Here is a 164,471-nt window from a genome sequence, read left to right as displayed (position 1 = left end):
CAATACTGCTTCGCAGTGAGTAAATGTAAGAAGATTGTCAATAATAAGATATGTAGAACCACAAGGATAAGTGGACGCAATAATTTCAAGGATTACTCACCATTATTCATAAGTAACTGCGAAGCAGTATTTTGCCACAAAGTGGCGACACCTGTGAGCCATTCTAGCCCAATCTTAAATCTGCCACCTCTTCGTGGCAATACTGCTTCGCAGTGAGTATGTAAGAAGATTGTCAATAAAAAGTTATGTAGAACCACAAGGATAAGTGGACGCAATAATTTCAAGGATTACTCACCATTATTCATAAGTAACTGCGAAGCAGTATTTTGCCACGAAGTGGCTACATGATGTTAGCCATGTGTGAATGAGCGAAGCGAATAAACGCATGGTAAAATTCAGCAAAAAATTGAGCCACAAAAGTGGCGACACCTGTGAGCTATTCTAGCCCCATCTTAAATCTGCCGCCACTTCGTGGCAAAATATTGCTTCGCAGTCAGTCTTGCTGAGCAGTACTTTAAAGCAGAATAAATTATTTATAGAGTTACTATTGTAGGTAAGTGACGATAAAGTGTATTATTGCTTTATTAAATTATAATTAAAATTAATTAATAGCATGTTATAATTCTTGATCATTCCTTAATTAGAGTTAGCAAAGTGGTAAGCCCATTAAATTTTGATATTATCGGTAGTAAATATGAAGCAGCTGCTTGGGCGGAAACAACAGACACGTTTTCCTTGGATTACAAAGACATAGGCCAACGTTTAGAAAGCCTCTCTTTAACATTCCGCGTGGCTCGCTTTTTATCTCAATTCGCATTGTTTTCCTTTTTGGAGAATTACTATGTTGAGCAAGTGAAAAGCACTATCCAAGCCTTTAAAGTAGAATATCTTAATACTGCAAAATCAATCTTAGCCAAGCACGGTCTTGAATCCAAATATGCAAGTCTATTTGAAAATCCTGATTTTACTGCAGAAAGATTTGCAGAGATAAGAAGGCATTTGCTTTATCTCTTCGATGTCAATCAGCAATTAGAAGAAGTCTCAAGCTCTTGGAGTCCTGAAGAAAAGATTGCAGTTAAACAACAGTTCTATGCTGTGTCTCAGCATGTTTTACCGGAACAAATCAAAGCTACATTGCGAAGTATCTACGATCAAGTGATCGTTCCACAGATTTTGGAAAGAGATACTATTATTCTTGGACTTCCCAGCGATTTTGAAAATGAAAATGAACAGGTCTTGATCACGCTGGATAAGGATCAATTTGATTTTCCTAAATGGGAAGAGGCGCTGAATTCCCCTAAAGTCGCAGATTCCAAAAAAATAAGCTCGGAGCTGATCAAACATTTAAAGGGAGTTCCAAAGTTAGTTGTAGAAGCACTATTCAATGAATACGTTGAGAAAGACGAAATCAAGATCCTTCATTTGGACATTGTAGAGAGAGCGGATCATTTTGAAATAGTAAGCCGTAGACCTAACCTAAAGTTTGAACAGCTCCCGCTAGATATGTTGGAAAGAATTGTTCAGTTTTTACCTGATCGAGCGCTGTTAAATGCACAGGCAACAGATAGAACATTAAGGACTCTTGCTGAAACAGAAATTGTCAAACGTCTGAATGCTCGTAAACTCGATTTATCCTCATTATGTTTGACACACACACAGCTTGTGGCTTTCCTAGGACGAAACCATGATAAATTAAAGTGTTTTAAGCTCAACGACATCCATAATCTTCAGAGTAATCAGCAACTTGTGGAATTGCTTAGTGTCTTTAAACAAATAGATTATATTGAGCTAGAAAATTGCAGAATTCAGTTTGGCTTACTTAAATCGTTACCTGTTAGTTTTCCTGATCTTAAGGGCTTAAGTCTTCAAACGTGCTTAATAGAAGACAGGCTCATAGATGATGCATTAAAAGAGGTGCGTAATCATCCTTTAGTAACTTTTGTAAAACTGGATAGAGCGGGAAGGGTGGTTATAGATCGTTTTCATAGAGATCTAGCGCAAGAATGGTCGAAATTCCTCTGCTTAGAGGAGTTAGACCTGACACAAAGCAGGTATATTTCTAAGGGGTATTTTTCCATTTTCTGGATGTCCTTTGTGAGTTATTTAAATGCTCCATCGCTTAGAACGCTTAAATTAGGCTCAGGCTTTAATGCAGGGGTTGTTCAAGAACATATTTCGAAATTTAAAAATCTAGAACATCTCGTTCTCGATATGATTAACTTAGATAGATGCGCTTCTATAGTAGATAAAATTAAAGACCTACCCAACATGCATACTTTAGAAATTAAATATGAAACTGGATCAGGGGAGGCTGCAATCAGAAAATTAACGAATGTTCTAGGTGGATTAAAGGGACTGAAAAGCTTATCTATCCATTATCGCAAGACGGCAACCTCATTGGAAGAAGATCCAAGAGGTGATATTGAAATATTAAGTTCGCAGATAGAAGCTGACTTTATGGCTGCTATAGGGAAACTTAAAAATTTGCGACGGATATGTATTCAGTTGGACCCCATACACAGTCTAAAAGGTGGAATGGATTCTTTTTTAGAATTAGAGCATTTAGAAGTTATAGAGTTAACAAATCATTCTTTAGTAGGCGGAATGCATGAGCTGAATTTGATTCCAGAAACAATTGTAAAAGAGCTTTTAAAAATACGTGAAATAAAATTTACAGGGAATTTTGCTCATTCTACATATGAAAGACTTGTAAACGTCTTGCCCTATTTACCTCAATTAGAAGTGTTGGAGGTTTGTAAGCCGTTCCCCACCGCTGCGCCTGACACTCCTACATTCAACAATAGAATCGCAGATCATTTTTATGAAATTCCGTTATTAAAGCATTTACAAATGGCTTTTGTGTTTTTTGCTGGAGATACAAAATCATTTATTAAGAATCTGCATCTTCTAAAGAATTTGGCTTCTATGGATATATCCTACAGCAATTTAAGAGTAGAGCAGCTTTTGGAATTAATAAATTCACTTCAGATATTACCAAAGCTTCAAAAACTTATAATCAAAGGTCTTATCACTAACATCTTTCCCTATGATATTAATAATTGGAAGGATGTTTCAAAAGCGATTAGTAAACTGACTCATCTCACAGAGTTAGATCTAAGTGACAACCAAATGCCTACTCTTTTTTTAATGGAAATAATCCAGAATGTTCACAAAATGAAGAATTTGACGCACATTAATTTGGATGGAAATCATCGATGGTTGCTTCTTCTTCCCGATGGAACCACGCAGATTAAAAAGATCTTTAGTGCGAATCGAAATTTACTATCCATCAGATTTAATGGTGGGGAATTTCTTAGAGAAATAGGTGGTAAGATTACCCCTATTCGCAAGACCATTTCGAAAACAAACATCCCTCTTTCATAGTTGCGAAGCAGTATTTTGCCACGAAGTGGCGACACCTGTGAGCCATTCTAGCCCAATCTTAAATCTGCCGCCACTTCGTGGCTTGATTCTAGGGGATACCATTTCCATGCGTTCTTCGCTTCGCTCATTCACACATGGCTAACATCATGTAGCCACTTCGTGGCAAAATACTGCTTCGCAGTGAGTAAATGTAAGAAGATTGTCAATAAAAAGTTATGTAGAACCACAAGGATAAGTGGACGCAATAATTTCAAGGATTACTCACCATTATTCATAAGTAACTGCGAAGCAGTATTTTGCCACGAAGTGGCGACACCTGTGAGCCATTCTAGCCCAATCTTAAATCTGCCGCCACTTCGTGGCAATACTGCTTCGCAGTGAGTAAATGTAAGAAGATTGTCAATAATAAGATATGTAGAACCACAAGGATAAGTGGACGCAATAATTTCAAGGATTACTCACCATTATTCATAAGTAACTGCGAAGTAGTATTTTGCCACGGGGTGGCGACACCTGTGAGCCATTCTAGCCCAATCTTATCTGCCACCTCTTCGTGGCAATACTGCTTCGCAGTGAGTAAATGTAAGAAGATTGTCAATAAAAAGTTATGTAGAACCACAAGGATAAATGGACGCAATAATTTTAAGGATTCCTCACCATTATTCATAAGTAACTGCGAAGCAGTATTTTGCCACGAAGTGGCTACATGATGTTAGCCATGTGTGAATGAGCGAAGCGAAGAACGCATGGTAAAATTCAGCAAACAATTGAGCCACAAAAGTGGCGACACCTGTGAGCCATTCTAGCCCAATCTTATCTGCCACCTCTTCGTGGCAATACTGCTTCGCAGTGAGTAAACGTAAGAAGATTGTTAATAATAAGATATGTAGAACCACAAGGATAAGTTCCTTGCAATTAGACATACCTTTTTCATTATCTTGCTGAAGCAGTACTTTAAAGCGATAATAAATTTATCTATAAGTTTATTGTAACTAGTTAAGTAGTGGTAAATTAATTTAAATTGTATTATTAATATTTATTTAAATGGAAGGAATTCACGCAATATCGATATACCAATAGTAACCACTCTCTAGAATTCAAATTAAAAAATATATTACTGATTTTATCCTTGACCCCACAGTTTCTTTATGTTGACATGGGTCTTTCATTACAGAGAGAGGCTTTATGGCTACAACCGCCCAAACTGCAATCAAACATGCCTTTGTTTATCCCTTTGGAGCAGGCATCACTACACCGCCGTTAGATTCCGCGCTATTGGGGGGAAAGGGCAAAGGCCTTGCAGAAATGGCTTCTATTGGCCTGCCTGTCCCTCCTGGATTTATTTTATCTACAGAAGCTTGTTTTGCGTTTTTAAAAAATGGACGTAAACTTACTCCAGAGATGAAAGATGAGATCCATGCAGCCATGGAGATTCTCGAAAAAAAACAAAATTCGAAATTTGGCGACCAGCAGCATCCCTTTTTAGTCTCTGTTCGGTCGGGCGCCCGGGTTTCCATGCCTGGGATGATGGATACGATCTTGAATTTAGGGCTTAATGACAAATCGGTGGAAGGGTATGCAGCCCTGACCGGCAATCCTCGATTAGCGTATGATTGCTACCGCCGTTTGATCATGATGTATTCCGAAATTGTACATGGAGTCAGCCGAAGACATTTCGAAGATGCCTTCAGGGTGATCAAGCAACAGCAGGGAGTCCATTTAGATAATGAACTTAGCGTTGAAAATCTAAAGCGTATATGTGTTGTCTTTAAGCAGGTTCATGATGAATACAGTATTACTCCTTTCCCCCAAGATGCCTATGAACAGCTATATGGGGCCATTGCAGCAGTCTTCAATAGCTGGGATAGCGAGCGAGCCATTCTCTACCGCCATCTGAATAGAATTCCTGATGATTGGGGCACCGCAGTGAACGTCCAAACGATGGTATTCGGTAATAAGAATGACAATTCTGCGACTGGAGTAGCCTTTACACGCGATCCTGCGAGTGGAATGGCATTATTTTACGGCGAGTTTCTTTCGAATGCCCAAGGCGAAGAGGTTGTTGCGGGAACACGCACACCCCAGCCTATCAATACTTACCAGAAACAGACAAGCGGATCGGAGCTGATCAGCTTGGAAGAAGCCATGCCTAAGGTCTATAAGGAACTGCATGAGAATGTCCTTAAGCTAGAACGGCACTACCGCGATATGCAGGATATTGAGTTTACTATTGACGATGGCAAACTTTATATGCTGCAAACACGTACGGGCAAAAGGACGGGCTTTGCAGCAGTGCGGATGGCTGTAGAAATGATGAAAGAAGGATTGATCGATGATAAAACGGCACTGCTACGCGTGCAGCCTAATCAGATTACACAGCTTCTAGCACCGGTTTTTGATGCACGTGCCAAGAGCCAAGCAGCAAACTTTCTTGTGGCCAAAGGACTGAATGCCGGTCCAGGTGCGGCGTCGGGTAAGGCTGTCTTCACAAGCCAACGGGCTACAGAATATGCCAAAAAAGGTATCCATACGATCTTAGTCAGGGAAGAAGCTTCCCCGGATGATTTCCCCGGAATGGTCGCAGCGCAGGGGATTTTGACCTTGCGCGGAGGCGCTACCAGCCACGCTGCTGTGGTAGCACGGGGGATGGGAAAACCTTGTGTCGTAGGCTGTGCAGCTTTACATCTAAATGAGCGGGCTCAGACCCTTTCTTGCGGAGAGAAAACCATCAAAGAAGGCGACCCCATCTCCATCGATGGGATGACGGGTGAAGTCTACTTCTGTGAATTGACAACAAGCCCTTCCGAAATTGTGCAGGTACTGATAACACGCACCAAATCACCGGAAGAGAGCCTCCTTTTTCAAGAATATGAAATACTTATGAAAATTGCTGACAAATACAAGAAGTTGGAAGTTCGTGCCAATGCCGATACACCTTATGATAGTGCTGTTGCACGTTCTTTTGGCGCTCAAGGAATAGGGCTTTGCCGCACAGAACATATGTTTATGGATATGGAACGCCTGAATGATGTGCGCTGTATGTTCTTCAGCACGCGTTATGAAGAAAGAAAAGCGGCAATAAGCAAGCTTCTTCCCCACCAGAAAAATGATTTCATAGGTATTTTTAAGGCTATGGAAGGGCTTCCTGTGACGATCCGCTTGCTTGACCCGCCGCTTCACGAATTTATGCCTCACAATTTTGACGAGCTAAACGCTCTCGCCCAGCTGATGAATATTAACCCTGATGAGCTGTCGCATATTCGCGATACACTTCAAGAAGTTAACCCTATGTTAGGACACAGGGGCTGCAGGCTGGGAATTACCTATCCGGAATTGACCGAAATGCAAGCGAGGGCAGTTTTCGAGGCAGCGATCGAAGTGCATAAAAGTGGCAAAGAAGTCTTTCCTGAAATCATGGTCCCGTTAGTAGGAACAATCGCAGAGCTGGAACACCAACGAATGATTATAGAAAATACTGCTAAGGAAGTATTTAAACAGAAAGGCGTCTCTATCGGTTTTACTATCGGGACGATGATAGAGCTGCCGCGTGCTTGTATTATTGCGGATAAGATAGCATTAAAAGCTGCATTTTTCAGTTTTGGAACAAATGACCTTACTCAGACAACTTTCGGGATAAGTCGGGATGACAGTGCCAAATTTGTACCCTCCTATGTCAGTGGAGTGCCCAACCCTGACGGCAGTAAAGGAATCTTTAAGTTATTGCCTGCAGACCCTTTTCAAGAGCTGGATCAGGAAGGAGTAGGGGAGCTGATGAAAATTGCTATTCAGAAGGGTAAGAGCACCAACCCTAACCTTCATCTCGGTATATGCGGAGAGCATGGCGGAGACCCCCATTCCGTAGAATTCTTCCATAAGCTGGGATTAGATTATGTTTCATGTTCTCCTTATCGAGTACCTGTAGCACGGCTGGCTGCAGGAAGGGCTGCTTTGCAATAGCATTTGCGAAGCGAATCATGTCCTAGTATAGGACAAACTTTGCATATCAAGACCATCATCTTAAAGGATTAATTCGCTGCGTTAAGCAGTTTTTCAATAAATGCAGCTTGTACATGCTTTTGTTGGTGACAGGCAAAGTCAAAGCTTTCTGCCGGGGAATACTCTTGCAGCGTCTCATCAAGACACCGTATTAAGAGGCTTTCCGTTTCGTTTGTTTGGATTTCCTGTAGGTATTTTTGGAGGGTCTGCACGGTAACAAGAATAGCTTTTGCTATCTGCTTATCAAACTTTTCTTCATTACCGTCCTTCAGGAAGAGGATATAACTATCAAAAGTCCCTTTCCAGACACTGATACATTCTGCGAACTGGCTTATGTCATGGCTTTCAATAATTTTGTTGAGGATGGGGATAATGATTTTATCAATTAGTTGGTCTAAGCGTGCATTGAAATCTTTGCCCTCTTTGGAGAGGTATTTCTTTTGGGCAATTTCAGGGTGCTGTTTATGCTTATCCTTAGTCATATGAGTCTTAAGGCGGGTCTTAGCAGTATTAAAGACGTTGTTTTTAAGATATTTAATGCCCTTTTTAAGCATGTTCCTTGCAAGGAAATTACTTTTTCCAATAGCTAAAAAAGCTTTTAAGACAATATTTGAGAGGCCTAGTTTATCAAGCAGCTGCTCATATGCATTTTGAGTTTGGTTAATCTCATACTCAATCCAACCCGGTTCAGCACGGTTTTCATGAATGCGGAATTTTACCCAGAAAATCAACTCTTTAAGGAGAGGATTTAAATGTTTCTCCAAAGGAGAAGCTGTTTCAGGCAAAGCATTAAATAGGTTATGTACGAATTGTGGCGGGTTTAACTCTAGAAGGCTTTTGTGATAATCTGCATTTAAAAAAGGAATATCCTTGTACATGCGGTACAGCACTTCCATAGTGTAATAACTTTTTATACCCAAAATTTGTTCCGTTCTTTTCTTCCATAAGTCCTTAAGCCAATAAAATTCATTGGTAAATTGTGGAAGGCTTTTTAGATCGCCGTAAACTACTGTCTTATATTTTGACCATGAATTGCGCAATCCTTCAATGAGTTTAGAGAATTCAGTTTTCGAGGTGCCTAAAAATTTTTGCAGCAATACACATGCTTTGTCTATCGAAGATTGCAGTTCAGGATTCTCATCCAGGTGATTTAGAATAGTGGCCTTATTTTTAAGGTGTGCAGGAACTGATTGAAGGTCTAAGAAATCTTTATCATAAGGAATGCGTTCTGCAAATATCAAATCTGGCCAAGGACATTTTTCGATCGTTTGTGAAATCATCTCTAGGCTGGGCAGGGCAAGTTTTTCCCAGTACTGTTGCAGGTAGTTTGTATTGTCGCTATCAAATTTAAAGAGGGAAAGGGTTTCATGCAGACAATCCCATATCAGCCTTTCATAGGGGATGGCATCGCTTTCACGGGCAAAGTTTTGCAAGGCTTTTAGCCCGACTAAAATCAATTCTTTGATGTGATTGTGGAGTTCATTTTGTGCTGCAGGGTTGGCTGGATTTTCTAGTACCTTCCCTAAATCGACTAGTACGTCACCGCTTTTGATGGCCAACTCGCAGAGATATGCAGTTTCATGGAAATCAATAAAGCGGCTGATGAAATAAGCTATATACTGTTTATAATAATAATTAAGTGTATTATAGAAAGATCTTCCTATTTTTGAGTACAGCTGATCAAACTTTTCAGTGATGGCCTGGTATTTTTTAGTTTGTTTCTCAACACGTTTTCCTATGATGTGGTCGGGAGTATTTTTACTTAGCTTTTGCTTTTCTTTAAATAGATTTTGGACATGTTTTTCATAGGAATTTGAGCTGATAAAATAATTTTTTATTATACCTTTAAGTAAATAGGAATCTTTAAATACTGAAATTAAAGTTTGGACTACTTGGGTCTTCCAGGGCCCTCTGGATAAAGCTATCGTCCATTTTTTCCAATGTGCGTCCGTATTACATTTTTCAATAAGATCATCGACCAATGACAATAAGCCTTTCCCTACATTGATCAGAAAACGTTCAGCCTCAGATAGTTTCTCCTCAGAGATATTAGGGTTAAATATATGTGCCACAACTTTATCTACATCAGTTTCTAGCAGTTGTTTACGTCCTTCAGCACTAAACAATGAAAAGCGTGGGTAATTTACGATAAATGCGTTGAAGCTATTAATGGCCTGTAAAACGTAATAATGGGTTCCCACACCCTCAATATATTCTGTTATTGGCTTTGGGTTAGTTGCTTGACAAAATTCATCCAGCTTAAAGCTATTGGAAAAATTATTCCAAGCCTCGAATAATATATTAAAATTTTCATTTAGATCTTCCGGAATACATCTACCATTATATTTGTAGTTTGTCAGAAATAGTTGGATGCTTCTGCAGTAGTGATCTACATTAGGATGGTGGATAAAAGCATGGAGGATACGATAAGGATGGATTAAAACCCCCGGAATATGCTGTGCTGAAATTTCAGCTGCTTTAGGAAGAATTTTGGGTTCTTCAACCTGCTTGGGGGAGGAGTCGACGGCCGAAACATCTTCCTGAAGTTGAATACAAATTTGTTCTTCTACAGATAATTCGGTAAGCGGAACCACGCTTTCTTCGAGAGGTATTTCCGGTATGTGGGAAGGTTCTTCGCTTTCCGTTTCCTCTTCTTCTGTAGGTAAATTATCGGAAGGCTCTTTTTCTTTGGGTACGGGCTCGGGTTCCCACGTAAAAAGATCTAAGGATAGATTTTCAAAAAATGCATCTTTCTCAGCATTCAGGCTTTTGCACTGCTCAATGTAAAGTTGTTCAGCAGCGAGTTTTTTCTCTTTTATTTTAGTTTGAAGCTCAGTGGCTTCTGATATTAGCTGATTGATCCTACCTGCATAGAATATGCGGTCAAAAAATCCGACTTGTTGTTCTAAAACTTTGATTCTTAATGATAAGAGGATAGTTTGTTTAGTGCAACGGTCTGCAAATGTTGGATGGGGAAGGGAGTTTTGGATTTTAGATGCTTTTACAATACGTTCTTGCAAATTTGTTTGTCCCTTGATGGAGGGGCAAATGAAATTGCGTAACCTATCATAGTATTCTTTGAATTGTGCAGATATCATTAAAATACTTAATTAATAAAAGTCCATATGCCATATGAATTTAAATTATTTATTAAGATTGTAATGGATGTTGTTAAAATAATTGATTGTTATTGTTATTTTTAAGGGGATGGGCAATAATCATCTCTTTATGGTGTGAAAAATGAATATTTACTCGCGGCACAGCCCTTTTATTGCTTCTATCAAAGACAGATATCTCCTCAATGAAACCGATTCTTTTAAAGAAACCTGGCATGTTTCTATCGATATCAACCATTCCGATATTAAATATGATGTGGGTGACTGTTTAGGAATTCTCCCTTCCAATCCACCTCAAGTGATTGAAAAAATGTTGGAGGTCTTTAAATCAGAAGGCAATGAGCTTATCCTTACGCGGCACAATGAAAATGCCGAATCTTTAAGATACATTCTTCAAAAGCGGATTAACTTAAGTTCTATCTCTAAAAAATTGGTTGAAATCGCTTCTCAAGAATATCCTGATCTTTTACCGCTTCTCGACCCGGAGAATAGGAAAGGTTTTAAGGAATATATTGAGGATAGGGAAGTGTGGGATTTTTTATGGGAACATCCGCTGAAGAATTCCAATGCTATCGATTTACTAGATACTTTACAGCCGCTTCTTCCCCGTCTTTATTCCATTGCATCCTGCCAAGAAGTGGTAGGGGATGAGGTCCACCTTACTGTCAGCCATGTGAAATACACAAGCCGGGGTTATCAACGCTGGGGGACATGCACGCATTACCTTTGTGAAGCTGAACCATTGCAGGAATGGTCTGTACCGATCTATCTACACCAACATAAGGGCTTCACCTTGCCGGAAGACCCGGCGCAAGATATCATCATGATTGGTCCGGGTACCGGTGTCGCTCCTTACCGGGGATTCATGCAAAAACGTGCCTGGCGTGGCGACTCGGGAAGGAGCTGGCTTATTTTTGGCGAACGCAACCGCGCCCTTGATTTCTTTTATCAAAATGAGTGGGCAGCACTGGAAGACCAAGGTAAGCTGAAAGTGACGACGGCCTTTTCCCGCGATCAGCCTGAAAAAATCTATGTGCAAAACCGTTTATTGGAACATGCTATTGAGGTCAGGGAATGGGTTGAAAATGGTGCGATGATCTATGTTTGCGGCGACGCGATGCATATGGCTAAAGACGTGGAAAACGCCCTTATCGAAATTCTAGGCAGTGCTGAGAAAGTAAAAGAGTTGCGACATGCTAAGCGTTATCTGAAAGATGTATATTAGGGTGAGATCCACGGGTCAAGTAGTCTAGCGAGGCGACGGGTCGCCTCGCTATTATGCTAAACGGGCAACTCCATTGTTGTAAGGACAACAAAGCATTGTATTCCATCGCCGCAGCCAAAATCAGTTAACCCTTCGCCGGTAGTGGCTGTAATGCCTACTTGAGCAATATCTAATTCTAATACACGCGCGAGGTTTTCACGCATGGGGATCAGTTTCTCTTTGAAACGGGGCTTCTTAGCTTCTATCGTAGCGGCAACATGAGTGATCACCTGGTTGCCTAAAGTTTTTTTTGCTTCCAACAGATAGACTTCACTGTCGATAATACCGTCTCTAAGACACAGGTCATCAGCAATACCGCCCATAATTAGGATATGGGTGAGTGATGTGATGGCATTGCATACGGCATGATATACAACATCCCCGTCGGAGTTTGCATTAAAACCGGGATGATCATCAAAGGTGACGCCGCAAATGACCAGCGGTTTAGTGGAATCGGATAGCAAGAATCGGTGGCTGTCTTGGCCAATTCCTGTTCTAAAGATAGGGTAAGAAGGATGTTTGTTCATGAAAATCCGTAAATGCTTTTTTCGACAACCATCTTGCCATAACGTTCAATTATCACAAAATTCAGAACGATCAAGTAAAATAATGTTCGATTTTTTCTTTCTTTTCATTTTTCCTTAACTGGACGGTGTGGATCGATTCTAAGAAATCGTTAAGGGTAATAAATAGGGGAATGGCTTTATTGCCTCTAAATCGCTTATCAGCCAATTCAAAAGCGCCTTTTACCACAGATTTTATTTCTAAGTTGCTAAAGCCCGAAGTTAGATTGGCCAAATGTTTATTAGAGGCTTCCGATGGAATGAGATTTTTATCCCGTAGCAGTTGGGTATGGATGCAAAAGTTTTCTTCTCTTTCATAAAATTTAGGCTCAGGAATAGTAAATATATCCTCAAAATATCCTGTGCGTAGAAGGGATGGATTAATGCCTTCCGGATTATCACATGTTGCGATGATGAGAAGACGGGGCCAGTCTTTTCTATGTTCGTCGAGCATTGTAAGAAGTTGGCTAAGCTGAGAAACTTGATGTGTTTTTGGCGGTTTCTCCTCGCTTCCAAAAAGTGTATCTATGCCCTCGATATGGACAAGATGAAGAGGAGAGATGCCACCTGATTGACGGTTGTTCTCAAGCGCAAGATCAAAGAGTGAACGCAGTTCTTTTTCTGTTTGCCCATTCCATACTTGAATGAGCTCTGTGGGCCCGAAATTTTGGAAATTCTCCGGATAGACACCCAGCCATGCACTGATCCCTTGGATGGACAAGGTTTTGTTGTTGCCAAGAAAACCGCTTAAAATTAGGGCTTTAGGAGCAGGCTGGCCTAATGTATTATAGAGCTCAGGATCGTCGACAAGCTTAGCCTTTAGTAGCTCTAAGAAATCTATTAAACTCTTATCTACAATGTCTAGTCTTTTCTTCTGGAAAAATTCTATTGCGTTTGAAGGTATATTATCCGTGGTATTCTCTAGAAGGGGTGGGAGTTTTGATCGGAGCGGAGTGAAATGAAATTCAGTTTCAGGTGTAAGAACGCCCAGATTAAGTTTTTGAATCCCTTCTGTAGAGGAGAAGTTAATATCCTCAACATGGATTTCGAGCATATTCCGGGATTTATCAGCGAAGAAAATGCGATCTCCTTTGATGACGTTGGCAGTATTAGTTCGGAGTTTCTCTATGAGGTCGTCTTTATATAAGGTAGTATTTACCCCATTGCGAGAGACGATGTCGTATAAAAGGTATATTTTTGAGACAGGTGCCGGGATACTGGAATGGACTACCTTTATTTGAGAAAGGGGTGGATTCATTGTGACGGATAATACGGTTGAAGAGGTGATCTTCCAAAGTTTAGCATATTTTGTATCCGGATCTGCATCCTTTAAATTTCCGGTGGCATCGCATCCGCCCAAAATTTCTATTTCCAAGGTATTCATCACCCCTTTGCGGTTAGGGACGTGGATGATCCAAGGTTTTGCTTTCCATACAATACTTCTTGAAGCTTCTATTAATGCGTCCATGATATCATCTGCAAAGAAACAATCGGTAAAGCTTCTGGTTTCATTAGTATCGTGGGAGCGTACGGCAACGATCTGGATGATGAGTGTGCTGGCATCATAGATTTTACTCTTACCTAGCGCTAAATTAGATTCGAACGATAATTTAAGGTCCCTGCTCATTACAGTCACCGGTTCGGTTCCCATACCTTCCAAATATTCATAGCCTTTGTATACGTTGACGATCTTTTTTACTATTACGCTCATCTTTCGCTCTTCCTCTGTGTATTCCATGACTACACCGGGGTAAAGGGGAAGGCGGGAGTACTCCATTTGTAGGCGTTCTAACAATACTTGATGGTTAATGAAAATGGGTTGTTGAATATTTTGCGCCGCAGATTCCTGAGGGGAGAGATTGATATCGCATATAACTTTAAAAAGGGTTTGCTGGGTGATTTGATGAATGATCTTGGATGCATACTTACCTTTATTCAGACGCAAAGCAGTTTTAGCATGTAGTATCCAAAGAATTGTGCTATCTTCGTGAGGATTGACGATGGGTTCTCCCTTATCAAAGGTAAATTTTTTTACAGTCAATCCTAAGGTAGTGTTGCCGATAAGTATTTGCTTCACATCGCCAATTCTTAGTGGCGTATTGTTATAAAGGGATTGGAAGTTGGCCAATACTTTGCTCTCTTCAAAGCGGGTATGAGTTGTTTGGTTGCTGAATAACGGCGTAATAAATTTTATTTTGAGATGTACTGCCGGCAGGGGAAATTGCGTATCTTTATAATCCGAAGCTCTGGTTCGAACAGGGATAAAATCAAGAGAAGACATAAGACCTCCTGATCAATTCAATTTAACTTCTGATTACTCTTTGACACTTTAATGAACAAGGATTTAATCAAATCCCGGCAGAGGGAAATTTATGAATTAGTATCCTGCGCAGATCCTTTAAAAAAATCTTGTCCCGCAAATGTTTTTTTATTTTGCAAACTTCTGATTTTCTGTTATTTTGCGCTTAAAAGATGTGTATTAATACATAATACTTTAGCGCCACATAAACATAACTGATTTTCGACTGGAAGTGACACATGGACGTACTCAAAATTAAAGGCGGGACTCCTCTAAAGGGACATGTAAAGGCCGCCGGGGCAAAAAATGCCATCACTAAGCTACTTGTAGCTTCATTGATCTCTGATAAACCCACCCATTTTTCTAACGTACCCAACATTGGGGATGTGGAAGTCACCGTCTCCTTATGTCAAGAAATAGGGATGCAGGTCTCTTGGGACAGGGAGAAAGGAGAGATGCATGTCGTTACAAAAGAGCTGACAAGTTCTTACATTCCCCAAAAGTTCTCAGGTTCCAACCGCATACCCATCTTGATGATGGGGGCTTTATTGGGCCGTACTGACGAGGATATTATTGTTCCCGTCTCAGGTGGCTGCGACTTAGGTCAGCGCCCTGTAGACTTCCATATTACTGCTTTAGAAGCATTAGGGGCAACAATTGAATACCGTCCTATGAAACGCCAGGCAGCCTATTTTGCCAGGGCGCATAATGGCTTGCAAGGCAGTTTGATCACCCTTCCCTTCCCTTCTGTAGGTGCCACTGAAAACACCATCCTAGCTGCCGTCACAGCACGGGGAACCACCGTGATAAAAAATGCAGCGATTGAGCCTGAAGTTGTCGATCTCATTTTATTCCTGCAAAAATTGGGCGCTAATATCACTGTGGATGTGGATAGGACCATTAAGATCCAGGGAACGAGACGTTTCTATGAAGTTGAGCATACGGTACTTCCTGACCGTATCGAAGCAGCTTCTTGGGGGATGGCAGCTATCTGTACCAAGGGTAGAGTATTTGTCGAAGGAGCCCAGCACCATAACATGATTACCTTTCTGAATACAATTAGGGAAGTGGGCGGCGGTTTCGATGTGAAAGAAAATGGAATAGAATTCTTCTATGACGGACCACTGCAAGGCGGCCTTCATATTGAGACGGACGTCCATCCCGGATTCATGACAGATTGGCAGCAGCCCTTTGTAGTATTGCTTACACAGGCGTCCGGTTCTTCTGTTGTGCATGAGACAGTGTACGAAAAACGTTTTGGGTATACAGAGACATTACGCGAAATGGGAGCGGATATAACTCTATTTAAGCAATGCTTAGGGGGGAAATGCTGCCGTTATGCTTCTAAAAATTATGCCCACAGCTTAATTGTTAAAGGTTCTTCCCCGCTGATTGCAAAAGATATTGCTGTGCCGGACCTTAGAGCAGGCTTTGCGTATGTGATGGCCGCATGCGTGGCCGAAGGAAAATCCTCACTTTCCGGTTTAGACTTTTTGAAGAGAGGGTATGAAAATATTTTCGAAAAATTAGTCAATCTGGGAATCGATATTGAACTCACAACAGCCCGGGATCCTTTACCGCTCGTGCTGCCTGCTGCAATGTCTGAAGTTGAGGATGAACTCTTAGTTACGAATTGACGCATTACCTAAGGAAGATTAATATATAACCTTTTGATTATTGAGAGGTTATGTGTTAAGTCTTCCTTCAGCTCCTTGGCAGAAAATATTAAGGGGCAATTTTACCCGTCTGAATACCTTGCTTGAATTTCTTGAATTAGACTCCTCAACTATAGCAAGGTTGGCAGTAAGAAAAGAATTTCCTTTGAATCTTCCCCGTCGTTTGGCAGAAAAAATCCAAAAAAACACACTTGAAGATCCGATTTTTAAACAATTTGTTCCTTTAGCGGACGAGTTTGTTGCTGCAGAAAACTTTGTATTAGAGCCGCTTTCTGAAGGCGGATGTAAAGTGGGCAAGAAATTGCTCCATAAATATCAAGGAAGAGTGTTGCTAGTATGTACGAGCGCGTGTGCAATGCACTGCCGCTATTGTTTTAGGCAGAATTTTGACTATCAAGTACAAGACAAAGGCTTTGAGCAGGAGTTGGCCTATATTGCTGAAGATACAACGCTACGCGAAGTCATTCTAAGCGGGGGAGACCCTTTAGCGCTTACAAACGAAAGGTTGAGCGAGATATTAAAAGCAGTAGATGCCATTCCGCATATTACACGCATAAGATTTCACACCCGGTTTCCTATCGGAATTCCCGAACGTATTGACGAGGGACTGATAGCCTTACTAACGGGCCTAAGCAAGAAAGTTTGGTTGGTGGTGCATGTTAATCACCCGTTGGAGTTAGATCAAGATGTACTTGCACATTTGAAGAAGTTGTCTGATAAGGGGGTAATGCTCTTGAATCAGTCCGTACTGCTTAAAGGTGTGAATGCTGATGTTGAAGTCTTGGAAGCGTTGTGCAATAAACTTGTGGATAACAATATACTCCCTTATTACATCCACCAATTAGATAGAGTGAAAGGAGCTTCCCACTTTGAGGTAGATCTTGAAGAAGGGAAGGCACTAATGCGCTCGCTGCAAAAGCGGGTGTCCGGCTATGCTTTGCCTAGATATGCGCAAGAGATTCCGGGGTTCGCCTCTAAAGTGATTATACCTTTCTAGAAATCTCACTAGCCTACAAATTACGCCAGAACAAAGCCGAATTTGACAAAAGTGGGGTTTTATTGATCATCCTCTAAACACGTCTTATAGAGAGGGTTTTTTGCTAATCCAAGGGCATACGCTTGCCCTTTGAATCCAAGCTGAGATAGCTTTTGGACAAAAACTCTTAGTATCTTGGTACGTTTTGCTACGACACCCTCATCTATATTTTTAATGAATTGGCTTGCGGTGATGGCTTGTGCAAATTTATTAATGAAATCCATCGCCGTATTTTCAGGGATGCCATGCTGCAGCAAGTAGGCAAGGGGATTTATTGATTCTGTAATAAACTGGAAATAATGTTCTATGTTTAATTCCCAGAGAGACAGGAACTTAGAATCATATAAATAGCATGTAATCTGGAAAACCAATTGTTCCAGCAACACAGAATTTTCCAGAACATCCGGAGAGCTGCCGGCTTTCATAAGAATATAGCAAAACCGCTCTTGTATTTCGAAGGAGGATTGATGTGGGCCTATATGTTTAGTAGAAACTTCATATAGGTTATGGACAAATTCAAATTGCTCTTTCGTTGTTATGTCAAGCCGGCTAAGGGCAACAAGGAAAGAACTTAGAATACCACGATATTCATCCGATGCTATATTGGTTGTTGTCTTTTCCAAATAGGAAAAGACAACACTAAAGTGCTGAACACTCCACCAGGTAGGGGACTGAGCTATGGACTCTACAATATTATTTACCCATATTAATTTTTCATGCTTATTTACGATGAGGCTGGAGGGACAAGGAATATTGTTATAAATATTCCACATAAAAGAGGCTGTTTTCTGTGAATGCCAAAAGGATGCAAAATTTTTATTTTTAAGCATGGTTTGAAAGTTCACTACATGCAGAGCATATTCAGATTCATCTTGAGGATTGCTGCAACATAGGACTTCCATCAGCATAAAAGCATTGAAATTGCCATCGCAAGGAAAATCCCTGAGGAGTAGTGCGGTAGTTTCGTAAGTCCAATTTAAAATAGGCTCTCTTTTATCCTGAAATGATTTTATGGAAGAAAGAAGTGTTCTTATCATATGTGAACGTACTTTCATTCTAGAAGACGTGATCTTGAATATTTTGCTTCCTTCGCTCTCGCAGACTTCATGGGTCGCTTTCTTGGACTGTGCATTATCTAAAACAAAAGACTGCTCTATTATTTTTAGAAGTTTTTCAGGGATTTCTTTATCTAAGGACTGTGTGAAAAGCATAACAGTGCATTCAACCAGCATTTCCACACTTCTGAACAGGGCATCATTCTTTTCTTCGCTAAGAAGTTGCTTTGAGACATTTTGAAAATTCGTTTCAAAGCTGTTGTAGCTGACTTCATCAGAATCGAGAATTTCCAACAGTTGTTTGCGGGCTAACTCTATCTTAAGATAGATGTAACCATCTGTAATAATCTCCTTTACAGCAGGTTGAGATAGAAATTGTGATATTTCTTCAGATTTCAAATGGGAGAGCTTGATAACTTTTAAAAGGATGCCTTTAAAAAGGCGTACCCGTTCCGGATAATGTGATATTTGTGGTGTAACATTGGCTTTAAGTAATTGAAAAGCAGATGAGATAAGTTCAGGCCGTTTTATTTGTATTATATGTTGGGCTAATTCTAGAGTATTATGTGCTTGAGGATACCTTGCAATAAGATTATTGCATAGAGAACCTACTAAGTTTATCGTTTCTACTGTAACATGGCCTTTGAGAGAAACTTCTTTTTGAAACGACTTTATAAGTTTACATAAGCCAAGGCAATATTTTGGCTCTAGTTGAGGAGAAAATAAATGAGTTGTAAAAATAGCAATTAGCGGATTGAAAACTCCCATGAAATTTCCATTCAAGGCTATATCTAATAATTTCCAATCATAGGGGCGCACCTCAACAGAATAGCGTACAAATAAGCGCATTTTTAACAGCGCATCTAAAGTAGACACCATTTTTGCTTGACTAAGATGGTATTTGTAGAGCATCCACGCAAATTTACCCATCGTTATTTCATCTTGAAAAGAATGCAGAAGGGATTCGACCGACTCTTTTTTCTGAAATATAGTGCACGCAACTTGCATTGAATTGTTTACAATAGCACCAAAGATTGCAGCCCAGCTGGAAGAGCGTAAAGAAGGGTTCGTTCTAAATTCTTCTGAAGACGATTCGATATAAGCTAACGTTTCAAGGGCTCTACGAACAATTTTTTCATCTTTAGAACGTGAAATGGATGTATTAACAGCTTTCCATATCCCTTCGTCGATAATAGAAAACTTTTCTATCAGCTTAAAAAGCAGGTAGAGGTCATCTATATTGGAATAATTAAGTTTCTGACACAGCCCAGTCAATTGGTCTTTGGGAGGAATAAATGTGCTTGCAAAATTCAAGGCTGTCTGTAAGCAAAATTGAAGGGGAGCATGCTGGTATATTTTTTTCCATAAGGTACTTACCAGAGTAATAGAGGAAGTTTCTTGCTGTTCATTTTGTAATTGAACTTCCTGAAGGATTTTAACACCGTAAGTAAAAAGGTGATGAGTACATAGGAAATTGACCCACTCTTCTAGCAGTATTGTATGTTGGAATGACCAATATTTCCATTTTCTAAAAGATTGTGTATGGATGAAGAAGTGCATCCAATCAGCGGCGTCGGTATAATTATTTTGTTTTCTTAAGGTAATAATGATGTGCTGAATAGCTTCAAAAACGGGTGTTGCATTGCCTTGATCATAGCAAAGGGCCGGGTTGAAAATGTTCTCAAGATAGTCCAACAAATTTTGAACTGTAGGAAGGAAGAAATATTTGTCTATCGAGGAAAGAATAAATTGTTGTAGCTCGGAAGAACAATGAATGTAGATACTTGCAGAGCCATTTTCAAGAAACCAAAGAATGAAAAATATTGCAGAATTTGTATCTTTGCACAGTTTATAAATCTTATTCAGAAGTTTCGCTATGGAAGTGTAATAATTTTCTGCATCCTCGATCTCGCAGGCTGAATTCTCTTTAAGGATCTTTCTAAGTTTTGTTAATACTTCAACAATGAAATCATGAGAGGAGTTTTCAGAAGAGTACCTGGATACCACCAGGCTCTCTGAATGAATTCTGGAGACCTGAATCCAACCTAACAGGGGGATTCTTTCATTTTCAGGCAAATGGTGATATAGAACGTTGATGTCATCGAGGATAGGGCGAGAGAGTATAAGGCTTTTAAGCACGGGGTTAACAAACTTACTTCCATGAGAAAATTCAATGAGAAGTTCTTGGACAATGTTGCTGTGATTAGGGATAGAGGGATTTTCTATTAAACACTGAAGAAAGGCGGGCAGTAATACGGAAAATAGAGCGACATCCTTTTCTACAACAATATGCAGAAGTAAATTCATAAAAGCGATGTTTTTATGCTGGTGCGCTTTATGAAAACCTTCTCTAAAAAGCTGACTTTGGATGCCCGGGGTAAACTGCTCGATAAGATTGCATGCCCAAAGAATTTTATTGAAACGATTATTATCCCAGTTTGAAGATAAGTAGCTTCTAAAGAGTAACTCTAGAGTATCCCCGGTTTCAGGGGTATTTATGCTTAATTGACCTCGAGAATCAGCTTTTGGCTCTAGGGCATCATTGTCTTTAGATGTCTCTTCAAAGTGCGCCGAGGCTTGCAAATCCACAGCGCCGTATTTGCCAATATTCCTATTCTCGAATTCAATGGAGGATAATAGGAATTTAAATCCCTTGAATAAAACATGTTCTGCATTTGTAATAGTGAAAATATTATCCCTGCAGCATAACTTAAATAGTTTAAGGATGCTTTTAGATGGAGCGTCCTCATTTAAACCTTTATCACAGAGCTCTATACTAATAGTCGCCGCTTCGCCGTCATCCGCGTTTAAAATGCCTTCTGAAAAAACAAAAGTGCATAAAACAGCAGCATCATCATATCTTTTTGCATTAATGAAAATGATGAGGATTCTAAAAATAATCGCTCTTATATCTTTATCACAGGATCGGGAGAGATTGACCTTGAGTAGATGGAGGAAGAAAACCGATTCTGAATAAAGATCTTTTTCTAAATCCATAGATTCTGCATCCGCAGGAGGGAGAAGGGTTGCGATATGCAAAGTAAATAGCGTGACAGCCATGTTGTCTTCGTAGGCCTTAGAATAACAAGAAGTGATGAGGGGTAGATAGGAAGAATCAAAACATGGATACAGTTCCGACGGCTTTTTAAAAAGGTCTGACTTGGGGTTGAAGGCCCTTTGCACTGCTAAAGCAAACTCGTCTAGCATCTTCTGATTTAGAAAAATACTCATCAAACGAATGACTTCCTCTTGCCGTATATTTATAGGAAGATGGTTATATTCGCTTGAAAGTGCCTTTTCGATGGTAAGATGTAAGATTTCTATATGGACACGAGGCGTAGGACTATTTGTTAATTGATGGGATATTAGACTAATGTTCTTATAGAAAATGGAAATGCATTTCGTTAGATTTTTAAATAATAAAATGCTTTCTTCAGGATCAAGGGATTTACATAGGGTAGAATTAGCAAATTTAATAACAAGAAAGCTTAGTTTGCTATAGACCTCCTGAAAGTCCAGAGAGGTGTTGAATATGACGATGAAGGGAGTAAAATGTTGAATATATTGTGTGAAAATCTCCACTAGGAATTTGTTATATTGAAGGGGAAGATCACTTCCAAATAGGGTATTACCCTGGAATAGAACCTGACTATGAAATTGTATGAACAACGAAGCGTCTTGGGCAGTATCTAGACCTGAAACTAATGCCGCTGCTTTTTCCATAAATAATTGAAGGGCTAGATTAGAGCCCTCGGGACTTTCTTGGGTCCTGGCCCATTTATATTCCTTTCTGAAGGCTTCACAACATCTTTCAAAACATTCGGGATATTCGCTAGTTGTTTTTGCCCAAATATCTTCATGTGCTTCCAGCTTTTCCGGCAGAGAGATTGCAGGGAAGAGTGTATCGGCAAAACCTAGGAATAAAGCATAGGCATAGAATTTTACTTTAAAGCGCTCAAAAAAGGAGGTCCCTATCAAAGAGGAAATCAGGCTGCGACTTAAATTCGCATGCTCTTCTCGGATCAAAGGTGTTGCCTGCGTATTGTAATAGAAGAAGGCATCAAAGCATTCGATAAAAGAGGATAATGTCTCTGCCGCGTTCTGATGATCCATATTAAAATTTCTTAGCTTGATCAATTTCACGAGACCTTTGAGCATGCCATGGAGACAATAGAAGATGATCCTCTGCTTAAATTTATTGGGATACTTGATTTTTGATTGCTCAACTAAGCGGAAAGTCATTTCTAAACGGGAGTCATAATAGTAATCCAAAACGGGTTTGGATTCATCAAACTGAACGAAGTCGTCGTGTGACACTGTTTCCATCTTAGCTCTTTTTGCCAACGAACGAATAAGTCCTGTTTCTATCTTCCTATAGTCCATAGGCGAATATAGCATCTTAAGGATGCGTTCGCAGTTTGTCATAAAGTAGGCAATATTCTCATCATTTTGCAACTGGCAGAACATGAGTGAGATAGCTGCAGACACGGCTCTTTCCGCAATTAATGTATCATTGCAATACATGACATGTTTTTTTAGAAAAAGTTCAAAAGCATGTGTTCTTTTTTTTGTGTCGTTCGCAGCATGGATAATACTCTCAAGGTATGTTGCCATGCATGTTCCATACAAAGTTGAATAGTCAGGGTCTTTTAGCAAGTTATTTCCACAGCTTATTTCAAAGGAGTCTAATAGCTTTGTGAATAGCTCAGGTACATATGTCAACCGCATCAATAGGTTGTAAGTCAGGGCGTAGTCAGAAAAGTACTGTGATGCAAAAGCTGTTTTATTTGCTTTGAAAAAGATTGTAAATGCTCTCAGATCGTATTGTAGTCGTGTGGAAACGTCTATTTGTCGTCTGCATGTTGCTGTAAGCCATTTATAGGGCCCTAAACTTAATTCAATAGGGAAATCGTCAGAGTTATAAATGGTTTTTAATAAGCTAAAAAAATCATTGTCAAATACAGGGTTATCGTTGACAGCTGTCAAAGTGGCAAATTTTTCAAGAAAATAGCGTTGATAAATATTTCTGGTGGGTTCGATTACAGTTTTATAGTGGTCGCAAAAATATTTTATTATAATAGCGGCACAATCTTTACGGCTGCATTTTAGGGACTGGTTTAATAGGAGATAGAGCGAAGTAAGAAATGTGGGCGCATCCGTATGTAAGTTAAAGAGCCATTTGATCAATGGCTCGATAGTGCCTTTAGGTGCTTGGAAAAACTTTTCAGATTTCAGCTTTAGATATAATGATAATCCAAAAGATATCTTTTTACCGTTTGCATTAAGCAAGGATAGAATATGGGCAAATGTCTCAAGATCGGAATTAAAGTATTCACTTATGCAATTTTGCCTTACCATATTGCTTTGTAGAAGTGCCTGAAATAGTTGACAATAGGATAGTTGCTGGTAACGGTTTAAAGAATCCATCTTGGGTGGAATGGGATGGATTTCCTTCCATATAGCGAAGGCATCTTCAATCAGTTGGGCATCACCCTTTTTATTTAATACATCCCAAAGAGCTACCCAATCCGAATTTTCCAGCTGCGGTGCACAATTTCGAATAAGCGGAAGCGTTGTAGAAGGATCTAAGGAATGAATGGCTTTTCTTACGCCCTCCATATAAAGGTGAGGGTGTGTATTATAGGCGGAGTCATCGGCGCTTGTAAAAGCTAGGAAGGGCCCTAAATCGCTTTCAAGTAAAGCTAGGCTTACCGCGTACTGAAATATCCTTTCATAGGTACTCTTTTGCTTACCCTGAGCGTATTTCTTCAAGTATTCAAAAAGTGGATAGACAATATGTGTTTTTTTAGCATTAAGTAAGCACCCTGCTACATTCATAAGGACATAGATGTCCTTTTTTGAAGGTTTATAGTCTAACGTTTGACATCGCTGTATGACTGCATCGATCCATTGCGCGGCTTCTTCCTTCTTCTTTTTGTTCCATAGCGTTCCAAATACCGGTAGTAGAGCAGAGATGTCCTGAACACCTGTTTGTTCGATTAGCTTAGAAAAATCCTTGTTAACAAATTGGTAGTAGAGAGGTGAAAAATCGAGAGAAGGATAATCTTGGGCTCTTAGCATGAGGTTTTTGAGTAATGCAAAGTCGCTTGGAGAATATTTGGGCAAGGACTGAGTACTAATGAATTGAATCAAGGACGTTATGGCAGCTAGATGTTTTGGGTTATGTGGAGATAAGAAAAGTAGGAAATGAACCACATGCCCAAGACTGATATTTGTCTGCGGGATCCGTTCTTTGAACAAGGATAGACTCTGAACAATCTTAAGGATTACTTCAGGATTTCTCAATACATTTATCTTCTCAGGATGGGTAGACAATAACTGGAAAAGTAGGAGTGAAATTTTCTCCGCAGCAACCACATGAACAGAATCGTGTAGGTTAAACCATTTTAGAGCTAACAGGAGCCATATATCTGTACCTAAGACTTTCAAGCTATTGGGCGGGCTTATGAGTTCCCTAAGATTCTCTTCAGAGATGTTTTTAAGGATGCATTCCTTGGTAAGGAGAGGCCCGATTTCTACATTGATACTCAATGCATTTTTCATTAAAGCAAGTGTGGAACGGGGGCATTTCTTATGGATGGATAAAGGTAGTGCTTCAAGTAGTTTTCTCTTTTCCAAATTCCATGCAAGGAGGTTCTCATGGAAAATACCAATCTCTGAGACAGCTTCAAATAAGTCAATCGCCTTGCTGTAACTGGGAGGTAAAGTTTTATGCAGAAACTGAAATAGCTTTAGAAAACACCCCGAGCTTTGCAATTTTTCTTTAGCTGTTTTAGGGGGAGAGTGTTTGATGCAAAATAATAGTCCCTGAATAAGCACCGGGTACAAAGCTTGTAGATAACTGGATGACGGGATGGAAGGATTAATAGAGTCGATAGCTGTAAATATATAAGGAGAAAGAAGGGCTTCTAACTTGCTATGAGTAGTGTAAGGAGAGTCTGATAGGATTTCAATCAAGTGCGCAAATAGCACTGCCGGAGTAGCGTCTTCCTTCTGAATCCTAGCTAGGATGTTCTCGCATAAGAGATGGATCAAGCTTGCAAATAAAGTTCTTTTAGAAGGTTTAATGTTAGATTGAGTAAGGATTTCCACAATCTTTACGGAAACTGAGTACATATTCTTAGAGAGACTTAACCTTAAGCAATCCAGTAAATAACCTTGTCTGAGCTCGTCAAAGCGCGTTACTTTGATAATGTTATTCCATGTTTGCTCATCTTTACAGAGGGCTTGCCAGTCGTAATCGTAGAATTCAAGGGGGGTGGAGAGGATATGCTTTAAACGAATTTGTCTTATGTCGGTTTGTAGTTCCGGAAAGCGCGAGATTAAAACCTCAAAAGGATTAAAGCCCGTTATATTTAAGAGACCTGCGTTGAAGATATCATTTACTATGTGCGGAGAAGTCAGAAGAGTAATGCTATCATTGTATTGCGCGTGTGTAGGATTGAAGCACGGAAGAGAAGTCAAACGTTCCCATATGTCCGTGGCTTGTTTCTTATCTCCCAGCTCTAACGCTCGGGTTGAAAGGTGGATGACCGCTTGGATCAATTCTTCATCTATAACTGAGGTTGAATGAGCTTGGACATTTAACCAAGCTTCTACAAAGGAAATACTCTGTACATATTTATCGGGGTGTGGAATGGATTTTAATTGCGATTTCTCTTCATCAGTCAGCAGATTTTGCCAGAAGCCTTTGTAAAATTCTTCGGTCAGATATTTCTTCCAGTGGTCGATGATATCCAAAGATAGGTTTCGGAATAGTTGAGCAGAGACTAATAGGGCCGGTAGATCCTCTTTATGATGACCAAAGATGATATTGCGCAATGCAAGGACTAGTTTCTTAGCATCGATGGTGTGACTGTCAAAGTTAAAATACATTCTTAAGGTTGGTTCTAGTAGCTTAGAGAAAAGCTGGGGATCGTAGCTGACTTTGTCTTTAATTAAGCCGGAAAGATAGACCATTGAAACAAGGTAATTCATCATTTCTGGCTTATCACAGGCCATTATACCCAGAAGAAAGTGCAGAAATACTTCCCTAAAGTTCTCATCAGGACATACAAGCTTGATTTTTAGATTCTTGCAGTCGCCTTCATCCACAGTAAGGGGGTCGATTACAATATAGAAGAGCGAATAGAGAAAATGTCCGATATTGACAAATCCTCCGGTAGAATGATCGTGAGCAGAGAAGCGTAAGGTATTGGAATATTTTTCATCCCATTTTTCTGAATATCCAATCTCGATCTTCCTAAAGGCATCCGTTAATTCCTTACGGTCTACTGTAAGTGTCTCAGATGTTAATGCTCCAAAAAAAAGCGCTAATGACTGGCTTTCTAAGGCAAGTTCCTTCTCGTCGCAATGCATGAGTTCAGCTTGTGTATCTGTATCCATAGCAGCTATTAAATATCTTTCAATCACAGCGGGAGTGATGATTTGACTTATTGTTTCTCCCAGAACGGAAAGGATATTTTCAATGCCTAGGTCTTTCATCGCATTGGAGCCGATATAATTTAATCCAACAACCGCGTTTCCCCGTTTTTGTGCTGTATCTCTTTGATGTATGATTGTTTGAGCAAGAGTCACCTTTCCATGTAGCGGAGTTGTAAGACGGTTGCGTACATTATCAAGTATTACTTTGTAATCAATTCCGCTAAGATCACCTTTCTTAAAACTTTCATTAAGTCTTCCGTTAGAATCTAAGATGCCTCTTTTAATAGCTTGTTGGCGCGCTTCTTCTAAAGATTCTGGTAAAGAAATTTCTGTATTATTGGAAAGTACGGGCGAGGGCTTTATTTCTTCGTAAGAGAGATCTAATTGACTGGACGGGCTTAAGGAAACGCAAGAATTAGTTGTCATAAACCGCTAAAATTAATAAAGATATAGCTGAAGAATTATCGTTAAGAGTACTGTATTTGTCAATCTTTAGAATTCTAAAAATAATTACTTTTTTGAATGATAAGTAATGACTTAAAATTGACCGTATACTGACTTCGTGATTAAATATTTTTGTTTGTAATAAGGTTTTGTTTATGAGTTCTACCTCCTTGTTTTTCTATAATACATTTTCAGACTACTACCTTAATGGACCTTGCAAAAGCAATAATTCTAAAAAATCTTTATGTCGCGATTTAATAAAAGAAATTGCCCATCAAATCAAAGAGTCCGATGCATTAGAAAATGAAATAAATGAAAGCCTATTACAAAAGCTCATACCCTACGTAGAAAACCGTGTTTTTTATTATGCGTTTTTAATAGAAGTCGTTGCTTTACAGATTAAAGCTGAGAATTACACTCGGATAGTGGATTACATTTGTAAAATTGTGGGAATTAATAAAATTAACTTCCAATCGCGTGTATTTACATATGCTTTAAACTACATTGATACACTATCCTTTGAGGCTTTACACGATATTACGGATTTGTTTTTAGGTTATGGCATACTTCCCAGTGGATTTTCAGCAAAGTGTTTCTGGCAGCACTGTGTAAAAAACCTTTCTTCAGTACGGCTTAATACCTTTTCTCGTCCATGTGAAATTTCAACCGGTTTTCAAACACTCGCAAGAAAACTTTCCGAAAGTCCGTATTATGTAATGCAAGCAGTAGGAATGATCTTCATGATCGAATGTCAGCTGCGCATGCACCAAAAGAGTATAGGAGTTTATCTATTCGAAAATCTGGATTTACTACTTCAGAATAGGTTCATTCTTACCCTGTTTGAAAGTAATCCTCATTATAAAGAACTTCTAGAGGCCGCTATTTTCGGCAATTGTCATCACAGGCTATCAAGAATAGGCTCGATCGAGTTCAAGCTGGAAACACTGAATTATTTTTTGAATGATCCTGATCCTGGGATGGAGGACTGTGCGAAAAGAATTATTTCTAAGCTTGTCGGAGAAGAAAGTCCTCTCCTGATAGAGTTAACAAGATGTTTAACCCCAAAAGCTCGTCATCTTCTTCTATCCGAATTGTTACTGCAAAAAAAGCAAATGAACAATGTATTAGAACTTCTTTGGACGCAAAGTTCTATATACGACATAAAGCAGCTATTGAAATGGACTTTGATTCACAAGATCCCTCCTAAATACCCTCTGGTAATTTTAGAACACTTTAAAAATCCATCAGACGAATACGGTCAGCTCCTGACATATTTCTGGCAAAGGCGTTTCTACCTACCTGAAGAAAGAGAATTTCTATTTAAGGAAAACTTCCAACTACAGCTTGCAAAAGGGAATGGCGAAGAGGCGGCCCTGCTGTTAATCAAAGAACAGAAAAAGCATCCAAAATATTTACAAAAAGGCTCTTTCGAAGGTATGGCCTCCATCATTACTCCTCTGCTTGCACATAAATGTGTGATAAGGACAGGTGGAAGGGAATTCTGGAAATATCTGATGAAAAACTTTTATGGCTCTTTGGAAAATGGGAAGATATTAGATGCCATAAAGAACTTATCACAGGCCTTCCGCCTTATAGATTGTGCTGACAGGAGTATGGAGCTTCCAAAATTAATTTTATGTCTTCTGCATTGTATAAAGGGGCTGGAAGATGTGAACGAACGTGCTGAGGCTATGAGTGCATTTGAAGGGTTATTAGATCTTCCATACTTTATGTCAGCTTGGAGAAGTATCCCATCCCAATTTGTTTTAGGGGCACCTATCTATATCGAAATGTCCCAGGATAAAGCTAAAGCTATTGTTTGGACATTTCTCTTTGATTGCGAACAACAAAAAGATAAAGTCAAAGAACTACTTTATGCTCAAAATAGATGGGGTGCAGAATCTGTAAGCATCATTAAACAATGGATGAATATATCCCAGCTCCTCACTTTTAATGACCTCGATCTTTTCCACCATCTGGCTAAGTTAGCATTGCCGCATGCTGAGTTAAAGTTCATTGTAATGGCGTATTTCGATGCATTTGTGAAGGCCGCCAATGCGCAAGATAAACCTACCCCAAAGCAAGTTGAAGATGCTGATACGTTCCTTAGAAACAACATGGGAGGAAATCTTGTTAGGATCGTCGAATGGTCCGCACCTTTCTTCTCAGAAGTTATTCTTATGCTATGTCAGGATGAGAAGAAACTTCCGCAAGTGGAAGCCTGGTTGAAATCTCTTTGTGGAAACGGTTCTTCACTTGTAGAAAAAAAATTCGCTTGTGAAGCTAATCCTAAGGTCCAAGCAATATTCGATGCATTTGTCACTTCAAATATTTCTTTAGTCGAGAAAATTAATAAAAAGTTTTTTACTGCTCAAAGACAGACACAAAATAGCCTGACCATATGCCGACAGTTGATCCTCATTCATCAGATTGCACAAGCATACAATAAAGCTGCTACAGAGAACCTTTTAAAAGACTTGCATGATGCTTGGATAACTTATCTCGTCATCAATTATTCCGGCAAAATTCCTGAGAAACTGGAGGGCTACATCTATAACCGGCTTACAATATTTACTAATGAGCAAGCTCTTTTTGTTCTAATAGGGATTCAAGTACGTAATAGAAATGCTATTTATCCTGATTTTGAGGAAAAGTTTCTAAGTTATATTCCCAAAAATGATGGCAAGATACGTACATTTTCACCTGTGATCTATGGACAAATTCAAAAGGCTCTTTGGTCTATTTTTGAAAATAGAAATCCTAAAACAGCATTGCAAGCTAGAGGAATGCTATTAAGCCATTTTAGATCCTATACACTGATATCCAGATTATTCTTTTATTACTTCTCCAAGCTTTCCATAAATGACCTGCGGGGACTTACGACAGAAATTATAAAATTATATCCACAAGTTGCGGCAAAACTAAGTTATCTCAGTTACCGCCGGTTCACCTTTAGTTCAGAACCCAAAAGCATAATATTTGAACTTGAATATTTGTATGACTTGTTTGCTCAGACATCTAAAGAAGATATACGTGCATCAATTGCTACCAAAATGATAGATAAGTTTAAAAATTTGAAGTCGCAAGGTTTATCGCAAATAAGTGGACAAGTATCCCACCTACTTAAACAACTAGTAGCAACAAGCAGTCCAGCGATGGCAAAGATAATTTATGATGCTTTGCCTTCATTAATTGCATTAGGTTCTCCTTCCATCCATCAGAACCTTGTCCCTCTGGTGGAATATGTACTTAAGAGTGATCTTGAAATCGATAACCAAATGTTCATTGCTTATATTGTACCCTTAATTGAAAAGGTGAAGGTCGCCAAAAGCAATGTGATATTTGATCTATATATTTCAGCCGTAGTTTCAGAACAATTGGAAAAGGATGAGAAAAGAACGATCTTTTTACAACCCCTCTTGAAGGCTTATAAGGAAGCAGGTTTAAGCGCCAGGCAAATACCGACACATCCGGAAAATTTTATGAAGGGGTTAAACCTCTCACGTGTACAAGAATATAATCGTCTTATATTCCTAAGTGATTTTATTACGGATGACTTGGCGGAAACTTTTTATTTATATCCTATTCTACGCACTTCAATTGAAGATAAAATGGTGTATGAAGGCTGCCTGACGCAAGTTCTTAACGTTCGTAATAGAGAAATGACTGCAAAAACCCGTACACTTCATAGAGAAGTATGCCTATTGAATACACTGCTGTTGGTGGCTATGCACCCTTCTAAAACACATGACACGAATTTAAGGGATATATTATTAGCGATCTATCATTTTATCAATTTTAGGATCTGTAATATTACTCCAGAAGAAGCATCCATTGTTTTTCCTTTGATCAAACGCATGGCTATCTACAACTTTACGACAGTGCAAGATGCGCAGTTTGTCAGTAGGTTCTACTATCATTTGGGAGAGATTGTTCCTCATGAACTTAAAAATGTAGATACTAATGTCATAAAAGTGCTTGAAAGCATAAAGGAAACAGCAATTGTAAATGATCAAGACGCAGCTGGCGGTCTTGGGAATGTCTCAGGGGCTATCGATACTTTCTCCGCTATGATGAGCCACTATCATCTTGCTCACAGTAACGTATTGCCGCAGTTTTATGAGGTCTTCTTACAGGTATTAAATGAAATGTCTAGGCTGAAAGAAGCTTGTATTTTCGAACCCAGCACCCTCGTACCTGTCTTTCAGAAAGCATTGAAATTTGCTTCATTTTCTTTTGATATTATCAGAGGTGATAAGCCTACAGCCTGTAACCTATCCTTGCTTACTTCAATGTACGCCTCAAGTCTTCTCATGATGGAATATGTCTTATTCCTTGCTAAAGGCAATCCCTGGATACTCATTAACCTCCTTCGGTTTTTCCACTATTCTTTCTGTTTAAAAAGGCAGATTATTGAGCTAGCCCACTTGGCAGATTTTAAAATAGATATTTCTTTGGATTTATTGAACACCTTGAAGTGTTATTTTCTCGCACTGAATAACGTACAGGGTAACCAAAAAGAATTTGATTTAGGATTATCTTTTCTAGTTACTTTGTTAGAAGATATTGAGAATTCCTATACAGACCCTGTAATGCAGAAATATATGAAACTCGACATCGAGAATTTTTTACGGTTTGCAGATATTGATATGGTATTCTTCAAACCATACAGAGCTAGGCTTGTGGAGATGCTTAAAAAATCATAAATTTTCTATAGGGTCATTTTACCTATTCTACTATTGGTGCATACGATGGCGAGGGCTATATTATTTGAGAAACAAGGCTGATAGTGCTTATGACGAAGAAGTTGGGATGTTGCAGTCCTTCGAGGCTGCATTCAAGGTGCGTGTACATACCTAGGGCATCACTCTAGGTACACATGTGGATGCGTTAGTACGTTGTCCTAATGTCGAACTTTGATGAATATTCTTCGTTATCAACCAAACCTCAATTCGCTACTTAGCATCAAATATTAGATAGGTGTTTTTATCTCATTGAGCAGTAAAATAAAACTTTTCACTCTGTTTACGATGGTGGATACGGAATTTTTTTCGACAAAGTTTTTAAAGAGATAGAGTATCCTATCAATTTCCGCACGTGTTGTAAGTTCAGAATTTTGATCGATTTTTTTTATATAGTCTTCCATCTCGCTTAAATAGATATTGACTGAAGGAGTATGCTTTACAATGCCCATTCCCAGTACTAGAAGTAAGAAAGTGACATGGCAAGAAGTGCTTTTTTGAATATTTTCTTTAAATTCGGAGTGAGCCTTTAATGCTATGAATCTCTTTAAATGAAAGGTTAAATCGAAGTGTGATTTGGTCAGCAAGAATAATGTGTCTGTGTGGTTGTCAATTTTATTGTGGATAAATCCATTTGTTGTAATTTGACCTATTTTTAATACGATCGCGGCGGATTGTTTTACAAAGGATGAATCAGCGCAAGTGGTTTCATTACAAAAAACTAGTAATTTTGAAAAGAACTTCAACACAATTTCAAAAGAGAAGTTAGTGGGAAGCCCACCGGCAGTTTCAAAAGGTTTTTGTACGCAAACCAGTAACATTTTGGCACTGTAGGCTTTTTCAAAAGGAGTTAGCGTATCTGAGTCAAGCACGTCTTTGACATAATTATCTAAAAATAAAACGAATTCGTCCGAATTGTAGTTAATGAGATTAAATGTCATCTCCCGAAATTTTAGAAAATATGTTCTTTGTTTTTCTACACTTGGAATAGTAGGTTGATATTTTTTCCATTCCAGATTTACCTTCTCAGCATTATCTGAATGGATTTTCTCCGAGATACTAAGATATTGTTCTGTGATCATACGGGTGCTTAGTCCGCTTAAACTAATTTTATGTAGCCTTTTTCTTTGCATTTCCGTTAAAAGGCGCAGCCTTTCCATTCCGTGTTTGCTGGGAACGGTGAGTAATATATTGCAATAGAGGCTATAGATTGCGGTGACATGGTCTACGGATTCGTCATTTAGAATTAAGTATTTATTATCCAAGCTATCTTGCAAGCCAATGAATAGGTATTCTAGAAAAGGGATGACAAAGCTGAAGTTATCACTGGTCTCACAAAATTGGATGATTTTCTTCATTTCTAGATTGAAGTATGTGCGGAAATTCAACCTTTCAAAAAATAAAATGAGAACACTAAGATTATAAACTTGCTCGGGAGTGGGGTCCCTTAAAAAAGTTATTGCTAGATTTGATGTCAGCAGTGTTTCAAGCTCACAATACCTTTCCATATCGGATGGAGTAATTTTTGTTACCAAACTATCATTCTTTAAAATCTCCACATTGATATTACTTAAAGTTCTATGAAGCACAGGATCGAAAATATTCTGTAATTCCCGAGTATTGAATTTACTTTGAATTTCAGGGCTTTTGAGTATTGCTAAAAGGATGACGTATTCAAATTCTGTATTGTAGAGGCATTTCTCAATTGTATAGCGAATTAAGGAGCGTAGTAAAAAGGAGCAAAGATCCTTATGAAATACATTCAGAAACCTAACGATGGTATTAGGCAGATCAGCTCCGAAGGTATAATCTAAAGAACACAACTGTGCATAGCATTGCATGACAGTATCAAATTGGAGCCTCCTAAAGGTATAAGAGAGCTCTAGAAGATGGAATATTTTATTAAATTGAGGCAGGTCTTTGGCGGTTATCTCAGCTGTTGACAGTAGTTTGATGGTTTCTTTAATTTGATTGTTTAACGCTTGGTCATTTGGTGTTACGTACGGAGAGAGTAAAACCTCAATTAGACATATTGTGTGCTGAAGAACGAACTTCAGATCTTTTTTCAAGGGGACTCGAATCAATCCACTTGTCTGAACAAAAGGATATAAAGCCCCCACTAATAAACTTTGATTGGTGAACGCAATGATTTCTTTAAGGGAGAAATCGGTATATAAATTTTTCCAGATTTCTACTAACAGCTCTTCATTATTCTTTTTATTATTTTTTGTTGTGTGGACTAAATGAGGGACAAGAAACTTATACTGCATGAGAATTTTTTTGAATTTTCCCTTAAGTGCAGCTACGAAGAATTCTATTATCGCTGCTGTCGTAGTGCTTGAAAGAACGTATCCCTCTTTTTTTAACTTTTCTAATGCCTGTAGGAAGCCTGATAAGTTATCTGAAACGGCAGGGCTATCGGTTTTTTCTGATATACTCAAAAAGAAATGGACTTTTTGAATTGGACTTAAAGTGGCAAATTTGGAAAGGAGGAGGTCTTTAAAATCGGGCGTTAATTGCGCATAATCTTCGATTTTCACTTTTTCAATAATGACATCGGCCACTTTCCAAAGGATACCCGCTTTTTTTGCTGTGACCAGCGCCTGAGTATTATTCCCTTTATTAAACCAATATTGGATTTGTGCTAGTTGGAGTTTGAAAAAGACCTCTTCATTTTGAAAATTGTTTTTCAACTTATCTAGAAAAAGTTCAGCTTGTTCATAAGATTTTTCTATAAGTATTCCAAATAATGACATCCATTGTGCAAGAAACGGCTTTCCTAATTTCAATAAATCAAAGGTATCTAAAGCAAATAAAGCCTCTGTCCAGTACGTGAAGATATGATTCGGATCGTCAGGCTCAAAAAGCTTCGAGTGAGTTACAAGGATTGGCAAATACGTAACATAGAAATGAGATTTATCCTTTGTAAAACGGTGGAGAGCTTGCAGATATTTATGGAATGCGCATAGGGTTGCACGACCGCAAACGAAATTATTAAATTGGCCGATAGCAATTGCATGCGTACTTTCAGCATGACTATTACCGATATTAAACTCTGCCCACGCAATAGCTAGACTCACATCATGAGAAGTTTTTAGGTACTCATTGATTCTACTGTGGTATTCCAAGAGCCATGTAAGGACGCATGGATAACTGCATGAAGTGTCCAATTCTATGATCATTCTCAGATAGGCCGGAAGAAGCAGGTTTTTTGCTAGGACTGGTTTGCCTTCGAAAATATAAAAAGCGTTTTCCAATATTGTGGATTGCTGCTTGTCAGAAAGGGTGTATGGGGGTTTGAGGATATGGTGCAATATCTGTAAATATATGTGCGTTGAAGCTGACCAGGAACCATAAAGGGGAGGTAACTTTTCGGAAAATGTATCAGCGGCCGCCTTCTTTACTTTTTCATCTTCCAAAAGGCCGATATGGGCAATAACATCTAATACAATTTTAGGGATGTGCAGATATAAATCCGCTGTTTGGGGAAGGGTATGCAGGCATTCTAAGCATAGGATCGCTTTTTTGATGTTCTGCTTTTCAAGTAGTTGATATATCAAACCAATCATAGGCGTATGGAGTGTGATCTTACTTTTATGATCGTTGACGATGCAAGGGAGACGGGACAACAGGTATTCTATCAGCTTAGGGTCATGTGAGAGCACAGGCATCTTTAGAATAATCCAAAAGCCAATGCTAGAAAGTCGATAGTTTTTTGACTCACATAAGCTGATGACATTCTGTTGAAAGGAGGAATCGAATACTTCTTGGGCATTTAAATGGAGTTTATGGCCTAAGATCTGATCTTCTAATGCATCTAGACAAGGTACTAATGAGGCAGCGTCAAAATAAAGCAATTGCTCCAATAACTCGCTTAGAGAGATATCTTCATTTTTTAGATGTTGTATCCAGGAATTAAAATCGGTATTGGTAAATGGTTCAGAAATAACTAGGGATGAGAAATCGAGGGGGTCCAGCATAATTTCATCTAATACTATGATTTATTAATGTACTAACTGAATTCTCCATAAAGAAGCAAAACATTTCACTTTGTGTATAGCTCTTTCTTCCTAGAGGAGGGGTTTTATTCATCAAACGTTTATGAATATAGGAATGCGGTGACTTGTCCTTGCAGTTGGACACACCTACTTCTTTATTAAATCAACTGCGTTGGAAAATAAGCTTTCGAATTTAATCCTAAGGGGGTCTTTTGATGGTAATTTTGCTAACATATCCAACCAATGAATAAGTATGTTTTTAAAATGTACCCTTTCATTAATGTATGAATATGTTTCTGGTCCTCTCAGGACTGAGATCCTAGAAAGTAAAGTACACAGAGGATCAAATAAGATTTCTTTTTTCTCTAAAGGCAGGTTTTCAAACGCCACTCGATATAACATAAGATGATTAGAAATAGGTTTAAGAGAGGAAATCAGCGGTTGTACTTCTTTAGGTATCTTATCTATAATACATTTATAATAGGTTAGCATCAGGATTTCACAACGGAATAAAGACTGTAATAATTCGAACCAAAAAGTTTCTCTTCCGGCATTAAACCAATCTTGGGCAGGAGGCTCCGTTATATACATCATCATATCTAAAGCAAAATAGATATATAGAAAGCAATTGCTATCAAACGGCTTTGAGATTTCATTTTTGATGGTGGCTGTCATGCAATTATAAACCATTTCCATAATAAACAAACTCAGACTCATAAATGCATTACTGAAATATAAATCTTTATGTTTTTGATAGAAAAACATTTTCAGCAGTTCCATAATAAGTGGTCTTAATCTCCCCATCCGATAGTTCATCTCAACCATACTATTAAGATTGATGTTATAAAGGACCTGAAGAAGAAGATTCAGCTCGGATTCAATATTATCAAAAGTATTGTTTTTAACTTTTGCTAGAATACTTTTGATAAGATGATCAAAGCCCTTTTCAACTTTCTCAATACTCTCTTTAGATATATTAAGAAGAAGGTTAGATTCTGCATGATTGATGTGTGCAGTAGCTTCTTCTGAGGTAGCTAAAGACTTTTTAATATGTTCGTGAGCAAGATCACGTAATTTCATTACATTTGAATCGGGATTAAAGGTGTCCTTGAGCGTTGCATAAACAGAAATAATAAGATCTAAATCTTTGAGATCCTGAGAATGCTGGTAATATTGAACTATCAAATCGTTAAGTTGAAAGATTTTATCTTTAAATTCTTCAAGGTGACTTTCATTATTTAGGAAATTATAAGCATTAAGAGCGGATTCAATAGATCTGCAGCAAAATGTTACTTTACAATTCCAGTGTTCAATAATAACATTCTTATCTTTGAAGAGGCTGTTGATTTCATCAATTATCTCGAATCGATTTTCATTAGTAGTTGTTTGTAATATTCCGCAATGCGTCAGGATGGCCCCTGAAAACATTTCATCGGTATGAGGAGAACACATTAGAAGTTCGATAAACTCTGCGAGGACCACTGATAATTTCTTGTGGTAGGGAGCTTTTGAAGCATCAATATATCTTCTATTGAATGAAAATTTATCATCTTTCATCTCCTCTGGAGTTATTAAACCACCTTTTTTTATTGCGGCATTGAAACAAGATAGAAAAATGGCATTTAGATGCTTGAGGGGTAGTAAATTACTACTAACGAAAATTCTTAGGATACTTAGGATACCTGGATGCAGGGGATCTTGAGGATCAGTTGCTAATTGAATTTTGTTTCTACATTCAAGAAGCATTTTGATGCACACTTTCTTATTGAAGTGGGAAAAGGACGAAAGAATGGCAATACCCAATGCTCTAATAGATGGGTTGGAAGACAATAATAGTTTTGGAAGTAGGAAGCTCCAATCTACATCATTCTGCAGGGATTTGTGTTGTGTTGCTAAGAAGCACAAATCTGTCATGATCGATAAGAGCTGATTTTCTATGCTATCCACGTCATATGTGAATAGCTGATTTAAGGTCTTAACTAAGCGTGCTAACAGTCCGTTCAGAAAGTCAGAAGGCTTTTTTTCCAATTCCTTTAATTGGGCTATTAACCACCTGATTTGAAGCATTAGGTTAGGAATAGAAGGAAAGGTTGTTTGTGAAATCAGCGCTTTTATATGGGAATTAGGATAGTGATTTGAAATATTAACGTAAGTTTTGAAAAAAACACTAAATTCCAGAGCAGTTAATAATCTAAAAGCAATACCCCAAGCCGTGATGACAAGCTCTGACATCTTCGGATGCAATCGTGTAAGAGGGTTTTGTCCGGCTTCGATGATTTTGAAGCTTAATTTCGTTATGAAGGCGTTATCTTTAGAATGTTTAATAAATTGCTGCAAAACGGTAAGGTCGTCGTTTGTGAGGGTATGAGAGGCTAAATTTAATGAACTGAGAGCGTTTAAATACAGTGTTTCAAACTCTAATAACTCCTCACCTTTTTTCGATACTAGTATATAGAAGGCCATTTGGAACGGGAATTGAAAGTGGCTGAGGTTTTTCTTAATAAAACCGATCAATTCAGGTGAGGCGGTGTTAAGGGTCTCAAGTGTTATTCTAGCTAGAAGCGCTTCTGATATTTTCCGCGTTACAAGATGCTTTTCAGCATAAGATATTGCGTAGTTGAGTTCATTATTTCGAAGCCGGAGATCCAATAAGAGCAATTGCCGTTTTTCAGTGGTGGCGCAATGGGGGCCTGACAATTTTTTAGAAACGATTTTCTCAGCTAAGGAGACATCCAAAGAGTAAACAAGATCAAAAAATGCATCTAATTCTATACCAAAAGTGGGGGAAATCTTTTGCAGATCGGATGAATGCATGTCCAAACAAGCATCCATTAAACTTAATGCCAAAGATTGTGTTTTTTTATTCGTTAATAGAATCCGGAGGGTGTGAAGGAAAAAGGTCCGTTCTTTTTTGATGAACTCATATAAATTTCCCTTTGTAATAATGGAATGGGCATATTTTATAAGAGGGACATAGGTACCTTTCACATCAATGGAAATTAGATTTTCCAATAGATCAACGCTTTCATTAAACCAAGAGATAAAATCCGCAGGTTCTATTGCAATATCTTTATAGGGGATCTCAGGAAATAGCCGAAAAATAGCCTCAATACATCTATATTGGAAATCAAGGGGTTTCGAGCGAGCCAACTGAAGCAAGCTGCGCATGACGAGAGTGTTTTTTTCAAAACGGGCAAGTTTAAAATAATGGGGAAGGCATTGGATATATGTATCTGAATCAGCAGTCCAATTTTGAGTAACCCCTTGAGTGGATACAAGAGAATGGAATTCAGCCATAATTGTTACACAATCCACAGAGAGCCTGTTTATTTCGATAGCTTTTAATAGTCTTAAGACAAGATTTGAATAGGTTTTTTTAGAGGGAAAGCTTTCGCAAAGCCTATGGATGATTTTAAGTTTATCGATAGCTTGAACGAAACGCAGCTCTTTTAAATCTTTATTAAAGGTTTTACCCAACTGACGTAGCCAGGAGGCAATGCCGGATTTTATATGGAAATATTTCTTATTAAAGAGATTTACCACATCTAATAAGTATTTTTGATCCGTGTTTTCCAAGGCTAGGATTAGCTTTGGTAAATGTTGTGCATGTACGTCTTCGGAGAGTTTATCTAAAGCATCAAGAACAGTTAAAGCAGACTTTTCAAAAGCTCCCCTATCCAGCAATCCTTGAAAAAGGATTTCGAAAATGGTTTTATAGTGAGGAGTAGGCAGGGATTGGCAATTTGGCCATATGAATTCTATGGCTTCTATGGGATGTTTAATGGTCCAACCCACTAAAAGGTCTACTGTGATTGCATCATGAGAAGCGTGTTTTCCCCAAAAAATCTTTAAAAGTGGGGGGAAATAGTATTTTTGGGTGGTACACTCTCTAATGATCACTTGTGTGCCGGTAGGGTGAGCTTTTGCAGCAATGTCTTCTAAGCTTGAAGGGGAGTTTTTTATTATTTTCCTTAACATTGCTCTAGCACACGCTTGGGCAACGGGGTGTTCAGTAGATAAAAGGGAAAGTGTCCATTCAACCTCATCATCGACAGGACAGTTTTCCATTATAGGATGCAAGAGGGTGGGAAAAGAGGTTTTAAATTTATTGATAAAATCAGGAATAACTCTTAGAAAGTCATTTTTAAGGCAGCGCGGCAAAAGGAACAATAACTTTTCGGATATCTGTGAATGGTATTTTCTTTGTAAAGTTTCAAGGAGCACCAGCACACAGACTGCTTCCAAGTGGGGGCAGCCATCGAGTCCTTGTTTTATTGTTTCTAAAAGCTGTTCTTCGCCTTTAGTGCAATCGATTGAATGATGGATCTTCTCTTTTGCAAAACGATTATAACAACCCCAAAATGCATGCCATTGCTTGGGTGTAAAATGCGTAAGTGCATCTAGCTGCCTTTTTAAGCCGATATATGAAATTGCTGAACAATGGGAAAGTTGATAAGCGCAGATTTGAATATCTAAAGGCACCCAAGGGAAATTTACATTTTTTTGAAGGTTTTCTAGCAGCTGTGTCGCTCCATGACGTTCCAAAAACAGGGCCAATTCAAAGTGGTACAAGGGGGAGTTTTCTTTTGTGATATAAGGAGCTGTTATATTCCGCAGGTAGGTTGAATTATCTTTATTCTCCCAGGTGTTTACAATAAGCTGAGCATATAGTTGATCTTCAAAATCACGGTCTAATTTACAAAATATAGACCCTTTTTGTTGAACATAATAATGGATGAGTTCCCCTATATTCTTGTGATCAAGCCCCCATTGAATGGTTATTTCCTCAGGAATAGCATCTAGTTTCTTTAAAGCGTCTTCACTGTCTTTTGGAACAGAATTACTAAATAAATTAATTACATTTGAAACTAAATGTAGATTACAAGAGGACATGGGAACTCACTTATTTTTTTTAGGGTGCTTGCCAATAATAGGAAGGGGAGGGACCCCTTCATAATCATTATTGTTGTTAACTTTTTACTCAGCCGATAAATAGTTCCGCATAGTGTGTTTGAATTTCATTCAAATATTGGGAATAACGGGAAATTTTCATTAGAGATTGACTCTTATTAAAAAAGAGGGCCATTGATTCTTTGATTATAACTATTTCCTTCTGGAAGAGGTCTTTAAGCAATGTATATTTCTTCACGAGAATGAGTAGTTTTTCTAACAAAATAATGGCACAGTGTGCATCAACCGCTGGGGTTGAATTGCAGATTTTAAGTCTTTCAAAACAGTGAGAAATGACTTTTGAATAGACGTGGGCGTCTTCGAATTTCTTTTTAAGTACTTCATTAGTTGAATGCTCTCTTTCCATTCTCATTTCAAATAGTATGACAAGGTCGTCATACAATCGGGAATAATGTACTTGTAATTCTTTCGTAGTCATAGGTCTAAGGGGCATGTAGAAGAAGCTATTGAAGGTCTCTACTTTCAATAAGGCATGATGATCAGCAACCTCTGAGTCTAATGGCCCTCTCTCAATGAGTGGGTCGTCTGTAATGGAAAATATTTTCATATGCAAAGCAAAGGTATGTTCACGGAGGTATAAAGTTGAATCTTTGACTGCTTTACACTGCAATTTTCTCAAAAGCTGTTCCATTAACAGTACAAAATCGATGAAGATTTTCTTACGGAAGTCCGTTTTTTTGTTAATGCAGCACTTACGTAGGGTTGCAATTAGGATAGTTATTTTATCAATGGAATTTGAATCAATTTTATCTTCAATTTCACTGCATAAGCAGCGAATTGAGTCCACTATCCTGACTTCTACTTCGCGGTGTGCATCACTAAGGTCCATATTTTTGCAATATTTAAGAACAAATAGCGCTAGATGTTTCTTCACGGCAGTTGTTATTTCTTTATGCGAAGAAGTCATTTCCATATAGAGGAGAAGTTTATAATGGGCCTGGACTTGTTCGGCACTAAGTTTAGGAGTGCTTAGATGGATGCTATGTAGAATTCTCTCTAGGAACTCCATATTTTTTTTCGAAGGCGACGATAATGAAGCATCCAAATTGAAAAAAAATTGATGAGCAATATGACTTCTTATTTCAAATAATAGCTCGGGAGTATGATTATAGGTATGTATTTTACTTAGAAATTTCTCTAGGTTTTCCATTAGATGCGCAGAGAAAGCAGAGTCCCCTTTAATAATGGCATAACTGACGTAGGAGAAAATACTGGGTAATAACTGACAGAGTTTCTCTGTGTGTTGTACGAGGTGGAAATATGTTGTGAATATATTGAACAAAAGTTCAATCCGTGGAAATTCATCTTGGAAGGGTAAGAGCAAAGAGATTCCATTCGTGAGTTCAAGCTGATTGGCCTTTATTTTGTTATTTTTCGAGTGCAGCAGAACTAAGAAAAAATTAGATCTTTCAGCCTCAGTAAAGCTTTCATTGCTTAAGTGTTCACGAACATGATTATCTACCCAAGTATGGTGGGGAAGAACATTATCGGTGTAATCGATAAAGTTATTCAATAATGTGAGGATAAATTGATCTCTGCCTTGAATGAAGCCTATATTAAGCCATGAAGAAAATGAACTTCGGACTACATTACATTTACTTTTGAGTACCCCGTCTAATATATCAGTTAAATTAAGGAAGGGTAGGTATTCCTTATTAATCGTAGCAATTCCTTCAATTAGCTTTTTAAATCTATCACTGTCTTTATCGATGTTTTTAGAAGTCAATTTGAGGAGAAGTTTGGAAAGAGGCAGGAAAACAAGCAATCCGAGTACGTCATGAGTACGTATTGCAAAACTTACTAAATATTCACAACGGAAAAATATCGAAAGAATATCGTCCGGGAAGGGGAGCGAGCAAACTTTACTAACCTCCTGCTCTTCATCAAAGTCGGGCAAACCGCAGATCTGTTTACGAAAAGCTTTTAGTTTTGGTTGGGAGTTGAGTAGGAATGTCACTTGCTGTACTTCAAGGACAATTTGTCTATGTTCATCATTTTTAAGATCGTAACATGCGATTACAATCTTGAAGGCTTGGCCGGAAAGTTCAGAGCGCACTTTTTTATCTTTCACTGTTCTAATACAAATGAGCGATAGTGTGATGAGGTTATCTTTGACCTTAGTGTCTTGTAAGATTGTATGGAAGTCGCTTTCAGAAGCGGTAATTTTACTGAGAGCGCTTATAAATTGGTGGATGTATTCTTGTACTATATACGTTTTATGCAAGCGAAAGAGATAAAGGCAGTATTTTACCCATAGTTTGGGATCAATAGCAGCACGGTGGCGAACTAGAAATTTTTCAACTTCTGCTGAAGGGGCCTCAATTAGCTTTTCAGTTACATGCGGAACCAATACGCTATCATTCAACACTTGGTTATAGGTAGAGCAAAATCCTAATGCTGTCTCAAACTGTCCTAATGAGAGCATTTTCTCAAGGCAGTTTTTATATTTTATTGAGATATCAGGAGAATGGGATTTGGATAACTTTTCCAAGCACTTTATTGCAAGGTCCAAGTCCCATCCGATAAGGTGATCAATAATTCCGATATATCCTCTGATCATTTCAGGTTTTTGATGCAGGGCATTATCATTCACATTAAGAATAGAAGAGATGAAATGCTTTGCGTAAGGGTATGTGGCTTGAGATGAGGAAAGAACGGTAAGGGGATCAAATAAAAGGTCTGAAGAGTCATGCAAGACATTTTCAAGTTCTTTAGTATCAATAAGAAGTGTTAATAAGAATTCAATTTTTTGGGGATTATCTTTAATGAATTCCGGTTTAAACACTTCACTTAGACAGAGATCTAAAAGGTTAACGCTGCATTTGCTAGAAAGAAGCAAAGACGCCAAACTGTAATGGAGGTATTTATCAGTGTTAGCATTAGATAAATATTCTTTAATTGTGAGTAGATTGAATTGAAGCCACTTTGTCAATAGGGGGACTACTTTTTCAGGCCATTCTTTTTGACGGCATAGATAGTGCAAAAGGGGGATAATCAATTCCCGAATATGCGGATACCTAGTTGTGAATTGTATCTTGCAAACGACATCTATAAATACATTTTGAGTAGCAACGTTTGTCAATTCCAAAAATAAGAGGGCTCTCGGAATAAACAAGTCAGGTCTGGCCATCCATATTTCCATGTCTTTTGAGGTCAATAAAAGGCCTTCAAACTGTGCAATTGCTGCTTGTTTGGTTTCTATATTGCTTTCTCTAGATATCTGTTTCAGTAAGGTGTGGAATAGGACGGGGAGGTGCAGCCGTTTGTCACCGGAATGTAAAAGCCTTTTTAGGTTTCTCAGTGCAGTGATTGCATGTTCATAATTGTTGGTATCTAATGCATCATGGAATTTTTGCTTTAGCGGGGCCAACCAATGGATGCCTTTTTCTAGTGGAGCTTTTTTATTATCTTTTAAGCTTTTCTCAATAAGGCCTAAATATTCATTCAAACTTTCAGGTCCGAGGATTTTCTTCCCTTCTAAAAATATGTATCTTGCAGATGAAAATTCCCCTTTTGAAAGCAAGTGGGAGATATATTTCTTGCAAAGCATTTCTCTTCCCTCGGGTGGATATGACCTTCTCTGTTCCCATAAGTCAGTAAACAACTTCATGATGCCATTGTGGAAAGGCAAGGTTTTAACTGTAGGTAGATTTCCTAGGATGCATTGAGGAAGGGCCGGGTGTATTAGAGTCCATTCGATGAGAGCGAGTGAAAAGGCAGAATTAGTGAGTGTGTAGCTGTTCCAATAATGGGATAGCAATGCGGAATCACATATAATCAATCTATTAAGCAACCTTAACAGATATACGGTGGCTTCTTTACCCCATTGAGGAGCCTCGAGGAATAATTCCCTTTGATATTCGGTTTTAACGAACAAGTTCAAAAGGGTTTTAAATGCTTTTTGTGCAGAAAGCTGCTTTGATTTTTGCAGTAACGTTAGCCAATGGACACAGAACGTGGGAGTGCTATGGGGAGGAGCATGTTCAGTAGTATCAAGTTCAAGTAAACTATGGACGCGTGTAAACCATGTTTTTTGTTGGGAGAAATAAACATTATAAACTAACTTGGGTACTACTGTAAACAATAGTTCACATTCTGCATCGCTCTTTTCTATACAAAGGAATTCTAGTAATAATTTACCTGCAATTGCTTGCAAAAGGGGGATATTAGAATGGATGTGCTTAGAAAGTAGTTCTAATTCCTGAGTATCTAAAGGGAATGCGAATGATGTGTAATGTATATTCGTGAAGAAATTCTGCCAAAATACTTCCATATCCATTGGTGAAGCATTTTTAAGCCATTCATCCGAAGGCAGGAACGACAGGATAGTTTCTTGGCTTGCGGGAGGAAGAGATATATCTTTGTCTTCAAATAGAGGACTGCTTTCAGTAGCTGCATAGGGGAAATAAGCTTGGTCAATTTGTCTTGGACTAGTAGCGGGGCTTGCAGGTGGGGTTGTCATAAAACTCCTCTATTAGGAATTATTTTTTATTTAGTTTAAGATAATATACATGCGTGAATGATTATTCTAAATAATTAATGAGAGAGGATTAAAAAGAGAACGGGAAATAAAATGAAACTTTTGCAGAAAGGAATGGCTATTATTTAGTTGAACATAGTTGCTACAAAAGCTTTAATACTGCTTCTTCTAAGGCTTGTGGAGTCTTGCTAGGCTTTAACAGCTGCTTCCTGATGACTGTTTCCTGTCCTACTTTACGTTCTGTTGTGAGGGCCATGTTTTCCCACTTGAGCGAAGTATATCCTTTCTGTCCGGCTTCTACGCGAATACGGGATAGGTGGTATAGCCATTCCGCTTGTATAGGCGGAGGGCCAAAGCGATCCCGTAGCTCATTCCAGATCGCATCCACTTCATGCAAACTTACCGATTCACCTAAACGTTGATAGATCTCCATACGGAGGCTAACCTCGTTCACATATCTATCAGTGATACGTGCGTCGACAGGGAAGTCGATTTTGACATCAAAGGCTGTAAGAGGGTGTTTGCCTTGCAAAGCTTCAATCGTGCGCTTTAGCAGTTTGCAGTAAAAGTGAAAACCAATGGAGGCAACGTGTCCGGACTGTTCTGTTCCTAGGATATCACCTGCGCCTCGTATTTCCAAATCACGCATAGCGACCTTGATTCCGCCGCCATGGGCTCCAGCTTCTGCTAAGGCTTGCAGTCTCTTGCGGGAGATCTCAGTTAATGTCCGACGGTTTTTCACTAACAAATAGGCATAAGCGCGCCTGTTCCAACGCCCTACACGGCCGCGCATCTGGTATAAGCTGGCAAGCCCATATTTATCTGCTTGGTCGATAAGAATAGTATTGGCATTAGGGATATCGATGCCATTTTCAATGATCGTTGTGGCAAATAGTATATCTATCTCACCATGTTTAAAGTGGTGGAAGATACTGTCCAGCTCGTCGCTTGTCATCTGGCCATGAGCGATGCCGATGCGTGCGTGGGGGAGAAGGCGCCTGACTTTATCTGCAAAGCCGTAAATGGTTTCTACACGGTTGTGTATAACAAAAGCCTGTCCATCACGTGCAAGTTCTCTTAACAGAGCATTTTTAATGACTTCGTCGCTTGGTTCCACAATGAGAGTAGAAATAGGTAAACGGTCTTCAGGCGGGGTATTGATGACGGACATATCCCGTGCGCCTACCAAGGACATATACAGCGTGCGTGGGATAGGTGTGGCAGAGAGCGTCAGGCAGTCGACATTTGTTTTAAGTTTCTTTAAGTGTTCTTTGGCCCTAACACCAAAACGTTGTTCCTCGTCGATGATGACTAGACCGAGGTTTTTGAATTCCACATCGGCACTGACGATGCGGTGCGTGCCGATAACGATATCGACAGTTCCTTGTTTGACGCCTTGGATAGTGTCTTTTTGCTGCTTAGGGGTTCTAAAACGAGATAGGACACCGATGTTGATAGGGAAGTTGCCCATTCTTTCAACGAAATTTTCATAGTGTTGCATCGCTAATACCGTTGTAGGAACAAGGACGGCAACTTGTTTTCCGCCATCGACGACAGCTTTGAATGCTGCACGCATAGCTACTTCAGTTTTACCGTAGCCTACATCGCCGCAGATCAGCCTGTCCATGGGTTTAGTGGAACACATATCAGTTTTGACATTGTCGATGGCGATAAGTTGGTCGGTCGTTTCCTCAAAAGGGAAATCATGTTCGAAAGAGCGGGTATCTTCACTATCGGGTCCGCAAGCATATCCTTGCCGTATCTGCCTTTGTGCATAGAGATCGAGCAGATCTTTAGCGTAGCCTACAATAGCTTTCTGAGTATGTTCTTTAATTTTTTTCCACTTGGGACTTCCCAACTGATGCAGCTGGGGGATATCATCCGTCGCGCCAATATATTTAGTCACCAGGTGGGCTTGTTGGATGGGAACAAACAGTTTTGCTCCTTCGCCATATTCCAGCAGGAGGAATTCATTTTCGTGCCCTTGATGGTTGGGCCTTCTCTCGATCCCGAGGAATTTACCGATGCCGTTGTTTAAATGGACGACAAGTTCTCCGGGGACAAGATCAAAGAGTTGGGACGCTGCGGTATTGTAGGCAGTGCGTAATTTTTGGCGACGGATCTTATAACGGTGGGTAAGCTCTGTAAGTGGAAAAAGCAGTAGGGGAACGTCTTCAATACACAGGCCGTCAGAGAGGTAGCCGGTTAGATAATGTGTGTTGGGAGGCAATGATGCGCCCTGCATTTTTTCTAAGAAATGCAGCTTGTCTCTTTCAGTTTCGCCTACGATAGCCAAAGAGATCGCTGGAGGAAGCTTGGTCAATCCTTCCATCAATTCATGCGAAGTGATGGTATGCCCTTCTGCGGCATTTAGAGAAAGAAATTCCCCGCAGGTAGCAAATGGATGGCGCCATCTTAAAGCTTGAAAGGGTTTGTCAAACACCTCGAAACCTATGGGAGTTAGGTGTGTACTGCCCGAGTAATAACCCTTCTCGGGTCTCGATTTTACCTCAGATAACTCTTCAATAGGCAGATGGCTAAACAGAACTTTCTGTAGAGGCTCGATCTGCTGCAGTAATTCATCGAAGGAAGTAAAATATTTGGTTCCCATGGAACCTAATGAGACTAGACTGGCAGCTCTGTCCTCTACGCTTAAGAGATCATCTAAAATAACGACAGTATGGGGGCCAAGATATTCTAATATAGTCCCAAAAGTGTTCTGTCCTTGCAACAATTCAAGTTCTTGAGCTGGGGGAATGAGCACCTTGTCTGCTTTTCCTACAGAGGTCTGACTGATCGGGTCGTAGAGGCGTATGGATTCGATATCATCGCCAAAAAACTCTAATCGGTAGGGAGTAGGGGAGGAAACGGGGAAAATGTCAACTATCCCCCCACGGATGGCAAACTCGCCCTTATCTGCAGCTACAGGATGGCGCTTGTAACCCATTGTTTGGAATTTATCTATCAACACTTCAAAGGAAATGGTGGTATTGACCTTAAGTTCTAAATAGAGGTCGTCAAAGAGGGGAGGAATGATCAGTTTTTGCAAGCAGGCTTGCAAAACCCCTAAAATGATATGCGGTTGGGGATTGGTTCTGATATCGCGTAACACTTGGTAACGCTCGCCCACAATGTCCGGGCTGGGAGGAATATATTCATTGGGTAAGGTTTCCCATGCCGGAAAATGCACTACAGGGGCTTGGGTAAAGAAGGGGATGTCCAAAAGCTGTTTATTTTCTTCTGCTGCAGCGCCCGTGATAATCAGCACATGCTTTCCTGTCGCCTGCTGAAATAGTGCTGCAATTAATGCTTTAGAGGAATTCCACAGTTCTTCGACTAAAATAGACTGCCCGTTACGGGCAGCCTCGACTAATGCTTGAAGTGCAGGACTTTGCTGCCATAGTTCATCAAAGCCGGACACTTCCATCTTTAATGACGCGCTAAAAATTGTTTTGCCGCAGCAAAGGCTTCTCCAAGTTTGCTTGGATCTTTACCACCTGCTTGGGCATTATTAGGCTTGCCGCCGCCGCTTCCGCCAACGATAGGTGCAATCTCTTTAATGATGGCTTGGGCATTCACCCCTTTGCCAACTAGGTCGTCGCTGACACGTATTAGAAGCTGGCAACGTTCATTTTCCTTGTTTCCTAAAACCAGCACTCCACTGCCTAGACGTGCCATCGTCTCGTCAGCACATTGTCTCAGTTCGTCAGCAGAAATGGCAAGCTCTGCAGCAATTAAAGGGATATTATTGACATTCGAGACTTCGCTTAGCATCTCATTGATTTTTTGGGACAAGCTTCCTTGGCGGAGTTTTTTCAACTCCTGGGATAAGGCTTTGTTTTCATCCAACAATTTATTTAAACGGTCCTGGAGCTGTAGCGGTTTCACTTTTGCTAGGGCTGCAAGCTGTTCGATCTGCTGGCCGTGGCTGCGCAGGTATTCCATTGCAGCAGCGCCTGTAATGGCTTCGATACGTCTTACACCTGCAGCGATGCTGCTTTCTTTAGGGATGATAAAAAGGCCGATATTTCCGGTAAAACTCGTGTGTGTGCCACCGCACAGTTCTTTGGAATAGTCGATGTCGACGACACGTACTGTTGTGCCGTATTTATCCCCGAAAAATTGTTTGATGTCCTGTCTGTGCTGTGCTTGATCATAGGGAATTTCGTACCATTTGACAGGATTATTTTGACGGATTTTGTCATTGACTAGATTTTCAATAGCCTCTATTTCGTCCGCTGTCAAAGCTTTATGGTGGTTAAAGTCAAAGCGAAGATGTCCTTCATCCACGACAGAGCCGGCCTGCTTAACATGTTCTCCTAGAACTTTATGCAGCGCCCAATGGAGCAGGTGTGTTGCAGTATGGTTGTTGGCAATCTGCTGACGTCTTGATGTATCCAGGCTAACTTCCACAGTATCACCTAGCTGCAGTAGTCCATCTTGTACAATACCGATATGTCCTGTAATTCCTTTGGAAGGAGCTTGTGCATCTTTAACTTCAAATCTGCCTGAAGACGTAGTAATCATCCCGCTATCGCCCACTTGGCCGCCCATCTCTGCATAGAAAGGTGTTTTATCGAGGATGACCATCCCTTCTTCACCCTTTTCCAAACGCTTCACAAAGGCGCCTTCTTTGATTAGAGCCTTGACTACAGCAGTCGCCGTGCTGTTCTCATATCCTAGGAATTCGGTCTCTTTCTCTTTAGCAGCAAACTCTGCAAATACGCTTTGTTCCACACTTTGCTTAGCTGTCTTATGTTGGCTGCGTGAACGCTCACGCGCTTCGTTTTCCAACTCTTCATAGCGGCGTAATTCGACAGTAAAATTGTTGTCTTTAGCGAATAGCAAGATTTCTTCTATAGGTAATCCATAAGTGTCTTTTAGTTTGAAAGCATCTTCGCCGTTGATGAGACGGTTGTGTTCCTGTGCTCTTTGGATAACTTGGTTGAGCATGTTTCCCCCGCGCTGCAATGTGCGCAAGAATGCTTCTTCCTCACCCGTTAAAATGTCGGAAATGCGTTTTTCCGCTTTGCGTAACTCGGGATAGTCTTCTCCCATGAGTTCGATAAGGCGGGGTAGGACACGCCCTAGGAAAGGCTCATCGATACCCAATTGTCTTCCATAACGTACGGCGCGGCGTAAAATTTTGCGCAGAACGTACCCTCTCTCCACATTGCTAGGCTGCGCACCATCCGCGATAGCAAAAGATAAGCTGCGCAAATGATCTGCAATCACCCTAAATGCGGGCGCTGTCTTCTCATCTTCATGAACGTATTTCTTGCCGCTGATCTCTTCGATCTTTTGAATGATGCCTTGGAAAATATCTGTCAAAAAGATGCTGTTGACATTCATTTTCAATGAAACAACACGCTCTAAGCCTGCCCCTGTATCGATGGAAGGATTGGGTAAGGGGACAAGTTTTCCGTCAGGCTGACGGTTGTACTGCATGAATACTAGGTTCCAAAACTCGATATATCGCTCCCCATCCGGGTCATCCGCCGGGCTGGTTCCCTTGCCGAACGCAGGCCCTCTGTCATAGTATAGTTCAGAGCAGGGTCCGCACGGGCCGGTATCTCCCATTGCCCAGAAATTGTCTTTTTCATCCATACGTGTGATGCGCTCCACCGGAACGTACTGTTTCCAAAGCTCGAACGCTTCATCATCTTCCCTGAATACAGTAGGCCAGATCTTATCTTCGTCAAAACCAAAAACTTTTGTAGCGACTTCCCAGGCGAAGGCCATGGCTTCTTTTTTGAAATAATCCCCAAAGGAGAAGTTTCCCAACATCTCGAAAAAGGTCAAATGCCTGGAAGTATGTCCCACATTATCTAGGTCATTATGCTTGCCGCCTGCGCGGATACACTTTTGACACGTCGTTGCCCGCTTGTAATCTCTCACCGACATCCCTAAAAAAACTTCTTTAAATTGGTTCATCCCTGCATTGGAAAACAGCAAGGTCGGGTCCTCATGTGGAACAACAGAGGAGGAAATGACGTGGGCATGCCCCTTCGATTTAAAATATTCGATGAACTGGCGGCGTATACTTTGTGTTAACATTTTTTATTCCATAATAAGTAAGAATCTACCAAACACTATAATACTAAAGACATTAAAACCCAACTAGTGTCATGACAGGATAAACCTATCCTAGCATAGGAGTGCGGAGACTTGTTGAGGGCCCTTAACCTGGACGAATACTAGGGGACAGGTTTGCAGGGTTAAAATCCTTTGGCAGCTAAACGTTTTTCGATTTTAGTGATATGTGCAGCAAACTCATCCGACTGGCAAAAGGCAGGGTTATAGGTTAGCTTTCCTAAATCAATATGGTACAGGTCTTCACCAATAAACCCGATGTTATGCGATAGGCCATAATCGAGATCATAAATGCCGATCAGACGTTCTTTTTCAACAAAATCGAACAACTTTTTTCTAAACGCAGGGTCTTTTAAACGTTCAGACACCAGGGTCACTCTTTTTTGTAGGACATAACGGACATCTTTCAATTGAATAGAGTGTTCCCAGCCCAGACGGTCGGTCACTATGACTACTTCTTCCGGCCCTACGCCGGGTTTTAGCTGTTGGTAGATGATCCCGCTTTCTTTAGGGATCTTTTCATAGCCTGTAGCATAACCTTGCAAGCCTATCAGTAGCTTTGCTCTTTTGGAGGGCTTATTAAAGTGTTTATAGTGGAAGATTTTAAGCACATATTTTCCATCTTCGCTTGCGAAAGCATAGGATTGGGCCCCTTGGTCTAGATAAGTGAATTTCTGCTGCAGGATATCATGAAGATGGTAGGGGACTCTCTGTGTTTTCCAGTTGTCTTTTAGGTCATAGGCTAAAGTCAGATCGGTCAGTAAATATCTGAAATAGATATGGTGGTACAAGGCATAACCGCCCCACGAAAGTAAACAGCAACAAATAAGAAAGATCGCAACTTTACGCATTTTTTAACCGGATCTGCCAATAGATAATCAAAGGGACGAGTGCAACTGTGGGCCCAAACCATAGTATTAGGGATTCTGGATTCGCCCCGAAAATTCTGGGGACCGCAATCACACAAAAAGCTGTCAAAGAAGCGATAACGCAGGAGATCATGCTGCGCATATGCTCAATCATTAGATCGGTAAATTTCTCAGGCGGCCAGGTATTCCAGAACAGATATTGCTTAATGCCAAGTCCAATTCCGATGAAGGGGAAAAGGGTATAGAGCATGTTGCCTTCTTTTAAGCCGGTTAAGGCAGTCAGCAAGCCGAAGAAAATGATGAAGGCTGCATTGAATTTTTCCATGATGACTTGCTGGGGTGCAGGAGGTTTCAGTAGGTACACTCTCAATCCATGCCAAGCAGCGCCTAAAGTGAATAAACATAAATACAAGAAGAAGGCTGTCTTAGCAATGGAGGCGGGAGGGTTTAGGGGATCGAAATGATGCATTACCGTCATGATCACTCCACAGGCTACAGTGACTCCAACCGAAGCGATAAAGGTCATTCCGCTATGGATATGCAGCTTGCTTCCTTTAGCAGTAACTAAAGGAACCCAAAAGCTTAATAATGCCACCGTGCCTGCAATAAGGTGCACGCACAGCGCCATTGTAAACCAGAATTCCCAACTAAGAACTTTTTCTGCACCTGGAATGTTCATGTGCTATCCTTCTCTTTTCATCCAATGGATAATTATAGTGAAAAATGTGTTTTCTATGTAGTCTTTCCGGACAAAAACGGAGATTACAATGGCATCAGTAACGGATTACTTTTTCCCTTTGGTTTATGTTGAACCCCCAAAAAAAGAAGCATTTTTTGACCCTTCTTGGGGAATAGGGGCGGTCTTAAAACAACTGGATGATTTCGAGAATAAATCTCGTTTAGTGAGTCAAACGCGGATGGTTGCCCTAGACCTGCTTATCCTAGCAGACAGGCTTTTTGTAAGTTTTCCTAAGGCGTTAGGCAAAGTTTCTCTTGTAGGGCTTAATGCTCTGGGTATCGCCTACATTTCGAATAGTTTTCCCGAGATTTATAAAGCGTTTCTGGATGTTGTCCTTTCTGTAAAAAGAAGGGATTTATCCTATTTCATGTATTCAGCTTTGAAGGTTGTCAATGCTGTAGCTAATCCTATTTTGATGTTGGGAACGTGTACCGCTTCGACCCTTTCCCTCTTTTCTTTTGCTTCCGGGGCTTGGCAATTATACTCTGTTGTCAACCCTTACGCTGCGGCAAATATCCTCCTTTGGGGTATCGCCTATTTTGGAGATTTCTATATTAACCAAAATTTGAAAAATGATCTGACAGATTTCTCCCTCGATATTGCAATGCAAAATATCATTACCAGTCTTAAAGATAAAAACGAACTGAACGTAAATGAAGCCTGTCATAAGATTTTTGCTCAAATCGATACGATAAAAAATCCGAATAACTATTTTGATGAATTAGAGACTGCCGGCAATCAATTAAAGCAAATATGCGAAAGTCTGAAAAGTAATCCTGAACTTATTAAGGAACTCGCCTTTATTCAGCACAAACAAGAAGAGTGCGAGAGCCTGCTCGAAAAAATCCACCAGATTAAACAAAATCCCGGTTCCGCCGACTATGTCCATAATTGGAAGAAAGTAGCTGAAATATTTTGGAATGTTTTTGAAAATCCACTTTATACAATTGAAGATTCACCGGAAGGAGCTTTAGCAGCTCGTACAATATACCAGCTAAATAATTATGACCTAGGGGCAATGCGTATGAAGTATTTCGAGTTGAACCAGCAGCTGCTTAAGGCTTTTCCTTCTGATAGAGAATCCACCGCTTATGAAAAAGCAAAAGATGCATTTTTAAAAGAAATTTATGCTAGCACCGTAATCAAAATAAGCAGTAAACTGACCTACATGGTCCTCGACTTTACGATGAATTTAGCGGGAGCATTGGGTAGAATTGTGCGTAAATTTTTTCCGCTGACAGCCTTTGAAATTGCTATCGATACTTTTTTCGCAATGATCTGGTGGATGAGGAATTATATCGAATACAAAGATAAGAAATGTACAAAAGATAATGTAAGCTCTGTCATGAAGGAAGCCTAATGGAAGCTATCTGGGAAAATGCCCTCGCCACCGCCATCGAAGCCGCCAAAGAGGGGGCTGTGCACCTGAAGAAATATTGGGGCAGGCTGAAGTCAATACGTCAGAAAACTTCTCACTCGGACTTAGTGACAGAAGCCGATGAGGCTTCAGAAAATGCCATTAAAGAGGTTCTTCTCAGAAATTTTCCTTCGGATGGCATCTTGGCAGAAGAGTCGGGGGGGCCGCGTAAGGATATTCCGGAAAGATTATGGGTCATAGACCCTTTAGACGGCACTACCAACTATACACACCAATATCCTATGTTTGCCATTTCCATAGCCCTCCTATGGAAGGGATCCCCCGTGGTAGGGGTTGTCTACAATCCTATTATGGATGAGTTATTCTCTGCCCGGTTAAATGGCGGCGCTTTTCTCAATGGGCAGAAAATAAATGTTTCTACCGTACCCGATTTAGAGCATTCCTTATTGGCCACAGGCTTTTCTTATGACCGCCGTGTAAACCCAGAAAATAACTACGCCCCTTTCTGCCTTCTCACGCATCTATGCCACGGTGTCCGCCGTAGCGGCTCTGCATGTATTGATTTAGCCTATGTTGCAGCCGGTCGTTTGGAAGGATACTGGGAGCGAGGCTTACAGCCTTGGGATGTAGCTTCAGGTACCCTTTTAGTACAGGAAGCAGGCGGTCATCTGACCGGATATAAGGGCGTGCCCTTAGATATTTTCTCCGGCCGGGTTGTCGCTACCAATAAACAAATCCATGCAGAATTGTGTGCAGCCATTGAGTCATCCAATAATAAAGAGTAAATGATGTCTAGCCCGAAAAAGCCTTTTTCACCTCTTTGCTTGAATGAGTATAGTTTTTCAGTCACAAGATCAATTATTTAAATAGTATTAATTTATATAATATCTATATAATCTTAATGAAATTTAAACAAATAATATGTTATACTGTTAACATAATTTAATATTTTATTAATATATAGATAGGTTTTATGAGCAATTTAATTAGAGTCCCCGAAGAAGCAGGGTTATTAAAAAATCTTTACGAATCAACACGTTATTATTCCGAAAATAAAGATACTTTGAATGTTTTTAAAGGATATTTCCTACCACGCTTTATTTATACTCCCTTAACAGTTCCAGCAGCTCTTGCTAGAGCCGTTTCTTTTGAAGGGCAAGCGTTCCTTAAAGCGGGTGCCAAAGCATTAGAATTAGATGTATATGGCGTATTCTATGAGTTCCTTAGTAACACAGCCTCCGCTCTAAAATGTACGGCTCTTGCCGTGGCTGGTATTGCAGATACGTTTTTTGGCATTCTCATTGGAAATCATCTCTATAAATTAGCTCTTGATTCTCCATTTAATCCTCCTCAAGAGCCGCCTGCTATAGATCGTGAAGAACATTCACGCATAGTTGCAGATGCGGTAGCATTAAAGTCACAGCTGAGCGCTATCACTGAATTGCTCCATGCAAACAGCCAGACAGACTATCTTATCCTTGAAGAGCTTTGCGTTCAGATAGAAGCACTCAAATCAAACATAACCGCGTTGGAAAATGAAGCAAAAGCCTTTGAATCGGCCAAGACGGACTTACAAGAAATATTGAATATGCAAGCCCCAGAGTCAAAATTTGAAGGGGAAATTCAAGAACTTAAAAAAAGAATAGTTGCGTTACAAATTGAAAAAGAAAGCCTTGAAAAGACTGCTCAGAACTATTTAGATACCAATAACGAACTAAATAGAATCCTAGAAAAGTCCTCTATTGCATCGAATGCGAGTCCCTTAACTTCGCCAGCAACAATGGATCAGGGAATACAAGTAGGTCCTTTTCCGGATCAAAACGTTCTTGAGGATATTCAACTTCTTCAAAATAAAATTAAGGAATTAGAACTTCAAAAAGGCGTTTTAGAAAAGCAGGTTGAAATCTATGTAGAGGCAAATGCTGAACTTCAAGCAACTTTAAGTAGTTACTTAGTTGAAGAAAAAAGAAAGCTAGATTCGCCTCCTTCTTCTTTAAATAGCTCCGGAAGCGGCATACCCACCGGGGACGAATTTTCTAATACGACAACTATAACAACCAGCTCATCTAACTCTGACTTATCCTCTGGGGATGAATTACCCGTAACATCGACGAGTGTGATAACTAACTCTACTTCTGGAACGGAAATTCCAGGCACCCTTGTGGATAATAATACAGTCATGCAGTTAGCCTTAAGAGAGGATATCGGTATTGAAGCTGACTTTCATTTGGTGGGAAGCCAATCTACAACTCTCACGGCACCTGAAGCCACTGATTATACGAATTTACTACCTACACCAGTAAAAAACTTTTTTACTGAAATTAATCCTGAATGGAAAAAACAGCGCTACGATACTACCTTTGAACAACTCATAAGAAGATTTGGAGAAACACGGTTGAAGGAGCTGCAAGGAAAGTGCAAGGATAAAAACCCTATCCAAAAAAATCTGAAAGATGCGATTTCCCTTTTGTTAACTTATAGAAATGCGGACGATGCTCATCTTCATTATCAGACATTTCAGGTAGCACTCCGTACTGTATTACGCGATATCCATTCAACTGAAAATAAGCTTAAAAATACTTTCAAAACAGAGATTTTAAGCCTCTGTAAAATTTGGTTTACTGAGTTAGAAATGGATACATTTTATACAGGGCTTGTTCACCAGGTAGCCAATGAAGGCAATAAAGAGCTTGTGGGAGATTTAAAGGAATGTACTTCTTTGGCTACACGATTGAAATTATTAATGAAAGGTATCGTCAATGCGCGTCAAATCAGTGGATTTGATAATATGAAAGCTCAAGTAGGTACTGTTTGGGCAACTTTTGACCCTCTATGGCTTTCCAACGTTCCCAACCAATTAGCAACATATATCTATAAAAATCCTGAAACGCAGGAAGAAAAGAAGATTACGCAGGTTCGTACGGGTGTACCTATTGGTCCTAGACAAGCTCCAACACCTACTGACGCTCCCTGGGTATATGAGGGTATTGAATTGGTTCCCGAATACATGGCCTACTTAAACCAATTAAAAGCTGAAGGTAAAAAACTTCTAGTTATTTTGCATTTGAACCCTAAGTATGCCTTTGAGAATCCTGGAGTATTTGACTATTGCAATTTCACGAAATGGCAGCCCCAAAGAGAAGGGTTATGGGTCCGGCTATATATGCAGCTCGCAAAAAGCGAAGAGTATAAAGATGTGATTGATCTTTCCCTTTTACCTATGGATGGGGAATGGATGAAGGAAATTGAAAAGAATGAGGTCATGAAGAAAAGTGACTTCTTGAATTGGTTTAAACATGAAGTTATATCAAATCCTGCTTTCATGTTAGGTTATGAAGGAGACGAAAAAGCCCTATTTGTTCAAAGAACGTTTGAAGAAGTGAAAAAGGCATATTTCCCTACGGAGTTGGATGCACAGGGCAGAGAGATTGAGATGATGTTCGACAAAAAGAAAAGATTGGCCTTTGTCGGAATGTTTTATTCACGTATTTCAGAAGAACTAGCTTTATGCAGAAATTCTGATGTGGTTCAACGTAACTGTAAAGATGCCATCGACCGTACGATGTCCATTTTTGCAGCGGACATCTGCGATAAGCTTTCAAGAACAAAAGAGTTTGTAGCTGATAAATATGAAAAACTCTCCGGAATTATTCTAGGGCCCGCCTTGACGGTGTTAAAACGGGAGCTATTATTCCATAGGGCTCATCTGATGTTTGCTTCGGTTAAACATTTAGAGGCAAAGCGGGAGACTCCTGTGAATTATTCTGAACGTAAAGGGTTTGTCTTTGAGCGCGTAGAATTCGCGCAATAACAAATCCCCCTAAGATAGGGAAGCACGGATTATTGCGGCTTCCCTATCTTAGGATGAGTTCTTTTACTCTTTCGTGATGTGCTTGTTGACCAAACCGGGCAGTTTCATCATATCTACCGGTTCGCTAGAACCAAAGACTTTAGCTAGCTCAGTATCCGGATTGATGCGGCGTTTATTGGCCGGGTCTTGCAGTTCTTTACCTTTGATATATTCCCACAACTTTTTAGTGATTTCAGGGCGGCTTAGGCCTTCCGTTCCTACGATGGCAGCCAGCTCACTCGAAACTTTCACTTGCGGATGGACAGCTTTCTTCTTGGGTTTAGCTTTAGCTTCTTTCTTTTCTGCTGCGGCTGCGGCAGCTTTAGATTTAGCGGGAGCTTTGCCCTTAGTTTTTGCTATATAGGCGGTACGTGGATGATTCACGTATTTGGTTTCAATCTGTTCTAAGCTATTCACGATCACATCACATTCCGGGAAAGTGGAGCAAGAATAGAAGATTTTACCAAAGCGCGATCTACGGGCTACAAGTTGACCGGGACATCCGATAGCAGGACAAGCAGGCATCTCTTGTTGAGGTAAAGCTGTTTCACCTTTTTTAGGGATATTGACGATGCCGCGGCAGTTAGGGTAGTCGGTGCAGCCTAAAAAGGGTCCAAATTTGCCAAAGCGCAGTTTCATCTCTTTGCTGCATTTGGGGCAGTGTTGGGTCCAGTCAAAATCAGGGTCGTAATCTTCTTTATTGAACTCTAATTCCTCGACGGGGGCGCTATAGTTGCAGTCGGGATAACGGGAGCAGCCGAAGAAGTATTTGTTTTTGAACCAGATTTTTTGGAGGTTGGAGCCACAGGTTGGACAGATGAGGTCCGTCATGACTTTAGGAATATATGCTTCTTTTTCGGCGATTTCAATCGTGGGTGCAAACTGCGTCCAGAAGTCACGCATGAGGACTTTCCAGTCTTTTTCCTGTTCGGCTATTTTTTCCAGGTCGTCTTCCATCGACGAAGTAAACCCGATATCCATAATCTGCTTGAAGTTATCTTCCAAGAATTGGGCGATGACGCGGCCTAGTTCTGTAGGCTTCAGCCTGCTTTGCTCTTTGACAGTATACTCTCTGCTTTGGATCTTATTCATGATCGTAGCGTAAGTAGAAGGTCTTCCTATTCCGGACTTTTCTAATTCTTTAACGAGGGATGCTTCGGTGAAACGCGGCGGGGGTCTAGTGAAAGCTTGTTCAGCTAACGCTTCCCTTAAGTCCAGCAGCTGCCCTTCTTGCAGAGGGGGAAGGATGCGGTCTTCGTCTTCTTTCTCTTCTTCTTTTTCGTCTTTTTTCTCTTCGTAGATAGCTAAGAAACCGCGGAATTTGATGACAGAGCCGGTCGCACGGACGATAATTCCTTTTTCGCCTTCAATATTAGCGGCTACAGTATCATAGATGGCGGGAGCCATCTGGGAAGAGATAAAGCGTCTCCAGATCAATTGGTAAAGGTTGAACTGGTCCTTCGTCAAATAATTGCGTATGCTGTCGGGCGTATGGTATAGGTTGGTAGGACGGATAGCTTCGTGAGCATCTTGTGCGCTGCCCTTAGAGGCGTAGACTTTAGGGGAGGCAGGCAGATAGTCGTTTCCGAAAGTAGAAGTGACAAAGCGGCGTGCATCTTGTATTGCTTCGGGGGCAATTCTGACCGAGTCGGTACGCATATAGGTGATCAGACCTTCAGTGCCTTCGTTGCCTAGATCCACACCTTCATAGAGGGATTGTGCGATAGACATAGTACGGGAGGAGGAGAATCCGAAATGCCTGCTGGCTTCCTGTTGCAGCGTAGAAGTAATAAAGGGGGGCACAGGGTTGCGGCGTTTTTCTTTTTTCTCGACAGAAGTCACCTGGTAAGGGGAATGCTTCATGCGTTTTAAGATAGCATCGGCAGTGGCTTTATTACCGATAAGGAGAATATCTTTGCCTTCAGCAGCTTCTTTGTCGATCCTTTTGCCGTCCACACTATATAACGCTGCGCGGAAAGGGGAATCGTGTGTTTTCTGGACAGCAAGCAGGGCGGCCAAGTTCCAATATTCTACAGGCTTGAAGGCTTCAATTTCTTTTTCTCTATCCACAACAAGCTTCAAGGCAACAGATTGGACGCGTCCTGCAGATACGCCGCTCGCACGTCCACGCTGGATCCTTTTATTGAGAAGCGGAGAGATTTTATAACCTACAATACGGTCCAACAGGCGGCGCGCTTGCTGGGCATTGACCATTGCGACATCGATTTCGCGGGGAGAGTCTAAGGCCTTTAAAACCGAGTCTTTTGTGATAGAGTTAAAGGTAACGCGTCGTAGCTTGGTACCGGCGGGGAGAATCTGTGAAATATGCCAGGCTATGGCCTCTCCTTCGCGGTCAGGGTCGGGACAGAGGTAGACGATATCGCATTCTTTGGCAGCTTTGCGGAGTTTGGTGATGACTGCTTCTTTATCGGGCATGGTGACATATTTCGGCTCGAAATCTTTTTCCAGGTCGATGCCGAATTCTTTGGCGGGAAGATCGCGTATATGTCCGATAGAGGATTCGAACCGGTAATTACTTCCCAAAAATTTTTGCAAAGTTTTGATCTTTGCTGGAGACTCTACAATAATTAATGCTTTTGACATTTGCTCATCTTTTTTGGTACCTCTGACCAGGTACTTCTTTTATTATGTTTTTAAAAACCAAACCCATTAACAGAACGCTAATCTTAGCTACAGGCAGTTGAGTCAACCGGCACAATTCATCCATCATGACAGAGCCGGCAGGAAATTTACTTAAAAACTGTTGTTCCTGTTCTGTTAGACCTAGGTGTTTTACCTTTACAGGCAAATTTTGTGAAAACAGATCGTCATATCCATCTAACACATCGCCCGCTTTTGTGGCTAACTTTGCTTTTCCTTTTTTAATTAAAGAGTGATTGCCTTCAAAGGAAGGGAAATCTACTCTACCCGGCAAAGCCCAGCAAGTTTTCCCTTGCTGATGAGCCAGATCCATCGTAATCATGGCGCCGCTTTTTTCCGGAGCCTCAATTAATAGTACGCCGCGTGACATCCCGCTAACTATGCGGTTGCGTTGAGGAAAGGTCAATTTACTAGGCGGGGTCAGCATTGGATATTCGCTGATAATAGCGCCATTTTCTGCGATACTATTTGCTAAAGCGCGATTTTCGGGTGGGTAGAGTTCCCCTAAGCCTGAGCCGATAACAGCGATCGTTCTTCCATAACGTAATGCGCCCTTATGAGCGGCAGTATCGATTCCTCTAGCTAATCCGCTGGTGACACAGACTTGGGCGCGGGCTAAATTTTGTCCAAATGATTCGGCAGTCTCCATGCCATAAGGGGTGGCAAATCGAGTTCCAATAATTGCAATGCATTGATTATCAGTCGATAAAAGTGTACCCTTTACATATAGTAGCATAGGCGCATCATTAATTCCCCGCAAGCGAGCCGGATAATTTGGGGCAAAATAGGGGATAAGAGTTATATCTGCTTCTTCTACGAGACGCAGGTCATTTTCCCAGGAAGTGAATTTTTTTCTATCCATCCAGACAGGATTGGATTGAAATTCCTCGGGTTCGGCTAAAAATGCATCGTTTGGCGATCCAAAGCGTTCGATCAAACGTTTAATTTTTACGGGACCAAAACCCGGAAGGTGCATGAGCCTGCATAGAGTATGAACTTGATCCATGGCTACGTGGAATAAATATTTGCGTGAGATTGTAATTTCTTGTTATTTATTATGTTAGATAATAATATTTTCTTATGCATAAAATATTAATAATTATTACTTTGGGTTTATTAATGAGCGGTATTTTGGGGACGGCTATTAGCTATATGGGCAATTACTTTGCTTCTGGAATTTCAGAACCTATTGTTCTGCATAGAGGGGAAGGAATTCAAATTCAATTAGCGACCCAGCCCCCTAAAGCCGGCACTGTAGAGTTTGTAGATCTTCCTGGCGTTTCCATAGATTCAACATCCTATTATAATGAGAAGTTCAAGGGCATCCGTAAAATCGCAAAAGTTTGGGAAGAACAGCAATATGACAGCGAAGATGCCAATAAAGTTGTGGGCGTTTTCCTTTTTGAACGAGAGAGAGCAAAAACCGGCGAAAAAACCAGCCAAATGCTTCCCTATCTTCAGAATGAGTATTCAAGTATTAAGCAATTCATTGCTTATGTCAGCATCATTACCCAGAAATCATTAACTTGGGGAGAGCCTGCTTTAATCGGAAAAGCAGATCAATATGATACAGTTTTTAGAAATTCGGAGGATGTTCAGGTCCAATGGAATTTTCCTGACGCGGTATTAGATGGTAAAGAGGATCCTTTTAATAACGAAGAAAGAAAAGAACTCCAGACGATTTATTGTGGGAAGCGTATTTCAGTCCTTTTAGATTACGCACCTATAGCAGACCTGCACTTCCTATTTATCACTAATGCTCCCAAAAGGAATCTTTTTGAATTAGATGAAGAAGATCATTTAGAAGCGATGCGCTTGAAAGAGAAATTAATTAGACATTATGCAGGTAAATTCCAGGATCAGATCGTCAATGTGATGCTTTCCGTGCATTCTTCCGCAGGCCAATCCGTAGGCAGATGCCATTGGCATGTCGTCCTAACGGATGGTGTGGGTCAGGAGCGTCAAGGGCAAAAGAATTCGGGATGGAAAATGGTTAAGCTTCTAAAACCATTATCTGATGATGAAATAAGAAGACGTGTTACAGATCTTAAAGCCGAGTTATTAACTATTCTAGAAGAATAAACTGATTTAGATTACACTGATCTTATTTACTCATTAGTTAGTTAATGATAATATCTTATCCATGGATACAATAAAATCTATTACATCCACTTCAAGCATTTGTGAGGGCTATATTACCTTAGCTTTGGCTGTGCTTGTTTCCGTCTCTTTTCCTTCTCTTTCCTTAATTTTTCTCCGCTGAGGCGGAGAACACTATTTGACCATCTATATATTTTTATTTAGTTTCAAAAAAAATAGTTTAATTAAGGAAATCATCATGTCTGTAACTTCAGCTAACCCTAATGGGCCACCGTCAGAAAGCTGGTATGTAAAAACTTTGCCTTCCATTATTCCACCTGTTGCCGGAGGAATGGCCATTATTCCCGTTTATTGGGGTATCGAAAGAAAAAGTGCGCTGCAAAATATTAAACCTGTTCCAAGCTTCACAGTAACACAGGCTCTTGTGGCAGGATCAAAGGCCGCTCCTATTATCAGTGGAATTATCGGAGCGCAAATGGGAGCTCAGATAGTTACGGAAAATACGCTAACCAGATGCTTTAACAAAGGTGAAAAACCTGGCATTGGCGTGACAGTATTAAGTTCTGTAACGGTGGGAGCTATTTCTTCACCCTTCCTTACTATCTTTAATGGTAAAAGCATGGGGATGAATTGGATTGAATCGTTGCGAGCAATGTCTATCTACCAGGTGGCTATGATCGTATCGAGAGAAACAAGCTTCCTCATCTCTATAAGGATAAGCGATCCTTTAAATGATAAGTTAAAGGAATCCCTAGGTGAAAGTAGGAAAGTCAAATATACATCTGCTTTCATTAGTGGTGTTTTAGGTAGTCTTTTTGGTCATATGGCCGATACAGGCTTGACTTGCGCTCAAAATAAAGTCCCGGTGACAACGTTTCGACATTTATGGAGAGGTAGTGGAACTCGGTCTTTAACTTTAGGGACTTTCAATGTTCTTTACAGCGTCCTTAACGATGCGCTGGTAATCTTAGGACGTTCCTTAGGTTAAGTCCGCAAATCATCTTAGCTTGATAACAAAAAAACGTGTCCTAGTATAGGAGTGCTGCGACTTGTCGCAGCTTTTCCAGCTCTTGACTTGTCAAGGGCATAAAATCACATATTAGGAAATGGGGATGATAAAAAGTGGCGGAGGAGGTGGGATTCGAACCCACGATACGCGATTAACGTATACACACTTTCCAGGCGTGCTCCTTCGGCCGCTCGGACACTCCTCCGCAGAGAAGCAATATGTTACCCTTGAACTTGGATAAGACGCAAGAGTTTTATTACTTGCTGTTAAAGAACGTATGCGCCAACATTTTATACGTAAATAGGCAATCCGCTTTAAAGTTGAGTAGGTTATAAGAATATGCTCTTACGCGCGCTCTTTTTTTGTATTTTTGTTTTTACCGGACTAACCGGCGAACCTCATGTTTTGGTTACAATTCCGGTGTATAAAGGTTTTATTCAACGCATAGCCGGAGATAAGGTCATTGTAGATTTGATGGTTCCGGTAGGTGCCAGTGCGCATACGTATGAACCTACCCCGAAACAGGTGATCCAAGCTAGCAAAGCCGATCTGTGGTTTACTACAGGAGAGCTCTTTGAAACGCGTGCTCTGAACGCATTACAAGCCTACAACAAGAATTTAAAACAAGTGGATCTGCGACAAGGACTTTCTCTCATAACCGCGGGACATCATTGCCAGCATTGCAGCCATAACGAATACGACCTCCATTTTTGGCTAAGCCCCCGCTTGGCCAAGCAGCAAGTGGAAACTATTGTCAAAGCTTTGCAAGCGCGTTATCCCCAAGACAGTCAAACCTTTGCAGCCAATGGAAATTCCCTTTTGAAAGATCTGACAGCTTTAGATCAAGAGCTGACCGGCTTGTTAGGGGATGGATCAGTGAAACGCCTTATTGTGGTGGCTCACCCCGCCTACGGTTATATGGATAGGGATTATGGCGTAGAACAGCTTTCCATTGAAGTTGAAGGTAAAGATCCTACACCGAAACAGCTGACCTCGCTAGTCACCAGGGCCAAAAAAACAGGCATCCAAGTGATCTATACAGAGCCTCAATACCCAAATAAAGGCGCTAAACTAATTGCAGCGCAATTGAACGTCCCCACGTTGGAACTGGATCCTTATGCTGAGGACTACTTCACCATGATGCGTAATACCGGGCGTGAATTTGCAAAAGCCCCTATCGTCAAATAAGGACTGTGATGGCTGACGCTATAGAGATTGAAAATCTAACTTTCGGCTATCAAGGCGACATCCCTGTAGTCGAAAACATTTCTTGGACATTGAGCGAAGGTCAGTTTGTCGCTGTAGTAGGCCCTAACGGGGGAGGAAAGACAACGCTACTTAAACTGATCTTAGGTTTATATTCTCCCGAAAAAGGTTCCATCAAAGTTTTTGGAAAATCTCCTTGTAAAGCCCTGTCTAAGATAGCTTATGTTCCCCAAAACCTGATTTACGACAGGCAATTTCCGATCAATGTCCTGGATGTTGTATTGATGGGCCTGCTTTCTGAATTACCCTGGTACGGACGTTTCAAAAAAGAAGATGTGGAAAAAGCCTTGGCAGCCTTACGAAAAGTTAACCTCGAAGACCAAGCAGACGCAGCCTTCGGCGACCTATCCGGCGGGCAGCGCCAGCGTGCGTTGATCGCGCGTGCGCTTGTTTCAGAACCGAAGCTTCTGCTTTTGGACGAGCCGACAGCAAGTGTGGATGTGAAGGCTGAAACAGATATATACCGCCTTCTCGCAATGCTGCAAGGAGAGATGACTATTATTATGGTGACACATGACCTGCAGACAGCAATCAATAACATAGAAAACGTCGTCCTCGTGCAGCGTACCCTGCGCGCTTTATCCAAAGAGGAAGTTTGCCAACACTTTGCCATTGGCCTTTATCATCCACCCGTAGCCAAAGGTAAGCTTAATGTCATTTCTTGAGGCTTTACAAGAGAACCCTCTGCTCCTCTCAGCTCTTTTAGCCGGATTAATGGCCTCTATCGTCAGCGGAATCATCGGCTCCTATGTTGTTGTTAAAAGAATTGTATTCATTAGCGGAAGTATTTCCCACGCAGTTTTGGGCGGCATAGGCCTGTGTCTATGGTTAGCCAGGACTCAGGATATTGCTTGGCTGACCCCTTTTCACGGGGCTTTGGTCGCTGCAGTAATTTCAGCGCTGATTATGGGATGGATCCATTTGCACTATCGTCAAAGGGAAGATTCGGTCATTGCGGCTGTTTGGTCTATTGGAATGGCTGTCGGCGTGCTATTTATTTCACAGACCCCCGGCTATAATGTCGAGCTGACAAATTTCCTAGTAGGAAACCTATTATGGGTTGCCCCCACCGATTTGGTGCAGCTAGCTGTCTTGGATGCTTTTATTCTTCTGTCCATCTTATGCCTGCATAAAAGGCTTGTAGCGGTTTGTTTTGATGAAGAGCAAGCTCGGCTGCAAGGGTTGAATGTTTCGGCCCTATATCTTTTCCTACTAGTTTTAACAGCGATATCTATCGTACTATTGATCCAAGTCGTCGGGATTATTTTAGTGATGACAATGTTGACAATTCCTGCTGCGATAGCGAATCTTCTCACTAAGCGCCTTTCCATAATGATGGCATTGGCAGTGGTATTGAGTGCGTTGTTTTGTTTTACAGGAACATGGACAGCGTACGATTTAGATTGGCCGCCAGGGGCTACCATCGCTTTAATCGCCGGCATTGCGTATGTGGTGTTTTTGTTGATAAAAAGAAGACCTTGACGCGAACGTCAAGGTCTTTGCGGAAAGAGAGGGATTTGAACCCTCGATACCCTTTGGGGGTATGCGTCCTTAGCAGGGACGTGCTTTCGGCCACTCAGCCATCTTTCCTTGATAAAAGACTTCGTTAGTCTATACTACTTACTGCGATTTTTGCAAGGGTGAATAAGAAAAACTTACCCCTAGTTCTTAAAAGGAAGTTATTCTGTTCGGAGGGTGATTGTCGCCTGGCTTCTCATGACCTATTTGCGGCTCATCCAAAATCTGTTCATCGTGGTAATCATTGATGGGTCGTGCGATAAGGCGCTGCTGCCTTTTCCCGGTAAAATACCAGAACATCCATTGCATCATCACGAGGCTGCGGTTTTCGAAGCTGACAAGGTAGAAGATATGGATCAAGCCCCAAGCCAGCCAAGCAAAGAATCCGGAGAACCCAAAAGATCCCACTAGGGCAATAGCTTTCGCTTTGCCAATCGTTGCCATCATCCCTTTGTCAAAATATTTGAACGGCTGCCTTTGATCGGAAGGGGTATTGGAAGCAATGATTTTTGCGACATATTTCCCTTGTTGGATTGCTACAGGAGCAATTCCGGGTAGGGGATTGCCATCAGCAGATTTTGTTAACGCGGCATCGCCGATAACAAAAACTTCAGGATGTCCCGGCACAGACAAATCGTGTTCGACGATAGCCCTTCCCATTCTATCTAAAGGGGTGCCTAACGTTTTAAGCAAAGGGGAGGTCTCATTCCCTGCAGCCCAAATGACGTTATGGGTTTCAATAAGCTCATCGCCTAAAAAAACGCCCCTCTCATTAATGTTGGTCACTTTTTTACTCGTCAGGACTTGCACGCCCATTTTCTCTAGATCGCGTTTAGCTACATCGGACAGGCGTGGAGGATAGGTGTTTAATATCTGGTCTGTTCCTTCGATCAGATAGATCTCTGACTGCTCGGGTTTGATTTTACGGAAATTCTTGAACATCGATTTGTGGGCGATTTCGGCGATAGCACCGGCCATCTCCACACCGGTAGGGCCTCCCCCGACAATTACAAAGCGTAGATAATTCGCAGCTTCGGTGTAGCTGTCGCAGCGTTCTGCCATTTCGAAAGCTAGAAGGATCCTTTCACGAATCCTCACAGCATCGGGAATTGTTTTGAGGCCAGGTGCAAATGCTTCCCACTCATTGTGTCCAAAATAGGAATGGTTGGATCCGGGAGCGATAATGAGGTAATCATATTTGTAGGTGTCCCCATTGAGGGCGCGGATCTCTTTATTAGCTAAATCTATTTTATCAATTGTCGCCATCAGGACAGATGTGTTGCTTTGATGCCGCAGGATTTCACGGATAGGGGCTGCGATATTCCCCGATGACAAAGCTGCACTGGCCACTTGGTAAAGAAGGGGCTGAAAGACGTGGTGGTTGGTCTTATCCACCACTAGCAGATCGATATCCGCCTTTCGTAGAGCTTTTGCAGCATTTAAACCGCCGAAGCCGCCCCCGATAATAATTACTTTGGTATATGCCATAGAATAGGCCCTTCACTTTTGCAGCTTTTTCATCTCTATTGCTAATTTAAAGGATTTATTAGTTAAAAATAATCATTAAATTAATAATTCTGGATATCAGAAGTCTTGTTAATTTTAGCTTGATTAAAGTAATATCTCAGAAATTCTTCAAGCTTAGAGTAGAAAAATGAGCATACCCGAAAAAATATCTTCTTCAAATTCCTCTATTCACACTGACGCTTCCTACAACAATGCTACTCCTAATAGCTGCGGCAAATCTGCAGGACGCACATTTGCGCTGAATGCCCTAAAAACTTTGATATTGGCTGACCGCATTCACGCTGTGACTACTTCAGGGTGCCCTACAACAAATCTTTGTGCTTCGGAAAACCTAATAGTCGCTCCGGGCGGAAACGAGACTTTGGCGCAGCAAATTTGGGTCTGTATCAATTCAGAAAGTGGAGAGGGCGTGATCCAAAACGTTCAGAAATGCTGCTCCGACGCTTTACCGCTAGTCTACCAACGATTTTACGAAGCAGCCCAGCAGGTAAATAGCACTTTAAATGCCCCTTTGATGGAAACTACATTTGCCTTTGCGGGAAACGTCCAAGTAGGTACAAGGGATTTCTTTATCTCCCTTTCCAGTATGCAATACTTACCACAGCAAATGCTTAGCAATTGCACAAGATTATTCGAGTGTGCAGAAAACTGGCCTGCTGTCATGACAAATGTCACACAATGTTTTGTAAACCAGGATGAGGAAGAAGAAGGTGCCGCGGCATTATGGGGATCTGTTGCCATTGCTGCAGGCCTATCTGCCCTTGGATTGGGAATAGGATGGTACTCCTGGAGAAATAGAAATAAAAAGAAACCGGCTTCGGAAGAAAATCAGCAGCTTATCCAAGTTGATATAGAAACGGAATAATAAATTTAAGGGCATTAGATGTCAGATTTAGACACAAAAGTACGCGTTCCCCCCCACTCCAAACCATCCGAAATGATGGTTTTAGGCTGTATGCTGACCAGCGTCAATGCCCTGAATATTGGCGCTGATAGCCTCGACGATGGAGATTTCTATTTCACTGAACATAAAATCATCTTCCAAGTCCTTAAAGCCTCCTATAAAAATGACAAACCTGTCGACCTCCACCTTATCTGCGAAGAACTTAAACGCCTAGACAAGCTCAAATCTGTCGGCGGCGCCGCATACCTCACAACGTTAGCCCAATATGCCGGGACATCCGCTTATATTGAGGAATATTGCGCCATAGTCCGTGACAAAGCCATGCTGCGCAGTATGATTGGTGCAGCTCAGTTGATCGAGAAAAAAGCTCTCGATGAACCGGAGGATGTTGTCAATACATTGGACGAGGCCCAACAGCTATTCTATCAAATCAGCCAAGCTGCCCATCCAAGCAACGGGAAGCTCCTCACAGATATTTTGTCAGGAACAAAATCCGACAACCAACAGCCTTTTCTTAAATCCCTGGAAGAGCAGCAAGAAAAATACCGTACCCGCGGTCCCGAAGATCCCGGTATCACAGGTATTCCCACTTCGTTCCTTGACCTGGACAAAATGATCAACGGATTAGGCCGCTCTAACCTCATCATTGTCGCAGGCCGTCCGGCAATGGGTAAAACAGCTTTTTCTATCAACGTCGCTGAAAATGTCTGCTTCAAACGCAATATGCCCGTTGGCATATTCTCATTAGAGATGAGTGCTGACCAGCTTGTCCACCGTATCATCTGCTCACAGTCCGAAGTTGAATCCGATAAAATCCGTACCGGATCACTCAGCCCCCACGAATTCCAAAAAGTCGTCAGCGCCGTCGGCTTTATGCAGCAGCATACCATGATCATCGACGACCAGCCCGGCTTGAAAATCACCGATTTACGTGCACGCGCACGCCGCATGAAGGAAAGTTACGGTATCGAATTACTGATCATCGACTATTTGCAGTTGATTTCGGGTTCAGGCAATTCACGTACGCAAGAGAGCCGCCAGAGCGAGATCTCTGAGATCTCACGTATGCTGAAGAACCTGGCGCGTGAACTCAATATCCCTGTTATTTGCCCTTCACAGCTCTCCCGTAAGGTTGAAGAACGTCCCGGACATAGGCCCCAGATGAGCGATTTGCGTGAAAGCGGATCCATCGAGCAAGATGCGGATATTATTATGTTCCTACTCCGACGTGAATACTATGACCCTATGGATAAGCCCGGAATGGCGGAGATCATCGTCGGTAAAAACCGACATGGTAGCATAGGAACAGTCAATATGACTTACCGTAAAGAGCTGGCGCAATTTGCTAATTATATACCTTTGAAAGGCGCGCTCCATTCACCTGTAGATGAATCTTTCAATCAGTTTTCGCCTAATTAAGGAACATTATGTCTAATAGCTTGCACATGCCACTAGTAGGCTCGCTTCTGACAACATGGCAAATGCCGCTGAATGGAAAAGACGCATTTGTAAACTCCCCATTTTTTAAGCAAAAATCTGACCAGGCCTATCCTTCCACTCCTATTACCTTCTATTTCACATCAAAGGGTGAAATGATATGTCGATTAAGACCTGTAAAGGATAATCAGGAAGAGATCGACGTGCTCATTGAGCTTACTTCCAACGGAAATTATCAGCTGCATGAGAATCAATACTCTCAAATAGACCACCTAGAAAAACATCTAACTTCCCTCTCTCAGAAAGATATTATCGAGGAGCTCGCTACCGAGGCCGGAAATAATGTTTTCATGCTCCTGACCCTTACAGAAGCGAAAAAACAGATTATAGATGTCTTAGCTTCTCTAAAGGAAAAACAGCATTTTTGCACCGTCTTCGTGTTCATCCCTACCGGAAATAAAAACGAGATAGCGCTTATTTCTAGATATTTTATAGAAGAAGAATTTCAGATAAGGACCTTTAAGATCCATCCAGGCATGCTAAGTCGCAGAATTGAATCTCTACAATTTACTTTTCCTGACTTCGATCATATTGTAAAATATAACTTTACTTGTCCTGCAATTACATTATATAGAGCTAATATTATTCTAAATAAAGCTTAGTTTGACTATTATTATTTACTTATTATTAATAATGTTATTGCGGTGATTTTAATGAGTTCTATGCAGGCCTTGTCCGGTGAATTAACAAATATATCCTCTGAAGAAAACAGGATTCTAAGTGAATGCCAATATATTAGAAACCATGCAAACTTTAGAACTACTACAGGTAAAATATATGAAATAAAAGAAATAGCTGAGGGGATTCTCTGCTCAGAAAACCTATCTTTCGTCATTATACCCTTTAGATCTACTTTAAAGTCATTTTATTGTTCTATAAAAGGAAGACATCAGATCCAGAAAACGCTCCACATAACCATTAAAGTTCAAAATGATACCTCTATTCAGATGCCTTATGAAAAACTTTCATTCGAAACCAGTACGGCAGCTCTTAATTACATCACATTTGTTGCTAACTTAGACCTTATAAATGATCTAAAGCAAGGTAAGTTATTTGAAGAGGAACTAGATGAAATAAAGGCAACTCAACGCATTAGAAACTGCATGGAAATATTGAAGGCCAAACAGATGAGTGAACGGCCTATCTACGTGTTCCGCCCCAGCAGTAAAAAAGATATTCTCACCTTGACCTTCTCTAAACCGGGTAACACAACTATTTGTAGTATACGCTTCACATGTTACGCAAATTTCTTAACGACAGAGGATAAAAGCAAGGCGCTTGTAACTTTCAAGGGTGTCCATGAAATCCTTGAGAAATTACAGTTCATAGCACCTTCCGGAAATAACAATTCACTTTTAGCGTTGGAGGAGGAGTTGGAAATTACGCTTCTTCCTGCGAGAGATTGTTTGTAGCACAATTTAAGAGGCGTTTTTATGCACGCAAAGAAGCTATGTCAAGCAAGAAGTTGTTTGTAGTACCATTTGTGAACCGTTTTTATGAACGCAAAGACGCGAAGAACGCAGAGAAGCTCCGCCCCGCATTAGACTGTCACTAGTACGATTGTTTCGTACCGATCTCACATCGCTGCGGTCCCCCGCGGGACCGCAGCGCCGACGTTGACATGCTCGCTGACGCGATCACGTCAAGTATAATTAGACACTCATAGAAAAAAACAAGATCGCGGTTTTCACAACAGAAACCAGTCGGTGAACTTAATGCTAAATAGTGAGAAGGAGTTGAAAATTACGCTTCTCCCTGCGAGAGATTATTTGTAGCACAATTTAAGAGGCGTTTTTATGCACGCAAAGTATCTTTGGGTTTAATTCAAATCACATAAACTGCGCATCTACAATTTTAATTGTAATGTTAAATTAAATTTTAAAGTGATTATTGTTTTGATTTTATTTTTATAGTTAGTTAACATGCTTTATTATTTAGTTAATAATAACAGCTTATAGGGTCTTATGATAGTTAATGCATCACTTACTTTTACAAGTAACGACAGTTATGTAATCACCCCAATAGAGAGTATGGGGACTCTTTTTAAAAAACATCCGAACTTTAGAATAACAAATGTAAATGCTGAAACTTGCAATGCGGAAGCGGAACGTATTCTAATTTCTGAAAACATTTCTTATGTTATCCAGTCTTTAAGCAATGATAGTTTTTGCTGTTCCATCAAGCCTAAACACCCTATACAAAGAACTCTCCATTTCAATATTTATATTAACTATAATGATGTGAAAGTCGCTTTTCTTTTTGGAACCATGACTTTTAACACTGCAGAAGAGGCAATAGCTTATATCGAAGATTTGGAAAAGAAAGACTTGGTTGCCAATCTCATCCAGAGAAAAATGTTTGTTAACCGAGATGGGGATAGAACAAATACAAGAATGCACAGGTGTTATTTGAAGGCTGTAGAGCAGGGCATAACTCATACCATTCCCTATACTTTTAGACCTGGCAGTCAAGCGAGGACGATCACTTTTTCATACTACTCTCCACTCCACAGCACAACTAGAAACTTACAACTGATTTGTTATCATCATTTTTTCGTCACTTCACAAGCTTTCACTACCTATTTTAAAGACCCCTCAGAGATACTGAAATACTTTGAGCTGAATGAAATCCCAGGAAGCAGTGCTCCTCTCCTCATTCTCGAAAGAACTGTGTCTAATAAAGACAAGATAGAGAGATGAAAACCGCTGATTTAAATTCACTTGTGTAATTTATCCTTGGTGCGGTAGTATATTGACATTGTTTACTAAACTTTGACTTTTATCGGAGTCAGCATGTCATCAGTGAAAAAAAAGCGTCGCGCTAAAATCGCTAAGCACAAGCGTAAAAAGCGTAGCCGTCGCGACAGACACAAAAACAGATAAGCATCTTATCTAGACGTTGCGCTTCTAGTATGGAATGCGCAACTTCCTTTATGTAAAGACTATGTGGAACTATCCAGAACATTTTGACGTCATTGTCATAGGCGGCGGACACGCCGGTTGCGAAGCTGCTCACGCAGCAGCAAAAGCCGGATTACGTACTCTGCTCCTAAGCATGAACCTCGATACCATTGCTAAGATGAGCTGCAACCCTGCCGTTGGCGGTGTGGGTAAAGGCCACCTTGTTCGTGAGATCGATGCTCTGGGCGGCCTAATGGGAAAAGTCACCGATGAGACCGGTATCCAATTCCGTATGCTCAACAGGACTAAAGGCCCCGCTGTCTGGTCGCCCCGCGCTCAGGCTGACAAAGCCGCTTATGCCCTGAAAATGCGTCACTGTTTAGAACAAACGCCTAATCTGTTCCTTATGCAAGGAACCGTTGAAGACCTTCTGGTTGAAAACGACAAAGTTTCCGGCGTGACGACCAAAGAAGGCGTCCGCTATTCCGCTAAAGCCCTCATCATCACCTCCGGAACTTTCCTTAAAGGCCTGATCCATATCGGGGAATTTAATACTTCCGCCGGCAGGGCAGGTGATCAGCCATCTATTGGACTTTCTCATAGTTTAAGTAAGTTAGGTCTAAAGCTTGGTCGCCTCAAAACAGGAACTCCTCCCCGCGTCTACCGCCGTTCCATCGATTTCAGCAAAACAGAAGAACAAGCCGGAGAAGATGATGTTTTCTTTTCTTGTGATGCACCTAAAGAAAAACGTCTGACCCAAGTTTCCTGCTATATCACCTATACGACTGAACAAACTCGTGATATCGTTTTAGCCAACTTAAGCAAATCTCTAATGTATTCCGGCAAACTGGAACCTGGAGTTGTCGGCCCCCGTTACTGTCCTTCGATCGAAGATAAAATGGTCCGTTTTTCTGACAAAGAGAGGCACCAGGTCTTCTTAGAGCCTGAAGGACTTACTACAGAAGAATTTTATGTGAACGGCATTTCTACTTCGCTTCCGTTCGATGTACAATATGCGTATGTAAGAACGATCATAGGCTTGGAAAATGCAGAAATCGCCCGTCCAGGGTATGCCATAGAGTATGATTATGTTGAATGCGGCCATTTAGATTCCTCTTTGGCAGTAAAACATATTGAAGGACTCTATCTGGCAGGACAGATCAACGGGACGACAGGATACGAAGAAGCTGCTGCTCAAGGACTTATGGCTGGTATTAATGCAGCGAATAAGATTTTAGGACGTCCCCCGCTTATCCTTAAACGTTCTGAAGCCTACATCGGTGTGATGATCGACGACCTCATCACCAAAGGGATTGATGAGCCTTACCGCATATTTACAAGCAGAGCTGAATACCGTTTGCTGTTGCGCCAGGATAATGCAGAATTCAGATTACGTGAATATGGCTACCAAGTCGGGTTGGTCGATGAAGAACGCTACCGTAAGTTCCTTCAAAAACAGAATTTACTAGCTTCAGAAATTGAAAGGTTGTCCAAGGCTTTTTTACAGATCAACGGAAAAGGCTGTTCCTTATTGCAATTGCTTGCCCGTCCCGAATGTAGCTATTCCACATTGGTCGAACAGTATCCTAATCATTTTGTGGATCATGGAGAGATCAACTTACAGCTTGAACTTCATGCTAAATATGAAGGATATTTGAAGCGTCAGGAAGATGAAGTTGCCAGAGCAGCTAACACTGAAGATGTCGCTTTGCCTTCTTCTCTCGACTATTTCGATATTAAAGGCCTGCGCAAGGAAGCAATGCAAAAATTAAGTCATGCCCGCCCTGTAAATCTAGGCCAAGCATCACGCATTTCCCGGCGTTTCGCCCGCTGATATTACCGTTCTCCGCGTAGCATTAATGCGGGCAAGGCACAGATGCTAAAGGTACATTTGCTGCATCTGCAAAAAGTACCCATCTTCCAACAACTCCAAATAGAAGAAGCGCTCTTACGAGCAGATCATCGCAATTGGTGCATCATAAATGCACAAGCTTCGCCTGCTGTCGTCTTGGGAATTTCCGGTAAGAAAGAAGAACTGCTGAATGAAGAAAAAATCGCTTCTTTGCAAGTTCCTTTAGTACGACGGTTTAGCGGTGGCGGGACTGTTGTTATCGATGAATCTACCTGCTTCGCCACATTTATCTTCAATACAGGCGACTGCTCTTTTCCGGCGTTTCCGCAACAAATCATGGAATGGACTGACCAGTTTTATAGTCCTATCTTTCCTTTCAAGTTGCATGAAAATGACTATGTTATTGGAGATCGTAAATGCGGGGGAAATGCCCAATATATTACAAAAGATAGGTGGCTTCATCATTCAAGCTTTCTTTGGGATTATAGCCCCCATTTGATGGACTGCTTGCTACTTCCTAAACGCGTTCCGAAATATAGACTCCAACGTTCACATAGCGATTTCCTTTGCACGCTTAAAGAATATTGCAGTTCACCGGAAGATTTCCAACAAAAAATTTTCTCCCAACTAAGAAAACAATACACACTTCTTTCCGTCCAAATAGAAGAAGTTCTGGATATCCTTGGACAACCCCATCGTAAATCAACCCACCTTCTATAACTTAGGATTGCGTACGCAATCATAGGTGAAATCAAGATTAGAAAAATTATCAGCTAAAATATATACAAAAGGGCAGTTATCTTATCTTGGAAATATAATGTTTTTTTCCGGCAATCCTGAAAATAAGCGTTTGCAAGAACATCATTCTATGCAGACAAATTGGAAGAAATGGGGTCCTTACTTAAGCGAAAGAGGGTGGGGCACTGTCCGCGAGGATTATAGCGACACCGGGAATGCTTGGGGCTATTTCCCGCATGCGCATGCCATGAGCCGCGTATATCGCTGGAATGAAGACGGACTTTTAGGTTTTAGCGATAGGGATCAATACCTCTGTTTTAGTTTAGCCTTGTGGAATGGAGCAGATCCGATCTTAAAAGAACGTATCTTCGGATTAGCTGGTGGAGAAGGCAATCACGGAGAGGATGTCAAAGAATACTATTACTATCTAGATAGCACGCCTACGCATAGCTATGTCAAAATGCTCTATAAATATCCTCAGGTAGCTTTTCCCTACGAAAAATTAGTGCAAGAAAACCGTCAGCGCACACCTCATGAACCGGAATACGAACTTGTAGATACAGGGGTTTTCAATGACAACCGCTACTTCGACGTGTTCGTAGAATACGCAAAAGATAAACCCGATGATATCTTAATGCGCATGGAAGTTTTCAATAGAGGTGATAAAACAGCTTTGCTCCATATGCTCCCCACGGCCTGGTTTAGGAATACATGGATCTGGGGATATGAAGGCGGACCGATGGGGGATGTCTTAGGCAAGCCTAAAATGCATTTAGAAGCTTCAAACACTAACGTCATCCATGTCAACCATCCCTCCTTGGGAAAATATTGGATTTATTTCGAAGGGGATGCCGAGGTCTTATTCACGGAAAATGAGACCAACACACAGCAACTATACGGCGTTGCAAATAATGCATCTTTCGTGAAAGACGCCTTCCATAACTACATCATTAAAGGGGATTCCAAGGCAATCAACCCGCAAAACGAAGGGACTAAAGCAGCCATCCATTTTAAACAGCAGATAGAGGGTGGGGCAGCTGCCGTTTGGCGCGTAAGAATATCTGCTAAGGAACTCAAGGATCCCTTCCATCGTTTCGATGCATTAGTCAGTCAGAAGCAAAAAGAAGCGGATATTTTCTACGCAGACTTGCATAAAGACCTGCATAACCCTGATATGCGTTTGATACAACGTCAAGCTTTTGCAGGACTACTTTGTTCGAAACAGCTCTACTATTACGACATTGGACAGTGGCTGAAAGGAGATAAAGGCAGCACACCCTCGCCATTGCGCAAGCATATCCGCAACGGCGACTGGGAACACCTTGTCAACTTCGACATAATATCCATGCCTGATAAATGGGAATATCCCTGGTATGCCTCTTGGGATCTATCTTTCCATACCATCCCTTTAGCCCTTATCGATGCAGATTTTGCCAAAAGGCAGCTTACCCTTATGACTCGCGAATGGTATATGCATCCCAATGGCCAGCTGCCTGCCTATGAATGGAATTTCAGCGACGTCAACCCGCCGGTCCATGCCTGGGCAGCTTGGCGCGTATACAAAATTGATGCTAAGCTTGCCGGAAAAGGCGACAGAAATTTTATCCAAGGAATATTTAATAAGCTACTTTTGAATTTTACCTGGTGGGTGAATAGGAAGGATGCTGAAGGGAAAAATGTTTTCCAGGGCGGATTTCTCGGATTGGATAATATCAGTATTTTTGACCGCAGCCAGCCCTTTCCGTTGGGGGGACATATCGATCAGTCGGATGGCACTGCATGGATGGGTTTTTATTCCCTTGTGATGATGAAGATAGCTCTTGAACTTGCTATCGATAATCCCGTTTGGCAGGATACTGCAACCAAGTTTTTTGAGCATTTCCTCCGTATTGCAGGCGCTATGATCAATATGGGTGGAGAAGACGACGGTCTGTGGGATGAAGAGGATGGATTCTTTTACGATATCCTTCAAATTCCTGCAAAGCATGCCCGTATCCCTATCCGCGTGCGATCTCTGGTGGGGCTTATGCCACTGCTTGCTGTGGAGACTCTAGAAGATGAGCTTTTACATGATATGCCCGTCTTTGCACGTAGAATGGGATGGTTTATGCGGAAATGGCCAAACCTGGCCGAAAGCATGGCGTGTATCTACCATACAGGCCAGAGCAAAAGGCACCTGATGAGCATCGTCACACGCGATAAACTTATCCGCATCCTCCATTATATGTTGGATGAGGAAGAATTCCTTTCCCCTTACGGAATACGTTCCTTGTCTAAATATCACCAAAAAAATCCCTTCATGTTAGACATTGAAGAAACGCACTATTGCATAAACTACCAGCCGGGAGAGTCTGATACGTACTTATTTGGCGGAAATTCTAATTGGCGCGGTCCAGTATGGTTTCCGATCAATTTTCTGATTATTGAGGCTTTGCAGAAATATCACCATTATTATGGGGATGATTTAAAAGTGGAATTTCCTACACATTCCGGAAATTTTATCTCCTTAGGACAAGTTGCCGATGAGCTATCGGATAGGCTTATTAAGCTTTTCCAATTGAACGAAAACAATGAAAGGCCTTTCTTCGGAAACCAACCGTTATTCCAGCATGATCCGTATTGGAAAGACTATCTGTTTTTTAACGAATTCTTTCATGGCGATACTGGACAAGGGTTAGGGGCGTCGCATCAGACGGGATGGACGGGGCTAGTGGCCAAGCTTATCCAGCAGCGGGCATAACGTTATTGACAGTATGGAGTGTGAAGTGTTTTTGAACGCAGAGAAGCTCCGCCCGGCAAGAAGTTACCTTTAAAACAGTTTGTGAAGCATTTTATGAACGCAAAGACCCAAAGAACGCAGAGAAGCTCCGCCGCGCATTAGGCTATCACTAGTACGATTGTTTCGTACCGATCTCACATCGCCGCGGTCCCCCGCGGGACCGCAGCGCCGACGTTGACATGCTCGCTGACGCGATCACGTCAAGTATAATTAGACACTCCATAGAAAAATCAAAATCCCGGTTTACACAACGGAAACAAGTTTGTCAACTTAATGGATGATAGCATGACCAGAATGAACTATTTCCATTTGTGTTTATACTGCAAAAAGTTAGAGCGTTTTTGGTGTATTGTTAATCCTTGACGTGATCGCGTAAGCGAGCATGTCAACGTCGGCGCTGCGGTCCCGCGGGGGACCGCAGCGATGTGAGATTGGTACGAAAACGACCATGCCAGTGTCAGCCTAATGCGGGGCGGAGCTTCTCTTCGTTCTTTGGGTCTCTGCGTTCATAAAAACTCCTCACATACATCCCTAGAGGCGACTTATTGCAAGAAAATAAAAACGACACACCACGCTCAAAAGGGTCTATCTACTTTTCTATCTCTTTGCCTTTGCCCTTGTTTTTCTCCGGTTCCACTTGCTCACTCTCTAGCAGGGAGATAAACAGTTTATGCAAGGTACTACCTGGATAACTATCACGCAGGGTATCTTGTGCATACAGCACATGCTGGTAGAAGAAACGTTCCATACGTTCGACACCATTTTCGATAATCCATGCTTTTAATATTTCCAATTCATTCTTATTGTAGAGCATTTCTCCATACATAAATCTGGTGATGAGAAGCTCCTTATCAAAAGCCCTGACGTTAAATTCTTTATAGTGGTTAACTTGGATGATGTTCAAGCCAAAATCGTAGAGAGCGATTTCGTAAGGACTCTCCATCTTCTTGGAATGAAAATAAAATGCATCTCTATTTAGCGTTCCAAAGAAGAAGCCCCTATCAGCTTCATTAAGCAAAATAAGCCTTCGACTTTGTGTAGAGCGTTCGAGAATCAATAGGACGCATTTCGCTTTATATTGTCTTTTTTCAAATAACAAGCCAAATTCAGGAGTGAAGTTGATGGACATCTCTATATCCTTAAACGCTTCAGCATAAGGTATAAGGTGATCGTGCAATCCCATCAAGTGATTGACTTTCAAAATAGGTACACTGTCTTTTGGTGCAGTTGTTAGCGCTTCTTCCAAAGTCCTATTGATAAAATAGTTGCCGGAGCTGGGGGGATTTCTACTATTCCAGTTCCAGTGGCCATAATACCTGTTTTTATACTGGGATGAATATGAATTGGAGGAAACCTCTTGTCTGACTTGGGCTTGTGATTGCTGTTGCGTTTGTTGTTGTACTAGCTGCTGGGCTCGGGAGAAATGGCTTCGAGGAATAGGTTGCGGTACGGCGCATTTGCTTAGAGTATCATCAAGGGTTGCTTTCAAGGAAGGCGCTAAGTCTTTAAATAGAGGGCAGTTTTGCGAAAGAGGGTGAACATTTTTGCAAATTCTGCTGATGTATCTATTAAAATGCTTATTTTTATCGATTTCTTGGTTGACAGGACCCATCATTTTTGCAGGGACAAGCTTAACTTTTTTAGTAATAAGAGGGATAATTTGTGCTCTTCCTGTTCTTAAGAGGGGGAGAGGATCTTCTTTACTATCGCGGATAGTGGTCAATAATTTCTCTTCCACAATGTAGTCAAGCTTGCTTTGGGCAGATCCTACGAGCTGTTCATTGATCTCGGTTTCTGTGATATATTGGCTTACTTTAAGGATATGCTTGGGCTGAATTACTGTCCCCGGTTCAAGCTGTAATAAGTTACGGATATAAATTCCCTGGCTTTTTTTGATGATGATGATGACCCTTTGTCTAAGGTGTCGCTGTCTTTTCCGACCAAAACTTTGTCCTAGCTTACGTTTGGATGTTTTGTCGTAAGTCAGGTATCCACAAGATAAAGGATCTGCATCGATATTTGCTCCGGTAGTATGCCAATCGTCAAAAAAGATATGGCGTTGATTTAAAGGGAGGCGGCATTTTTCCAGGGGAACAAGGATGGGTTCAGGTTCACATCTTTCCAATACCATTTCGACGTTATTATGGTAGAAGACGACGCCCCTTTTTGTGGGAGGCAAATATTTTAATAAGAGTTTTGCGCCATCGATATTCTTTTCTATTTTGATGAAGGCACCGGAATCGATCAAGTCGTCGAAGGGGATATTTTTTGTTTTTTCAATTTCTGACAGAGCTTTAATGGTATTTTCAGGACCATTTTCATCGTCTGCAATATCGTCGATTTCGACAACTTGCGAGTTCTTTATCAAAAGACCTGTGGTGAGAGGTTCTACAGTAGGGTCAAAAATTGTTTTAATGCTTTCGTGATAGGTTGCGTTGTTCCAGGGTGTAGCTGTCAAGCCTATATCTCGTGGAAACATCCCTATCAGAGAGTAAGGAGTACTTACGATTGTTTGCGGATAGTAGGTGACTAAAGGGAAAATAAACCTTTTAGCAAAGGAGCAAAGATATTTTATGTCCTTAGGCAGCGTTGCAATGAGATTATTGATGTGACTAGAATTGATATTAAAGAAAGGGATATGAAATCCACTTCCACAAAGCTCTGTGAAATCCTGGAATCCTTTGGTCTGCTCCAACCGCAGGCTAGGATCTTGCGTTTGTTCCTCTCTAGCAGAAGTTTGCATACGGCGGATCAATTGCTGAAGTAATTTGGGAGTCACCCCTTCAGCTATTAGGGTATGTAGAGTGTAATTTAAAAGCGCAAAGATGAAACCAAAATCCGACGTAGGATTTGGGACTTTGCAGGCTAGCCCAGGAACAGGAAATATTTTATTCAAGTCCTGGCTGCTCATGTAGTCTACATTATATTGTTTAGACTCTGTCAAAGGGAAAAGTGTATTGAATTCGTCATGAACGATATGAAGAAGGTTGCGCACATCCAATGGAAAATTGGTTATGCTTTGTTCTACTTCCTTGTCGCCCATCAAGAATTTATGTAGCTGTGTATCGTCCATCATCCCATTTACAGCTTCTTTAACAAGGGAATGGGATTTGATGAATGTGTGAATAAGCTTTTCTTTGATAATGTCGTGAAATTCTGCTTCAGTGTAAGCTTTGGTTTTAAGCTGGCTGCATATTTCAGGATTGGAGAAAATACTTTCAAATATGTCTGCGACTAAATCACGGAAGGAAGAAGATAAAATAATCGGTTCTCCCGTGGTATAGATATTTTCAAAACGACAGTTGCCCAACAGATCGAATTCGTCCCAAAGCGCCGGGCACTTAGTGCTCATGAAGCGGTCAATCTGTAAAAAGACCCTTAGCTTTTCTTCTGTTTCTTTTTCAGGAGTTTTCTGCTGAAGGTATTGGACTAAAGTTTCTTTGTAGCACTGTCTTAAATCATAAAGGGTAGTGTCTGTGACAAAGAAAAAGCCCCCCAGCTCTTTTGCCTTTTCCAGAAGTTGGGCTATATTACGCAGCTTAGCTAAAGACTGTGACTGGCGTGAAAAAGTGAAAGTCACGGCGGCTTGGGAGTAAACTCCATTTTCCATTACTTTGGCGACAGAGTCGGATTGGGAAGAATGGACAATGACAAAGGGAACCATCCCATTGCTTGCAAGAAGTAATGCAAGAATTTGAAGATACACTCTTGTTTTTCCAGAACCCATGTTTTTTTGGAAAACTATGTTTTTGGAGTCGTCTGGATGGGGATGGATTATCCTATCGATATCTGTATGCTGCCAGTCATAGATTCCTGTGCTGTCCAGAACCTCCATACAAAGTAGATGGGGGTATTCATAGGGGTTGTAGGGAGGAATACGGGTGAGTTCATAATAGAAGCTTTCCGAGGTGTACCTATAGGATATATCTTCGGAGGTTATTCCCCTGGAAATGAAGTTTTGCAGGGTGGACAAATGCTTCTGAGCTCTTTCAAGCTGTTGAATGCGGACATGTTGGGATTGGACTTCGATGACTTTATTACGTATGTTTTCTTCCTGTAACAGGATGTTGGGGGGAAAGTGCTGGAAATTGGAGCTTCTTTTACGGGCGATGAAAATGGTCAGCTCTTCGAGTGTAGGGGTTCGGTATTTCAAGCCTTGGCGTTCAAGTCCTATCAAATAAGCGTCTTTGATTTGATCAGGTAATTTCTCGATTTCCAACAATAATTCCGCTAGAGCTACATTAAAGCGTTTGATTTTTTCGGCTTTTATAATAGCAACATTTCGGGAGGCATCTTCTAGATTTTTTTCCCCTTCAATCAAGTTCCACGGTTTTTTGCGGTCGGCAGAATTCCAATACTTTGAGATTTCCTCTTTGATTCTTTCCGATTCTTGAGGGATGATGTTGACATCTGCGGAATATAAAGCGTCTTCAAGTTGCTCCGGTGTGAGCGACTCTTCCGATTTGGGTTTTGAGACAAATAGCGTATTGAGTTCTTTCTGGCTAAAGAATGGTATCCACTTTATTTTGCGGAGCTCAACTTTGCGGATTTTCGGATCGGTGGAGGGGCTATCCAACACTTCTGCTTTCCTTTTAGGGACAATAATCTGCATGGAGTTGGATGCATTACAATCGGTAGGAAGGTTTTCCTCTGGAGAAGAAGCAGTAGATGCCTCTGGAATAACTGTGGAATTAGGAGTGGCCGGAGGGTTATGCAATCTTGTTCTATAAGGTTCAAGGACAAGGCGCTGGAACCCGTTCCAATCACTGTGATGAAGCAATTTTGCTAACATTTCTGTGGTGGGGAAGACCGCCGGATTTTCATGAGCAAATTTCAGAAGGAGGAGCAGGAATGGAGATGCGGAGCTTTCATTTTGAGCGAAAGCGATATCTGAGAGAACTTCATTATTACTATTTTGTGCTTTGTCGTAAAAGAAGAGAAAATTACTTTGCATATAGCATGCAGGCCGTATGATGAGCCTGTTTTCCGGTAGGGTGGGTGAAATCTTCTTGCACCATCCTTGAAAGTCATTTTGAGTTAAATCGAATTTCTCACGACTTCCCGGAACAGGGACTACATAATTCGGGGATATAAATGAACGATAGTCAAAAGAGGTGGGGAGAGTAGGTATGTAGTCTATGAAGGCTAAATTCAGAAGTTTAGAAGCGTATTCAATTTCATTCGGACTGATTTTAAATTGGGGAGCCTTATAGATATTTTCAATATAGGAAAGATAGAGTTTTTTTAAAGTGTACTTTTCTAGGGGATCTATCTTTGATGTTTCCACAGTACGGCAATAGAGGATGTAAGCAATCAATGAGATAGCTGTAGATTGAGGGGTAGGATCTTCGGACTCAGACTTAAGCATGCCTATTTTTTGTAAAATTGCCACTTCATTCTGTGTGTAAGGAATGAGTGTTGAAATAGACTTCCTAATAATCTCAAAAGCAAGGAAATATTTCTTTTGCGCTGTCAGGTGATATGCCCAATTGAGTTTTAGTTCCTTGTCTGTCGCGACTATTCCTTTGATAGGATCCACCGAATAAACATAATATTCTTGTTTTAGGCGAGGCTTGTTGCTGACATCATATTCCCTTGAGAAGGCACCTTTGATGAGGAAATATATTTTACCTTTAGCGAGAAGGGCTTTTCTATTTCCTTTAGCATCTTCCAATATAACATTAAGTGGAATGGCACCTACATTGCGAATGATGATATGGTCGGAAAGATGGTAGCCCTCCATTTGATCACAATGCGCAATATATCCCTTAGGTGTCTGTTCTACTGTGAAGGATAAGCTTAGGAATGGAATATCCAACTGTACAGGAATTCCTGCAGCATTTTTCCACAATACGCTTCTTATTGCTATTTCTAGGGGAAGGTGTTCCTTAAAAGGGTGTTCATCAGAGGAGAGGGGAACCATTTCTAACTGTTCCTTCCCTGAAATCTTATATATCTTTTCAATGACGCATTGATCATTCTCCTCTCTACCTAAAAAGAGATGCGAAACGATAAAATCTTGGTTCCTAATAGAGAATTCCCGTTTATTATCACTGAGTTTGCAGCCCCAAAATGTTTCTTCTTCCATATAAGGGTTGAAAGGCGTAAATACTTCAGCAGAAGGAAGCTGCATGCTAGTTATGACAGGTTTGTTGTCCTCTTTGAAATAAAGAAAGCAGCTTGAATCATAGATGAACATTTTCCTGGGGGAAACATCAATATAGTAACAATTGCTAGTATCCATCAATGCATTATAGGAACTCTTTTTGAATAGCTTCATGGTAGCGTTTGTGGAAAGGAAAGTAGAATCTACTACAACATTCCTCCGGTTGTTAATGAAGCACTCTCCGGTATAGAAATTGAGGCAGTATTTGTTGTCCTCAGAATACACAAAAGGGTATCCGCTTGTGTTCCATTCGAAGGTTGTTTTTACTCCATGGAGTTCTTCCAAGAGCGCATTACAAAAATTATTGGCTGACTGCTGATCGGATAGTACTTGTAGGATGAAACTTTCCAAAAGAGAATACACACTAGTTAACTCTAGGAGGGAGGATTCTGAGATTAGAAATGAAGATTTTTCTACCTCTAGTGAAATAGACTTATATAGAAAGTATGTTTTTATGATCTCAACTGCGACGCCCGGAATATTTCTCAAGCCTTGATTGTTTATAAATTCCATCAGAAGCATTTGGCGCAATTCACATTGGACCATAATGGAATCTTTTGAGATATCAATAGCTCTTTTAAGCCATCTATAGAAATCCGGAAATGGGATCGAAGCAAATTGTTTTTGGCTATTCACAATTCTTTCTAGGCAGCTTCCTAAATGGACATAAAAGCAAAATTTAATTAGATCCATTTGAGCATAAGAATGGGTAATTCCTTCAGCAATGAATTCGGAAAGCTTATATCCAATAGGGCGATAAGTCATAAGGGCTACTTCAAGAAAATCACTTTCGAGTAGCAAAATATGGAAAAGCGCACGTAGACCCTCTTCATTTAATAGCTCTCTATGAGTCATGAAAAAAGATAAGGCCCTAATAATTTGAGTTTCTGGATGGTGCTTATTGTTATCTCTATTCCCCATGGTTAACAGACCCATTAAATCGGCACATAACTCGACAGGGAGGTTGATTTTAAGTTTAAGAAATTCAGATACCTCATTTGAAAGCAACTTAGCATCATTTAGTTTATCTCCAAGTCCCGGCAACCTAGACATATCATAGAGCTTAGTGTATTCGATCCCTTCTCGAAGGTTGAAATTCTGGGCATCAAATCCTATGTTACAGTTCTTAGACTCTTTTTCATTTTCCTCTTCTATTTCGCCCACAGTGTAATTTAGTTTTATTGTAATACTTGTATCGCTCTCTTCTATTTCAAAGTACTTTTTAGGTCTATTGTCCAGTTCGTCTTCGTTCAAATCCTCTTCCATATCGCTTGAAAGATCATCTTTTATCTCTTCCATACTGACCATTGTTGTCAGTAAGCGCAGTTGTAATGCGATATCGCGATAAGCTAAAAAGTGGTCAGGCAGAATACCTGCTTCGGTTGCACACATCAAATAGACGAAGCGTTTTTGGTCATTAGCATTTTCTAATTCAGGATAGCTTTCAATAAGACGAAGACGTATCCCTTCATTTTTTAAATACTCATGGATGACTGCTGCTTCAGCGGGAGCCTCATCAGTCTGAAGCCATTGCTCAAATTCCATTTTATATAGGGGGATATCATGGCAATATGCCGGTGGGCTATTTCTAGTGAGCTCATCGGAAACAAAAAATTGTCTTTTTTTCGTAGGTTTAAAAGTGGAGTGAAAGTAATTTAAAAGAACAGAGCGGAGCTTTCTGTCTCGGGGGTGGTAATATGTGCAATGCCCTTCAGTGAAAGGGGTATGTATGTCGTGTAAGTAATTTTCCAGAAAATATGTTAATGGAAGTGAGCCTACAAGAGGTTTGAATTCAGGAATATTTTTACTCAATCTTTCGCATAGCATAAGACAGGTAAAAAAGTAGAGGGCAAGCTGCTTACGCATAGGAGCGGAATAAAGATCTGAACTAACAAAAGCGTCTCTTGCATTGTAGACTATAGCATGCAATTGGATAATCGCCAGTTTTGCTTCTTCTTCATTGAAATGATCCCAAAAACAGGTATTATCCGGCATCAATTCAGTGGGGAGGGGCAGGCTGCGTATGGTGTTTACTACAACCCACCAAACGGAGGTTGAAGTGGGTTGTGTTGAATCAATTTTATTGCATTTATTAATAAATTTTCTGATTTCTCCCAATTTATCAAGAAAAGCTTGGGGAGATTGGAAATCCTCTCTAGGTCTAATGGTGACGACTTTTGGAAGATTGAAATCATTTATGCAATCAGAACCGGCTTCTTCAATTGTCGCTATCTTCAAGTTTTTGATGATATAGTGGTCAGGGTTGTGAGAGTATTGAGGGTCAGTATGTTTATTAGAGAAGATCTCCACTTGAGCATCGATAAATTGAAAATATTCGCGCAAAGTATCATACGTCACTTCGAGCTCTTCATTACTGATAACGCCTGTCCTATAACATTCGGCAGTAATCTGGGCTAAGGAGATGCCTGCATGCTCCATGAGGATTTGATTATCTTCCTGGTCTTTCAAGTCTTCTTTGATGGTTTGGTGGAATGTGCATAAGCTTTGAAAAGCAATGTCATAGAGAGTCCTATTAAAAATAGAAGGTTCCGTAAAGTAATTCATGGCTGCTTTAATGGAAGCCCATGTGCAGATAGGGCTATTTTGTAAGGCCATTGTATTTTTTGGATCTGGCGAAGAAGATATCACCCCATCCAGCTTGTTTTTTTCAAGGCTATACAAGTCCAACTCTGTATAGTCTGTAGGGGATGTATTCAAAGGGTTTTTAAGAACCCAGTTCATTTCGTATTGAACCTGCAAGTAATAATCGGAGGTTAGGGTTTCTTTTGAAACACCTTCTTTTTTACTGTAGGATTGAACAAAGAGCCTGTCATCTACAAATATATGAAAATGCCATTTGTCCGCTCCGGCGCCTATGTTAAAAGTCATCTCATCAAATGTGTTCTTTCCGCGATAGACAATGAGTTGCTGTGTACTATGTCCGGAGGGATCGCCTATCCAGCCTGTCTCAATGAGAAGGAAGTCATTTTCTACCTTCAGTTTAGCAATATATTTAGTGACAGTTGCTTTATAATGACTTGAAGAGGGAGATGTCCCGAGCTCTTGCTGGAATTCATATTGTAAAGCGATAGCTTTTTTAAAATCTTCAAAGCCTTTAGTTACTACAAAGGGAGGAGTATATGTTTCAAGAAATTGGTGTAGATATTCTATTACATTGTGCGCATTATTACCCGCGAACCTACTTTTGTTAATGAGTGTTTCTACGAGAATATGTGCGAAAGAGTTTTCTGTAATTCCTTTCGAAAATTTGGGGTCGTTCAATAAAGATTTCGAGTCAGTATCCCTAGGAACAATATGTCTTCTTAATTCTTCCAAAGGTTGTGTCCAAGAAGGAAACAACTCAGCAGAACGTTTTTCATGAGTCGCTGCAACGTCTTTGGCAAAGGCTTGTATACTTGGTAGTTCGGGTGAGTCGGAGGGAAGATTAGAACTTAATGCAGTTAAATAAGTGAGAAGATCTTTTTCTTGGCGCCAGCGGACTGTTTTATCATTGGAAAGATTATTAGTGATTTGATGGATAGCATTACGTATAAAATCATTGTCAACGTCAGAGCCGCCTGTCGTATTTCTAGGATGGATACTGGAAGTGCTGGATGAGTTAACTTGAAGATTTTGGTTTATAACTGTCATTTAAATACTAGTGTTTAAATTTTTAAAGAACAGATAATAGCATTACTATATATAATTAGCATTAATTATTGTGTTTTAGTTTTAATTATTTACAATAACCACAGTATTACTTAGTCTTTTTTGCAAAAATTCCCAGCCAGCATAATCCGTGGGAATTTTTGCATTGTTTTCTCAACCAAAGCGAGTTTCGGAAGAAGTCTAATAATTACTTCCAGCAATTTATAATGGATTTAATATCACCTCTAAGTTCTTTCGGAATATTTTCAGAATTTCCAAAAGAGATGAAGGCCTCTCTCTCAGCGGGAGAGCGCAGCCCCTCGCAGCAGAGAATTAAGTATTCGGCGAATAACAGGTACTGGCGAAGATCGAGTCCACGTAAAATCTCCCAGCATGCCTGTGCAACTTCTTCATCTTCCTCAAAAGCTACAAGAGCGATCGCGGCTCTTTCGTTATCTTCATTGTAGGGTTTGCTGCGCAGTACTCTAAGTAAGAAATCTTTAGCAGGTTCGCCTATGTGCCATAGTGCACTGATGGCTACGTCTTCATTAAAGAAATCATGTTTGCCAATAGATTCGAAGAGGGCAATGATGGCCCTTTTGTCGCCGATCTTCTGGAGACAGGCCAAGGCATGCTCGGGCGCTAGTCCGTAGCCGGGGAATAGAGGGTCATAAAAATCTTCGCTATTGATCAACTCAATTAAAGAAGGAACGATAGCATGTTTTTCAGCAACAATAGCCTCTACTTCTACTTTTGCATGGGGATCTTCAGCTAGGATAAGATCTGCGATAAGTTGTGGGTACTTATTCTTTGGAGATTTAATTTCGTATACTTCCTTCAGATTCTTATAGGCTTCTCGTGCTGCCGCAACGCGTTCTGCATCAGGACCGGTGAGTAGGCTGATGGCTAGGTTTTGTAGCGTTTTTGCTTCTTGTGCCGCTAGCTCTTCAATGCGTTCAAGATCAAATTCCTCCATTACGCCCACGCCATTATTGCGATAATATTCAATCATGGTTGAAAATTGACCAGCAAAATGGCTATCGCGATGCATGACAATGGCGGCATCTATTTCATAATTTAATGGAAAATTCCCGGGCTCTTCTTCAGAGTAAAATTCTTGGGTCATATTTTTCTAAGTTGTTTATTATTAATATATTAAAGGAATAGCCCTGCGTTATAGCTAGAGCGCACAAAGGGACCGCAATACATGTTTTGGACTCCGATCGATTTGCCAAAGGATGCATAGCGCTCAAATTGTTCAGGCGTGACAAACGCTTTCACTAAAAGTTTGCGTCTATTCGGCTGCAAATATTGTCCGATGGTGATTGTATTGCAGCCAGCTTCTTTCAAGTCTCTGATTGTATCAAAGACTTCTTCTTCAGTTTCGCCCAACCCTACCATAATGCCTGATTTGACAAGCATTTTGGGGAGGATTCTGTGGCTGCCGGCAAATGCTAGAAGCTGCAAAGTCCGGTCGTAAGTCGCCCTATGCCTTACGCGTGGAGTGAGTGAGCGGACTGTTTCAATATTGTGGTTAAAGACTTCAGGCTTTGAATTAAGAACGGTAAGCCACGCCTCTTCTGAACCGCCCAAATCGGAGACTAAAAGCTCGACTGTCGACTGGGGGCAGTAAGCCCGCACTTGAGCAACAATATCTACTAAGTGCTGCGCTCCGCCATCGGGCAGGTCGTCGCGTGCTACCATTGTTATGACAGCATGTTTGAGGCCTAATTCCCGGACAGAATCGGCTACACGTTGCGGTTCCTCAGGGTCTAATGGCGGCGGTGTTTTTGAGGTGGCGATATCACAAAAGCCGCACGCACGAGTGCATTCGCGTCCCATTACCAAAAAAGTTGCGGTATTGTGCGACCAACATTCCCAACGGTTAGGGCATTTGGCCTCTTCGCAGACTGTATGCAGCCGATGTTTGTTGATGACCCCATCGGTTTTTGCCAAATCGGTACTGCTGGGGAGCTTGCGGTGCAGCCAGGGGGGGAAGCGGCCCGGATTGACAGCCCCATCAGGATTTTCTGCATAAGGATGGGAGGGCAGGACATTTAGCCGGCTTTTTCTTACCACAGGACTGACGTCACAAGACTCTGTACCAGACATACATTTACTTCTTTTTAGGAGGTAGGTGAAGGGGCGTATTGTTTGCGATGAGGGCAGCTTCCAGCCATGCTTCTGCAATGGTAGGATGGGCATGGATAGTTTCAGTAATGCTTTCCAAAGTGAGTTCGTTCGCTACGGCGACAGCCATTTCTGCAATCAGGGCAGAGGCTTCATGCCCTACCACCTGTGCGCCAAGGATTTGGTGGGTCTTTTTATCAAAAACGACTTGAGCAAAGCCTTCTGTTTGGATTGTCGCTTGCGACTTTCCTAAAGCAGTGAAAGGGAAAGAGCCGAGGGCTGCTTGATATCCTTGTTCAAGCGCTTTTTCTAAGGAGAGACCCACAGTGCCTATCTCGGGTGTGGTGAAAATTACGGATGGTACCGCGTTGTAATGCATCACTGCTTCAGCGTCGCCTGTAGCGTGGCGTGCTGCTACAATACCTTGGTGCGAGGCTACGTGGGCAAGCCATAGGGTTGAAGAAATATCGCCAACGGCGTAGATGTTCTCCACAGATGTCTGCATGTGTTCATTGACCTCTACTATGCCGTTGTCTTTGATTAGAACACCCACATTTTCCAGACCGATATTGCGCACATTCAAAGAGCGTCCCACGGCAACCAATGCTATATCGGCTGCGATAGGCTCCTTATCTTGAATGCGGACGCTAACGCCCTCGGCTATATCATCTATACCTAATACCTTTGCGCCGGTATGGATTTTTATCCCTTTACGTTCATAGGCTTTAGTCAAGGTGGCGGACACAGCAGCTCCTTCCATAGGCAGGATCGAAGAAAGCATTTCGACAATCACAACTTCTACATTGAAAGCATTGAAGAGGGAGGCAAATTCGCAACCAATAACCCCGCCGCCGATGATGACAATTTTTTTTGGAAGTTTTCTAAGTTCCAATAGTGCAGTGGAATCGAGGATTTTCTTATTATCGCAAGGAAACGCAGGAATGTTCTTAGGTTCTGAACCTGTCGCAACAATGATCTTCTCCGCTTCGATCACAGCATTGTCCTTTCCATTGACACGAATCTCATGTTTGCTTGAAAGCTTGCCGTAACCACGGAACAAAGTAATATTATTCGATTTGATCAAACCTTCCAGACCTTTGCGGACATTCCCTACGACCTTGTCTTTACGGTCTATCATTTTGGAATAATCGTAGGTGACAGGGCCCACTTTGATACCAAAGTCTTCCGCTTGTTCGATGCGGTGCAGAAGTTCAGCCGTAGCAATAAGGGCTTTGGAAGGAATGCACCCACGATTGAGGCAAGTGCCGCCGAGTTCATTCGGTTCTATTAACGCTACAGATTTGCCGGCTTGGGCTGCACGAATAGCTGCAGGGTATCCACCGGTGCCGCTGCCTAACACAACGATATCAAATTTAAGTTTTTTATCCATGAAATCCTCATCTTTTAACGCTATGATAAACGTTGCTTAATTGTCGGCAAAACGAATTTGTTTAGCGGGGTTGAATGCAATTCCAAAATTTCCACGGCACCTCCATCCGCAGTAGAAAGCAATGCCCCGGGTGGGGGACCAAGGTGCACGTAAAGAGATAAAAGGTTTGCCTCCATGAAGAGCAAGATAGATCCCGCCATAATCAAAAGGGTATTCCGTCGCTTTCTTGTTTTCTTTTGAGCACAGAGTTAGTCCGCGGTCGCTGCATTTGAATAAAGTGAAGGCCGGATTATGTTTGTCGGCACTGCCAATCACATAAAAAGTGAAGTTATGCAGCGGGTTGCGCAGCCACCAAGCTATGAATTTTTGGGTTGTGTTGGGTTCACAGACCCGAAAATGAGCATGCGGGCCTTCGCCATAAATGCCGTCATCATCGTTTCCAAATAGAGCCCATAAGATCCAACCATCGATATCTCCGTTTCTAATACAGCATTTATGACGCGGAATAATCTGATAAAGAGGGCTAGGATTTTGGCAATTTCGGGAAGCTGTACAGCAAGAAGAACATAAAACTAAAAAAAAGAGACAAATTTTGTGTCGAAATATTGTCAATAAAATTAATTTTCTGGCAAAGTTAGGTTTCATATGATAAGGCCGCCATGAGTCCAGTACCGAAACATAAACTGTGTTGGCAGTGCGAGGGCAACATTGATTTTACACAAGATCATTGCCCGTATTGTGGCGTTTACCTTAATGTCGAGAGCAATTTTGCAGCTGCTTCCGAAGAACATACGTTTACACCTCCTTACAGATTGCCTAACATACAGGAAAATGAAAGCGGTGACAATGCTAATGTAGAAGCAATTCAACCTGGAATTATCGACTATCTCAAACCTTTGTTATTGCTTTTGTTAGGATCTACGTTATCCATCTTTGCTTTGATGCTATATCTTTTCAGTTCAAATGGCGTGCTGACACTGCAGTGGAATGCTGACGTGTGGTATCTATATCTCGTTATTTCTGTACCACTTTTGTGGGCAGGGTGGAGAGCCTTGAATCACGCCGATTTAGACCCATAATCTTCTGGGTAGATCCCCGTTTGGATCAGATCAATTTATTTAGTCGTAAAGAATAAGGAAGTTCACGGATGTCAATGGCATCCGCGGCAATAATCCATTATTGCCGGCGAATGCCATTGTATCCGAAGAATTATTCAGCCTCGTCTTGGCCGCAGCACTTTTTGTACTTTTTGCCGCTGCCGCAAGGACAAAGGTCATTGCGTCCAGTTTTTGGGCCGGCGACAACAGGCTGCTCAGTTGAGGATTGCGCGGACTCGGAAACCTGCTGTTCCGAGGGCTGTGCATCCATCTCGTCTGCAAGAGAACGCTGGGTTTCCAACTGAAGTCTGCGGAGCAGCATATCGATAGGAGGGGCTTCCTGTAATACGATTTGGAAACGGAAGAAGCCGTTAGCGATATCTGCGTAGAGATTCTTGCTGTATTCCTCAAACATTCTAAAAGCTTCATGTTTGAATTCAAGCAGAGGATCCCTATTACCTAAAGAGCGTAAGTTAACTTCCGCGCGGAGATGGTCCATAGCGAGAAGGTGCTCTTGCCATAGTTCATCATTTTTACGGATCATCAAGTTACGGATAGCTGCTTCAGCCGGTGGAGGCGCGCCCGGTGCGAGAAGGTGCGTGGGTACTTTGCCGTTTTCCCTCTGAATTTTTTCATGGAAAGCTTTGATAATGACTTCAGCAGCCATTCCTTCCAATTCTTCAGCATCTGCACGGTCGATATCAAAATAGTTTTCCTCAAAAGTAATAGGGAAGTGCTGCATCAGGAAAAGTCTGAAACCTTCAGGATCCCAACCGCCTTCTTCGGCACGGCTACGGAAATGATTCATGGCTGCGTGATTGCAAGCAGTCTGAATGACTTCTTCAGCTAAGCTAATAATATCGTTTGTATGAAGGATATCATTACGGAAAGCATAGATCTCTTGACGTTGTTTGTTCATAACATCGTCATAGTCGATTGTATGTTTGCGGACAGTGAAGTTGCGCTGTTCGACTCTTTTTTGAGCTGTCTCTATGGATTTATTTAAAATCGAAGCTGAAATAGGCTCGCCTTCGGGCGGGCGGAATCTTTGCAGGATAGAGGTGATGCGCGGCGAAGCGAAAAGGCGCAGTAGCTGGTCTTCAAAAGAAATGAAGAACTTGGATGAGCCTGGGTCGCCTTGACGTGCAGAACGGCCTCTAAGCTGCCTGTCGATACGTCGTGACTGGTGCCGGGTTGTACCGACGACATGTAGTCCGCCTAAGGTGTTGATTCCATCGCCTAGCTTGATGTCCGTTCCGCGGCCCGCCATATTGGTGCTGATTGTGATAGCGCCTTGTTGACCAGCGTTAGCAATGATTTCCGCTTCTTTTTCATGATATTTAGCGTTTAGGATCGTGTGCGGTAGATTGTTTTGCTTGAAGATCCTTGAAAGTTTTTCAGAGACTTCAACCGACTCGGTACCGATAAGGATTGGGCGGCCTTGAGTATGGACATCGCGTATTTCCTTAAGGATAGCGTTATACTTTTCCCTTTCGGTCATATAGATCTCATCGTTAGCATCATTGCGGATGCAAGTCTTATGAGTTGGGATGACAAGGACGTCCAGTTTGTAAATAGACTTCAATTCGCCGGCTTCCGTACCTGCTGTTCCGGTCATACCTGCAAGCTTCTCGTACATACGGAAGAAGTTTTGCAAGGTGATAGTAGCGTAGGTCTGTGTCTCTTCCTGGATCTCCACACCTTCTTTAGCTTCGATCGCTTGGTGAAGGCCATCGGAAAAACGTCTGCCGGGTTGAGGACGGCCGGTGTTCTCGTCGATGATGATAATTTTACCTTCCATGACAATATAATCGACGTCTTTTTCCATCAGGATGTGGGCGCGCAGAAGTTGGCGCAAATTATGAGAGCGCTCTTTACGCAAAGCGTCGTCTGCTTGGACGGCCAGTTTGCGTTGGACTTTCGCTTCAGGATCCAAAGAGGTGTCTTCGTCGATTTTATGATATTCTTCGCTGATATCCATCATAACGAAGTCATTAGCATAATCTTCGCCGGAAATATCCTGCCAAGCCTGTGATCCTTTATCAGTGAGTTCGAAGTCGCTTGTCTTCTCATCTACTGTTAAATACAGCTCAGCTAAAGTTTGGGCTTTCTCTTGTTTATTCGTGTCGGAATAATAATAGAGATCCCAGTTATCAATGGCGGCGCGGAGGTCAGGGTTCTCTTTCGCTTTTTTAACGATTTTATTGCGAGGATTGCCTTTGCCGACAAGCCATAGCTTACGCAGAGCTTCATCTTCTTCGGCTAGCTGTTCCTTAGAAATCCCTTGAGTTTCCCTCGTTTCATCGCCAAGGAGCTTGCCTTTTTCCAGGACTTTACGAGCGTCATTACCCCAACGGTTGCATAGGTCGCGCTGCATTTTAACCAATTCAGCCACACGGTCTTTCAATTGATCGTACATCTGACGGCTTTCGGGGACAGGTCCGGAAATAATCAGGGGAGTTCTGGCTTCGTCGATAAGGATAGAGTCAGCTTCGTCGATGATGGCAAAGAAAAAGCCGCGCTGGACCTGGTCTTCCTTGCGCATTGCCATCGAGTTGTCGCGTAAGTAATCAAAACCGAATTCAGCGGCCGTTCCATAGAGCACGTCACATGCGTATAAAGCGTGCTTTTGGTCGAGCTGCACGTCATTAGTCAGAGCGCCTGTCGTGAGCCCTAGCCATCGTAAAACAAAACCTACCCATTCGCAGTCGCGTTTGGCTAGATAATCGTTCACGGTAACAAGGTGCACAGGCCTGCCTGTCAGAGCGTTCAGGTACAAAGGCATCAAGGCGGTCAGGGTCTTACCTTCGCCTGTCTGCATTTCTGCGACAGAACCTTTATGTAAGGCGATTGCGCCGATCAGCTGCACGTCAAAAGGAACCATGTCCCATTTCTGGTTATACCCGGAGACGTGTACTTCAGTCCCGCATAAACGGCGGCAAGCATTCTTAACGACAGCAAAAGCTTCAGGGAGTATTTGGTCTAATGTCTCGCCTTTCTTCAGACGGACTTTAAACTCTTCCGTTTTGGCTATTACCTGTTCGTCGCTTAGCTGCTTTAGCTTTTCGTCTTCCGCGTTGATTTGCTCTACCAGCTTACGGTAGCTACGCACTGCTCTGTCTTGAGCACTGCCAAAAATCCATTTTAAAAAATCAAACATGGTTTCACTTTGATTAACTTAGAGGTATTGTAGATAGTTTAGTGGAGAAATCCTTATATTTCAAATTTATCCACCAAATATGGCTTTAAATATTGAAAAAAACAGCATAGAAGCCAGCGCACCGGCAGGGACTGTCACGATCCAGGAAATAATAATATCGCGTGTGGTGCTCAAATCTAGCGCTTCAAGTCCGCGGGCTAGGCCTACACCTAAAACAGCTCCTACTAACGTATGTGTGGTAGAGACGGGAAGGCCAAGGCGGGAGGCGATAAGGATAGTGACGGCGGCGCCGAATTCTGCTGAGAAACCTCTGGAAGGGGTTAACTCCGTAATTTTTTTACCGATAGTTTCAATCACGCGCCAGCCCCAGGTCGCTAAGCCGATAACAATGCCTAAACCGCCCAAAGCTAGCAGCCAGCCGGGGATAGGGGCATTTCCGATGACGGCATGTGCATTGATGGCTCCAATACCGGCAGCTAAAGGGCCGATTGCATTCGATACATCATTGGCGCCATGGGCAAAAGCCATCAAGCAGGCGCTCAGTGTCTGCAAATAGCCGAAAACTTTTTCCACTGCCTTAAACTGCGAGCAGTCAGGAGTGGCGGTCATTTTTAAGGATGACGAAAGGTGGTCGATCTCCTCTAGAAGCAGGGCGGTACGGTAGTTGACCTGCTGGTCTGTCGTTTCCCTTAGCCTATCCAAATGTTTGCGTGCTTTTTCCAATTCGGTGACAATCTCCGGCGCGTAGGGTGAACTAGCCGTCGGAATCGTGGAAGGGACGCTGATATTCCGTACAAATAGCCATGCAAAGATAGAGGAAGCTAAGGAGATCGCTAGGGTGATGGCACCCGAAAGGCCCAGAGAGAGTGACGTATTAATGCCTTTGAAAAGAAGTATCGAACACAATACACCTACAACGACAAAAACAAGGAAAGGGGTGATCTTTTTGGCCGCTTCCAAGGGGTTACGGCTGAAGAATATCCTGCGGCGCAGGAAATTGAAGATGATATAGCTGAAGAAGCCGCCGATGAGGGGAGAGATAATCCAGCTGGTGACGATGTAGCCCAAGTTATCCCAATAAATAGCGTCTATGCCGCCGGCAACAATACCGAATCCCACCATTGCACCTACTATAGAGTGCGTGGTGGAGACAGGCCAGCCAAAATAAGAGGCTAGCTGCAGCCAAGCGCCAGAAGCGAGCAGTGCGGCCAGCATACCATAAACAACTAAATGGTAATTGTCCTGAAAAATAGAGACATTGACAATTCCGGACTGCATAGTCGCACTGACATTGGAACCGAAGAAGTAGGCGCCGGAAAATTCCAATACAGCTGCAATCAACACTGCTTTGCGCAAAGTAAGGGCTCCTGAACCCACAGAAGTACCCATAGCGTTGGCAACATCGTTTGCTCCTATGCTCCAAGCCATATAAAAACCTGAAGTGAGGAGCAAAATAAGTAATATCAAATCAACAGACATGCAATTCCTTTTGAAATCTCGTATTATTTAAGCTCTAAGGTCATCCTGACCCGATTGGCTAGAGCTTCTGAGATGTTGGCAATTTCTCCGACCTTCTCAAAAATGTTTTGCCAGAGGAAAAACGTGCTCACAGAGAGCTCATTTTCTGAGTTGAAAAGTAAGCTAAGCAGTTTCCTTTGAATCATATCAGCCTCATGTTCCGTAAAGGCTACCCTTTCGACCATCGTTATAACTTTTTCTGCCTCTACACCCCCAAAAGAGGATTCTAATAAGTCGTGCAGTTCCTTGATAATGTTTAATGCTTCATCAAAGCACTCAAGGTTTTTCTTAAGAAAAGCATCGAATACCTCTTTCCAACCAGGAAAAAAAGTCAGCTCTTTCAGCGAGCAAAGTACGGAGATATCTTCCGCGTTGTCAGCAAGAGTATCCTGCATTGAGAGGATTTCAAGCAATTGTCCTCTGTTGATCGGCATAAATAAGCTTTTAGGAAGGTGGTTGCGGATGTCATTTTTTGTCCTATCCGCTTCATGTTCATAGGACTGGATTTCTTGGCAGACGGCGCGCACTTGCGGAAGGTCTTGATTGTATACAGCTTCAAACAGAGTTGCAAGCTTATGTACGCAATGGGCGACTTCTTCCATATGCTTACGCAAAGGAGTGAAAGGTGATCTAGCGAAAAGATTGGCTATAGAACGCATATGGGTGCTCCGGAGGATGGAAGCACGGAGTATACATAAAAATTATTTCGAAGAAAAGAGAGACCCTTCTTAAATAATAGATTTCGTATCCGGATCAAAAGTAGGTTTTTCAGTATTTACCAGAGTGTGACCTTCAAATTCTGATAACTGGAAAATGTAATCCGTATAGATATCGGCTTTCTCAAGATATTCCTCTACTGTGGGAATGGAATTATAGGCACGGGTAGTAATGGATTCCCAAATTAACTCAATGCCCGACTTACTATCCGCGTGGCGGACTATTTCATTAAACATAGCCCAATCTTCTTGCATCTTTGTTATTTCACAAAACTGAGTATAGCGTTTAACTAGTACTTCCCTTTTTAGGAGATGAGCGGTATCTAAATAGCGGTTGATAAAGCCTTGTAAGTGAAATCCCTCTTTTAAGGATATTTGCCTTAATAGATCAAACTCAAGATGCGCAGGCGCTTTGAATCCTAGATCATCCAATTCTTTATGAATAATATTTAACGTATAATTAATAATACGTTCTTTCGTAGCATATTGAACTTTAGGCAGGTCTTCCGATTTTGCACCTTTAAATTTTAATACCGGAATGATGGAATAATCTTTATTTTTTAAACTGATAAGCTTGCAGATTGCTATTTTTATTTTGTCTAGTAAACCGTCCTTATAGACGTTTAGTTTTTCTCTTACTTTATCGGGTAGATGTCGATCGATAAAGAAATTAAGATAATCTAACGAAGTACCATAACCCATATAAAATTCCTTGGTTAAATTATATTTTAATATTTAAACTTTAATAGTTAATTAAGATTAGTTTTAGAGATAGTTAATTTTAAATTACAATTTTAATTTTAGTAAGCCCAAAGAACGCAGAGAAGCTCCGCCCAGCAAGAAGCTGTCTATAGTATTGTTTGTGAAGTATTTTTTGAACGCAGAGACGCAAAGATCGCAGAGAAGCTTCGCCCCGCATTAGGCTATCAGTGACATGGTTGTTTTCATTCCGATCTCACATCGCCGCGGTCCCCCGCGGGCCCGCGTCGCCGACGTTGACATGCTCGCTTACGCGATCACGTCAAGGATAACAAGACACTCCATAGAAAAAACAAAATCGTGGTTTTCACAGCAGAAACAGGTTTGTTAACTTAATGGATAATAGCATAACCGGAACGAGTTGTTTCCAATTAGGTTTATCCTGCAAAAATCCTGAATAAATTCTGTGTAGTGTAAATGTTTGACGTGATCGCGTAAGCGAGCATGTCAACGTCGGCGCCGCGGTCCCGCGGGGGGCCGCGGCGATGTGAGATCGGTATGAAAACAACCATGTCAGTGATAGCCTAATGTGGGGCGGAGCTTCTCTGCGATCTTTGCGTCTTTTAGCTAAAAAAAATTCTACACACACTATCTATCCACAACATCATGAACAAAGATGGACTTTTATAATCTTTTATGGACAATTAGGGTGTTTTCTATCCCCGAAAAGACAACACAAATACATGAAAGAACTCCTGCTTGAGGTCAAGTCATTAACGACCGAACTCTACATAAACGATACGCCCCAAAAAGTTGTCGATGAGCTGACGTTTAACCTTTATAAAGGGAAAACTCTCGGGCTTGTAGGCGAATCGGGCTGCGGAAAATCTATGGCAGCCCTTTCACTCATGCGTTTACTTCCCGATCCACCTGCCCTTCCTTCGCGGGGCGAAGTGATGTACCGCGGAAAAAACCTGCTGACAATTTCCGAAGATGAGCTGCGCAGGATCCGTGGAGCCAAAATGGCCATGATATTCCAAGATCCCACCACAGCACTCAATCCTGTTTACACCATAGGCGAGCAGCTTATGGAAGTAGCGTTATACCATTTGGATGTTTCACAAGATGAAGCATATGAGAAAGCCTTAAAAGCCCTTCTAGAAGTAGGCATACCCTCGCCCGAAAGACGTTTAAACGATTTTCCACATCAGCTTTCGGGAGGAATGCAGCAGCGCGTTATGATCGCTATGGCTTTGATCTGCGAGCCGGATATTCTTATTGCGGATGAGCCTACAACAGCTTTAGATGTAACGATCCAAGCACAGGTATTGGAGTTAATCAAGCAGCTCCAGCAGAAAAATGGCATGGCTGTTCTGATGATTACACATGACATGGGTGTAATAGCCGAAGTAGCTGACGATGTCATAGTGATGTATGCAGGCAAAGGGATTGAAAGGGGGACAGTGTTGGATATCTTCGACCACGCATCCCACCCCTATACACAAGCCTTATTTCGTGCAAGGCCTGTACTATCCCATGCAAAAGAAAGCCTGGTTGCTATACCAGGGACAGTGCCTCCGTTAGGAAATTATCCTGGAGGATGCCATTTTCATCCACGCTGTCCCTATGCTATGCCGATGTGCAAAAAAGGCGAGGTACCTTTCTTTAAAGCAGAAGGCACAGAAGAGCATACAGCAAATTGTTGGCTGTTAAGAAAGGATACCCCTTTATGAATCACCCTTTATTTTCAGTAAAAAAACTAAGGAAATATTTTCCTGTCACTGCCGGATTATTGCGTAAGCAAGTGGGCTTGATTAAAGCTGTGGATGGTATCGACATCACTATCCAGAAGGGAGAGATCGTCGGAATGGTAGGTGAGTCTGGTTGCGGTAAAAGCACAGCTGCGCGCTCTTCCATCCGCCTTATCGAGCCTACTTCAGGCGAAATACATTTTGATGGGCGTAATGTCATGGAGTTTAATAGCAAAGAGCTGAAAAATTGGCGGCGTTCTGTTCAGATGGTTTTTCAAAACCCTTTCTCTTCTCTCAATCCACGTAAGACAATTGCTGAAAGCATAGGTGAGGGGTTGGAGTACCATAATTTAGTTGCAAGCCGCCAAGAGCGTAATGATTATGTTGTCAATGTATTGGAAAAAGTAGGCCTTACCTCCGCAGCACTTAACCGCTATCCTCATGCCTTTTCCGGAGGGCAGCAGCAGCGTATTTGCATTGGAAGGGCAATTGCACTGAATCCATCTTTAGTGGTTTGTGACGAAGCTGTTTCCTCTCTGGATGTCTCGGTGCAGGCTCAAATATTGAATTTGCTCTCAAAACTTAAAGAAGAAATGGGATTAAGCTATCTATTTATAGCCCATGACCTGGCGACAGTGCGCCATTTTTGTGATAAAGTGATTGTGCTATATTTGGGACAAGTGATGGAGGAAGGATCTGCAGATGCTTTATTCAACCGTCCACAGCATCCTTATACCCAAGCCTTATTGTCGGCTGTGCCCCCTGATCACCCTCAGGAGAAGAGGAAAAGGATCAAACTCAAGGGAGAAGTGCCTTCTGCACTGAACCCGCCTTCAGGCTGCCCGTTTAGAACGCGTTGTCCTTATGCCCAACCTCAATGCGCATTAGATATACCAATCCAAACAGCGGGTGAAGGACATACCTATAAATGTATATTGGAACCGAATAGGGATATTTCGTAGTTTAAGTTTGCATGCATGCTTGCAGCAACCTTTACTACATCTATTGCGATCTCATTTTCAAAATCTGCAAAAAAACTGTCTTGCTGGAAAATAGCCATGGCTATCAACGCTTGATCAAATCCGGTAGGGGATTTTTCTTTAAGAATTCTCTCCAAGCTGCCGCTAAGTAGAGGATAGATCAGACTTAAATAATTTGCTGTGAATGCATTAAATAGATGTAATTTTTCTCGGTATCGGTCGTCCACTTCCATCAGCCTTTGCGAGATCCAGTAATGAACTTCGGAAATAGAATCGTAGTCAGTGTAAGTATTGAAGAAATTATCAATAACAGCTTTCTCTTCCTCATTAAGACTTCTATTGTTTCCCGCTTCTACAATAGCACTAGAATGTTCTTTTAAGGTCAGGATCAGCTTATCTTTGTTTAGATTGAAAGCTTCTTTTCGCTTTTGAATCCACTCTTTAGCTTTTTGATAATATTTTCCTTCAGGCAATAGGGCCGCAGCTAAAATCTGTTGCTTAACTTTCAATTCTTCTTGATTTACAAAAGCTTTCGATAACGTAATACCGCCTGTATATTGCGATGGCGCGGGAAATCCCGTCTGATAGACTGAAAGTGTACATTTCACGTCGATAAGTTTTCCAAAGGCACCCCCATTTTTGCACTGAAATACCCCTGTCAAGACTCTAACCTCTCCCGGAAATGTGCAAACAGTCTGACGTGCATGGACAAAATCCTGAGAAACTTGCACATCATCCCATAATTTCTGAATAGGTGCATTTCTCACTGCTGAAATGGCAGGTTTCAGTCCTATGCTTTCCTTAAGTAAGGAAATAGCTTTCATACGGAATAAGTCTTCTTCGTGTACGCTAAACTTATGGAGCTCTAAGTTCTCAACGAAAATTGATTGGACAGCCCCATTCATTTTACGTTGATCTGGGCTGAAGTTCGTGGAACTCGTTAAGGGGGAACGGGGTAACTCGATCTTACGATTTAACATAAGTGAAGCATCATTGATGTGCTGGGGCACACTCAGCAAATCAACAAGTTTATTATACTCCTTAATGCCCTCAATAATTCGTGCAGCCAATTTTCGTTGATCTGCATCTCCTCCCTGGAAATCCTTTATCAAGGGCAATATTGTAGAAACGGAGTCTAATACTTGGTGTATAGAACGCTGTAATAAGTCCCTGGAGGGTTTTTCTTCGAAAAAACAGCCGCGGGCATACTCAAAAATTCTTTTTACAAGGGAAACGGGAGAACTTTTCTCTAAGATCTTCTTAGTCAAGCTCTCTAAATTTTGAATTACCTCTTGAAGCTTCTCACTCATAATACCCATAAAATAAAACTAAGCTTAATAAAACTGACATTATCATTTCCAATTGTTAATTTCCCACAAAGGCATTGAAATAAATACCTGTAGAATAGGGAAATCATTTTTTAGATAGTGTTTGGCTTAATTTATCTAACACTTTCTCGCATACGTTTTAGAAGATACGAGATAGAAGCGAGTAAAAATATGCGGCTGGCTTTGTTATAACTTGCTTTGGTTGAACTCTAGGAGCTACCTCCAAGAGTTCATGTGCTAGGCTTCCGGCAAGGTTTCAGGGGGTTGAACTCCCAGGAACGCTTTCCCGGGGGCCGCTATAATTTTAATCTCGGTGTCGGGCTGCAGCTCATAGGTGTTGCCGCGTTCACTAGAGTTCAGGATGCTAATGAGGTCGCCACGCTTAAGATGGGCAAAAGCACGTTGGTGCTGAGGAAGATTGTTTATTTTATCCCCATTGATTCTTTTTTTGCCATCCGGGCCGCAAAGATAGTAGGCAGTCCCTTGGTGGCTTTCGAAAGGAGGAGAGATGACGCGGTAGAAGTTAGGTTGGGCTTCCGGCCATGCAGCGTCTGGTGCTTTGAAGAGGACATAGCTCATTTTTAGGGAGCTTAGATTGATGGAGGCGGCACGCTGGATTTCGCTGACGAGGAAAGGTTTTTCCATTTCGCGTTGAGCGTAACAGGGCGAATCTTGGCGCTCTAACGCTGGGCACGGTCCTTTGAAAAGGCAAGGTGCCTGGATGGACATTCCTTTTTCGACGAGCGAGTCTCTAACTTTGAGAAGGGCACGGTTGGGGAGATGCAGGGGGCTGTCTACAAGGAGTAAATGACCGTTCGGTGATAATAGAGAACTGATATTGCGCAGCCAAGAAGTAGCAGCGGCATTGTTCTTCTCCATATCGGGGAACATTTCCCTTAGAGCATGGGCTACGATAATGAGATCGAATTTACCTTCGATTTTCTTCAATGGCTGGCGGCAGTCGCCTTGACGTACAGTGACTGGCAGTCCATAACGACCGCAAATTTGAGCGCCCCAAAGGAGGGATTCCAGGTTTTTATCGATAGCGATGACTTCTTCAGCGCCGTGGCGCAAAGCCGCAAACGAGAAGGCGCAAGGACCTGCACAGAGGTCTAAGACTCTTTTAGGAGGTTCGGGAATTTCATTAATCAGGCTTAAGCCTTGCTGATAATGGATAATCCAATGGTAAAGAGTATAGGCGGCCAGAAGGCTTTTATCAGAAAAATAGTCTTCGCCGAGGAGCGAGTCGCCGTCGAAAATACCGTTTTGCATTTCACGGACTTTATTGACAACGCCGCGGAATTCACGTGTCTGCAGGCGGTCTTGGGGTCCATAGATCTCTAGCTTGCGGCGCCACTGATTGAGGAGGATAGGAATAATATTGTCTAGATCGGGGGTGGGTTGTTTGCGCGGTTTCATTGAAACACCGCCATACGTTCTTTTTCGCCGAGGGCTTTCCACGATCCGACAGGAATGTTGCCTAAGAGTAGGCCGCCTAGGCGAATACGTGTCAGGCTGATCACATTGAGTCCTGCGGCAGCGGCGAGGCGTCTTACTTCGTGTTTCTTCCCTTCGGAGACAGAGATGCGCAAGGTTCCGCGACGGACTTTGGAGACTTTTTTAGGTTTAACAAAAACCCCTTCGACGAGGGTTCCGCTGGATATGGCGTAAAGGTGTTCGGGAGTGACTTCTTCGCTGACTTTAACCAGGTATTCTTTAGTCAAATTAGAAGAAGGGTGGATGACTTTGTTGGCATATTCGCCGTCATTAGTGACGATAAGAAGGCCTTCGGTGTCTTTATCTAATCTGCCGGCTGTGACGAGTCTGCCTGAATGGTCTTTGAAAAGATCCATGACAATGTGTTTATGACTGGCTTTAGCATGGCTGCAAACGTAACCTTTCGGTTTGTTCAGGAGGAAGTAGACGAATTCAGGTTTCGATTTGACGTCTTTTCCCCGCACGAGGATTTTATCTTCTGCATCGACTTTAGTTTGCGGGACGAGGCACACTTCACCGTTGACACTCACTTGGCCGTCGAAGATGAGTTCTTCGCAGGCGCGTCGTGAAGCGATTCCGGAAGAGGCTAAAAATTTGCTTAAACGTTCTTTTGTCATAAAAAATTTCATTATAATTAACTAGTAAAATATAATCTATTTCACCTAATAATTACAATGGCAATTTTGCAATTTGGTAAAAAAGAATTAATTGCTATAATATAAGTCTAACTCAATATGATTTGGAGGAGCTATGATGCGTTCCGCAAACCCAGCCCTTGGCGACGATACTTTCCGCGCAGTCGGGAATATCAATAGCCGAAATGAGGCAATGACCGTCCAAGGCGTTGTCTACAAAACAGCATTATTGCTGCTTCTTGTTGTGCTCAGTGCCGGATGGACATGGATGCACTTTGTTAATGCGGGGAGCGACGTCTCATCCGTTTCATCCTTGATGATGATCGGCGCTATCGGCGGATTAGTCGTTGCCGTCGTTACAGTTTTCAAGAAAGAATGGGCTGCATATACAGCGCCTATATATGCTTTATTAGAAGGGCTTTTTATAGGCGGAATCTCAGCAGTTTTTAACGCTTCCTATCCAGGCATTGCCCTACAGGCAGCAGCTCTGACATTTGGTACCCTTTTTGCTATGCTTGCTTTGTATCAGGCCGGAATAGTGCGCGCTACCGAAAGCTTTAAGATGGGCGTTTTTGCTGCAACGGGTGGCATTGCCATAGTATACCTTGCTTCGATGGCTTTAGGTTTCTTTGGCATTAGCATCCCAGGTATTTTTGGCAATGGTTTGGTCGGTATTGGCTTTAGTTTATTTGTCGTTGCGATTGCAGCATTGAACTTAGTCATCGACTTTGATTTTATCGAGCAAGGTACGGCTGCTAGAGCACCCAAATATATGGAGTGGTATGGCGCTTTTGCGATGATGGTGACATTAGTCTGGCTATATATCGAGATTCTGCGCTTGCTTTCCAAGCTTCGCGATAGATAATATTATGAGCAGCGGACAAAAAGAATTTGTCCGCTTGCTTTTCTCTTCTTATTTCTGGATATATCCTACCAAGTCTTCGTAATCAACAGTTCCCAGGTATTCTAGGAATGCAACGATATCATCTTCAGGAACTTCTTCATTACCTTCTTCCCAAAGCTGATCCCAAATATCTTGCAGTTGCTCTGCATTTAGCGTTAGTTCTTTTGGACCATCTTCTCCTTGCGCAGGATAAGAAAAGTTCACTTGGCTAAAATAATCTTCTTTATCAAACTCAATCTTCACATTCTGTGGTGTACGGGGTGCCATCATTAATAATCCTTATATTAAAAATATCCTAGTGATTGTCCAACTAAACATCGGACTTCTTGGTGTAAGGGGCCTTTCAGCAGGTCTTTATCAAATTGTATCGATCCCTTTTGAAAAAGGACGACCAAACAGGAGGCGCCAAATTCGAAGTATCCTTTTTCATCCCCTTTTTTCTGAAAGTTGTCAGGATTGTATGTCTCTACTACGCTGCCAACATTGGTCGCTCCAATTTCGACATAAAGGACCTTGCCAAATTGCGGACTGTCCAATTCAGTGACAAAGCGCTTGTTTTGGGTAAGATAACTGACATCTTTGGCGAGTGCCCAAGGATTGACAGAATATAGCATCCCATTAATGAGCTTGGGGATTCCTGCTTTACAATCTACCGGGAAATGAAAACGATGATAGTCCGAGGGGCATAAGCGGGCAATGAGCATCGACCCGTTTAGAAAACTCTCTTCTAAATCTTCTTTGCCTACAAGCTCTGGAAGGGAAAATTTCTTGCCTTTGACAATGAATCCATCCGATTTTTGTACTTCAGGATAAAAGAGATAACGTGCGTCGGCGGGCATGACAGCAATATTCTCTCCTGTGGCAATAGGGCGCGACTGCAGCTTCAGCTTGCGTGTAAAAAAGTCATTGAAATTACTGTAGGCGTTCACAGGCTCCGCAAATTCTGAAGCATCGATTCCATATCTTTCAATGAAGGGAAGGATGGATTTTCTACTTGCGAAACTCTTATACCAGCATCCTGCTAGGGCGGAGATCCAAGGCAAGCGGCATGCGGCATCGCGGCAGATCTGCCTAATGAAGCCCGGCCCATATAAAAAACGCAGGGCATTTCCACCATACACTTGCTCTTCAAAGCATTTTCCGCTAACGCGGTCCCTAACAACAATAGAATCCATACTTCTCTCTATAGTCTTTTTTGCAGGAACAGTGTATATTATAAACTCTTAAGTTTCAAAGAGGGAATGTATAGTGTACTTTGTGCACACCCATGAAAATCCAGGCGAGGCCATCGCCGCTATAGCAACACCCTTGGGTGAAGGGGGAGTAGCGATCATCCGTATTTCCGGAACAAATGCGCTGGATGTCGCTGCCAACGTTTTTTCCGGACCTGTGCATAGTTATAAAAGCCACACGGCCCATTACGGAAAAATCCTCAATGCTAAAGGCGAGAAAGTCGATGATGTCCTGATCCTTGTTTTCCGCGCACCCAGATCTTATACCGGAGAAAATACTGTCGAGATCCATTGCCACGGCGGGAGTATCATCACAAGAAAAGTTTTGGAAACGGTCCTTGCAGCCGGAGCACGCGCTGCGGCTCCAGGTGAATTTACCTTCAGAGCGTTTATAAATGGTAAATTAGACCTTGCTCAGGCCGAAGCTGTGCAGGAAGTCATCTGTGCAAAGAACGAAAGAGCACTAGATGCTGCAGAAGCACATTTAGAAGGCCGGCTATCCACAAAAGTAAAAGAATTTCAACATACGTTGACCCATATTGCCGCAATTCTGGAAGCTTGGGTAGATTTTCCTGAAGAGGGGATCGAATTCGCGACTATGGATGAGATCATCCAAAGCCTTCAGGATGCAGCCCTTTCCATGCAGAAACTATTAGATACCTTCCATGATGGAAGGATAGTGCATGAAGGCCTTTCTCTATGCCTTATAGGCTGTCCTAATGTCGGAAAATCCTCTTTGATGAATGCCCTGCTCGAAAGAAGCCGTGCTATAGTCTCCGATATCCCTGGAACGACCCGTGATTTGGTGGAAGACCATATGCGCATCAGCGGTTTGAACTTTAAACTTGTGGATACTGCCGGCATAAGGGAAACATCCGAAGTGATAGAGCAAGAAGGAATCAGACGTTCCAGACATGCGCTTGAGAAGGCTGACGTCGCCCTCTTAGTTTTGGACTCCTCCAGAGAACTCCATCAAGATGATTTACATCTGATCGAGCTGGCACAAGGCAAAAATACAATTGCAGTCTGGAATAAAACAGATCTTTCGTCACAGTATATTCAAACACTACCATTCAATCTTAGCATTCAAGTATCCGCAGTTTCAGGTAAAGGGATCGAAGAACTTAAAAAGCTGATTGACCAAGCTGTATGGGAGCGCGGTCCGCCGGACAAAGACGAGATCTTAATTACCAATATCCGCCATAAAGAAGCATTAGATGCTTCGATTGAAGCATGCTTAGCAGTGGCAGAAGGTTTGCAAAACGGTGTTTCGCCGGAATTTCTTGCAATAGACATGCGCACCGCACTCATCTCATTGGGGCGCATTATTGGCACAGATATCACGGAAGATGTATTAACAGCTATATTTTCTAAATTCTGCATAGGCAAGTAAAATGCGAAAAAAAGAGTGGGTGCAGTTTATCCAAAAAACTCTGGACCACTATTTTCCTGAACCACCGATTCCACTGAACCATAAGGACCCATACACTCTTCTAATCGCTGTCCTACTTTCTGCACAATGCACGGACGAAAGGGTCAATAAAGTCACTCCTGACCTTTTTAAACGTGCATCTACCCCTGCTGCAATGGCAAAGGTGCCGGTAAAGGAAATAGAGTCCTTCATCAAGACATGCGGGCTATCACCGACCAAATCGAAAGCAATTCATACCCTTTCAAACATTCTTATAGAGAAATATGATGGTCAAGTGCCGCAAACCTTTGAAGAGTTGGAAGCTCTGCCCGGGGTAGGGCATAAGACAGCTTCTGTAGTCATGGCGCAGGCTTTCCATACACCTGCATTTCCGGTGGATACCCACATACATCGTTGCGCACAGCGTTGGGGTTTGAGTACAGGAAAGAATGTCAAACAAACAGAAAGCGATTTAAAAAAGCTTTTTCCTAAGAAAGATTGGATAAAGCTCCATTTGCAAGTCATCTACTTTGCGCGTGCCTTCTGCACAGCGAAAAAACACGATGCAGCGACTTGTCCTATCTGCAGTAAGCTTGGCGTTGCATGAAGTTGTTTGTAGTACTGTTTGTGTGGCGTTCATAAAAAACGCCACACAAACGGTGCTACAGACAACTTTCCTGCCTTCGGTTATGGCGTGACATCCATCTTCTTGCGGATCCACATACCCGTGAAGATGTCATCTATCTTATCAGGTGCTTTAAAGTGCTTCCGGAAATTTTTATACTCTCTTTCGTAAGCGTCGTCCTTCAAGCCTATACATTCTGCCGGATCTGTATAGAACGTGACTTTTTCCAGTGTTTTATGAGCGCAAAGAGAGGTGAAAACCGCTGGATTCAGACTATAGCATTTATTGAACTCAAGATGCTTAACAGCCCCGATGTCTGTTTGAGAGAAGCATTCACCTGTTAATGCTAAACTGTGTTCAATTTGGAAGGTCTCTAATTTAGGGAGTGCAGGGAATAACGCTTTTACTGCTTTATCATTGATATGAGAAACTTTTAATGTTTTGAGCTCTTTCCATTGGTGGAGGATGGCGAACTTCTTCTTAGGGATGTGATCGAAGTGAAGTTCTTCATCAAGAAATTTATCTCTATGCTGGAAGTTTTCCATCATTTTCTGAGGGTCGGCAGTCAATTTTGTCATGACGTTCTTATCTGCTTCCGTATAATCCAAAGAGGGGTCTAAACGGCAGTGGACCAGTTCTAATTCTTCCAGGGGAGCGTTAGCAAAAGCTTTCAAAGCAGCTTCCGAGATAGTATTGCAGCTATGCAAGGACAATATCTTTAGCTTATCATTCGCACCGAATGCGCCTAATTGTGTATCGCTTAAAGTGGCTTTTGTCACTTTTAAGGATTCTAGGGGAAGGCGGCCCAGAGGGGAGATATCGACTTTATCATCTAGTACGACACCTTTGAGATTTAGTGTGGTTAAATTGGGAAAATAGCGAGCGATCTTAGCAAAGTAGGCTGTTTTAGCATCACTATCGAGTGCTGCAAAAGTTTTATTATTATCTAAGGTGAGTACTTTTACCTTCGCACCCAAATCCATATGTTTTGTTTCTTCATCGTCCTGAAAGTCGGTCGCAGTTTCGGCTGCTTTGATAATACTTTCCGTGGAGTTATTACGGATATTTTCGAGTTTCTGTGTATACATCGTGTAGACTACGAAGGCGGTGGAGACTAGTGAAGTCGCTATAAATAAGGGGTAGCTATATGTAGTAAGAAGGAGGGGAAAACCGTCCAGAACTGCCACGCCAATACCGGCGAATATGGCTAAGGTATATCCCGCATATTTTGCGACTTTTATAGCTGTGTCTTCCCAGCTCAGCAATTGTTCATCTGTTGCGAAGGAAAAAAGCTGATCAGGTATCTGATCCATGTATGTTTGTATAATGTTCATATTTGTCAGTTCTATAATTGTTCTTTAAATACTATTAATAATTATATCGCATAATTGTTAATAAATTATTAATATTTATGAAAAGGTTAAAATGAGTAGTATAGTCAATTATTTTAATGAAAGATACGAAGATTTCAATGGGTGGTGGGAAGATAACGACTATGACTATTCCTATGAAGAATTTAAAGAAGTCTGGGAAGAAAGATTCTCTCATGCAGGAATGGCCGTAGGACATCTAGCTAAATCAATATTTTTCAATAGTGTGGATATAGGTAAGGAAGTTGGCGCTAAAACACTTTTTGTCGGAGTTCCTTGCGGTTTGATCTGCGGCGCCGCAGCAGGACTTGTCATGAGCATCCCTGCTTCGAGTATCTATAGTGTGATTTTTGGCATCTTTATGGGATCGGCATATGGCGTTGCTACTTCACTCGTATTGGGTGTTTCCGCCGGATTCGTAGGCGGGGCAATCGTGGGTACCGGCGTGGGCTTTTACTATGGATGTGCGGATATTTACCATAACGAACATCGTACAGATTAGTTTTTGTATATATTTGTGCGTCATGTAAACTAACGAAAAAGTTTGTTTACAAGGTCGATATGAATAGAGAGCCGATTGGATTGTATATTTTCCGTTACGTGATGGGATTTGCCCTGCTCGTTTTCATGGCAATGCTTTACTGGTCATCCCTTTTGATTGAAAATGACGTTAAAGGAGTTAAGCAGGACATATCACAGCTTCGGACTGAAGTAGAGCGTATCCGCATCGATGTCCTTAAAGCAATGGCTAATGCCCCTATTCGTAATGCCTTACCTCAGGATTCTTCTACAGTATCCCCTGCAGTACCCGCTAACCCCCTTGCCCTGGCCGAAGGCAAAAACCTGCTGGAAAAGGATCCCTTCTATGAAAAGACACTGCCGCAACTACTGGGGGATAATTTCCACCCTTCAGGAACCTATAGGGATTCTACTTATGGTAAGCCCGAGAACCTGCATCCTTTCTCAGGTTTTGCTAATGTAAGGGATATCGTCGACCGTTGTAATATCGCAGTAGCCAAAATGCGTTTCGGCATCTACGAAACGATGACACCGTATGCAGCAGAGAGATTGGAAGAGCGGACAAATCCTGAAACTCAATTGCCCGAATTCTGGATATTTCTTCGCAATGACCTCTTTTGGGAACCTTTAGAACAGCGTTTCTTTAGCGAGAGCATAGGTCTGTCTTCCCATTTCCTTAAAAAACATCCCGTCACAGCGCACGACTTCAAGTTGTATTGGGATGCTATCATGAATCCTTATGTGAGTGAAACGGGGGCTGTCAGTGCACGTACTTATTATGCTGATATTGATTCTATCGAAGTCATAGACGATTATACCTTTGTAGTACGTTGGAAAGGTAAAGATGCTTTACAAGCCGACGGAACGACAAAAAAGATGATTAAATATTCCGCCCGCCAGCTTACCGGAGGGATGCGCCCCTTAGCCTCATTTCTATATACCTACTTTGCCGATGGAACAAAGATCTTAGAGGATGACCAAGATCCTGATGCTTACCGCAAGAGCTCTGTCTGGGCACAAAACTTTGCCCAGCATTGGGCAAAAAACATTGTACCGAGCTGCGGTCCCTGGAAATTTGATGAGATGACCGATCAGCGCGTAGTTCTCAAGAAAAACGAGAACTTTTTCGAGCCTTTAAGCCCTTTGATTAAGACTTATGAACTCACCCATAGGCCTTCCGCGGATGCATCCTGGCAGGAATTCAAGGCGGGTAATGTCACGGCTACAGTGCTACAGCCCGAGAAAATTACTGAATGGGAAAATTTCAAGAATTCTCCGATGTATGCAAAACAAAAGAGCGATCATTTTGGTATCGATCAGCTGAATTATCTGAATAGGGGCTACTCTTATGTCGCCTGGAACCAAAACAAACCCTACTTCAATTCCAGGAAAGTACGCCAAGCCCTGACAATGGCTATCGATCGTAAAAGAATCATAAGTCAGAACTTGAATAATCTAGCAGTGGAGATTCATGGCACCTTCTTTATCAATTCGCTGGAAACAGACAGATCTATTCAGCCCCTTCCCTATGATCCACAAGCAGCACGCAAGCTATTGGAAGAGGAGGGGTGGTCCGATTCTGACGGAGATGGTATTCTCGATAAGGAAATTAATGGGAAAAAGGTCCCGTTCTCTTTCAAACTTATGTATTATGTAAAAAATCCGGTTACAAAATCTACCGTCGAATATATTGCAACGACTCTTAAGGAAATTGGTGTCGACTGCCAGCCGGATGGCGTTGACGTAGCAGACCTCTCAAGCAAGATCGATGATAAAAGCTTCGATTCCTATTTGCTAGCATGGTCTCTCGGAACTCCTCCCGAAGATCCACGTCAGCTCTGGTATTCGTCATATGCCAAAGTCAAAGGCTCATCGAATACTGTCGGATTTGCTAATCCAGAAGCCGATCAGATCATCAACCAACTGGATTTCGAATATAATATGGAAAGGCGCCTCCAACTATACCACCGGTTTGATAATATCATTCACGAAGAACAGCCCTATACATTCCTTTACACCCCCAAAATTATTATGCTCTATAGGGAAACATTACAAAATGTTTTCATCCCTTCAAAAAGACAAGATCTTGTTCCGGGTGCAACTGTCAATGAACCGGATTCATCCATCTTCTGGCTTAAAGAGAGGAATTAGAATTTTATGGGCACCTATATCCTTAGGCGTTTAATCCTACTGCCCATCACATTGTTTTGTATTATTTTGGTCAATTTTATCGTTCTAAACCTAGCTCCCGGGGAGCCGACCACTCGGACGGAAATCTCGCCCGAAGGCAACGCCTCGCGCAGCCAATCCAATTCACAAGTGTTTACCGGCGATGACCGCTATCTGCAATTTCGCGAGTTCTATGGATTGACATTGCCTATTCTTTTTAATACATGGCCTTCGACAACCCAAGAGAGCGTTGATTTGTGGCTCTGGCAGATTGTGCATGAAAAGGTGAGTCCTGAAAATCCGGAGCCATTGGCCTTTAAAGATTTTCAGAACCGACGCGTTGAGATGGGGGATAGGGCACGTTTTATCATGCCAAAACTTCTACATGTCATCAACGATCCGCAGGCTGACCCGGCTTTGCGTAAAACAGCTGTACGTTTTTTTGTCCGAGGAGGCAGCCCGCAGGCTTTTTTAGGCCCCACTCTTACTGCCGATCAAAAAGCTTATAATCGTAAAATAGGCAAAGAGAATAACTTCCTCGCCTCGTTTTTAACCCCGGAAAAACTAGAAGACCTTCCTGCAACAGCTGCAGCCTTGACCACATGGTACCAAGAGCATTATCAGGAATACCATTTTGAACCTTCGGGAATGGAATTAGTTTCTGTATTCATTACTCAAACACGCTTTTATAGGTATATGAGCCGTGTCTTGACTTTGGATTTTGGAACTCTCCGCAACGATAGTAACAAAACCGTATTCAACGAAGTGACAAAAAGGTTTAAATACTCGCTCACCCTCTCAGTCATCCCCATGTGGATAACGTTATTCCTTTGCGTTTTCTTCGGGTTTTTGATGGCCCTCAGGCAAAATAAACCGATAGACTACTCATTAAACGTCCTATTTCTCGTCCTATATGCGACACCGGTCTTTGTCGTTGCGCCCTTTTTAATTGAGAAAGTAGCCCTTCACCACCATTTTCCTTTCACTGATATCCCTATTCCACTAGGCGGCTTTACCAGCAGGGAAGAGGTCTATGGCCAGCTGACTTCCTGGGGACGATTGTGGGATACGATGCAGCACATCGCTTTGCCTTTGGTTGCACTTCTTTACGGTAGTTTGGCAGCCCAAACACGACTTTCCAGGACAGCTGTTTTGGAAGTAATGCGCCAAGACTATGTCCGTACCGCTTTTGCTAAAGGGCTTCCCCGCAGTACCGTCTATGTGAAACATATTGGACGCAATGCCTCCATCACTATCGTCACATCCATAGCAGCATCTTTAGGTGCCATACTGGGAGGCTCGCTCATTGTGGAGACACTTTTTCAAATCGATGGTTTCGGCAAGTTCTTTTACGATGCTATTGTCAACCGAGACTATAACGTGGTGATGTTCTCTGCTCTTGCAGGAGCCTTCCTCTCTTTAATGGGCTATCTTATCGCAGATCTTTCCTACGCCTTTCTAGATCCACGCCTTAAATTGGACTAAAACATGGCCAGAAATCGTACATTGTCCCAACCAAAGCGAATTTCGAATGAACCCTAATGAAAATATAGCATCCACCTATTGGCAGACAATATGGAAACAGTTTAACAAGCATATAACAGGAAAAATCGGATTACTCATCATCGCCTTGTTTACTCTTGTAGGTATTTACGCTCCATTTTTAGCATCCAGTAAGCCTTTGATCGTGCAGTATGAAGGCGGATGGTATTTTCCCTTGTTCAAATACCTATTTTTCACCGGGTTTTACACTAAACACCTAGATATTTTCTTTAATCTGCTGATCTTCACCTTCCCGTTTTATATTTTAGCCCTCCTCCTGTTTCATAAAACTAAAAAGGCTATCAACTTAAGCACAGTCATCTTTTCTGTGATACAATGCTCCTTATTCCTTTATCTGATTGCTTACCCTGTCAAAGATCCTGCTTCTGATCCTTCCCTAACCTTGGCTAGGAGAACAGCCCTTAAGGGAAAGAGCGTCGAGCCAACATGGGCATTCGATACGCAATGGATGAATGACTATGCCAAGCTGAATCTAGTCTTGCGCTATAAACTGCGTCAACAGCAGCACGAGAAATTACAAAGCTTGTTGAAGACCGATCAAAAACTCGCCACCCTCTGGCAAACAGACTACGACAATGAGCAGCGTATTGTTGAAAGGTTGAAAGCACAAGGTAATACTGAAGCTTTAAAATGGTATACTGACAGACAAGCATGGTTGGAACAGCAGTCCCAGAAAATCAATTTCATGGTCATGCCTCTGATCAGGGATTTCCATTGGGAAGACGATGCCGGTGGTGACAGTACCCTTAATCATCTTTTACCATTTTATGAATTGACCCGTATTAACCGTAAAGATTTCCTTTCGGCTTTGATCTTTGGGGTGCGTGTTTCCCTTGTGGTGGGAATTATTGCTGTGGCTATCTCCTTGGCTATTGGCATTCCAGTAGGTGCTGCCGCAGGGTATTTCGGCGGTACTGCTGATATCATCATTTCACGTTTTCTAGAGATATGGGAAGCCATGCCCTCCTTCCTAATGCTTTTGATGATTGTAGCTATCGCACAAAGCAAGTCTATTTTCCTTGTCATCAGCGTCATTGGGCTTTTTGGGTGGACCGGATTCAGCCGCTATATACGGGCAGAATTCCTGAAACAACGCAATCTCTCTTATGTCGAAGCATGCCATTCTCTAGGTTTTGGAAATAGCCGTATTATCTTCGGTCATATCCTTCCCAATGCTATCCCGCCCCTTCTGACATTACTACCATTTGCAGTGATGGGCGCAGTCTCAAGCGAGGCAGGCTTATCTTTTCTTGGATTAGGGGAAGAAGGCTCTTGTTCTTGGGGTGTATTGATGGATGAAGGGCGCTCTGTATTTCCGGGAGAGAGCTACTTGCTCTGGCCGCCCGCCCTTTTATTGACTATCTTGTTGATCGCTACTGCATTAGTAGGAGATGCCTTGCGGGATGCTTTCGATCCTAAGATGCATCGTTAGAAGCGGGTTTAGCACTAGCATCCCTATTCTTAAGTGAAACATCCATTTGATGATAAGGAATTTCTATTCCGTTCTCTTTCAGTTTACGCCAAATCGCAAATAAGGCTTCACTCATCGGTCTGAATCTTCCTCTTGTCACATCATCAGTCCATACATGCACAAGGAATACTGCCCCGCTTTCACCAAACTCATTCAAAAAACAATCCGGTGGTGTTGTCTTACTGCAAAGGGGAGCATTCAAAGTCGCTTCCCAAATAAGACGGCGTGCAATTTCCAAATCGACATGATAAGGGACGCGCACACGCATTTCCATACGTAGTTTAGCATGACTGAAAGTCAGGTTTGTTACAGTTTCAGTGATCAGCTCATCGTTGGGAATGATGAGCTCGCGTCCATCTAACCCTTCTAAGAGAGCTGCACGGGCCCCTAAGTGTCTTACCCATGCCCAAGAGCCGTCTTTCATCTCGATGATATCGCCGATTTCAATCGTCTTCTCGAATAAAAGCATGAAACCGCTGATGATGTTGGACGAAATCTTCTGCATCCCGAAACCGACACCCACGACAACAGCACCGCTAAAGATAGTCAGAGAGGTAAGGCTTACGCCCATTAGGTCTAAGAGGACCATCACTGCAATGAAGTATAACGTGGCTTGAAAAAGTTTCGCTAACAGTTCTCTAGTGTTGACGTTGATAGTATGCAGCTTATGTATATAGCGCTGGCCATAGTCAGAGGCTTTACGCGTCAGCAGCATCAATACCAGCAGGATCAACGCACCCTTCAACACTTGATAGACAGAAATTGTGTATGAGCCAATGTGCAATGACCAAGCATCCAATAGAGTGATCGTCGGGGTCAATACACCAAAAAAGTTTAATACAACACCCGTGACAAAGAGGATTGCGGCTAAAGTTGTCAGGTTGCGGTTGGAGGTTACAGCCCACAAGAAGGCTAAGATAAACCAAAGGAGAGTGAATGTCATGATGACAGTGATCACATCATTGTTTCCGGCAATCTTTTGGGAGAGGATAGACCCTGCAACAAGGAAAATTAAGGTGAAGAAAGGTGTGGTAACACTTCTAAAACGATCTAGAGAAACCTTAAATACTTCCCTATTGCGGAATTTAAAGATTTTGTCGCCGGTAAGAAATTGCTTGTTGAATGCTTTTGCAGCCATAATTGCAAAAACAAATGCCACGATGCAAATGAAAAAGGGGATATAGTAGTGATTTGTAATAAATGCGTCGTATTGATCGCGGCAAAATGCTTCTAACATGGAGAGGGAACTATTATGTGTAATATATTCATATACACTAACAAGAACCGGAAATACTTTCCTTAGAATTCAAAGCGTCAGTGAGATTAGGTTGTTTGTCTCGAGTTTAATAATTTATTATTTTCTTTAAAGGAACGAACTCAGCGGACAGGTTTTTTATGATGCCTCTATTTTTCAAATGTTTTTTCATGGATGCCGGAGTGAGTGTGTCCGGTTGTTGGCTTTTAGAAAAACCGAAAAATTCCATGTCTTTTGGTTTATGTATATCCGTCATTCTCTCGGGATACTGTTGAATCATCGTGTCATAAGCTGCAATAGTTGCCTTAATAAGAGCAGTAACACAATACTCGCTACAAATCATTTCGGATTTGAACTCTGTTTTATTTAAATCATAAGTGGAGAAGTTGAACTGGTTTATAAGAATCTTCAGGGGAACTTCAATTGCCAAGTCTGAAAGAGCTATTTTCCGTTCTGTAGCCAGAATATTTATAAGTTCTTTTTTAAGATTATTTTTGAATTCCTTCCTTAAATCCCGGGGTATTCCTTGCGCCAAAGATTTATAGCTAATTCTATATTCTTTGAAATCGGGAGTGCGGAAGGACGTCGTAGGATAAAAGTACTGCATATAATATAAGGATGTTTTCACGCTGCCCTGATCGCAGGTTTGAAATACTTTAGGAATATCCTTCGAATCAGTATTTCTATAAGAAACCTTATAGGAGGCATGTGAATATCGAATAAGATTAGATGTAATTCTTTCGAAAATGCCATCCTCTTGATGTCCGCTAGAACGGGTTTCATCTTGCCAGATCAGATGGATGAAATCTTGTTTTTCGTTGAATAAAAACTTTTTTTGAAAACGTAGTATTTTACTCAACATTTGAGGGGGGAGGGGGAGGGGACAATTTCTGTACTCTTTTCGAATAAAAGTTAATTCAGTAATAGAAAGTCGGTTCTCGAAGCTAATATGATCAAAATTATCTAATGCCAAAAGGTAATCAAGTTTAGCGCAAAGTTTAAGAGGCGAAACTATTTTGAATCTAGTGAGGAGAATACTATCAAAATCCGATGATTTATGTGGTTTTAAACAATCTAAGTTTGGGTATTTTAATAGTAGGTGCTTTGCTGCTTGAATGTCCCCCATGAGATAGTGATCGAATAAATGGTTTTTTTCAAAATTCGGGATCAAATTTACAAATGAAATGGATGTAATAAATAACGCCAGCTCTTCAGCACTAAATTCACTCCAATCAATCCATCGACTTCTTAAATTTAATTTGTCTAGAAAAAGAAACATCCCTTTTAATTCTGGATCTTGAATTGTATTTAATAGGTCTTCAGGGTGGACCTTATCTACGTTCGAGTACTGTTCTTGTAAATCAATGAGTAAATCATAAATAGCCCTAAATTTAATGAGCAAGATGGAATCATTTGTAGTAAAGCGATGGAGCGCATTCCTCATGCTTGGATGAAAAAACATTTCTGTGAGTTTATTCCACTCGAATTGGGTTAACCTTCCCGCCTGAATTTTATTAATAAGTTCATCGACTCCAGAATCAAACAAATGGAGATAATCTACGATAGGCGTGTCTATTTTTTTGCTAAGATAGCTATTGAGTTCTAATCGGGAATTTATTGAACTATTTAATGGAAGGCGGGGCCAAGAACAGGATTTAACAAGATGGGGCTTACTTAGAAATAAGATAAAGTCTTCAAATTTTTCAGGTGGAATTTCTACAGGTTTATTACTACCAAGCAGATTGAAGACTTCAATAGCATTAGTTGCAGTATCTAACGAAAATGGCTCTGGTGCAGGCTTAGGATAAGAATCCGGTGTCAATAATAAAGCAGATAATTCCGACTCAAATGCATTTAGTTGTGTTATTTTTGAAGAACCCAACCTGTAAAGAGAAGCATCTTTGTGTGCTTGCAATAGATCCCATTCCATAGGTAGGATTATACAGGATTTAAAAGGTTTTTTTAATAGATTATGTGCTTCTAATTTCTGAATGAGACTTGATAACGATGCCGAAGGGGCTATTTTCGTTGCGATTTTTAAACTTCCAATCAGAAAACATATGTCATTAAACGTAAGGCGGTAACTCCACGGATCGTCATTCAGATGTAAGATAAGCGCATCAATTTTCGTTTCCACTTTAGAAAGCTTTTCATGATATTCTGCACTATGGATTTCTTTAGGAAGTGGTTCTAAAGGGTGAAAAATGAGGATGTTTACCTTTTCGACAATGTTTCGGATCGTCCAATAAGCAGATTTACAAAACTTCTTTATCTTCCCTGCGCAAATAGGGATTCGCTTTGAAAGTGCTTCAGTATAATTTTGAAAAACTTCTTGAAAATTAAAATCCTGTTTCTTAGGTAGTCTTGCTTCAATCAGCTTATTTTTTACGTTTTGCAGAACAGATAAATCTATTGTAGAGCGGGATGATTTTACAGGAGGAACAAATGTTAAAGGGTTTTCAAGGAACTCTTTGGTTTCATCCGTATTTGAAAAGCCTACCTTAGCCCTGATTTCTGCGATAATGGCATTCCAAGAGTCAGTAATCTTTTTTTTATTATTTTGAACGTAAACCTGTTTAAGATTTTCCCAATACTCTTTATTGATATTTAGGGTTTCAATAATGGTTTCCATTTGAACGATGTAATCGGATAGCGGCAAGCGCTTTGAAGGAACATTCATTTCATTTTTGATTTGTAAAAAGAGATTGAAATGAGCAACCATGATCTTGGTTGTCTTTTCAAGAAGAGCCTTTAATGTTTCAGTAGTGCCTGCATTTTCGTCTCGATGTTCACTTAAATATACATATGCTCTAGCTATGCTTTCAATAGTGGAAGGAACCGGTGGGGAGTTAAGTATAGATTGGGCAAATTCATTTATTTGCGAATTGTTTTCATAAACTTTGTTGTAAATTAAATCGCAGAATGGGACTTTAACACCGCTGAGTAATAAGTAACCGGTATTAAAAAGATCACTTAATTCGCCTGTGTTTATTGGATTTGCCATCAAGTTTTATTCCTAATTTCCTATATTATAATGGATGTAGATAATGATTTATTTAAATTCTTGTTAAGAATGAAATAAGATGGCTAAATGAATCAGATAAAAAAATGGAGAAATACATCTTTTGAATTTAAAGTGTATAATGAGGTTATCTTAAGAATACCATAAATGCGCGGTTAACGGGATAAAACCAAGAGTAATAGTAGCTAGAGTGATTCCTTCACGGACATAGCTCCATCTACGGATTTCTTTTCCTAGAGCTGTTTCATTAGCATGAGCCAATAATCTATCTTGTTCATTTTGAGACATTGTTTCAAAAAAATTGAACTTGTTATAGAAAGGGAGTTTTTTGACTTTTTTGGTAATGCGCTTAACGAGCCTTTGATTTCTTTCAATACAGATTTCTTCATACTTAACATCATCAAAGAAGGAGTCTAGTAGACTCCAACATTCCGTTGCGGTCTCTTTTGAAGGTTGAAGATTAAGATTTTTCATCGAATGTTCTAAATCCATTTGCTCTTCGGCTTTGGACAAACAGAAATCAATTTTTTGATCATCGATATTTTCTTGCGCGATACGTTTTAGTAATTCCTTAACCAAAGCTTCAATTTGAGGTTGCTTAATACCGATAAAGACTTTTTCTTTGCGGGTATCCTCTTGCGGCATGAGGATTTGCAATGCGCATTCGTGTAAGACATTTAGAATGGATTTTCCCTTAAATTTGGTTTCAAAGAGATCTTCGATCCAGTAAGGGCGCTTGCAGACAGAGCATTGAAAATGCAGGGAATCGCTAGCTTCAAAGCAGGTTTTATGTAGGATATGATTGCAGGCTAGAACAGTGATCTCATCTGCTTGTTTGAAATCTTCCAGACAATGAGGGCACTGTTCTAAGTTAAACTTATTTTTTTCCGACGGAAAGGAACAAGTCTCTATTTGCATTACTTCTGTGCATCCGCAAAGAGTTTTTTAAAGTGGTCCATTAAATTATCTACATGTTTTTTGATGACCTCGTCATTTCCAAGTATTTTATGTATCTCGTAAACAGGGGTCATCTCTTGAGGAGAGACGTCAAAAGCACCGATCTCTCTAGAGGATAGATACCATATAACAGTAGAAGGAGCATAGGAAAAATAATAGGATAAGGCAAAATGCCATTGGCGGATGGCATCTTCATCAATTCCGAAGGTTTTTTCTTCTTCTGCAATAGTCCCCACACTAGTGACACAGATTTTCCAGTTAGCTGTGGGATATAGGCATTCGTCTTCTGCGATTTTCAACTGGGAAGCGGGGACGGGCGAATTGAAGGTAGAGATATAATCATAGAGGCCTTGGCTGACAACAAATGACTCACGTTCTTGATCGATATAGGAATGAAATAACAATCCTGCTTGAAAGGGTGTAGAAGCATTTAATATTTCATCGATCGTTACATTGGCTACGTAGGTTATCTCGCGCGGGCAATTTGCTAGATAATGGACATCCGGAAAAAGGGTTCCTAAAAGAAATTGCTTCTTATCGGCATTGGAGTATTTAGGAAAATGCTCCCAAAACATTTTTGTGAGGGCTGCATTGGTAATAGGATAAGCTCCGGAACATAGGGATGTCAGGAGGAGGAGGGGCAGTAGGCAAGCGAGTAAGAATTTTCTAAACATAAATATCCTAATATTATAATTAATAAGTAATGAAGATAGTGTATAGATTTTCCTTATTTTCTTGAACTCTTTCTATTAAAGGCTCTAATTGTCCAAGTGATTCTTTATTAACGATAACAACAAAGTGATCAAAATGGGCATGCCTTACTAAAATCTCGGGGTCAGCAGGGGATAAGGTTGTGTAGGCAACAACCCAAGGATGATTCGTGGGAAGGGGATCATTCCATTCTATTAAAACAGGGTTTTTTCCCTGCGATTCTAAGAAACGGAATATTTTCATGGCGTTACGTTGACTGTCTTTTTCAACCACAAGAATCGATTGCTGCAGTAGGCCAGGTTTGGAGTTGAGCAGCACCATTGCGGCGGCGCGTTCCACTGTTTGAGGTTCGGTCATTGAGCCCGCAACCTGTAATCCGACTAAACGTAAGCTTTCATCCGAGGCGGGGACACCTTTGCCGATAGCGCGGATGAGGGTACCGCTGACCATAAAAAATAAACCGACAAATGTCCCTAACAAAGTGAACATGAGGAAGCGTGGACTATCCGGGTGCAGAGGGGGGATGGCGATATCTACGGGTGCCGACTGCATAATCTCCAGATTGCTGGAAATATTTTTAGATTCAACGAGGTTGGTAATCTCGCGGCTCATTTGGCGGTGCATTTCCATATGCTGATTGATCAGCTGTTCTGAAACCCATTTCTTGGGAAGTAAGGCCATTTGCTTATGTAGATCGGATTGCTGCCTATCAATGAGTGCTAATTCCTGTTTCAAGTTGGCTAAGCGCGTTTTGATCTGCTCATGTATTTGGTTTTCCGCAACACCCACATTTTGTTGGATTATGCTTAGAGTCGTTTGGCGGATGGCTTGAATTTTATCTAGAAGAAGGCCCATCTTAATCTCAAGCAGCTCTTTAGCTTGCTTTAGATGCAATACTAAGAACTTGCGCTGCAGTTTCAGCTCTTCTTGCAGGCGGAAAATCTCTTTATCGGTCCTGTTGCTGCGATCGTTAAGTGCGAGCGCTAGGGTAGAGGCATTGTTTGAGATTTCGCGGCTGATCGGATCGTTGATAATTGCGCTGAGGGAGCTTAATTCAAATTCAGGTTTTTGCAGTTGTTCAATAATAAATTCATATTGCAGCGCTTGCCCCTCAATATTGTTCACTTCTTTGCTGTAAGACAAGAACATTTCGTTGGCAATATTTAAATTAATGCCTTGAAGTTCAGGTGTGAGGCTTTGGTGGTGCGAGAGATTCTCTTCCAGTGTTTTGGAATAAACTTGAAGGTGATGTTTAAGATTGGTGAGGTAGTTAAGGTATTTCGAGCGCATCTCCGGACTGGGGTCTTCCTCCAGCTTAAGCTGCCAAGCATCGACCATATAGTCGGGGTGAGTAAGCGATTCTGGAATAAACTCCGGGACAGCCCCTGTTTCCAATAGGGCAATCAAATCATGGGCATCTTGTTTAGCTTCGGCTAAGGCTGCTAGCGCTGTCAGGTTAGCTTCGAAGTTATCCTTATAGTCTTTGCTGCGGTTGTTAGTGGCAGAACTGAAGGCTACGTGGATAGCATCGTACTGCTGCTTCAATTCGCGGATGTCATTTAGCAGTTTATTTAGGTGAGGGCTATCGATGACTCCGCTAAGGGAATCCAGGATTTTTTTGCCTTCTTTCTGTACAGTTTCCAGGCGCTGCACTTCCATACTGATGGCTAGCTGTTTGGTTTTAAAGGCATGCTGGTTAGCTGCCAAAAATTCCATTGCACGTTCGGTATCGGTGAAACCTAGATTAGTGAAATCTTCGGATAATGTATCTGCATAATGATGCATTTTATCTTGCAGAGTAGTGTAGACTTCATTTTGTCTTTTTTGCAGGTAGTTGAGCTGGGTGGAGAGCATTTGCTTATGTTCGTTTTCAATGAACTCTTGGTAGAGTGACATTAAGCGATTAACATACCTGACAGCTAGGTGACGGTTATCTGCACGGAATCTTATACGCAGCATAGTTCCGTCATCTCTATCGGTAGTGATGACCACGAGCTTAGAAAGGTCCTGTGCGGTAAGTGCAAGGGGGAGCAAGGCTAGATTAAAGCTTTTGCCTGACAAAGGTTCACTATTGGCTTTTTCTAGGACAAAAGAAATATCTTCATATTTGAACGGCTTTCCGAGAGTGCCGCCGGCTTCAAAACTTGCCCCTTTGATAGTATACGTGTTTTCATCGATGAATCGGATCTTGAAACCGCGGATAAGTTCTCCGTCATAAGAAATTTCTTTGATCAGGAGTGGTTTGACGGAATCAGGAATAATGGGTTCTTTGCCACCCATGAAAAGAGCGTATTCGACGCGCAAGTTATCTGCCATCAAATCCCATAGGGATTTGGATTGTTCATCGGTAGAGATCTTACCTTGTAAATTCTCTAAACGGATAAGTTTTTCCATCATCGAGCGCGATTTCATAGTGGAAACTGCGCTGCTATCCGCGCCGTCGCCGCCTTGACTTAATAGGATCGCGGTCAAGCTTGAGGAGGCAATGCCGCCGCGGGGATGGTTTTTCTCCCTGAAGGAAGCTTCAGCGGAGTAGCGGACGTTCTCGCTTAATGACCAATAAGCTCCGAATGTTCCAAAGGCAATGGTTCCAAGTAAGATAGACTTCCACGCTCTTCTCCAAACTCCAAAGACATCCTTGATAGTATAAAAGTCAAACAGAGCAAAAAGGCGTTTGGACGACATAGCTTAACTCATTATTAATTGGCGAATTGATAAATATCATAACACTGTCTAAATCCGCTAAAGCTTGGCAGTAACTGTTCAATAAAGCGGTTCCATTCTGTAATAGGTTTAGCGCTTACATAGACAGTATCCCCCGGCATTAACAGCAGGCTGTCATTAGGCAGGTGGACAATGTGGTCCCAGGATAGGCAGTAGATTTTGGGGCATTTCAAGTTGCCGCGAATAACTTGGATACGCTGTAGGTCGCCAGTAAAGGGGATTCCTCCTGCATTGACAATGGCTTCGCGCAGGGAAATGAATCCATAGGGACAGTTGACAGCACGCGGTATCCGGACTTCTCCCATCACCATGATCGTTGCATCGCTCGGGTTGGCGATAAAGACCTTATCCCCGCCGCGCATGACGATATTCTGTGACATGTCGCCTTCATTGATAAGCTTATACAAATCAAGGGGCAGCGGGCAGCATTCACGCATGACATAGCTCATGAATAGGTTGGCGTTGGGGGAGATATGTGCCTTTGAAATCACTTCGTAAAGGCGTATTTTGCCGTCTACCGGAATGGTGGATACACCCACAAGTCCTGTCAGCTCTACCTTCCTTTGCAAACGGTCGCGGTAGGTGACATACAGTTCAACATCTTGAACATGTTCCCTAAAACTGTTTTGCAGCACTTCTTTAGCTTCTTCCAAAGTCAGACCCGCCACCATGATCGAAGGGATATCGGGTAAATTGACCTCTCCATGATATACCTTGAAACCTCCGATGCTCTCATTCAGCATCTGGATGGACTGCATCAAGTCTTTACGTTTAGGATGGTATACCGAAATATTCAAAATGTCGTCTTCCACAATAACGTCGCGGTATTCCAATAGATCACTGCAGCAAAGTTCACCTAGTTCTTTTCCTGTCATTTCCAAGATCATCAACTTGCCTTCGCGTATTTTATAAGAGTCGCAGACAAATTCATCGGCGCCCATGACGGCATAATCATAACAGGGTTTAGTACAGCTGCAAACTATCATGACTGCTACTGCTAAAAAGGATAGTGTAATAAGACGAAACATAGTTATCATTTCGGGTATAGGGAAGCGAACACGGATTATTGTATTTATTCTATTTTACGTGAATACAAAAGGTAGGCATGCATAAAGTTTTTATTGGAGTAGGCGCAAATTTGGGGAATCCGCAAGAAACGATAGCGGCAGCGGAGAGAATTTTGGTGAAGAACGGAGCGATTAAGGCTTTCAACTCTTCTAAACTCTATCTTACAACTCCGGTCAGCGACATTCCCCAACCCGATTATTTGAACTGCGCCTGGGCTTTCGAAACCACATTAAATCCACTTCAACTCCTTGATCTTCTGCAGTCTATAGAAAAAGAATTAGGAAAGATCGACAAACCGAAAAATGCCCCCCGCCTGATCGATTTAGATATTCTCCTTTATGATGATATTGCTTATAATCAACCCGAATTGTGCATCCCTCATCCCTGTTGGAAAGAAAGAGCTTTTGTCCTCATCCCTTTAGTCGAACTGGCCCATGAGGTGAAGATGGCGGACGGCACACAGCTAAATATTCAGGAACTAATAGCAAAACTTCCGCAGGAAGCGTTACAGGGAGTTGCTCTATATAATAATGGACATCGTCATGCATACAGTTAAAATCAAATCTATCCGTATCGGCCTCGACCAACCTCTCGCTTTTATGTGCGGACCCTGCGTCATTGAAAGCCGCGAACACGCTTTGCAGTCGGCGGAATTCCTTCAGAAAACTTTTGCCAAGAAAAACATTCCCCTGATCTATAAGTCAAGCTACGATAAAGCCAACCGCTCCTCTATCTCCTCTTTTCGCGGTCTTGGAATGGACGAAGGCCTTCGTATCCTTGAAACGATAAAAAAAGAATTTGACCTCCCTATCGTCACCGATGTGCATACTATTGAAGAAGCACGCGCAGCCGGAAATGTCGTAGACATCCTCCAGATTCCTGCCTTTCTTTGCCGTCAAACAGATTTATTAGTCGCCGCTGCCGAAACCGGCGCAGTCGTCAGCGTCAAAAAAGGGCAGTTCATGGCTCCCTGGGATATGGGAAATGTTGTTGAGAAAATCCGCGCTAGCGGCAACCCTAACATTATCCTTGTCGAACGCGGCGCAAGCTTCGGTTATAACACCCTTGTCACTGATCTGCGCTCATTGCCCATCATGCAGAGCTTCGGTGTTCCTGTCTGCTTTGATGCAACCCACTCCGTGCAGCAACCCGGCGGCTTAGGCACAATCACCGGCGGACAACGCGAATATGTCCCTTTGTTAGCCCGTGCAGCAGTTGCAGCAGGCGTTCAATGCGTGTTCTTAGAAACACATAACGATCCGGCACGTGCTCCTAGTGATGCTGCCAATATGCTGCCCCATCACGAGCTGCCCGCGCTGCTTGACCAGCTAATTGCTATCCACGCAATTTTACACACTAACACCCCACACGCCCAGACATGTGCAAAATAAAACAGGCTTCCTATATCAGTTTCTTTCTGTTTTGCATAACCTTGGCCGGGTTGGCCTATCTTATTTACCCCAATGTGGAAAGCATTCCTGATACCTACCGCCAGGTTTTTGCCTTTGCTAAAAAGGAAAATACTTCTTCCTCCACTCAGCAAGTGCGCTATGGCGTGGAAAAAACGCACTTGAATGGCGGGACCACGCCCCGGGGGACTGTAAATGTCGTCTGTGATAAGTCTACCCTTGAGCTTTACCCAAAAAAAGGACTAGGTCAGTCTGTAGAGGAAATGGAGACAATTACAGCAACGTGGGAACCTAAGGGCGAACGTCAGCTTTCCTATCGGCTGCAGGCACAGCAAGCGCTTTTCTATCCCAAGAGCTCCCAGATCGTCATGCAGAAAGTCTCGGCAGAACCCAAAGCCCGCCCCAGCGTGCCGAATAGCTTGGAAGTTATTGATGCAGGCTCAGCCGAATACGACGGCACGACTTTGCGTTTAATGGATAATGTCAAGGCACGTTTTGAAACGGTTGAAATCATGGCCGGTCAAGCTCAGATCTTTCCTAAAAAGATGGAACAGAAAACAGAAATATCTAAAATAAAATTGGAAGACAATGTCTTCATCAACTCGCTTGTCGATGTTTCTCCCTTTTCTATTAAAGCTCCCCATCTGGAATGGGACCTTGAGACCAACGCCATCACTAGCAATGCAGCTCCTGATCAAATTTGTATGGAAGACCCTACTTCGTTGATCTATGGTGATAACTTGACGGCATACCTATATAAAGACAACCAAACGCTTACCCCCAAGAGTATTCATCTTGCCGGTAATGTCAAAATTCAAAAATACACGGCTTCCGGCTCTCAATATGCCATTGCCGATGCCTTGGACTATAATCCAGTAAAGCACGAATGGGAACTTTCTGCTATCGCCCCCCACAGGGTCCTGTACTATGATAAACAGAATAGCATCACCATTAGCGCTCCCAAAATTCTGGTCAAACAAAATACCGATAAAGCCAAACCCCACGTTAAAGCCTTGGGCGATGTACGCTTTGTTTTTGCAGAACAAGAGCTAAGCGAACTAATGAACCGTTTTCAATCCTCAGCCCTAAAAAAGCCATGATGACGCCGGATAGCTCCCAGCCTGTGCTAAGAGTCGAAGGGTTGATAAAATCCTACGGAAATAAACGCGTAGTGGATGGTCTATCCTTCGAAGTGAGTGCAGGCGAAATCGTAGGACTCCTGGGCCCCAACGGTGCCGGTAAAACCACTGCATTCTATATGACAATGGGATTGATTAAGCCTGACGGAGGCAAAGTCTGGTTTAAAGGACAAGACGTTACACGTTGGCCCATACACCAACGAGCGCATGCAGGAATGGGTTATCTTGCGCAAGAACCCTCTATCTTCCGTCCTTTGACTGTGGAAGAAAATATTCTTAGCATACTTGAAACCTTACCGCTATCTAAAACGCAGCGTAATGAAAAGCTCCAACAGCTTTTAGCAGAACTGCATTTGGAACATCTTGCAAAGAAAGTCTCTGTAGCCTTATCTGGCGGAGAGAGACGCCGTTTAGAAATTACCCGCGCCCTAGTGACCAATCCCCAATGCTTACTTCTAGATGAGCCTTTTGCCAATATTGATCCCATCTCCGTCGAAGAAGTCAAAGCCCTGGTGAAGTTGTTGGCTAGCCGCAATATTAGCGTCCTCATCACCGACCATAATGCACGTGAGATCTTCAGCCTTGTCGACCGCAGCTATCTTGTCTACGAGGGTAAGGTTCTATGCAGCGGAGATGTGAACGACCTTGTAAATGATCCTTTGGTTAGGACACGCTATTTAGGTGAACATTTCCATATGTAATAATCACTTTTGGAGAATCTATGCGCTTAGAATATGTTCCTTTTGATACTTTCGTTAATCAAGTTGAATCGCCTTCTGCCCAGACTTCTATCGGCTCTTTACCTCCTGCCTGTGAGCTTATTTATTCGCAAATCTCTTCCAGTTGGGCCGTTAGATGGATCGACACCCAGTTTTTAAAAGTGTCCGTTCCGATTATTCAAAATATATACCAGAAAGCAGGCGAAATAAATAAATTGACACGACCGCTGAATGCTGTCTGGTATTTGTGCCTTGCCATTGAACTTTCACAGGATAATGACAATCATTTTGAAGGATGCAAATCACTTGTTGCCTGCAGGAATCTAACAGCACTCATGCTTTACGACTGCATGCGTGATTTAAATCCTTCGAACAGCAAGGACATTATTGCTGCGTTTCAAAGTCAAGTTCCCACCGATATTTTCTGGTGGTGCGGCGATTTTATTTCGATGTATACCATTCCTCCCAAACTCTACATCGATGATAAAACATCCCAACCCTTTCAAGGGTATACCTCGGACTTGATAGCACAAGTTAGCGATCTCGATGATAATTCGCGCATCCTCTTTATGTGTTCAGTCTTGAGCGATATGCAGAATAATACCGCGGATGTTCCGCAGGTTTGGTTTCAAGATGCCTACAATGCTATTTTAGTGAATAAATCTTTGAGCTGGCAAAATCAGCGCGGAGGTATCGAACGACTTTATCAATACCTCATTTTGCAATGTCAGCTAATGAGTACTGCAGGAAAATAACTGCTTCCAGTGTTATACAGGCTTTTATTCCTTAGGCATGAACGAATTTATTAGTTTATGCCCTTGTTTATACCTTAAAATATACTTAACCATTTTCAATGCTTTCAAAAATCAATTTTTAAGTAACAAATTCATTTTTTAACTTGACAATCCCCCCCTTGCACAGTAGTGTCTCTACTCTTAGAAAAGCATAACCTAGAAATTAGTCATTTACAATTCGCTATGAGGTAGCAAAATGTCTGAAAATTTCCTCCAAAATCTAGATCCTATCATGTTGAAAACTCGTTTTAACATACAGGAAGAAGAACTTGAAATCATTAGACAGTCAGGTGTGGAAGCAAAAAAATATTTAGACGTTTTTATTGAAGATATGTACAAATGGATGCCTTCTCTGCGCGAGTTTAAAACGTTTTTTATTAATGAATCGATGATTCCCCATGTTAAATTCCAGCAGAAAGCCTATTGGGCGGTTTTTTTCAACGGACGTATAGACCAGGACTATGTCAAAAACCGGACAACGATCGGCTTCACACATGCACGCATTAACCTTCCTATCAACACCTACTGCGTGGGTATGAACTTCTCCATTGAATGGTGGATGAGCCGTACGGACGAATTTATTTCAGATCATGCTAAAAGCGCTCTCTTTTCCTCTGCCTTCAGAAAGCTTTGCAGCCTTGACATAGCCCTCATTACAGAATCTTACAGTCAGTTGATGAACGATAAGGTGAAAGCCCTACTGGATGATACAAACTCCATCCTGGATAAAGTGACAATGGTGGCAGAGTCCATTGCTATCGGGGATTTCTCCCAAGGCTATAAGTCGACAGGGGAACAAGACAAACGCCTTTCAGCCGCTATCAACCAGATGATGGATAACCTTAAAGAGGTCGTTAAACAAACTAAGATTATTGCGCAAGGTAGATACGATATTGAATTTACCCCTCTAAGCGATCTCGATGAACTGGGTAAAGCCGTTAGTGAGATGACCAGGGCCCTTCGCGAAATGTCCTATGAAAGTAAGAAGTCGGCTTGGATTAAAACCGGTCAAGCTGAGCTCTCCAATATAATGCGGGGAGACCAAGACCTTAGGGAACTAGGCAAGAATATCATCTCCTTCTTATCAAAGTACGCAGGTGCGTTGATGGGCACTATCTACCAGGTCGACTACACCATGGAAAAAACCCTAGAACTAGTCGGCAGCTACGCCTTCCACCGCCGTAAAGGCGACCGCAGTAAAATCCAATTCGGCGAAGGTCTGGTCGGACAGTGCGCACTCGAAAAAGAGATCATCGTCTTCTCAAATGTTCCTGATGACTACACCACCATCAGTTCCAGCTTAGGCGAAGCTATACCTAAAAATATTCTTGTCTCACCGCTATTGATCGAAAAAGAACTGATAGGCGTTATGGAGCTTGCTTCGCATGATGTCTTTGACAGCACCAAAATGGAACTTTTGCGCCAGGTGAGCGAAAATGTCGCTATCGCGCTAAAATCCTGCCAAAATAGCGAGAAGATGAAATTCCTTCTTGACGATAGTAAGCGTCAATCCGATGAGCTGCAAGCGCAACAGGAAGAACTCCGCTGCACTAACGAAGAGCTGCAGTCCCAGCAAGAAATGCTCCGAAAAAGTAATGAGGAATTGGAAAGACAAACTTCTGTCCTTAAGAAATCCGAAGAAGAAATTAAGAATAAGAATGAAGAACTTAACCTTAAGACGACATATCTGGAGACACAGTCTAGCGAAATTAAGGTGAAGAGTACCCAAATTGAAAAAGCCAAAGGTGAATTGGAACACCGCGCAAAAGAGCTTGAATTAGCTAGCAAGTACAAGTCGGAGTTTCTAGCCAACATGTCGCATGAGCTAAGAACACCGCTGAACAGTCTGCTTATCCTCAGTAAAAGCCTCGCAGAAAACGAAGACGGCAACCTCACCAAAGAACAAATCGAATCTGCAAGTGTTATCCATCGCGGCGGTCAGGATCTACTTACCCTTATCAACGATATCTTAGACCTTTCAAAAGTGGAAGCGGGAAAACTACAGATTCAAATCGATGAAGTGAAATTTCAATCCATTATTGAAAATCTAAAGCGATCTTTTGGGCCCATAGCCAATGAAAGAGGCCTCCAATTCGTACAAGAAATTTATAACCTATCGAACACTACACTAAAAACAGATGGTCATCGGGCAGAGCAGATATTAAAGAACTTCCTCTCTAACGCCTTTAAGTTTACGCAAAAGGGGAGTGTGACCTTTAAAATCCACCCTCCTGCCCCGCAAACACAATTCCGTTCACCCTTACTTTCTCCCTACAATTGCATCGGTTTCTCTGTGATAGATACAGGAATCGGTATTTCAAAAGACAAACAAGACATCATCTTCCAAGCTTTCCAACAGGGCGATGGGTCAACCAGCAGAAAATACGGTGGAACCGGCCTAGGCCTCTCCATCTCAAGAGAACTTTCTAGGATACTTAATGGTGAAATCCACATTGAAAGCGAAATAGGCAAGGGCAGTACCTTCACTCTCTATCTTCCTCTTGAACATAAAGAAGCTGTTACGGAAAAAAAAAAGGAATGGGCCAGCCTCATGTGATTGAACATAAACCTGTAATAATCAATGAGATAAAGTGTTGCGAGGTTGAAAGTTCATTTCTACAAGAAATAGCTCAGCCCCAGTGTTTGGAGCATAAACCAATAATTGTTAATGAGATAAAGGAAATTGACGATAGAAATTCGGTTCAAAGGGGAGATCCAGTTCTCCTTATTGTGGAAGATGACATCAGCTTCTCTATGATTTTAAAAGGGATTTGCCATAAGAAAGGTTATAAATGCCTATGGGCTTCCACAGGGGCGGAAGCCTTAGATCTATCACAGAAATATCTTCCTAAAGGCATAACCCTTGATATAGAACTACCCGACATGAGCGGCAGGCAAATATTGGAAAAGTTGAAGGAAAACCCTGAGACAAGCCAAATACCTGTCCATGTGATTTCTTTTGATGCCGATGAAGCGCTTTCCCTTCAAAAAGGAGCGGTGGGACATTTGACCAAGCCTGTCATGTCCTCAGACATTGAAAAAGCTCTTTCTAATGTGTGCCATACTCAGAAGAGAAGCATCAAAAATGTACTGGTTGTTGAAGATACCTACAGCGAACAACAGGCCATTTCTAACATCATTAAAAACAAAAATATTTTTGCCACTATCGTTGATAGCGGTCTTAAAGCTATCGAGAAGATTCAAAATGAACAGTTTGATTGCATCATCCTCGACCTGCAATTGCCTGATATATCGGGCGCAGAGCTGTTAAGGCGTATTAATACACTGCCTACCATTAAACTGCCCCCGGTTATAGTCTACACCGGACGCGACCTAAATAAAGAGGAATTTGATGAACTCAACGAATACACCTCCAGCTTTATTCTTAAAGGTATTAATTCTAAAGACCGTCTTTTAGATGAATTAGACCTCTTTTTACACAAAATTAAATCCAAAGATAATTCCCAGCAGAATACCCAGGCTCCCAGCAACCCAAATCAGTCTATTGAAAATGTAAAAGTTCTCGTTGTTGATGATGATATGCGCAATACCTTTGCACTTTCTTCCGCATTGAAAAAGAAAGGTCTTGTCATCATCTTAGCGGATAACGGAAAAACAGCTTTAGATAAATTGCAAAGCGAGCCCGGCATCGAACTGGTCATCATGGACATAATGATGCCCGTGATGGATGGATATGAGGCTATCAGCAGAATAAGGATGCAAAAACAATATGATAACATCCCTATCATTGCCTTAACGGCGAAAATCTTGCCCGAAGATAAAAACAAAGCTTTCGAAGTCGGTGCAAATGACTTCTTAACTAAGCCGGTAGACGTAGATAAACTGCTCAGCTTAATTAAACTGTGGTATGCACATGCCCAAAATAATCTTGTGAGGAAATGAGAAGTTCATGCTTTCCCATGATATAGAACAAATTGAATTCGATCTGTTTATTAAGGCTATCTATAAACGGCATGGATATGATTTCGGAAACTATTCTAAAGCTTCAATCCTTCGACGGTTGAAGCTTTTTCTGGAAAAATCCCCTTATAGTAACCTTTCAGAGTGTATTTCTCCTCTGCTTAGAGACGAGAACTTTTTCGGCAACCTCCTCTCCACATGCCTTATTTCAGTGACAGAGTTGTTCCGTGACCCCTCGTTTTTTAAAACATGCATTCAAAAGATCGTTCCCATCTTAAAGACATATCCTTTCATAAAAATTTGGCATGCAGGATGCGCTACAGGGGAAGAAGTGTATTCTATGGCCATTCTGTTGACAGAGATGGGCTTCAGTAAAAAATTCCTTCTCTACGGCACTGACATAAATCATGAGGCTTTAAGAGTAGCTCAAGAAGGTATTTATCGCATAGATGAATTGGAAAGGGCCTCACTCCGCTATACTGAAGCGGGAGGAAAATACTCTCTTTCTCATTATTATCATCAAAAATATGGTTACGGCAAATTCTTAGACTCGTTAAAAGAGAATGTCGTATTTTCTACCCATAACTTAGATACTGATGGCATTTTCGGTGATATGCACGTGATCCTATGTCGTAATGTCCTAATCTATTTTAAGCGCCCTCTGCAAAATAAAGTGATCAGCTTATTTCAAAATAGCCTTGTCCATAGGGGATTCCTCTGTCTAGGGCCTAAAGAGAGCATGGATTTCATGGAAAAGAAAGATAAATTTGAAGTGATTTCTGAAAGAGAAAAAATTTTCAGAAAACTTTAGGCTAAAATGAAAGAAAAATTTAAAGCAATTGTCTGTGGGGGCTCTGCCGGAGGTTTCGAGAGCTTGGAAAATATTATCAAGACTCTTCCAAAAGATTTTTCGCTTCCGATTATTGTCGTTTTGCATGTCGGTCAGGAAGGTGGGAAATACTTTGCATCACTCATTAAAAGATTCACCTCGTTGGCCGTGCGTGAGCCTGTAGAGAAAGAATATGTCGTGCCGGGTGTAATCTATATCGCTCCTCCGGGCTATCACCTGCTAGTGGAAGAAGACTATACTTTCAGCTACTCTTCAGAAGAAAAAGTGTGCTTTTCTCGTCCATCCATTGACGTTCTTTTCTCCTCAGCTGCAGAGGCATATAGGGAACAACTCATCGGTATACTATTGAGCGGTGCCAACACCGACGGGAGCGAGGGGATAGCTGATATTATGAATAGAAAAGGGATTACGATTGTGGAAGATCCTCAAACTGCTAAATTTCAATTAATGCCTTCTTCAGCTATCAAGAGAACTCCTTCCACTCTTATTCTGAACTCAAGTGAAATGTCTGTTAAAATAACCCAACTCTTAAAGCAAGGAAAAGACTAATGTCAGAAACATCCCTGCGCCACATTCTTGTCGTGGATGATCACTATCCTAACCATCTAGCAGTAGCCAGCGTCTTAAAAAAACTCCCTTTTCAGATCACTAAAGCTTTTTCAGGGCAAGAGGCTCTAAATTTGGTAGCTCAACAGTCCTTCGCATTGATATTAATGGATGTGAAAATGCCGGGTATGAATGGTTATGAGGCTGCTCAAGCTATTCAAGTACTTCCAGGGTATTCTTCGGTGCCTATTATTTTTATGACCGCCGCAGATAGCCACGAGGAAAACTCACTGAGTATATACACTATCAATAGTCCTCAGTTCATTTATAAACCCTTTGATTCTGAAAACCTTATTAATAAAATCACCTCAATACTGAGTTAATTATGGCTATCGATAGGGCTCAAGTATTAATTGTAGACGATACCCCCGCCAATATCTTTGTAATGAAAACGGCATTGGAATCTCTTGATGTAACCATTATCACCGCTACGAATGGGAATGAAGCCCTGACACAGCTGATTCAGCATAAAATTGCCGTCGTTTTGCTCGATGTGCAAATGCCTTACATGGACGGCTTTGAAGTCGCAGAACTTATGCGCGAGCACGAAGAAACGCGGTATATCCCCATCATCTTTGTTACGGCTTTCGACCAAGATAAAAACTTCATTTTCCGCGGTTATCAGGCTGGGGGGGTCGACTATATTTTCAAACCTTTCGATGTGAATGTCCTAAAAAGCAAAGTCGCTGTCTTTGTGAACATCTATCAGCAGAAATACGAATTATCTAAACAAACAAATGAGCTTTCCCTTCTATTAAGGGAAAAAGAATGCCTCATAGACCACATTGAAGAGCAGAATAAAAGAAAAGACCTTTTGATCGAAGAAAACCAGCAACAAAAAAAGAAACTGGATAATTACTTCCGATTAAAGCTCTTATCCTTAGCAGGGCTCTTTATATTGGTGATTCTTATCGGGCTTGTTTACAACACTAACATGGCCAGGAAGAACTCAGAACTTCTTTTACGGACGGATGAATTACATCAGCTGAATGACTACACTGTGGCTCTGAACGAAGCTTATCAAAAATTCATTCCCTATGACATCTTAAAACTCCTTAATAAAGATAGTATCTTAGAAGTCAAAGTAGGTGACCAAGTCCTAAAGGATATGATCGTTCTCTTCGTCGATGTTAGAGGCTACAGCACGATTGCTGAAAACCTTTCTTCCGAAGAAAACATGCAGCTGATCAACCACCTGCTAGAGCTCATGCAAAATCCTATTCTTGAACGGAATGGGATTATCAATAAATACCTTGGGGATGGCCTAATGGCCCTTTTTCATACGAATGCTAATGACGCCTTGGATGCAGCCATCGCCCTTTTGAAAAATATTGAAGCATATAGCTACCAACGTTTGGGAGAAGATAAACCTCCCATCAGAGTAGGGATTGGCATAGATAAAGGCGAGATGATGGTAGGCACGGTAGGAACAAAAAACCGTATGGAACAAACCGTAGTCTCCGATGCTGTCAATGTGGCCTCACGTATTGAAGGCATGACAAAAATGTACGGCGCATCCCTCCTCATCAGTGAAAACATCTACCATAATTTAACCAATCCCTCACAATATACAATTCGTCTTATGGATACTGTTAAGGTCAAAGGTAGAAATAAGAACGTCATTGTCTACCAGGTTTTCGACGGAGAATGCCAAGCTTCCAAAGAGCTTTGCAAAAAAACAATGAAAGATTTTGGAGAAGGACTTCTGCTGTTTAGAGAAAAAAAATTCTCTGAGGCTTTACATGCTTTTCAAAAAGTTTTAGAGATAAATCATGATGATATTACGGCGGCTATTTTCAAAGAGAGATGCATTCAGTGTATGAATGGACCTGTAGAGAATGACTGGTCGCATGTACGCATATTAGAAAATAAGTAAGCACAGAAATAAGTATCAATACAAATTATAATAATATGGCTAAAAAATTTTAAGGCTTTATAAATGAATTTAGAACTCAAATTTTTCATAACTTGAAATGTGACGTAAGTTCGAAATAGAGTAAATAAAAACAAATATAGCAACATTTAAGAGGGCAGCGTAATCATTACGTTGTATTACACTTATGGCAACTTCAACATCCTTAATAGGACTCCCAGCGATATCTTTAACCAGTGAAACGGCAGCACCAAGAAAGTCCTCGAGTCTGCTTAATATCTTTGCCAGTCGAATTGAAGAATTTAACCTCTTATGTGAATCATGTATTTTCAAAAACTTAGATACTAAAAATACTAAGAAAATCGCCCGTCATTGCGAATTTGTAACATTAGAAGAGTCAAAACCCCAATTATTTAATGCAGGAGACAAAGCGGATTCTGCCTACATAGTCGATAAGGGGGCCGTTGTGGCTTATAATGATAAGTTACAAATACTCTTTAAAGAGAATAGCCTTTTCGGTGAATTAGCTTTCTTTACAGAAGGCATTCGCACTCTTTCTGTAAAAGCATTTGGAAAAGGGAAAACCGTTTTACTAAAAATACCGGGCAGTACTTTCCGAAAGGTTATATATAAACATTTTAACGTCTTAAAAGATTTCTTTATTCGTATTTCAGACGCTGTCCGTTTGTGTAATGAGATGAATGTTGAAGCTAAAGCCGTCTCACCGCTAGAGAGAAAAACCTCTCTTCAATTCTCTGTATTAAAAGAGCAAGAATTGTATGACGATATCATAGATCAAGTGAAAAAATACCAGCCTAAAGATATCTTATCCGTTGAACCAAAGGATTACATTTATGAAGTCTTCCCCAAATTATTAAATCCCTCTATACACGCCAAATGCGAATCATTGCTTGAACTTGTTATTTACCTACGGACTTTACAAGAAGTCCATCCCGAACAAAAACAAGAAATCAGCGTCTTCGAAATAATCCTGCTACAACAATTTCACAAAATTCTTTCCCATCCACATCATCTGGATGGTACTATAGCTGCCAAGCTATTATTTATCTGTGTCCAGCATCCTTCTTTACATCCCTATTTTGATATCGTAAAAGTCGTTTGCAAACATTTTTATCAACCTAATTTAAAAGATACCGCCCAAAAAGAAACATACTTCCATTTTCAGCTTTCTTTATTCCTTTATCAATTGCGGAATAGAACGGATATTCCTGATTGGACTTCCCAACTTAAAGAAGTTCTCTTAATGCTCAAACAAATGGAAATTTTCAATTTTATAAAACTATTTGAAAAGATCTCATTTATGGGAAAAGTGGATTTGTTTTTTGCAGCCGAAAAACATATTCGCCATGCAAAGGAAATACTATTTAAGCAAGGGGATCCTGGGGATGCAATGTATATCATCACCAAAGGGCTGGCAGCTGTCATAGTGGAAATAAAAGAAAAGTCCAGATCAGCAAATGGAAAAGAGGAAATAAAGGTTCAGAAAGTCATAAAAGCTTTTAAATCCGCCGGAGATTTCTTTGGAGACATAGCTTTAATTGACGGGCAAACGCGTTCAGCGACCATTGAAATTTTAGAAAATGGAACTGAACTTCTAAAAATAGGCAAAGAAGCCTTTGAAACGAGCTTACGTGACAATAAACAGATTCTCATAGAACTCATTCAAACATACTGCTTAAGTTTACTGGAACATAACAGGAATGTGGGTCAAAATGCATCATTTACACTAGCCAAAGGCACTGTGGAGAGCTCTTCCCAACAGGTATCGGAACCTATTTCAGGAGTGCATTCCCCGCGCAGAAAAAAGACTGACCAAAATTTATCTGAGAGTGATCAAATAGCCCAATTTCTTAAGCAAACAGCTTTAGCAGATAAGTTAGCAGATATTCAGAAAAAACATCCTATTTTAAGTTTGCATAAACAATTAGAAAAAATTTACAAATTTAAACGAGATTGGAAACAAATTCCTGAAGATATGAATAATCTTTATGGGATTGATGTTCCTGTTGACGCTAATGCAAGCCCAAGAATTATTTCCACTATACCTTTAATTGAAATAATACGGTCGCTTTTTCCAGATAATAAGCTCATACCCGTATACATCAAAATAAACCAAACACAATACCACTCACATGCTAATCCCAGGGAGCATACTTCAATCGAAGAGACATTATCTCAATTTCTTTTAGAAATTTCAAAGCATACCTCTTCTCCTGTAAGTCATGAACATATCCTAAAAGAGATTCAACCTCTTCTAGAAGACTGGAAAAAGTGGAAAAGCTCACCTGAAAGAGATCAATACAATAGCAATCTACATCTGCCGTGTGAAGAAATAGCCCGTGGGTGTACCAACAATGCGTGGATGCCTGCAGATCAACTGATAAGAACGTCTTTGGATACTATTAATATCTATGAAGGGACTTCAAAGGAACATTACCACGGACAACTTAAGGGCATAAGTTTAGAAATTCATATAGTCGGAGATACATCCTCTGTGACACAAACAAAATACGCCATTCTGATGGATCCTAAAACGAGAGGTTTCAACCGATTTGCCATCCATGCGATCATTCCTTTTAAATGGCAGCTGTTCCCCAATAATAATCCACCCACGGGTATCCTAACTATTGAACAAGATACTACCGGAATAATGTTTGGACCGGATGTTGAAATAAATAAACAGGTATTAGCTAAGCTACTGCAGCTTTTCAAACGCTATATATAATAGGATATCGTTTATTACGAACTTACACTTTCAACTTGTAGCTAGCCGTACTGAGGAAATTTTCTTGGACATAAGCTTCGAAAACTTCAATCCGCTTACGGCACTCAGGATGTTTAAAATGCTTGGATGTTTTTACTCTCTCTATGCACTTTAGAGCTTTTTTTATTTCATTCCTGGGATTGGATAAAGGCCTAAGAGTGTGAAGGTGGCTGCTTCTGATTTTTAATTCCACTTTTAATGGCTTTACTAAATGGCCCTCTAAAGACCGATGAAAAGAGTTCTCCATCATATAGAGGAAAAGATTCTCAAAATCGGTATTAGCACACACCGTACTATATAGTGTATCAGTATCATGATGATCAATGATGATGTGCAAATGGGAAAAATGCTTTAAAGGATTGACCATTTTTAACGCCCATAATATTTTTCCACGTCTTAGCTGATACCAGCTTGGATCAGCCATGACGGCATCCAGAAACGAAAAGTAGTAACGAATACTATTGATTTCCATGAGTTTGCTTAACACATCATCGATGCTCGTACATGTCCGAAATTCTTCCGGGTAATTCCATCCTGCAGGAAAATAGGGGGTGTGTAGGGTTCTGCATTATTTAATAAAGCGGCTAATTCCTCTCTCCAAATATATCCAAGTCTTACAGACACCCTAATGATATTCTTTTTTTGTTCTAAGGATAAACCATTCAGTTCGGGTATGATCTCTCCGCGCGAATGGAGTAGGATGATTTGCAGCTCAGAGTGATAGACTCTTAGTTTTGGAAATTGCTGTAATCTGGGGAAAAGAGTCATTGCGATGTTATAGATGATCTTTATACTGCTCTTCGTTTCTTGAAAGAGATCGATTCTTTTTGTAGTGAGGATCTCTTTATATCCTAATGAGTCATCCTGAAGATATTTTCAAATAGTTTTTTTGAATGGCTTAGAAAGACAGCCGGCACGGACGAACCTGTATCACTCGTTGAAGGCTTGATGGCAGACATTTTAATACCCTAAAGTGTGAATGGGGAGTTTATCAAAAAGTGTCAATGACGAACAACTAGTAAGCTATGACATAAAAAAATGTAAGGACCGTATCCGTGCCAAATAAGAATTGTGTTTTTTATGGTAGCCTTCATACAATATCACAGCACACTAACCACGTCCTGGTATAGGAGTGTGAGAAACGATTTTTTAGGCAATTTTAACAAGCTGTAAGGCTGTCAAGCATTCCAACGCACCTTGTTCAGTGAGCACGGACTGACCGGTGTCCTCGTCGTAAGTCATTCTACCTTCAGCATTTGGAATCAACTCGAGGAGGTCATTACGTTGCACGTTATCTAGCAGTGAAGTTGTGGAATCAATAATAATCTGTTTAATAACTGACTCGATGGTAAATTCTTTGAAGAACATCTCTAAGAAGTCTCCTGGCCTGTCCATATAATTTATAAGCTGGAGAGGTAGTACCGGAGTGCTAGGATCTAAAATGATCTCATGGGAATAACCTAGCTGCATGTGGAAGCGGTTAGCAAAAAAGTCGCCCGCATGCGAAAGCTGGGTGTAATCTTTTATGTGGGTAAGTTTTTCAAAAAAACCGGGGCTATTGAAAACTGTTTTCATCATCGCCTGGATGCTCTGGTAGATGAAAACTTTTTGGAATTCCGCATTGCTTGTCACAGTATGTGCACGCATATAGCTTTTGCCCAACTTATTATAGCGTCGCTCAATTCCTTCACGAATACCTCTAGAAGATCTGTGAATACCCTTTAAATGTTTGAATAATGCCTCAGAGCGTTTTTCCGATTTTAGATCTGAAACGGCTTTAAGCAAAGTCAAAAACTGGTACTGGGTGTATGAAATCTCTGCATGCGGATCTTGAGGTATTGCCAGAAGATTTTGAAAGAATGTAGTGTTGATAACATGGCTTTCAATCTGACGTATTTTATGGAGATGCTTCTGATCGCCTTTTGATTTCAGGGAGGTCTTCACTTCAGTCCAAAGACCATTCCAAGTGGTCCTGCCAATACTTTTAGGCAATTCATGCGCACGGCAACCTTTCCATAAGTTTTCCGGCATTCTATTATAATAGTCGATTAGGGCGTCATTCTTACCTGTATTGCATTCCGCGATAGCTCGGGCAAATAAAACAAGCTTTTCTTCCCTTGGAGTGATCAACTCCCCGGGAGCTAAATCATGAGGAGCTTCCAAAATGTTTTGAATGGCCATTGTCGCCATATATAGCTGCCGTGAGATTGTCCCATTGGGATTGTCGGGGGAATTTAACACTTGGGATAAGAAGGGCATTGTGATGATATTGTCGTAGATTGAATTTATTGAGGACGTTTCTTCCACAAGTATGACAGATAGAATCTCTGTTTTCTGAGCTGAAGGCAATCCCGCAATCCTTAATTTCAAACTATCAAAGAGAGGTGTAATACTTGCCATTGAAATTCCCTTTGGAAGAACCTCACGTGTCAATTTATCCCAAAATGTTTGCCGGCCTTCTTTACGCAACGTGTCGAGATTCCAGCTTACACTCTGATCCAACACATTTTCTGGGGGAGGTGTATACTCAATAAGGGATTCGGAGGCGGCAAGTTTATGGAACTGCTGGTAAAGTATATGGGGATTATTCGGGGAAAATTCGTGTTCATCACTGCAGCTTGAAAGTGTTTCACTGGCAAGCAAATATAAAGGATGCGTTTCATCTATTTGCAGCATGCGAGCTTCTTTTAAGATAAGCTGTACAACTTGAATTTTAAGACCGGGTAGCAAGTCACTTTGTAATAAACGAGTGAGATATTCATGCGATTTTTTTAAGTTATCAGTATTGCTAAGATAGCGGTTAATTGCCATATTCAAGTGTGTATCAAGAATATCAAATTGGGTTCCTTCTATTATATCTATGGGAGGAATAAATAATTTATTATTAAGTTCCCCATATTTCAAAAAGAAAAATGTGATTCTTGTAGAGTCTGGCATGTCCCAAATATATAATTCGGTGCTAGGGTCATGGTCCACAAATAAGATAGGTCTATCTGTGGGACATTTAAAAGGCTCCTTTTTAATAGCATCATAAATCCAAAGGGCTTCTGAACCATCACTTAAAATATTGTTTACAGCGTAATTTAAAGCAGGAATCCTTTCTTCGTAAGTCAAACAGTTGAATAACAACTCGATTTGCACAAGTTTTCTAAAATTGTATTCATTTTTAGAGTTTAGAGAAAAGCTAATGAGAAGTTCTAAGTTTTGTGAATGGATATCATTAGGATGAAGATGTCTGATGACCTTACAAATATTTCGTAGGATGCTAGCGCCATTATTTTTAAAATATTCTAAACCATAGCTTGTTGAAATCAGATTCATCTGGGATTTCAGCGCATTAAATTGTTCTTTATTAAGTTTACAGGCGTAAGAAAGGAGGGGGTTCAGATTATCCATGTTGGAGGGGCGTCTTAGATCCACTATTTCTAATAGATCTTCCAAATCTTGCATTGAAAAACGGTGTAAAAATTCTCCTAAAAATCCCAATGCAGTAAACCTATCTAAAGAAGAGGAATTATGCTTAAGAAGATTAGCTTTATAAAAAAAGTCAATTACAGCCTCAATTTTCATGAGAGGAAGTTTAGAGAATAATCTAAGGATTTTTCTGACGGTATTGGTATTATAATTATAATCGATATAACCCATCAGACGTGAAAGCTGTGATAAATAAATGGGCTTATTGGTTTCCGATATCCCGGAAATTGAAGCAAACCATGTATAGCAATTTTGGATAGAATAAAATTTGAAAATTGTTAGGTAGGATAATAACTTTTCTCTTTCAGCTATATTAAGAGCGGCGAGATGGTCATCGTAAAATTTCTGAAAATCTATAGGAGAAGAGTGTAAATAAATGTCTTTAATAAACTCACTGACTTGCGCATAAGTGTTATTATTAAATTTAGAATAGAAATTTAACATAATTAAAACGTTACCAGGACTTTTGCCTGTATAAATAACTTTATCAATATGCTTAAAGTATAAAGTGCGATTTTCAACCGGTATTGTAGTGAATAGTATTAATATCGATTCAATGTCTTCGGATGTAAAATAATATATTTTCTTTGCGTAAAGATTGTAAACAATATTTTTCGTTTCCTTCGGGCATTTTTTATAGAAGTCATAAAACTTATCGAAAGTCCTATCAATAATACTGAGAGGAACATTATCTAATACCAAGCGGGATCTAATAGAAAGGGGAGTGTTTTTCTTGATATAACTCCAGCCTGCACGCTTTGATATAAGTAAATAAGGAGAGCATAGTAAGAAAGCTGCACGTGAAAGAATATCGGTTGCAAGTTTAGCAAGCATATTATTCTTAAAAGGATTGATCGAGTGAAAAAGCCCGATGATATGATAATAATTATTAATAATGCGCATAGGTAAATATTGTAACACGTTATTTAATTTTATTAAATGATAAACTATTAATTTTAGACTTTAATAGTAAAAGAATTTCACAAATGATTAATTAGTAAGAGAATTACCGTTTTCCTTTCACACTCATTCTTTCCATTCCCTAAAATTTGGTACTACAGCAGATCCTCAAGAGGAATATTTAACATTCTTGCAAACATCAAATCCATGGTAGATCCGGCATAAGGATCTTTAGTTACACGTAAAGCAATATCCTTGATTGCCGCGGATAGTTTTTCCGGAGAGTGTTGCGATGCCCATATTTCTAAAGCGTCCTCCATATTTTCCGGAAGGTTAACGTTGCCGTTAAGATATCTAAGTTGCGCCTCGATGCTATTGAAGTCAGGATCTGCTCGTAAAGCATCCATATCTACATCATCGCCGACGGCTTTAAATCGATTGATGACATCATAGAGGATAACTTTATAAGCTGCTTTTTCTGTAGGAGGCCTCTCAATAAAGGTACGCCACCTTTTGGCATCTTTTTGTGAAAGACAGCCGACGGAAACAACTTTATCCTTACCATCGATAGACTCAATATGAACGATGACCTGATGTATATTGCAATGTCTGTATTCAAAAGGTTTTACTTCCACAAAGAACTCAGAAAGAGGAATAAAATTCTCAGTCGCCCAGATACGCTTATCAAAGTAGGTTGCTATCTTATGGATATAAGGAGAGGAAGCTTTAGAACAAATCTCTTCGAAAGAGTGGAGTTTCACATTTGTAAACAAAGTAGGTACAGCCGGCTTTTTACTAAAGCTGGAGATTTGTTGTTTAATATAAGCCTTTACCATGGAAGGTGAAGATGCATTCCTCCATTCTAAAGAACGGGGGTCATAATTCATCTCCCATTTCGTTTCTCTAAATTGTCCCCAAGCTTCATAAGACCGGTGTTGGCTGCTTTCTTTTTGCGTTTCTAACTCTTGGAAATTTTCCGTTTCTAATGTCGTATCACTTTCCACTTGGAGCTGTCTATCCAAATCTTCATTGACAAAAGTTTCTGTATCTATGCCATTCGTTAGAACGGGAACCATCGTGGGAAGAGGAGGAAGAGGAATTTTATCCATATAGCTTCTTAAATCCATAGCTTCTTGTTTTGAGAACCATGAGGTCCCTAGAATAACTTTGATCATATTGGTCTTGGTCAGTTCTATAGCTTGCTCAACGGGAATCTCTTTAAGCACCCATCCGAACAATTTGATGGGATCCACCTCAGTAAGGGGGACAAGGAAATCCTCATAAGTTGCATAGATCCGGAGCATCGTCCTAAAGTCGGGTGCTTGAATCATTTTGTTCAGGATGGCACGGCGTACGACGTTATGGATTTTTTGAGTATAACCTTCGTAGTTATCCGGAAGAGCCTCATCACTTTCGATGAGAATGCTATGATTGAATAGTTCTTTTAAAGAAGGAATCTTATCTGTTGGGTGGATGCTGTCACGGGTTTCTTCCAACATGACATAGAAGATTTCTTGGGCCTGTATTTTTTTGAATTCAGCAGCAAATTCAGCAGCTTTGCCTTCCATTAGCAAGGTGAGAATTTTTTTAATTTCTCTAAGGCGAAATGATTCCTGCAGTAGTTTATAGAAGGGCTGATTCTTATAGGTGATAACCGCGCTGTCGCTTTGGGGTACATTAGACCCGAACCCATGGACACCATCGAAATAGGTTAGACGTTGTTCTGTGGGGAGCCTGCATTCAGAAAAAGGAAGTATTACACGACTATTTATATCCATGTAGCTGAGTTTGTCTTTATGAAAGAAGACAATTGCTTGGATGCCGTTATTGGAATGGAGGCAGAAATCCGCCATAGTATTTGCTATTGTTAAGTTGCTAATCCCATTAAAGATGGCGGCGCCGTCCACAAGAAGGCTGCATTTTTTCTGAGGAGTAAAGTATTTTTTTAGGATAGATTGCAAAGTTTGCATTGCAGTGTCATTGGGGAGCACATCAATCCCATCTATAGGGCATTTATTAGAGATCAAATGGAGAATTTCGCCCAGCGTTCCCTTATCAAACATAAGATCGATAAAGGGGAAGTAGACTCCATCGTTATAGGGGGTCCCTGTTTTCTGAATAGAGGAATGGAACATAGAGATATAGTTGGTGGGATTGCTGCGTGCTATGCGGTCCCAGTAATAAATATCATTGGAAACAAAATAGCGGAGGTATAAGTAAGCAGCGCTGGGGTGATGTTTCAGTAGGGCATTGATTTTTTCCCTTTCTGGTTGAGAGTAAAACAGTTTTAATCGAAAGTTAGGGCACATACTTTCAAAATACTGAAAAGCAACGGAGGTTTCTATCGGCTTGTTAGCTTTGGCGGCTTCTTTATTAGCGTGTTCATAAAGCATTGCCATCAATTTGTTGATTTCATCGATTGTCAGGCCGTTGTGAAGATAGGAAAAATAAGATTTTACATAGTCTTCAAAAGGAGATTGGACTGTAAAACCTAACATCGGAGCGTCGCTACCCTCAAAAGGACAGGCGTTTCTAGGGATATGTATATTCTCTCTCTCAGCGATTTGCTTCAGCACTTTTTCAGAGAGGTGATCGTTTTTTATTACGCCATATTTAACATTAATGAGTTGAGGCAGGACCATTTTGATAACTACTGTGAGGATACCCCGGATCGTTGCAATTTCTTCCCAAGCGGGATGTTTAGCGATAAAATCGGGAATTAAGGATTTTTGGTCTTTTACATAATTGATAAACTTTTTTCTCTTTTCTTTAGAATTAATTTCAAAGTGTTTTGTATAGCTGAGCTTCTTTGCAATGGCAGGAACAATTTCTGCTAAATAGGTGTCTATGTTTATCGTGTAAAGCTTATTTTTAATGACAGCATCCAGAATGCCTGGTTGGTCTACAAATTCTTGAAGTGTCTTAAGAATGATAATTTTAAGATTTTCGCTTAAGTGTTTTTTATGGCCCACAGGATGGATGAGCTCGCGGTTCTGCTTAACCTGATGGTGCGCTTCATCTAAAAGCAGTTTGCAACTGGATTGATGGAAAGAGAGAATGTCTTTAATCTCTTCCGCAGATTTGGATTCCTTTCCCTTCCCATGCTTATATTCATGGCATAGCGTGAGGAATTCAAGCTCTAGGGACTGAGAGCTTTCTTTGCACATGTTTACGCCCTGGCGGTTCTCCAAAGCGCTCATAAAATTGATCCTTATGCCCTGGTAAGAATCGAATCCTCGTTGCTGCTCCCTGGATATGACCAGTGTATGGTCGACCAGTCCGTATACATCCTGGCTTTGTTTGGAGATAAAACGGAAATTGGTTTTAGCGTGCTGCTTGGGTACGGATGTGACTGGAACAAAACTTCCATTAGCAAAGTATGTTTTTTGCGCGCCCAGTCCCCATTCAGTCTTACCTAAAGAAGGCATAAGTTCGCATAATACATGCGGGTTAGGGTTGTTGAATTGTTCTGAATAAACCTCTATTTGTTTTTTCCATAAAATCCGTTTTGTTTTGCATTCGTATGTAAGCAGACGATAGGAAAGCCTGAAAGAGATCTGTGTAGTGGTAAACTTATAGGCTCTTCTTGCCTGCAGTTCTTGGCCAAGCAGTTCAATTTGTTGAGCAAATTCCTTTCCATTATTCTTTTCAAAAGCGACGAACGCTTTGTCAAAAAACGTTAAGATTTTATTGAACTGGTTTATTCTGGATTGGAGGATAAGGCATACGGTGGAATTGAGAATTAGTGCATTCAATGCTTCCGGTGAGAGATTAAGTTTTTTCTGTACGGGTAGAACATCCTCGTCATGAATGTTTTGCAGCCATTCTTTAAAAGAAGTGCGTGGTAACTCCGATAGATGCGGTGGATTAAGAAAGGCTTTGATTTGATTTTTTTTAGTTTCTAAATCTTCCTCTAATGTTCTCAGAAAATGATGTGAAAGAGAAAATACATGCCATAAGGACTCAAGGTTTTTTAATTTGTTCTGAGGGGGGATTCTTGCTTCGCGCTGGTAGTAGTCCAAAATGCTTTGGTTGATCAGATCGAATTTTTTCTTTTCCGATGCATTGCTTGCTGCTGTATTAAAAAGAGAAAAACCTTTTTCAAGTGGGTCAAAGAAGGGGATTTCTATAAAGGCAGTGTCATATAAGATGGAAAGCATATTTTCGATCATACTGTCGCTTTGATCCAACAGGGATAAGCCTTCAGGTTGAATCACAGGGCGGGGGTGGATCTCAGACTGTACCTCAAACTGTGCGTCATAGATTCTTTTTGCACCTTTAAAGAATGCGGTACCGTATTCAATAATTCCTTTACATGGAGATGAAATTACAGGATTGATCTGTAGATGAATATCCAATAGGAAGTATTTCGCAAGAGGAGCTACAACCTTTGCTGCACCAAAACGCACTCCTAAATGTTTATAGGGAATAGATAGGATATTTTTAATACGACATTTGAATTCATTGAGATTAGGGCTATTCTCGGGGTATTTTACTCTTGATTCTATAAATGACTGTATCTCAAGCGTATGAGGGCAGCTTTTCCTATGTGAAGCGACAATAGATAGAAGATGGATAGCAAATCTAGAAGACTCTGACCATCCGCTCCTGTGTATTTTAAGTAGCTTCTTGAGCTTATCAGCCCCAGGCAGATTTTCTCTTAGAATAACGTAATATCCTAAAAAATTTGGAATTAGGCTTTTGTGAAATCCTTTAGAAGATAAAGCAACTTCCTTTGGTGGAAAGCAATCAATTTCTTTATAGAGTTCCTCTAAGCAATTCTTTCTGACGTAGACGTGGGTAAAAAGCTCTGAAAGATAACTACTCCAAAGTGTATCCCAGCATAATGTCGTAGAAGGGAGTTCTACTGTAGGAAGGTATTCTTTTAGTTCTAAAGGCTTTACTCCGGTCGGAGTGAAAAGTGTGTTTGCAAGGAGTTTGGCTGCTACTTCAGTTTTTGTTTCAGCAATGCCGAACTTTTTGTTTAGGGTCAGTATGCGTTTTGATAGAACTGGAGATACATTTAGATAATGAAGAATGGACTCAGGGCTAATAATATTAAAAAGTCCGCCAAGAAAATTGGGAGCATCACTATTTTTTAATAATGAATAAAAAGCATTCACGGAAAATTTATATAAGAACCATTCTTCATCATCTTTAAGGCGTTTATGAGAGGGCTTGCTTTGTAGTTCATGCAGATCCATTAGGGCTATTGAAGCAAACAGGACTACATACAAAGAACTATGTTCAAATGAAGCTTTTGGTTTTTTTGGGGGGTATAGTAGAAAATTCCTGCCTAAAGCTGAGAGCAGGCTGCAGCGTAAATTTTCAGCTTTAGAATCCATGTTAGGGATAACAGCTAACGGCAGAAGCTCCGTGAAAATTGAATAGGGTATGTGTTTTTGTCGGCTCAGGAATATGATCTTGTCATAGTATTTCTTAGCTAGCTTCAAGTCCCCTTGAACTAAAAAAAGGCTTGCCAGGTAGGCCAAAGCATGAGGATCGCGCGAATCTAAGGTGCCATCCGGTTCGACAGAGTAGAGGTAATGTTCATTGAAATTTACAACCTTGTCTTTCTGAGGGATAGAAGCGAGCTCATGAATTACACATCCGATTTCGGGAGCAATATTCGTGAGATTCAAACCTCTTTGCAATAAGCCGGAGATCCATTGTTTTTTAGGGATAATGACAACATTTTCTTCGCTGGATCTTTCAAGCTTAAGGTGCATAGGAATCGTGTTTAAGTCTTGAATAGGTAAGTGGGAGACGGCGTATTTCGAGCCATTTAAATGGAAAAAAGGCTTCATTTCATTGTTGTGATATTCAACTGAGATATGGTGATGCTTTTCTTTCTGATCCTTAATTTTAATTGAACCGAAGAAAATATGTTTAAGCAACCCCGTTTCTTCGTTTGCCCAGCACACCACTGTCTCCATTAAACTTACACGGAGGATAGGGAGGAGTTGTAACGGGATAGCCGAAGGATCAATCGGTATTAGATTTTCTCCTTTACATGTCATTCTAACAATCTCTAACGAGCCAGCCTGCTGGATAAAATCAAAGGATAAATCTTCATTACAATAAGCATTCTTAAGGGTGCTAGTGGTTTCTTCTATCCAAATTTTACTGAAATAACAGATCGCTTCAAGATATGCGGGCAGTTGTGGAACCTTATGCAGAAGATAGACTTTATCCCCGATCTTTTTATGAACATGGAAAGTGTTTTTCTTATTCCCTGCAATGAATGTTTTTGAAGGATCTTTATTATATTTTTCTTGTTCCATAACGACGAGTTCTGCATGCGTTGGAACTTCGTTGTTACACTCTATAAGGGCTTTAAAGATATTGATCCGATGATATTTATTTTGTACATAGTGTTCCTCACAAAGTTTTGCAGATAATTCAGTGCGCAGTACAAATGTATCAGGCAAGGTATGAATTAAAACGGATCTGGTTGTCAACAGCATTCTAGCAAAGGTATTAGTAAAGATACTGTCTTTTAAGCAATCTAGGATGACATTTGTCCAGAGAACAAATCTTTCTGAGAAAAATTCATCCTCTCGTGCTATCTCATTGAACTGTGCCATTAGTAAGGCCAAAGCACCTTCTTTTTTCTCCGATAATGTAAGTGAAGAAGGGTTGACAGGAAAGGAGAGGGCAATAAGCAGCCATGAAGAATTGTCCACAATGGGCTTGTAAAGTTTTTTATAAATGATGTCTCTATAATCGGGGAATACTAATGGCCGATCAAACCCAAATAAAGGTTCCAAATCTTTTAACAGTAGGGAAAATCTCAAAAGGTCAAAAGACCATTTGTAGGAACCCTCTAGCAATAAGAGTTTATGAGTCAGTTCTATTGTGCTAGAGATAGAATCGAAAGAATAACTTTTAAAATTAAGAAGATGTGGCCTGAAAAAAGAATTTAAAGTGCTAAAAGCATTATAATGATCACCAAAAGCGATTAAATCGTTTTTATTCAGTTCTAAATATTCTAAAGAACGAAAAAATGAATCCTTTTTAACATTTCCTGTAATGGAACTTTCAGCATGTCTTACATTGGCTCGAGACGGGTTTTTATAAGCCCCATCCATCTGAGAATGTTGATCAAATTTATCTTTTTCACGCTGACTAATTATTCCTGCATTTAGGGGAATTTCTACAGGTGAAGTTGTAAGAATATTATCTGTGAAAGCCGGCATGAATCGGTTTTTTTTAAATAGCCAGTTTACTGCCGGATCGGGCACGAGGCGGGACATGAATTTGCGAATTTTCTTTTCATTTTTAGATCTCACCGGTGCGCTTAGACGAGGACCATATTGAGGATGAATATTTTTTATATGACGGCGCAAGGGGCTATCAAAAGACAGTGTTAGATTGCCTAGCATTGCACAATAGATGGCATGTCTTTTAAGTATGGCAAAGGAACGTGGGATAGGAGAAACTACCTCGTTGAGAATATGAGATTCATTTTCAAGGAGAATAATGAGCTCATTCTCAGTAGAAGGCCGATATCTTTCTTTTGTATGCAATTCCTCGAAGGATCTTCGATCAATTAAACGCTTATCCTCCGCACAGAGAGGATCACTTTCCATTGAATTGAGTGGGAATAATTCCTCAGCAGATCTTCCATTAATTAAGCGCTTATAATAGATCCCTTCTTGGCTTGTCTCTGCTTTCCAACTCTTGTCAGCGGGGCTGTGAAAAAGAGCATTATGTGCATGTTTGTTGATCTCTGCTTTCCAACTCTTGTCAGCGGGGCTGTGAAAAAGAGCATTATGAGCATGTTTGTTGATCTCTGCAGCTGATTCAGAACGATTTCCATCTAATTTTAGGTGGGATAGAAAATAATCCTTCAGAGCTTGGATGCGATGATAGGTCTCAATAAAATAGACCGGATGATCGCCTCTATAGGCTTTATAAAGAGGTGCCGCAAACACACATAGACCCTCAAGGTTAGGATCAATGCGACGTGTTAATTTATCTAGGATTGCCAAGCCCGTATAGTTAATGAGCAGTTTGTCTATATGAGTACAGGAAGAAGAGGGAGGGTTGGTTTGAGATAAAATTTTCCAAATGATCTCGATACACTGTTCAGGCATATCAACATGATCCCAAATAGTTTCCTTCTCTCTGTGTGGAATCGGCCATTGTTTTACGGAAAGTAAGGCATAGGTGGAGATAGCTGAAGGAGACTTGCTTAGAAGTTGCTCCATTTCATGTAACAAAGAATTTAAATAGATAAAGATATCTTGAGGATTTTCCGGAAAAGATAGTAGGGGGTAAAATGGAGTTGAAATAGGCTTTCCTGGAGCAATTGTTTTACGTACATAAGTATCTAAAATATTTTCATCGATTTCAGTTTTAAGATTTATTTTGAGTAGGGGGGGTGTCTTTTTATTAATTTGCAGTTCTATTTTAGGATGGAGATTTGTGTGGGCAACCAAAGCTTTAACTTTAGTATGCACGGATTTCTGAATGTCTTTTAGGTATTCCAAATCTTTACTTTGCAGTGAGCTAGTAAAAGCCCAGATGACAAAGTTCAAGGCAATCCCTTTGATTGCTTTAGTAATATAGTCGACTGCACTGCAATACCATTGTCTAAGCGGTGAAGGTAAAACATCGACCAGTACAGAATGAGCCAGCCTGGTATATTTGAACATTGTATATTCTGTGGAACGGTCTTCCGTACTGAATCCTAAAGCTAAGCGATAAACGTTGTAAATTAGGGTAGAATGAAGTTTATACAGGCTGTCTCTGAGCCAGCCTTTGGTTTGTTGGAATTGGGGTGGTAGCTGTTCATCATCCACTAATGAAGGGATATTGAGTTCGGCTTCAATGAGGTTGAATAAAGGCTCAACATCATCGCCCAAAGCGTCCAGGATGATTCTTTTGGAATTATTTAAAGAATTAGGGGTGATGCCTAGCTGAGATAAAAAACCAATTAGAGAGTCTTTTAATGAATCGGGTAGAAGTTGAGTTTGCTTTTTCTCGATTTTAACACTATCTAAAACGGTTCTTTCAAATTCCAGCCATGCTAGGGTCTTTTGAATAGTATCAAGCTCCGAGGCGGGGAGTGTGTTTATTATTGCCTTAGCTTCTTTCTCAAGTTTTACGGTAATTTTTTTTAAAAGGTCCAATTGTGCAGAATCAGGAACAACATTTCCTGAGCTGTCTTTTAATGACTCGATATAACCTACTAGGATTTCCCTAGTGATTTTATAATTGCGGGATTCTTTACGTTGCGAAGGGAACATAAAGTTTAAGAGGAAATCCCAGTCATTTCCAAAATCTTCACGCGAAATATTGATTTCATGCGGAGGTAACGCAGGAGTGGCTTCAAGTGTTTTAAATAGATTATTGTAGATATCACGGGGAGTGGAGGCCATTTGCGGATTGATCAGGGGCTCTAAAGCGTGGCCTAGAAGAGAGAATAAGAAGTCTTTATCCAGGTTTTCCGCCGGAACATTTTGAAAGCATAGCGGCCATACAAATCCAAATGCCCCATCTGTATGAGGGTGATAGAGGAGCGCTTGCTCGGATCCATAGATTTTTAAGTCGAAATTCCCATTTGAATTTCGTTTAAAATCAATCCACAGACGACCGCCGCTCAACATCTCATCCAAACCTAATAATTCGATGAATTCCGGTTTGATAAGTTGGCGAGTTGTTTGTAATAGGCTGTTAACTGAATTATCCAGGGGTTGAAGAGTTTCTGAAAGGAGGGGAAGGAGGTTGTCAATAATCTTTTTTTCGAATTCTTCAGCGAACTTCTGGTTATTTTCAATTTTCAGCAGTTCTTCAGGGTGTTGTGTGATCCATTGTATCAGTTCTTTCGCTGAAGACTCCGGAACAAAATATAGAAGACTATAGATCACACCGTTCTGCATTAAGTTCTCAACTGCATTAGCGTAAATAGGCGGAAGGGCTGTTCGGATATGCTCGGGTAGATGGTTTTGTGTGTTCTTGAAAAAAACTGTGACTGCAGGATTGCTTAAAAAAGGCTCTAGTGCAGGAATTTTTTTGATTAGGGTTCCAAGACCCTCATGTAAGAAGTCTTTAACAAAATTTTGAGGATTCGTAGAGGATATGCTATTCAAGATTTTGAGTGTTTCAGGAGGGATTTTTTCTTTAAGTTTTTCTGGAAGATGCTGTGAAAGCTGTAATAGGGAAAAAATGGAATTGATATTGCGTCCAAATGAACCGCAATAAAGCAAAGATTGGTCTGGTTTAAGTGCATTTAGTTTGGCTGCGAACTGTTTTGTACAAAATTTTAGCGCTTCAGGAATTTCACTTTCCTTGGCTTTTTGAATAAATTCTTCTTGCAGCTTTTTCATTTCAATGAGACCGGAATTTATCGCGGCAAGGGGATTTTTTAAAGCGGGGAATAGAGCTGTTAAGAATTTTTCCATATCTGTAGAAGGTTTTTCACTAGGGTAAAGCCAATCTTCTATAATGGATTGGGTCACGGGGAGGGCTGTTTCACGTACTTCTTCGAAATAAGTTCCTTTTACAAGGAGAGCGCGTTTTTTCTGGAGATTTTCCTGCACAACCTTATGAACTTCAACATCTTGAGTTGGGAACTTCTGTTTATTTTTTTTTGGTTGGGAAAGAAGGACGAATTCACGTCGCAAAGACACAGAAATTGCGTCAAAAGCGGTCGCACTTAAAGAAAATTCATCAAAAGCAGCGAGAACCTTAGCTTTGATTTTTTCAAGAACGGGGGTTTTAGCAAATAAATCATGTAAAACAACCGAAATTCTTCCGTGCAGAGAGGAGCGTTCGACAAGTTCATCTCCAAAAAGCGAAGGAGCGAACATATCTGAAATAAGACTTTCAAGGGAATCGCCGGAATTATAACGGCAATTAATATTTTCGATTAATACAGTAGAATTATTTGTCATAGTTTTATTTTAAACTATGAGTATTAAGGTTAGTTAAAGGTGTCAATGGAAAAGCATACTTTTATATGACGGAAAGGGTCGTTTTCTGTCCCTTTTTTTTAAATAATAGCCGGCTTGGTCGAATAGCCCCAAGCCATAGCTATATTTTTCCTAGAAGCGCTCTTGGAGTTTTCTATTGGAAAAGAAGAAGCCCACTTCTTGTTGAGCATTTTCGATAGAATCAGATCCGTGAATAGCATTCTTAGTCATGGAAGTTCCAAAATCGGCCCTTAAGGAGCCTTTTTTATCTCCTGAACCGATCAGATCACGGTTACGCTGTACCGCATTATCCCCTTCTAGAACGAGAATCACACTAGGGCCGGACGTCATAAATTTCACCAAATCATTATAGAAGGGCTTGCCTTTATGAATGGCGTAGAATTGTTTTGCATCCACTTCACTCAGGACGTTCATTTTAATGCCTGCTATTTTCAGGCCCGATTTTTCATATCGGCTTAAGATGTCGCCCACATGATTAGATGCCACTGCGTCAGGTTTAATGATTGCCAGTGTTGTTTCTTTGTTTAATGCGCATAAGCTGCTTCCCATCAGTAATGCAATAGCTAAAAAACGAAATAGCATTTTAGACCTCCAAGGATTGAACCAAATTATAATATTGCATGCCGTATTATTTTGTTCCGGCTTCGAGACAAGATTGTACTACGTCTCTAGGTAATAAAGAAATGCTTACCTACGTTAGTTATTTTGGAGGGATCGAATCCAGTTAAAAAAGAGCGTTGGTCCGTATTCGCTTGCCACCGCTTCCGGATGAAATTGCACCCCTTCTATTGGATACAGGCTGTGCTTAAGGGCCATTACCTCATTTTTTGACGTGCGGGCAGTCACAATGAGCTCGGGTGGCAGAGTGCTTTCTTCTACAACTAAGGAATGGTACCTAGTCACCAAAAATCCATTAGGAATGTCTTTAAATAAACCAGTGCCTAGGTGGGTCAACGGGCTTAACTTTCCATGCATGGGTTTTTCTGCTTTACAAACAACCCCTCCAAAAGCCTCGCCAATAGCTTGCATTCCTAAACAAATCCCTAAAAGTGGAACTCTTTGCATCGCAGCGGCACGGATCAAATCCAATGAAATGCCGGCATCTTTAGGGCATCCCGGTCCGGGGCCTATGACAATACCCGGGGGATTCATGGCTAGGAGTTCAGAGACGGTTATTTCATCGTTTTTAATAACGTTGACTTTAGCCCCCACGCCCCATAAGGCATGGACAATATTGTATGTAAAGGAATCGTAATTATCGAGGAGAAGAATAGACACTAAGGTTAACCGGTGGAAGAGAAATTGGCCCAAACAAAAGCTTATTCTAGCATAAAGTGACTAGAATAAGCTTGCTTGGTTAGAAATTATCTAGTGCGTGCGCACACATCGCCGTTTTTGAAGAAAAACGCGATTTCATTTTTCGCATTTTCTAGGCTGTCAGAACCGTGTACAGCATTCTCATCAATGGAATTAGCAAAGCGTGCTCTGATCGATTGAGGCGATTTCTCTTTTGCTACTGCAGGGTTTGTTTCGCCCATGATACGGCGGTTTTCTGCAACGGCATTATTGCCTTCTAAAACCATTACAAGAACAGGACCTGTAGTCATGAATGAAACGAGGTCTTTATAGAAAGGACGCTCTTTATGGACAGCATAGAACTCTTGCGCTTGTTCTTGGCTTAAGTGAAGCATTTTGCATGCAATAACATTCAAACCGGATTTTTCAAATGTGGAGATGATCTCGCCGATATTATTTTTACCCACTGCATCGGGTTTAATGATCGAAAGTGTTTGCTCTTTAGACATGATTAGGACTCCTTTATGTCTTCATTTACATTATGCCGCGTCTTACGGCTGTCGCGAATTTCTAAAATTTTGAAGACAACTTCGTCAGGGGATAGATCGGAAGTGTCGACTTCAAAAGCATTTTCAGCCTTGATAAGAGGGGACGCCTCACGTTTCATGTCGTAGTTGTCGCGCGTATTGATCTCTTCCAGGCATTGTTCCAAGGTAACATCTTTCATCAGCTCAGGGAATTTTTTTTGTAGTTCGTCATAGCGTCTTTTAGCCCGCACTTCAGGCCTGCCGGTCAAATAGATTTTCAGGTCGGCTTCGGGAAATACTACAGACCCCATATCACGCCCTTCAAAGACTGCATTGACTCCCAGGGCCAAGTGGCGTTGGAGGTCGACTAACTTTTCACGTACAAAAGGCAAAGCTGCAACTTTAGAGACGTTGTTAGTTACTTCAGGGGTGCGGATAGCGAGGGTGACATCCTCATTATTGACTAAATAGCACCGTTCGCCATGTCTGATTTTAATGTCGAAGTCAAAGAAAGGGAGAAATGAACGGATGGCTTCAGCATCATCCAAATTCACGTGATTTTTCATTAGAACGCAAGCAAGGCTACGATACATGGCTCCCGTATCAAAGTAGATGTATCCTATTTCTTGAGCTAGCTTGCGTGCAATCGTACTTTTACCTGTAGCGATCGAACCGTCGATAGTGATGATCATACAATAGCCTCCTTAAACTCGTATCTGAGGAATATATACATTAGAGGGCAGCTAAACACAAGAGCATCTACAACATCCAATACACCGCCTAATCCGGGCAGGCTATTACTGTCCTTAGTTCCGGCATCGCGCTTAAGGAGAGATTCGGAAAGGTCGCCAAATTGGGCGGCAAGAGCCAAAGCGCAAGCTAGGGCAATCGCTGTAGCAAAAGGAATTTGAAGTAAAGGCTGAAACAAAGCACCTAGCAGCGTCGCCGCAGCAAAACCTGCAATCGAGCCTTCCCATGTTTTCTTTGGGCTGATGTAGCGGGACATAGGGTGTTTGCCAAGCATTTTGCCGAAAATATAAGCTGCAACATCATTGATTTTTACTACGGTAAGTAGAAATAATAGCCACCAACGCCCTTCTTGAGTGGAGTTTTCCGGGAAGTAATACAGGATGGGGATAGCTGTGGCAAGCGGAATGGCAAGATAGGCGAAAGGGAAAAGCGAGTTTGCGATCGTGTTGATCGGGTGTTCATGGATATAAAAATGGTAGAGGAAAATGGCGGTTAAAGTCGTCAATAATGCTAATTCAGGGAGGAAATCGAGAAAATGCCATTGCGTGGCGATAAATACAGAGATAACGTATCCCGCAATACAGGCCAATGTTAAAGTACTTAAGGGCGCGCCGCCGACTTTAATGGTAAGTTGCATCAATTCCCAGGAAGCAATAGTGATGACGGCCACAGCGACAGCGAGGAATAAGAAATTAAAGTAGGGGAGGTGGGCTGCCAATATCAGAGCAAATGTTGTAAGGGCTGCAATAGTGCCGATGAGAAGGCGTTGTTGCCAGTTCTGTTTCATTTAGGTTCCCAATCTTCTAATCCGTTTTTGGTATTCGAGCACAGCTACATATAAGTCGTACGGAGTGAAATCAGGCCACATTTTATCTAAAAAGTAAAGTTCAGAATAGGAGGCTTGCCAAAGAAGGAAGTTACTCATTCTTAACTGGCCCCCCGGGCGGATAAATAAGTCCAGGTCGGGAAGATCATGCGTGTCCAAGTAACTAGCCAGTAATTTTTCATCTATCGCAGTCTCGGGAATTTTTCCTTGGCGCATATTTTCTGCGATGCAATTAGCGGCTCTGCAGATTTCTTTGCGTGCTCCATAGTTCAGTGCCATTACAAAATGGATATCAGTACAATGTGCTGTTGCTTCTACAGTATCTTCCAGGGCTTTTTGTAGTGTGTCTGGGAATTCGCTTACATCGCCGATACAGGTGACTTTAACTCCATTGGCTAGCATTTGCGGACGCTGTTCAATAGTGTATTGTTCGATCAGCCACAAGACAGCTTCGACTTCCTCACGGGGACGGCCCCAGTTTTCAGTCGAAAAACCGTAGACAGTCACTGTTTCGATGGTGAGTTCTTTAGCGGAACGGAGGATGTCCAATAAAATGTCGGCGCCCTTCTGATGGCCTTCAACATGCGTTTCACCATTGCTATTGGCCCAACGGCGGTTGCCATCTAGTACAATGGCTATGTGGCGCGGAACGTTATTCAGGTCAACGGCCGCCATTTGTTCTGCAGTGAAAAAAGTAGTTTCGGGCTGTGCTTCGATGAATAGGGGCTGCATATTATTCACTCGCTTTTAGTACTTCCATAAACGCGTTTTGCGGGATCGTTACCTTGCCGATTTCCTTCATCCGTTTCTTACCTTCCTTCTGCTTTTCCCATAATTTGCGTTTACGGCTGATGTCGCCGCCATAGCATTTTGCGGTCACGTTTTTAGAAAGGGCGGGAATAGTTTCGCGGGCGATGATCTTTCCGCCGATAGCAGCTTGTATAGGGACTTTGAACAGTTGGCGCGGGATGACATCTTTCAGCTTATTGCAGATAGCGCGGCCTTTGGATTCTGCTTTGGTGCGGTGGACAAGGCAAGAGAAAGCGTCGACAGGCTCATCGTTAACCTTAATTTCCAACTTGATGATATCGCCTTCTTGATAATTCTCAAATTCATAGTCGAAAGAACCATAGCCTTTCGTGATAGACTTAAGTTTATCGTTGAAGTCGGTGATGATCTCATTGAGGGGGATTTGGTAGGTCAGCATGACGCGACGGCTATCTAAGGTCTCCGTCTTGATGCACATACCCCTTTTATCCATGCCTAGGGCCAAAACAGCACCAAGAAAATCTGTAGGAGTAATGATGTGGCTCTTTACCCAAGGTTCCTCTACCCAAGCGATATGGCCCGGATCTGGATAATGGGAAGGATTATCAATTTCTTTGACTGAATTATCACTTAGCGTGAATCGATAGCAAACGCTGGGTGCGGTAGAAATGATATCTAGATTGAATTCCCTTTGCAGCCTTTCAAAGACTATCTCTAAGTGGAGCAGGCCGAGGAAGCCGCAGCGGAAACCAAATCCCAACGCTGTACTGCTCTCTTGTTCGATATGTAGAGCGGAGTCATTGAGCTGAAGTTTGGTCAAAGCATCACGGACCGCTTCAAAGTCGGAGCTGTCGATAGGATAGATCCCTGCAAAGACGACAGGAGTGACGTGGCGGAAGCCGGGAAGGGCATCGCTTGCCGGGTGTTTATGCGAAGTAATTGTGTCGCCAACTTTAACGTCGGAGGTGATTTTGATGTTGGCAATGAAGTATCCGACTTCTCCGGGACGTAATTCGTCTGTAGGTCGCATCTGAGGGGCGAAAATGCCGACTTCTAATACTTCAAAGGTTTTACCGCTGGCCATCATGCGGATAACTGTCCCTTTGCGGACATGGCCGCTCATGACGCGGATATAAACTTTGACGCCGCGGTAGTTGTCATAGTGCGAATCGAAGATGAGGGCGCGTAAAAGATCGTCTTTAGGTTCATCAGGAGGAGGTATGTCCCTAACGATACGGTCAAGGATTTCGCGAATGCCGACACCCGTTTTTGCGGAACAGGCGATAGCGTCGGAGGCATCGATAGCCATTAACTCTTCGATCTGCTGCTTTGTCTCTTCGATATTTGCTGCGGGAAGGTCAATCTTATTTAAGACCGGTACGATGGTGAGGTTGCGCTCCAAGGCGAGGTGCATGTTTGCAAGAGTTTGAGCTTGAATGCCTTGAGCTGCGTCAATGACAAGCAACGCGCCTTCGCATGCTGAAAGGGAACGGGAAACTTCGTAAGAAAAGTCCACGTGGCCCGGCGTATCGATAAAGTTGATCTGATAAATTTCGCCGTCGGGAGAATTGTAATACATCGTGACCGGATGGGCCTTGATCGTGATGCCTCTTTCTCTTTCCAGGTCCATATCATCCAAGACTTGCTCTTGCATTTCCCGCGCTTCGAGGGTTTTGGTGAGTTCCAAAAGTCTGTCGGCAATAGTCGACTTACCATGGTCGATATGGGCGATGATAGAGAAATTACGGATGTGTTTGCGTGAATATTTGGTCATAAAATTTTAATCTATAAGTAAACCCGCATAAACGCTCGCCGGTGCTTACCTAGAGGAGTCGAGGAAGCTTATGCGTGCCTGACTTAGACACCTTATACTATAAACGGATAAAATAATTGCGGCCAAGATGACTCGAACATCCACCAGGAAACCCTGACTAGAACCTGAATCTAGCGCGTCTACCAATTCCGCCATGGCCGCATAAGTAAACACAATGATGTTAGGGAAAGAACTTATTTAACGCTACAGAAAAAATCAGGTTCCTCAGTCAAAATAGGCTCTCTTTCCCCCCTTTCAATTTTCTCCAACCGCGTTTTCAAGAGGGCATTCTCTTCCTGCAGAAAAATACAGAGCTTTGCCAGCTTATTATAACGCGAAGACATGCCCCGGCGCAAAACATCGCACCGTTTTTTTAAGGCAGCAAGCTCCTTTTGGAGTACATCCATAACTGCATTTTCATCAAAAAGTTCTAATTGTGAAGGATCTTGCGCCATTGCCATTGAAAATTTCTAGTCTAATAAGCTACCTTTTTAAGCGATTACCTTATTTATACGAAAATTAATTTATTTGGATGTTCAAAATGTCAGAACAAGAAGATCTGCTAAAATCCGTAGTCGCCTTGTGTAAAAGACGTGGTTTCATTTTTCCAGGATCCGAAATCTATGGCGGCTTTGCCAATACTTATAGTTACGGACCTTATGGCGCAGAAATGAAACAAACTGTCCGTCAAGCTTGGTGGCGCAATTTCGTGCATAACCGCGAAGATATGGTGGGAATGGACGGACCCATATTACTCCATCCCAGAGCATGGGAAGCGTCAGGCCATGTCGCAGGCTTTAACGACGCTTTGATCGACTGCAAAAAATGCAAAAGCCGTTTTCGTGCCGACCATCTAATCGAGCAAACCTTGCAGATTGACGTGGAAGGATTCACTGTAGATCAAATCAACGCCCTTGTGAAAGAACATAATCTCGCCTGTCCCAAATGCGGTGCTAAAGAATGGACCGAGGCACGCTATTTCAACCTTATGTTTTCGACAAAACTTAGCAAAACAAGCTCGCCAGGTGAAAACGATATCGCTTACCTCCGCCCGGAGACAGCTCAAGCGATCTTCCTCGACTACAAAAACATTGTCGATACCATGCGTGTTAATATTCCTTTTGGTGTTGCCCAAATCGGTAAAGCCTTCCGTAATGAGATTACCCCCGGCAACTTTATCTTCCGCGTCATCGAATTTGAACAAATGGAAATCGAATATTTTATCCGTGGAGAGCAGTGGCAAGAGAAATTCGATGAATGGCTTTCTGTGATGGACCGCTGGTGCCGTTGGATCGGTCTTTCGAATGACCGCTTAAGCCACCATGAGCATCCTCAAGAAAAGCTTTCCCACTACTCCAAACGTACAGTGGATATCATGTACAACTTCCCTTTTGGAAGGAGCGAGCTTTACGGATTGGCCTACAGAACAAATTTCGACCTCTCGCAACATGCTGAGTTCTCTAAAACTAAGCTGGATTTTACAGATCCACAAACACGTGAGAAATTCGTTCCACATGTCATCGAGCCTACTTTTGGTTTAGACCGCACCATCTTGGCCCTTATTTGCCAAGCCTATGCAGAAGAAAAACTGCCCAATGGCGAAGAACGTACCGTTTTGCGTTTCCTTCCACATATGGCGCCGGTGAAAATTGCAGTCTTCCCCCTCATGAAGAAAGAGCACTTGGTCGAAAAAGCGCGCAATGTCTTCCATAGTTTGAACGGAAATTGGACTGTCCAATATGACGATTCAGGAGCTATAGGTAAACGCTACCGTCGCCATGATGAGATAGGAACGCCGATTTGTATTACCATCGACTTCGAAACGCTGGAAGATAATACCGTTACCTTGCGACACCGCGATAGCATGGAACAAGAACGGATCAGCTTGGATAAGCTGATGGCACGGTGCTTAGAAATACTAACGCCCCCTCCGCTTTAAGGTATTCATATCCAAAAGCTTTCTCTTTCCTTGCCGTCGAGAAGTCGACGGCAAGGAATATGCCACAAGTCCTTGCAGACAGATGCCGGAGTATGTCTGTAGGGATGTTTGTGTGGCGTTTTTTTGAACGCAAAGGCGCAAAGATCGCAGAGAAGCTTCGCCCCACATTAGCCTGTCACTAGCACGATTGTTTCGTACCGATCTCACATCGCCGCGGCCCCCCGCGGGTCCGCGTCGCCGACGTTGACATGCTCGCTGACGCGATCACGTCAAACAT

93 protein-coding genes and 3 tRNA genes are annotated in these 164,471 nt (G+C 41.4%); 45 read left to right on the top strand and 51 right to left on the bottom strand.

Annotated elements, in window-relative coordinates; genetic code table 11:
* Positions 1-654 precede the first annotated feature (654 nt).
* Positions 655-3,384 (top strand): hypothetical protein, encoded by a 2,730-nt coding sequence (locus tag WC222_08790; GenBank protein ID MFA6916479.1) that lies wholly within the window; start codon positions 655-657, stop codon positions 3,382-3,384.
* 659 nt (positions 3,385-4,043) lie between these two features.
* Here the strand turns inward: WC222_08790 and WC222_08785 are convergent.
* A complete protein-coding gene (locus WC222_08785; protein ID MFA6916478.1) occupies positions 4,044-4,307 on the bottom strand; it encodes a hypothetical protein in 264 nt (87 codons plus the stop codon).
* Positions 4,308-4,569: 262 nt separating this feature from the next.
* Here WC222_08785 and ppdK point away from each other — a divergent pair, with 262 nt between their 5' ends.
* A complete protein-coding gene (gene ppdK / locus WC222_08780; GenBank protein MFA6916477.1) occupies positions 4,570-7,341 on the top strand; it encodes a pyruvate, phosphate dikinase in 2,772 nt (923 codons plus the stop codon).
* Between the two features lie 68 nt (positions 7,342-7,409).
* Here ppdK and WC222_08775 read toward each other — a convergent pair whose 3' ends face one another.
* On the bottom strand, positions 7,410-10,478 hold the full coding sequence (locus tag WC222_08775; protein ID MFA6916476.1) for a hypothetical protein: 3,069 nt from the start codon (positions 10,476-10,478) through the stop codon (positions 7,410-7,412).
* Positions 10,479-10,620: 142 nt separating this feature from the next.
* Here WC222_08775 and WC222_08770 point away from each other — a divergent pair, with 142 nt between their 5' ends.
* Positions 10,621-11,721, top strand: a complete 1,101-nt coding sequence (locus WC222_08770; GenBank protein ID MFA6916475.1) for a sulfite reductase — start codon at positions 10,621-10,623, stop codon at positions 11,719-11,721.
* Positions 11,722-11,777: 56 nt separating this feature from the next.
* Here WC222_08770 and ispF read toward each other — a convergent pair whose 3' ends face one another.
* Both ispF and WC222_08760 read right to left on the bottom strand, forming a co-directional pair.
* Complete coding sequence (gene ispF / locus WC222_08765; GenBank protein MFA6916474.1) at positions 11,778-12,287, bottom strand: 2-C-methyl-D-erythritol 2,4-cyclodiphosphate synthase; 510 nt, start codon at positions 12,285-12,287, stop codon at positions 11,778-11,780.
* Positions 12,288-12,357: 70 nt separating this feature from the next.
* Positions 12,358-14,604 carry an ATP-binding protein gene (locus WC222_08760; GenBank protein ID MFA6916473.1) on the bottom strand — a complete coding sequence of 749 codons (2,247 nt, stop codon included), beginning with the start codon at positions 14,602-14,604 and terminating at the stop codon, positions 12,358-12,360.
* Positions 14,605-14,861: 257 nt separating this feature from the next.
* Here WC222_08760 and murA point away from each other — a divergent pair, with 257 nt between their 5' ends.
* The gene (gene murA, locus WC222_08755) at positions 14,862-16,259 is read left to right on the top strand and encodes a UDP-N-acetylglucosamine 1-carboxyvinyltransferase (GenBank protein ID MFA6916472.1); all 1,398 of its coding nucleotides are present in this window, start codon (positions 14,862-14,864) and stop codon (positions 16,257-16,259) included.
* 52 nt (positions 16,260-16,311) lie between these two features.
* Positions 16,312-17,295: a KamA family radical SAM protein gene (locus tag WC222_08750; protein ID MFA6916471.1), complete on the top strand. Its 984-nt coding sequence runs from the start codon at positions 16,312-16,314 to the stop codon at positions 17,293-17,295.
* 59 nt (positions 17,296-17,354) lie between these two features.
* Here the strand turns inward: WC222_08750 and WC222_08745 are convergent, their stop codons facing one another.
* Positions 17,355-27,260: a hypothetical protein gene (locus WC222_08745; GenBank protein ID MFA6916470.1), complete on the bottom strand. Its 9,906-nt coding sequence runs from the start codon at positions 27,258-27,260 to the stop codon at positions 17,355-17,357.
* A gap of 173 nt (positions 27,261-27,433) precedes the next feature.
* Here WC222_08745 and WC222_08740 point away from each other — a divergent pair, with 173 nt between their 5' ends.
* Positions 27,434-31,984, top strand: a complete 4,551-nt coding sequence (locus WC222_08740) for a hypothetical protein (GenBank protein ID MFA6916469.1) — start codon at positions 27,434-27,436, stop codon at positions 31,982-31,984.
* 266 nt (positions 31,985-32,250) lie between these two features.
* Here WC222_08740 and WC222_08735 read toward each other — a convergent pair whose 3' ends face one another.
* The 7 genes from WC222_08735 to WC222_08705 form a co-directional block, all read right to left on the bottom strand.
* A complete protein-coding gene (locus WC222_08735; protein ID MFA6916468.1) occupies positions 32,251-36,000 on the bottom strand; it encodes a hypothetical protein in 3,750 nt (1,249 codons plus the stop codon).
* 165 nt (positions 36,001-36,165) lie between these two features.
* On the bottom strand, positions 36,166-40,911 hold the full coding sequence (locus WC222_08730; protein MFA6916467.1) for a hypothetical protein: 4,746 nt from the start codon (positions 40,909-40,911) through the stop codon (positions 36,166-36,168).
* Positions 40,912-40,999: 88 nt separating this feature from the next.
* Entirely contained in the window at positions 41,000-45,451 is a 4,452-nt protein-coding gene (locus tag WC222_08725) for a hypothetical protein (GenBank protein ID MFA6916466.1), read from the bottom strand.
* 160 nt (positions 45,452-45,611) lie between these two features.
* Positions 45,612-48,890 carry a transcription-repair coupling factor gene (gene mfd / locus WC222_08720; GenBank protein MFA6916465.1) on the bottom strand — a complete coding sequence of 1,093 codons (3,279 nt, stop codon included), beginning with the start codon at positions 48,888-48,890 and terminating at the stop codon, positions 45,612-45,614.
* Between the two features lie 8 nt (positions 48,891-48,898).
* A complete protein-coding gene (alaS, locus tag WC222_08715) occupies positions 48,899-51,526 on the bottom strand; it encodes an alanine--tRNA ligase (GenBank protein ID MFA6916464.1) in 2,628 nt (875 codons plus the stop codon).
* 161 nt (positions 51,527-51,687) lie between these two features.
* Entirely contained in the window at positions 51,688-52,413 is a 726-nt protein-coding gene (locus WC222_08710; GenBank protein MFA6916463.1) for a hypothetical protein, read from the bottom strand.
* The gene (locus tag WC222_08705) at positions 52,406-53,110 is read right to left on the bottom strand and encodes a hypothetical protein (GenBank protein ID MFA6916462.1); all 705 of its coding nucleotides are present in this window, start codon (positions 53,108-53,110) and stop codon (positions 52,406-52,408) included. Before WC222_08705 ends, WC222_08710 begins: the two co-directional genes overlap by 8 nt.
* A gap of 88 nt (positions 53,111-53,198) precedes the next feature.
* On the opposite strand from WC222_08705, the gene WC222_08700 reads away from it, so the two are divergent.
* From WC222_08700 to WC222_08690, 3 genes are all read left to right on the top strand, one after another.
* On the top strand, positions 53,199-54,530 hold the full coding sequence (locus tag WC222_08700) for a hypothetical protein (protein MFA6916461.1): 1,332 nt from the start codon (positions 53,199-53,201) through the stop codon (positions 54,528-54,530).
* Complete coding sequence (locus tag WC222_08695) at positions 54,530-55,333, top strand: inositol monophosphatase family protein (protein ID MFA6916460.1); 804 nt, start codon at positions 54,530-54,532, stop codon at positions 55,331-55,333. The genes WC222_08700 and WC222_08695 overlap by 1 nt, the downstream gene beginning before the upstream one ends.
* Before the next feature lie 188 nt (positions 55,334-55,521).
* On the top strand, positions 55,522-58,359 hold the full coding sequence (locus tag WC222_08690) for a hypothetical protein (protein MFA6916459.1): 2,838 nt from the start codon (positions 55,522-55,524) through the stop codon (positions 58,357-58,359).
* 63 nt (positions 58,360-58,422) lie between these two features.
* Here the strand turns inward: WC222_08690 and topA are convergent, their stop codons facing one another.
* Both topA and dprA read right to left on the bottom strand, forming a co-directional pair.
* Complete coding sequence (topA, locus tag WC222_08685; protein MFA6916458.1) at positions 58,423-61,002, bottom strand: type I DNA topoisomerase; 2,580 nt, start codon at positions 61,000-61,002, stop codon at positions 58,423-58,425.
* A 4-nt stretch (positions 61,003-61,006) separates the two neighbouring features.
* Positions 61,007-62,065: a DNA-processing protein DprA gene (gene dprA, locus WC222_08680; protein MFA6916457.1), complete on the bottom strand. Its 1,059-nt coding sequence runs from the start codon at positions 62,063-62,065 to the stop codon at positions 61,007-61,009.
* Positions 62,066-62,178: 113 nt separating this feature from the next.
* On the opposite strand from dprA, the gene WC222_08675 reads away from it, so the two are divergent.
* Positions 62,179-63,141 carry an HIT family protein gene (locus tag WC222_08675; protein ID MFA6916456.1) on the top strand — a complete coding sequence of 321 codons (963 nt, stop codon included), beginning with the start codon at positions 62,179-62,181 and terminating at the stop codon, positions 63,139-63,141.
* Between the two features lie 256 nt (positions 63,142-63,397).
* Positions 63,398-64,147 carry a hypothetical protein gene (locus WC222_08670; protein MFA6916455.1) on the top strand — a complete coding sequence of 250 codons (750 nt, stop codon included), beginning with the start codon at positions 63,398-63,400 and terminating at the stop codon, positions 64,145-64,147.
* A 135-nt stretch (positions 64,148-64,282) separates the two neighbouring features.
* On the opposite strand, the gene WC222_08665 is transcribed toward WC222_08670, so the two are convergent.
* Positions 64,283-64,373: transfer RNA gene (locus WC222_08665), tRNA-Ser, on the bottom strand.
* Between the two features lie 134 nt (positions 64,374-64,507).
* Between WC222_08665 and WC222_08660 the strand changes: the two genes are divergently transcribed.
* From WC222_08660 to WC222_08650, 3 genes are read left to right on the top strand one after another with little or no spacing between them, the layout of a single operon-like run.
* Positions 64,508-65,356 carry a zinc ABC transporter substrate-binding protein gene (locus WC222_08660; GenBank protein MFA6916454.1) on the top strand — a complete coding sequence of 283 codons (849 nt, stop codon included), beginning with the start codon at positions 64,508-64,510 and terminating at the stop codon, positions 65,354-65,356.
* 8 nt (positions 65,357-65,364) lie between these two features.
* Positions 65,365-66,099: an ABC transporter ATP-binding protein gene (locus tag WC222_08655; protein ID MFA6916453.1), complete on the top strand. Its 735-nt coding sequence runs from the start codon at positions 65,365-65,367 to the stop codon at positions 66,097-66,099.
* Entirely contained in the window at positions 66,086-66,916 is an 831-nt protein-coding gene (locus WC222_08650; GenBank protein ID MFA6916452.1) for a metal ABC transporter permease, read from the top strand. The genes WC222_08655 and WC222_08650 overlap by 14 nt, the downstream gene beginning before the upstream one ends.
* A gap of 20 nt (positions 66,917-66,936) precedes the next feature.
* Here the strand turns inward: WC222_08650 and WC222_08645 are convergent.
* Both WC222_08645 and WC222_08640 read right to left on the bottom strand, forming a co-directional pair.
* Positions 66,937-67,024, bottom strand: a tRNA-Ser gene (locus tag WC222_08645).
* 78 nt (positions 67,025-67,102) lie between these two features.
* Entirely contained in the window at positions 67,103-68,440 is a 1,338-nt protein-coding gene (locus WC222_08640) for an NAD(P)/FAD-dependent oxidoreductase (protein ID MFA6916451.1), read from the bottom strand.
* A 166-nt stretch (positions 68,441-68,606) separates the two neighbouring features.
* On the opposite strand from WC222_08640, the gene WC222_08635 reads away from it, so the two are divergent.
* From WC222_08635 to WC222_08600, 8 genes are all read left to right on the top strand, one after another.
* Positions 68,607-69,344: a hypothetical protein gene (locus WC222_08635; protein MFA6916450.1), complete on the top strand. Its 738-nt coding sequence runs from the start codon at positions 68,607-68,609 to the stop codon at positions 69,342-69,344.
* 18 nt (positions 69,345-69,362) lie between these two features.
* On the top strand, positions 69,363-70,802 hold the full coding sequence (gene dnaB / locus WC222_08630) for a replicative DNA helicase (GenBank protein ID MFA6916449.1): 1,440 nt from the start codon (positions 69,363-69,365) through the stop codon (positions 70,800-70,802).
* Positions 70,803-70,810: 8 nt separating this feature from the next.
* Positions 70,811-71,482 carry a hypothetical protein gene (locus WC222_08625; GenBank protein MFA6916448.1) on the top strand — a complete coding sequence of 224 codons (672 nt, stop codon included), beginning with the start codon at positions 70,811-70,813 and terminating at the stop codon, positions 71,480-71,482.
* A gap of 51 nt (positions 71,483-71,533) precedes the next feature.
* Positions 71,534-72,292, top strand: a complete 759-nt coding sequence (locus WC222_08620) for a hypothetical protein (protein ID MFA6916447.1) — start codon at positions 71,534-71,536, stop codon at positions 72,290-72,292.
* 618 nt (positions 72,293-72,910) lie between these two features.
* Complete coding sequence (locus WC222_08615) at positions 72,911-73,579, top strand: hypothetical protein (protein ID MFA6916446.1); 669 nt, start codon at positions 72,911-72,913, stop codon at positions 73,577-73,579.
* A gap of 217 nt (positions 73,580-73,796) precedes the next feature.
* Positions 73,797-75,614, top strand: coding sequence for a tRNA uridine-5-carboxymethylaminomethyl(34) synthesis enzyme MnmG (mnmG, locus tag WC222_08610; protein MFA6916445.1), 1,818 nt, complete (start codon positions 73,797-73,799; stop codon positions 75,612-75,614).
* A 42-nt stretch (positions 75,615-75,656) separates the two neighbouring features.
* Positions 75,657-76,352 (top strand): lipoate--protein ligase family protein, encoded by a 696-nt coding sequence (locus WC222_08605; GenBank protein ID MFA6916444.1) that lies wholly within the window; start codon positions 75,657-75,659, stop codon positions 76,350-76,352.
* Positions 76,353-76,449: 97 nt separating this feature from the next.
* Entirely contained in the window at positions 76,450-79,110 is a 2,661-nt protein-coding gene (locus tag WC222_08600; protein ID MFA6916443.1) for a glucosidase, read from the top strand.
* Positions 79,111-79,738: 628 nt separating this feature from the next.
* On the opposite strand, the gene WC222_08595 is transcribed toward WC222_08600, so the two are convergent.
* The 5 genes from WC222_08595 to WC222_08575 form a co-directional block, all read right to left on the bottom strand.
* Positions 79,739-88,966, bottom strand: a complete 9,228-nt coding sequence (locus WC222_08595) for a DUF3638 domain-containing protein (GenBank protein ID MFA6916442.1) — start codon at positions 88,964-88,966, stop codon at positions 79,739-79,741.
* Between the two features lie 205 nt (positions 88,967-89,171).
* The gene (locus WC222_08590) at positions 89,172-90,089 is read right to left on the bottom strand and encodes a hypothetical protein (protein MFA6916441.1); all 918 of its coding nucleotides are present in this window, start codon (positions 90,087-90,089) and stop codon (positions 89,172-89,174) included.
* 29 nt (positions 90,090-90,118) lie between these two features.
* Positions 90,119-91,075 carry a lipoyl synthase gene (gene lipA / locus WC222_08585; protein MFA6916440.1) on the bottom strand — a complete coding sequence of 319 codons (957 nt, stop codon included), beginning with the start codon at positions 91,073-91,075 and terminating at the stop codon, positions 90,119-90,121.
* 4 nt (positions 91,076-91,079) lie between these two features.
* Positions 91,080-92,483: a dihydrolipoyl dehydrogenase gene (gene lpdA / locus WC222_08580; GenBank protein ID MFA6916439.1), complete on the bottom strand. Its 1,404-nt coding sequence runs from the start codon at positions 92,481-92,483 to the stop codon at positions 91,080-91,082.
* 36 nt (positions 92,484-92,519) lie between these two features.
* Positions 92,520-93,128: a hypothetical protein gene (locus WC222_08575; protein ID MFA6916438.1), complete on the bottom strand. Its 609-nt coding sequence runs from the start codon at positions 93,126-93,128 to the stop codon at positions 92,520-92,522.
* Positions 93,129-93,142: 14 nt separating this feature from the next.
* Here WC222_08575 and WC222_08570 point away from each other — a divergent pair, with 14 nt between their 5' ends.
* A complete protein-coding gene (locus WC222_08570; protein ID MFA6916437.1) occupies positions 93,143-93,562 on the top strand; it encodes a hypothetical protein in 420 nt (139 codons plus the stop codon).
* 130 nt (positions 93,563-93,692) lie between these two features.
* Here the strand turns inward: WC222_08570 and secA are convergent, their stop codons facing one another.
* The 4 genes from secA to WC222_08550 all read right to left on the bottom strand — a co-directional run bounded on the left by secA (position 93,693) and on the right by WC222_08550 (position 99,676).
* Complete coding sequence (gene secA, locus WC222_08565) at positions 93,693-96,740, bottom strand: preprotein translocase subunit SecA (GenBank protein ID MFA6916436.1); 3,048 nt, start codon at positions 96,738-96,740, stop codon at positions 93,693-93,695.
* Between the two features lie 66 nt (positions 96,741-96,806).
* Entirely contained in the window at positions 96,807-98,219 is a 1,413-nt protein-coding gene (locus tag WC222_08560; GenBank protein MFA6916435.1) for an inorganic phosphate transporter, read from the bottom strand.
* Between the two features lie 23 nt (positions 98,220-98,242).
* On the bottom strand, positions 98,243-98,917 hold the full coding sequence (locus tag WC222_08555; GenBank protein MFA6916434.1) for a TIGR00153 family protein: 675 nt from the start codon (positions 98,915-98,917) through the stop codon (positions 98,243-98,245).
* 69 nt (positions 98,918-98,986) lie between these two features.
* Positions 98,987-99,676 (bottom strand): hypothetical protein, encoded by a 690-nt coding sequence (locus tag WC222_08550; protein ID MFA6916433.1) that lies wholly within the window; start codon positions 99,674-99,676, stop codon positions 98,987-98,989.
* 740 nt (positions 99,677-100,416) lie between these two features.
* On the opposite strand from WC222_08550, the gene WC222_08545 reads away from it, so the two are divergent.
* Together WC222_08545 and WC222_08540 are read left to right on the top strand one after the other, a co-directional pair.
* The gene (locus tag WC222_08545; protein MFA6916432.1) at positions 100,417-101,406 is read left to right on the top strand and encodes an ABC transporter ATP-binding protein; all 990 of its coding nucleotides are present in this window, start codon (positions 100,417-100,419) and stop codon (positions 101,404-101,406) included.
* Positions 101,403-102,386 carry an oligopeptide/dipeptide ABC transporter ATP-binding protein gene (locus tag WC222_08540; GenBank protein ID MFA6916431.1) on the top strand — a complete coding sequence of 328 codons (984 nt, stop codon included), beginning with the start codon at positions 101,403-101,405 and terminating at the stop codon, positions 102,384-102,386. Before WC222_08545 ends, WC222_08540 begins: the two co-directional genes overlap by 4 nt.
* On the opposite strand, the gene WC222_08535 is transcribed toward WC222_08540, so the two are convergent.
* From WC222_08535 to WC222_08525, 3 genes are all read right to left on the bottom strand, one after another.
* Positions 102,347-103,714, bottom strand: a complete 1,368-nt coding sequence (locus WC222_08535; protein ID MFA6916430.1) for a hypothetical protein — start codon at positions 103,712-103,714, stop codon at positions 102,347-102,349. The two genes, WC222_08540 and WC222_08535, sit on opposite strands and share 40 nt — an antisense overlap.
* A 255-nt stretch (positions 103,715-103,969) precedes the next feature.
* Positions 103,970-105,151 (bottom strand): class I SAM-dependent methyltransferase, encoded by a 1,182-nt coding sequence (locus WC222_08530; GenBank protein ID MFA6916429.1) that lies wholly within the window; start codon positions 105,149-105,151, stop codon positions 103,970-103,972.
* Positions 105,148-105,846, bottom strand: a complete 699-nt coding sequence (locus WC222_08525) for a pseudouridine synthase (GenBank protein ID MFA6916428.1) — start codon at positions 105,844-105,846, stop codon at positions 105,148-105,150. The genes WC222_08530 and WC222_08525 overlap by 4 nt, the downstream gene beginning before the upstream one ends.
* Positions 105,847-105,979: 133 nt before the next feature.
* Here WC222_08525 and WC222_08520 point away from each other — a divergent pair, with 133 nt between their 5' ends.
* The gene (locus tag WC222_08520; protein MFA6916427.1) at positions 105,980-106,729 is read left to right on the top strand and encodes a Bax inhibitor-1/YccA family protein; all 750 of its coding nucleotides are present in this window, start codon (positions 105,980-105,982) and stop codon (positions 106,727-106,729) included.
* A 48-nt stretch (positions 106,730-106,777) separates the two neighbouring features.
* Here the strand turns inward: WC222_08520 and WC222_08515 are convergent, their stop codons facing one another.
* A complete protein-coding gene (locus tag WC222_08515) occupies positions 106,778-107,038 on the bottom strand; it encodes a hypothetical protein (protein ID MFA6916426.1) in 261 nt (86 codons plus the stop codon).
* A gap of 14 nt (positions 107,039-107,052) precedes the next feature.
* Positions 107,053-107,943 (bottom strand): archaetidylserine decarboxylase, encoded by an 891-nt coding sequence (asd, locus tag WC222_08510; protein MFA6916425.1) that lies wholly within the window; start codon positions 107,941-107,943, stop codon positions 107,053-107,055.
* Positions 107,944-108,016: 73 nt separating this feature from the next.
* Between asd and mnmE the strand changes: the two genes are divergently transcribed.
* Together mnmE and nth are read left to right on the top strand one after the other, a co-directional pair.
* Positions 108,017-109,393, top strand: a complete 1,377-nt coding sequence (gene mnmE, locus WC222_08505; GenBank protein ID MFA6916424.1) for a tRNA uridine-5-carboxymethylaminomethyl(34) synthesis GTPase MnmE — start codon at positions 108,017-108,019, stop codon at positions 109,391-109,393.
* Position 109,394: 1 nt separating this feature from the next.
* The gene (gene nth / locus WC222_08500; GenBank protein ID MFA6916423.1) at positions 109,395-110,018 is read left to right on the top strand and encodes an endonuclease III; all 624 of its coding nucleotides are present in this window, start codon (positions 109,395-109,397) and stop codon (positions 110,016-110,018) included.
* A gap of 80 nt (positions 110,019-110,098) precedes the next feature.
* Here nth and WC222_08495 read toward each other — a convergent pair whose 3' ends face one another.
* Positions 110,099-111,349: a hypothetical protein gene (locus WC222_08495; protein MFA6916422.1), complete on the bottom strand. Its 1,251-nt coding sequence runs from the start codon at positions 111,347-111,349 to the stop codon at positions 110,099-110,101.
* Between the two features lie 112 nt (positions 111,350-111,461).
* Between WC222_08495 and WC222_08490 the strand changes: the two genes are divergently transcribed.
* The 4 genes from WC222_08490 to WC222_08475 are packed head-to-tail and all read left to right on the top strand — an operon-like array spanning position 111,462 to position 117,089.
* Entirely contained in the window at positions 111,462-111,908 is a 447-nt protein-coding gene (locus WC222_08490) for a hypothetical protein (protein ID MFA6916421.1), read from the top strand.
* Between the two features lie 59 nt (positions 111,909-111,967).
* Positions 111,968-114,076, top strand: a complete 2,109-nt coding sequence (locus tag WC222_08485) for an ABC transporter substrate-binding protein (GenBank protein ID MFA6916420.1) — start codon at positions 111,968-111,970, stop codon at positions 114,074-114,076.
* A 6-nt stretch (positions 114,077-114,082) separates the two neighbouring features.
* Complete coding sequence (locus WC222_08480) at positions 114,083-115,579, top strand: ABC transporter permease (protein ID MFA6916419.1); 1,497 nt, start codon at positions 114,083-114,085, stop codon at positions 115,577-115,579.
* Positions 115,580-115,625: 46 nt separating this feature from the next.
* On the top strand, positions 115,626-117,089 hold the full coding sequence (locus tag WC222_08475; protein ID MFA6916418.1) for an ABC transporter permease: 1,464 nt from the start codon (positions 115,626-115,628) through the stop codon (positions 117,087-117,089).
* Here the strand turns inward: WC222_08475 and WC222_08470 are convergent.
* The 6 genes from WC222_08470 to WC222_08445 all read right to left on the bottom strand — a co-directional run bounded on the left by WC222_08470 (position 117,073) and on the right by WC222_08445 (position 126,825).
* On the bottom strand, positions 117,073-118,365 hold the full coding sequence (locus WC222_08470; GenBank protein MFA6916417.1) for a mechanosensitive ion channel domain-containing protein: 1,293 nt from the start codon (positions 118,363-118,365) through the stop codon (positions 117,073-117,075). The genes WC222_08475 and WC222_08470 overlap by 17 nt on opposite strands.
* A gap of 106 nt (positions 118,366-118,471) precedes the next feature.
* Positions 118,472-121,387 (bottom strand): hypothetical protein, encoded by a 2,916-nt coding sequence (locus tag WC222_08465; protein MFA6916416.1) that lies wholly within the window; start codon positions 121,385-121,387, stop codon positions 118,472-118,474.
* Positions 121,388-121,537: 150 nt separating this feature from the next.
* On the bottom strand, positions 121,538-122,323 hold the full coding sequence (locus tag WC222_08460) for an RING finger domain-containing protein (protein MFA6916415.1): 786 nt from the start codon (positions 122,321-122,323) through the stop codon (positions 121,538-121,540).
* Positions 122,323-123,036 (bottom strand): hypothetical protein, encoded by a 714-nt coding sequence (locus WC222_08455; protein MFA6916414.1) that lies wholly within the window; start codon positions 123,034-123,036, stop codon positions 122,323-122,325. Before WC222_08455 ends, WC222_08460 begins: the two co-directional genes overlap by 1 nt.
* Positions 123,037-123,055: 19 nt before the next feature.
* A complete protein-coding gene (locus tag WC222_08450) occupies positions 123,056-125,758 on the bottom strand; it encodes a hypothetical protein (GenBank protein ID MFA6916413.1) in 2,703 nt (900 codons plus the stop codon).
* Positions 125,759-125,772: 14 nt separating this feature from the next.
* The gene (locus WC222_08445) at positions 125,773-126,825 is read right to left on the bottom strand and encodes a polysaccharide biosynthesis/export family protein (protein MFA6916412.1); all 1,053 of its coding nucleotides are present in this window, start codon (positions 126,823-126,825) and stop codon (positions 125,773-125,775) included.
* A 77-nt stretch (positions 126,826-126,902) separates the two neighbouring features.
* Between WC222_08445 and folK the strand changes: the two genes are divergently transcribed.
* The 12 genes from folK to WC222_08385 all read left to right on the top strand — a co-directional run bounded on the left by folK (position 126,903) and on the right by WC222_08385 (position 140,922).
* Entirely contained in the window at positions 126,903-127,421 is a 519-nt protein-coding gene (gene folK / locus WC222_08440; GenBank protein MFA6916411.1) for a 2-amino-4-hydroxy-6-hydroxymethyldihydropteridine diphosphokinase, read from the top strand.
* Positions 127,408-128,256, top strand: a complete 849-nt coding sequence (gene kdsA, locus WC222_08435; GenBank protein ID MFA6916410.1) for a 3-deoxy-8-phosphooctulonate synthase — start codon at positions 127,408-127,410, stop codon at positions 128,254-128,256. The genes folK and kdsA overlap by 14 nt, the downstream gene beginning before the upstream one ends.
* Positions 128,244-129,374, top strand: coding sequence for a hypothetical protein (locus tag WC222_08430; protein MFA6916409.1), 1,131 nt, complete (start codon positions 128,244-128,246; stop codon positions 129,372-129,374). The genes kdsA and WC222_08430 overlap by 13 nt, the downstream gene beginning before the upstream one ends.
* A complete protein-coding gene (gene lptB, locus WC222_08425) occupies positions 129,371-130,114 on the top strand; it encodes an LPS export ABC transporter ATP-binding protein (GenBank protein ID MFA6916408.1) in 744 nt (247 codons plus the stop codon). Before WC222_08430 ends, lptB begins: the two co-directional genes overlap by 4 nt.
* Before the next feature lie 20 nt (positions 130,115-130,134).
* The gene (locus WC222_08420; GenBank protein MFA6916407.1) at positions 130,135-130,887 is read left to right on the top strand and encodes a hypothetical protein; all 753 of its coding nucleotides are present in this window, start codon (positions 130,135-130,137) and stop codon (positions 130,885-130,887) included.
* Positions 130,888-131,122: 235 nt separating this feature from the next.
* Positions 131,123-133,483: an ATP-binding protein gene (locus tag WC222_08415; GenBank protein ID MFA6916406.1), complete on the top strand. Its 2,361-nt coding sequence runs from the start codon at positions 131,123-131,125 to the stop codon at positions 133,481-133,483.
* Positions 133,465-134,829: a response regulator gene (locus WC222_08410; GenBank protein ID MFA6916405.1), complete on the top strand. Its 1,365-nt coding sequence runs from the start codon at positions 133,465-133,467 to the stop codon at positions 134,827-134,829. Before WC222_08415 ends, WC222_08410 begins: the two co-directional genes overlap by 19 nt.
* 7 nt (positions 134,830-134,836) lie before the next feature.
* The gene (locus tag WC222_08405; GenBank protein MFA6916404.1) at positions 134,837-135,658 is read left to right on the top strand and encodes a CheR family methyltransferase; all 822 of its coding nucleotides are present in this window, start codon (positions 134,837-134,839) and stop codon (positions 135,656-135,658) included.
* Positions 135,659-135,664: 6 nt separating this feature from the next.
* Positions 135,665-136,246: a chemotaxis protein CheB gene (locus tag WC222_08400; GenBank protein ID MFA6916403.1), complete on the top strand. Its 582-nt coding sequence runs from the start codon at positions 135,665-135,667 to the stop codon at positions 136,244-136,246.
* Positions 136,246-136,626 (top strand): response regulator, encoded by a 381-nt coding sequence (locus WC222_08395; protein MFA6916402.1) that lies wholly within the window; start codon positions 136,246-136,248, stop codon positions 136,624-136,626. The genes WC222_08400 and WC222_08395 overlap by 1 nt, the downstream gene beginning before the upstream one ends.
* Positions 136,627-136,628: 2 nt before the next feature.
* Positions 136,629-138,179 (top strand): response regulator, encoded by a 1,551-nt coding sequence (locus WC222_08390; protein MFA6916401.1) that lies wholly within the window; start codon positions 136,629-136,631, stop codon positions 138,177-138,179.
* Between the two features lie 184 nt (positions 138,180-138,363).
* The gene (locus WC222_08385) at positions 138,364-140,922 is read left to right on the top strand and encodes a cyclic nucleotide-binding domain-containing protein (protein ID MFA6916400.1); all 2,559 of its coding nucleotides are present in this window, start codon (positions 138,364-138,366) and stop codon (positions 140,920-140,922) included.
* Positions 140,923-140,944: 22 nt separating this feature from the next.
* Here the strand turns inward: WC222_08385 and WC222_08380 are convergent, their stop codons facing one another.
* From WC222_08380 to WC222_08320, 13 genes are all read right to left on the bottom strand, one after another.
* Positions 140,945-141,433 (bottom strand): hypothetical protein, encoded by a 489-nt coding sequence (locus WC222_08380; protein MFA6916399.1) that lies wholly within the window; start codon positions 141,431-141,433, stop codon positions 140,945-140,947.
* 8 nt (positions 141,434-141,441) lie between these two features.
* Positions 141,442-141,729 carry a hypothetical protein gene (locus WC222_08375; GenBank protein MFA6916398.1) on the bottom strand — a complete coding sequence of 96 codons (288 nt, stop codon included), beginning with the start codon at positions 141,727-141,729 and terminating at the stop codon, positions 141,442-141,444.
* 381 nt (positions 141,730-142,110) lie between these two features.
* Positions 142,111-145,338, bottom strand: a complete 3,228-nt coding sequence (locus tag WC222_08370; GenBank protein MFA6916397.1) for a hypothetical protein — start codon at positions 145,336-145,338, stop codon at positions 142,111-142,113.
* A 152-nt stretch (positions 145,339-145,490) separates the two neighbouring features.
* Positions 145,491-156,236 (bottom strand): hypothetical protein, encoded by a 10,746-nt coding sequence (locus WC222_08365; protein MFA6916396.1) that lies wholly within the window; start codon positions 156,234-156,236, stop codon positions 145,491-145,493.
* A gap of 150 nt (positions 156,237-156,386) precedes the next feature.
* Complete coding sequence (gene ndk, locus WC222_08360; protein MFA6916395.1) at positions 156,387-156,857, bottom strand: nucleoside-diphosphate kinase; 471 nt, start codon at positions 156,855-156,857, stop codon at positions 156,387-156,389.
* A 114-nt stretch (positions 156,858-156,971) separates the two neighbouring features.
* Entirely contained in the window at positions 156,972-157,553 is a 582-nt protein-coding gene (locus WC222_08355) for an aminodeoxychorismate/anthranilate synthase component II (GenBank protein ID MFA6916394.1), read from the bottom strand.
* Positions 157,554-157,639: 86 nt separating this feature from the next.
* On the bottom strand, positions 157,640-158,080 hold the full coding sequence (gene ndk, locus WC222_08350; GenBank protein MFA6916393.1) for a nucleoside-diphosphate kinase: 441 nt from the start codon (positions 158,078-158,080) through the stop codon (positions 157,640-157,642).
* Between the two features lie 2 nt (positions 158,081-158,082).
* The gene (gene cmk / locus WC222_08345; protein MFA6916392.1) at positions 158,083-158,790 is read right to left on the bottom strand and encodes a (d)CMP kinase; all 708 of its coding nucleotides are present in this window, start codon (positions 158,788-158,790) and stop codon (positions 158,083-158,085) included.
* The gene (locus WC222_08340) at positions 158,787-159,635 is read right to left on the bottom strand and encodes a phosphatidate cytidylyltransferase (protein MFA6916391.1); all 849 of its coding nucleotides are present in this window, start codon (positions 159,633-159,635) and stop codon (positions 158,787-158,789) included. Before WC222_08340 ends, cmk begins: the two co-directional genes overlap by 4 nt.
* Positions 159,636-160,406: a polyprenyl diphosphate synthase gene (gene uppS, locus WC222_08335; GenBank protein MFA6916390.1), complete on the bottom strand. Its 771-nt coding sequence runs from the start codon at positions 160,404-160,406 to the stop codon at positions 159,636-159,638. It lies immediately after the preceding gene.
* A 1-nt stretch (position 160,407) separates the two neighbouring features.
* Positions 160,408-162,216 carry a translation elongation factor 4 gene (gene lepA / locus WC222_08330; GenBank protein ID MFA6916389.1) on the bottom strand — a complete coding sequence of 603 codons (1,809 nt, stop codon included), beginning with the start codon at positions 162,214-162,216 and terminating at the stop codon, positions 160,408-160,410.
* 117 nt (positions 162,217-162,333) lie between these two features.
* A tRNA-Leu gene (locus WC222_08325) sits at positions 162,334-162,417 on the bottom strand.
* 32 nt (positions 162,418-162,449) lie between these two features.
* Positions 162,450-162,716, bottom strand: coding sequence for a hypothetical protein (locus WC222_08320; protein MFA6916388.1), 267 nt, complete (start codon positions 162,714-162,716; stop codon positions 162,450-162,452).
* Positions 162,717-162,796: 80 nt separating this feature from the next.
* Between WC222_08320 and WC222_08315 the strand changes: the two genes are divergently transcribed.
* Positions 162,797-164,194, top strand: a complete 1,398-nt coding sequence (locus WC222_08315; protein ID MFA6916387.1) for a glycine--tRNA ligase — start codon at positions 162,797-162,799, stop codon at positions 164,192-164,194.
* Positions 164,195-164,471 lie beyond the last annotated feature (277 nt).

Source organism: Parachlamydiales bacterium (assembly GCA_041671045.1).
Lineage (GTDB): Bacteria > Chlamydiota > Chlamydiia > Chlamydiales > JABDDJ01 > JABDDJ01.
The sequence above is the reverse complement of the archived record's forward strand: the minus strand, read 5'-3'. Positions and strand labels throughout refer to the sequence as shown.

Bases quoted from the DNA above. Each gene is read 5' to 3' on its own strand.
- WC222_08785 (MFA6916478.1), bottom strand. From the start codon at position 4,307: ATGTCTAATTGCAAGGAACTTATCCTTGTGGTTCTACATATCTTATTA.
- ppdK (MFA6916477.1), top strand. From the start codon at position 4,570: ATGGCTACAACCGCCCAAACTGCAATCAAACATGCCTTTGTTTATCCC.
- WC222_08775 (MFA6916476.1), bottom strand. From the start codon at position 10,478: ATGATATCTGCACAATTCAAAGAATACTATGATAGGTTACGCAATTTC.
- WC222_08770 (MFA6916475.1), top strand. From the start codon at position 10,621: ATGAATATTTACTCGCGGCACAGCCCTTTTATTGCTTCTATCAAAGAC.
- ispF (MFA6916474.1), bottom strand. From the start codon at position 12,287: ATGAACAAACATCCTTCTTACCCTATCTTTAGAACAGGAATTGGCCAA.
- WC222_08760 (MFA6916473.1), bottom strand. From the start codon at position 14,604: ATGTCTTCTCTTGATTTTATCCCTGTTCGAACCAGAGCTTCGGATTAT.
- murA (MFA6916472.1), top strand. From the start codon at position 14,862: ATGGACGTACTCAAAATTAAAGGCGGGACTCCTCTAAAGGGACATGTA.
- WC222_08745 (MFA6916470.1), bottom strand. From the start codon at position 27,260: ATGACAACTAATTCTTGCGTTTCCTTAAGCCCGTCCAGTCAATTAGAT.
- WC222_08740 (MFA6916469.1), top strand. From the start codon at position 27,434: ATGAGTTCTACCTCCTTGTTTTTCTATAATACATTTTCAGACTACTAC.
- WC222_08735 (MFA6916468.1), bottom strand. From the start codon at position 36,000: ATGCTGGACCCCCTCGATTTCTCATCCCTAGTTATTTCTGAACCATTT.
- WC222_08730 (MFA6916467.1), bottom strand. From the start codon at position 40,911: ATGTCCTCTTGTAATCTACATTTAGTTTCAAATGTAATTAATTTATTT.
- WC222_08725 (MFA6916466.1), bottom strand. From the start codon at position 45,451: ATGACAACCCCACCTGCAAGCCCCGCTACTAGTCCAAGACAAATTGAC.
- alaS (MFA6916464.1), bottom strand. From the start codon at position 51,526: ATGTTAACACAAAGTATACGCCGCCAGTTCATCGAATATTTTAAATCG.
- WC222_08710 (MFA6916463.1), bottom strand. From the start codon at position 52,413: ATGCGTAAAGTTGCGATCTTTCTTATTTGTTGCTGTTTACTTTCGTGG.
- WC222_08705 (MFA6916462.1), bottom strand. From the start codon at position 53,110: ATGAACATTCCAGGTGCAGAAAAAGTTCTTAGTTGGGAATTCTGGTTT.
- WC222_08700 (MFA6916461.1), top strand. From the start codon at position 53,199: ATGGCATCAGTAACGGATTACTTTTTCCCTTTGGTTTATGTTGAACCC.
- WC222_08695 (MFA6916460.1), top strand. From the start codon at position 54,530: ATGGAAGCTATCTGGGAAAATGCCCTCGCCACCGCCATCGAAGCCGCC.
- WC222_08690 (MFA6916459.1), top strand. From the start codon at position 55,522: ATGAGCAATTTAATTAGAGTCCCCGAAGAAGCAGGGTTATTAAAAAAT.
- topA (MFA6916458.1), bottom strand. From the start codon at position 61,002: ATGTCAAAAGCATTAATTATTGTAGAGTCTCCAGCAAAGATCAAAACT.
- dprA (MFA6916457.1), bottom strand. From the start codon at position 62,065: ATGGATCAAGTTCATACTCTATGCAGGCTCATGCACCTTCCGGGTTTT.
- WC222_08675 (MFA6916456.1), top strand. From the start codon at position 62,179: ATGAGCGGTATTTTGGGGACGGCTATTAGCTATATGGGCAATTACTTT.
- WC222_08670 (MFA6916455.1), top strand. From the start codon at position 63,398: ATGTCTGTAACTTCAGCTAACCCTAATGGGCCACCGTCAGAAAGCTGG.
- WC222_08660 (MFA6916454.1), top strand. From the start codon at position 64,508: ATGCTCTTACGCGCGCTCTTTTTTTGTATTTTTGTTTTTACCGGACTA.
- WC222_08655 (MFA6916453.1), top strand. From the start codon at position 65,365: ATGGCTGACGCTATAGAGATTGAAAATCTAACTTTCGGCTATCAAGGC.
- WC222_08650 (MFA6916452.1), top strand. From the start codon at position 66,086: ATGTCATTTCTTGAGGCTTTACAAGAGAACCCTCTGCTCCTCTCAGCT.
- WC222_08640 (MFA6916451.1), bottom strand. From the start codon at position 68,440: ATGGCATATACCAAAGTAATTATTATCGGGGGCGGCTTCGGCGGTTTA.
- WC222_08635 (MFA6916450.1), top strand. From the start codon at position 68,607: ATGAGCATACCCGAAAAAATATCTTCTTCAAATTCCTCTATTCACACT.
- dnaB (MFA6916449.1), top strand. From the start codon at position 69,363: ATGTCAGATTTAGACACAAAAGTACGCGTTCCCCCCCACTCCAAACCA.
- WC222_08625 (MFA6916448.1), top strand. From the start codon at position 70,811: ATGTCTAATAGCTTGCACATGCCACTAGTAGGCTCGCTTCTGACAACA.
- WC222_08620 (MFA6916447.1), top strand. From the start codon at position 71,534: ATGAGTTCTATGCAGGCCTTGTCCGGTGAATTAACAAATATATCCTCT.
- WC222_08615 (MFA6916446.1), top strand. From the start codon at position 72,911: ATGGGGACTCTTTTTAAAAAACATCCGAACTTTAGAATAACAAATGTA.
- mnmG (MFA6916445.1), top strand. From the start codon at position 73,797: ATGCGCAACTTCCTTTATGTAAAGACTATGTGGAACTATCCAGAACAT.
- WC222_08605 (MFA6916444.1), top strand. From the start codon at position 75,657: ATGCTAAAGGTACATTTGCTGCATCTGCAAAAAGTACCCATCTTCCAA.
- WC222_08600 (MFA6916443.1), top strand. From the start codon at position 76,450: ATGTTTTTTTCCGGCAATCCTGAAAATAAGCGTTTGCAAGAACATCAT.
- WC222_08595 (MFA6916442.1), bottom strand. From the start codon at position 88,966: ATGACAGTTATAAACCAAAATCTTCAAGTTAACTCATCCAGCACTTCC.
- WC222_08590 (MFA6916441.1), bottom strand. From the start codon at position 90,089: ATGACCCAAGAATTTTACTCTGAAGAAGAGCCCGGGAATTTTCCATTA.
- lipA (MFA6916440.1), bottom strand. From the start codon at position 91,075: ATGTCTGGTACAGAGTCTTGTGACGTCAGTCCTGTGGTAAGAAAAAGC.
- lpdA (MFA6916439.1), bottom strand. From the start codon at position 92,483: ATGGATAAAAAACTTAAATTTGATATCGTTGTGTTAGGCAGCGGCACC.
- WC222_08575 (MFA6916438.1), bottom strand. From the start codon at position 93,128: ATGAAACCTAACTTTGCCAGAAAATTAATTTTATTGACAATATTTCGA.
- WC222_08570 (MFA6916437.1), top strand. From the start codon at position 93,143: ATGAGTCCAGTACCGAAACATAAACTGTGTTGGCAGTGCGAGGGCAAC.
- secA (MFA6916436.1), bottom strand. From the start codon at position 96,740: ATGTTTGATTTTTTAAAATGGATTTTTGGCAGTGCTCAAGACAGAGCA.
- WC222_08560 (MFA6916435.1), bottom strand. From the start codon at position 98,219: ATGTCTGTTGATTTGATATTACTTATTTTGCTCCTCACTTCAGGTTTT.
- WC222_08555 (MFA6916434.1), bottom strand. From the start codon at position 98,917: ATGCGTTCTATAGCCAATCTTTTCGCTAGATCACCTTTCACTCCTTTG.
- WC222_08550 (MFA6916433.1), bottom strand. From the start codon at position 99,676: ATGGGTTATGGTACTTCGTTAGATTATCTTAATTTCTTTATCGATCGA.
- WC222_08545 (MFA6916432.1), top strand. From the start codon at position 100,417: ATGAAAGAACTCCTGCTTGAGGTCAAGTCATTAACGACCGAACTCTAC.
- WC222_08540 (MFA6916431.1), top strand. From the start codon at position 101,403: ATGAATCACCCTTTATTTTCAGTAAAAAAACTAAGGAAATATTTTCCT.
- WC222_08535 (MFA6916430.1), bottom strand. From the start codon at position 103,714: ATGAGTGAGAAGCTTCAAGAGGTAATTCAAAATTTAGAGAGCTTGACT.
- WC222_08530 (MFA6916429.1), bottom strand. From the start codon at position 105,151: ATGAAACCGCGCAAACAACCCACCCCCGATCTAGACAATATTATTCCT.
- WC222_08525 (MFA6916428.1), bottom strand. From the start codon at position 105,846: ATGACAAAAGAACGTTTAAGCAAATTTTTAGCCTCTTCCGGAATCGCT.
- WC222_08520 (MFA6916427.1), top strand. From the start codon at position 105,980: ATGATGCGTTCCGCAAACCCAGCCCTTGGCGACGATACTTTCCGCGCA.
- WC222_08515 (MFA6916426.1), bottom strand. From the start codon at position 107,038: ATGATGGCACCCCGTACACCACAGAATGTGAAGATTGAGTTTGATAAA.
- asd (MFA6916425.1), bottom strand. From the start codon at position 107,943: ATGGATTCTATTGTTGTTAGGGACCGCGTTAGCGGAAAATGCTTTGAA.
- nth (MFA6916423.1), top strand. From the start codon at position 109,395: ATGCGAAAAAAAGAGTGGGTGCAGTTTATCCAAAAAACTCTGGACCAC.
- WC222_08495 (MFA6916422.1), bottom strand. From the start codon at position 111,349: ATGGATCAGATACCTGATCAGCTTTTTTCCTTCGCAACAGATGAACAA.
- WC222_08490 (MFA6916421.1), top strand. From the start codon at position 111,462: ATGAGTAGTATAGTCAATTATTTTAATGAAAGATACGAAGATTTCAAT.
- WC222_08485 (MFA6916420.1), top strand. From the start codon at position 111,968: ATGAATAGAGAGCCGATTGGATTGTATATTTTCCGTTACGTGATGGGA.
- WC222_08480 (MFA6916419.1), top strand. From the start codon at position 114,083: ATGGGCACCTATATCCTTAGGCGTTTAATCCTACTGCCCATCACATTG.
- WC222_08475 (MFA6916418.1), top strand. From the start codon at position 115,626: ATGAACCCTAATGAAAATATAGCATCCACCTATTGGCAGACAATATGG.
- WC222_08470 (MFA6916417.1), bottom strand. From the start codon at position 118,365: ATGTTAGAAGCATTTTGCCGCGATCAATACGACGCATTTATTACAAAT.
- WC222_08465 (MFA6916416.1), bottom strand. From the start codon at position 121,387: ATGGCAAATCCAATAAACACAGGCGAATTAAGTGATCTTTTTAATACC.
- WC222_08460 (MFA6916415.1), bottom strand. From the start codon at position 122,323: ATGCAAATAGAGACTTGTTCCTTTCCGTCGGAAAAAAATAAGTTTAAC.
- WC222_08455 (MFA6916414.1), bottom strand. From the start codon at position 123,036: ATGTTTAGAAAATTCTTACTCGCTTGCCTACTGCCCCTCCTCCTCCTG.
- WC222_08450 (MFA6916413.1), bottom strand. From the start codon at position 125,758: ATGTCGTCCAAACGCCTTTTTGCTCTGTTTGACTTTTATACTATCAAG.
- WC222_08445 (MFA6916412.1), bottom strand. From the start codon at position 126,825: ATGTTTCGTCTTATTACACTATCCTTTTTAGCAGTAGCAGTCATGATA.
- folK (MFA6916411.1), top strand. From the start codon at position 126,903: ATGCATAAAGTTTTTATTGGAGTAGGCGCAAATTTGGGGAATCCGCAA.
- kdsA (MFA6916410.1), top strand. From the start codon at position 127,408: ATGCATACAGTTAAAATCAAATCTATCCGTATCGGCCTCGACCAACCT.
- WC222_08430 (MFA6916409.1), top strand. From the start codon at position 128,244: ATGTGCAAAATAAAACAGGCTTCCTATATCAGTTTCTTTCTGTTTTGC.
- lptB (MFA6916408.1), top strand. From the start codon at position 129,371: ATGATGACGCCGGATAGCTCCCAGCCTGTGCTAAGAGTCGAAGGGTTG.
- WC222_08420 (MFA6916407.1), top strand. From the start codon at position 130,135: ATGCGCTTAGAATATGTTCCTTTTGATACTTTCGTTAATCAAGTTGAA.
- WC222_08415 (MFA6916406.1), top strand. From the start codon at position 131,123: ATGTCTGAAAATTTCCTCCAAAATCTAGATCCTATCATGTTGAAAACT.
- WC222_08410 (MFA6916405.1), top strand. From the start codon at position 133,465: ATGGGCCAGCCTCATGTGATTGAACATAAACCTGTAATAATCAATGAG.
- WC222_08405 (MFA6916404.1), top strand. From the start codon at position 134,837: ATGCTTTCCCATGATATAGAACAAATTGAATTCGATCTGTTTATTAAG.
- WC222_08400 (MFA6916403.1), top strand. From the start codon at position 135,665: ATGAAAGAAAAATTTAAAGCAATTGTCTGTGGGGGCTCTGCCGGAGGT.
- WC222_08395 (MFA6916402.1), top strand. From the start codon at position 136,246: ATGTCAGAAACATCCCTGCGCCACATTCTTGTCGTGGATGATCACTAT.
- WC222_08390 (MFA6916401.1), top strand. From the start codon at position 136,629: ATGGCTATCGATAGGGCTCAAGTATTAATTGTAGACGATACCCCCGCC.
- WC222_08385 (MFA6916400.1), top strand. From the start codon at position 138,364: ATGGCAACTTCAACATCCTTAATAGGACTCCCAGCGATATCTTTAACC.
- WC222_08380 (MFA6916399.1), bottom strand. From the start codon at position 141,433: ATGGAAATCAATAGTATTCGTTACTACTTTTCGTTTCTGGATGCCGTC.
- WC222_08375 (MFA6916398.1), bottom strand. From the start codon at position 141,729: ATGACTCTTTTCCCCAGATTACAGCAATTTCCAAAACTAAGAGTCTAT.
- WC222_08370 (MFA6916397.1), bottom strand. From the start codon at position 145,338: ATGCGCATTATTAATAATTATTATCATATCATCGGGCTTTTTCACTCG.
- WC222_08365 (MFA6916396.1), bottom strand. From the start codon at position 156,236: ATGACAAATAATTCTACTGTATTAATCGAAAATATTAATTGCCGTTAT.
- ndk (MFA6916395.1), bottom strand. From the start codon at position 156,857: ATGCTATTTCGTTTTTTAGCTATTGCATTACTGATGGGAAGCAGCTTA.
- ndk (MFA6916393.1), bottom strand. From the start codon at position 158,080: ATGTCTAAAGAGCAAACACTTTCGATCATTAAACCCGATGCAGTGGGT.
- cmk (MFA6916392.1), bottom strand. From the start codon at position 158,790: ATGATCATCACTATCGACGGTTCGATCGCTACAGGTAAAAGTACGATT.
- WC222_08340 (MFA6916391.1), bottom strand. From the start codon at position 159,635: ATGAAACAGAACTGGCAACAACGCCTTCTCATCGGCACTATTGCAGCC.
- uppS (MFA6916390.1), bottom strand. From the start codon at position 160,406: ATGCAGCCCCTATTCATCGAAGCACAGCCCGAAACTACTTTTTTCACT.
- lepA (MFA6916389.1), bottom strand. From the start codon at position 162,216: ATGACCAAATATTCACGCAAACACATCCGTAATTTCTCTATCATCGCC.
- WC222_08320 (MFA6916388.1), bottom strand. From the start codon at position 162,716: ATGGCAATGGCGCAAGATCCTTCACAATTAGAACTTTTTGATGAAAAT.
- WC222_08315 (MFA6916387.1), top strand. From the start codon at position 162,797: ATGTCAGAACAAGAAGATCTGCTAAAATCCGTAGTCGCCTTGTGTAAA.